This is a genomic window from Paenibacillus polymyxa M1, assembly GCF_000237325.1.
Lineage (GTDB): Bacteria > Bacillota > Bacilli > Paenibacillales > Paenibacillaceae > Paenibacillus > Paenibacillus polymyxa_C.
The window spans coordinates 2,452,501-2,683,186 of sequence record NC_017542.1; the positions used below are offsets into that span (position 1 = coordinate 2,452,501).

A 230,686-nucleotide genomic window follows, 5' to 3' on the forward strand; every position below is an offset into this window, starting at 1 on the left:
CGAAAATTATAGTAGCGAAGGTCATGATCTCAGACTGCCAAGAAAAGCCTCTAGCCAGGAGAAGGTGCCCGTACCGCAAACCGACACAGGTAGGCGAGAAGAGAATTCTAAGGCGCGCGGAAGAACTCTCGTTAAGGAACTCGGCAAAATGACCCCGTAACTTCGGGAGAAGGGGTGCCTCGGTAGGGTGAATAGCCCGAGGGGGCCGCAGTGAAAAGGCCCAAGCGACTGTTTAGCAAAAACACAGGTCTGTGCGAAGCCGCAAGGCGAAGTATACGGGCTGACGCCTGCCCGGTGCTGGAAGGTTAAGGGGAGTGGTAAGCCTTCGGGCGAAGCTATGAACCGAAGCCCCAGTAAACGGCGGCCGTAACTATAACGGTCCTAAGGTAGCGAAATTCCTTGTCAGGTAAATTCTGACCCGCACGAATGGCGTAACGACTTGGGCGCTGTCTCAACGAGAGATCCGGTGAAATTTTAATACCTGTGAAGATGCAGGTTACCCGCGACAAGACGGAAAGACCCCATGGAGCTTTACTGCAGCTTGATATTGAATTTGGGTACGATCTGTACAGGATAGGTGGGAGCCGTAGAACCTTGAGCGCCAGCTTGAGGGGAGGCATCCTTGGGATACCACCCTGATCGTATCTAGGTTCTAACTTGGTACCGTGATCCGGTACGAGGACAGTGTCAGGTGGGCAGTTTGACTGGGGCGGTCGCCTCCTAAAGAGTAACGGAGGCGCCCCAAGGTTCCCTCAGAATGGTTGGAAATCATTCGAAGAGTGCAAAGGCAGAAGGGAGCTTGACTGCGAGACCTACAAGTCGAGCAGGGACGAAAGTCGGGCTTAGTGATCCGGTGGTACCGCATGGAAGGGCCATCGCTCAACGGATAAAAGCTACCCTGGGGATAACAGGCTTATCTCCCCCAAGAGTCCACATCGACGGGGAGGTTTGGCACCTCGATGTCGGCTCATCGCATCCTGGGGCTGAAGTAGGTCCCAAGGGTTGGGCTGTTCGCCCATTAAAGCGGTACGCGAGCTGGGTTCAGAACGTCGTGAGACAGTTCGGTCCCTATCTGTCGTGGGCGTAGGAAATTTGAGAGGAGCTGTCCTTAGTACGAGAGGACCGGGATGGACGTACCGCTGGTGTACCAGTTGTTCCGCCAGGAGCACCGCTGGGTAGCTATGTACGGAAGGGATAAGCGCTGAAAGCATCTAAGCGTGAAGCCCCCCTCAAGATGAGATTTCCCAATACGTAAGACCCCTTGAAGACGACGAGGTAGATAGGTTGGGGGTGGAAGTGCAGTAATGCATGGAGCTGACCAATACTAATCGGTCGAGGGCTTATCCTAAGATAAAGCGCAATAAGTTTCGGATCCAGTTTTCAGGGTGTAAGTTCAGTATATCGTCAGCTCAAGTAGCTGAAGTTACACGGACAAACACACAGCATTTGGCGATGCTGATTCCTGAAAAAGAATTTACACCGTAAATTCATGTTTGGTGGCGATAGCGGAGGGGTTCCACACGTACCCATCCCGAACACGACCGTTAAGCCCTCCAGCGCCGATGGTACTTGGACCGCAGGGTCTTGGGAGAGTAGGACGTTGCCAAGCAAATAATAGTATGACTCTGCATAGTCGTACTCAGGTCGTCGAGAAAGCTTCGACGGCTTTTTTTATTTTCCCATCATTCAACATAACGTCCTATAAGTATATAATGCGTATATGCAAATTTGTGATAGTTACGAAAAAAGGCTGTTCCATGACTTTTAAAGGTCAAGGAACAGCCTTTTATAACTTAATTTCGTAGACATTTCGGAGGGGAATTTTATCTTGAGCCGATCTGTCGATTACAGCGAAACAAAGCACTGTTCCCATTGGTCGGTAATGGATGCTTTGTCAAGCTGTTCTCCAATGAGTGTGACATATCCCTGGCTCACCGGAAGTGCGGTGGGTTGCCATTCCAAGTGACTTCCTGAGAATTGCAGAAGCATTGTGCCCTCATACGGGAGCACACAATAACCTTTCGCTCGAAGAAGCGAGGAACCTAGCCCGGTCAGGAAGTCTTCTAATCGTTGCTTATCTAATGGCCGAGGAGAATATTGATGCAGTGTTAAGCTCTCCAGACGGGAAAAGGAAGGGGGACGATTGCGATCATGACTGTGGTTATGAGGATGTGCAGAGATCACTTTGAATGCGGTATTTTTGAAGGTACTGCTAGGTCTTTCATTATCTTTGGTAGGAATTGGGATAGGCGATGCTTCTGCATCATTGGGCTGTACCTGTGCAGATGTATGCTGAAATACTTGTACAGGTTTCGGGTCAAGCATTACGGAGGTCAGGACAGGTTCCAGCAGTGGTCCGAGGTCAACGCGGCTGTATTCAGTAGTTTGTAGCTTAGCTGTATTGTTGAGCTTGCGGATGTTCTTGACGACCTTAGCCACTTCACGGCTACTTGCGACATCCGTTTTGTTCACCACAATGAAGTCGGCGGAGCGAAGCTGTCCATGCAGAGTCCGAACCAGCTCCTTGTCTGCAGTAAAGCGGCTGTTGTATTCATGGAACAGCACAGCATCCACCACACTAATGCTGTGAACCAGATACAGCCGATCTGCCAGCAGTGGAGAGCGAAGTTCCTCCAACACTTGCTCGGGGTTAGCTACTCCGGTGGTCTCCATGAAGATCACATCCGGCTTTTGGATGAGTAGGGTATGCAGTGCGCCAGCCAGCTCATTTCTTTTGCTGCAACAAATGCAGCCCTCTAGCAGTCCTTCCACTGTTACGTCAGGCATTTCCTCTGAAATAATAGCGCTGTCTACATCATATTCGCCCATTTCGTTCATTAAAACAGCAGCACGAAGGGGAATCTGGCGAGTATGGGCTAACAGCCGCAAAAGTAGCGTTGTTTTGCCGCTTCCAAGAAAACCACTGATTAATATAACAGGAACCTTGTTCATCATTTTTCCTCCTTGGTGGGTTTAGTTCGCTGCATTCAAGCGATCATAGGTTGCTACCGAGTCTGCCTGGGTATAGACATAAGGAGATTCTGGCTGTTTGACAGTCGTTATTTTATTGGATCGAATTTCAAGTACGGGTGTATTGCCCTTTTGCGTTGCATGCAGTGTTCCTTCAATAGTCACCCAGGTATCCTTGTCAAAGGATGGAGGGTTCTGGGATTGGACGATAATCCCGAATGGCATAGCATCAGCAGTACAGCACATAACGAGAAATCTTCCTACTGCAAATAGACCTTTACCCGGTAGGTTGTCGTCCTTATAGACAAAGCCAGTCATCTGTACTTTTTTTCCTTGAAAAGCGTGCTTATACAGTTCGATCGCTCCTATAGTTTCGGAGAAAATCTCCGGATGGATCTGTATAACGGGTTGCTGATACAGACGTTTTGCGAGCTCGGCGAACTCTACATTGTACTCATCCGGCGGAACGAACAGCTTATCCAGTGCTTCCTGACTCCATTTTCCCCTTAGTGGGAGCGAAGTTGGTGTGAAAGATGTAGTTGATACAAGGGAGGAGGTGGGTGTGTTCGTGTTTTGTATGTCTGTTTTTCGTCGGATATCCGGGTTGGGATAGGTGAAGGACATGCCTTTTTGGGCTGCCATATCACTGCCAAGCGCCTGATTGGGCAGCAGTGAGCCGAATAGCAGCGGAATGAGCAGCATTCCATATACGAGTGTTTTTTTAAACCAGCTTTGCGGTAACGGATGTTCACAATCGCATACATCTTGACCATCCGGCCCTCCCACGATTACGTGCCATGCCATCGCCAAGGCGATGAACATGAGTGGCACAGGACAGAGTAAAAGCAGCTTTTGCATGTGCGGAGCCAAGTAGTAATGAAGTGCACTCGTGCGGTGTAATGTGATGATGTATACAGCTAATCCGATCATGAGCAAGGAGCGCATGCCATATTGGCAGCGGATGCTAAAGGTTGAATTCACGTTTGTATTTACCTCCCCAATAACCATTCAGCAGTTATAGAGCCGATCAGAACGAGTAAAATAATGAGCAAGCCCAAGATCACGACAAATTTGGTGCGAAAGGTGCTGAGTAGCATGAGTGTGCCTTTGAAATCAAGCATCGGGCCGAGTACTAGAAAGGCTGCCAGTGGACCCAGTGTAAAGGTATGTGAAAAAGCAGTAGCTACAAAGGCATCGGAGGTGGAGCACAGCGACAGCACATAGGCAAAGCCCATCATAAAGGCGTACGAGCCGGCCGTTCCATTGCTTAAGGAAAGCATTTCATCACGTGGGATAAAGGTTTGGATGCAAGCTGTCAATAATGCACCGATAATGAGATATTTACTCATGTCCAAAAACTCATCGCCAGCATGTACAAAAAATCCCCGCCATGTGCGGTTATGCTGATGAATCTGATTGTTCTGCTTTTGCTGGTTAAAAGAGAGCAACGACCGTTTGAGCGGATGCACACGCACAAAGGCATATACGATCAATCCGATGGTCGCGGAAACGACAAAGGCCAAACCCATTCGGACGACAGTGACCTCAGGGTGGGAAGGGAAAGCCATCATCGTGGCAGCCAGTACTACGGGATTGATAATAGGTCCGCTTAAGATAAAAGTGATGCCCATATAGGCAGGCATTCCCTTGAGCATTAATTGGCGAACGACAGGGATCATGCCGCACTCACAGATGGGAAACAGCATACCTAGCAAGGAGGCGAGCAGGACACCCGGCACAGGATGCGCAGGCGCTATTTTGCGAATCCATGTCTCCGGTACAAGCCACTGCAAAAGGGATGAGATAAGTACACCGATCAGGAGAAACGGAACAGCCTCCAGAAAAATACCCATAAATACCGTCTTTAATGACTGCAGCTGCCCCATACCTAACAAACGAAGCCACTGAGGAGATAGCGTAATAAGCACAGGGATGAGAAAGGCAAACGGAATCATAAAAGGCAGCATCTTCAACAGCGTACTGTTTTTCATTCCACATCTCCTTGGGAATAAGGATTCTTATCTACATCCTATGCCTGTGTTGGGACAATCATGCCGCAGGATTATGATTGAATCACCTCCTATATTGACAATTCAAAGCATGGTCATATATATTTATGTTTGTTAATGGTAATTATTACGATTAAAAATCGTCAAATGATTGCAAGAAGAAAACTTTTACGGTACGATCCATATTAGTGCTGTAAAGACAAGGAGGATTATATGATACCGATTGTTGTTTTATCCGGATTTTTGGGCAGCGGGAAAACAACTCTTCTTCAGCATGCGCTGGCTTACTACAAGGAGCAGGGTCTCAAGCCAGCTATTTTGATGAATGAGTTGGGTGATGTTAATCTGGACGGCAGTTTGGTGAACGACCAAGCCCCCATGAAGGAAATGCTCAGTGGCTGTATATGCTGTACCATTCGCGGGGATTTGGGCGTCGAGCTCATGAATCTTGCCGAGGAATATAAGCCGGATGTGATTATTGTAGAATGTACCGGAGTGGCTAATCCAATGGAGATTGTAGATGCAGTGACAGATGCCTCCATATATTCTTCTATGGTTTTACAATCTGTTATCACGGTCATGGACGCGCGTCAATTTCTGGATTTTTCCTTGGGTAGTGAGAGAAGCAAGTCGTTTCGTTTGATGCAGGATCAGCTACGGTGTGCTTCCAAACTGATTATTAACAAGACTGATTTATTGGCTGCGGGAGAATTGCAGAAAGTGCAGGCCTTTGTAAAAGAATTAAATCCTTATGCTTTGACTGTAAGCACGGAGCGGAGTGACGTAGACCCGGTTACCTTTTTCTCCATTCAAGGAGAGAAACGGATGGAAATTTCGCGGCAAAAGGAGTCCACAGTCGATATCGGGAATGATCATCATTATGCAGAAGATCGTCTTCACACGTATGGTCATGATGACCATACAGACCATCATCCTCATGACTGTCAAGAGCCTGAGCACCACGACCATGACCATGACCACAAACACGGAGAGCATTATCATTCCTACGACCATGTAGTTGTTCATACGCATTTTTTTGGACAACCTGTGTCACGATTCGAGTTTGAACAGTTGTTCCGCAGTTTGCCTGCTGAAATTTACCGGGCCAAAGGAATTGTCCGGTTCTTGGAATCGGAGGGGCAGATGATGTTCCAATTTGCCTATCGTGAGCTGGAAATCATTCCAATTCGACCGCAAAAGCCAGTGAACGATGTTGCGGTTATTATGGGCGAGAATTTCTCTGCTTCTGAGATCGAGGAACGATTGAAAAGGCTGGAAGCGGCTGCAAAGCCACTGGCTAGTTCATGATTTCGAGAACAAGCAGCGATTATTCATCCAAGGCTAATTCTCGAGCTGATCTAGCAGGGAAGCCTCCATGGAGATTTACAACAATTCTGCTGCTGTTAACTGCTGGGCTTGTGCTGTCAGTTACACTCGCAGTCATGCTGGGGCCTGTGGCTGTCGCTCCAGGGACAGTATGGCGAATTGCGCTGTCCCACTTGCCCTGGCTGGATCAGTGGGTACCCATGACATGGACCAAACCGGAGCAATATATCGTCTGGGAAATTCGCTTTCCGCGTGTGCTGCTAGGTGTTGTCGTGGGAGCAGGGCTTGCTGTTACCGGAGCGGCTATACAGGCATTAATTCGCAATTCGTTAGCGGACCCCTATATTCTAGGAGTCTCGTCGGGGGCTTCAGTGACAGCGACGTTAGTTATTGTGTTTGGAGCTTTTGGATTTTTGGGACGACTTGCACTGCCCCTATCTGCTTTTATAGGCTCCTTAGCTGCAATGCTCATGGTGTTCGCGTTGGCTCGTGTGGCCGGGCGTATATCGACGACCCGCTTGCTGTTGGCAGGGGTAGCGGTATCTATGATGCTGTCGGCTGTGACTAGCTTTATCGTTACGATGGCCCCGAATGAAAAAGGCATCCGTGACGCGATGTATTGGATGATGGGAAGTCTGGCAGGCGCTCAATGGGATACGCTTTTTATTCCAAGCCTCATTATAACCGTTGGAACGGCCGTCCTTTTAACCCGATACCGTTCACTGAATGCTTTGCTAACGGGGGAAGAAGCCGCCGTAACGCTCGGTGTGAACGTGCAGGCGTTCCGTGTATTATTGGTTGTTGTCGCTTCCCTTTTAACCGGGGCAGTCGTATCAGTTAGTGGCTCAATTGGCTTTGTCGGGCTTATGATTCCACACATCGTTAGGCTAATAGTGGGATCGGATCATCGACGTGTCCTGCCTGTCAGCCTGCTTCTGGGAGCTATCTTTGTCGTGTGGGCAGACGTATGTGCTCGGCTCGTGCTTGCTCCGCAGGAACTGCCGATTGGTATTGTAACGGCTGTATGCGGTGGACCCTTTTTTGTATGGCTGCTGCGGCGCAGCTCCTACTCGTTTGGAGGCGAAAAATGAATATAGAAGTCGAATGCGTGACCTTCAGTATTCACGATAAACGATTGATCGACGGTATCAGTCTCAAGGTGAGAACGGGAGAGCTGGTCGGGCTGATCGGTCCCAATGGCAGCGGCAAATCGACGTTGCTTAAGAATATGTATCGTGTGTTAAGACCTGATAGTGGTTTGGTGACGCTGGATGGCCAGGATTTACTACGGATGAAGTACAAAGAGACGGCACGACAAATGGCAGTGGTAAGTCAGGATGCGCCCCAAACGTTTGATTTTTCAGTACGGGACATCGTCCTGATGGGCCGCCATCCTCATAAGAAGCTGCTGGAAGCAGATACCGTCTTCGATCATGAACTGGTTGAGCAGGCGCTGGAGCGGGTAGGCATGAATGCTCAAGCGGATCAGGGGTTTGCTACTCTGTCGGGCGGTGAAAAGCAACGGGTATTGATCGCCAGAGCTTTGGCCGGACAGGCAAAATTTCTCATTTTAGACGAGCCGACGAATCATCTCGATATCCGGTATCAGCTGCAAATTCTCGATTTGGTCAAAACACTTCAGATCACTGCTTTAGCTGCACTGCATGATTTAAATTTGGCGGCATGTTATTGTGACCGATTGTATGTATTAAAAGAAGGCAAGGTGGTAGCCTCCGGCATAACAGAGAATGTGCTTCAGCCTGACCTGCTGCGCAGTGTATTTGGGGTGGAAACAGAAATTCGCATTCATCCGAAAACCGGGAAACCGAGTATTACCTTTTTACCGGATTCTCTCAGAGGTGGAGCCATCCACGACATTAGAAATGGTGATCCGATGAAGTCAGTTAAACTGTGAATGATAGAGGAGACGGTACATATGAATAAATATAGCAAACCCGCATTGCCGCTGGTTATGCTTGCTTTTGCGATGATGCTGTTGTTATCGGCCTGCACAGCAGGAAACACGGCTCAAACCACAAATTCATCTGCAAACGGGCAGCAACCTGATGCATCGCAATCAACGGCCCAAGAGAAGGCAGTAGAGATTGAGAATATGGGTGTAAAAATGGTATTTCCCGAAGCGCCCAAACGCGCGGTTACATTGAACCAGCATGCGACAGAAGTTATGCTGGCCCTTGGGCTGGAATCTTCTATGGTAGGAACTGCATATTTGGATGATCAGATTTTGCCTAAATATAAGAATCAATATGAAAAAATCCCGGTTCTGGCCAAACAATATCCGTCCAAAGAGGTGTTTATGGCTGCTGCACCGGATTTTGCCTACGCGGGCTGGAAGAGTGCCTTTAATGATAAAAATCTGGGTTCCCGTGAGGAGCTTGCCCAACAGGGCGTGCAAACCTATGTACAGGAATCCTCCAATAAGCCGGGTCCTATACTAGAAGATGTATATCGGGATATACTAAATATTGGACGTATTTTCCGGGTTGAGGAGCGTGCAGAAAAACTTGTAAATGACATTCGTGCACAAGTGCAGTCCATTCAGACTCAAATTGGTACGGTTGAACAGGCACCCAAGGTTTTTGTCTATGACAGCGGCGAAGACAAGCCATTTACGGCTGCCAACAATTATCTGACGTCTTTGATTAAAAGTGTGAAGGCAAAAAATATCTTTGATGATATCCACAAAAGTTTTACGGAAGTAAGCTGGGAAGAGGTCGTAAACCGCAACCCTGATGTTATTATTATTCTCGACTACGGAGATACTTCACTGGCTGATAAAGAAAAGCTGCTGTTGAGCAAGCCTGCACTGGCTGGTGTCGAAGCGATCAAAAACAAACGGTTTGTGGTGTTGCCTCTATCCGCAGCGGCTGAAGGCGTGCGCGCACCGATTGCACTGAAAACCTTGGCTGTAGGTTTGTATCCGGACAAAGTGAAATAAACAAACAAAAGAGTTGCCAAAACATTGACGAACCTTGCCTAAACTGTTAAACTTGCTAATGCGTAAAGGTTACGTTTATCAAGCGTTTATTTTTTTATTACCAAATCGTAATAATTACGGTAGATGGTTTAATGATCATAAACGACCTGGAGAATCTGCGCTATGATGACCGCTCAGATGGCTCCAGGCTTTTTAAAGGAAAAGGAGATTTGTATCATGTTATTGGCCTCATTGGAACAGGTCACATTTGGCTACGGAGATGTTCCTAACTTGGTGGATGCCAATGTTGAAATTTTTTCCGGAGAATTTGTGGCTATTACCGGACCGAATGGTGCTTCTAAATCGACGATGCTCAAATTGCTGCTCGGTTTACTTCAGCCTTGGAAGGGCAAAGTGTTTATGTCCGACCGTACAGGTGAAGGCAAAAAGCTCGTTGTCGGATTTGTATCACAACAAATTGCTGCCTTCAATGGAGGGTTTCCAAGTACCATTCTGGAATTTGTCCGTTCGGGTAGATACACTCATGGTTCTTGGCTGCGCCGGATGCGGGCTGAGGATCATGATCTGACAGAACAGGCGCTTCGTCAGGTAGGGATGTGGGATTTACGGCATCGCAAAATCGGCGAATTGTCTGGTGGACAGAAGCAGCGTATTTGTGTGGCAAGGGCACTTGCTCAGGAATCGGATTTGCTCATTTTGGATGAGCCTACGACCGGAATGGATCAGGAAAGCCGACATCACTTCTACGATCTGATGAATCAACAGGTTAAGGAATATGGAAGAACCGTAGTCATGGTTACACATGGACTATCGGAAGTGCAACATTATCTGGATCGTATTATTGAGCTTGAAAGGAAGGAAGATGGCGGATGGAAATGCTGCACTACGACTTCATGCAGCGGGCATTTTGTGCCGGTGGGGTAATTGCACTGCTGGCCTCGGTGCTTGGAGTTTACCTGATGCTACGGCGCCAGGCTCTCATGGCGGACATGCTATCGCATGTATCGCTGGCAGGGGTGGCAGCAGGTGCCTATTTAGGGATTAACCCGACGATAACTGGATTTATTGTTGCCGTGATCGGCGCGATTATTGTTGAATACGTCCGCAGGTCTTATAAAACATATAGTGAGATTTCTGTGGCTATTATTATGGTAGGCGGCCTCTCGACGGCTGTTATTTTAATGAATCTGAATCAGAGCATCAACAAAGGCTTTTCCGCTTATTTGTTTGGTTCGGTAGTAGCCGTCAATCAGACAGAGCTGATGTTAATGATTGTTGTGGCTGTCATCGGTGGTATTTTCTTTTTTGTATTCAGGCGCCCTTTGTATCAGATTACCTTTGATGAAGAAACGGCAAAGACCAATGGTCTTCCTGTCAAGTCTATCTCGTTTGCGTTTAGTATTTTAACAGGGATGATTGTAGCTGCAGCCATGCCGATTGTCGGTGTGCTGCTCGTCTCCTCATTAATCGTACTGCCTGCTGCCCTGGCGATTCGAATTGCACCGAGCTTTGCGGCAGCTATCTGGATATCCATGATCACCGCATTGATCGGCGTATTTATGGGATTAACCGCATCATATGAACTCAGTACACCCCCAGGGGGGACGATTGCTATGGTGCTATTATTATTCCTGATCGTAGGAGCTAGTATTCAAAAGCTGGTCCGTAAGCTTGGCAAGCAACAGGCTTCCCGACGTAAGAATACGGCAGGTCAGTGAGCTTATAAAAAACTAAAACATAAGGAGTTATGAATATGAATACATGGTTCAAAAAATCATTTGTATTGTCCACGGGGCTAGCACTTATTTTGGCCGGTTGCGGAGCTAAATCTGATAATGCAGCCACGAATGCATCCCAAACCGAACCTAATACGGCACAAACAGCGGACAGTGGTAAAAAACTGAATGTGGTCACCACTTTTTACCCAATGTATGAATTTACCAAGCAAGTTGCCGGAGATCATGCTAACGTAACTGCGTTGATTCCTGCCGGTGCTGAGCCGCATGACTGGGAGCCAAGCGCCAAGGATATGGCACAGGTTAAGGATGCTGATGTATTTGTTTATAACGGGATCGTCGAAGGTTGGGCAGAACAGGCTTTGAGCAGCGCATCGAATGATAAGCGTGTAGTAGTGGAAGCAAGCAAAGGGTTGAACTTGATGGAAGGATCTGCTGAAGAGGAAGAAGGAGAAGAAGCACACGCAGAGGAAGGCCATGATCACGATCATGTGCTGGACCCTCATGTATGGCTTGATCCGGTCTTAGCTCAAAAAGAAGTAGAAGCTATAGAAGCAGGGCTTGTAAAAGCCGATCCTGCAAACAAAGCAGACTATGAGAAAAACGCTGATGCTTATATCGCTAAGCTGAAAGAACTGGATAACGAGTTCAAAACGGGTCTGAAAGATGTAAAACGTAAAGACTTTATTACGCAGCATGCTGCTTTTAGCTATTTGGCGAAGCAATATGGTCTGACCCAAGTACCCATTGCTGGTTTATCTCCAGAGCAAGAGCCTACACCGGACAAATTGGCAGGTATTATCAAGTTTGCTAAAGAAAATAATGTAAAGACAATTTTCTTTGAAACATTGGTTGATCCGAAGGTTGCCGAGACCGTAGCTACGGAAATTGGTTCGAAAACGGATGTGCTGAATCCGCTTGAAGGGTTGACAGATGAAGACAAGCAGAAGAATCTAGATTACCTGGGTGTAATGAAAAACAACCTGGAGGCTTTGAAAAAAGCTCTGAATGAATAAGTAAACTTTAAATAAATAGTTCGAAAAAGACGTCTGCATAAATAGCAGCGTCTTTTTTTATGACTATCGGCACTTTAGTTACTGGTGATTCTCGTGTCTACTGACTAAGTTCAACATTGCCATTCATAAAAATAATGATAAAATATAATTGAGCATATCAACTATTAACCCTAATCAACTATATTCTAAAGAAGGTAAATGAAATGAGTGACAATTGTATACGGGTATTAGGAGCGAGGGAACGAAATCTAAAAAATATAGATGTGGTGATCTCCAAAAAAGAAATTACGGTTTTTACGGGTGTATCTGGCTCAGGGAAATCATCTTTGGTATTCGATACAATAGCGGCAGAATCACAACGGCAATTAAATGAAACCTATACAAGTTTTATTCGTCACCGTATGCCGCATTATGGAAAACCAGATGTGGATACCATTGAAAATTTATCAGTCGCTTTTATTATCAATCAAAAACGGTTGGGTGGTAACGCAAGGTCAACAGTAGGGACCGTTACAGATATTTATTCTCTATTACGACTGTTATTTTCACGAAACGGAACTCCGTTTGTGGGGTACTCTGATGTGTTCTCATTCAATAATCTGGCGGGTATGTGCAGCCAATGTCAAGGTTTGGGAAAGGTTGAAACAATTGATATCGAACGACTGTTAGATAAAAACAAATCCTTAAACGAGGGCGCAGTCTGTTTTCCCACCTTTGAACCTGGGGGTTGGCGATTAACACGCTATATTCATTCAGGTTTTTTTGATAATGACAAAAAAATTAAGGATTATTCCGAAGCTGAGTTGGAAATGCTTCTCTACGCTGATGGTATAAAAGTGAAAAATCCCTCACCTGAATGGCATAAAACCTCGTTGTATGAGGGGCTGATTCCGCGCATTGAGCGGAGTTTTCTAAAAAAAGAAGAAGGAGAAAAGACGAGATATAGTAAACAAATTGAGCGTTTTGTTACCAAACAGACTTGTTCACACTGCAACGGGACACGCCTGAGTGACAAGGTCCTGTCTTGTAAAGTGAATGGGAAAAATATCGCTGAATGTGCTGAAATGCAGGTGAGTGAACTTTTAGAGTTTATTGAGACCATTCATACTCCGGTGTCCGTCACAATCGTTTCTGAGTTAGCCAATCGGCTGCAGCAGATGGTATCGATTGGATTAGGCTATTTAAGTCTAAATAGAGAAACATCTACTCTTTCAGGTGGGGAGTCGCAAAGAATTAAAATGGTCTGTCAACTGGGAAGTAGCCTGACTGACCTTACTTATATTTTCGACGAACCAAGCATAGGTCTACATCCCCATGACATAAGCAAAATAAATGACCTTATGAAACTTTTGCGAGACAAAGGCAACACCGTGCTTATTGTGGAACATGACCCCGATCTGATAAAGATTGCAGATCATATAATCGACATGGGACCGAGTGCAGGAATTTATGGCGGTGAAATTGTATATCAGGGAGACTTACAGGGATTAAAGGAATCGGGTACACTGACTGGAAAATATTTATCACACCAGCCTGAGTATAAACTCAATACACGCACCCCAAAAGGCTGGCTTTCCATCGAAAATGCAACGTTACATAATCTGAAAAATATTTCGGTTCAAATACCCAAAGGAGTAATGACCGTTGTAACTGGTGTCGCTGGTTCAGGAAAAAGTACGCTTATCAATCAAGTATTACCTCAATTTTATCCCAAAACTGTATTCATTGATCAAAAAGGGATACAAGCGTCAAAGCGTTCAAATATAGCCACCTTTATGGGGATCTTTGATAGGATCAGAAAGTTATTTGCAAAAAAGAACGGTGTTAGTGCCTCCCTGTTCAGCTTCAATTCCCAAGGGGCTTGTCCTGTTTGTAAAGGCTTGGGTGTTACATACACAGACTTAGCTTTTATGGATACAATTGTTACCGTGTGCGAGGAATGCCAAGGGGATCGTTTTACCGATGAAGTGCTCCAATACAAGCTAAGAGGCAAAAATATTAGTGAAGTTCTTAAATTGACCGTAGCAGAAGCTTTGGAATTTTTTCAGGAAAAAGAAATTAGCAGGGTATTAAACATGCTTTCAGATGTTGGAATCACTTATATTCCTTTGGGACAACCACTAAACACTTTATCAGGCGGGGAATTACAGAGGATAAAGCTTGCTTCCGAGCTTGAAAATGACGGGCAAATTTATGTTCTGGACGAACCTTCAACTGGCCTGCATATGGCGGATATAAAACAGTTAATTGGTGTAATGAATCGCCTAGTGGAACAAAATTCAACCCTTATTGTAATCGAACATAATTTAGACATTATTTGTCAGGCTGATTGGATTATCGACTTAGGTCCTTTTGCCGGGCAAAATGGTGGTGAAATCATATTTACAGGCTTACCAGAAGATTTAGTTAAATGCAGACATTCACTTACAGGAAGTTACCTGAAGGAATATATCGGGCGCACATAGGAGGAAAAGCAATGCCAACAAAAGATTTAGAAGATCGTTATGTCCCTTTTCAATGTATGATTTTAGCATACTCTAACCGGTTCAGCGTAGAAGGTGTATCAACGGCACAATACTATATACTGGATACTTTGAATAAGCAAGGTCCCAAAACCACAAAGGAACTTGCTGAAATGAAAGGTATTACACAGTCGGGGATCTCTAAATTGACAAAACGCCTACTGGAGAAAAAGTATATAAATCAGGAAAGGCAAACCAATGACCGCCGCTCTTATAACATTGTACTTACCAGTGAGGGAAAAGCGTTTCTTAGCCGTGTTGACGATTTCGGGAATGAAATCATGAATTTAATTGAAGAAGCATTAACAGCAGATGAAGTACAGTCCTTTTCAATGATGTGCAAGAAAATTACGAGCTTATACGCTGAGAAGCTGTAGGATAGCCCGCAGCTTTTCAACCCGGCTTATATAGGGCTAAGGGTTTAAAAGATACTAGTACTTTGTAATCTTCATACTATAGAGATGATTTACGTTATTGCGAAACGTTTTTATTGAAATTAATGCTGTAGTAGCTAGTTTCAAATTCCTTTTATAATTCAATGGTAGCGTTTTTCTTTTTACAGATTCTTTCTATTAATATAACTAGTTTTTTCACCGATATTGAAGTTTGGGCGTGCATTTCATAAGACAACGGATTGGAGAGGTTAACTTGGCAACAGTTATAATAGTAGATGATTCTTTATTTATGCGTTCTGTGCTTAAGGATATTCTGTTGGATTTAGGTCACTCTGTTATTGCAGAAGCGGAAAATGGGTATGATGCAGTTTTGAAATATGCACACTTTCGACCAGATTTAATCACCATGGATATTAATATGCCTAAAATGGATGGGCTTGAGGCTGTTAAAAAGATTGTAGAGCTTGATCCTAAAGCCAACATCTTAATGTGTTCTGCTTTGGGTCAGCAGGAAGCCATTATACAAGCATTTAAGGCAGGAGCAAAAGATTTTATTGTTAAGCCATTTGAGATGGAAAGGGTCGTGAATGCAGTCACAAAAATGCTGGATAATTAATGAATCAAGCTTTTAATACATAATATTGAACATGTTGAAGCGGGAGTTCCATACTTATTTTTCACGAATATGGAGATGAATAGGATGAGCAATCGAGTATTGTCTCAAAAAGTATTTATAGATGAACTGATCGCTACGATCAAGAGTGGGGGGCTTGTTCCTGTAAATTATGAACACCTCATCAGTGAACAAAGAAAAAAAATGGATGCTCTAAACAATGAACTCACCGTTCGTATTGAGGCATTAGAGACAGATTTGATCTCTGCTTCGACATTTTCCATTCCGTTTGCCAATGGTGAAATTATGTTTCTTGCTCGTTATATTGTACTCATTGGGGATTATACCGAGGGTTACTTTGTGTTTTATCGAGCAGAAGACTGCGAAAGTCCAGAAGAATATCAATTTTTAACAAGCTCTTATCAACTTCCACATGTATTACTCGAATTATCTCACACTTTAAAAGAACATGGTATTAATGAGCCGCATGATATTCTGACTTATTGGAATGGCCCTGTGTATCCGCTGAAAGCTTTGAGTAAAGAGGATATTAAGCTGTCCACCTATGAGTTTTAAATCCCCTGAGAGAGGCCACTCCCTCAGGGGATTTTTTTACATTGATAATCAAACGCATGTTCGCATATAATACAAACAAACGTTCTGATGAGGAGTGAAGGATGATGCTGGAGAAATATGTGGGACAGATCGTGGAAATCGTGTATATGGACCGAAAGGGCAAACTGTCTCATCGGCAGATAGAGGTGCATCGTGTGCAGAATGGCTTGATCCGGGCCACCTGTTTGCAAACTGGTCAGCCACGTGTTTTTCGATTAGATCATGTATTGGCATGGCATCCGGTAACCAGAACAGCATAGGAGGGGCTTACGATGGGAAAAAAGCTTGAAGGAAACGGCATATGGGAAAGTTCGCGTATGATTTTGCCTGAGCATCGGGAGGCATATTTAAGACTGATGAAGGAGCAGGGAAGACGCGGCAAGCCAACACTGGACGATCAGGAAATACAGCAGATTGAACAGGCCATTATCGTATCCTATAACGAACGGAAGCCAATTACGCTAAGAGTGTTCAATCCGTTTGATGATGAGGAATTGTGCGGACTGGTGACAGTGATTAACACAAGTCGGCGAGAAGTGAAGCTATCTCGTGGGGAAGAGGATTTTAGCTGGATTAAGTTGGAGGAAATTATCGAGGCGGATATCTAAAATGATCTGGCCACGGGACTTTTTTACATTGATTCTGTCATTTTTTATAATTAAGATTGTTGCTTTGTGGTTCTAGATTTACAATAAAAATGTAACTGCAAAGGGGGAGTTCATTTTGAAAATAAGTAAACATAGTGCTGAACATTATATATGGGGAGATCAATGTGATGGTTGGCGCTTGGTGAAAAATGATGATTTGAGCATTATTCATGAGCGCATGCCGGGAAATACACATGAAGTCAGACATTATCATCATCATGCGCGCCAATTTTTCTTTATTTTATCAGGTGCAGCGGTACTTGAAGTGGATGGTGAACGAGTACAATTAGGATTTCAGGAAGGGTGTGAGGTTCCTCCTATGGTGCCTCATCAAATGTTTAATGAAACGAATGAGGATGTTGAATTTTTAGTTATCTCTCAGCCTGCCAGCAGAGGCGACCGGGTTCTGACCGAAAACTAATATTAGGGGACAGCCCATCCAAAACGTATATAGGATAAACAACGTTAGCGTATAAAAAAACCAGCCTAGCACATCTCAAGTGCCCGACTGGTTTTTTTCATTAATAGATGTCCGTTGCATCTGTAGGGAGAGCTTTTATGTGATAGAGATAGTTAGTAACACGTTGATCGTCCTGAATCGGGTATTTATAACCATAATGGTTTGCCACTTTCTGGGCAACTTCTCTGAATAAATTGCCCATGATAAAAAGAGACTGCCACATATGTTCATAGTCTGCATCCGCAAACGTTTGGATGTAGGCCGTCCAATGATCAGGCTCAAGGTGCTTCTCCAAGTATTTTCCCTGCTTCCCTGGATCTGCCGTGAAGTCGGATTGTATACCCATATGCCATTCCAACATCAAGTGAAGTGCATCTCTTACAGGTCGATCTAACATGAATTTGGCATAGGGAAGCTCATGCCGCCATAGTCCTTTAGCCACATAAGTACTGACCCACCAGAACTCATTGCAGGAATCTGCATAGGTTTGGGCGGTTGGAGGGACTGTCTTATAATCTTGAAGATTTGGCGGTGGAAAAGGCTTCACCAGTCCGTCTTTATCCAGGAGCAGTACACTTAAGCTGTCTCGGGGCCAATTGTCGATGTTAGCCACAGGGCAGAGGGTAAGATCTATACGATTGCCATCCGTAAATAACATAAGAAAAGCAAAGCGATCACGGGACGTCACAGTAGGCTCCGCATGTTCATCGGGCGTCTGCATAATGATCAATTCTCCAAAGTGGTGAATCCAGCCACGTTCCTGAATAAAGCTGTCCATGGAAGATACGAGAAAGACGATGTCATAATCCTGAAAAATATCTCGTGGAGCATGTGGATTGGCGCGTGAACCATTCATAATCACAGCACGTACCCGTTCGTCCTCTTGAGCAAATTGGAGAATGGTATGCAGCATCTCTTGTTCACTTCTCACTATAGTCGTCTCCACAAGCGGTATCGAAAGGAAAAAAACGTAGACAAGACAGCAGTAGAAATAAAGGCCACCAGTTCAAGGATCATCAAGAAAAACGACCTCCTGTAAGTTCTTTTATCTGGGAAAAGTATCCTATCCTTACAATAGCCTATCCATGGAAGCCATTCAACTGTATGGGAGAGGTATGTTCATCACCGAATGTACACTTGACCGAATTGTATAGGCAATTCAAAAGGGTTGGATCAATATCCATCAGCCATATATCATAATTTTATTTATAAGGAAGCAAACAGCGGGCAAATTGTTCAGAATTTGTTCAGTGACGACATTGTATAATCCAAGAAGCAATCATAGATTTATTTCAATAGGAGGAAAGGTATGCATTTTTGCAAGTCTACTAAACGATTCACATATGCATTGACAGCAGTATCACTAATCTTCTCATCGGCCATCTCGGTGGCAGATGCTGGTGCGGCACCAACCGCACAACCCAAATTAATCCAAGACGGAACATGGAGCAAGTCTGACACTTGGATGGATGCTCCAGAAAACTATGTTGGCAGGTCTTCGGACACAGTGTTAGGATATTACCGATCAGCGATTCAGTTTGAAATGCCCGAGCTGACTGGTAAGGTTGTAACGAAGGCAACCTTGCGTATTCATATCTCTTCCATCGGCTATAGCTATAACTTGAATCCTTTTTTGACCGTGTATGGATCGACTGCCGATGTTTGGAGCAACGGAGCTTTTCCACTGAACCCGACGGATCAGCCTTTGAATACGAAAACAGGCTCAGACCTTCAAGTAGGCTGGGTTGATTTTGATGTTACCCATTTTGTACAACAACAGACGGATGATATTGTCTCCTTTGCATTGCTTGCCAATGAAGAAGGGAACCCTGGAGACTATTCGGAAATTACATATTCAGCCGATGACAACGGCGTAGATATTCCCCAGTTGATATTGGAAACAGCAGCCCTGCCCGCTGTATCCAAAATGCCTGAGGTAGCTGCTGTAACTACTGAGGAAGATATCCCAACATCCAATATAACCATTACATCAAACCCGCAAGATTCAACGGTAGTGACACATTATCAAGTTATGAACATTATCGGGGGCAAGCTGTATCATAGTGATGGGGTAACGGAGCTTTTTGATGGAACTTTTATCACGGCAGCAGAAGCCAGCGATGGCGTGAGGTTTGTGCCTATGGCAAACGCCAACAATGCAGCGGGAGATACCTTCTCGTTCGATGTAAAGGCGGCTCAGAGTGCAACGGGGGATGGACTAAGCGATGCTACTAGGGCTGTTGTTCATGTTACGGAAGTAAACGATGCTCCGACAGCTCAAGACCAAACGCTATCCTCCATTTCAGAAGACTCAGGAGAGCGGACCATCCCTTTTGCAGAACTGCTTGCGCATGCGTCTGCTGGTCCGAATGAGAATGGTCAACATCTAACGATATCCTCAGTCAGCAGCATTGCAGGAGGGGCTGTACGTTTGGATGGAACCAATGTGATTTTTACACCTCAGCCGGATTTCAATGGAACCGCTAGCTTCTCTTTTACCGTCACCGATGATGGAACATCGGACGGCGTCTCAGTCCCGCAGTCGGTGGTCAAGCAAGCCTTCTTTGGGGTCAATTCTGTCGCTGATGTCCCTAATGTGACAGATGCTTTGACAGAGGAAGACAAGCAAAGCTTTGACGGACTGATCCTTACTCGTAATCAAGTGGATGGAACTGACGTGTCGTACTTTAGAATCTCAAACATTATTGGTGGAACCCTCTATAAAAACGATGGGGTAATGGAAATCCGAGATGGTCAATTCATTTCTGTAGCGGATGGCGAAGCAGGGCTTAAATTTACGCCAAATCTTTATGCTAACTCTCCATCAGGTGATCATTTCAGTTTCGACGTACAATCATCGCTAGATATGGCTGGAACAGGGATCAGCGAGCCGAACCAAGCCAGAATCACTGTAAGTGAGGTAAACAACAGTCCGATAGCTGTGAATGATACACTGCCATCGTTATCGGCAAATGCAGGAGCACAATCTATCGCTGTTGATGAACTCTTAGCGAACGACACGGCAGGACCTGTGAATGAGAGCTTACAACATCTTAGCATCGCATCGGTAGAAAATGCGCAAGGTGGGACGGTAGTTCTAGACGGATCGGTTGTGTTATTCACTCCGAATTTAGACTACCAGGGCCCGGCAAGTTTTGATTATACTGTGATTGATAACGGCACAACCAACGGAGCATTAGATGTGAAGAACTCGACAGCTACCGCTTCATTCTCTATCAACTCAGTACCAACGCCAGACCCGGTGCCAACGCCAGATCCAGTGCCAACACCAGATCCAGTGCCAACGCCAGATCCAGTGCCAACGCCAGATCCAGTGCCAACGCCAGATCCAGTGCCAACGCCAGATCCAGTGCCAACGCCAGATCCGGTACCAACACCAGATCCAGTGCCAACGCCAGATCCAGTGCCAACGCCAGATCCTGTACCAACACCAGATCCGGTACAAACAGATGACAATTACACAGAATTGCGTGCTTCTATCAAAAATAGAAAAATGCTAGTAGGGGGTACAGAACGGGCTACAGCAAGCGTTGTAAAATCAGATTCGTCAGAGATTGATGTCAGTGAAAAAGCAACTTGGACTTCCAGCAATACGAATGTCGCTACGGTTAATCAGGGAGAGATTAGAGCACTTTCAGAAGGGAACACGGTAATTTCCGCCACATACAGCGGATATAGCTTTAACGTTCCAATTACCGTAACAGCTGTTACTGCTCCCGCACCCAATAATGCTGGCAGTGATTCCAGTAGTTCCAGCGGTAGCGGGTCTGGCCATCGAAACAGTGACCATTCTAGCGATGATTCCAGCAGCAATACGGCAACATCAGCTGTATCATCTTCATCGGTAACTGTATCTAAAGAACCAGTAGCTGTACCTGAAGAACTGGTGACTGAACCAACTGTTCCTGTGCAAGACATATTCAACAGTAACGTAGTGGTTGCAGACAACAAAGTACTGCAGAATATAAAATCTAAAGCAGAATCTGCTTTAAATTCTTCTACTAATGTTAAACCGTCAGACCTACAAGGACATTGGGCAGAAAAGACGGTCGACACGTTTTCAAAGCTGGGTATCGTAAATGGATATAAGGATGGCAGTTTCAGACCTGATGGTGAAATTACCCGTGCAGAGTTTTCTACTATCATCTCTAGAATCTTCGATATTAGTGTTGGAAACCAGCCTGTGGTTTTGAACGATATTGGGGATCACTGGGCGCAGGATGCCATAACAAAACTGACCACAGCAGGAGTATTAAACGGTTATGAGGACGGTACATTTAGACCAGACCAAACGATCGTTCGTCAAGAAATGGCTGCCATTTTGGCGCGGATCTTGGATTTAGACCGATTGAAAAAGGACACCTCGAATGAAAAAAGCTTCACCGACCTGTCCACTTCTTTTGCGGCTGATACGATTAAACAATTAGCACAAGCTGGTGTGCTTTCGGGTATAAGTACGAGTCAGTTTGGACCTAAGTATCATGCGTCACGTGCTGAAGCCTTGACTGCGATTTATAATGCACTTAGTTTGAACAGCGAAATTAAAACCGTATTGGAAAGTTTGGAGCAGTAATCTGGAATGATGTAGAGGCGAGCCTATGTGGCTCGTCTTTTTGGTTGAGAAGCAACGTGACAACTGTTATGTTGTACAACAATCCATCAACCTATAGTTGATGAGCTTTAAGACTTGGTACCTACCGCAAGCATATGCGGGCTCATACCGATCACGGATTCCTGCTCTTCAACCTGCTGTGCTATATCCAGCAAACGTCTGCGATGGGAGGGAATCGCCCATTTTTCTTCAAATCCGGGTGCAATCCAGACGGGGCCTTCCACACCCAAAACACGAGGCTCCTGCAATCCAGCCACCTGCCAGTCTGCACGCAAGGCATCCGGTGTATGAAAGTAGGAGCGTGTGATAAAAGAGGGATAAGCCGCCGGTCGTACATGCTGACCATCTGTTAACTCCTGTCTGACCATATCCATGAATGCATCTTCCTCTAAAATGGTATTGCACTCGCCGTACACCGATAGCCCCCACAGTAACGAGCCAAACCTGGAAATAGCCGAAGTAATCAGCGTTCCCCCCTTTTTTAAGACACGCGCTGCTTCTTGCAGGGCTTTTACTCGTTCCTTCTGTTCTGTTAAATGATATAAAGGTCCCATCAATAGCACGATGTCCGCGCTTTCATCTTTACGATCAATATTTCTGGCATCTGCGGTTTCCAGCTTGCTGATAATGGGTTTATTCAGTTGCTGCTGACGAGCAAATTCAATGGCTTGCGAAGAAAGATCAAATAGATGAACTTCATATCCCAGTTCTGCCAGCCACGAAGAGTAGACCCCTATACCGCCGCCGATATCATAAATAACATGAGTGGACTTGCTGAGATAACGGGAAATGATTTCTTTTGATCTTTCCAGCTCTATTTTTCCGATGCCTCGCTCTAATCTGCCTATTTCTGCACCGCCATCATAATAAGCCAGAATTTTATGCGTATCTTTTTCGAACATAGTGCATCTCACCTCATATGATTGGAATAATATAACAATAGCACTAGCATTAAGAACAAGTCTACCGTACCTTTGAAGAGGTATCCACTTTGACCAACTATGAACTTAGGATAACTATAAAAAGCCAATTTGGGGTCCGGGTTGGCTTTTGCTAAGCAGTAAAGCTCATCATCCACGATTTGAACCCCACAAATATAAATTGCATATATTATCAAGCAAGTCGATCCATAAGATATGAGTTTGAGAGGGGAAGAATACGTGATCATACATGTATACGCATTATGCTGGAACGAAGAAAAGATGCTCCCGTTTTTTTTTAAGCACTATGATAATATAGCCGACCAATATTACATTTTCGATAATGACTCGACTGATAATTCTATATCCATGTTAAAGGCACATCCCAAAGTAAATATGAATAGATTTGAGATCGAAGGTAATTCGGTCGTGAGATCAGCACAAGATCTATTCAACCAATGTTGGAAAGAAAGCAGGAATAAGGCAGACTGGATTATTATCTGTGACGTAGATGAACATTTTTATCACCCTAACCTTAGAACATATTTGCAGGAATGTACTTCGAAAGGGATAACATTGATTGTCCCTAATGGTTATGAAATGGTTTCTGATTTTTTTCCTAATAGCCAGCAACCATTATATGAAACGGTAAGGAATGGTGTAAGAAGTCAAACGTACGATAAGCCTCAAATATTTAATCCAAGTGCGATTCAAGAAATAAATTTTAGCCCTGGTAGGCATACTGCTGAACCTGCTGGGAATGTAATAAAACCATCTAATAATGAAGTGCTATTGTTACATTATAAATACTTGGGATTTGACTATCTGAATTCACGTTTCTCAGCCTTGAAACAAGGGCTACGGGAAGGGGATACCACTAATCGATGGGGATTTCACTATTTGTGGGATGAAAACCAAAAAATGGAACAATTTAAGGATTTAAAAAATAGATCTGTAAGAGTGTTGTAGCATGAGCTGTTGTCGCAAGTGACATTTGTAAGTAACTATTATAACCTTCGCTGTTTCTGTGTAAACGTGCTTGCAAGAGAGTATAGTTTATTTGAAATTGATCTACAAGGATAAAGGCACTTTTTTCTCAGGGTGCCTTTATCCTTTTTTATGGTTGGAAAAGAAATTGGTGAATCAGCTTGCTTAATGCTCGGTCACTGCCTTTTAATGTCCCCAGAATTTAAAACGGCTTGAATAAGTAAATATCTATTTTAATTTTAATAGGTAAACAAACAATCATATGTAACAAGTTATTAATATGATACATGGAGCTACATTAATCCCTATTCTGTTCTATATAGATTGAACTTTAAAAAATATAGTAGATAAAGGTCTAAATATATTTTTTAGTTCAATATATATAGTATTTTTATATAATATGGATTTGTAGTTAATAAATAGAAAAGGAGAGATGAACTTAATGGCTGTATTATCAACTGGACCTATTGAGAATAGTCCTGTTAGTGGGATCAGGCCTATTCAGCAGGTTACCGTTAAAATAATTAACCGTGATTTGGTCAATTCTTCAACTATTTTAATTCAGGGCTACATTTTAAATGGTTTACGAACATTGTATGTACTAGAACAAATAGCTTTAGCCCCCAATGCAGTTGTTACGAGAAATTATCTAGCGAACTTCGACGCATATGAATTCGTTTTTACCACAAGCGGTTTAGCAGAAGAAAGTACTGATATTTCAGTTTGGGGAAAAAACGCGAGCGGTACAATCATTGATGTTCAGCGTATTGTTGCGGATGAGCAACTAGGGTCTTAAAACTCAACATATGTATAGAGATAGAACCACAATCGCAGCAAATGGTTGAGACATAAAATAGAGGGAACAGGGTCTTGAGAAAGATCGTTGTTCACAAAAAAAAATTTGCTTTTTACTAGAGAGGAGGGAGTACCTAAATGGCAGTATTATCAACTGGACCCATTGCAAACGATCCTGTTCTAGGAGTCAGACCCACCCAACTGGTCACTGTAAAAATAGATAACCGAGATTCTGTAAATTCTTCTACTGTTTTAATTGAGGGTTTTATTTTAAACGGTAGCAGAACATTATATGTACAACAACTAGTGGCAGTGGGGCCCAATGTGGTTTTAACTAGGAATTTCTTTGCAGGTTTCGACGCATTTGAATTCGTGTTTACCACAAGCGGGCCAGCAGAGGATGAAACTCAAATTTCTGTTTGGGGTAAAGATGCATTGGGGCAATTAGTACCTGCGCATCGGTTAGTATCTGATGAACTTTTAGGAACCGATCAAGGCGTCCAAGGACCTCAGGGTGTTCAAGGACCTCAAGGTGTTCAAGGGTCTCAGGGTGTTCAAGGAGCACAAGGTGTTCAAGGACCGCAGGGTGTCCAAGGACCGCAGGGTGTCCAAGGACCTCAAGGTGTTCAAGGGCCTCAGGGTGCTCAAGGACCTCAAGGTGTTCAAGGCGTCCAAGGTGTCCAAGGACCTCAAGGTGTTCAAGGGCCTCAGGGTGCTCAAGGACCTCAAGGTGTTCAAGGCGTTCAAGGCGACCAAGGCCCTCAGGGAGTCCAAGGCGATCAAGGACCTCAAGGAGTTCAAGGCGACCAAGGCCCTCAAGGCGTTCAAGGTGTCCAAGGCGACCAAGGACCTCAAGGCGTTCAAGGTGTCCAAGGCGACCAAGGACCTCAGGGAGTTCAAGGAGCCCAAGGCGACCAAGGTCCTCTAGGTGTTCAAGGCCCTCAAGGCGACCAAGGCCCTCAAGGAGTTCAAGGCGTCCAAGGCGACCAAGGCCCTCAGGGAGTCCAAGGCGATCAAGGACCTCAGGGAGTTCAAGGTGTCCAAGGAGACCAAGGCCCTCAAGGAGTTCAAGGCGTCCAAGGCGACCAAGGCCCTCAAGGAGTTCAAGGCGTCCAAGGCGATCAAGGCCCTCAGGGAGTTCAAGGCGTCCAAGGCGACCAAGGCCCTCAAGGAGTTCAAGGCGTCCAAGGCGACCAAGGACCTCAAGGCGTTCAAGGAGCCCAAGGTGACCAAGGACCTCAGGGAGTCCAAGGCGATCAAGGACCTCAAGGAGTTCAAGGAGCCCAAGGCGACCAAGGCCCTCAAGGAGTTCAGGGAGCCCAAGGTGACCAAGGACCTCAAGGAGTTCAAGGAGCCCAAGGCGACCAAGGTCCTCTAGGTGCTCAAGGCCCTCAAGGCGACCAAGGCCCTCAAGGAGTTCAAGGCGTCCAAGGCGACCAAGGCCCTCAGGGAGTTCAGGGAGCCCAAGGAGACCAAGGACCTCAAGGAGCCCAAGGCGATCAAGGCCCTCAAGGCGTTCAAGGAGCCCAAGGTGACCAAGGCCCTCAGGGAGTTCAAGGCGTCCAAGGCGACCAAGGACCTCAAGGAGTTCAGGGAGTCCAAGGCGATCAAGGACCTCAGGGAGTTCAAGGTGTCCAAGGCGACCAAGGCCCTCAAGGCGTTCAAGGCGTCCAAGGCGACCAAGGACCTCAGGGAGTTCAGGGAGCCCAAGGCGACCAAGGACCTCAAGGAGTTCAAGGCGTCCAAGGTGACCAAGGACCTCAGGGAGTTCAAGGAGCCCAAGGTGACCAAGGACCTCAGGGAGTTCAAGGCGACCAAGGCGACCAAGGACCTCAGGGAGTTCAGGGCGTCCAAGGCGACCAAGGACCTCAGGGAGTTCAAGGCGTCCAAGGCGACCAAGGCCCTCAAGGCGTTCAAGGAGCCCAAGGCGACCAAGGCCCTCAAGGAGTCCAGGGAGCCCAAGGCGATCAAGGACCTCAAGGCGTTCAAGGAGCCCAAGGCGACCAAGGACCTCAAGGAGTTCAAGGCGTCCAAGGAGACCAAGGACCTCAGGGAGTTCAAGGAGCCCAAGGCGACCAAGGCCCTCAGGGTGTTCAAGGTGTCCAAGGAGACCAAGGCCCTCAGGGTGTTCAGGGAGCTCAAGGCGACCAAGGACCTCAAGGTGTTCAGGGCGTCCAAGGTGCTCAAGGCCCTCTAGGTCCACAAGGTGTTCAAGGCCCTCTAGGTGCTCAAGGCCCTCTAGGTCCACAAGGTGCTGAAGGCCCTCTAGGTGCTCAAGGCCCTCAAGGCGACCAAGGCCCTCAAGGAGTTCAAGGCGTCCAAGGAGACCAAGGTCCTCAGGGAATTCAAGGAGCCCAAGGCGACCAAGGTCCTCTAGGTGCTCAAGGCCCTCAAGGCGACCAAGGTCCTCAAGGAGTTCAAGGCGTCCAAGGCGACCAAGGCCCTCAGGGAATTCAAGGAGCCCAAGGCGACCAAGGTCCTCTAGGTGCTCAAGGCCCTCAAGGGGTTCAAGGAGACCAAGGCCCTCAAGGAGTTCAAGGCGTCCAAGGAGACCAAGGCCCTCAAGGAGTTCAAGGCGTCCAAGGAGACCAAGGTCCTCAGGGAATTCAAGGAGCCCAAGGAGACCAAGGTCCTCTAGGTGCTCAAGGCCCTCAAGGAGACCAAGGCCCTCAGGGAGTTCAAGGCGTCCAAGGCGACCAAGGTCCTCAAGGAGTTCAAGGCGTCCAAGGCGATCAAGGCCCTCAAGGCGTCCAAGGCATTTTGTAAGCTTAAGGTCAAGGTATATTTAGAGGACTCAAAAGTTATTTATAACTTTTGGGTCCTTTTTTTGTTTTAAGTTAATATTTTGCAGTTCTGCTGTAAAAAAAACCTTTGTCGAAGCTCCATGGAAATAATTCCAAGAGACTTCGACAAAGGCATTGGAAAATAATTGTTGGCCAATATTCTATTCAGCATTGTTGTAATTTAGGGCAACACAACCACTTTCTCTTTACAGGACGCAACAAATTTTGCATATTGAATACAAGTTTCTAATGAATCATTTGGCTCCATAGGCCACCATCGTATGGCTCCCCTGGGAGCTTTGGAGGCATAGGTTTCGATTTCTGATGGAATTCGACCTACAACCACAATTTCGATCTCCCTAAAGTTGTTTTCAATGCCCTTTTGGAGTGTCTTATTTAATTGCGTATGCTCTATTTCAGGGCAGGAATGGGGGATAGGGAACAATATCGAGAATCTTGAGGTATCTTCTTGAATAACGTGAGCAGATTTCCGGGCAGGATCATCCGTAGAAGTCTCCCATATACGACGATAAGGCAATAGCTGTGGTAAATCGAATTCTTTCAATCTCATTTGAATCCTTTGAAAATTAGATCTATATAGTTCCCCTACAAGAATCTGAATCTGCTTATTTCTGAGGAATGTAGTGTTATTTCCTTGTTCGTTACGATATTGGATATATATCAAATCGGGGATGTTTACAAATTTAGTGCAAAGAAACGTCCGGACCAGCATATCGTAATCATCTGCTACCAGTAGTTCATTGCGATGGCCTCCGATCAGATGATAACAGTCCCTCGTCCACGCACGTGGATGATTGGGTAAACCGACCAGATGACGAATGGTTTTGCCATTAATGGTCGTATGTTTTTGTACATTTTGCCATCTGTTCATATCATGCAGCCAGACTCGATAATGAACACTGTAACCAAAGCCACAATCCCAGCCGTACCAATGCGCATGATTGCTCCCTGCATACACCTCAGCGCAATCCCCATAAACAAAGCCACAGTCAGGGTTTTGTTGAAATGCTTTGACGATTTTCTCTAGGCAGTCAGGAGTTAGCTCATCATCATGATCAACTTCTACTAAAATTTCCCCTGTACATAGACCGGCTGCAAACCTTTTGATAGCCCCTATATAACCATTGCGGGAATCTTGGCGGTATCTTCGCACACGGTGATCCTCTAAAGGTAGTAAATACTCCTTGTATGTCTCATCTTCATCACCGGAATCATCCACGATTACCCATTCCCAGTTCTTGTAGGTCTGCTTCAATAAAGATTGATAAGGTCGTTGAATTTTTTCTTTTGATCTGTAACTGGCAGTAAACACGGATATTAAAGGTGTGTTTGAAGAGAATTGTGTTGGAGGAATCGTTCTATTCTCCGGAAGAGGATCTGTTGCCTTAAGCCAGCAGAAAAATAAATGCATAGGTTGAATTTCGTCTGGTGATTGGAAGTGTAACCAGCGTTTTTTTTCGTGACCAGGTAACGCTTTTAGTGCTGAAAATTCTCCCCACTCTTCTCCGAGCGAGACGTAAACCCGAGGTTTTTGGAGGCTATTGTCTATAAGTGGTTGATCAGCCTCATACAAGTTTATTGTAATGTGATTCTCTTCCAATCTATCTATCAATTCTTTTACATGATCCTTTAAAACCTTCTTCGATACAAATAAATGAGCTGTCAGTAGCGGAGTGAAATTCAATGACATGATCATTCCCCTTTACCAGTTTCGAACACCAACGAGAGGGAGGTGCCGATTCAGATGTTAGTATTGTTTTTATTGAAACATCCATTTTCCCGGCATCATTTTATTTTTCAGCAATATATATGTATATGTATGTGTATGTGTTCGGGGATGTGAGGAAAATGCCAGCCCATGTGAACATAGCAAATTAAATCGTTTGAAACCTCCGGCGTAGACACCTAAGCATAAAGGAAAGGTGGAGTAAGCGTGCAATGCCCATTAGTAAGTGTAGTTATACCTGCATATAATCGGCCGCATACACTAAAAATCGCCATCGACAGTGTATTGGAACAAACTTATCCGAACATCGAAATCATTATCTGTGATGACAGTACAACGAATGAAGTACAAGAAATGCTTGATTCTTATTTAGATTCTTTTCCCCAAATTAAATATTATAAAAATGATAAAAATCTTTTTCTCGAAAATTGGCATAAATGTTTTGATTTGGCGTCAGGTGAATATATCAATTATTTGATGGATGACGACATGTTTCAAAAAGAAAAAATAGCAAGGATGATCTATTTTTTTGAAAATTTCGAAAACATCACACTGGTTACCTCGTATCGGCAAACCATGGATGAATCAGGGACTATTCTCCCACCGCTCTATGCAACGGAAAGGCTGTACGAGGAAACAAGGATCATGGACGGAAGAATGTTGGCAAACGTTGCATTAACTCGTTGTTTAAATGTGATTGGGGAACCTACAACAGTGTTTTTCAAAAAAGCAGATCTTATCGAACGGTTTGGGGTTTATAAAGGAAAACAGTATTCTCTTCTTAATGATTTAGCTTCCTGGTTGAACTTACTATCCAAAGGAAAAGCAGTTTATATTCCTGAAGCACTAAGCTATTTCCGAATACATCCCAATCAAAATAATCAGACGCTTGGTCAAAATGCGTTCACGGAATGGTTAGATATTATGATTGCCTCAAGAGACGATGGATTTCTTGATACTGATGATTTGTTTAAAACTGCACTTCATGCTTATCAGGAACGTATAAGGGGTCGTCCACAATTTGTTGCAGATATCGAGCGAATTGAAATGATATTAAAAACATTGGAATCCTAGTCTGCTCATCCCATATGCGAAGGAGGCTGGCTCATGTTCGATATTCCCTTTTTACGACCTAATTTAGTAAAAAAGGAACGATTTATTTCCAATTTTGAGAAAATAGAAGAGACCCGGATTTACTCCAATTATGGTCCCTTAAATAACCTGTTTGAAGAGCGGGTCATTGCGCAAATGTTTGATGGAATCGGTTCGGCTGTGACCGTTCATAACGCTACTATTGGCTTGATTTTGGCGATCGCCCAAAGCAAGCGACCACAGGGCAAATATGCAGTTATGCCAAGTTTTACTTTTGCGGCCACCCCACTTGCTGCTGAGTGGTGTGGGTTAGAACCCTACTTCCTTGACATTGAACCGGAGAATTGGCAAATGAATAGGGAGCAGTTAGAGCAGACAGTCAAGCTGCTGGGAGATGAGATTGCGGTAATCGTTCCATATGCCACTTTCGGTACAGCCATTGATTTATCCGTATATAATAAGCTGCAGGAGCAGGGAATTCCGGTAGTCATTGATGCTGCTGCCAGCTTTGGAACGATAACGCCCGAGGAAGCCACCCATTTTGGCAAAGGTTTTGGAGGGGCCGTAGTATTCAGCTTTCATGCCACCAAATCTTTTGGTATCGGAGAGGGTGGATTGGTATACAGTCTGGACCAAGATCTCATTAAGCGAATTCGTCAGGCAGGGAATTTCGGTTTCTCCAGCAGCAGGGAGTCTGTCACCCAAGGTCTTAACAGTAAGATATCCGAGTATACCGCTGCTATCGCTTTAGCCACCCTCGATCATTTTAAGACTGTACGGGAGAACAGAAGGACGATCTACGAATATTATCTTCAAGAACTGCTTCAAGCAGACTTATTAGAACGAGGATGGTCTATACAAAAAACGCAAGGATCAGTTGTCCATCAATTTATCCCTCTCCTTAGTCCGGATTCACACACGAATCAAGAGGTCGTTAAGTTATTAGCCTCTAATTCAATAGAAGCCAGAACCTATTTTTCTCCGGCGTGCCATCAGCAGAAGCAGTTCCAAAGCTATACGCGGTCTACTCTTCGTGTTACCGAACATATTGCCAAACATATTGTCAGCCTGCCCTTGTGGGAAGAACTGGACGAGATTATTGTTCGAAGAATTGTAAACGTTCTAGGAAGCCTGGGAAAAGAGACAACCGGATGAGGAAAATCGTGATTTGGGGATCAGGCGGACATGCAAGGGAAATCAACTGGTTATGTGAAGAGCTAGGAGTGAAAGTGGCAGGTTTTTTGGACGAACGACCTGAGATGAAAGGGCAGATCGTAAATGGCGTTCCTGTACTGGGGACGTTGAATGACATTGAAGCGTTAAAATATGAGGTGGAGCTGATCTGTGCGGGGGTGGGTGACCCGGCATTAAAGAAGCGATTCGTTAATAATACAATTCAATTGGGATTTCGTATCGCAGCTCCGCTAATACATCCCCGTATTCGTTTGTCTCGAAGAAACACCATTGGAGAAGGAAGCATGGTCTTTGAAGGGGCTGTCCTGTCGGACAATATTAAGATCGGACAGCATGTAATTATCAATCGGAGTGTTAACGTGAGTCATGATGCGGTTATTGGCGATTATGTAACCATAGCCCCGGGTGTGAATCTGGCAGGCAATGTAACCATAGATGAGGGTGCCTATATCGGCATTGGTGCCTCGGTACGGGAGAAACGTCACATTGGTTGTTGGTCTATGATCGGTGGTGGGGCCTTTGTTAAAGAGGATATACCTGAATTTTCCATGGCTGCAGGTGTACCAGCAGTCGTTAAAAAACAACTTGATATGTTCTGATCTTCCTTCCTTTAAAATAGAGCGTAATCAAATTTGCAGCAATATGCTTGGCAATAAAGTGATTTACCTGTCAAAAGGCTGTACCGGAAAAGGTTCTTATGACCTGACCCCGGCACGGCCTTATTATATTTTAAGCTAGACGATATATTCGTGTTACATATGGATAAAATTAAAATTTATTTTTGATTATTTTTGTATTTTATATTTTCAAATTAAAACAAAAGTGTTATAGTCTCCATAAACAAAAAATATCCACCTTAATAAAACAATTCAAAACCAAAACAGAACTTGGAGGTCTTTTTCCTATGGTACAAAGTCTATGGAATTCTTCACAAGCATCTGAGCAGAAAAGCACGCTGGAACAACTCGTATACCGTTCTAACCTGATTGGCACAGATAGGAGCGTGTGCAACTGGGGAGGCGGCAATACTTCGGCCAAAACAACGATACAGGATTTCCGCGGGCGTGAAGTGGAAGTGATGTACGTCAAGGGCAGCGGTTCCGATCTTGCAACAATGAAAGCGCATAACTTCACAGGGCTTCGTATGGAGGATATTCGTCCACTGTTTGAACGGGAAGATATGTCTGACGAGGATATGGTCGCATATTTGGCGAACTGTATGATAGATGCCAAGCATCCGCGTGCTTCAATTGAGACACTACTACACGCATTTTTGCCTTTTAAGCATGTCGATCATACACATCCGGACGCGATTATCAGCTTATGCTGTGCGCATAACGGCAAGGAAATCGCTAAGGAAATTTTCGGTGATCGTTTTGTATGGGTACCCTATATCCGTCCCGGCTTTAAGCTGTCGAAAATGATTGCCCAAGGGGTACTCGATCATCCACAAGCTGAGTTGGTATTGATGGAAAAGCATGGCCTGGTTACGTGGGGAGACACATCCGAAGCGGCTTATGCCAAAACGATCGAAATCATCCAAGAAGCAGAAAGCTATATTAAAGCTCACCAAGAGGAAAAGCAGGGGTTTGGAGGCGCAAAATATAAAGCGCTTACTTCGGAGGAGCGCCGCAGCATAGTGTCCCAGGTCATGCCATCCGTCCGGGGTGCAGTCAGTGATGAGAAAAAGATGATCCTCACCTTTGATGACGCGGAGGATGTGTTGGAGTTTGTGAACGGCCTGGATTCTAGTGCTTTATCCCAGGTTGGAGCAGCATGCCCGGATCATCTGGTTCATACCAAAATGAAACCGCTCTATGTAGATTGGACACCGGATATAGAGGATGTTGAGGGGCTGAAAGTTAAGCTTGCCGAGGGTATAGCAGCCTATAAAGAGCAGTACCAAGCTTATTTCGAGCGTAATCGACATGAAGGAGACGTGAGATTTGAAGCAGCGCCGCGTGTAATCTTGATTCCGGGTGTAGGGATGATCAACACAGGCAAAAGCTGGAGTAATGCACAGGTAAGTGGTGCCTTGTATCATCGTGCTATTGCTGTCATGCGAGGAGCAACGGCGTTAGGGGAGTTTGTTTCGCTCAGTGAAAATGAATCTTACAACGTGGAATACTGGCCGCTGGAGCTTTACAAGCTGTCACTGGCGCCAGCAGAAGCGGAATTTTCACGCAAAATTGCGTTCATTACAGGCGGTGCAGGCGGAATCGGCAGTGCAACTGCACGGCGTTTGGTAGATGAAGGTGCGCATGTCGTATTGGCAGACCTCAATCTGGAAGGTGCGCAAAAAATAGCCGCAGACATAAACAGCAGTTACGGTGAAAACCGTGCCATCGCCGTAAAAATGGATGTGACGCAGGAAGATCAGATTCAGGCTGCCTATGCCGAAACGGCGCTAACCTATGGTGGTGTAGATATTATCGTAAACAATGCAGGTCTTGCTACATCCAGTCCGTTCGATGAAACGTCATTAAAGGAATGGAATTTAAACGTGAACGTGCTGGGAACAGGCTATTTTCTGGTCGCGCGCGAAGCGTTCAAGCTGATGAAGGAACAGACACTTGGCGGTAGCATGGTGTTCGTTGGTTCCAAAAACTCAGTCTACGCGGGCAAAAATGTAACGGCCTACAGCTCGGTTAAGGCGCTGGAGGTGCATCTGGCCCGTTGTATTGCCGCAGAAGGCGGGGAATACGGTATCCGCGTAAACACCATTTTGCCAGATGCAATTTTGCAAGGCTCGGCGATCTGGAACTCCAATTGGCGTAACGAGCGAGCCGCTGCCTACGGCATCGAGCCAGACCAGCTGGAGGAGCATTACCGCAAGCGAACGACGCTGCTGGTTAACATTTACCCGCAGGATATCGCGGAGGGCATAGCCTTTTTCGCCTCATCCAAGGCGGAAAAAACGACAGGCTGTATGCTGACCATCGACGGCGGTGTACCCGCAGCCTTTACACGCTAGGAAGCCAAGGAAGGCAGTCCAATAGAACACTTAGGATCATAGCGAACTAATTTAATGTACTAATTTACTGCAATAATCTAGGCCACAAGCCCATAGTACGAAGAGGTTTTTAATTAGTTTCAAACACGTAAATAAGTTGTGTTAACTTATTTACGCGCGAATGCCTTTATATACACGCTAACACTTTAAAATAAAAGTGACTTTATGGGTGGTCAGCAGCGGATCGGCCTCCCCCCATAACTCACTTACTTTTCAAGGAGGAACCACGATGAGTGACAAAGCGTACGCCTTATTTGAGGAGCAGCAACAACAACGGGGTATTGACCTGGAGCAAGTAAAGACCAAGCTGAAAGCGCTAAGCATAGAAACACCGTCCTGGGGATATGGCGACTCAGGTACACGTTTTAAAGTCTTTCAGAAAACGGGCGTGCCGCGTGATCCGTTCGAAAAGCTGGAGGATGCCGCACAGGTTCATGCCTTGACAGGCTTGTGTCCGTCCGTTGCCATTCACATCCCGTGGGATAAAGTAGACAATTACGGTAAGCTTCGCAGTCATGCCGAAAGTCTTGGCCTGCAGATTGGGGCCGTAAATCCCAATCTGTTTCAAGACGAGGACTACATGCTCGGTAGTGTTACGAATGTAGACCCGGCAATCCGCCGCAAGGCTATCAACCATTTACTGGAATGCGTGGATATTGCAAAGGAAACGGGCTCCAACGATTTTAGCTTATGGTTCGCAGACGGAACGAATTATCCCGGTCAGGGGGACATTCGCAAACGCAAAAATTGGATGTTGGAGGCACTCAGCGAAATGTATAAGGCGCTCACGCCAGACATGCGTATGCTGATTGAATACAAGGCGTTTGAGCCGGCCTTTTACCATACGGATATTGCCGATTGGGGCATGGCGTACCATTATGCGACCAAGTTAGGGCCGCAGGCACAGGTGCTGGTGGATACAGGGCATCATCTGCCGGGGGCCAACGTGGAGCATATTGTTGCGTTTTTAATGGATGAGAAACGACTGGGCGGCTTTCATTTTAACAGTTATAAATATGCGGATGATGATTTGATCGTGGGTTCTGCCAATCCGTATGAGCTGTTTTTAATCTTTTACCAAATTTTGAACGCAGCTCAGGATGTTGATGCAGATATCCGCCATACCGTTGATAAAATTGCTTATTTGATCGACCAGTCGCACAATATCGAACCCAAAATTCCGGCCATGATTCGCTCGGTACTGAATGTGCAGACTCAATATGCGAAGGCACTCTTGATTAATCATGCAGAGGTGGAGGAAGCGTCGAGCCGTCAGGATGTGCTGGGTGCGGAGGATGCGGTACGCCAAGCATTTGAGTTTGATGTGGCCCCGTTGCTTAAAGCGATCCGTGAAGAGCAAGGATTACCTGCAGATCCAATGAAAGCCTACTTGGCGTCTGAGTATGGTACGCAGATTTTGCAAAGAGGCAAGGGTGGTGCGAGCTGGTGAGCATCCTCGCTTATGATTTGGGAGCAAGCAGCGGCAGAGTTCTACTCGGAAAATTGACAGATTCACGTATCGTGGTGGAAGAAATCCACCGCTTTTCCAATGATCCGGTCAAGGTTGGGGAGCGTCTGCACTGGGATATATTGCGTCTCTATCACGAGGTTCAGCAAGGATTGCTCAAAGCCAAGCATATGGGAATGAATCCATCCAGCCTGGCGATTGACTCCTGGGCGGTCGATTTTGGACTGATTGGAGAAACCGGAGAATTGCTAGGCAACCCTTATCATTATCGGGATTGGCACACCCATGGAGTAATGGAAGAAGTACAGGAACAACTGGGAAAAGAGTTTATTTTCCAGCGTACAGGTATTCAGTTTTTGACGTTTAATACGATTTATCAGCTGGCTGCTATGCGAAATGCAAGATCACCCTTGCTAGAGCAGGCGGAACATTTTCTGATGATCCCTGATTTGCTGCGGTATTTTCTGACAGGTGAAATGTATCATGAGTTTTCGAATGCAACCAGCACGCAATTATATCATCCGTTACAGCAAAAATGGGATGATGAGCTTTTGTCCGGAATCAACATTCCCCGCTCTTGGTTTGGAGAGGTACTGGAGCCGGGAAGTGTTGCAGGTACAATCCGTTCATCGGTCATGACGGATCTGGGCATTGGAGCGATTCCTGTGATTGCAGTAGCAGAGCATGACACAGGATCAGCAGTGGCGGCCGTGCCTGCGCTAGAGCGGTCCTTTGCGTACTTGAGCTGCGGAACATGGTCCCTGATGGGAACGGAGACCGCACAGCCAGTTATCAATGATGATACGCTTCGATTTAATTTTACAAATGAAGGCGGCGTGGGCCGAACCTACAGGTTGCTAAAAAATATCATGGGGCTGTGGATACTACAGGAGGCGTGCAGAGAGTGGGAGCGGCAGGGAAACTCTTATTCCTTTCCTGAATTGGTTCATATGGCAGAACAGGCTCCAGCGTTCACTTGTTTGATTGACCCGGATGATGAACTGTTTTTGCATGCCGGAGATATGAAAACACGCATACGCCAATACTGCCGCAATACCGGGCAGCCATTGCCGGAAACGCCGGGCGAAATTACACGCTGTATTCTGGAAAGTCTGGCGTTAAAGTATCGTTACATTTTGGAGCTTACAGAACGAGTGTCAGGACAGCGTTTTAATGGCTTACATATGGTCGGCGGTGGGATTCAAAATCGCTTGCTGTGCCAATGGACGGCCAACTCGATTCAAAAACCCGTATGGGCGGGCCCCGCAGAAGCGAGCGCAATCGGCAATCTTGCGGTACAATGGATGACACAGGGAAAGTTCGCCGATATATGGGAAGCACGCCGGGTGATTGCGGATTCGATTACCGTAGAGGAATATGAATCTGCCGAGTCAGAAGCGTGGGAGGATGCCTACGGGCAGTTCCGGCGGGTGACAGGACTTTTTGTACATTAAAGATGTGGAGTGAGATTGTCATGCTGGTCGCAGAAAGATATGAGATGATTGTGCAGCTCGTGAATGAAAGAGGAAGCATACGGGTGTCCGAATTGAGTGAGCTATGTAAAGTAACGGAAGAAACGATTCGCCGCGATCTGGATCGTCTGGAGCAGGCGGGACGACTGCGCCGTTCACATGGGGGAGCGGTTAGTGTCAAAAACGAGCAGCCTGAAACGCCCTATGCGGTACGGGAAATTATGAACGCAGAGGAAAAGCGTCGGATTGCTGAGGAAGCGGTCAAGCAGATTCAGCCGCATGATCGCATTTTGCTGGATGCCAGTACGACTGCCTGGTATATGGCGTCTAGTCTGCCGGATATTCCTTTAACGATACTGACGAATTCGATTCGGGTAGCTACAGAGCTGGCAGGTAAGGAAAAAATCGAGGTTATTTCGACGGGAGGTCAGCTGCTTCAACGTTCACTATCGTTCGTAGGCCCGCTCGCAGAGCGTTCATTAGAAACTTATTATGTAGATAAGCTGTTTTTTTCCAGTCAGGGAGTTCATCTGGATCGTGGCATTAGTGAATCGAATGAGCTGCAAGCTCGTTTGAAGCAGAAAATGGTCAGCATTGCAGATCGCGTGATTTTACTGGCAGATGCGAGCAAATTCGGGCAGCAGGCGTTTACACATGTGGTGAACTTGTCGCAAGTGTCCGAAATTATCACAGATTCGCGGTTGTCGGACCCGATTCGCAGTCAGCTCGCAGAGCTGTCCATCCCGGTTACGATTGTGTAAGCATGTAGTTTCCGGGGTGAGGTCGCTCTGCGGTTCATTTGATCTTACGATCGCTGTTGCAGCGGGATTCTCTGGTGAGTATGACCTATATAGGTAAGAATCCCGCTGCAAGCTATGCTTATGATGAAAGTTTTCTTTTGGAAAATGGACGGAAGGGGTGTATCGTATGAAGGTATCTTTATTTATTACCTGCCTGAGTGATGCGATTTATCCCAAGGTAGGGGAAGCGATGGCCCGCTTGCTTGCCAGATATGGTGTCGAGCTGGAATTTCCCAAGGTGCAGACATGCTGCGGGCAGCCGTCCTATAACAGCGGCTATTGGGATGAAACAAGGGCTGCTGCAAAAACGATTTTGAAAGCGTTTAATGACAGTGATTTTGTTGTAGCTCCTTCCGGTTCCTGCACATATATGATTCATCATTACCCGGAGTTGTTTAAGGATGAGCCTGAGTGGCTGGATTCGGCACGGAGACTGGAGCAAAAGACGTATGAGTTTACACAATTTATGGTACAGGTGCTTGGCGTGACCGATGTGGGCGCGTCTTTTCCTCATACGGTAACCTACCATCCGTCTTGTCATGGAACACGTTTGCTCGGCGTAAAAGAGGAACCGATGAAGCTGCTTGGCAGTGTAAAGGGTTTGCAATTAGTGCCGCTTCCTTTTGCTGAGGACTGCTGTGGGTTTGGTGGTACTTTTGCGGTAAAAATGCCCGATATTTCGGGAGCGATGGTGACTGAAAAAGTGGACCATATCAGGGAGACGGAAGCTGAGGTGCTGGTCGGACTGGACATGGCCTGTTTGATGAACATCGCCGGAAATCTCAGATATCGGGAAGAGCCAGTTCGGGTAATGCATCTGGCAGAGCTGCTGTATGAAGGGGTGAAGCACGCATGACCGCTGTACATACCCATTCTTTGAACCAAAAGGTCAAAGAACGTGCAGAGCTGGCTCTAAATGACGATTTTCTACGGAATGCAGTTCGTTTCACTACCGAGCGACTGCGCAACGGTAAACGGGTAGCTTCTGAGCAGCATGGAAATTGGGAGGAATGGCGTGAGCGGGGGCGCCAAATTCGGCTTCATACCATTGCCCATCTGGACTATTACTTAAATCTATTTGTAGAAAATGCCCGTGCCAACGGGGTGCATATCCATTTTGCCGACACAGCTGTGGATGCTGTACGCATTACACTGGACATTGCTGCGCATAATCAAGCACGTTCTGTCGTCAAATCCAAGTCGATGGTGTCGGAGGAGCTGCATTTGAATCAGGCGCTGGAAGGTGCGGATATCGAGACGATTGAAAGTGATCTCGGTGAGTACATTATTCAACTGGCAGGAGAGGCGCCATCTCATATCGTAATCCCTGCGATTCACAAAAACCGTTATCAGATTGCCGAGCTGCTGTCCAAAGAAGCGGGGGAGGAGTTGTCCGCAGATACGACGATTTTGGCGGGCTTTGTCCGCAAAAAGCTGCGTGAAAAGTTTCTAGATGCGGATATTGGCATGACAGGCTGCAATTTTGCCATTGCTGAGACGGGTTCCATGGTCCTGTTTGAAAATGAAGGCAACGCTCGTATGGTTTCCACTCTGCCCAAAACGCAAATCACACTGATGGGTATGGAGCGGATTATTCCATCCTGGACAGATTTGGAGGTGATGGCTACATTGCTGCCACGCTCCGCTACCGGACAAAAGCTGACTATGTATATGTCGGGGATTTCAGGACCCCGGCGCAGCCAGGATGCCGATGGACCGGAGGAAATGCACATTATCATCGTAGATAACGGGCGTTCGCTTCAGCTAGGCAATCCCGAATTTCAGGAGCTGTTAAATTGTATTCGCTGCGGTGCTTGTCTGAACGCTTGTCCGGTGTACCGACACATTGGGGGACACGCGTATGGCGGGACATACAGTGGTCCTATTGGTGCAGTGCTTACGCCTGCCCTTCACGGCAACATCGAAGAGTGGAACGATATAGCGAGTGCGTCCAGCTTGTGTGGGGCGTGTTATGAAGCCTGTCCGGTCAAAATACCACTGCATGATATGCTGGTTTATTTGCGTAGACGCAAGGTGGAGGCGGGAAAAGGGGATAATCTAGAGACGGCAGCGATGAAAGGTTTTGCGTCAGTAGTTTCCAGCTCAAAGCGATTCGCTGCGGCGATCCGACTCGGACAGATCGCACAGAAAGCGGTCGTTCGTAAGGGAGAAATTACTCTTAAGCTCGGCCCCTTAAAAGGCTGGAATACGTACCGTGTGGCCCCTAGTCTGGCAAAAAAATCCTTCCGTCAGCACTGGAACACACTGGCGCGTGAGCTGGAGCAGGAACGCAAGGTCATGCATCGGGACATTCTCAGCCGAATGGAGACGATCTTGGCGGATAGAAGAAAAGGAGGGGTGCAGCATGAATGAACAGCGTAATCCTTCTGCGCAAGCAAAAGCGGAGCATGAGGCGTGGCTTCATCAAATGCTGTCAGAATCCCGTGTCAAGCAGGCACGCTTTATGGAGGGCATTGCGGCGCGCCTCAAGCGTCCGCGGCAGACGGAGCCACCGATGCAGCCGTTTCGCGGCGCACCAGCGTTTTGGCACGAATTCGAATGGAGTGCGGAGCAGCGCATCGAGGAGTTCACCGCCAACTTTACAAGTGTTGGCGGACATGTCGTGCGTCTGCCGGATCTGAAGGAGACGGCAGACTGGATCGCGCACAAGGCGCGCGAACTGGGAGCGGTCTATATCGTCCGGCAGAATGAGCCGGACCTGGAGGCGCTCCAGTTGGAAGCAGCGCTGCCGGAAGTCCGACTGTCGGTGTGGAACACCGATCCAGCCGAAGACTGGAAGGCACGCGCCGCGGAGGCCGATATCGGCATGGTCATAGCCGATGAGGCCGCCGCCTATACCGGCTCGGTAGCAGTGCTATCCTCGCCGGAGAAGGGGCGCTCGGTCAGTCTGCTGCCGACCGTGCTGATCATTCTCCTGCCCGTGGAGCGTCTGCGAACACGACTGGGCGAGATTTTAAGCCGCTTTGACGAAGCAGGGCGCGAGCAATTGCCCGCAGGCATTCATTTTATTACTGGACCGAGCCGCTCGTCCGATATTGAAAATGACTTGACGATCGGCGTACACGGACCGGGTATCGTTTATACGTTGTTGATTGGTTAGCGTTACACTGCCCGTCTAACGGGCGCGATAGAGCGGAAAACGGGTTTCAAAATCCGTTTGTCTGCGACTGCTCCTAACCGAAATGCGGCCATTGTGCAGCTCAGTAATGCTTTTGGTAATGGCAAGACCCAGCCCGGTGCCTCCGGTTTCCTTGGAGCGTGATTTGTCCACTCGATAAAACCGTTCAAACAGATGCGGGACATCTTCCTGTGGAATCGGGGCACCGTAGTTGGTGCAGATCACTATCGCTTCATCGCCTTCACGTCCGATGGTGATATCGAAACGTTTGCCATCCTTTCCATATCGAATCGCGTTGGAAAATAAATTTTCATACAGGCGTACCAGCTCGTCCGTGTCGGCCAATATCCGCACAGGCTCAACGATTCGGACACGATAAGACATGTCCGCCTGTTCCAGTGAGGGTACAAATTCCTCAGCAAGTTGAGTGAGCAATTTGCCGAGGTCTACAGGCTTCAGCTCCAGAGGCAGGCTACCACCGCTCACACGCGTGTACTCAAACAATTCGTCGATCAGCTTTTTCAGCGTCAGCGATTTTTCATAAGCAATGTTTACATAGTAGCGCAGCTCCATTTCGTCCCGGTAGCGGTCGGTTTCAATATACTCCAAAAAGCCAATCACAGATGTTAGCGGGGTGCGAAGATCGTGGGATACGCCAGTGATCAGGTCGTTTTTGGCCTTGGCGGAAGCCCGTTCTTCTTCTAGTGAGAGACGGAGCTTGTCTGCCATGGTATTCATATTTTTCGCCAAGGTTGCCAGCTCATCCGCTGAAGATACCGGAATCGAATAGGATAGATTTCCGTCCGCGAATTTCTGCATCCCTTTCGTAATCTCGCGTAGATAGCCAATCGTATTTTTGGTAAAAAGGAAAAAGAAATAAATATATAAAGGCAGCCCGCTCACCAGCATGATCAGTGAGGAACCAATATGATTTACGGTCCAGCGGATCAGCCGGGTGCCGAAAAATGAACGGGAGGGATTCAGCCATAACAGCAAAGACGCTCCATAATAAAACACCATTAAAATCAGTCCAGTTAAAGTGAAGGCAGCAAGGCTAAGAGCTGCCAGCTTCCATCCCAGCGTATCATATCGTTTTGCCTTCAAGACGCAAGTCCTCCATTAATCGAATTTTTCCATTTTATAGCCGATGCCCCACACTGTTTTCAGGTATTTGGGCTTTCTCGGATCAGTCTCAATTTTCTCGCGAATTTTACGCACATGAACCATTAGCGTGTTGTTGGATTCCAGATATTGCTCCTTCCAGACCTTCTCGTAAATCTGCTCCATGCTCAGCACTTGCCCCCGGTGTCGAGCCAAAAGCTCAACAATGGCGAATTCACGCGGAGTCAGCTTTACGGATTCTCCAGCGAGAGTGACTTCATGCGTAACAGTGTTAATGGAGAGTTCATCCAGTACCATTTCATGCTCCAATACAGAAGAGGAATGGGTATACTTCCGTACTCTACGTAGCTGGGATTTGATGCGTGCCACTAGCTCCAGCGGGCTGAACGGCTTGGTGACATAATCATCGGCCCCAACGCTAAGCCCTGTAATTTTGTCCATATCTTGTCCCTTCGCAGACAACATAATGATCGGAAAATGTTCGGTTTCCCTGATTTTCATGCAGGCTTCAATCCCGTCCATGTTGGGCATCATCACATCCAGCACCATCACATCTATCTGTTCCCGATTAACCTGCTCCAGCGCTTCCAGTCCGTCCCGTGCCATGAGCAAGCGATATCCTTCATTTTCTAAATATATTTGCATGAGCTTAATTATTTCAGGTTCATCGTCTACTAATAAAATGGTTCCGTTATGCATGGCCCGCGCACCCTTTCTGTTCTTTCCAGCAGTATACAATATGGGCGTATTATATACCTTTTTGGCGGTGGAGGCTATGGACACTCTTCTCAGGTCGTTTGTCGGGTATCATCAGCCTTTGAATAGTAACGTTTCGGGCGAAGACATACGCTCTTCTTGCTTGAAGTTCCTTTTTCCTGTACCCGGTAGCTGACCGAACAAAATCCACGCACATGGCAGGAAGCGGGCGATGAACGACACGACGAGCCAAGAGCAAAGAAGTGCACAGAAAAAACCTCCAGCGTACCACACATGAATAAGCTGCGGCGAACCGATGTGTGGTGAAAACTGCCGATACAGGAGCAGGAAAAACGGATGGATGAGATACACCCCAAAGGACAGGGTACCCAGACGTTCCAGCTTGCGAATGACAATGGAATGTTGTCTCCTATACATGAGAAAGGAAATCTGTAACAAAACCAGCGTACTAGACAGGCTGTACATATTATACATAAGTTCAAAAACCAGCGAATTGTATGAAGTTCCGTACATTCTATTTTCATACCACATATAGACATGAATGATGGCTGAAATCAGCCATAAAGCCCAAATTGCAATCCAGGTCAGCACGCTGACAAAGCTTCGTTCCCCTTTACGCATCAGAAACCAAGTTCGGAGCTGGGGATAATAGTAACCGAGAGCAGCGCCCATCATGTAACAGGCCACATAGGACAGCGCCCAGCTGCCTTTATTTTGAACCTGAAAGAGAAATTTATTGCTAATTATAAATGCCCACTGTACCAGCAGCCCAATGACAATAGACCATTGCGGAAATTGCCGATAATGCTGAAACAGCCACAGTACGCATGGAAATGCAAGATAGAATTGCATCATGATAAAACTATAATATAAATGGGTGTAGGCTTTGCCTGTGACCAGCTTCAGAGCAAAACTTTCCGCTAGTGTAGTTATACTCCATGGTTCGTTACTGCCAGCCATAAGGGACAGGATGAAATAAAAGAGAGAGAACATGACATAAGGTACGAGAATATACAACAATCTCTGCTTATAAAAGCGGCTCAAAAGCTGTCGTCCCATTGGACGATCCTTATAGTTGTAGAACAGTACCATGCTGCTAAGCGCGATAAATACAGGGGTACCATACTTCATCAACACATTGAGCGCATTATATACAACATAAAGGCTGGAATGTGTAAGTTGAACCGTTGCATAAGAAGTGGCATGTACCATTAAGACGGCTAAAATCGCCATGGCTCTGACCAACTGTAATTCGGGAATTTTCTCTTTGGTCGTAGGCTTCATAAGCTTCATTTCCTTTCAGTAGTGAACAGTATCTTGTTGAACTCTTTCTATTAAAAGATAAAGTTCTTAACAATCTGAAAGGGAGTGGCTTAAGAATCGCTTATGAACTTCTTAACTTTTGTTAAGAATTAAGAAAAAGAACTTCCATAGGCTCAAAATGAGCAGCATGGAAGTTCTTTTAGTACTCATGTCCATTCGTTATTTGCAACGTTTGATAGGTGCGCGTCTGATTTGTCCACGAATGGCACCGTTCGGATGACGGATCGTGTGGACATTGACGTAGGCGTTGCCCTCTCTGATTTGGCATACCAAATCATTAATGGTTCTGCCTCTGAGCGGACCAGTAAGATCAAATGCACGCAGCACGCCGGTAACGACGCCTCTTCTTACGGTAATCCCAAACTTCGAAGGGCCAAACAGGGTAGCGACAACAGGTCCGTTTTGACCTCTTCGTCCCAGATGAATGTGCGCTTCCGTTACTCGTGAAATATTGCGGACCGTCAGTTCAAAGCTTAATTGCTGGCTCGCTGGACGGTAACGAAATTCCGCAGTTCCTGTCGCATTTGTTCTGACAGGAGGCACTTCATTAGCCCCCCTCAACGTGGCTCTAAACTTATTAGACATTACGTCCCTCCTTTCCCAGTGTTGGTTTAGTGTATTCACAGAACCAGAGAAAGGGCTGTACATTTGCCTATTCATCAGAAGTTGTGTGTTTACGGGTTCTGCTTAAAGGGAACTATATCTCTTCAAATTCCACTTGATTTAGTTGGGCTACAATTACTATTGTAAGAGGTACGCAGATAACGGATCCTGTTGTTTATTCGGCTACGTCAACTTGTTATTTGCATAAGAATTACATAGGTACAACCGTGCAACCATTGGTAGAATTTTATGTATGCGCTTACATCGAATATTCTTTGCTTCTTACAATTAAAAATCTGGAGGAGGAATGAAGAATGAAGTGGAAAAAAGGATTGACTGGTATGCTTTTAGCAGCTTTTTTATGTGGTGCGCCAGGGGTGGGTATAGCTACTCCGGCACATGCATCCAATGGCGAGTACAAGTTTGATTTTGGTGGAGGTACGGTCGAAACGGGTTATACCGGAGTGAGCGCTTCGCTGTCCTATGACTCAGCACGTGGCTATGGCTTTCGTACCCCTGAGAATATGCGTAATGTCAGTGCATCGGGGACTGGGGTGGCAAGTGATGCGGTACAATTCCTGACTACAGGTACGAAAAGCGAGAATACTTTTGACGTCGATCTTCCTCCAGGTTTGTATGAGGTGTCGGTTACTTTAGGAAATACTTCCCGTTCGAGTGTTGCGGCCGAAGGGGTGTATCAGATCATAAATATGACAGGGAATGGGGCCAAGGATCGCTTTCAAATTCCAGTGACAGACGGACAGTTAAATCTACTGATTACTGAAGGCAAAGAGGGCGCGGTCTTCACACTTAGTGCACTGGAAATCAGGCAATTGTCTAGCAATCCAGCTACGAATCGCACGATTTATATCGGCGGGGATTCTACGGTATGTAACTATTATCCGCTAGATAGCAGCGTGCAGGCAGGATGGGGTCAACTGCTGCCAGAGTTTGTAAACACGAATACTTTTCAAATCCGCAATATGGCGTCAGGGGGCCAAATTGCTAGAGGATTCCATCAGGACGGTCAGTTGGAGGCTATCGTTCAATATATCAAGCCAGGGGATTATTTTATTCTCCAATTAGGCATTAATGACACCAATCCAAAGCATAACGAAAGCGAAGCGGAGTTTAAGGATTGGATGCGAGATATGATCCGGCAGGTGAAGGCTAAGGGGGCGACGGTAATTCTGTCAACACCGCAAGGACGAGCCACTGACTTTAATGCTAACAATGTACACAACGCAGAAAACAGATGGTATAGAAGCGCTATTTTGGCGCTGGCTCAAGAGGAACAAACGCCTTTAGTCGATCTGAATGTGCTCAGTTCAGCTTATTTCACTTCTATTGGCAAAGAAGCTACGCTGGCTTTGTATATGAACGGTGATACACTACATCCAAACTTTGCAGGAGCAAGGCAACTGGCGCGATTAGTAGCACACGATTTAAAAAGACAGGGTCTGAGTGGATTCTAAATTTCAATGCTGGTTTTACCTCTGTTTCTTACATTTGTAGGAACAGGGGTTTTTGGCTTATGTTCAGGGTGCTATAATAATGGAAAAAAGCAATAGTAATGCGGAGGAATTAGAACATGCAGCCTTTCACTGCCCGTGTGCTTCAGATTATATTGCTGATCCCTGAGGGAAAAGTAATGACTTACGGTCAAATTGCGGCAGAGGCCGGAAGCCCAAGAGGTGCTAGACAGGTGGTGCGAATTTTGCATACACTGAGCCAAAAACATCGACTTCCATGGCATAGAGTAGTCAACCGCTTGGGAGAGATTGCTTTGCAGGAGGATGAATCCGCCTCCCTGCAGCGCCTGTACTTGGAAGAGGAGGGCATACAGTTTAATGCAAACGGACGTATCCCGCTGGATCAATATCTTTATCATCCGCAGACGGAGACGGAAGAATAGGCGAGGAACACTAGTCTAAATCCTCGCCAAAAAGAGACGGGACAAATCATAGTTTTGATTTGTCCCGTCTCTTTTTTAAACTGGCGTATCATGTAGATTAATGAAGAATGGCGTTCATATATAGCACTAGATTTCCCAGTAAGCTTATCCAATCAGATGCTGCTGGTCACGCTGGGCAAGGTGAAAAGAAATACTGTTCATCAGCGGTATATCATTATTTTTTCGGGCTTCCCGAATGAGTTGTTTCTTTTTTTGTTCTGATTCGCGTAGAAAGCGAGTCATCCACAAATCAGACGGTTCGTTAGTAGTTGTCATGCGAGATTCTTTTATCATCTATTAACCCTCCTAGTGAGCGGCTGTTATTCTTTCTCTATTATATGTTCCAAACCTTAATAGATGCTGTTGGTTTCCTTAAAATTAGCTGAAATTTAGGTAAAGTTCAGGTAAAAACAGCTTAAATCTATGTCTGGTGGGACGTAAAGTAGTTTACAACGAGTAGTCTGGCAGTAAAGGTTACAAAAATGTATTGTTTTGACACCTTGTACCAACATAAACCTGAAAGTACAATTAGAATGCAAGGAATTCGTGGAAATTTATGTCGAAAAGAATGGAAAAGATTCGAAAGATGCACCGAAAGGGGAGAGATTCATTTATGAAGCAAAAAGCGGCTGCCGTGCTGCTTGTATTGTCCTTTTCTACAGGCTTGGTTACCACTGCACAGGCTGACAGTTCATCAGGAAGCATTTCAGCAAATGTGTCAGTTAATTCATCTGCTGCGGCTACGGCGAAGACATCATCCGTAACGGGACAGGCTCTACCTCCATTAACGCTCAAGCAAGCAGTGGAATGGGCACAGACGAACAGCTACAATACGCGTACCGCAGAGCGGGATGTAGAGCGTCGCAGACTTGAACTGAAAAATGCAGAAAAGGAGCTGGGCAATTCACCTATCGATTATATAGACAATGAGTATGTGGATAATGAAACGTCCTGGAGGAATTACAGTTCTTCGACACTATCCTATCTAGCTAGCAAAAAGCAGGCGCAATATGCCAAAGACCAGATTTATTTTAATGTAATGAAAAGCTACCAAAGTGTGTTTGTAGCAGAGAATCAGGTGAAAAATGATCTGGAGGCGCTTGAAATCGCCCAAGCGGAGGAAAAGATTGCACTTGCCAAATTTGCGCGCGGCAAGCTGTCTGAATATGCGAAAAATGAGAGTACACAAGCCAGATCCCAGGCGCAGCAAGCGGTCGAGCAGGGAAAAATTGCGTTGCAAAAATCCAGAGATGCACTCAACTTCCTCATGGGACAGCCTAACGGGACAGCCTATGAAATGGTGGATCGACCTGTGTACAAAGAACCGAAGAAGCTGGATATCGAATTACATATACAACAGCTGACAGACATGAATCCAAATTTGTGGAAGCTGGAGGATAGTATCAAAACTTCGGAACTTAATGTAAGATATTTTGATTTTAACAACGGCGCCGGTGCTTACGATCTAGCTAAAATGGATGTCGATACAGCTAAAGAGGAGCTTGCCAAAGGTCAAAAGGATTTTGCCGAATCACTCCGTAATTTGTATGCCACGGTTAAGGAAAACCAAAAGAAATACGTACAGTTGGAGGAAAGTTTGCGCACGGCAAAAGAAGCCTTGGAATTATCACGCAAAAAGTGGGCCAGAGGTCTGGTTATCGAGATGGAATTGAAAAATAATCAGTTGAAAGTGAACCAGATTGAACGGCAAATGGAAGAGCTGGCGATCGAGTTGGATCAAAATGAGTATACGTTGAACAAGCCATGGAGCACATAGGGAGGAAAAGGCGTTGGCAGAAACGGTTTTAAATGATGCTTTAATCAAGCTACGGAAAAAACGGAGAAAAAAGTGGATCTGGACTGCGATTGTTTTACTGGTTGTAGGCGGAGGCGGAGCAGCAGTATATCTGAATATGCCGAAAGAGCAGGCAGCACCTGTAGTTCAGGACGAGACGTTTAAAGTAGAGCGCGGCGATGTGAGCGAGAAGCTGGACACGTCCGGCACCGTGCAAGCATCCAAGGAAGTGAAACTGAACTTTACGAGTGCAGGCGATAACAAGCTGGCTGCGGTGAACGTGAAAGCCGGGGACAAGGTCAAAAAAGGGCAAGTGTTGGCGCTTCTGGACAGTTCAGAAATTAAAATGCAAATTCAAAGTGCGTCTGATTCTTTAGAGATATCCAAAGCCAAGTTGGCTGAATTGGAGAAGGGTCCGAAGGCGGAAGATATTGAAATTCAGAAAACAAATGTACTTCGGGCCAAAATGGCTGTCGATACAGCGCAAGAATCATTTGAGTTGGAAGAGGCCGAAAGTCAGAAGAAAGCTTCCCAAAAGCAATTGGAGCAAGCGCGGAAGGCATATGAAGACCAAAAGTTTTTACATGATGCCGGGGCTGTATCCAACAGTGAATTGGAGCAGGCAGAGCAAGCATTGGATAAAGCACAAACGGACTATGATAATCTAGATTTACAGTTCCGCAAGATTATATCGCAAAAACGTCGTACCATTTCAGAGGCTGAAATCGGCTACCGTGCCGCATTGGCTGAGCTTCGCAAGACTCAGGTTCCGGCTGATGCATCGAGTATTCAGTCCTCACGGATAGAGGTGCGAAGACTGGCGACTGAGCTAGAGCAGAAAAAAAATGAACTGAACAAGCTTCAGGTCACGGCACCGTGGGACGGAGTGATCTTGAAGGTTAACGGGGATGTGGGAACCAGTCCGACGGCTCCATTTATTGTCATGAATAACTCGGATTCTAACGATCTTAAGGTAGTTGTGAAGGTAAGTCAGAACGACATTGTCAAGGTCAAAAAGGGGCTTTCGGCTGTGTTGACGACCAATGCATATCCGGGTGAATCGTTTCCAGGCAAGGTGCAATTTGTCTCACCGGAAGCCTCTACGGATGAAGGGATGACGACGTATCTGATGGAGCTGTCTGTTCATGACCCGAAAGGTAAGCTTAAAACAGGCATGATTATGAATGTGGCCGTTATTTTGGGAGTCCACAAAAATGTACTGTTCGTTCCTGCGACTGCCCTGAGATCCGAAGGAGGACAGGATGGCGTGTATGTTTCCGCTAATAACGCTGCGAATCCGGGGGCACGCACATTCAAGCCCGTAGAACTCGGATTTTACACGCCAGACCGAGTAGAGCTTAAGTCCGGTGTTAAGGAGGGAGACACGATTATTGTGCCTGCCCCTGAACCTCCGCCAGATCCTTCCGCAATGGGCGGCATGCAGGGAGGCTTTTAAACGGGCATGAGATATGTTATTCAGATTGAGGGTTTGAAAAAAGTGTACCATGTCGGAGATCAGGAAATTCATGCTCTGCGTGAGGTTCAACTTGATATTGCTGACGGTGATTTTGTTGCGATTATGGGACCGTCTGGATCAGGCAAGTCCACAATGATGAATGTCATCGGCTGTCTGGATTTACCTACATCAGGACAATTTTATTTGGATGGATATTCGATCTTAGATGCTCGCGAGGATGAACTGGCTATTATACGTAATCAGAAAATCGGATTTGTATTTCAGAAATTCCATTTACTTCCACGATCCACAGCTCTGGAAAACGTGGAACTGCCTATGATCTATGCGGGGGTTTCTGCCAAGGAGCGTCGTTTGCGGGCTATGGATGCCCTCACAAGCGTAGGTCTAGGCGATCGGATGAACAACAGGCCAAATGAATTGTCAGGCGGTCAGCAGCAACGGGTATCCATTGCGCGGGCACTTGTGAACAATCCGGTTATTCTCTTAGCGGATGAACCGACAGGAGCTTTGGACTCCAAAACAAGTGTGGAAATCATGGGGATTTTTCAGCGTCTGAACGATCAGGGGAAAACGGTTGTACTGGTTACTCATGATCAAGAGGTTGCGGAATACGCCAAGCGTCTGATTCATTTTCGAGATGGGCGGATTGAAAAGGATCAGCCTGTTGAGGAACGAAGAATGGCGGCAGAGGAAGTGAAGGCATGAAGTTTCAGGAAATTATTCGTGTGTCGCTCAATAGTTTGCGAACCAATATGCTGCGATCCTTGCTGACCATGGTGGGTATTATTATCGGAGTAGCCGCTGTGATTGCGATTGTAGCCATCGGTAAAGGATCAACCGCTACAATTACATCGCAGATCAATAGTATGGGAAATAATCTGCTGATGATCTATCCTTATGCTCCATATGATGGGTCAAGTTCCATGTCGTTCAACCAGACGAAAGGAATATCTTTGGAGGATATTGAGGCACTAGAGCAGCAAAAAGCAGTAGCCGAGGTGGCGCCAAGTGCGATGACCAATGCAGATATTACATGGAGTCGCAATAAGGTCAGCGGGCAAATCGAGGGGACCTCGCTGGGATTTGTTCATGTGAGAAAGTTGTCGCTCGCTCAGGGCAGATCGTTTACCCACTATGAAGTGGATAAACGATTGAATGTGGCTGTATTGGGGAGTGATGCGGCCCGTAATATTTTTGGCCCGGATGCTTCCAAAGCGGTAGGTGAGATCATTATGATCAAACAACTGCCCTTTAAGGTGGTTGGTGTGCTGGCTAATTCCAATTCAAATATGAATAATAGCGGACAGCAGGTCTATGTGCCAATCACAACGGGGATGGAACGACTAGGTAATATGAGCATTCAGCAGGTGAATGCCTCTGCAACAACGGAGGACAAGATTGATCAGGCAAGTGCTCAAATTCGGCAGGTGCTGCGTGTCAGACATGAGCTAAAGCCATCAGAGGGCGATGATTTTCAAATTATGACCCAGACGGAAATCTTAAAAACAGTGTCCGGGGTTGACCGGGTTATGAATATGCTGCTGATTGGTGTAGCTGCAATTGCGCTCGGCGTTGGTGGTGTTGGCATTATGAATATTATGCTGGTGTCTGTCACGGAGCGTACGAGGGAGATCGGAATTCGCAAAGCGATTGGTGCGCAACGCAGTGATATTATGCTGCAGTTTGTGGCTGAGGCTGTTTTTCTCAGTCTAATGGGTGGACTGGTCGGCGTTATGGTGGGTCTTGGGGGTGCAAAGCTGCTTGAGAAATTCGTCCAAATGCCGATTGTGTATTCGATAGAGCCAGTACTGTACTCTTTTTTGTGCTGCATGGGAGTCGGAGTGCTGTTCGGAGTATATCCGGCGCGCAAAGCCTCGAAGCTGCGTCCGATTGATGCTTTAAGATACGAATAGGAAAGCGGGTGCTTTGCCTTACTCGAAAGAGGGGGGATAAAGCGCCCGTTTTTTGTATGGAATAAGTGTTTTAAATGATAAAAAAACATGAATAACCACTTTAATTTTATATATGTGATGTTTTATATGTTTTTTTTAGGTTGATTTATTATTATATATGACGTATTATATTCCATATCAGATCGCAAGCAAAAAAGGAGGGGCGTTCATCATCGACCTTACGGCAAGACAAGTAGAAATTTTAAACATCGTACAAAAGCATGCCCCGATTACGGGTGACCAGATTGCGGAAATGCTTAATCTCAGTAAGGCGACCATTCGGACCGACCTATCCAAATTGGGCATTTTGAATTACATAGATGCTAAGCCCAAGGTCGGTTATTTTGTTGGAAAGCGGGGTACGCCGAACCGGGAGGAAAAATTCCGGCTTTTGCAAATGAAGGTCGGTGATCTTCACGGGGTTCCAGTCATCGTACGTGAAACAACCACAATTCAGGAAGCTGTCGTAGCTCTGTTTTTGGAAAATGTGAGCAATTTGATCGTCACCGATGAAGACGGAAATTTGGCAGGGGTGGCTTCCCGCAAGGATTTACTCAAGGTCACGTTAGGCAATCCCAATGCAGCAACCATTCCTGTCAGTCTTGTGATGACCCGACAGGCGAATGTGGTCACTGTTTCCCCAGAGGATACCGTACTAGAGGCAGCACGCAAAATTATTGCCCGTCAAATCGACAGTCTGCCTGTCGTCGTCCCTTCGGATTCTGACAAACCAGGAGAGCACTGGAAAGTCGTGGGACGTATTACAAAGACAAATATTATTAAAATGTTGCTCGATATGGTAGCAGAGGATTAATGGGAGGAATCGAATGGTTCAGGCGAGCAGTCATTTTATAGCGATCTGTTCAGACTCGATAGGTGAGACGGCAGAAGCTGTTGTACAGGCGACCATGCGCCAATTTGAGTTACCAGACACAGAGATCAAAAGATTTATGAATGTGAGGGATGAAGACGAGCTGAGTCGGGTAATGGAGGAAGTTGCCGAGCGTAAAGGCTTTGTAGCTTATACGCTGGTACAGCCGGAATTGAGAGAGGCGATGAAAGAGGAGGCTGTTCGGCTGAATGTGCGGGCTGTCGATATTATGGGACCGATGATGCAGGCGTTTGCCGATACGTTTCATAACGATCCCAAAGAGAAGCCTGGCCTACTGCACCGACTGGACGACAACTATTTTCGGCGTGTAGAGGCGCTGGATTTTGCAGTTCAATACGATGATGGCAAAGATGTGAGCGCTATTCTCAAAGCAGATATAGTATTGCTTGGCGTGTCTCGTATTTCCAAAACTCCTTTATCCATGTTTCTCGCACATAAAGGTTATAAAACAGTCAACATACCGGTTGTACCGGAGCTGACACCACCTGTTCAGTTGAAGGATGTTCAGCGTGGCCGAGTGTTCGGATTGACGATCCAGCCGGAGCTACTGTTGAAAATACGCAGTGAACGACTGAAGGTAATGGGGCTTCCTAATAATGTGCAGTATGCTACAGCGACGAGGGTGGAAGAGGAGATCGCGTATGCGCAGTCTTTGTTTAAAGAGCTGAATTGTCCAGTCATTGATGTTACAGATAAAGCAATTGAAGAGACAGCAGGCTTGATTGTCAGAATGCTATAAAGCGAAGCAACTTAGAAGCAACGTTTATAAAGAAAATATGAATCACGGGATACAGGAGTGTAAATATAAAATGGCAGCAAAGCTGCCGTGAAATATTATTTGCCTGTGGGTAACAATTATTTTTAGGAGAGGTGAGGGATAGGTATGGAGAGTCAAATGGCATTGGAATTCGTTCGGGTAACAGAGGCAGCGGCACTGCAATCGGCACAATGGACAGGGCGTGGAGATAAGAATAGCGCGGACGAGGCGGCAACAGTAGCCATTCGTACTCATTTTAATGCGGTATCCATGGACGGCACGGTCGTGATTGGTGAAGGCGAAATGGATGAGGCTCCCATGCTGTATATCGGGGAGAGAGTAGGCAATCGCAGAGGGCCGGCCATGGATATTGCTGTTGATCCTCTCGAAGGGACTGAAACGGTGGCGAACGGTTTGAATAACGCACTGTCGGTCATTGCTGCTGCACCTCGTGGTAGTCTACTACACGCTCCGGATATGTACATGCAAAAATTAGCTGTTGGTCCGGCATTGGCTGGAAAGCTGTCACTAGAAGACACGATTCCGACTACATTGTCAAAAGCAGCGCGCATACTGGGGAAATCCTTGTCCGATCTTACGGTGTCGATTCTGGATCGTTCACGGCATGCCGGGATTATCCAGCTTCTGCGGGAAAGCGGCGTTCGGATCAAGCTGCTTGGTCATGGGGATGTGATGGGCGCAATTGAAACCTGCCTGGATAGCGGTGTAGATTTGCATATTGGCTCTGGCGGTGCTCCTGAGGGTGTATTGGCCGCGGCCGCGCTGAAATGCATGGGCGGAGAAATACAAGGCCGTCTGCTTCCTCATGGAGAAGAAGAGATTGCACGTTGCAAACGCATGGGTATTACTGATCCAGGGGCGTTGCTGTCGATGGAGGACATGGTCGGACGCCAAGGCGTGATGTTTGTCGCTACAGGCGTTACGCCTGGTGAGTGGTTGCAGGGGGTTCGTTCTCTGCCTGGTCACAGAGCTGAAACCCATTCAGTTGTAATGCATTCAGATACAAAAACGATTCGTTTCGTGCGAAGTATTCATCATACAGCTGATTCTTCCGGTACGCTTGCAGCCGCGGCATCCTCTTGAAATTTGAAGTCAAGACTTCCTTCACTGGTGAATTCAATCATAATAAACTTATAAAACAGCAAGTCTCTGACTAAAGGGAGACTTGCTGTTACTGTTTTTTGGGGATAAAAGAGTAAAAGCAAGGATATAAATTTCTAAAAAACAGGCACTTTTGAAGTGAAATTGAAACGTTTCTATTAGGGCTTGAAAAGAAAAAACATAGCTTTGGAAGAGAAAAAATCAATTCAAACTAATTTTTTTAGACGAAGAGTCAAAAAAAATTATGCATTATATAGTTCTTTGAAACTATATAAAAACCCTGTTTATTAAAAATTTAAAGAGTTATTAATTTGGGTTTGTGTGTGGTTGTTTTAAATTAGTTCCATTATATAGGAGGTTGAAGGGAGGTGCGGAAAAAGTCGGAATTTGTCGGATGATATCAGGTTGAATTTGTTACATTTATGTTAAAGGCATGTAAAGATAAAATTGTTATAGGACAAGGGCTTTAGGCGTAATTGTAAATCAAAATGATTTTAGTTTTACAATGTTCGTGAAAATGTGAAATTATGTTTTAAGCCAAATTTGCAGATCGTGATGGGCAGATAATGAGCGAAAAAGTAAAATTGTTGCTTTTGTAGTTTGGAAACAAATAGCATAATATGGATTTTGGTTTATTTTTATGAAGTCTAGTAATTTAGAACTTTTGTCCCATGTCAAGCCGTTTTAAAGTTTGTATATTTAAAAAAGCTAGAAAGTGTTGGAAGAAAAAAAGATATATAAGGATTTATTGTAAAATTATTACTTCATAGAGGATGGAGGAATTCATATGACGACTCGATCACAATCTTGGTTCGCGAAAACAGAGGTCCAACCAACTGCGAAACTCCAACTATTTTGCTTCCCCTACGCCGGCGGCGGTGCTTACATATTTAACTCTTGGAAGTCCAGGCTCGCACCTGATATTACTGTGTTGCCAATACAACTCCCAGGACGTGAGGCCCGCTCCATTGAAGCTCCAATGGAAACCCTTCAAGACATCGTTCAATCGCTGGTTCCCGCTATGGCTCCATACATGCATAAGCCGTTTGCCTTTTTTGGACATAGCATGGGGGCACTGATTGCATTTGAAACAGCACGGCAGTTGTACAGCAAAACAGGAAAACTACCTGTGCATATCATCGTATCTGGCAAATCCGCCCCTCATATTCCATACTCCAAAAAACGACTCCATGATTTAGCAGATGATTCTTTCACCGAAGAGCTCCGTTTGATGCAGGGCACCCCCGAAGAGGTGCTGCAAAATGCAGAATTGATGCAAATTATTATGCCTCGTCTGCGTGCAGATTTTAAGGTATGTGAAACTTATGTTTATCAGCCGGGAAATCCACTGGCATGCCCGATGACGGTTCTAGGGGGAACGAAGGATTTTGAGGTTAGCACAGACTCACTCCGTGCCTGGCAGCAGCATACGATGTCACCTATGGATGTCCGGATGTTCGAAGGCAATCACTTTTTCATCCATGAACAAGAGCAAGAGGTTATGAGTGCAGTCGAGGACATTCTTTCCGCATCCTCGCCGATGGCCCACACTGCGGCAGCTCATACAGCTTGCAACACAAGCACTCCACAACCACGATTCAGGCAGAGTTGACTGTCCCACACATCACGATACACTTCGCTATCACCATCTCAGCAATAACCGATAAAACAACCCACCATGATGCATTTCCCAACATAGATTAAAATCCAACTTTACTGTACAGGCACTCATTCATTTCAGACACAGAGTTTACTTCAACGACGTCCATCGCCAATCTAAATAGTTCGCACTGCATAAAGTGTGGGCAATGAAAAAGAGGGATGCCCTTGTTTCGAGCAAATTCTGCTTTTCGGAGACTTACACGTTATATAAAACCGTATAACCTTTGGGTTTTTATAACCGTAATTTCTTCTTTGTGTTTAGCAGCTATTGACATTATTTTGGGTAAGGCCATAGAGCAAATGGCACAGGGCACATTCTCCTCCACCCAGAACATGATCTATCTAGTTGTTGGTATGACGGTCATTGGAATGCCTTGTAAGTTTGTGATGAGGTACGCTTCAGCACGATTTAGTGTTAGTGCATTGCGTGACTTGAGAGGCGATCTCGTACATAAGTTTTATGATTTACCTGTTTCTAGCGTGGAGAGGAAGTTCACCGGAGATCTGGTATCCCGTCTAACAAACAATACGGCGCTGTTGCAGAACTTTTTTATCCAGCAATTTGCTAATCAGACGGTGTATCGTCTAACCATATCGTGCAGGAGCTGGGACAACTGTACGAGGGACAGGCCTTGGAGCCGCTGCCAATTCAGTACAAGGACTATGCGGTGTGGCAGCAGCAGGAAATGCAGCGTGAGTCCTACCAGCGCCGGGAACAGTTCTGGCTGGAGCATTTAGCCGGGGAATTACCGGTACTGGATCTGCCGATTGCTTATCCTAGACCTGCTGTTCGCAGCTTCGAGGGAGCAACGTATGAGTTTACCGTGGACCCGAATGTATCCGAGCAATTGCGCCAAGTGGCGGCACAGACCGGAAGTACGCTGTACATGGTGCTGATGAGCGCCTACACCGTTCTGCTGTCCAAATATAGTGGTCAGGACGATTTGATCATCGGTACGCCGGTAGCAGGTCGTTTGTTACCTGAACTGGAGCCGCTGATCGGCATGTTCGTCAATACACTAGCCATCCGGCATCAGCCGCAGGGCAACTCAACGTTCCACAGCTACCTACTGGAAGCCCGAGAGCGTACGTTACAAGCCTTCGAGCATCAGGATTATCCGCTGGAAGAGCTGGTGGAAAAGCTGGATATAGTACGGGATGCAAGCCGTAATCCGTTGTTTGATACTATGTTTGTACTGCAAAATACGGAGTCACAGGAAGCAAAGCTTGAAACGTTGTCCTTCAGTCCTTATGTGCAGGAGCATCGTATTTCCAAATTTGATTTGACCTTGTCCATGAGTGATGAAGACGGGCAGATCAAGGGTTCCTTTGAATATTGCACGAAGCTGTTTGGCGCTGACGCTATTGAACGATTAACCGGAGATTTGATAGCGATCCTGTCACAGGTTGCGGCCAATCCAGATTTGCAATTAAGCGATATTCAGGTGAACTTGGGTGAACAAGCAAAAGGCTTCTCACCGGATTCCATCGACTTTGTTTTCTAGATCAGTTTTCAGGTTTCTAAAAGGCAATGATTTCACTTTGCATGTGCAAAGGGCAGCGGCTTCGTCCGACTGCCCTTGCCTGCAAAGTATTCTTTTTCCGATACAACGCTCATCTACGTAACAACGCACCATTCCAACCGGGGTACAGACCCCATAAAGCAGGAGGGATGTCATTGAAAGCCTTATTTGAGAAAGAGAAAAATTACTGGAGTCATAAGCTGGAATCCGAGGATCGTATCATCTGCTTGCCATATACCAACCATGTGTCCAGGGATACAGCTGCAACAGATTCTAATTGTCATACGTACACGCTGACATTTCCATCAGAAATTTCCCAAAGAATATCATCTATAACAGGTGGGGCTCCATGGGCTGTATTTATGGTTCTGCTTGCTGGAGTAGAAAGTTTATTGCATAAATACACAGGTGAAGAAAGTGTGCTGCTGGGCATTCCTGTAGCCAAGTCTGGCAACGGTGCTACCAAGCCAATCAACCATCTGCTTTTATTGAAAAATACGCTGGATTCTTCAACGACCTTCAAAACCTTGCTGTCTCAGATCAAAACCTCTGTCAGCGAAGCTATTGAACACCAAAATATTCCTTTTTGGAACTATACCGAGGGGCTTGAAATCCTACGTAACAAGGACGACAAGCCTCTTATCCACACCACGGCCTCCTTGCAAAATATTCACATTTCTGATTTTCTACATCACGTGCAATCTGAGCTGGATTTTCAATTTCAATGGGAAAATGCTGCAGTTTCTCTAAACGTGAAATACAGTAGCGACCGTTACGACCAGGTGACGATTGAACGCTTTGTTGAGCAGCTATTACGGCTGTATACCGTTGTTTTACATCAGCCAGAGTTGGAGATTTGCACAGCACAAGTGCTGTCAGAACAAGAAGTAGAGCAGCTGGTTCATACTTTCAACGATACAGCTGTAGATTATCCACGTGATGCTTCCATTCATGAATTGTTCGAGATACAGGCGAAGCAGGTACCACAGCAGGTGGCAGTAGTGTCTGGACCCAATAGCCTAACCTATGAAAAATTAAATGAAAAGGCCAACCGACTGGCTCATTTTTTACGTAAGCAGGGAATCCGTACTGAACAGACAGTCGGCATTGTAGCTGAGCGCTCGATTGAGATGATTGTAGGCATGCTCGCGATTCTTAAAGCAGGCGGGGTGTATGTTCCGATTGACTCTGATTACCCGGACGAGCGCGTGCGTTATTTGCTGGAGGATTCCGAGACCAAGATACTACTTGTACAAAAAATGGAGCATCGGCCCACAGATTTTAAGGGAATAGTACTTGACCTGAGTGATGATGCGATCTATGAAACAGATGATGCTGATCGCTGCAATTCCGTTTTGTCGTATGATAACGGGATGAGTACAGATACGGGTAATATGGGATATGTGGACTGCCTAAACCCACTCTATTCTATTTCTGCTAGTCCCGAACTTGCTTCTACTACAACTATCCCAACAGAAGCTACGCAATCAGAACAAGCTAAACCAATACAGCAGGTTTATGCAGCTGAAGAACAACCGAAGGCGACCGCAGCTGATCGATTGGCCTATATTATGTACACCTCAGGGACAACAGGCCAGCCCAAAGGGGTAATGGTGGAACATCGCAATGTCGTTCGTTTGGTGAAACATGCAAACTATGCACGTTTGGATGCGGACACGCGCATTTTGCAGACTGGGTCTGTTGTCTTTGATGCGTCCACCTTTGAAATTTGGGGGGCGTTGCTAAATGGTGGACAGCTTGTGCTAGTGAGTCAGGATGTCATTTTGGACGTGCTTAAGCTTAAGGAAGCTGTACGCAGCCACGGCATTACCACGATGTTTCTGACCACACCGCTCTTTAACCAGCTGTCTCAGCAGGATCTGGCGCTGTTCGAGGGGATACGGGAACTGCTGGTCGGCGGTGATGTGATGTCCGTACCACATATGACTCGGGTGCTGAAGGCTCATCCGTCCCTGCGAATCAGTAATATCTATGGCCCAACTGAAAATACGACCTTTTCCACAGTGCATGCGATCAACGGTGTGCAATCGGAATCTGTGCCAATTGGCAGACCGATCCATAATTCGACAGCATATGTCGTGGACCGTTCGATGCAGCTTCAGCCCGTCGGGGTATGGGGTGAGTTGCTAGTGGGCGGTGATGGGGTGGCACGTGGATACCGCAACCGTCCGGACTTAACGGCTGAAAAGTTCATCGATAGTCCGTTCCGTAACGGCGAACGCTGCTATCGCACCGGGGACCTGGTACGTTGGAATGCAGATGGGGCGCTGGAATACAAGGGACGGATCGATGCGCAAGTGAAAATCCGGGGTTACCGGATCGAGCTGGGCGAGGTGGAAGCGCAGCTGTTGAAGCTGGAGGTGGTGCGAGAAGCTGTTGTGACTGCACATGAGGATGAGCAGGGGCAAAAGCAGCTCTGCGCTTATGTAGTAACTCATGCGAATGCACAGTTAAGTGAGCTCCGCAGCGCTTTGAGCCGGGAACTGCCGGGTTATATGGTGCCGTCGTATTTTGTGCAGTTGGAGCAGCTGCCATTGACGCCTAATGGCAAGGTGGATCGCCGAGCTTTGCCTCAGCCGCAGGGAAGCATAAGCTCAGGTGCAGAATATGTAGCTCCTCAAAATCAGTTACAAGCACAACTGGTCAGCATTTGGAAAGATGTGCTGGAACTTGAGCGCATTGGGATTAAGGATAACTTTTTTGAAGCAGGAGGTCATTCCTTACGGGCGACAAATGTCATCTCGCTCATCCATAAGGAATTGCATAAAAATGTGCAGCTAAAGGACCTATTCCAGCACCCAACCATCGAACAGCTTGCGCAGGTTATTGAAGCACTGGAGCAAACCACCTATGAATCCATTCCTGTTTCGGGAAATAAGCCATTTTATGCGGTATCCTCGGCTCAAAAACGGATGTATATTCTCAATCAGCTTGATGGAGCGGGAACTAGCTATAACATACCAGGCGCCTTGACATTGACCGGTTCACTTGATTACAAGGCACTGGATAACGCGTTCCGTCAGCTTATTTATCGCCATGAAACATTGCGCACAAGCTTTGAAAGCATGAACGGTGAACCTGTCCAGCGAGTACATGACGAGGTTCCTTTTCGCGTGGAGTTGATTCATGCCCACGGAGCTGACCAAAAGGAAACGGATGAGCTGGTGCATGGCTTTGTTCAGCCGTTTGATCTTGCGCATGCTCCGCTGTTCCGGGCGGGTCTGATTGAAACTGGGCCAGAGCATCATATTTTGCTGCTGGATATGCATCACATCATTTCGGACGGCACCTCTATAAATGTATTGATTCAGGACTTCATCCACTTATATGCGGGGGACACGCTGCCGTCGCTGCGCATTCAGTATAAGGACTATGCCGCATGGCAGCAGGAACAGCAGCAAAGTGAACGCTATCAGGAACAGGAAAATTACTGGCTCAATACCTTCGCAGGAGAGCTGCCAGTGCTGGATATCCCGACGGATTATCCACGTCCGGCGGTGAGAAGCTTTGAAGGAGATGTACTGGAATTTACGCTCGATCAACGGCAAAGCGAAGGATTAAAAGGCATTGCGATGCAGACCGAATCGACCTTATATATGGTGCTGTTGGCTGCCTATACGACTTTGCTTAGCCAATACAGCGGGCAGGAGGATATCATTGTCGGCTCGCCGATTGCGGGGCGGCCACATGCTGATCTTAGCAGTCTGATTGGGATGTTCGTCAATACACTGGCGATCCGCAATTATCCGGAAGGCGGGAAAACATTCCGCGATTATGTGCTGGAGGTCAAGGATAACGCGTTAAAGGCTTTTGAACATCAGGATTATCCTTTCGAAGAGCTGGTAGAAAAGCTGGGCGTGGATCGGGATTTAAGCCGCAATCCATTATTTGATACCATGTTTGCTTTACAAAACCTGGAGCAAACAGAGCAGCAGCTGGCAGAGCTGCAATTAGCGCCCTATCCGAGTGAACAAACAACGGCCAAATTTGATCTAAGTCTGTTCGCGCAGGAGGATGGGGAACAAATTGCCTGCGGTTTTCAATACGGAACCCGGCTGTACAAACGCGAAACCATCGAACGACTGGCTGTACATTTACAGCAGCTAATCAATGTGGTTATAGAACAGCCGGAGATCGCTCTTGCGGCTATAGAAATGGTTTCGGCCCAAGAAAAAGAGCAGCTGGTGGAGCAATTCAGCACTACAGCAGCAGACTCTCCGTATCCACGGGATCAATTACTGCATGTGCTGTTCGAGGAACAGGTTGCACAATCGCCAGATCGACTAGCGATCACCTTTGCGGACACACAGCTCACTTATCGCGAGCTGAATGAGCGTTCCGATCGTCTGGCATGTGTCCTTACTTCCCATGGGATACGGCGTGGGTCCGGGGCTCAGATACAGCGAGTAGGGATAGTAGCTGAGCGTTCCATTGAAATGGTCGTGGGCATGCTGGCTATTATGAAGGCAGGCGGGGCTTACGTTCCTATTGATCCCGAGTATCCGGAAGAGCGTATCCGTTATTTACTGGAGGATTCCGGTGCCGAGCTGTTACTGTCACAGCGACGGGAACAGATTTCTTTTGAACCAGGTATTCCGGTTATCGATTTGAGCGATGCGCAACTATGGAGCAGCGAATTTGAAGGATACACTCATACTCATGAATCAGCTTCCATTACAAATGGGGGGTCTGCCTTAGATCTTTCGCATGTCATATACACCTCTGGTACGACAGGCAAGCCGAAAGGCGTTATGGTCAATCACCGTAATGTCGCACGGTTGGTGAAAGGCAATAGCTACGCCACGCTTGACGAAAATACGCGTATGCTGCAAATGGGCGCAGTTGTATTCGATGCCTCCACGTTTGAAATCTGGGGAACGCTGCTGAACGGTGGTCAATTATATGTAGTAAATCATGACACTATTTTGGATGCTGCCAAGTTCAAACAAGTGATGAACAAGTATCGTATTAACACCATGTTCATGACCACGGCTTTATTCAATCAGCATTCACAGCAAGACATTGAAGTGTTTGCATCCCTAAAGGAATTGCTAGTGGGTGGGGATGTGATGTCCGTACCACATGTTAACCGCGTGCTGAAGGAGTACCCGCAGCTTCGGTTGAGTAATGTTTATGGGCCGACAGAGAACACGACCTTTTCCACCACCTATGAAATTACAGAACCGCAAACTCAAGGTGTTCCCATTGGACGTCCGATTGATCATTCCACCATTTATGTGGTCAATCGTTCGTTAAAATTGCAGCCTGTCGGGGCGTGGGGCGAGCTCCTTCTCGGTGGCGATGGCGTGGCACTCGGGTATCTGAACCGGCCTGAGCTTACGGCAGAAAAGTTTATTGAAAGTCCATTCCGGCCTGAAGAATATTGCTATCGTACAGGGGATTTGGTGCGTTGGCGTGCTGATGGCGTACTGGAGTACAAGGGAAGAATGGATGAGCAGGTCAAAATTCGCGGCTACCGCATCGAACTGGGTGAAGTTGAAACCCGTTTGTCCACGATTGCAGGTGTGAAGGAATCTGTTGTTACTGTGCGGCAGGACGATAGCGGGCAAAAACAGCTGTGTGCATATTTTGTAACAGACAGCGAATTGAGCGCTAGCGACTTACGTAGTGTGTTATCACAGGATCTGCCGAGCTATATGGTGCCTTCCTACTTTGTGCAGCTGTCGAAACTGCCTTTGACACTGAATGGCAAAGTAGACCGTAGGGCACTGTCTGCACCTGAGCCTAATGTCGATACAGGTATGGATTATGTGGCACCTGAGACAGATGTCCAACTGGCCTTGGCTGCGGCTTGGGGAGCCATTCTGGGTATACAGAAGGTAGGCACACAAGATAACTTTTTCCATTTGGGTGGTGACTCCATCAAGGCTATCCAAGTATCGTCCCGCTTGTTTCAGGCTGGATACAAGCTGGAAATGAAGGATTTGTTCAAATATCCAACGATTGCAGGATTGAGCACATATATTCAGCCAGTTAAACGAGTAGCCGAGCAGGGTGAGGTTACGGGACATGTTGTGCTTACACCGATTCAGCGCTGGTTCTTTGAACAGTCAACGGATGAACCACATTATTTCAACCAATCTGTCATGCTCTATCGGCAGGAAGGCTATAACGAACGGGCACTTCGGCTGGCACTCCATCAGATTACAGCGCACCATGACGCCTTGCGAATGACTTTTCGTTCGTCGGAGAACGGATATACGGCATGGAACCGAGGTGTAGGGGAAGGCGAACCGTACCATTTGGAGTGCTTTGACTATAGGGATAGCGAAGTAATTGAAGAGAATTTGGAGAAAATGATTGAGGCTAAATGCAATGAAATTCAATCCAGTATTTCCTTGAGCGAAGGGCCATTGATGAGGCTCGGCCTATTCCGTTGCCCGGATGGAGATCATCTGTTGGTCGTGATTCACCATTTGACAGTGGATGGGGTATCCTGGCGCATCCTATTCGAGGATTTGGCGACAGCATATGAGCAAGCCGCCAAGGGCGAACAGGTGATTCAGTTACCGCACAAGACGGATTCGTTTCAAACATGGGCCGAGAAGCTGCACGCCTATGCCAACAGCCCAGCGATGGAACGTGAGCGGGCGTATTGGGAGGGGATTGCACAAGCGAAACCGGCACCTCTGCCGCAAGATTATGGACATAACGAGCACGACAAGCCATTGATTGGCGATAGTGAGTCGGTTACTGCTTTGTGGACACACGAAGAGACAGAGCAATTGCTCAAGCAGGCCAATCGTGCCTACCGTACAGAAATTAATGACCTGTTGCTGACGGCAGTAGGAATGGCATTGCAAGCATGGAGTGGTCATGATCGTTTCCTAATTAATCTAGAGGGACATGGTCGTGAAGCCATTTTACCAGAGGTGGACATTACCCGGACGATTGGGTGGTTTACAAGCCAATATCCTGTTTTACTCGATATGCCAAAAGAAACGGCTCTTTCGCAGCGAATCAAGCATGCGAAAGAAGGATTGCGTAGTATTCCGCAAAAAGGAATAGGTTACGGGATACTGAAATATTTAGCCGAAGTATCTCCAGCCCTATGTGAGGTAGATCCTGAGATCAGCTTTAACTATTTAGGACAATTTGATCAGGATATGAAGGGAAATGACCTGCAGTCGTCTCCTTATAGTGGAGGTATGCCACTTAGCCCGACTATGGCTCGGACGTATACGCTGGATTTTGGCGGCATCATTTCAGGAGGCCAACTGGGGCTGACAATTAGCTATAGTCGTACCAGCTATCGACCAGAGACGATCGAGCGATTGGCCAGTTTATTGGAATCGAGCCTGCGTGAAATTTTGAAGCATTGCATTCATAAAGAACATCCAGAGCTAACCCCAAGCGATATTTCCTATAAAGGAATGCGTGTTGAGGAGTTGGACAGCTTGTTGTCTGAGATGGGTGCTACGGGTGAAATCGACAATGTCTATACCCTGACCCCAATGCAAAAAGGGATGCTGTTTCACAGCCAACTCGATAGTCAAGCAGCTGCCAATGACGCGTATTTTGAGCAGGTTTCTTATGATATGCAAGGTCAGCTGGACATTCATGCTTTTGCAGAAAGCCTGAATACTCTAGTTCGACGACATGAGGCGCTGCGTACACACTTTTATTTTGGACGGGATACGGAGCCTTTGCAGGTAGTGTATCGAAACCAAGATTGTGGCTTCTATTACGAAGATTTACGAGAGCTGGATAGCGATACAAGGGATACGCAGCTGACCAATTTCAAGTTGCAAGATAAAGCACGAGGCTTTGATCTGCGTCGGGATGTCCTACTGCGTGTAGCGATTTTGCGCACTGGGGAAGATCGTTATCATTTTGTGTGGAGCTTCCATCATATTGTGATGGACGGTTGGTGTCTGTCCCTTGTAAACAAAGAAGTGTTTGAGAGCTATGCAGCACTTCGGGAGCGCAGAGTACCGGAGTTGGCGCCGGCAGTGCCTTACAGTCGCTTTATTGAATGGCTGGAAGCACAGGATCGCACCGCAGCAACCGACTACTGGAGAAGCTATTTGTCCGGGTATGAGCAGCAAACAGAACTGCCAGCTGTAAAATCCGGCCGCAAGGGTGAAGGCTATATGGCCAGTGACTGGATGACGGATTGGGAGCATGAGCTGGCTCTCCGGGTGGAAGAGACGGCCAAGCGGTATCAGGTGACCATGAATACATTATTGCAAACCACATGGGGGATTCTGCTACAAAAGTACAACAACCATAGTGATGTTGTATTTGGCAGTGTCGTCTCAGGTCGTCCATCGGATATTATCGGGGTCGAGGATATTATTGGCTTGTTCATTAATACCATTCCTGTTCGCATCCGTAGTGAAGCAGGGGAAACTTTTGCGGAAGTTATGAAGAAAATGCAGGAGCAAGCGGTGGCTTCTCATGCGTATGATACGTATCCGTTGTTTGAAATTCAGGCACTGACCGACCAGAAACAGAATTTAATTAACCATATTATGGTGTTTGAAAATTATCCGGTGGATGAGCAGATTGAAGAAATGGGTAGTGACGGGCAGGAGTTATTATCGGTTTCCAACGTGACGGCTACAGAACAGACTAACTATGATTTGAGCATCGTCGTTATGCCGGGAGAAGGCATAAAAATTCGTTTTATGTATAACGAACTCTGCTTTGATCAAGCAGATATTGAACGTCTACACGGACATTTTGTGCATCTGCTAGAGCAAATTTTGCTTAACCCGAATGTTTGCGTTGAAGAGCTGGAATTGGTTACAGCCTCAGAAAAACAACAGATTATAGGAGAATTTAATGACACGGCCTTAGCATATTCCTACAATCAGACGATCCAAAAACGGTTTGAGGAGCAGGTGGAACGTACGCCGGATCATATCGCCGTCGTTTGGGGCCAACAATCTTTAACTTACCGTGAACTGAACGAGCGAGCCAACCGCCTTGCACGGACTTTGCGCGCGAAGGGGGTTAAACCAGATCAGTCGGTAGGTATTATGGTATATCGCTCGCTAGAGATGATCGTAGGCATCTATGCGATCCTCAAGGCCGGCGGAGCCTATGTGCCAATTGATCCGGAATTTCCAGCCGACCGCATCTGCTTTATGCTGGAGGACTCCGGAGCGAAGCTGGTGCTGACGCAATCGCATTTAGCGGAGCAAGCATCGCTGAGCTTCGATGGCCAGGTGCTTGTGCTGGATCACGAGGACATCTATCACGAAGATGGCTCGAATCTGGAGCCACTGGCCGGACCGCACCATGTCGCCTATGTGATCTATACCTCCGGTTCCACCGGAAAACCGAAGGGCGTAATGGTGGAGCACCATTCCGTGCTGAACCGGATTTTGTGGATGCATGATCGTTACGGCTTAAGTGCGGAAGATACGATCCTGCAAAAGACCGCCTTCACCTTTGACGTGTCGGTGTGGGAGCTGTTCTGGTGGTCGATGGTCGGCTCGAAGGTGAGTCTGCTGTCGGTCGGCGGGGAAAAGAACCCGGAAGAGATTGTGGACACGATTGCTCGTGATGGCGTGAGCACGATGCACTTTGTACCGGCCATGCTGCATGCGTTCCTGGAGTATGTGGAGCAGCAACCACGAGAAGCGATGCAAGCGAAGCTAGGCACGCTGCGCCATGTTTTTGCCAGTGGTGAAGCCTTACCGCCACAGCATGTGGCCCGGTTCCAGCGGCTCGTGTCGAGCTTTGCCGGAGCGAAGCTGATCAACCTGTATGGTCCAACCGAAGCGACGGTGGACGTATCGTACTTCGATTGCGAGCCGGATGAGGAATATGCGGTTATTCCGATCGGGAAACCGATTCAGAATATCCGTCTGTACATCGTGAAGGAAGGTACAGGGCAATTGCAGCCGATCGGGGTCGCGGGTGAGCTGTGCATCGGCGGTGTAGGTGTAGCCCGAGGCTATCTGAACCGTCCGGAGCTGACGGCCGAGAAGTTTGTGAAAGATCCGTTTGCTGGAGGCAAAGCAGGCTATGAGCGGATGTACCGTACAGGCGATTTGGCAAGATGGATGCCGGACGGCAACATTGAATATCTGGGCCGGATTGACCATCAGGTGAAAATTCGCGGTTATCGAATTGAACTGGGCGAAGTGGAGGCACGATTGGCAAGTGTGCCGCTCGTGCGGGACAGCGTTGTTATTGCTTTGCAGGATGGAATAGGTCAGCAGCAATTATGTGCTTACTTTACGGCTGATGAGCAGCTGACTGTCCGTGAGATTCGAGCTGTACTATTGGGCAGTCTACCAAGCTATATGATTCCATCCGTATTCGTACAGATGGAGCGTATTCCGCTGACGGCCAACGGCAAAATCGACCGAAAAGCGTTACCTACGCCGGACACAGCGCTGCGCACGGGTATAGAATATGTTGCACCGCGAACCGACGTGGAGCAGTTACTGGCAGCCATTTGGCAGGAAATACTTGATATTCCACAAGTGGGTATCCACGATGACTTTTTCACGTTGGGTGGACATTCCTTGAAAGTACTGGAGCTTATACGCAAAGTTCACCTTGCCACAAACATTGAGCTTCCTATACGTAGTGTGCTGGAGTTCCCGACCATAGAAGAGCAGGCGCTCACATTATTGAAAGCTGATCTGGAATACAAGGCTGATAGTCCAATCATTCGGTTGAATGAACACGGTCCGGTCTCCATCTTCTGCTTTCCGCCGATGCTTGGATACGGGCTGTCGTTTGCAGAGCTTGCGAAACAACTGGATCAAGACGCAGTCGTGTACGGGTTAGAGTTCGTAGATGATGCTGCGGATGAGCAGGCAATGTTGGCACGTTATGTTGATCTTATCGTCAGCACGCAAGCGCAAGGTCCGTATGTACTGCTTGGTTATTCCATAGGTGGGAATCTAGCGCATAAGGTTGCCTCTACACTGGAGCGTCAAGGTCATGCTGTATCCGACATTTTTATGCTTGATTCAGTCAAAAGAACGGAAGCCCTACCTTTCACAGACGAAGAAACAGAGCAGGAAATTCATGCGATGCTGGAACAGGTTCCTGAATCTTACCGCGAGCTGCTGAATGAAACGTACCAGCGTAAAATGATCGCTTATGCGGTGTATGGCAATCAGCTTGTGAATACTGAAAAGGTTCAGGCGAATATTCATGGTTTTGACGCCGTTGGATCGGAAACGGTGAAGGGCACAGGAGATAATCGACTTTTATGGAAAGACGCTACACAAGGAAGTTATGAAGAGCATAGCTTGATTGGGAATCATTATGAACTGCTGGAACCCGGATTTATCGAAGAAAATGTAAAAGGTATCCGTGCCGCGATACAAAAGATTACCCGGAACATGGACAAAGGCATGGCACAAGGTTTAGCACATCATAATTCTTGAAAATCTACGCTTGGCGAATAATTGGATGTTAACACCAATTTAATCTGTAACCCATGAATCCTGATCGAACAAGTAAGAAGCCTTCCACTTACGCGATTCGATCAGGATTCGCTTTATCATGTGCACTCCCACGATGGGAAGTGCGATGATTTCATAGCGCCATGCTGATGGCTTCCATGCGGAGTATAAAGATCTGCTCGCTATGCAATCACCGCACGGTTCAAATTATTAAATCAAACTCATACGTAAGGAGAGTACTTGAATATGAAGAATAGAGGCTTTTACTACCTATCCGCATTTTTAGCAGCGTTGTATCTCTGGAATCTACTCATTGCTTCGGTATGGGCAGCAGATAGTAAAACACCTAATTCAGTGAGAAAAGCAGTGGACGACATCATGAGTACACAATTGGAAAAATTGCATACTCCGGGCGCTGCGGTCGTTGTGACCCAGGAAGACCACATTCTTTTTAGTAAAGGTTATGGATATGCAAACCTGGAGCGGAAAGTGGCATTCGACCCAGCGAAGACTATTGTTCGTGTCGGCTCTCTAACCAAATCATTTAGCGCAAGCGCCGCAATGCAACTGGTCGAGCAAAACAAACTTGATTTGAATGAAGACGTAAACCGCTATCTCCACAGCTATAAAGCTTCGCAATACCAAAATCATCCTTTTAATCTACATCAGCTTCTGACACATACTGCGGGATTAGATGAAGCGATATACGACATCAACAGCTTGACTCGGGCAGGTGTTTTACCTACAGAGCAGTATCTCAGCACGTATTTTCAAAAGCAACCTCCTATCCGCAAACCTGGAATTCGGTATGAATACAGTAATGTTGCCTTTGGTCTGATTGGTAATATCGTGGAGCAAGTAAGCGGTCAGGGACTGAATGATTACCTTAGCACACATCTGTTCCAGCCGATGAATATGCCGAGTGCGACATTGGAATTGCCACTAAATAATCCGGCACTAGCGCAATCCTATCAGTGGAAGCGTGAAGCGTATCTAAAACAGCCTTTTTCGTATATCAATCTGCCGGGAGCAGGAGCGTTGAACGTCACACCCAATGAATTTTCCCATTATCTGATCACTCATTTGAATCAAGGCAAGTATAAGGGCAAAGCGGTGCTCCATCCACAAACGGTAAAAGCGATGCATGCACAGCAATTTGCAGCTGATGCTCGTCTTGATGGCATAGGTTACGGATTTTTCCGCGGTCAACTGGAGACGGGAGTGCACATGCTGTGGGCTACCGGGAAAATTGATGGTTTTATTTCCGAAATGGTACTAGTTCCCTCCCAAAAGATCGGTATTTTTGTAATCAGCAACTCAGCGGATACGGACACCCTGCTTCATGGAAAAGTCATCAATGCGATCGCCCAAATACTGCCCGCCGAGCCGCAGGCCGCTTCTCAGTCACCGGTTCGTTCTGTCAAGGAAATAAAGCTTTTACCAGAAATCGAGGGTGTATATCAGCTGAATTTGAATCCTATTCATGGGTGGGGAAAATGGCTTCGGATGCTGGGAAGTGTTAAATACACCGTTCGAATTCAAGATGATCATACGTTAATTGTTAAAGGGAAATTTCCGGATCAAAATGAAGCATCAGACAAAGTTTTTCAAGCAGCAGGTGATGGACTGTTTGTGGAGAAGGGAGGACAGCTTAAAATATTGCTGTATCAGGAAAACAGTACATGGATGATGATTGCCCCGGATAGTGAGACCATGAAGCAGACGACATTTATGCATCGTACCTGGACGCTGCTTGTCAGCTACGCCGCATCCTCTTTATTTTTCATCACAACCCTGCTGATATGGATGATAAGGTATGTGCTTAGAGCTATCCGTAAAACGAATAATCACATTTCATCCAACCTGGCATACATTGCGTTACTAAATACGATTTTTCTCGGGGTACAGGTCGTTTATGCTAACAATCAGATGGTCTATGGCTATTCCGCCTGGTATATCTGGGGAATTTGCACGCTGCCGCTTCTTTCAGCACTTCTTGCCGTGTGGGTATTGATTGTGAATGGCGCAAAGCTGATTACAGGGGAAAAAAGAACTCGGGCTGCCGGGAAAATTGTATTTGCGGTACTCACATTGCTGCATACAGCCTATCTTTATTATTGGAATTTCCTTCCCTTTCATTATTCCTAAAGATTTACAAAATAACGCATGTCCGCACATAAATGAATGCTAACATTTATATTTAGTGCCCCTCTGAGAGGGGCCTTAAACCAATTAACAGGAGGAATAGAATGGGAATTTTTCGTCGTTTTACATCCCGTAGCTTCAAATACGCAACAGCTATGGTTTTCACTTTATCGTTGTACGCTGGTGTTGTAGGCGGCATACAACCGGCACGTGCAGAAGGTCCGGCAGACCCTGCCCCTTTCATTGCAGCCAAAGTGGTCAATGAAAACGCTGGTAAAAAAGTATTGTTCGATAATACACATGGACAGACAGCCGGCGCAGCAGATTGGGTGATTGATGGTGGATTCTCAGATTTCGGACAAGCCCTTGCAAACAATGGCTACGATGTTCATGAACTTCGCCAATCTACACCTATTACTTATAATGATTTAAAGAATTATGATGTATTTGTGACAGCAGAGCCCAATATCCCTTTTAAACAAAGCGAACAGGCCGCAATGGAACAGTATGTTAAAGCAGGCAATAGCATTTTTTTCATTGGAGATCATTATAACGCCGACCGCAACAAGAATCGCTGGGACGGGTCGGAAAGTATCAATGGGTACCGTCGAGGTGCATGGGAAGACCCTGCGAAGGGAATGAGTGAGGAAGAAAAAAGCTCGACAGCGATGCAGGGCGTGGTTAACTCAGATTGGCTCGGCAGCCAGTTTGGTATACGCTTTCGCTACAATGCATTAGGCGATATCACGGCTAATCAGATTGTTGAGCCTGCCCAGGCGTTTGGCATTACAGCAGGAGTGAGTAATGTGGCGATGCACGCAGGATCTACATTGGCGATTATTGACCCGACCAAAGCCAAGGGGATCGTATATCTCCCTAAAACCAATCAGGCTTGGGGGAATGCAGTAGATCAGGGCGTTTATAACGGTGGCGGTATAGCGGAAGGACCTTATGCTGCTGTAGCAAAAGTAGGTCTAGGCAAAGCTGCCTTCATTGGGGATTCATCTCCTGTTGAAGATGCAACGCCAAAATATTTGCGTGAAGAGACAGGAACCAAGAAGACAACGTATGACGGATTTAAGGAGCAGGATGACGCCGTGCTACTGGTCAATATGGTAGACTGGTTGTCCAAGAAGGAGGAGTATACCAGCCTGTCGGATGTAAAGAACTTACATCTTGATCAGCCGACGGCATTGCTGTCTTTTGAAGATCCTCAGGCTTCCACGGAACCGCAAGCAGAGCCTTGGTCCGCTCCTGCAGCCGGCTACAAATGGTGGGATCAACGAACGTTCAAGGCCGGCTCCTATGGCGGATCTACAGCCAGCGCGCAGCCTGTGTACAGCATCGTTCGTCAGGAGCAGCTGCCGAATGCACAGCCTTTTCAAATTCGCATTGTTGCCGACCAACTGGCTCCCAATAGCACGATTAGCGGATTCAGCGCAGGTATTTATGTAGCGGGCGGCAACCAAGTAGCCCAGATTCAGAATCCGGATGGAAGCTGGCCGACCTCTTACGGTTATAGTGGAACATTTAGTCTGGAATCCGACAGCAAGGGGCATGCCTATAGAGACCTGACGGTGCGGATCAAGCCGGGTACCAGTGGTTCAGCCAATCTTAGGCTGAGACAAAACGGCAGCAACCTGCTGACCCAATCCGTCGTGTTGGCTGATGTCCCGGCTCAGCCTTTGCCTGAGGATGGCAACACGATTCCAGCTCGTATCAGTGTCGCAGAAGCACGGACTCTTTCGGCTGGCAAAGTTGTGACCTTGGAGGGTGTTGTGACGACAGAACCAGGGGCTTTTGGCGGTCAAGCCTTTTACATGCAGGATGAAAGTGGCGGCATTTATGTATATCAAAACCAAAGCGGATTTCACCCAGGTGATCGAGTAAAGATTACAGCAAGTTTGGCACTGTACAATAGTGAAGTGGAGTTGACCGATCCAGTGGCTATTGAAAAAACGGGAGAAGGACAACTTCCGCAAGCTGTGCAGGTCACCGAACTCAACGATGCAAACCAAGGACAGCTGGTTGAGCTTCCTACTGCCATTATTCGTAATGTGATAGATGCAACTCCTGTAGGTTCGTTTGAATTTGATGCAGTCGCGGGTGAGGTTAGCCATCATGTGCGAATTGATGCACGTACAGGCTTAACACGGACATCTTTTCCGTATCAAGAAGGACAGCAAGTGAAGCTGAAGGGAATTTCGGCGGTTTTTAAAGGGAATTATCAGTTAAAGCCGCGCGGGCTAGATGACTTTTCAGCTCAGACAGACGCAACTTTGCAGGAAGTGGAGCTTTCACTGGATCAAACAACATTTAACGTTGGCGATACAACAGTCACACATCTCAAGGGTATGCTGACAGATGGCAGCCAAGCTGATTTAAGTAATGCCTCTGTTCAGTATAGCAGCAGTCATGAATCCGTTGCACTGGATACGTATGGAGAACTTCGGGCCCTAAAAGAGGGGAGCGCCGAGATTACAGCCAGCGTCACCTTGGACGGTAAAACGGTCGTATCCAATCCTGTAACCGTTAGAGTCGAGAAAACCGCTGCAGGTGAGGTGCCGGGTAAACCGGTGCTGTCTCATGATAACGGTCAGGACACCGGACTGAAGGATGGAGACTACAACATCACCATGAATCTGTGGTGGGGCACGAATGGTGATGAACTCAAGTGGTATGAAAATGATAAGCTGATCGAAACCCAATCATTGCATGCAGCTTCCCCTGGGGCACAGCATGCAGTCATTTCCGTTACAGGCAAGAGCAATGGAACCTACACGTATACTGCCGAACTGATTAACGCTTCCGGTAAAACGGTCAGCGACCCGTTAACTGTCGAAGTGACCGATGCTTCTCCTGGCATTCCGGTGTTGTCTCATAATAATTGGGATGGTAACGGCGACTATACCCTGACAATGAACATGTGGTGGGGCACGAACGCTACCCAATACAACCTGTATGAAAATGGAAAGCTGATCGACACGCAGGATCTGTCGAGCCAAAGCCCGCAGGCTCAAAGTGCTGCGACCAATATCCAAAATCAAAAGCCGGGTACATATGAGTATCGGGCCGAGTTAGTCAATGCTGCCGGAGAGGTTTCCAGTCAAACCATAAGTGTAGAAGTAAAGGAACGTTAAATCGAAATGATGGGCTGTTAAAAAGAAGAGCATCTATTGACCTCGCGAGAGTCTGTAGATGTTTTTTTTTGCGGGAATTATCATTTTAGGATTGGGTTGGCGAAGCGGAAAGTCCCTCTATATCTGAGGAGCCATAGAAGATCATGGCAACTAGAATCACAATGATGATAACCTCTGCAAAATATTCTCCATCAAACTCACTCACTACAAATATCTCCTTTCGCCACCTCTTAAGTATTTATTTATTTATTTATTTTCTGTGAAAAGGCTTGTATTACCTGATCCAACGTCATATTACCGTTATCATTTAAAAATTTCACCATATTATCGACATTAGTAGGGGCAGATGCTAATGTTTTGTATTTTCCTGTGAGTCCTAAAAATAAAGTTGCTTGTCTGTATAAAGTCACGGAATCGACGTTTAGTTTTCCTGTTAGTAGGAGGGCTGCGACTAGGACCTCCACATTTTTTCCTTGAAGTGCTGAAAAGATAGCCGAATTACTGTTTAATCCATTTTTCTTTTGACCGTTAGGGGGGGATTTGGATTTGCGATTCCCGTTCCCGTTGCCATTCTTTCCTAAGGAAGCCATTGAATCTTCCTCCCGCCATACACTGCTCCTGCCTGGTTTTCATGAAATTTGGGACAAGGGCAGTGGCACTGCACGTGCTCATTAAAATACGTTATGATCATACGATATGCGAGCAAGAAAGCTTTGGTTACCATATGAATCACTGTGGCCGAAGGTAGCTGACTGCTAAATTCCTGAATTTCTTTTCGCATGTTGGTCCAATTTAGAGTAAACTACAATAAAGAAAGCTAAATGAGCATTTTGCATCAATTCCAGGAGCTTTATCCAATCAGCAATAGATGGACTCTAACGGTTTAGCTCGTATATATTGTACTTTCGAGTATTGAACTTGAATTATGCAAAGTGCTGAAATAGGAGTTGAAATAAGACCATGTCGAACGAAGAAGTATTGTTAACTAAAGAGGGATTAGCCAAGCTGGAGGAAGAGCTTAAGGAACTGAAGACGGTAAAACGCAAGGAGCTAGCCGAACGCCTCAAGTTGGCCATCAGCTATGGAGATCTGAAGGAAAATAGTGAATATCACTCAGCCAAGGACGATCAGGCGTTTATGGAAACACGGATCATGGTCTTAGAAAAAATGTTGACCAAAGCTCGGATAGTGGATGAAAGTAATCTTGACCTTAAAACGGTCAGTATCGGATCTACTGTTATTCTGAATGACATCGAATTTTCGGAGAAGGTGGAATACAAAGTTGTAAGTCCTGCTGAGGCAGATGTTCTGGACAACAAAATTTCCTATGAGAGCCCTTTAGGTAAGGCACTTTTGGGGAAAGAAGTGGGCAGTATCATTCATGTCGATGCACCCATGGCTGTAATCAAATATGAGCTGCTAGAAATTAAGCTCACTTAGTCCATTCCCGATTCCCTTTATAAGGGGGCCGGGATTTTTCATTCTTGCTATTTACATACCATCCCTGCGGAGTGCATTTGCACTCCACAAACTGGACAGGATTTTCATTACTTTGTATCGTATTAAGATTAATCTGTCATCAGGAAGCCGGCTTGCTCCAGTGCAGCACAGGCATCATTAATTTTATTTTCATCCGAGGCATGCAAGGTATGCAGGTGAATGCCTCCGGTCAGCTGGGACAAATAAGTGGCTTGGGTGGAGCTGATCTTACGTATAAAATCGTCCACTTCTTTGCGAGTTCCGACCCGTATTGGAGCAGTCAGGTCTCCATATACTGGATGTTCAACTATAACATCCTGCACACTGACACCGTAGTCCACAATCAGTTTTAATTCTTCTTCTGTTTGTTCAGGGCGGTGATTACACACAATAATACGAGAGGCTAAGGGAGCGACTTGAGCCGTAGGCTCCATATAAATGTATCCTTGACTCGTTGCAAGGATAGGCTCTTGGCTTGCTTTTAACAGGGAAATATCCTGTACAATTACTTGTCTGGAAACGGAGGACCTGCGTGCCAGTTCGCTCCCGGTCAGCGGTGATTCGCTTTTGAGCCACAATAGCAGCTGTTCGCGGCGATCCGTACCCGACCGTTTTGAAGATTCAGTCAACGGGATAAGCTCCTTTCTTGTCGATGCGTCAGGTCTGTCAAAATATCTACCAGTACATTCAATTCCTCGATGGTGGTTGTCCTGCCGAAAGAAATACGGATAAATTGTAAGGCTTCACGGCCGGATGCTCCAAGGGCTTGTATGGCAGGGGAAGGATCGTGATGTCCGGCGGCACATGCGCTTCCGGTAGATATACAGACACCGCTGCGATTACACTCCAGCATAACATATTGTCCCTCGTAACCGTGAAAAAAACATCCTACAATATGATGCAGCACCGCTTTTTTTTCGCTTTCCTCTACGACCCAACGTAATGGAATCGATCTTTCCTGAATTTTCGTAATAAAGTATTTTCGCAGGGTAGCATACCGCTCCTGATGCATCTCCATCTGTTCGGTCATCATTTCTGCCGCTGCGACAAAGGCTGCAATCCCTGGAACATTAATCGTTCCGGGACGAAATCCGTTTTCATGCAGTGTATCAGGATATACCGGACGCCATGGGGTTCCGGGTTTGAGATATGCAGCACCGACACCTTTGGGGCCATACACTTTATGGCTTGATATAGAGAGTGCATCCACTCCCATGGCTTCTACATCTATGTGAACATTCCCAAATGTTTGTACCGCATCACTATGCAGCATAATACCGCGTTCGTGGAGCAGGGGAGACAAGGCAGCAAGATCCTGAATCAGCCCTGTTTCCGAATTGGCGTGTTGTACCGATACAAGCCCGGTATTGTCTCTAAGATGGGGTACAAGAACTTCACGGGTTATTCGTCCTTCCCGATCCGGTTGTACAATGGTCAGCTCATAGCCTTGATGTTCTAGAAAAGTAGCAAGATTGTACATCGAGTGATGTTCCAAAGCGCTCATAATCCAATGCTTTTTGTGGGGCGGTAACCCGTTCAGGATCGATTGCACGACCAACATATTGGATTCTGTGCCCCCTGTTGTAAAATAGATGCCTTCCTTATGCCCGCCAATCATATTTGCCATTCGTTGCCTGCTGTAATCTAGTGTGTAGGCTGCTTGACCGCCTGCATCATGGAGACTGCTAGCATTTCCGAACATTTCCTTATTCATTACGCTATATATATGCAAAGCTTCGTCACACATGGGTGTGGAAGCGGCATAGTCCAGGTAAATCACAGCAAATCCTCCCCACTTAAAAATAATTCCATTCCAAAAACCCTTGAGATTATTGTAGGCATGTGTAAATATAAGTGTCAAGACACATGTAAATATGTTTGTACACATAGCGGTTATCTATTCGTGAGCGAGGGACAGTCAGCCGCAACGATATGGAGGGAATCTAATGTCTATGCTAGACGTTTTACAAGGAAATCGTGGACTTATGCCAGAGCATTATAAAACACAGACGGTTGCTGACATGGAGCAACGTGTAGCTGAGCTGAAACAAAAATGGGGCTCAAAGCTGCTCATTCCGGGCCATCACTATCAGAAAGACGAGGTTATCCAATTTGCTGATATCACAGGAGATTCGCTACAGCTCGCTCAAATGGCGGCACAAAATCAGGAAGCGGAGTTTATTGTGTTTTGTGGGGTTCATTTTATGGCGGAGACAGCGGATATGCTGACTACCGACCAGCAAACCGTCGTTCTGCCGGATATGCGCGCAGGCTGCTCGATGGCAGATATGGCGAACATGGAGCAGACGGAACGAGCGTGGAAGCATTTGCAGGAGTTGGTAGGTGATACGATCATTCCGTTAACGTATGTAAATTCCACAGCAGAGATCAAAGCCTTTGTAGGGCGGCATGGCGGGGCTACCGTGACTTCTTCGAATGCCAAGCAGGTGCTGGCCTGGGCGCTGAAACAAAAGGAACGTATTTTATTTTTGCCTGATCAGCATTTGGGACGTAATACAGCCCATGATCTTGGAATTCCGCTGGATGAAATGGCTGTATGGAATCCTATGACCGATCAGTTGGAGACTGAACGAAACCCGGAAACTGTGAAAATCATTTTATGGAAAGGGCACTGTTCAGTTCATGAAAAATTTACGGTAGATCACATTCGCAACGTCCGTGAACGTGATAAGAATATCCGGGTCATCGTTCATCCCGAATGCTCTCACGAGGTTGTACAGCTCGCAGATTGTGCTGGCTCCACCAAATTCATCATCGATACGATCCGTGCGGCAGAGCCAGGGACCCAATGGGCCGTTGGCACAGAGATGAATCTCGTGCAACGGATTAGACAGCAGTACCCTGAACAGCAGATTGAATCGCTCAATCCCGATATGTGTCCTTGTCTGACCATGAACCGGATCGATCTTCCGCATTTGCTGTGGGCAATGGAACAGATTGATCGGGGAGAGCCTGTGGGGGTCATTCGTGTGGATGCTCAGATCAGACAGGACGCTGTACAGGCACTGAATCGTATGCTTGCTATACGTTAAGTTTTTACCGTTACGTAGATCGTACTTTCTTGACTTTTAATATTTATTTTAAAGAAGCAGGGAGCTTGACGCCAAGGAGACGGTTTCCGCTTTGAATAAATATCATCCCGCCAGATTTGAGCGTTGGACCGAAGGAGCGTGAGCCTGTGTTGACAGTAAACACGGGCTTTAAGCTCGTCAAATCATAGCCATGAAATACGCCATCTGATTGTCCAACATAGACTCCTTTACCGAATACGTCAACTTGAACGGTCGGATTATCGCCGTCATAATGAATAAATTGACCTGAGGCCAGCTTCATGGCAGTCAGTCTGGATGTACTAAAATCTTGGTAGAACATGCGACCTTCATGAATAGACAATAAAGGAATGAGTTGATCATAGCCATTTTGCGCCCACTTACGAGCAGGTTTGCTGTCTGGCTTGTAGTTCCAGAAATCATAGGAGGCTAGTGTCTCTCCCTGAAAGACATAAAGATCCTTGCCGTACAAAAAAGCAGAACCATATACACCTCCAGATCGGTAGACACCGTCTTTATTTTCAGGCTCGGTCCAGCGATACTGACGATCTCCTTTGGATTTACCTGTCTTGAGGTCGTACTGTGCGATCGTAACTTTATGGTTTACCGGGTCATCATCAATCATAAACGTGTTGGCTACAGAGTATACGATTCCGTCTTTAACCGCCAGTGGAAAGGAAGTTCTGAAGCTGTCCCAAAGCTTTTTGCCGGTTTTAGCATCATATGCATTGATCTGTTCAAGGGTCAGGCTGCCCTGTACATCATAGTTGCGGATGAGGACGCCATCGGTTTCCATTAGTTTGTTCAGACCATGGTACAAGTCCTTTTCCTCACTAATTTTCCATTTGAGCTTGCCGCTAGCAGCGTCAACAGCAGCAGTTTGCTCTGACTGTGTGATGTATACTGTAGAGCCTATTCGATGAATATGATCTGCCTTTGTAAATCCTAATGAAGTGGTCCATACCTTCTTGCCTGATGCTGTAACCGCATAGATAGAGCCGCTTTGTGTCATTCCGTAGATGAGGCCGTTGCTATGAATCAAAATAGGGGTAAGTTGATCACCATATTGCCACAATTTCCGTCCTGAGCTGGCATCAAGGGCAACCAGTCTGTAGTTAGGATCAACTGCGAACACCTTACCTTTTACTGCTACTGCCACCGCTTGCTCCGAATACTGGTCTCTATTGATGGGGATAACGGGAAGAGACCAGGTAGGCTTGATCACAGGTGCTTGGATTACTGTGCTATACGCTCCGTTGCTCATAGACACAGCAGAATGCTCTGCACTTGCTTTTTCTGCGAATCCACCGCAGATCAGGGGCAGGCCTATACTGACTATTGCTAATCGTGTAAACAATGCATTATGTATCGTTTTTCTCATACGCGCTGGCTCCTTTATATAGTTAATAGGGGAGTAAGCCTTACAGAATATTACCTTTGATTAGACTGTAAATAAAGCCAAAAGTTTTTTGTTTGTGATCCGACTTCTATCTCTAATTAAAGATTAGTCGATTGTTCGGTTTCGTGCTATAATTGTAGCAACATACCGAAGGAGGTGAATCCCTTGTTTGAGCTTCAGGACCTACTCCCTTATTTGCTTACGATCGGCTTGCTGTGCACTGTGACTTATACGTATCTTGCTCATTTGCATGGCAGTGTAGCTGAATGCTGGGTCGAAGGCGGGCCCGTTCGCTCGCATGCTTCTCCGCTGATGCCGATATCTGCCCGCGGACAGGACATGCCTGTACGGCTAGCACGTCACATTCGGCGGAAAGAAGCGCCAGATGAAGATGCATCCGATTGCTCCCCCTTGTTGAGTGATGGCACAGTCAATCAACGAGGAGGAACATATGAAACAATTCAAGGGATTCACTTTCTGGGGTAAACAAGAACGGATATTGGGTTTAATCGTAGCGTTGGCGGTGGTCATGCTGCTGTCTGGTTGTGGTGCGAATGCTGCGGAGATTAATGCACAGACACCTGGTTTTTTTAATCATTACGTGGTATTCCCACTTTCTTGGCTCATTCAGCATTTGGCGCAATGGTTTGGTGGAAGCTTTGGGCTGGCGATCATGACTTTGACATTCATTGTCCGTCTGGCCTTACTGCCGCTAATGATGCGTCAAACGCGTGCCCAGCAGGGGATGAAGCGCAAGATGAGCGCTATGCAGCCCGACTTGGACCGAATTAAGAAGAAGTATGAGAATAAGAAAGACGCCAACAGTCAGCAAAGTATGCAGCAGGAAATGATGTCACTATACAAAGAGCATCAATTCAATCCACTCAATATCGGTTGTCTGCCTATTCTCATTCAGCTACCGATTTTAAGCGGGATGTATACTGCCATCCGACTCACGCCGGAGCTGGCGTCTCACTCCTTCTTATGGTTCCGGCTCGGACAGCCGGACTGGATTCTGGCAATTGTCGTTGCAGTTGTATACTTGGCACAGGCCAAGCTTTCTCAGCTACAGATGACGGCTGACCAGCACAAGCAATTTGCTATCATGGGTTATCTTTCACCGATTATGATGGCGGTCTTCTCCTTCAACGCTCCTGCGGCTATGCCTTTATATTGGACCGTAAGCGGCACCTTTTTGTTGCTTCAATCGTTGTGGTTCCGCAAACGCTATCCAATTGAGGAAGCAGAGAACAAGATTAAGCTTGGTGAAGTCACGCCAACCTAATAAGAAGATGCTATTTGTTTGACATAGAATTGCGTTTGCAGTGTCTCAGGTGTAATGACAGGATACTATTCGAGCCTATAAGGCTTAAATAGTGTCCTTTTTTTGTAGTTTTTTTCACTATTATTTCGCTTGCGGTTTTGTAATCATTATGAAATCCTTATATTATAAATATTCTTAAAAGTTAGGAGAGACTATATGGAAAATTCAACAACAACCACTGAATGGTATGAAAATAAAATAAGAGAAGACGGCTGTTTTTGCATGAGAAGCATGCAAAAAACACCGGGATATGTACAAAAGCTGAATTGGACAGAAAAAGAATTCACTCAAGGTTTGACTTACATACAATTAAGAAAAGACAATAAACCAGTAGGATTCATTGAGTATGCATTGGGTGAACAAGCATGGAGAGCTGTTCATGCGGATGGATATCTAGTAATTCATTGCATCTGGATCGCTGTAACTGGTTTGGGGCTAGGTTCACAGCTTATTCAACGCTGCATTCAAGATGCTATTACGTTGGGGAAGAAGGGAGTGGCAGTTGTTACCAACATAGATACCTCCTGGGCACCAGGTCCCGAGATTTTTCTGAAAAACGGATTTCGGCATGTGGAGGATGCTCCATATTCTTTTCAGTTGTATGTTTACAAGCTTAATCAAGAGCATTCAGACCCTTATTTTCCTGATAATTGGGTTTTACGTCTGGATCGTTTTAGTGAGGGCTTAACCATTTTACGAACTCATCAATGCCCTTATCTGGAAATAGCCACGCACAATGTGATTGAAGCAGCTGAGACTGTGGGGATACAACCTGAAATCATTGATATACGAGATCGTTCACAATTGATGGAACTGTCCCCGACACCGTATGGCGTATTTCATGTGATCTGTAATGGAGAATTGATTTCATATCACAGGATGACTCCTCGTTCTTTTGCCAAAAAGCTAACCATGCTTTATTCTAAAAGCTAATCTTTTCATGAAATGATACAAGAAAAGTGGGTAAAGTAAATACATAGACAATACGAATGCTACATTTTGCTTGATCAGGGGATGAAGATTATGGAGGACCTTTAAAAAATGAAGCAACTACCTACAAAGCTGCCAATTTCCGTGGCTCTGCTCACATGTATAGTATGTGCCCTCGGTTTTGGCTTAATTGCACTATGGGTCAGCGACCATCAAGTACGGCATTTTGACCACAAGATCATTACAGCTATTGGGCAACTGGAGTCGCCTGCCATGACACGTCTTATGAAATGTTTCACTATGATCGGCAGCGGGATTCCAGTAGTGATTATCATTTTAATTGCCATGTTCGTGCTATATAGCGTATTAGGACACCGACGAGAATTGTTTTTTTTAGCGGTTGCTGTGCTGGGATCGGTGCTGCTGAATATGGTGTTAAAAATGCTATTTCAGCGTTCGAGACCTGAAATTAACCGTATTATTGAAGCGAATGGATACAGCTTTCCCAGCGGACATTCTATGACTGCCTTTAGTATGTATGCGGCGCTAACGTTTTTATTGTGGAAGCACGTTCCTTCCAGAAGAGGTCGTATCCTTCTTGTTGTGCTCAGTAGCCTGCTAATCCTAGCAATCGGGACAAGCCGTATTTATTTGGGCGTACATTATCCGAGTGATGTTGTGGGTGGCTATTTCATGAGTGGCTGCTGGATGGCGGCTTGCATTTGGTTCTACCAACGTTATGAAGAACGAATACTATCCCTTCGTACCAAATCGACTGCATAATGAGTGGCATAGATGAAGAGGTTAAAAAAGCAGACGCATTAGCGTCTGCTTTTGATTTGGACAGAGGAAGTGGATTCGGTCATCTTAGTTCTCGTTTGTGATCTAGGCTTAAGTCCCAGCTTCTGCTCCCATTTTTCATACAAAATAATAGCCGCCTGCATAAAGATGCCTGGAAACTTCCGACTGCGAATGAATTTATGAACACCAACTGCGCAACCTGCCCCAATAAGTGCGCCTGCCAAAATATCTGAAGGATAATGCACCCCGGTCCATACGCGGGATATTGCAATAAGCACAGCCAAGATAACCCACAGAACACGATATTTTTGATGATGAAGCCATAGAATTGCAGCCAGAGCAAAAGCTCCAAGTGCATGATTACTCGGAAATGAAGCATTTGGATCATGGTGAATAAGCTGAATGACAGAATGTCCAACAAAAGGCCGGTCTCTGTAAAACAAATGTCCAAGCCCCCAACTGATTATAAAACCGATACAAACCGTTATAACGGCTTCCAAAACCATCATCCGATGCGGCATTTTAAAGGTGAACCAGTACATCAGTAAGGCCACTCCGAATAAATACGGTGCATATTGCGCCAAGAAGCGCATGGTTCCATTCAAAAAGGCGAGGTGATCAGCCAGTTCATTGATCCAGTGAAACAAAGCAAAGTCTACATTAATTAACATGAATAAATTACTCCTTAACCTCAAAAAATTGAATTACAAAATTATATTATAGAGCGACTATACGGATAAAAGCTTAAAATCAAATAAAAAATGAATGTTATGTGCATTGCTTATTAGTTTTTTCTATAGAAAATAGGTGGTTTTGCGATGGATAAGTCGGTGCTGGTCATTGATGATGAAGAGAAGATATCCAGATTGCTTCAGTTGGAGTTATCCCATGAAGGATATGTGGTTGAAATCGCACAAACGGGAAGAGAAGGGTTGGAAAAAGCATTAGCCCATACATGGGATATTATTATCCTGGATGTGATGCTGCCGGAGATAAACGGAGTTGAGGTGCTGAAGCAGATTCGAAAAGTGGACAATCATACCCCGATAATTATGGTCACTGCACGTAACACGACTCCTGACAAGGTCTCAGGTCTGGATGAAGGAGCTAATGATTACATTACAAAGCCTTTTGAAATTGAGGAGTTATTAGCGCGGATGCGGGCTAGTATGAGGAATCAATTGGAGCCGGCAGCTACCGCTTCACCAAAAGAGGACAAGCAGCAATCCAAACTTCAGGTCGATAGCCTGGTGTTGGAACCCAAGACGCGATCTGTGGTGAGGGAAGGAAAACGTATCGAACTTACGCCCAAAGAATTTGATCTGCTTCTTTATCTGATGGAGCACAAAAATCAGGTATTGCATCGGGACCAAATGATTCAGGACGTGTGGGGGTTTGATTTTGTTGGTGATACGAATGTAGTAGATGTTTATATCCGATATGTTCGCAAAAAAATTGATCATGGATACAAAAAGAAACTGATTAAAACCGTGCGCGGCGTTGGGTACTGTATCCGGGAGGAAGACCATTGAAGCTGCGGACCAAAATTACCCTGCTTAGTTCTATTTTAGTGATGACGATTCTCCTGTTTGTGGATGTCACGGTTCATCTATTATTTGTCAAAATCGCTACTCGCAATGAAAGAGAAGTGTTACAAAATAAGTGGACTGAAATTATTTCCGAAACAGGACCTACGATGATTCTGAAAAATGCATGGGGGCCCAAGCTGAAAGATGAACTTTCGGGGGATACCATTCTAAGGGTATTTGATCAGCAATCTCGCCTTCTGTATGAAGTAAGCCGTCAGTCGCGCTTTAAGCTAGATGATATACGTTTTAACCTTTCTCAGAGCTCTCAACTGACGGATCTACAGAATCATAAAATTCTGATCATTCACCTTCCGGTGCTTTCCCCAGAAGGTAGTCAAAAGGGGACACTGGAGATCGTAGAAAAATGGGATGCGCTCGAAAACAATCTCGATATCTTAAATACAATTCTTATCACGTCGACTGTAGGAGCTATGTTGCTCAGTCTGGTGGGTAGCACGATTTTGGCGAATGCGATATTGCTGCCAATTGCCAGTAGTATTCAGACGATGCAGGAAATCGAAAGAAGCTTGAAATTCAAAAAAATTCCTGTCGGCAGCCACAATCAAGATGAATTGTCCCAAATGACCGCAACTTTTAACCGAATGGTGGAGAGATTGGAAGAAAGCTTTCAGAGCCAGCAGCAGTTTGTTTCCGATGCCTCACATGAGCTGAATACGACATTGATGATTATTGAGGGCTATGCCAACATGTTGCGGCGGTGGGGTACGCGTGACGAGGACATACGTAAGGAATCGATTGAATCGATCTATGAAGAAACTCAGCGAATGCGTACGATGACGCAGCAATTACTGACATTGGCCTCCTCACAGCAGCAAGCCCCCGAACCGTATGAGCCGGTAGAGCTGGTTGGTTGTTGTCAACAGGTAGTAGCACATCTCAAGCCTGTACATGAACGTCAAATTTCTATTTTTACAGAAGAAAAGGAAATTTGGCTGGATGCTAATCTTGCAAAAATCAAGCAGTTACTAGTCATCCTGCTGGATAATGCCTTAAAGTATAGCTCGGATGAAATCGAAATATGGATATCTACAGATGAAAAAGATGTCCACCTTCGGGTTAAGGATTACGGAATTGGCATTCCTGAGGGCGAGATCAAGCGTGTCTTTGAACGATTTTATCGGGTAGACAGCTCCAGACATCGTAAAACCGGAGGAACCGGACTGGGGTTGCCGATTGCCAAGACAATAACAGATGCTCACCAGGGTACGATACGCATGGAAAGCGTAGAAGGAGAAGGGACGGAGGTCATCGTTTCGCTGCCTCAAAAACAACAGAAAAGGCTGTCCCTCCAGTAGACATCTCTACTCAGAGGAACAGCCTTTTTAATGTTAATTGTAAGTTAAGCAATTCGGTGGATGGGAATCATCCAAAATGATCCTAAAGGACACGACGTGCTGTTGTGTAATGGGAGTTCCACCATCCCGAATTCAGTTTTGTAACCGTTACGCCACCTTTACCATACGTGTGCAGTATTTTCCCGTCTCCCATGTAAATGGCTACATGATGAATTGGGGCATAGAAAAAGACCAAATCGCCTTTTTTAAGCTGACTACGCGGTACATAAGTGCCTACAGTTGACTGCTGTTTGGACGAACGTGGAAGCTTGATTCCATTTTGTGCAAAAACATACTGAGTGAACGAAGAGCAATCAAAAGAGCTTGTACTGCCTGCTGGAGCTCCATATTCATAACGGACGCCCATATACTGGGAGCCTTTTGAAATAATCCGATCAGCTTTACTTGTCGAAGCGGCATGAGTGGTGTCTGGTCCAACGACGAAGCTCCCAGCGCTCAGTGCCAAAGTCATCGTAAAGCAAATACCCATCCACAATTTTTTAGAAGTACGTTTCATATATAATTTCCTCCGTTATTCGTATTGTGTTGATGTCCTGAAATGACAATAACACAAATAAAATATCCGGAATTTACCACTCGTGGTTACAATCCTGTTACCCCAACGTTTTGCCCTGCTTTATTAGAAAACGATGAGAATTTTCTCCTTAACTTTGACTTGACAAATTAAATAAGCCCCCCTTATGTCTAGGCTCGTATGACAAAAAGCGACTTGCAGACAATTGGCACAAGCAATCATGCAAAACATACATACCTATATACTACAATTTATAACCTGTACGGGAGTATGCTCAGATTCCCGTTGACATCGTAAAGATTACACCGTATCCCGGTCAGGAAGGGGAATTCATATGGCTTCAAGGCAGAGTAAAGAACTCAAAAACCGACCTTTAACCATTGTGCAGGTCATATCCAACTATCCCGATGCACAGCCTGTACCCTCCATCAAGGGCGGAACGGAAAAGGTTGTGCATGAATTAACAGAGGAATTAGTGAGACGAGGGCATCATGTATCTCTTTTTGCCGCCCGTGGGAGCAGGAGCAGCGCGCGATTGATTACTTATCCCAAGGGTTTGAAACATAGTCAGATCCCCCAATATGTACTTCGGCATATGCCTTCCGGTACACATATCATTCATGACCATACCTTTCGTTCTGCGGTGGCGCGTAGGAAGCTGCCTTGCTCATCATTGTGTACCGTTCATCTTCCAGTGAAGAGGCACGGTAAAAACCCCGTATATGTCAGTAAAAGAGCACGCCAACTGATGGGCGGGGGCAAAGGATTTTATATTTATAACGGCATCAACACCCATGAATACGAGTTCAGCAGTGAGAAGCGCGGCTACTTGCTGTTTATGGGCAGAATCATACCGGATAAAGGTGTACTGCAGGCCATTCAGGTTGCAGAGCGAACAGGAAAAAGACTGCTTATTGCGGGTCCTATCAAAGCCCCTGTATTTTTTCGCCGAGAGATTCAAAAGCGAATTCAGCGCAATCCGAATATACGCTATGTGGGACCAGTTGGGGGTGATCGGAAACAGAAGCTACTGAAACATGCAGAGTGTCTGTTGTTTCCATCACTGTGGGAAGAGCCGTTCGGACTCGTAATGGTAGAAGCCATGGCTTGTGGAACACCGGTGCTGGCACTAAAAAATGGCTCCGTTCCCGAGGTGCTATCAGGCTTTCCACAGTTGATTTGCAAATCAGTTGGCCAAATGGCACGTAAGGCACAGCAAAAAAATTACCCGTCACCCGCGCAGCTTCGATTGTATGTAAACCAAAGATTTACCAACAAACAGATGACCAGCAACTATTTGAGACTATACCGTGAAATCATCCGTCGGCGAGAACAGAAGAGAGGACACCGAAAGCCTATACGGAGGTGAAGAGGATGCAGGTCAAACGATATATGCTTGGGAAGGGCTCTTCTTGGGCGACTCCTTATTATGTAGCCATAGAGGGACAGAAAGGCCCGTGTGCGATGGTGGTTGCAGGCATACATGGTAATGAAATAGCAAGTATACGTGCGGCTGAGAAACTGGTAAAGCTTTTGAATGAGCAAAAACTGAGATTCAGCCATGGCAAACTTATAATTGTGCCAATTGTGAATCAAGAGGCTTACCGCAAGCGGATCAGAGGAAAACCTGATCTGAATCGAACCTTTCCGCGTCAGAAAAAGCAGGCGGCAACACAACCGCTTTCCGCTGCTCTATTTAAACTAACACAAAAGTATCACCCTGAATGGTATCTCGACTTGCATGAGGCGAATGGATTATCACAAAAGGATGCCAAGGTGCTTGGTCAAACGCTGATCTCCAATAAGGGCAACCCGGTAATTCCCACGACGCGCCGGATTATTAAGCGAATGAATCGCTCGATCAAGGTGAAAGACCGCCATTTCAACATGCGGCTGCATGAGCTCCCAGGTTCCTCTCGTACCGCGGCAGCCCGTATTTTAGGGGCACGTGCAGTAACCGTGGAAACGGGGTGGAGCCTGTCCCAGAAAGTACGCATACACTATCAGATGAAGATTATGCAGCACTTTTTAAGGGAGGCCGGGGTAGTTAAGGCCAACAAGATTTATTTATCTGGCAAGGTTAAAACGGTTACTTTATGAAATGTAATGTTACAAAAAAGTCGCTTCATGAGCAAGGGATCTTACTCACCTTGCTCAAGAGCGATTTTTTTGATGTGTGATCTTCATGCAGAAATCCTATCTGTTTAGATGCTATAACTCTGTGTTGTCAGGAATCGGATTTATAGAAGGCGCTCACCAAACTGTGACCCAGGCGCACCTCGATCAGTTCCAGTGCGGTATCCAGATCTGCGCGGATCGTGTGATACGTATCCACTGGAATGCTAAATACAGAGCCGCTTGCCGCAGCAAAGCGTTCTCCGTTCAGCATAACCTCTCCCCGGCCGGACACGATCGTCCATACTTTAAGTCCGCTGCCGTGAATACGTCCGTTCAAGCGATGATCTGGCAACACCGTCAGTCGTATGGCTAAGATGTCGTTCGGACTTCGGTGATCAAACTCGTCCAGCACCCGGTAACTGCCCCAAGAGGTTTCACCATGCATGGGGTGAAGTTGGAGGTTGCCTAGCTGCTCCTTGATCGCGTGAGCATGGCTTTTGGACGCAATGAGAATACCGTCAGGGCTTGCAGCAGCAATAATATCCTCCACGCCAATGACATGAAGTGGATAGGGCAGCTCATTCACGATGTGTGTGCCGTGAGTCTGGCCACTGATTTGTCCACGTCCGATCACTCGGCTTCCTAGCTGCTCTGTTAAGGCCTGCCAGTTGCCGATGTCGTGCCATTCGCCCTCGTAAGGCAGGACAACGGCCCGTTCAGTACGCTCCGCAATCTCCTCATCGAAACTGCGAACCGGGAGGCTATCATATATTGTGTACAGTTCTTCATCGTTCAGCGGCAATTGAATTTGCTCCATGCAGGACAGCATATACCGTAACGTAAAAGCGTAAATACCGCAGTTCCACAGCGCGCCTTGGTTAATAAGCTGCTTCGCCCAAGAGAGATCCGGCTTTTCAGTGAAGCGAGCAACTTGTGCATAAGCCGATTTCCCTTCCTGCCTCATTTGCAGATCTGGAACAATATATCCATATTGGTCGGAGGCATGGGTAGGCCTTGTCCCAAGCATAGCCAGATCGGCTCCGCTCTCGAGCAATAGACCGGAGAGCGCTGCTATGCTGTGGAAGAAGTCGTCGCCTGCGAACATATCTGCTGGAGCAATACAGAGAACTTCATCCAGCCCCATGCCTCTGGTGTGGAAATAAGCAGCAGCGAGTGCGGCAGCTGTGAAGGTTCCCCGTTTGGCAGGCTCGCCAAGAACGGGCAGACGACCTTCAGTATGGCGAAATGCTAGATTTACCTGACTCCGATGAGCCAGAAGCAGGGCAGAGGAATCTAGCCCGGCTAAGGTAAGCTGACGATACACCCGGCCAAGCATAGATTCCTGCTGCCCATCAGGAGCGGGTAACAACCGGAGAAACAGCTTTGATCGAATATCGTTGGACAATGGCCACAGCCGTTTTCCGGCACCACCGCATAACAATACGATGCGCACGGACGTTTCCTCCTTTAATGCAGATCCATTTGGATCGCATCAACAATTGCGGGATTTTCTATTTTAGGAACTATTTCAATGCAGATTGAATCTTTGTTTTTGGAGCTAGCTGGTATACTTTGCGTTGATGAAAAGATAAGGAGCGGTAGCTTTGGGCGTAGAGATCCAATTGTTTTGGTGACAGCGAAGAAGCACGACTATGAAGCGCTTTATTCAATGACTTGCGCAAAATCATCCGAGAGGGCTGATTGCTGTATAGATAGTTGGCATACGTTTCATATTCGGAAAATCCAAACTGTTTTGTCCGGTCTATACTTTGAATAATGGCGTTGTACCAAGGTTCCCCATGTCTGGTCTCAATAACTTGCTTGAGCTGGGCGAGCCGTGTTTTTTCAAAAAGCATATAGTGAGTGACAAAGGACTTTGGTGAGGGAGCTTTAGCACCCATCAGCTTACGGTAAGTGCGAAAGTACTCAGGTTGACTCCAGCTGCGATAGTAAAAAATTGTTTTCCCGTCTTTACGGAACGTATGTGGACGAATCAAAATGGTGTCCGCGTCTATGACGAGAAAAAAAGACGATTTACTGATTTTGTCGCCATTCATTTTGAGCAATTGCTGATACAGCCAGCCTGATCGATCCCAGCGCGTTGTTCCGTAACGAATATGCTTTTTAGTGATGGGCAACACCGTTTTTTCGTCTATAAATGTACACTTCTTGTTGGCACATAGACGGCGAAGTTTGGTGCTTTGCGGTGAAACGATATAAATGGTTGCAATTCGGTGCTGCACGTGACGGCGCAGACTGTCAATTACTAGTGGTAGTGTCGCCAGATCTTTTTCAATTGCGGGGATCAGAACATCGATTGAGAGGGAACCCTTTTGTGGCTCATCGGATTGCGCAGACATGTTATTCACTCCCTATACGTGTAAATATACGCTACCGGTACCTTATATTATTGTATGCCTGGACAGGCGCTTTCGACCGGGCAAGGCCAACTGTCTAATTCTATGTAGAAGAGGGCGAATGGAGCTTCGAATGGGGATTTGGCGCATACGATAGATTGATCTTTTTTAACAGGAGCGTTCTACCCTGAGAGTAGAGAGGAGAGGGGCAAGTGAATTCTTCACAAGCGCAGGCGTTGCGCAGCAAATGGCATAAAACCCAATTGTTGCTCCAGCATGGCAGTATCAAGCCTTTTGTACCTGAAACTCGTAAATACAGCAAAGCAAATGTAAAATCAATGCTCGAAAAATATGGTATGGTCTATGTAAAGCCTGAGCGAGGTACCTTTGGCAAAGGTGTGATGAAAGTCGAACAAGAGGCAGGTCAGCGTTTTGCCTACCAATATGAGGAAAAGCGTCTGGAATTCAAACATTTGGATGCACTAATCACCAGCTTATCGAAACACACGGGGAAAAAAAGTTATCTCATTCAAAAGGGAATCCATTTACTGCGCCATCAAAATCGTTATTTTGATATCCGGATCATGGTGCAGCGTAATGCAAAAGGGTCATGGGAATCTACCGGAATTATTGGACGCTTGGGTCATCCCCGTAAAATCGTGACCAATTATCATAGTGGTGGTAAGCCGATGGCCTTAGAACAATTACTGCAATCCCATTTATCGCAAAGTAAGCAGGCTGAGCTGGTCAACAAGCTCAATGAACTAGGGATTACCATCGCCACACAACTACAAAAAACATATCCGAAATTCCGGCAAATTGGTGTGGACATTGGATTGGATCATCGCTTTATCCCGTGGATCATTGAGGTGAACACGAAGCCAGACCCATATATATTTAACCAATTGACAGATAAGTCTATGTACCGAAAAGTAATAAGCTATTGGCGACTGGCTAATGAAAAAAAGAAAGTTACAGTCCCAAGCAAGGATAAAAAGAATAACAACAAAAATAAAGATAAAGTTGCAAATAAAGTTGATCATACAAATAAAGAACCTAAATCAAAAAAAGGATGAATTGTTTATGATTCATCCTTTTTTTCTTGCCTGTTTATCCTAATCCTAACCGCGAGGTGGCGACTCGGACATTCACGGTACTTCCTATGTCGATATTTTTAACCCCGGTGATGTATGGTATTTCCCCCGTGGTTATCGGACTTGCAGCCGACGAGCTGGCTCTTTTGCCAAAGAAGGAAGCTTATTTTGCAAAAAGACCTGTCCCATCTATCGCATCTCATGATGCATATCCGCGCGCTTCTTCCGATCTAATTACTAAACACCGCTATCCTTTAATGGCCAAACAGCCCAGATTGGCACCGGGTGGAGGGACTCAGCGGACCGTTACAGTAGAAGATTTCCCTATTTCTTCGACGATGGCAGGATCTGTGATTGAATTAGAGCCAGGCGGATTGCGAGAAATGCACTGGCATCCCAATGCGGATGAATGGCAATATTATTTGGACGGAGTGGTCATTACGAGGCCATTGATTTGAGTGAGTGGATGGCTGGCAACCCTGTTGATGTATTGGCAACAAATCTGAGCCTGCCTCGGGAAATAGCGCATAAACTGCCTCATAAATCAGTCTTCATCGCCCAAAAATCTTAAATCTTAAATCATAAAGCAACTAAAATGCCCGCTTATGCTACCTTATTCCAGTTAGCCTAAGCGGGCTATTGAACTTGATTCTGTTTATATTACTTTTGTAGAAAGTAATATAGTGAATTTAAAATTGAACAACCCGCAACCCTGTGCTATTCTTATACGAAAGTGAAGATTAATGTAGTAAAAGTTATATTTTTTTATACTTATAAACATCTGATGATACGATGAATAGAAGGGATGTGCAGCCATGAATTCTGTCATTGAACTTAACAATGTAAGCTGGAAGAGAGATAACCGTACCATACTGGATCAAATCAATTGGCAGGTAGCTGAGGGAGAGCACTGGGCTGTACTCGGCTTGAATGGATCAGGCAAAACAACGATGCTCAATATGATTAATGGTTACATATGGCCAACCACAGGTAGTGTCGGTGTATTGGGTCATACTTTTGGGGATGTAGATTTGAGGGAATTACGCAAATCTATTGGTTGGGTCAGTTCCTCTTTACAGGAAAGAATTAATGGAAGCCAGCGCACGCAGGATGTTGTCATCAGCGGCAAATTTGCTTCCATTGGACTGTATGATCAGACGACGGATACAGATGATAAACAGGCTGTTCAGCTTATGACCCAACTGGGCTGTGCTCATCTCGTAGATCGGTTGTATCAGGGATGCTCACAGGGAGAAAAGCAAAAAGTGCTTATTGCTCGCGCGTTAATGGCCTCGCCCAAGCTGCTGATTTTGGACGAGGCGTGTAATGGGTTGGATTTTTTTTCTAGAGAAGCATTACTAGATAGTGTTCGTCAGCTGTCCGAGGCGCCGGGTGCTCCAAATTTATTGTATGTTACACACCATATCGAAGAAATTCTACCCATGTACACACATACGATTCTGATTCGCCGGGGTACGGTGTTTGCCAAAGGTAAAACGACAGATATCCTGAGCAGTGAAACGCTCAGTGCTTTTTTTGAAACACCTGTGCAAGTAGACTGGAGACAGGATCGTGCATGGCTCTCTATGGTATAGAGAGCCTTTTGTCTGTCTAACTTGCTACCAGCATAATCAGAATGGGCAAAATCAGGAATGAGGCAAGCGTGCTCCACAAGATGCAGGTAGAAACCAGTTTTGGGGATGCATTAAATTTTTCGGCTAAAATGACTGCATTCACAGCCACTGGCATCGAGGCCAGAATGAAGAGAACGGAGAACAAAAGTCCTGAAATTCCCAGTATCAGCATGGCAAGACAAGCCGCAAGCGGGGAGAGCAGAAGTCGAATTATCAGTCCTGCGTAGCTGGCTTTTTTAATAGATGGCTCGAGCCTGAATATTTTTACATAAGCCATCTGGGTACCGAGAATCGCCAGCACGACCGGAGAATAGGCGGCTGCAATCATCGAGACACCTGATTGAATGCCAGAGGGTAGATGCCAATCCAATGCTCGAAGTCCCAGTGCGAGAAGAGCCGCATAGATCGCAGGGAGAGAAAATACTGACTTCACGGCACTTTGAACAGAAAATTCAGAGCGGGCTGCAAAGTATACACCAATGGTATTGACCATAATCATCTGGATGACGACATATACGGAGGCTTTATCCAGGCCAAGCTGTCCAAAAGCAAGTAAAATAAGCGGCAACCCATAATTTGCACTATTAGTCAGTGTGGAGATTAAGGTGAGTCCCGCCGTTTCCGGGGGGCTCAGCCTGAAGATTTTCCCCGCTAATTGTGCAATTCCCCATAAAAGCAGCAGGTTCAGTAATGAAAAAGCGGCTGTCAGTGCCACATCATGCCAGGAAAGCTGTGCCTTGAGCAGTGTGTCCAGAATCATGGCGGGACTTAAAAAATATAAGTACAGAGTCGAGAGTGGTTTTGTTTCCAGCTTCATGAATTTGCCGAGTAAAAATCCGACAATCACCGGAATGGACAGCGGAACGATAACGGATAAAAGAGTTGAAAGTACGATTTGAACCATGAATTCCACTCATCCTTTCTGTAATGACATTTTCCATTATAAGGCGCTACTTTCGAACCCGTCCAAGATGGATAAACAATTAAGGTTATAGGTATATGCTATGAAGCTTAGATCACTTATTCTGAAAATAACAAAAGGGATGTCCACAGCCATGTTAAACGGCTAATAGGAACATCCCTTTTATATGAAACCGAGTATTCTGAAGGTTTATGCAGAAGCCATAGTTTCCGCTTTAGTTCGGCAATCGTCAGAGCAATAGTGTTGATGCTGTTCTTCGCAATCTGGACACACGATATGTTGGAGATTGCACACGGGGCAGTTAATATAATGATCGTTTGTTGTTTCACAGTGGTAGCAATTACCAACAACAACGTCTTCATCTGTATGGTTGATCCGAACCGAAATTCGTTCGTCAAATACATAGCACTTACCGTCAAACAAACGTCCTTGTACTTCTGGGTCCTTGCTGTAAGTCACAATGCCGCCATCCAACTGAGCTACATCGTTAAAGCCTTCTTTAATCAGCAGACCAGACAGCTTTTCACAACGAATACCCCCGGTACAGTATGTCAGGATTTTTTTATCCTTGAACCCAGTCATATTATCGCGTATCCATTGTGGAAATTCACGGAACGATTCAACTTCGGGGCGAATAGCTCCGCGGAAATGACCGATGTCATATTCGTAGTCGTTACGTCCGTCCAGAACCACGACATCTTCATCTTGGAGCTGTTCATAAAACTCCTTTGGTGATAGACGCTTGCCGCTAATAACATTAGGGTCCAGCTCGTCCTCATGACGTAGCGTAACCAGCTCCTGACGATGGCGTACAAATATTTTCTTGAACGCATGACCGTCAGATTCATCTATTTTAATAACGATATCGTGGAATTTCGGATTGGCGCGCAAATCACGGATATACTGCTCCGTTTGCTCTACTGTACCGGACAGTGTTCCGTTGATTCCTTCCTCAGCAATCAAGATTCTTCCCTTGACGCCCAGCTCTTTGCAGTAAGCCAGATGCTCTGCCGTAAAGGTGGCAGGATCTTCAATATTGACATATTTGTAAAACAACAAAATTCGATAAGCATGTTCACACATGTAAAATCACCCTCTGATTCAAGTCAAAGTTTTTTAACAAGCAAGTTTAAATGTACCACATTCTTTAAGTTAGTCAACACAAATGTATAAAAAGTGGAAACGGAAAAGATGACGAGCGACAAAAGTAAGGGGTTACATTATAATGGTATTGTGGGGTTGATGAGATTTGCAGTAACAGGTTGAGGTCTAGCAGATGAAAGGATGAATTCAATGAAACATCATTTGACAGCGCATACACCACCTATGGGGTGGAATAGCTGGGATTGCTACGGTGCAGCAGTACGGGAAGAGGAAGTGCGAGGAAATGCTCAATATATGGCGGAGCACCTGAAGGAATATGGTTGGGAATATGTTGTGGTGGATATTCAGTGGTATGAGTCAGGAGCAGTATCTTCACAGTATCGCCCGTTTGTCCCATTGGAAATGGATTCATATTCACGTCTGATTCCAGCGGTGAATCGTTTTCCTTCGGCAGCAGATGGACGCGGCTTCCAAGCTCTTGCGGAATATGTACACGGTCTGGGATTAAAATTTGGGATACATATTATGAGAGGCATCTCCCGCCAGGCGGTTCATCAGGATACTCCGATTTTAGGAACTACAGCTACAGCCAGACAAATTGCACATCCTAACTCTATTTGTCCTTGGAACACAGATATGTATGGGGTAGATGCTTCCAAGGAAGGCGCACAGGAGTATTATAATTCGTTATTTGACCTGTATGCGGAATGGGGTGTGGATTTTGTCAAAGTAGATGACATTGCTGCATCACGTCTCTATGGTATTCATTTGGCGGAAATTGAATTGATTAAGCGGGCTATCGCCCAATGCGGACGTCCGATGGTGTTGAGTCTATCGCCTGGTCCTGCACCGCTGGAGCATGCATCTGATTTAATCGCAAACGCGAATATGTGGCGTATGACTGATGACTTCTGGGATGTATGGCCTTTACTGTATGGTATGTTTGAGCGCTGCGAGAAATGGGCGGAACATGTAGGTCCAGGTCACTGGCCGGATTGCGACATGTTGCCACTGGGCCATCTGGGTATTCGTTCGGTAGATTCAGTAGATTCCGGCAGTCATGATCGATGGACACGCTTTACGAAGGATGAGCAGCTGACAATGATGACCTTATGGAGCATTTTCCGGTCTCCACTGATGTTTGGGGGAGAACTGCGTGATAATGACGAATGGACACTTTCATTGCTGACGAACAAAGAAGTGCTTGATGTTCATCACAACGGTGTGAATGCGCGACAGATCTACAGAAAGGATGAACATATCGTTTGGACTTCTCACAACGAGGAAGGTCACGTATATGCGGCTTTATTTAATGCTGGAGATGAAGCTTCCACAGTCCGTGTGTCCTTACAGGAGCTTGGAATTGAAGGGCAGGCAAGTGCCAGAGACTTATGGAACCATGTGGATTTAGGTGATATAGTGCAGGAACTGTCTGCAGATTTACCCCCTCATGGAGCTGCACTATTCATTATAAAATAACAGGATGTTAGGAAGGATCTAAGCTGCACGTTCAGCTCTAGTCACCTTATTGTAAAGTGGAGGATGTTTTTACGATAAGGTGATTTTTTTGTATGTGTAACTTTATGATATTTTTAACGGACTCGACATGATTCTTGGGAATTTGACATTTGGAACATGTTAGGTTTATAGAGTACCTATTTCTGCACAAATTTAAATCATTCTAGCGAATAGAGTCGAGAAAGGAGTCAAATGATGAAATTAAAAAAAATTCACAAAAATGAGCAGGACGAGCCTTGGCCCTCTAGTGAACAAATTCTGTGTATCGGAGGGGCCAATCTGGATCGTAAAATCATGATTAAAGGTACATTTCAGCTTCACACCTCCAACCCGAGCAGCACTAGTCTGCAATCTTGCGGTGGGGTAGCACGGAATGTGGCTGAAAATTTAGGGAGGTTGAGTCGACGGGTCAGCCTGCTGACCGCAGTTGGGGACGATGCTGAAGGTGAATTTATCATCGAACAGTCCAGCCGTTACATGAACGTGATTCCTCTTCAAGTCAAAGGTGAATCGTCAACCGGTGTCTATACTGCCTTGCTGAACGAGCATGGTGAAATGATTGTAGCGACAGCAGAAATGGAGATTTATGATCAGATTCGTCCTTCCATAATTTTTGAAAATATTCCTTTAATCGCCTCGTCCCGACTCGTTCTGCTGGACACTAATTTTTCTATGAACGTAATAGCGGCCACCATACATGTCTGTCTGGAACATCAGGTTCCGCTTGTCGTTTCTTCGGTGTCAGCTTCCAAGATGAGAAAGCTTCCACGAAATTTGCATGGGGTGGAATGGCTGGTATGCCAACCGGAAGAGGCTGAAGCTTATTTGGGACTTGAACTTAAAGATGATCAGCAGATATTGGACGCAGCCCGAGTTTTTCACAAACTTGGGGTTCAAAATGTCATTATTATCTGCGGTGCTGAGCGTGTGTTGTTTGCTTCTCAAGATGGTACTTATGGACAAATCCCTATACACCCATTTCAACAGGTCATTGATGTCACAGGCGCAGACGACGCTTTTATTGCCGGGATGATTTATGGAATTACCCAAGGTTATCCTATGGAACAAGTGTGCCAGTTTGGAATCAGTTGTGTCGATTTAACCATACAAACGGATCGGACAGTCTCAGACACCATTTCTATGAATAAACTTCATTCTAGATTCCAGGAGCTGTATGGCACACATTCGCAAAATTTTGTTTTTTTTAAGGGTGTGTATTTTAAAAAGAAAAATACATAAGTAAAGAAGAGAACACTAACCTACAGCAGCGTGTATTTAGAGCTTCACGGACGTAATGGTCTCAATTATTGAATTTATAAAAGGAGCAGGTTGTCTGATGGACAGTGTGAAATACGCTATTGTTTTTCTACCGCTGTTCCTACTTTATTTGCTTTTAAAGGGAGGGGCTTTGGCAGTAGGTTTACTATATCGACTGATCTATTCCATTTCGACCTTACGTGCAGGACAAAGTGACGATCTTCTCGCTGTGCAGCATGCTAAGCGTATTATCGTAATCGGCTCACCGGGGAGCGGTAAGACTTTTTTGGCCAAACGTCTATCGATGTGGATTCATTTGCCGTATACCTCGTTGGATGATTTGTATTGGGGGCCAGAGTGGAAGCGGAGTACGGACAAGCAATTTCACAAACAGCTGGGAGAAGTCCTGCAAAGGGAAGAATGGATTATCGAAGGGAATTATCATGAGTGTTATTTTACCGAGCGACTCCAGCGTTCCGATACAATCATCGTGATGGATGTCAGCACGATTGAGGCAATATCAGGTGTTATCACACGTTCGCTTAACCGTTTTTTATTTTCCAAGGAGTTACCCACAGGAATAGAGCGGGAAGCTGTTCGTATTTGGGATATTTCACCTCGGTTTGTCCGCTTTGTTCTGGGTTTTCGCAGGCGTATCCGTCCTAAAATCTGGCCGCTCATTTTGCAATATGGTAATGAACGGAATTTGATTATCCTAAAATCTAAATATTGTTCATGTCCCTGGATGAGCCCAGATAGACAATTATCTCCTTGACTCAAACCTGCGTTTCGTGTAAAGTGGTGAAAATTGTAATATATAGGAATAGTGTAGACCAAGGATCAAAGGTTCAATTACCCGCTGTACAGAGAAGAAACCCATGGGCTGAAAGGTTTCTCGCCGCGAATGAACGTTTCCCTGCCTTGCGAGCTGTAGCGGTGCGTAAGATAAACCGTTACCGGCCAGATGCCGTTATCTGAAGAAGGACCGTCCCGTATATGGTTACGGTCAAATGAAGGGTGGTACCACGACACATTCGTCCCTGACGGATGTGTCTTTTTTGCGTACATTTTACGTTCTTACAAGGAGGAAGCCACACATGCGCCAAAGCCAATTATTATTGACAACCTTACGTGAAGCACCTGCAGAGGCCGAAGTGATCAGCCATCAGCTGATGCTGCGGGCAGGATTTATCCGCCAATTGGCGGCTGGAATGTATACCTATATGCCACTGGGCAGACGGGTGCTCAGAAAAGTGGAACAAATTGTACGAGATGAGATGGATCGTGCAGGGGCTGGAGAGTTGTTAATGCCTGTATTACAGCCAACGGAGCTGTGGCAAGAATCGGGGAGATACGATGTGTACGGTCCTGAGCTGATGCGTCTGCAAGATCGGCATGATCGGGAGTTCGCATTAGGTCCTACACATGAAGAGGTCATTACGTCTTTAATACGAAATGAGGTGAATTCCTATCGGAAATTGCCAGTAACACTGTACCAAATTCAAACCAAGTTTCGGGATGAACGACGTCCTCGGTTTGGTCTGCTTCGCAGCAGAGAATTTTTGATGAAGGATGCCTATTCGTTTGATGCCAATTGGGCAGGACTAGATCACACTTATTGGACGATGTTCCAGGCCTACCAACGTATTTTCACCCGCTGCAGTCTGAATTTTCGCGCAGTCGAAGCAGATGCAGGCGCTATTGGTGGTGAGGGTGAAACTCATGAATTTATGGCACTGGCTGAGATTGGAGAGGATACCATTGTGGCATGTACCTGCTGTGATTATGCTGCCAATCTTGAAAAGGCGGAGCCACGGACGACGGGGAGCGTAGGAATATCTTCTGTCTCCAATGAAGATGAACATGACAGCCATCCTTCAATTGATACAGATAAAATGGAAAAACTGTACACTCCAGGTTTGCGAACCATAAATCAACTCGTTGAAACGCTTCACATAGAGCCGAAGGAAATCATCAAAACACTGATTTATATGGCTGACGATCAGCCAATTGCGGTAGTTGTCAGAGGAGATCATGAGATCAACGAAGTAAAAGTTAAACAAATTTTAGGTAATGAAAAATTCGAAATAGCAAATGCAGATGCCGTCACAAAGGCGACTGGAACCCCACCCGGGTTCATAGGTCCATGCGGCTTAACAATCCCTGTGTGGGTCGATTACGCCGTTGTCCAAATGTCCAGCGGTTTTGCAGGCGCGAACGAGCAGGACTACCATTATCGGCATGTGAATCCAAGACGCGATCTAGATCTTCGCCATGTGGCTGACTTGCGCAATGTTATAGAAGGGGATAGATGTTCTCGGTGTGACGAAGGGAAATTGGAACTTCATCGAGGAATTGAGATTGGACACGTATTCAAACTGGGCACCAAGTACAGTGAAAAGCTGGGGGCGACTTTTCTGGATGCGTCCGGAACTGATCAAGTGATGATTATGGGCTGTTATGGTATTGGTGTTTCCCGAATCCTGTCCGCCATTGTAGAGCAAAATCATGATCAGAACGGAATGATATGGCCGCATGCGCTCGCTCCGTTTCAGGTTCATATCATTCCGATTTCTGTGAAAGACAGGCTTCAGATGCAAATAGCTGAGGACTTATACAGCCAACTGCAGGATCGCGGTGTGGAGGTGTTGCTAGATGATCGTGAGGAACGCCCAGGGGTTAAATTTAAAGATTCGGATTTAGTAGGTATTCCCGCGCGTATCGTCGTTGGTAAAGATGCTGAACACGGAAAAGTAGAGTTCGTAGAGCGAAGAAGCAGCCACAAAGAGTCGATTCATATCCATGATGTAGAGAGACGGATACTGAACCTCATTCAACACTAAGCATCTGTATCCCGTAGAATATGGCCTTCTCCAAGTGCAATCTCATGAAAGTCAGCCATCTGACGTGCTTGAAACCGAATGGGCTTGTCTCGACCTATCATAATGATATTTTGGATGTCAGCAATGCCTTCCGAGGGTAGGGAGAACGTGGTAACATAGGCGAATTCTTCACGCAGCGTTGTGTGAATGGCATGGATCAGATGATCGTGTTCGCTTTTGCCTATCAAATTCATAATTAGCGAGCCTTCTGCATCCAGCTTTTCTTTGGCCATTTTGAAAAATTCCCAAGATATTAAATGCAAAGGCGTACCCTGCTCCGTGAAGGCGTCCAAAATAATATAGTCATAAGCATCCGGGCTCTCCTTCTCCAGAATGCGGCGTCCATCACCAATAACTACATTGTCCTGGTCGTATCCAAAGAATGTTCGGCTGAATTCTACCACTTGTGCGTCCAGCTCGGCAATCTTAAAGCGTTTGTCTGCAAAATGACCCGCAATCGTGCCTACACCATGTCCGATAACAAACACGTCTTCAAATGACGGGTCGTTCAGCTCCATGAGATGAATGATTGCTCTGGGATATTCGAACAGAATACGTTGCGGATGATTCAAATCCATCGCACCTTGGATGGCTGCATTGGAGAATTGCATCACGCGAAATAATCCCTTTTCACCATACAGCTCCGTGGTTTCATATACCGTGATTTCATGGTTATTGCTCAACTTTTTATGTAAGACATCCAAGTGAATAATCTCCTTCAAGTCAGACTTCCTCCTCATCTTAGACATTCATAGGATTATTGTCCATAGATGAGGGGATTGAAAGTTCACATTCTTGAAGCATCCCTAATTAGGTAGAATTGTTTATTTTTCCATAACGGAGTTGTTTGAACTTGTTCGTATGTCCTTTAGGAGATATAATATACAAGGATATAATGAAGTTCGTTGTGTATATTCATACAGGAAGAGAGCGGGATATTATGGGACGTAAGTGGAATAACATTAAAGAAAAGAAGGCATCCAAGGATGCTAATACGAGTCGTATATATGCTAAATTTGGCGTGGAAATTTATGTGGCAGCCAAACAGGGCGAGCCTGATCCTGAATCCAATCGGGTACTAAGAGTCGTGTTAGAACGTGCAAAAACGTACAATGTACCGAAAGCGATCATTGACCGTGCTATTGAAAAAGCAAAAGGTGCTGGCGATGAAAACTACGTAGAGCTTCGTTATGAAGGTTTCGGACCGAACGGCTCCATGGTCATTGTAGATGCACTGACTAATAACGTAAACCGTACAGCATCGGATGTGCGTTCTGCATTTACTAAAAATGGCGGTAGCTTGGGCGTGAGCGGATCTGTAGCCTACATGTTTGATTCCACGGCAGTTATTGGTCTGGTGGGTAAAACCGCAGATGAAGTGCTGGAGCTGCTGATGGAGGCAGATGTCGAGGTTCGTGACATCATTGAAGAAGATGAAGCCGTCATCGTATATGCAGAGCCTGATCAATTCCATGCTGTTCAGGAAGCTTTCAAGCAGGCAGGAGTAACTGAGTTTACTGTGGCTGAGCTCACCATGCTTGCCCAAAATGATATTACTCTTCCGGAAGATGCACAGGTTCAATTTGATAAATTGATTGATGCATTAGAGGACTTGGAAGATGTTCAGCAGGTGTACCACAACGTAGACTCTGAGGAATAATCGGATTGCATCATTTACATCTGAGCGTTTGGATAAAATAAACATCCCTAAACCATCGTATTTCGGTACGATGGTTTTTTTTGTGAATAAAATGATATAAAATCAATTTCATTTTCTTGACTGATCAGTCTGTAAAAATTATAATCATAGTCAAGGAGGCGAACATGAGGTTTGGGAAGAGCTAAAGAATTTGATACTGAAAGTGTTCTGCGAAAAGCTATGGCTGTATTTGGAGAGCATGGCTATGAGGGAACTTCTTTGACAATTTTACTGGATCAGCTGGGTATAGCGCGGCAGAGTCTTTATGATACCTACGGAACGAAATATGATTTATTTTTTTCGGCTATTCAGCTTTATATACGTGACAAAACTGAAGCCGTAGTTCATCTGCTCAGTCAACCTGGGAGCATTAAGGATGCAATAGCGACGATTTTTAATGAATCTGTTAGAGTGTTGACGGATAAGAGACTGTCCAAGGAATGCTTTATTATGAACAGTGCTATTGAACAGGCTCCGCATCATCATGAGATCAAAGCTTTTATTTCTGAAAATACTGAAAAGCTTGAACTTGCTTTTTACAACGCCCTAGTCCGCGCCCAAAAAGAGGGGGAGATTCATGCTACAGAATCTGAGCTATTGTCAATCGCCAGATTTCTAAATCATGCCCGACTATCATTGACATTTACCGCCAAGACAGGCGCAAGCACTGAGGTGCTTAGAGATATTGTACGTACAACACTGTCGGTTTTGGATTGATCTTTATGAACGCTTAATAGCGTTTATTTTTTGAACATTCCAGACCGATTAGTCAAATATTTTTTTTGAGTATTATAGACTATTCAGTCTAGAATGATTATGTTTATTTTCGCGTCTTAAATTCACTTTTTAAACAGAAATTAAAATAAATATGCGAGGTGTCTACCATGAATATCAATCCGAATACTGACGATGCAAAACAGCAAGCACAAGCAGTCATGCATAAATTTACGAGCAACCTGTTAGAAGAAAATATGGAGCAATGGATTTCATTATTTGATGATAACGCTGTTTTCGAGTTCCCTTATGCACCTAAACATTTTGTACAAGTGCTTCAGGGTAAAGCAGCAATTTACGAGTATATTAAGGAGTTTCCTAGTATACTTCGGATTCAGCATTTCTCTTCACCAACTATCCATACGACAACGGACCCGAGTTTATTCGTGGCCGAATTCGCCTCTGAGGCGCAGGCTGTGAGCACAGGTAAACCGTATAATCAAACCTACATTTCTGTTATTAAGCTGAAGAACGGAAAAATTAGTCACTACAAAGATTATTGGAACCCTTTGGTAGCTCTAGAAGCTCTAGAATCGTGAATGAAAAAGTCAATTCTCATAGGGATATAGAGATCTAGGCGAAAATAAAAAATTAAAAATAGGAGTTGAATTTCATGAAAGACAGAAATATAGCGTTGATTACAGGAGCAAACGGCAAAACAGGCAGCCGTGTAGCTGCCAGACTTATGCAACTTCAGTATCCGGTACGTTTGGCAGGGCGTACTAAACCTGGCAATTCGGAAGGGGCGGATTATGTATTTTTTGATTGGTATGATGAATCAACACATGCACAGGCGCTGATGAATGTAGGTAAAATTTATTTGGTAGTACCTGTGCTGGACGTCAATCCCGCCAAAGTGATGATTCCTTTTATTGAAAAAGCCTTGAGTGCCGGAGTGCAAAGATTTGTGCTGTTAGGGAGCGCATCTGTGCCTGAGGACGGACCAGTATTTGGACCTGTGCATCAAGCACTTCGTAGATTAGCTCCAGAGTGGGCTGTACTGCAGCCATCCTACTTTATGGAGAATTTCACAGAAGGCCAGCATGTGGGCACGATCAAAAACAACAAGGCCATTTATAGTGCAACCCGAAACGGGAGAATAGGCTTCGTAAGTGCAGATGACATTGCAGAAGTGGGAGTGAGGGCTCTTATTGACGATAAACCACACAACACGGCTCATGTCATCACTGGACCTCAATCACTAACATATGACGAAGTGGCTGAACTGATCGGGAAATCAACAGTCCAACCGATCCAGCATATCTCGTTGTCTGATGAAGAGTTGAAAGCGGGCATGGTTCACGCTGGAATGCCTGAGGAATATGCAGATATGCTGGCAGGATTAGATAGAAGGATACGTGAAAATGGAAGTGAAGACCAAGTGACCGATACCGTTAAGCTTGTCACTGGGCGCTGTCCGGTCTCATTTGAGCAGTTTGTTCTGAGCCACGGAAACAGCTGGAAGACATCATGACAAAGTGTTTCCTTTATTTCTTTTTAGGGTCATAAGAGTAACCAGGATACTTGACGACGGGCCATTTGACCTTTCGTAAATTAGAGATCACATCAGCGCCAACGTGTAAATTACTTTGAATCAGTTCTTTAGGCGTAAGAGCCATCCATTGATTTAAGGACACATCTGCAAAACGGTCACTTTTAAACATCTCAAGAAACCATAGTGTGCTAGAACCTGTATTTTGAATGTAATGACCGTAAGCAAAGGGCACATATCCAACATCCCCGGCTCTGAAATCAAATGTACGAGCTGCACCATTACCGCCAAAGACAGTCATCCGTCCTTGCCCGGCAAGATAGTATTGCCATTCGTCATTATTGGGGTGCCAATGCATTTCTCGCATGGCTCCAGGCTCAATCTCAACAAGGGCAGCTGCAATGGTTTTGGAAATCGGAAAATTGGAGGAGTCAACGATCCGTACGCTTCCGCCTGGTGTTTTGATCGGGGGCTGAGCTAGTAACTCATGCTTAAAGGATTGGGGCAACGTCCCGTAGGGAGAAGGAACCGCTTGACTTTGAATTGAACCGGGAACGGAGTCCTGATAGATGTAGACTTGGTCTTGAGGAATCTCTGCAAAATCGGCTTCTGGAATCCCGAAATTTGCAGAGAGCACCTCTTTAGGTGTGTGTGCGAACCAATCCGAGATGGATAAGGTGTTCAGATCGGAGAAACTGCCATCGTCGAAAACCAGCAAAAATTCACAGCCTTCTTCAAGGCCCTGTATAGAATGCGGGATGCCAGGTGGAAAGTACCAGAGATCGCCAGGGCCTACATCAGCAATAAAATTACGTCCATCTTGGTCAACTGCCGTAATGCGAGCACTACCTAACAGCATATAAGACCATTCTGCCTGCTGATGCCAGTGAAGTTCGCGGACACCGCCCGGTGTCAAACTCATATTCACGCCGGCAAGAGTTGTGGCAATGGGTAATTCCCTTACTGTAACTTCTCTTGACCATCCACCCTGATTAAGCTGCATATGGGCGTCTGAAAAAGAAAACCTCATATTCGGTATGAGACCATTGTCCGTTACGGGAGGAACCAGCATATCTGGATTTTGTAAATCCCTCATCACATCACGTGGACCCTTGTCAATCCCCCCTGCGCCATCATTTCTTATGGGCTGGGGGATTCTGACTTTTTTCGAGCAATCATTATGCATCATTTGATCTTCCTCTCCAAGTTGAAGCATAGGATTAAGAGAAAATACGCATAAAGATTTTATGAGGACGTGATGAGTTTTATGCCGTGTGCGTTAGATCTGTAAACTGTGCTTGGATGATTTGGGCTAAATCATGCGGACTCAGCTCCACTTGGGTTCCAATTTTCCCAGCGCTCACGACGATCGTTTCCAGCTCAAATGCAGGCTGGTCGATATAAGTGGGATAGATCTTTTTCATCCCTATGGGAGAGCAGCCGCCGCGAATATATCCCGTATGCTTTTGCAGATCCTTAACTGGAAGCATTTCAATTTTCTTCTCTCCCGCAGATTTGGCAGCCTTTTTGAGATCGAGCTCTTTATGTACAGGAATGACAAAAACAAACAGACTTTGTTTGCTATGTGCAACCAAAGTTTTAAAAACAGATTCCGGTGCTCTTTGAATCTTTTCGGCTACGTTCATACCGTCTATTTTTCCGTCTTGGTGGTCATAACTCAAAATATTGTAGTGGATGTGTTGCCCGTCCAATATACGCATAGCGTTTGTTTTACTCACACTCATTTTAATTCTTCCTTTCTTAGCGTTTTTCCAAGTAATCTACATAATCTTTTGCATCCTTAAGTGAAAGATTCTTAGCGGTTCTTAACTCTTTTATGGCTTTAATCTTATTTCCTTCCCTGATCAGTAGAAGCAGCCTTTCATTGATTTCTTCAGAAGCATCTGCATGTTGGATATGTGGAGCAGGAGGAGCGATTGTATTTGACATCGAGGTTCCCGTTAGTCCTGAACGATTCTCAAGACGCTCCACATCGGATTTCAAGTCATTAAGCCGAGATTGAAGGTGATAGACCTTGAACAAAAGTATGACGGAGAGGATCAATGCAATGATTGCTACATATTCGCTAGTTGCCAATAGAATCTCCCTTTTCTTGTTAGTTTTATCATTAAATTTTTGTCCCTTAAACATAGTATATCATGATGGTTGACTAATCGAATTGAGAATCATATTCTTTGCGTACGGGTAGTGCAAATTGACTTATTGCAGACCGAGCGTTATATTACAGCTTATTATTAAGCTTTTTATAATCACTTCAAAAGGAGTGTATTCAAATACAACCAGTTTCCAATAATACCATTCGGGTCAAACACATTAATGTAGAGCTAGTTAAAAACACACTGAAATCCAAGGAATATGCAACCAAGTCATCTATAGCCAGTATTACAGGACTTAGTGTGGCAACCTGCGGAAATATTCTAAATGAGCTTCTTCAAACCGGAGAAGTATTAGAGATGGAATTGGAAGAATCGAACGGTGGGCGTCCGGCTAGACGTTACAAATATAACGCTGATTATTCCTATATTATTTGTTTAACTGTGAAAACGGAAGGCGGAGTAGATTCTCTTACTTATGCTGTTGCCAATATGCTTGGCGATATTATTGCAGAGAACACATCCGTTGTGCCTCATATTGATTATGAAGTAATAGATCACCAAATTGAAGAGCTGATTAACAACTACGAAAACGTTAAAGCGATTGGTATTGGCATCCCGGGGGTTGTTCATCAAGGGGTTATTGATGTCTGCGATCTTGATCTGCTGATAGGAGTCCCTGTAGGACCACGCCTTCAAGATAAATACGGGGTAGAAGTCACCATTGAAAATGATATGCATCTGACCGTCTATGGATTTTATAACATGCAAAATTATGATGAGGACAAAACCTTCGCTATTGTTACGTTTCCCAAGGATAATTTTCCGGGAGCGGGTTTTATTGTCGATGGACATTTGTTAAAAGGAAATACCAAATTTGCCGGGGAAGTTTCCTTTTTACCCTTTGGCATAACGAGAGAGGAACAGCTTAAACAGTTAAATAGCACACAGGAATTTGTTTTTTTGGCGATCAAAACGATAACATCCATTATTGCGATTATAGACCCTGTATCGATCGCTTTGACAGGAGAGTTATCTAAGCCAGCACTGCTGGATGATATTTATAACGGCTGTCTAAAGGATGTACCCAAAGAACATATGCCTGAGATTTTTGTGAAAAACGATACGCACGATGAATACATGTATGGGTTGATTTCAGTTACCCTTGAAAGCCTGACCTACAATTTGCAATTGGTGGAAAAAAGAAAATAGAGACCATTTTATAGAAGAAGGGCTCACCCAAGTTACAATTGGTAATTAACGGATGGATGGGTGGGGACGTTGTTATAAATAGGGAAGTATGTATTGGAGATAATACGATTATAGACTCTGCAAGTTTTTAAAATAATACTTGACATGAAACGCGTTACAAACCTTAAGATTCAATTAGAAGTACTTTATAAACATTAGCGTAGAGGTAACGTGTTTATGTCCTAGTTAATGAAAAAACATCAGCAAAGGCGGAGAAAATATGAGTACACAGTTTCCAAAAGATTTCCTGTGGGGCGGAGCAGTTGCTGCTAATCAGCTCGAAGGCGCTTATCAAGAAGACGGAAAAGGCTGGTCCATTCAGGATGTAACTCCTCGTGGTGGTTGGGGGCCGGTTACGGATGTACCAACAGAAGATAATATGAAGTTGATCGGTATTGATTTTTACCATCATTATAAAGAAGATATCAAACTTTTTGCGGAAATGGGCTTTAAAGTGTTCCGTACTTCCATTGCTTGGTCACGTATTTTCCCTAATGGTGACGAACTTGAGCCTAATGAAAAAGGCTTGCAATTTTATGATGATTTGTTTGATGAACTTCATAAATATGGTATTGAGCCACTCGTTACATTATCTCACTATGAAACACCTTTACATTTGTCCAGAGAATACGATGGTTGGGTAAACCGTAAGCTTGTTGATTTCTATGAGCGCTATGCAACAACTGTATTTAATCGCTACAAAGATAAAGTAAAATACTGGTTGACGTTCAATGAAATCAACTCCATTCTTGAAGCACCATTCATGAGTGGCGGGATTAGCACACCAAAAGATCAACTTAGTGAACAAGACCTTTATCAAGCTATTCACCATGAGCTGGTAGCGAGTGCAAGAGCAGTAAAAATCGGTCATCAGATTAATCCTGATTTCAAAATTGGTTGTATGGTACTGAGTATGCCTACTTATCCGCTGACACCTAATCCAGACGATGTGATTGCAGCAATGGAATTTGATCACAGAAACATGGCATTTGCCGATATTCATGCAAGAGGTCAGTATCCAGGTTACATGAAACGTTTCTTCAAAGAAAACGGAATCTCTATTCATTTTGAGCCAGGTGATGCTGAAGATCTGAAGCATACGGTTGATTTTATCTCGTTCAGTTATTATATGAGTACTTGTGAGACGGCTGACGAAGCTAAAAAAGTCAAAGGTGAAGGTAACATCCTCGGTGGGGTTAGCAATCCGCATCTCGAGGCAAGTGAGTGGGGCTGGCAAATTGATCCGCAAGGTCTGCGCTATGTGCTGAATACATTTTATGATCGCTTCCAAAAACCACTGTTCATCGTTGAAAATGGTCTGGGCGCTGTGGACGAGCTTATCACCAATGAAAAAGGTGAAAAAACGGTTGAAGATGACTACCGGATCAACTATCTGAATGATCATTTGGTTCAAGTTGGGGAAGCGATTGAAGATGGAGTAGAGGTTCTGGGCTATACATCTTGGGGCTGTATTGATCTTGTCAGCGCGTCGACTGCTCAGCTTAAAAAACGTTATGGCTACATTTACGTAGATCGTCATGATGATGGTAGCGGTACACTTGAAAGATATCGAAAGAAATCGTTCCACTGGTACAAAGAAGTTATTGCTACGAACGGTGAAAGCTTGAAGCGTTAATTTATAATATAATTAAATTAAGTTGTAAAATATAATGATGGTTTTACGTGGCGACCGCTTCTGCTTTATTACGGAGGAAGCGGTCGCCAAATTTTTTCATGAGCGTCATTTACGACAAGTATCCAGCTACATAAACGGAGTGTAGACAAGCTATGACAGAAAAAGAAAAATCACAATTAGGGCTCAAAGACATTCCTTCTGGCGTGATTGCCGCAGGAAACCCTTGCAAGGTCATCCGTAAAATCACCGAAGATGATAAGCACAAGTATAAAAGGAATTAACCATAAAACTACAGCTTATCTGGAGCTGTAGTTTTGCGTCATACCAAACGTAAAGAAACATTTTTGCACAGATTTGTTTAGGGAATAGTGTAATAATGAACGTAAGAGGAACATTTTTAAATTACAATGGTCTATTCAGAAAGGAAGGGAAAAATATGAAATTAATGTTTATATCAGATATTCACGGTTCGCTGTACTGGTTGCAATTAGCACTGGAAAAATTCAAGGAGGAGAAAGCTGACCGTATTGTCTTGCTTGGAGATTATATGTACCATGGACCGCGTAATCCGTTACCGGAAGGATATAACCCGGCGGAAGTGGCTGCTATGCTGAACCAATACAAATCCCACATTGCAGTGTCGGTGCGCGGGAATTGCGATGCAGAAGTGGATCAGATGTTGCTAGAGTTTCCAATGATGGGTGATTATGCTTTGCTGTATCATGAAGGACGGCGAATCTATGTCACGCACGGACATGGTTTTAGTATCGGAAATTTGCCGCCACTGGAAGCAGGGGATGTGTTCATTCAGGGACACACTCATATTCCGGTAGCAGATGTGGAAAATGGGGTCTTTGTACTGAACCCTGGTTCGATCGCATTGCCAAAAGAAAACTACCCATCCTCTTATGGTGTGCTGGAGGGAGCACAATTTACTGTGAAGGATTTTGATGGCAGTACAGTAAAAACAATCACCTTTTTAAAGTGATTTTCTTTAAATTACAATGTGAATTATTAAAACTTTTCCGCTTCGATTGAGACAAAGATCATATTGTTGTATGATAGGAGCGGAGTCTACATTTTGAAAAGAAAGAGAGCTTCAATACATGCAAATTAAGGATTCACATTATAAGATGCCGCCTGAATGGGCGCCACATGAACGTACGTATATTTCCTGGCCTGTACAATCTTCAATGGTTTACCCGGAGATGCATGCCGAGGTAAGTAAGGGTTATGCCGAAATTATAAGTGCCATGGCGGAATTTGAACCAGTTACCGTAGTCGTAAATCCAGATGATCTGGAGAGCGTTAAAGCGCTTGAACTTGGGGAACGGGTAGAACTGCTGCCGATAGAGCATAGCGATGCGTGGTTGCGTGACAACGGTCCAACTTTTCTGACAGACGAACATGGTCAGTTGGCAGGTGTAAACTGGATGTTTAATGCCTGGGGCGGCAAATATGCTCCATGGGATCTGGATGACCAGGTTGCGCCGCAAATTCTGGACAAACTTGGAGTTCCACGGTTAGATGCACCACTAGTAATGGAAGGCGGTTCACTGCACGTAGACGGCGAAGGCACCCTGATTACAACCGAAGAGTGCTTGCTTAATCCCAATCGCAATCCGGAACTAAGCAGAGAAGAAATAGAACGGTACGTATGCGAATATACAGGTGCCGAGAAAATTATATGGCTAAAACGTGGACTCAGTGGCGACGAAACGGATGGTCATGTGGACAATATTGCTTGCTTTGCTGCTCCTGGCAAGGTCATTATGCAAGTATGTGATGATCCTGAGGATGAAAATTACGAAATCACGCAGGAAAATCTGCGCATCTTAGAGCAAGCAACGGATGCCAAAGGTCGTAAGCTGGAAGTGATTCAGATCGGCCAACCTCCGCGTGTGGATTATGAAGACAGCCGGCTGACACTGAGCTATATTAACTTCTACTTTGTGAATGGTGGCATTATTTTGCCAGTGTTTGGCGGAACTGCCGCTGAGAGCGATCTTGCAGCCCAGCAAGTACTAGCAAAAGTATTTCCGAATCGCAAGATCCGCACTGTAGATGGTATGGCAGTTATCCGTGAAGGCGGTAACGTACACTGTACAACCCAGCAGATGCCTGCTGTAAAGCGTTAAACGATACAACATTCATAAGGAGGACTAAGGTGAGAAAAGTAAAAGTGGCAGCAACTCAAATGAGCTGTTCTACCAATATTGAAGAAAATATCAGCAAAGCAGAGAAGCTGGTACGTGAAGCGGCAGCCCAAGGCGCGCAAATTATTTTGCTGCAGGAATTGTTCGAAACTCCGTACTTCTGCCAGAAGGAAAAGTCTGATTATTATGTATATGCAACTGAGCTGGAGCACAACAAAGCGGTTAATCATTTCAAGAAGATTGCCAAAGAATTGCAGGTTGTGCTGCCAATCAGCTTTTACGAAAAGAAAAACTATGCTCGTTACAACAGTCTTGCTGTCATTGATGCAGACGGCGAAGTGTTGGGTAAATACCGTAAAAGCCACATTCCGGACGGTCCTGGGTATGAGGAAAAGTTTTATTTTAATCCGGGCGATACTGGGTTTAAAGTGTGGAATACACGTTATGCCAAAATTGGGGTAGGCGTATGCTGGGATCAATGGTATCCCGAGGCGGCCCGCTGTATGGCGCTTATGGGCGCAGAGATTTTGTTCTATCCGACAGCGATTGGTTCTGAGCCACAGGATTCTTCCATTGACTCCAAGGACCACTGGCAGACCTGCATGCTAGGTCATGCAGCTTCCAATCTGATTCCAGTCATTGCTTCCAACCGCATCGGAATGGAAACAGATGAAGAATCCAGTATCAATTTCTACGGCTCATCATTTATCGCCGGACCTCAGGGGAACAAAATCACAGAAGCGAGTCGTACTGATGAAGAAGTGCTTACTGCTGAATTTGATCTGGACGAGCTCGAAGTAGGGCGGATCGAATGGGGCATTTTCCGTGACCGTCGTCCCGAACTATACAAAATGATTGCTACCTATGATGGTGATCTAAAAGTATAATCTGTATACAGATAGGTATATTTCCCTTGCTGTCAAGCCGTGATGTTTCTTTTCTGAACTCACACGGCTTTTCGAGCAAGGGATTTTTGGTTTCTAAATGGAATACATCTTGTGATAGATCGGAGGAAGAAGAATAGCAATGAGGCATAAGGGGATAGACCAAACGTTCACACACTTACAAACTTCGGCCGAAGAAGATCAAGAGTGGGAATACTCGCGTGCAAGAGATATGGCTATTTTGGGCTTGTGGGACGAATATACGCTATCTGCGCAGCGTTTATGTGAACGAATGGCTACCGTAACCCGTCAAATCAGACCTTCGGAGTACGAGACGTTCCCAACTCAGTTTGAATGGCTGGAACAAAAAGAAACAGACTTGATTATTGATGGAATATGGTCAGCTGATTTACATGGTGATCATTGTCTGTTTGTGAATATTGGGGAGCATCACCCAGAATGGCATACATCGATTGAAGCTTATATTTATGATACGCAGGTGATAGACGAAGGATTTTTCCTTCAATATTTGAACACTTCTCCTAAAGCCACTGCCTACGCAACTTCATTCAGAAACAATGGATATGCTACAATGTGTGAACTACTGGACAGATATGTCAGGGAAGGGAAATTGGAGCGTAGACCCTTCGGCTTCAAAAGAACGAATGCGTAGGTGAATAATGAATAAAAGTATGATTTTGGTTTGAGTCAAAAGGAACATTTCTCAAAGGATTGTTCCTTTTTTTATGTAGGACTATATTTCATCTATAGACTGAAACTATGATTCAGTACATAAAATAGCATTAGAATTTATATATTTAATGATATAAAATCAATTCATAAGGAATGATCGTAATCAATAAAACTTCGATATCCTTTAAAGTGAAAAAAATCACATATAAAAGTTATTTAATGAAACTTGAAAATGAAATTTGCAAACCTGCAAGGAGGAAGAACAATGAACTACTATCCTGCGATATTTGAACCTCTGACCATACGGCGCATGACCTTGAAGAATCGGATTGTAATGCCCCCAATGGGAACCAACTTTGCTGCCATGGATGGAAGCTTTGTTCAGGATCATATTGACTATTACGTGCAACGGGCTAAAGGGGGGACTGGCCTGATCACAGTAGAAAATGTTTGTCTGGATTTCCCCATGGGTACGAACGGCACAACTCAGCTACGGATGGATAATGATCAGTTTATTCCTGGACTGTTTAGATTAACAGAAGCCCTGCACTCTTATGGGGCATGTGTTTCTGTACAAATTAACCATGCGGGTGCTTCGGCTTATGCAGGACGACTGAACGGAGTTCAGCCCGTATCTTCTTCGAATATTCCTTCTAAAAAGGGTGGAGCGATCCCAAGACCTCTACAAAAAGAAGAAATTTATGCCATTGTTCGTAAATACGGAGAAGCAGCGGGAAGAGCGCAACGCGCAGGATTTGATTGTGTTGAAATTCACGCAGGACATTCCTACTTGCTGAGCCAGTTTCTTTCGCCGGTGTATAATAAACGTACGGATGAATTTGGCGGCAATGCAGAAAACCGTACCCGTTTTGCCAGATTAGTCATTGATGAAATTCGTTCAGTGGTGGGCCCATTTTTCCCCATTTGCTTACGTTTTAGTGCGGAGGAGTTCACAGAAGGTGGGAACACCTTGGAAGATACACTGGAGTTACTGGAGTATCTCAATGATGAGATAGATATTTTGAACGTTTCCGCAGCTCTAAATGATTCCATCCAGTTCCAGATTGACGGGATGAACCTGCCTGATGGTTGGCGCTCATATATGGCCAAAGCGGTAAAAGAAAAATTCGGAAAGGTCACGATGACCTCGGGTAATATACGGAGCCCACAGGCTGCTCAGGATATTTTGGCAAGAGGTGACGCTGATCTTCTGGCAATGGGCAGAGGTTTGATCGCAGAACCGAACTGGGTGCTTAAAGTGCAAAACGGCTACGAGCATTTGCTTAGAAAATGCATCTCCTGCAACATTGGTTGTGCCGATCACCGTATCTCCAAAAGTAAACCAATTTGCTGTACGGTTAATCCGGATCTGTTCAAGGAATCTGAATACAGGAAACAACGAGTTAGAAACAGTGTTCAAGTCGTTGTGATCGGTGGGGGCACAGCGGGGATGGAAGCGGCCTGTACAGCGGCTGAGGTAGGCTGCAAAGTAACTCTCTTCGAAGAAAAGCCAGAACTGGGTGGCCTCGCGCGTGATATTGCTCGCTTACCAGACAAAACGCGCATCAATGATTTCCCAGATTATCTGATTCAGCGCACCAAGCAGTTAACCAATCTGAACATTGTCACGGGTACAAGAGCAGATATGTCGATGATTAGTCCTCTGAATCCTGATATTATTGTCAATGCAACTGGGGCCAAGCCACTGCTTCCACCCATTGCAGGTCTGCACGATCAACTAGGCAAACCGGGTACAAAAGTATTTTCCATCTTTGACCTGTTGAACAACATGGAGAACTTTCAAGAGTTTGAAGGCAAACGTATTGCTGTAGTGGGTGGCGGAGCCGTGGGACTGGATGTTGTAGAATATTATGCGGAACGCGGGGCTCAAAAAGTTTCTATCATTGAGATGATGCCTTTATTGGGCAAGGATCTGGATATGATTACCCGCATTTCAATGATGAAAATGGTGGAGGAAAGGGGAGTAAATGTCCATACAGAGACGGCTTTGATAGAAGTGTGCAGCGACCGCTTCAAAGTAAAGCATGGAGAACAGGAGTTTGAGATTCCTTTTGATCTAGGGTTCGTATGTTTGGGTATGCGTTCATACACTCCACTGATGGATAGCTTGCTTCAATATGGAAAAGAGCATCAGGTGGAAGTTGTAAATATCGGAGACAGCAAACAAGCGCGTCGTATTATTGATGGCACCCGTGAAGGTCGGAATATTCTGAAAACCATTCAACGGGTAGACGAATTTAAAAATGAGTTCTCCTATTCTTACTAAATTGAGGGTATAGGTGATAGGTATTTATGACCAACAACTCACTTTATATTCAGGTTGAAGAGACGTCTGTCTTTTCAGCCTTTTTAATTTGGATTTATGCTGGCAAGAAGATTGATTCCTTTGTCATTTTAAAGGTAAACTATGGAAGGTATAAAAAGGCTATTAGCGTGGGGGGATGCGAGCGTGAATCATTTTTTGAGTGAAATTCCAGGTGCCAGCGCATGGAGGAACGTGCAAGAAATTCATAAAGGCTGGTCCAGTGACAGCAAATATTTTATTCAAACCACTGACGGTAGAGATTTGCTGCTGAGAATTTCGAATATCACCCAATATGACAAGAAACAGCGAGAATTTGAATCCGTAAAAAAGCTGGATCATATAGATAATGTTCTAATGTCCCGTCCGCTTGGTTTTGGATTGTGCAACAACGGACAGTCGGTATACTCTTTATTTACCTGGGTCAACGGGGAGGATGCTGAAGGAATTATACCCACATTAAATGCAGAACAGCAGTATCAGCTTGGAGTTCATGCTGGAAAGGTATTGGCTAAGTTGCATGAGATTTACGCGGAGCAAGATCGCGTCCAATGGGCTGAACATTATAATGCCAAAATCAACAGATATATCAGAAACTATAAGTCATGCGGTATTGCTTTAAAAGGAGCAGATCAAACGATAAGTTTTATTGAGCAAAACCGTCATCTATTAGAAAATCGCCCCCAGACATTTCAGCATGGGGATTATCATGTGGGCAATATGGTGATTACCTCATCTGGTGAACTGGGTATCATTGATTTTAATAGACTGGATTATGGCGATCCCTGGGAGGAATTCAATCGTATCACCTGGTGTGCGGGATTAAGCCCATTATTTGCTTCTGGTCGTATTCATGGTTATTTCAATAACGATGTGCCGGATTTATTTTTTAGGTTAATGGCACTGTATATTGCAAGCAATCAGATTTCATCGATTCACTGGGCCATTCCATTTGGCAAAGAAGAGGTAGACGATATGGTGCAACGAGCTGAAGAGGTTTTGGAGGGGTATGATTACTTTCAAACGGTTATACCAAAATGGTATCTACCTCGTTCACCTGAGTAGTAAAATGTGAAGACCGCCGCTCCTGAGAGTGACGGTCTATTTATAGTGTTTTATGATTGTTTCTTAATCTTATAGGTGAATTCCCAAACGGCCAGTTTGAAATATTGAGGAGAATCTCCTCTATTCTATTTATCGATTGCAGCCAAAAGAATTGTTAATGGTTGGTAAAAAAATAGTTTAGTATTTTATTGCATCACTTATGACCTAATATGATTATGACCTGAATTTTAGTAGAGAAAAGGATGGGGAAATCTGATGAAAAAAATATACAGAGAACAAGAAATCATAGATATGACCATTAAGTTGCTCGAACAAACTTCGATGTACGAAGAACAATATGAGCAATATGTAAGACGACCTTTTCGTACGGATTTTTATGATGATCTGAGTCCGTATGTGAAAGTTGGCAAACAGGGGTATACGCTACAGATGTATGAAAGAGGCGTACAGATGCTGAATAAGCTTACTCAAGATGTAGAGGATGTGATGTATTGGATCATCGAAGATACAATTCACATCATTGCTCATCTAAATCTGCTTCGCAAATATAAAGTAGATAACCAAAATACTCATCTAAAATATACCAAGGAGATCATGAAGGAGCTGACAACAGCAATGAATAACGCATTTTATGAAATTGGAGGAATCTATCAGGAATGGCATGAAGCGAATAGAAGGGCAACGTTGGAAAACCCATTAAAGTAAATAAAACTTAAAGAAACAGTTGACAATCATGAAGCAGAAATTTACAATTTTATATTAGTGATAATGATTATCAATATCACTAATTTTAAGTATGCTCTGCAATTACTATATTTCAAAGGAGAATTTATAACATGCATCATATGATGAGCAAGAAATCTTACATGATTTTATGTGCATTATTCGTAATGATCTTCGTTATTTCAGGATGTGGAAATGCTGGCAGTTCCTCAGATTCATCTGCTCAACCTGCCTCTTCCACGAAAGAAGAGGCAGGCGGTGAGTCTGCTACACGTACAGTCTCTACGATAAAAGGAGATGTAAAGGTGCCCGCTAATCCCCAACGAGTAGTGGTCAACTGGTATATTGGCGATGTATTCACGCTGGGAATCAAGCCGGCAGCGGTATTTGGTTGGAAACAAGAAACTATGCCTTTTTACGATAAGTTTAATGGGATTCCTGTTATTGAAAAGTGGGAGACCGAGGAAATTATGAAATACGATCCTGATCTCATCATTACATATGACACAAAGGATTATGATAAGTTGTCCAAAATTGCGCCTGTTCTTGTAATACCTGAGGGTAAAATGACATCTGTGGAACGGTTGAAATTCCTTGGTCAGGCCACAGGACATGAAGCAGAAGCGGATAAAGTGATTTCACAGTTTGAAAGCAAGCTGAGTGAGGCCAAAGAAAAACTTAATTCCGATATATTCAAGGACAAAACATTTAGCATTTTCGAGGACTGGGGCAGTGGATCCTACGGAATATATTATGAAACAGGCTCACGGGGAGGAACGTTGCTTTACGATTTTCTAGGACTTCACAAACCGGAAAAGCTCAATACATTGATTAAAAATTCCGGAGAGAGACGAGGTTCTTTATCCTATGAGGTAGCTGCTGAATACTTTGGGGATTATGTCCTGTGGTTTAAGCAGGAAGGCAAAGAATCCGAATATGCGAAGACCAAAATCTGGAGCAGTATTCCAGCCGTCAAAAATGGGCACATTATCGAAATTCCAGCGAAATATGCAGGACTTTTCTATTATTCAGACGTTGCTAGTATGACAGGACAGCTAGATTATATTATTGGAAAATTACTGGAACAGACGAAGTAACGATGCATAATTGACCAACTAAGGGTGTAATCGATGTCTACTCACAAAGAACGAAATAAAAAAGGAATATTTCATTTTGTAAGCTACATGATCGTGGGCGTGTTCCTGCTCTTGGTAGTTTCCGCAGCATCCATCACCTTTGGTGCTGCGGAGATGAGCTTGAAGCTGGCGTGGGGGGCTGTATTTCAATTTGATCCCAATATTACGGAACACCAAATCATTCATACTTTGCGTTTTCCACGCACTGTGGCAGACATCATTGTAGGGTGTAGCTTGGCTGTGTGCGGGGCTATTATGCAGGGAACCACTCGCAATCCATTGGCCGACTCGGGACTCATCGGTATAAGCTCAGGCTCGACATTTGCTATTGCGCTATGTATGGCCTTTTTACCAGGTCGCACCTACGGAGAGACCATGCTGTATTCTTGTTTAGGTGCAGCCATCACGACAGGAATTACGTACTACATCGCATCTATAGGCAAGCGGGGAATGACGCCTCAGCGCTTAGTGCTAGCAGGAATGTCCATTTCCATGCTCTTTGGTGCGTTTAGCACTTTTCTTGCTATTAAGTATGAGATTGGTCAAGCACTTGATTATTGGTCTGCTGGTGGTACTGCTAGTGCCAAGTGGAGTGAACTGGCTTTCATTTCACCACTATTTGTAGTGGGCTTGGTCTGTGCTATCGCCCTTTCTCCCTCCATTACGATCTTGAGCTTTGGAGAGGAGGTGGCGTCAGGCTTGGGAATTCGTGCGAATAGAATTAAGCTATTTTCAACCCTAATCGTATTAATTCTAACGGGGCTATCGGTTATTGTTGTCGGTCCTGTTGGCTTTGTAGGTTTGATCGTGCCACATATTATGCGATATCTGGTCGGTACAGATTATCGATATATTATTCCCGCCTCAGCGCTGTATGGCGCAGTCTTTCTACTGGCAGCAGATTTGCTGGGTCGAATGATTAATCGCCCTCACGAAACGCCGCTGGGCATTATTTTTGCTTTGGTCGGAGTACCCTATTTTCTCTACCTTGTGCGCAAGCAAAGGAGGGAGTTTAGTTGAAACTGTCCCGCAATAGCAGGGGGATAAGCATTATTTTACTGTTAACCATGTTGACACTACTGGTTGCTATACTTAGCATGAATGTCGGGAAAATGAATCTGTCCCCACTCGAAGTTTTCAAGGTCATCATCGGCGAAGGAACGAATAAGCAGAACCTGATCGTATTTGAATTTCGACTGCCACGTATTGTGCTTTCCGTATTAGTGGGTATTGGCATGGGGATATCGGGTTGTATTATGCAAAGCCTGCTCAAAAACGACATGGCCAGTCCGGGGACACTAGGCATCAGTTCGGGCTCAGGGTTATTTGTGCTTTTGTATATTACGCTGTTCGCTAGTGAGGGATTACTATCGCCTATTATTCTTCCAGGGCTGGCTTTTGCAGGCGGACTAACGGCAGCTTTCTTGATTTTTATGTTTGCTTTCAGGCGGGGAAGAGACATTTCGCCTACAGGCCTAATTTTAACGGGTGTTGCTATGGGGAGTGGATACAGCGCATTGTCGCTGATACTGACGCTCCGATTAGACAAGCAACAGTATGATTTTGCTCTGCGTTGGCAGGCTGGAGACCTGTGGGGGGACGACTGGAGCTATATAATGGTGTTGCTCCCCTGGGTGCTGATTATCTGCCTTTACGTTTTTTACAGGTCTAACACACTCAATACGCTGAATTTGGGAAATCAGACAGCATCGGGGCTCGGCGTAGCCATTAAAAGGGAATTTATCGGCTTGACGATCGCAGCAGTGGCTCTGGCTTCTGGTAGCGTGGCACTTGGTGGGAATTTCTTTTTTGTGGGGATGGTTAGTCCCCATCTGGCTCGCAGGCTGGTAGGTCCCAATCATAAGCTACTATTACCTACCACTGCATTGGTTGGTGCACTGGTCATATTAATTGCTGACACACTTACACGGACAATCAGTTTTGGTGCTGATATTCCAACCGGAATCATAATTACTATCCTGGTTACCCCTTATTTCCTCTATTTGTTGTCAAAGGCCAATTAAATGTAGATCAATGAAAGACGCTAACCCATGTCCATGGAAAATATGGCTGGGTTAGCGTCTTGTAATTAAACCTAATCTTTGGCATAATTTAAACCCAAGCGATAAGCTTGGTCCAGCAGTATTTCATAATGATCGGAATTTGAACCCAGTGTCTCATCTAAGAATTCAACCTTGGAATTGGAAACACCGCAATAATCTGCAATACCCACATTCAGCAAATGAGTAATCATTTCATCATAGTTGCGCTTTTTCAGCTGTTCTTTCGAAACGCCGGCCAAGCCAATCCATAAGATATGCTGATGATGAAGGTTATTCGAACCGTACGCAAACCCATTGTTCCATACACGATCAATATAACCCTTCAGCATAGCTGGCAAATGCCACCACCAAAGTGGAAAAATAAATGCCAACGCGTCATGCTCCTTCATCCGCTTTATTTCCATTTCTACTTCAGGGGAAAAGGACTGCTTCGCAACGGACCAATCCGGTTCATCTACTCCTTTTAAAACAGGATCAAAACCAATCCCATGCAAATCCAATATCTCATAATCGTGGCCTGCATCGGCAAGACCTTGTACGAAACGACCAGCAACCTTAAAGGTTAAAGAATCTTTTCTCGGATGTGAAACAACGCTTAATACTTTCATATTTATTCACTACCTTTCTTAATAGGCTAACTTCTAGGCATGCTCAATGCTTGCTGCTATTATAAACAGTAGGAAAATAATCTGGAAGTACGCACTTTTACGTTCTATAGGATGATACAGGTGCCATAGGAACATGGAAGTGCCCTAGGTAGATTACCTAAACTGACCTGGGTCACGAATTGAAGTGATGGGTTGTTCTGAGCAAACGTAGCCTTCTAAAGGAGGATTAAGGAATGAATGAACCGACCAAAAATAGGGTTCAAAAGAAGTATCAAGTTGGAGTGGAAGCAGCTTTAGAGGTAATGGGAGGAAAATGGAAGCCTTTAATTATCTACCATCTGATGACAGGACGAAAACGATCGTCTGAGTTTCGTAGGTTAATGCCGGGTATTACTCAAAAAATGCTGACCACTCAGCTCAGAAGTCTGGAAAAGGATGGGATTGTTACACGAAAGGTTTTTAATGAAATTCCACCTAAAGTAGAGTATGAGTTAACGCACTACGGCTGGGGATTAAAACCCGCGCTAGATCATTTATGCTATTGGGGAGAGGATCACCTGGATAAGATCCATGGAGACAAATTCAAGGTTTTAGAAGAATTCCAAGGCTGCGACTGATATTAAGCCCTCACAAAGCATTCAATCAGATAGCTTGTGAGGGCTTAACTGTCCGTAAGACAATATAAAAGGCTAACTGTCGGTCATTCCGTTGTCATAACTTAATTGCCATTCAATTCCGAACCTATCCTTGAGGCTGCCGTAACATTTGCTCCAGAATGTTTCTTGAAGTTCCATGTTTACGGTCCCGCCTTCTTTTAACTTATGAAAGTACGATCGAATTTTCTCTTCGTCCTTATTGACGATGGCGAGGCTGATGTTGTTTCCCGCAACAAAAGGCATACCAGGAAAAACGTCTGAAAACATCACATTACTACCATCAATTTGAAGCCGCGTATGCATGACCAAATTTTTGGCTTCTTCTGGTAGAGGATAATCGGGGTTGGGCGGTGCTTCACCGAACGTCATGATCTTTGGTTTCTCAGTCCCAAATGCCTCTGCGTAAAATTCTGCTGCCTCGCGACAGTTTCCATTAAAGTTAAGATAAACATCAACTGACATGTGTTTCACTCCTTTAAGGATCATTATTTTCCCATACTATACGATCTCATTTCATTATTTACCTGCAAACAAACAAAAATACAATAAGATCCATTTTACAAAAGTATTTGCGGCTTAACATGTTCAATTTTTAAAACAAATGGGCATTATGATTAAAGTAATGGTATGATAGCTTAGTTAAATCTGAACGACTAGTCATGGAGTGATTATATGGGTGGAAAAAGTAAGGGTGGCGGAACCGGCAGAGGTACGGGAAGTAAAGGCTGGACACGCTGGAACAAAACGGCGAAGCCTGTAAGGAGAAAAAGCGCTGCTACCGGTGCACCAGGAAATACAGCGGCAGGAGCTGCAAAAGGCGGCGCTGCCAAACCAATTGGTAACAGAGGCGGCAGAAGTAAGTAGGCCGAGCATGTATAGGGTTGTTTTTAAAAGGCTAACATCTGATTACGTACGCATAATCAGATGTTTTTTTAGTGGATTAAAGACGTACCGCCTGTATTGATCCATATTTCTCATACTACAACGTAAAATAGGTGAATCATGCGAATTAACAAGTACATTAGTGAGACAGGATTCTGCTCACGTCGGGAAACGAACAGGCTGATTGCAGCAGGGCGAATTACAATTAATGGCAGCGTATGTGAAGCGGGCGCGGAAGTAGAGCCACTGGATATCGTGTTGATTGATGGGAAGCCTATTCCGATTAATCATAGTGAACCCGTATATTTGGCATTAAATAAGCCTATCGGCATTGTATGTACGGCAGCGGAGCAAGTGGAGGGCAATATTATTCGTTATGTCAATTATCCTTCACGTATTTTTGCCATTGGCAGGCTGGATAAGGCGTCAGAAGGGCTCATTTTATTAACGAACGATGGAAGCATTGTCAATCAAATGATGCGTTCCGAGCATGGTCATGAGAAGGAATATGTGGTGACTGTAGACAAACCTGTTACAGATGAATTTACACAGACCATGTCTCGTGGCGTTGAAATATTGAACGTCATTACCAAACCGTGCAAGGTTGATCGTATAAGCGAATACGAGTTCCGTATTATTTTGACACAGGGTCTAAACCTGCAAATTCGTAGAATGTGCAAGGCTTTGGGCTACAGGGTGCTCAAGTTGGAGCGTGTTCGAATTATGAATATTACATTGGATCATCTGGAGCGTGGACAATGGAGACATCTTGAGAAGGAGGAACTGGAGCTACTTCTCGCTAAATTGCAATAATGAGTACAACAAAAGTTTATTTGAAGGCAATATGTTCATACGGCCAACGCAACTTAGTGATACTTTTTACGTAATTTCAACGAGCCGCCTAACTTACCCACCAGCCATAGCACAATAGGAAACACAATACCGAAAATCATGGCGTAAAAAGGCCATACTGAAAAAAACTTGTTTATAAATTGCATGTTTGGCCAAATAGAATGAACCATTGCTATTGCGATTAGGATCAAAGGAACTAAGAGAGCGTTAGCGTTTCGAAGGCGAAAAGCATCTGCAAGCCCTTGTGCTGAAACATATAAAAGCAGTGCGAGTCGGAAAAAAATAGTGACAAACCAGAACACTGCAACGAAAATTTCAAACCGTTGAAGAAACTCTCCGCTACTGATTGTTCGGTTAATAAAAAAAGTAGGAAATGTCAAATTAGATACAACACCTTCACTCATCACGGCGATTATTTGTAGAACCATGAGAAAATACATGCCGCCGCTAATCAGAGCAGATGTTATCACTGTCTTTCTCCACTTTTTTGGATCAGGGATGTACTGTGCAAAAAAAAGATACAGAAATGCCTCAAGATAGGGAAAGGCAAACAAATTGAACGAAGCGAGAACGATAGGGTTCAAACCATACTCAAAAATAGGGAGCACATTATCTATTTTGCTCTCAGGAAGAAGGGTAATCCTGACTAAAAGATACAGAACAAGAAGGAAAAAAAACAGGATTTCCGCACAACGGCCAATTACAGCTGGGCCTGATCGAACGGCGAAATAAATGACTATAAGCATGATGAAATATATGGCGTCGGGGGGAGTTTCAGGCATAATAGCTATCGTGATAAAGTCGCCTAGATTTCGAAGCGTCATGATGAACACAAGAAAGGGAAAGAAAAAAATGAAAACGATACTGATCGTTGCGCCCAAGGGACCGAAGAGGCAACGGAGATACTCTACGAAAGATTTCCCCTGTATTTGCCTAGCGATGGAGGTATATAAAGGTATCAATAACAGATAAAACCCTAAGGAGATTGGGATGGAGAGCCAGGCATCTTGTTTAGCGGCAGCGGTAATTGCCGCTGGGAGTACCAGATATGCGCTTCCTATTTGATATAATGCAAACCACATAATAGCTTGCCGAACGGTCAAGTTGGAATTCACCTTAATACCTCCTTAAGATAACATTTCTGTAAGTAAACGGCTTATCGGTTGAAATAGGATTTGAATGCCTGTTAGTGGAGTCGGCAGTTTAATGCTGACGATCCGTAGGATAATCAATATAACGCCTATAATCAACAATATTGAGCTGAATACAATTTCACGTACATATTGTTTCTCTTTAAATTTTTTAAACTCATACAACGATGTTAAAATGGAAGTTACGAGAATCACATAAAGCATATGCATTCACTCCTGATTGTGTATTCCCATATCAATTGGACTAGTGATGTCTCCGAACCGAACTAAACGATAATTGAGCTGAATATCCACTTTAAGTGTTTGGAATTTTTGTGGCCAATCCTCTTTCCATCTATGCCATTCACGCGGGAATTTGCGGTGAAAAGCTTCTCCAAACCCGAATATATCGGAACCGATTTGTTGTGCGTGCGAAATGCCTTTCTTCAAAGACTGTTGCAGATGCTCTTTAGCTGATTCTTGAAGATCTCTAAATGTCTCTTCATTCTTAGGGTTGGCATTGCACGAGATTGTTCCGATATTGGATTCTGTATCCACAATAAGAGAAATACGCGGCTCATGGTCTATTATTTCTGGATGTATTTTTACTTTGGAACGGATTACTTCAACAACAAATTTTCCTTTGGAATTCGGACAATCGATGGAAGCTACGGTACTGGAAACACGGTTGGATATATAGGTAAATGCTTTACTTTGTGAATCATCCATCCAATCGATAAGTCGATCGCCCTTGAAAACACCAATTCCAGTGAAAAAATATTTAACATGTTGAGGCGACTTTGTCACATTATCAATAGTCAGACCTTTTTCTACGTTTGTCAGTCGAATACCGGTGAGAACTGGTTCAATGCCATCCTCCGTAAATTTCTGCAAAAGATCTTTTACATTGACCGCGGAAGTTGGAGCCCATGCTTTTTCAGAAATCTTTAATGCTTTATACATATCCATTGCAGGCAAAACCTCGGTTGGAGCTACAAAAGTAACGGCCTCCTTTGCCGAGTTTTCTCTGACAACGGCCAAATAGAAATCAGGCCGAACTTCATGATCACGGAATAGAAAGTCCAGCGGCTCCTTGATTCCTTTTTTTGCGGTTTTCTCATCAAAAATGACAAACTTTAAGTGAGACATATACATTTTGCGGGACGATTCCGTTGTTAATTTTCGAATAGCTTCAAATATGGTATCGGCGCGTTTGGAAAAAACGATCGTTGGCGTCCGTTCCGTGGGGGAATTCTGAGACATTTTCGATGGGTCAACCACCTGTAAACTGACTTCATATTGGTCATCAACAGCATCAATGCCCAGAGCCATCACGACGGAAATTGCGCTCAATTCCTTACTATTCCAACAACCCGTAAGAAACACCATTAGCCAGATGCACATAAACAGTAATAAAATGGTGGATCGATACGAATTCATGATGGTCTACTCCTTTAGTTTTTGCGATGTTTTTTTGTCCTATATGGAAAACGCAATATTGCGTCCCTCTGCTCCGACGATTTGTAATTGGCAAAGGGGCTCAAATACGGTACACCGAATGAATGAAGCCCATTCAGATGTACAAAGAGCATAAGAATACCAACAGTCAACCCGTACACACCAAACATAGCGGCTATGCCTATGAAGGCGAAACGTAATATCCGGATTGGAATGGCAAAGGTGTACGAGGGAATGACAAAGCTGGAAATGGCCGTTATTGCAACAACAATGACCATAACAGCCGAAACGATGTTTGCTTCTACAGCTGCCTGGCCGATCACGATTGACCCGACAATAGAAACGGCTTGACCAACCGTCCGTGGCATACGAAGACCTGCCTCCCTCAGAATTTCAAAAACCACTTCCATGATCATCGCCTCAACAAATGCGGGAAACGGTACTCCTTCACGTTGCGCGGATAAGCTTAATAATAAAACGGTTGGAATCATATCCTGATGGAATGTCGTTAATGCGACATAAATGGCCGGAGCCAACATACAGATTGCCAGGCAGATGTACCTTAATATTCGAATGATACTACTGTAAACAAAGGATTGATAATAATCTTCTGCGGATTGAAGGAAATCTGCAAACACCGCAGGTGCAAGGATGGCGAAGGGAGATCCATCCACAAATATCGCTATTTTCCCCTCCATAATTCCTGCTGCAATGGAGTCTGGGCGATCTGAATTGTAAAAGAGCGGAAATATCGTGAGTTGTTTATCATGGAGACATTCTTCCAAATATTCGCTTTCAAGCACGCCTTCTACATGCATGTTCTTTAACTTGGATATCATGTCCTGCACCTTTTTGGGGTCAGCGACCCCATGTAAATACATGACGGATATATCGGTCTTAGTTTTTTCGCCAACTTTCATGGTAGTTAGACGTACTCTTGTATCCTTCACCCTTCGGCGAACCATAGTCGTATTCGTACGTAAAGTTTCTGTAAACGCTTCTTGCGGACCTCTGACCACTGGCTGCGTCTTCGAGTCCGAAATGCTGCGTTCTTCCCATCCAGGCAAAGAAATGACCAATCCTTCATCCGTATCGTCCAGTAGGAGGAGAAGACCACCTGAGAGAATCTGATCCAAGGCATCTTCAAAGTTTTGAGTGAAGCTTGCTTCACCAATGTCCAAAATTGCGTTTTTCAATAACGGTAAAGTGATCTCGTCAGAGGAGACACGATCATGCAACGGACGGATCACATTGTCCTGTACCTTTTGCATGTCAGTCATGCCGTCCAAATAAAAAAGAGCGGCGTGTTTATGACCAGCTGTGATTTCACGAACAACAAAATCCGAACTATTACCCATGAAGTCACAAATGAGCTCGATATTCCGGCATAATTGTCTTGAAAATTTGGTATGTAACTTCATTGTTACCCTCCTCAGATTCGTAGTATTAACAATAATCCGAAATAATACCACAATAATCCATGATTGTGTTCATTGTCGTTAAGATTAATAACATCTTTAACGGTGGAGGATACAATAACTGCAATAATACTATGTAAAGAGCTTAATTTATCCAAATTTCAATTCATCCAATTATTCAAACAGGCTACAGATGACTATCCTTTTTTGGAATAGTTTACTTGTGTAGTATAATATTTTTGATGGATATTCTTTACTGTCAATTCATTTAAACATCCAGATAGAGAGGGATTTGATCATGCTATTCATTACAAAAAAATTGATCGACAAGCTAGCAGAACCTTATAGAGAATCTGACATGCTCATCTGCTATTCAACTCCACAGAGCTTTTCGGCTTATACAAGTCGAGCCATATTACTCTTAAATAATGATCGGATTATTATCCTTTTCCTCAATCTATTTTCCACAAAAGTAGTACAAAAAGTTGAATATGAAATAGCTGATTTACAAGAACAAAAATATCATTCTGGACACCTGTCTTCTGCAGTATGGTCATTTAAAATCAAAGGCCAGCACAGTAGGTTCAGGATAATCAAAAAAATTCTTACGCTTGGCTCTATGCAAAGAGATTTTCTGAATTTCTTGCAACAAAATATCTTAAACTAACGACCGAGTAGATCGGTAATTCCTGTCTGCCTAAGGCAGGGGCACTGAAAGTACTTAATGAGGATAAGTGATGAAGGTAATATTCGGTGTTTTTTTGTTATATATCATTGAGGGGAGGAATTCTACATGAATGAACTACTTATAAAAAGCGATGGAATAGAAATCTGTAGTGAGAGTTTCGGCGAGCGAGTTCATCCAGCAATATTACTGATTATGGGCGCTCAATCCTCACTGATCTGGTGGGAGGAAGAATTCTGCCAGCGTTTAGCTGATACAGGTCGTTTTGTCGTTCGTTATGATAACCGAGATGTCGGATGTTCTACAACTTATGAACCGGGTCAACCTTACTATACTTTCGAAGACATGGCAGATGATGCGATTCGAGTTTTGGATGCTTATAAGATTGAACAAGCGCATATCGTAGGGATGTCTATGGGCGGAATGCTGACTCAGATGATAGCTCTACGACATCCAGACAGAGTATTAACGGTGACTCTTTTAGCCACGTCCAATTTTGCTCCCGATCTTCCACCGATGGAGAAAAAGGTTATGGACTACTTCTCGAATATGGAAGCAATAGATTGGACGAACGAACAATCGGTGGTTGATTTTGTGGTGGGTAGATCAAGAATTCTAGTAGGTTCAAAGCATTCCTTCGATGAGAATAAGGTGTATCAACTGGCAAAAGAAGAATGGAAAAGAAGCAATAATATGGCTAGTATGAATAATCACGCAATGCTGTCAGGTGGAGAATCCTATTTGGCCAGGACAGGGGAAATAAACGTTCCTACACTGGTTATACACGGTACTGAAGATCCGATTATCCCTTATGAACATGGAATACATCTTGCTAACGAAATTCCGGGTGCGTTTTTACTGGCATTGGAAGGTGCCGGACATGAGATTCACTATGACGACTGGGATTTAATTATCGATTCAATTTCAAAACACACTTTGATGCCGAATTAGTTTAATCAGCCGAACAATTAGATTAGATAAATTAGAGTAGAAAATGCAACTTTTCAAAGTTGTGATTAGAAATGTAGAGCTCTATCCTACGGGATAGGGCTTTTTTTGGTTTTTTTCTATTTAATAAAAAGTCTGTGCTTAATTGATTATTAGTTTTTTAATGATTCTTAGTGAAATATTCGCTAAAAAATCATTAGTGACATTACAATGGGATATTCTATTTTCAGGGAACAAAATGCATCTACGATTCTGAAATTTACACAAAATTTTATTTAAAGGGAGAAGAAGATGAATATATGAGTATCTTGGAGGATTTATACTATGGAAAATGGTACCCAAGCCAACGGACCAAGCCTAAAAACCCTGAGCTTGAGCTAGTCCATCAGAAAATATCCGCTTCTATGAAAGCATTAAAAGCAAGATTGTCGGAACAAGATTACGAATTAATTGAAGAACTATCCGATTTAAATGATGTACTGATTTCTATATTATCTGCCTCAGATTATATTTCAGGGTACAAAGCAGGGGCTTTGACGATAATTGAAATAATTGATGGGATAAACTATCGAAACTAGGAGATCGAGCTTTCAATGTATTGGCTTATTTTTATAAGGTGAATCATATAACTTAAGTAAGATGTACTTTAGGAGTGGACAGTATAAGAGAAGCATTTATAAATATAAGTCAGAGGTCATAGGGATTCAGTCTTCCTGTTCTTATAACAATTAGTAATAAAGATAATTTCCCATAATTTTCAGAATATCTCGTTTGTGGAACGATTTTGGAAGGGGATAACAAAGGAGCAATTCTATTATAGATTCCAAACATCTCAGAAGAATATGGATGACTTTGTTACACTAACAGATTCTATTGCTAGAGAACTACGGCAGCATGCAAATAAGTTTAGATTAGCAGATATGGTGGAGGATTGAAACCTAGACCCAGGTTGCTTGCCACCTCCACCGAATACTTGCGCAGTTCCTGTTGCGGATACACGAAATGCGCTCCAGAAATCGGCGGATAGCTTAGCAGAGCTTGGTCAGGATTTTGTAGCAGCCAATTCAGAACGATATGAAAAAAAATTTGATTCTTTCTGGAGCTTCATGGATTACATGACGTACGGTATACCCAAAGGAATGTATCAAGGGTACATGGAACGAGCAGCTAAACAAAATGATTCATGGAATGATATGCTCAATTTCGGTACATTTGGTGTAACGGGCATGATTCAGGGAGCATTTAATCCCACAAATGCATGGTCAAAAGAACATATGGCAAATTTGATTGGTACAGCTGGTTTGATGATAGGTTCTACGACAACTAAAGCGCTGATTAAGCCCAAGAATATTTTGGAGGGATCTGTTAAGTATGAAGGTGCTAAAAGTACAAATATTTTAAAAGAAAGCGAACAGCACCCTGCTTTTGTAAGAGGGCTCAATACAGATATTGATGATATATTCAGAAAGAATCCTGATGATCCTTTAAAAGGAAGTTATTGGACCTGGAAGAGAGTCACATCCACAAGAATGGAATAAAATTATTGATGAGTTACATTCAGAGGGAGTAGAAGTAATATATAAAGGTAACACAATGGCATATTCTCCTAGCAAGGGAGGGCCTGGCCAACTAATAATAGATGAAGATGCTTCTATAGGAGCGTTAATTCATGAGTATACTCATTACCTAGACGATTCAAAACAAGGATTCCCCGGAATGAGTTACCATTTTCAAACAATAAATCGTGTGAAGATGGAGTTAAATGCATATATGAGAGAAATAAAAATTGCCGAAGATATGGGACGTAATGATATTGCAAATATGTTATTTGAAAATTATATTCAAGAAAGAAGATTACTAACCGAACATTTAAAATAAAATAATTCAGGTGGAATAAAATGAATATAGTAAAAAAATAGAAGAAGGAAAATGTTCAATAGATGAGTTGGAAAATTTGTTGGAAGAGAAAAACCCCATAGTTTTATATCATGCAATGACACATATCGGAAAAGAGAGCATTCATACAGAGGAAATAATAAAAAAATTAAGTGGATTATCTCTGAAAAGGGAACCTCAAGATAAGCTGCTAGGCCATTACAAGGTGGGAGACTTAGCAATAGCTACTATGATAAAACTTGGGGAAAAAGAAAGTGAAATATCCGGATTTAAAATTTTAGATGATTTTGAAATAAAGATGGTTTTCCGTTTATTTGAAGAAGTTGAATGGTAAGGCCTCCTGTTCGTCTGAATGAATGCACTTAATTCAAAACTTATTTCACCTCGAACCATGAGGAGGAATAAGTTTTTTTCATATCTAATGGAGGTGAACCAAAGGAATAGGATACTTATTCAAGCTGTAGAGCGTTTGTATTCAATTCACTTTGAAAGTTTAGTCAAGTCCAAAATTCGCCAAAAATGTCGCTCTAGGAGAAACTACTTAGCTGCTGAGTGTGTAGAGTAAAAGCTAACCAATAATGGGTAACGGATACGGATATTACGCAATATCGAGTGGGCGAACGCTGGTGGTATCTTTCTGCGATAAGGACTTACCAAAGCTTTTGCAAGGAAAAAGACGTGACCGGGCTGATCATTCATAACGACTAGGAATTTCAGATACAAAATAACAATCGTTTATTTAATGTATGAAATTTCCAAGTGGTATTATTGTCACCATGTTGACGATAATACAAAATGCTGTTATTGTAATTATAGTCAGTAGGGTGACAATAAAAAGAAAAGGATATATTTATGGAATATTCTAAAGCGCTTAGAGAGTTATATATAATGCAACAAACTTACGCTACTTTTTTTTCCGTTACTAATAAGTTGCAAATACAAGGTGACAACTATTTTGAGAAATTAACATCACGACAGTACATGATCATGCTGGCAATAGCTCATTTGCCAGAGGATGAAACAACACTTGTTAATATTGCAAGAAAGTTAGAAACAAGCAAACAAAGCGCACAAAAGCTTATAGTCAATTTAGAGAATAAAGGATACCTAATTACGACGCCAAGCAAACGGGACAAACGTGCAATTAACGTGGAAATCACGGAATTAGGGAAAAGAGTCATGCTGGAATGTGGTGAGAAAGCAATATGCCTAATGGCAGATATTTTTAATGAATTCACAACTGAAGAATTAGAAGTGTTATGGAGTTTATTGAAAAGAATATATGGTGCTCACAACGAAGAGTACGTTGGTTTTGAGGAAGATGTAAATTATAAATTTGAAGACTTGGAAGGGTTTCAAGAAGCACAAATTCGAGCTTTAGATAGCTTTATTTTACGGAGAAAACATTTTTAAATAATGGGAAACATTTTTCCATCAAAATTCTTTGCTACTTTTGGAGGTCGCGAGATGAAATTACAAGTACAACCGAGAATTGCAATAATTGATGAAAAAATCGATTTTTGTGTCACCGGGTTACCACCAGAGGACAAAATGAAAATAACTGCATCCATGCATTTTCCTTGGGCAGTTAGTGAAAAGTATCAATCATTTGCTTGGTTTACTGCGGATTCAAACGGTAGTGTTGATTTATCAAAACACAAACCTGATTCTGGAACTTATGATTATATAGATAGTATGGGCCTTATTGCTTCTTTACAGAAGATTAATAGTGAGGGAGGAAATATCGCTCATAATATTTCAATAGATGGTAGTCTATTTATTGACATTGTATGTGAAAATGGACAAGATCGGGAATGCATAAGACTAGAGCGTATGTTTAAGTTACCCGAAGTGAAAAGACATCAGATTACTGATGAATTCGTGGGAGAGTTGTTTTACACTGAAAACTCAAATTATAAAACGATTGTAGTATTGGGTGGGTCTGATGGTGAACGAAGTGGTCTTTCGCTTTTGTCAGGACCATTGGCATCTAGAGGTTTTAATGTTTTAACCGTTGGATATTTCAATGAAAAGGGATTGCCTAAAAAGCTTGAGGAAATTCCTCTTGAATATTTTGAAAAGGTGTTCTCTTGGCTTAAAAGGAATCCATTAACATGTACTAATGAAATATATGTACATGGTACATCTAAAGGTGGAGAATTGGCGTTACTTTTGGCATCACGCTATAATTTCATTGCTAAAGTTGTGGCTTCTGCACCTCATGCATATTGTTTTCAAGCGTTGGATGGTTTGATGAGTGGTAAAAATGTTTCATCATGGTCATATGAAGGGAGATCATTACCATTTATACCAGTTGATAATGACATTTTTTATGAGCATCATCGTCATTGCATAGAAAAGAATATCCCTTTTGGGTTTATTACTACATATAAAAAAAGTGTGGAAAGGGCAAGAAATAAAGAGGAGGCTCGAATAAAAATAGAGAATGCAAATGCAAATTTATTGCTGATTTCAGGTCAGCAAGATAATATTTGGAATACTCACGATGCATGTGTAGAAATAATGAGTATTTTGAAAAAAAACAATTATAAATACAAATACAATCTCTTAGACTATAAGGATTTAGGTCACTCATTACCAATACCGTTTATTATACCTTTAAGCGAAACGTTGAACTTAAAAATGGGTGGAGGCGTTTTTACTTGTGGTGGTACTTTAAAAGGAAATTCTTTTGGTCAATCAGATTCTTGGCAGAAAACAATAGAATTTTTTATGAATTAGGGCGTGTCTTCAAACTCAGGCAAGCCAAACAATAATGGTTGCCAAGGCAAAAAAAGACTTGAATGTACACGCCAATTTACATAGTGAGTCGCCAGACGACGATAAATTCTTTACTTTATTAAAGGGCATTCCACCAAATAACGTTTTTTGTTAACGATCTTATCATATTTTAGGATGACTCGGCGATTTTTTCTTCGGGAATCACTGGAATAGCCTGTTGTTCCTTCAAAAACATGCGAATGGCATGGATATCTTACGCGCGGTCGTAAAACACTTGGGATGAACATTCCGGGATTATTATCGTATTAGGCTCCATGTTTTTTTCGACAAACACTAATGATGGAAGGAGATAAAGGAGTGAACGGTGTTTTATCCCAGTTCGAATATTGATTTTCGAAAAAAAAGCCGCGGCTCGTTAATAAACGCTGAAGCGTGTCATTATCAGTAAAGCGACATGCAATTCGAGAAGTTGTTTTCTCCGATCCCCAATCACGGAACGTGACCCAGTGCATGATCTGGTTACTTGAATCATACGACTGTGTCCCAGTTACCTTGACTTTAATTCCATCTTTATCGATAAAATTTCCCCAGATGCTTTCCTCTTGGTTAGATAAATCGTTTCCCAAGGGGTTTCGTGTTTCAAAAATAAACATCCCATTTGACTCTAGGTGCTTATAGACGGTTTCGAGTAAGGCTCGTTGATCCTCATCGCTCAAAAATGCTTGGAATGCATTTCCTGTCAAATAAATCATGGAAAAACGCTTCTCGGAATCAAATGTACGAGCATCAGCTTCAATAAAATCCACAGGCAAACCTTGAGCTTTAACCCGCGCTATTCAAGCATGGATGAAGAAATATCAACACCTGTTATATGTATACCCGATTTTGATAAATGAATGGTTGTCAATCCTGTACCACATGCAAGTTCCAGAACTTCGCCTGGGTTCAATCTAGCAATATCAAGATAGAAATTGTATTTATTAGTCTCACCGCCAAATTCAAGATCATAATTAATCGGGTCTCGATACTCTTCAAGATTATCGTGATCTATCAATACGAATCATCCCTTCACTACAATACCGATTTCTTTAAATCATCCTTCATCATACCATACATTTCTGGGTATTGATATAAATGGAAACCGTGTTGAAGTTTTATGAAAACGGACTGACGCACCAAGACATTTAAAATAAAAAAGCCGCTAATTTAGCGGATCGGATGAGGCAATCGTTTCGTCTTTTCATTTGAAAAGTTTACCATAACCTTGACTGAAATCATAGTTTTATAGTTTGAAGACACACACTAGTATAAGAGCTGCAAGATTCGCTCCCGATTTAACATCAATAGAATGGATGACGCTACTGAGGGATGCCATAACCCGATTAAAAAGCGCTGATTTGCGTATACGTGATGTTAAGGGAGAACTTTATATTAAAGAACGATAAAGGGGCAGCGTTTAAAATGGAAAAAATAATGGATGTTAGTTTAACTTTTGAGTCAAAAGATGAAGGTACAATTATAGTAGGAACAAACAAAGGATTAGACCATTTAACCTACCCAGAAATAAAAAAATCATAGATGATAAAATTCTTATTAAAAATGCAGATCAAATTGAGACGGTATTAAGCGTTAGCTCTGTTCAAATTTCAACCTCAATGGCTGAAAGGAAAAATATTGGAATATGCATTGGCAAGTTAGCATCTCCTGATCTTGTTCAAGTTGGGGCAAGTATTTACAGTATAGAAGAATAATTAATATATTGTAGACAAAATGAGATTTGTTGCTGTCAAATAAAATGCTTTAAAAAGGTGGTTCCCCCAAAAGGGGAAACCATCTGAATTTTTTTATGCGAGAAATTTTAGTATTCATTCCTCTTTGTTATAGGAAATTCTTCATTTCATTAAATGCTAACTCCCTGTGACCTACTTGGCAATGTTGCTCACCACCCGTCTCTTTAGTAAATACTTTGGTTGTAATGGACGCAGCATTGATTAATTCTTGTTGGATTTGTGCGAGTCGGCTAATAGGTACGTATTGATCATCTTCTCCAGCTAATAAAAGAACATTTTGATTAATGAACGCCCCAATGCCTTGCATCGTGTGCTTTTCAAAATTTTTAATGAGATCAAAAGGCGTTGCTTCACCGGTGTTTTCCATCCCTTTGGTAATCTTCCAATGCAAATCAATATTGTGAGTCATCATCTGTTCGAATAATGAATTCACTTGATCTACTTCATTACAATCGACTAACTGCACTATGCTCTGGTAAGTTTCTTCTGGCATTCCCATTTTTAAGGCATCTAAACCACAAAAGAAAATGTTAAAAGCAACTACTTTATCGATTCTCTTTTCGAAGGCTGCTGCACGCATAGCTAAATAACTGTACTTGCCAATAATCGCTTCAATAATTTGTAAGTTTTAATAGCTGACAGTATCCCTATGCAACGCTTAGCCATGTTTTAATTTGGTCTAATGTTGCCCCGCTTTTGGCTTGGTTGTAAATATAATCAATCATGTCATGCTTTTTCTGGATACGGTAGTGATGTAACCCATCGTTTAAACTTCCTTGGCTGTCATACTGGCAATACAACGCAGAAAACATGAGCAGGGTCAAGTAACGGTCAATCGCCTGAGTAGATCGAACCTGGTAACGATCCATGGCCAGTTGTACTTTCGCAGTTCGAAAATACGTTTCAATGTCCCAACGTTTGCTGTAATAGCATAGAATCTCTTCATTGCTCAGTGAAATATCCGTGCTCAGAAAGGCCTTCATCTGCTTAGGTTCAAAGCCATCTCCCTCTTTCCAACATAGGAGCAGGGCGGCATTTTCCAAGAGATTGAGCTTCCCTTCATAGCGATATACTCGGTAAGCGGAGGAGCCGATCGTCACCAGAACGGTATCCGATTTCGAGATATAGGAAGCAAAGTTTTTGAGCGATTGCCGGATGCCTTGAGGGTAGAAGATACGGTTCGTTTTCAAACCACTAATCACATGAAAGCCACGTTCCGCGCTCGTTTGGAGTACTGAAGCAGACGGATACCAGGAGTCCATTAGAACGTAAGTTCGGCACGTCGACATCGGAACAGACCGAATCATTTCACAAGCCAAATCGATTTTGCTTTTTGCTTCCCGATCGTAACGTTCTGAGGCAAAGGGGAAAACCCGGTCACCCGAGCGAAGCAAGGCTTGGACAACAACATGCCCGTAGACGGACTGACCTTTGAGATGAGAATGTTGAAACGAAGCCCCTTGAATCCTATGCGTAGCCTGTGACGAAGGCTTGGTTTTTTCACATACGGTATCGTCAAGGATGACAAAAAGGGGGCCATGACCTCGTTGAGCGATTTCCCTCATCTGCTGGAAAGCGACATGTTGAATAATACGTTTCAGGTAAGACGCGTTTCAGTTTCCGTGAGTTAAGAAATGACTCAAGGTTCTGCGGTCTCGATCCTGTAAACTTTCTCGGTAAATATCCGTTAAGGTACCTGAAAATCCAGTCGAAAGCATACCGTCTACGAAGTGCTTGATGTGATGAAGCACCAGTTTTGAGAAATACAGCGGAAGTTTCCATTGTTCCGACCGATTGTTCCAATGATTTTGTTGTGATAAAGTATACGCATGAGACATATCTTGTTCTCCTCTGCGTGGAGTGGTTGGTGGTACTTCTATTTTACGCAGAGAGTCAAGGGTGTCTCTTTTTACATTTCATAGAACTGATTTTGGGCAAGTAAAGTTAATCAAGCTAAGGGGTGGGGGGTTCATGAAACAGGTAAGTAGGTTATAGTGATAGATGGAAAAATAGAGTGGAGGAGTTAAGTATGGTCAAAAAACGAAAGATTTTACTAACCGCAACTATAGTCTATACCATTATTGTGCTTTATTTTATGTTCTTCGCTTTCGGCAGAGGAGAGGCTTCGGAGCAAATTTCCAGCTACACCTTTATTTTTATGCCCGAGAACTTCATTAGTTTGCCGTCTCCAGCTGATCTCCTGCATCCCAGCCTAATGAGTATGGTGGCTTTCGGGAACACTATTGCGTTTATTCCTTTCGGTATATTGATTCCATGGCTGTACAGGGTCAGCTTCGTCCGGTTCATCACCTTATTCTTCATCGCGATTCTTGTGCTGGAAACGATCCAGGCCCTTACATTCCTGGGCAGCTTCGATATCAACGACGCTCTTCAGAATTCGATTGGAGCAGCCCTCGGTTTTGGGGCGTACAAGCTTGGTTTCCGTTACCGGAGTCTCGGGCGCAATCTGGTGGCAACGGCTATATCGGGTATGGTTCTTTTTATAGCTTTATGGGGATTAGGGGCGGCGGTAGACAAAATAACAACTAAAGTAGAAGGTCCGTTTGTGGCGATCACTGAATGGACGGACAACTCGGGCAATTCATCCACCGGAGACAAACCGGACAGTATTCAAATCAACGGACAGAAGATACCGCTCCGCTATAACCTATATGGCGCTGAAGGCGGAGATTCCAGAACGTTCACGTACAAGTCTGAGGGACAGACGATTTTCTCCTTCGATTACGGATGCCCCGAACCAACGGATTATTCCGGTAGTATCAGTGTTACTCGGGATGGCAAGGAGATCATGAGCAATTCTGGAGAACTTCAGCGTACTAATCCTGATCTGTTCCCTTCGCTATTCAAGATTCCGCTTGAGCCGGGGGATGAGCTGAAGATCACGATTAAGGGCGACATGAAAGCATGGGATGTCGGGTATACGCAGATGCAGTATTTCTGGAACTGAGTGCTTAAAGGGATTTCGCCGCCATTTTATCATGAATAACACCTTTTTCATTTCGTGGATACAAATAGGGAAGAGATTTTCGACGAAGCCAGAGAGGGTAAGAGAGAATTGATGGTTCAGGTCTGGTATCCGGCTCAAGCTAGCACCGGCAAGTACGCTCCCTTTATTCCCGATACCCAGATTTTACGTTATATGGCCGCGAACTATGGCCTTCCCGAGTTTACGTTTCAACACCTGAAGTACGTATCCAGCGATGCTTATTCGGGGGCCGAAGTCTCCTCGGTACAGACTTCATACCCGCTGATCCTTGCGAATCCCGGTAACGGCTCTTCCAGGTTCCTCCACACGTCGCAAGCCGAAAATCTCGCGAGTCATGGATATATCGTGGCAGTGATCGACCACACCTACAATACATTTGCAACCGAGTTTCCGGACGGTCGAATCACGACCAGCACAACCAACGACTTATTCTCGCCCGACCATGATTACCAGACGAGTAGAGGAAATCGCGACAAGTTGGGACAAGTTTTAACCGGCGATGTGGCGTTTGCGCTGGACCAATTCGAGTTCATCCAATCGGGGCAGATTCCAAGCCATCTAAAAGGGAGGATTGATCTCGGTCATGTCGGGGTGTTCGGTCATTCCATCGGCGGAGCGACGGCCTATGACGCTTCTTACGATCCGCGAATCGCGGTTGGAATAGACCTTGATGGAGGGCTTTATCGACTGCGTGACAGAGAGGGTCTGCGAAAGCCGTTTTTGTTCATCAACTCGGAAAGCTATTTCGAAAAATTAAAAATGGTGATGGATAACCGGGTCTACATGGATGCAGAGCTTAACCGTATGGGATCTACAAGAGAGTGGGAGGACCAAGTAACGGAAGATAAAAAGTTGGAGCTTGAACGGATGCGCGAAACGGTCGACGAAGGGGGACAAGTCCTCTATATCGAAAATACGGAGCATTTGAATTTTGCCGACGTACAGTTCATTTCTCCGATTTTCAAAATGTTGGGCATTACAGGAAAGATTGCGCCCGAAAGAGCGAACTCCGTTATCAATGCCTATATGCTGGATTTCTTCGATAGGTATCTGAAAAATCAAGACGGAATCTTAATGAAAGGACCGGATAGCCGCTTTCCGGAGGTGAAGTTCGTAACCTCGCTATTATAAATTACGGAACAGGCTACCGATTTTGATATACTCCCCTTCAAGTAGACAGGTTTAATAAATAAACCGCTACTTGAAGGGGAGTTTTCCTTTGTCTAAGAAGAACGAATACAATGCGATTGAGAAACTAGCCATCATACAGGAGTTAAAAGCAGGGCAGAGCAGCCGTGTGGGAGTAGCAAAAAACATAACACAGCGTTACCACCTTAGTGAAGTGGCGACATCGCTATGAGTTGTAAGAATTGAGGGCTAAGGTTTCCTCCGGATAAGAAGATTTGTGGATGCTCACCGCCACGTGTCTTCTGGTAATCGTAGATGACCGACGGCGCTACACCGCGTCCGGTGTGATACAACGGGAGTTCTAATTGATCCGGATGCGTCTGTTCGCTGGAAGCACCGAAACGCTTCTTTTTCGCTAAGCGGAACTGCTTGCTCTTCGTACCCTTTGAGCTTCGACAGAACAATGATTTGCGGAGCACCAAGCTTTCATCGTGAGGCCACTTGCCTAATAGGCTGCGGTACGTGCTACTACGTTTGTTTTAATAGCTGTTAAATTTCTTATTGATTTATAAAGACAGGTTTTATCTATATGAGAAAGTGATTTTTAAGAAAAAAACTTAAATATAGGTTGAATATGGATTTTGTTTCCATTATACTCCTGCTTGAGCGGTATACTTTTTCAATCGTCTATCTACGATTCTAATTTATGAGCTGTCCAAGAAGAAAAATATAAAGAGAGGTGATCCCCGTTTCAATCGTCAATACCGCTTGAAGGCTTATTTTCCTGAAGTGTCTAAGAACTTGGATTATTATTATTGAGGAGGGAACTAATGCTAAGAAAAGGATTATGTGCGGTTGTGCTGCTCAGTCTCCTAACCGTTCTGCTTCCAGCAATGCATACAAGCGCAGCACCGAACTCGAATCTTGTGTGGAGCGACGAATTTAATGGAACTTCGTTAAACCGGTCCAATTGGACCCCTGAAATCGGTACCGGAAGCGGCGGATGGGGAAACAATGAACTGCAGTACTATACCAACCGTGCGCAGAATTTGCAGGTTACTGGAGGCAATCTGGTGATTACGGCACAAAAAGAAGCTTACGGCGGAATGAATTACACCTCTGCCCGGATCAAAACTCAAGACTTGAAAAAATTCACTTATGGGAAAGTGGAAGCGCGCATCAAGTTACCATCCGGTCAAGGGATATGGCCGGCTTTCTGGATGTTAGGCAGCAACATCAGCTCGGTAGGTTGGCCGAAATGCGGAGAAATCGACATTATGGAACGTGTAAACAACAATCCTTCTGTGAACGGTACTGTGCATTGGGATGCGGGAGGACACGCTGACTTCGGGCGGGTATCGGGCAATCTGGATTTTTCCCAATACCATGTGTACAGCATCGAGTGGGACTCCAAGTATATCCGCTGGTTTGTCGACGGGCAGCAGTTCAATGAATTTTATATAGAGAACGGAACCGGGAACACCGAAGAATTTCAGCAGCCGTTCTTTATTCTCCTGAACCTAGCGGTCGGCGGAAACTGGCCTGGTGCTCCCAATAACTCGACGCAGTTCCCGTCCCAAATGCTAGTCGATTACGTGCGTGTCTATCAATAAAGTGTGGGTATTAGATACAATTCATATGAAAGATTATAAAAGCAACCCCGGTCATTTACGGGGTTGCTTCAATTCGCTATAAATTAACTCGCCACTAAGTCCTAATATCTGATCATGTATATCTACATTACTTAATCCCCCGTGATAACAAACCACCGATGCAATGTCGAGATCTAAGTACTTTTTCAATGAGAGACAAGCTGCATTCATATCCGGTGTGGTCGGAGCATGAATTCCTCTGAGAATCCCGTTTTCACTGTACATCGAATCCCCCGCAATGAGAATCTTACTTTGCTTTAAATAAAGGCTGATATGCCCAGGGGTATGCCCAGGCGTATGGATGACGCGAATCCTGCCGCAAAACGGCAGTTCCTGACCATCTATTAAGGTATCATCCACTTTGCCCTTCGGGGGATTCTCAAGGTGATTATCCTTTAAAAGAGGGATCTCCCCCTGAATATATGGCTTATCCAGCTCATGTGCATATACTTTAATATTGTTGCCACACTCCTGCAAAATCTCAGGAAGACAACCTATATGATCCACATCCTGATGTGTCAAAATCACAGCTTTTAGTTTGTCGAACGACACGTCTTAGCTGAAGCATTTCTACTCCCTGTGAAATTTCCATAATATCGGGCCTCCGTAAAACGAAATTACCACCCATGAAAATAGGTTCAAGGGGCGAATCCAACTCTGTGGCGTTGCCGTTCCTTAATGTCAATGGATACGGTGCGAATAGATGTAATAGGAATAACAAATGTCTGATATTGCGTAAGGTATTTTACGAACTTGTCGTCAATCTGATCCAATATTCCGTCGCATACATTTGTCCCATCTATAAAATGAATAGTTACTTCCTTACCTTGTAAGCTTGCTAACATGATATCACCTCGTTTGTTTTCTTGAAGTTTCTTGCCGGATCATTGAAATCTTGAACATACTCTACAAAGAAGTTATCACTTGATCAATAACACCATATTCGAGTGCCTCCTGTGCGGACATGTAAAAATCCCGGTCCATATCTTTTTCGACTTTTTCAAAAGATTGCCCGGTCCGTTCAGCTGTGATACGGGTTGCCTTTTCACGAGTCCATAAAATTCGTTTTGCGCTGATCGCAATATCGCTGGCCTGGCCTTGTGCGCCGCCGTGCGGCTGATGGATCATAATTTCACTGTTCGGCAGTGCAGAACGTTTTCCTTTGGCACCAGCCAGCAAGAGGATGGCGCCAAACGAAGCAGCAAATCCCGTACATATCGTATGCACCTCGGGTTTGATGTACTGCATCGTATCATAAATGGCAAATCCTGCGGAAGTAGAACCACCTGGGCTGTTGATATACATGTAAATATCTTTTTCCGGATCTTCTGCCGCCAGGAACAACAATTGAGCAATAATACTGTTAGCCAATTGATCGTCGATGGTTGCCCCTACAAATACAATACGATCCTTTAACAATCTGGAATAGATATCGTACGATCTTTCACCTTGAGCAGTTTGCTCCACCACATAAGGAACATAAACACTCATTTTTCATACCCCCATTTTCTTGGTTCAGTTGATTTCTTCTTGTAAACGAACCCAGACCGTAAAAAGATACGGAGTTTTAATGGGAAAAATGATTTGCGTATATGGTGTAACTTCTATAACCCCTTGTTCGTTTACAATGAAGGTAGCAAATGGCTTTGCTTTAGCAGAGGGCAGAATATGACCGTAGAGGAGAAGGCCTATGAACATAGAAGATTCTGTACAGATGACAGACAATACACTAGACATCCAGAACTTTGATGAATTACAGGCGGTCCTGAAAAGTTACTGTCTGTCGCTTACGAAATCAAATTGGGATGCGGAAGAATTGGCGCAGGACACTTGGGTAAAAGCATTAGGAAAGTTAAATAAATTCGAGCATACAAATCCCAAGGCACTGTTGATGCGGATTGCTAAAAACACCTGGATTGATGATATACGGAGAAAAGCAGTCTACACTCGAATATTGAATAGGGAACAAGCGAAAGTAACTGTACCGGATCATGGATCTTTTGAAATCGAGATCGCGTTGCAGTCCTTAATGAATCATTTATCTGCGCTTCAGAGAACTGTTTTTTTGCTGCGAGATGTGTTTGGATATTCGATTCGTGAGACATCCGACATGCTTGAAACAACGGAGGGAGCGGTAAAAGTTGCACTTCATCGGGCACGAAAATCGCTAGGAGCAGTTCAGGAGGAACTCTTAAAAGGCGAATTATCCTTACCAGAAAGTGAAAAATCGAAAACTTTTCTAAGGGCATTAACGGCTGCATATCAGATGGGAGATATTGCAACTTTGGTTATGCTTTCCTACCAGGATGTAATAGAACCAGAAGTTATGATCAGTATCGTCAATAATAAGTTGCTCTGGAGTCACGTCTCAGCAAAACAAGCGAATTTCGATACTATAAGTATGATGGCAGCGTAGTTTTTCTTACCATCGTAGTATCATAAGATAGAATCACAAAGAATATTTTGATAAGGAAGACAACAACAAGCTGTTTTAAGCGAGGATAAAGTAATGATAAAGCAAAAATTGAAAATCGAGGGCATCCCGGCAATTTTGTGGGGTGGTGAATCAGATAAGGTATTTATAGCTATCCACGGTAATATGTCAAACAAGGCAGATGATGTGATCGTTATATTTGCAGAAGAAGCAACGGCACAAGGGTATCAAGTCATTAGTTTTGATTTGCCTATACATGGTGACCGCAAAGAAGAAACCTACGTCTGTAAAGTTCAAAATTGTGTTCATGATCTTGACATCATCATGCGTTACACACAAAAGCAATGGCATGAAATTAGTATTTTCGCTTGTAGCATGGGTGCGTATTTTAGTTTACTTGCTTATCATCATCTCCCACTAAAACAATGTCTGTTTCTTTCTCCAGTGCTAGATATGGAGAGAATAATCAAAAATATGATGACATGGTTCAGTGTAAGTGAGGATAGATTAAAAGTTGAAAAAGAAATATCTACACCCATTGGGCAAACACTTTATTGGGATTATTACTGCTATGTTAAATCGCATTCAATTGATACATGGAATAAGCCAACTGCCATACTTTATGGCTCTGAAGATGACTTGTGTGAATATGACGTCATATCTACGTTTGCAAGCCGATTTCATTGCCAGCTAAAAGTGATGGAACGTGGAAAACATTATTTTCACACCAAAGAGCAACTACAGTTTTATAGACAGTGGTTGAAAGAACATGTAACCGCAAAATAAGCATATGGGAAGCAAGGAGTTGATCTCACTGCTTCCCATTTAACGTATCTTCCAGCGCCGTATTTATCTTCAAAAGGTTACAAATAAGTAGCTGGTAAGTGAGTGTTTGAGATTGAAAAAAAGTTGAACCATGTGAAAGAGAATGATTTAGTATTATTGATAACGATGCAAGAAGCCATCAACTAATTTGGCATTTGTCATCTGAATTACAGACTGATCTTCCAGTTCCTCGGCCATATCATCATCTGTCATGGACACGAAAAAAATAATATCTTCTTTGGATTGACCGAATTGAGTAAAAAATACATCGTCGGTTTCTTTAACTACCTTGGCCATAATTTTTATCATTTCATCTTTATAGTCCAACACATTGTCGGTTGCATACAGAAATTTGCTAATATGATTGAGGTGTGTTGTATCGCCATATTGATATTCGCTTAATCCCCATCTGTAATAAATTTCATCTTCCTTGCTGTTGCACAGGTCTTGGGCTTTCATGTTTGTGATATGTCTAACAAGTGATTCCTCCGTATTAACAGCTAGAAATAAGGTGACAAAATCGCTGTCTGTGCCAAACGCGCAAGCGTAAACTTTTTCATCCTTCACTTCTTCCAGTATGCTTTTGAGATCTTCCAAAAATCCTGCTCTAAATCTTTCCTCAAATTCACTCAGAAAATTGCTCATCTGGTTCATATACTCCTTTATGGGTTTTATACTTTACTATTATTAGCACGACTCGTGTAGCCTACCACAATTATAGGAACTTGGATTGGTACGAAACAAATAAGCCTAGAACCTTTCCAGCAGTTGGTTTAGAAATTTTGGTGTAGCATTTTGGATTGAGCTATTGGTTGCTCAGCCAATAGCAAGATTTACAATGAAAAAAATATATGCAAGATAGGCGTTCGTCTTTATTCTTACTGGGCCGTTAAAATCAGTGGGCCGTCCTGCGTAACTGCAATCGTATGCTCATATTGCGCCGACAACTTGCCGTCGGCCGTTCTCGCCGTCCACTGATCGTCGTCGATCGTGATACGGAACGTACCTTCGTTGATCATTGGTTCAATCGTAAACACCATGCCTTCCTTTAACCGAGTGCCTTTGCCAGCTACGCCGATATGCTCGTAGCTCGGCTCCTCGTGCAGGCTCCGCCCGATCCCGTGCGCGAGCAGATCGCGTACGACCGAAAAACCGTTTGCTTCCGCATGCTGTTGAATCGCCGACGTTATGTCGCCGAGCCGTCCTCCGGGGAGTGCTCGGGCGATCCCCAGATCCAAGCATTCCTTTGTCACCCTCATTAATTTTTGCGCCTCCGGCCGGATATTGCCCACCGCATAGCACCAGCACGAATCGCCGAACCATCCGCCGTATTCCACAACGATGTCGAGCTTCAGCAAGTCGCCGTCCATAAGCACCTGGTTCGAAGGAATGCCGTGGGCCACCACATCGTTGACAGAAATGCAGGTTTCGGCGGGGAAACCGTTGTATCCTTTTGTAAACTGCTTGCCGCCCAGCTTGGTGATATGTCTGGCAACAAAGTCATTGATTTCCCGGGTGGTGATCCCAGGCTCTATCAGTTTAACCACCTCGCGGTAGCAGTCCGCAACGATTTGGCTCGCCGGCTTCATCTCTTCGATTTCCCTGGGTGATTTTAAAATGATCATCTTTGTCTATTCGCTCCTTATTAATTCTATAATTTTAAAAACCGGACGATATCTCTGGCCTCCTCGTGCAGCTTTCCGCGGCGAAGCGAAAGCGAGGCGCAGCCGACCAAGGCGGCCAGTAGCATTTCCGTGCGCTGTAGCCGATACGGCGGCTCCGCCGCGTTTCCGCCGGAAGCGGCAGTCCCGTCCGCCGCACGATCGGTTTCCAGCAGCGCGGCAAGCGGCGTGAGCACTTCCCGGCGAAAGGCGGCCGAGAGCGGGGCCGAGCGCCCTTCAGGCAGCGAGGCAAAGCCCTCACCGGCCAACTTATGCAGCAGGTACAGGGCGTGGTCCTCCGCCCAAAGCTGCAGCAGCCGGACGCCAGCGGCGGCGACGGGGCCAAGCTCTGTGGCAGCGGCCGTTTCGCGGCTTCCGCTTTGGGAATCCGCGACAGCCGAGTTCCCGGTGTCCGCCGCCGCAGCCAAGCCGAAATGCCCGCCTGCCGGCGTCTTCTCCGAAGCCGAAGCGGGCGGGGCTTTCGGTTGAGCCTCAAGCGGGGTCTCCAGCCATCCCCCGGCCCGCTCCAATGCGTCCCATAGCAGATCGTGGAGCAAATTGCCCTTATTGCTGTAATAATGGTATACCGTGCCATAGCCGAGTCCTGCCTGCACGGCGACATCGCGGATTTCCAGTAAAGGCCCTTTATTCAAAAACACATCGGCAGCGGCTTTCCGGATTTGCGCCAGACGCCGCAGCCGGATCTCTTCGTTTTGTTCCTTTGTTCGTGGAGACATCTTGTCCGTTCACCTCTTTTATTTTTGACCTACTATTATGTCAATATAAAACATTAGCTTGCGAATAACAAGAGTGAGCAAACAAACGTCCCGGCAACACCTCGTAAACGGATGAAGATCAGGTGAGTAGAGTTATGCTATACTTGCGAAGTAAAAGGGGGTGCCTACTGATGGAGAATCTATTGGGATTGTCTGTGACTTCTTACACTCATGCAAAGCCAATTATTAGGAAAGCGTTACTTTGTATGGGGCGAAACAATTTTTTAACGCTGAATAAGCTTTTTTAATATTTTTGGCTTTGCACCTTATTTTAAAAAGAATCAAAATAAGGAGCGAGCAAAATTGAGATATACGAATGCTACAAAAGTTTTACCTCAAAAACTAATTACGGAAATTCAAAAATATGTTCAAGGAGAGACTCTGTATATTCCTAAACCAAAAACGGAGTATATGAATTGGGGCAGTTTGAGTGGCGGGAGAAGGTTGCTTGAACAGCGAAATACCGAAATCAGAAATGCTTTTCAAAATCGCAGCAGTATCGAGCAATTAGCTAAGGAGTTTTTCCTTTCTACCGAAACCATTAAGAAAATTGTGTATTCACATAAAAAGTAGGGGATACACTGGTGAATATCGATCGATATTCAATTAAGTGAACATAAATAATACCTAATTTACAAAGTGGCGTGGTACTATACTCGCGTCAATGAATTTAATTTTGGCCTCATCCAGATTCCCAAATACTTTTTTGCATTTCAATTTCTATTTCAAAGGCTGTACTTCATTTTTACATTTATTATTTTTATGTCAAAAATGATTCTAACTCGTTGTTTTCATTTATAGAGCTTATTTTAATCTTTAAAATATGAATATAAACGACAGCAACAACGGATTTGGAACGGTGCCGATTCTGAATAAATGAAGGGAAACATGTGTTGATTCATTATCGTTGAAACAAGAAAGTGGGGAAGATTTATGGGGGCGCAAAAAAGTAGAAGCAGACATCTGATTGATCCAGAAATTATCAGTGCAGTTGATTTAATACCAACAACCGACCTTACCAAATCTACACTAATGGAATCACGTAAAAACCAATCTCAAATGATGCAACAATTAGATGTAACGCAGATGTTTCCTGTTACATTGGAAAAAAGGGTTGTGCCAAGTTATTTTAACGGTCCAGATATTCAAATAGAAATCATTAAGCCCAAACAATCAAAGCATAATAAGATGCCTCTATATTATTCGATACATGGAGGCGGGATGGTCTTAGGAAGTCCAGTCGTGGATCGTCCTGCTAATGCAGCTCTTGCTGCAGAACATGGTTTCTGTTGTGTATCTGTGTACTATCGCCTAGCGCCAGAGCATGTACAGCCAAGTCAGTTACAGGATTGTTATTCGGGCCTAAAATGGTGTATTGAACATGCGGAAGAGTTAGGGATAGATACTGAGAAAGTTGCCGTCGGGGGCAGTAGCGCTGGTGGCGGTTTGGCGGCTGGCTTAGCTTTGTACATTCGTGATCAGAAGGAATTCGAAATCCATCATCTAAGATTAATGAGGCCAATGCTAGATGACCGCACAAGTATCGCACCGGAGCATCCATACGCAGGCGAGTTTATTTGGACAAAACAAAGCAATTATTTTGGCTGGAAATCTGTATTGGGGGTTGAACCGGGTTCCGAGGAGGTAAGTGAATATTATGTGCCGGCCCGTGCCAAGTCTTGGGCCGGGTTGCCACCGACTTATATAAATATAGGTACCGTTGATTTATTCATTGATGAAGCCTTATTTTTTGCTAAACAACTGGTATTTGATGGTGTCTTAGTGGAATTACATGTCTATCCCGGGTACCATCATATGTCTCCCGCTTTTCCAAATGCGCATTTTTCAAAAGAAGGAGCTAGAACAAGTGAATACGCCTTACTGAAAGCTCTGAAGATATTTGATATAAATTGTAATGAGTATAATACTAAACGCTAATAAGGTATGATTGCAGTAAACAAAGCACTGTTGGAGAATATCCATCAGTGCTTTTTCATACCTACTTATGACCTGAACACATAATTTATTGATAGATTCGGTTGAGAGTCATTATATTTTTTCTACTCTTCCGACTTTTACCACCCATTTAGGGTAAAATAATACCAAGCATAAAATCCAACTATGGAAGTGGTGATGCCCCATGTCAACGAGCAGCAAACCGAATAGATTAGCCAAGGAAAAATCACCGTACCTATTACAACATGCTTACAATCCGGTAAACTGGTTCCCTTGGTCAGATGAGGCTTTTGAAATTGCTAAGCGTGATAACAAGCCAATTTTCTTGTCGATTGGCTATTCGACTTGTCATTGGTGTCATGTAATGGAGAGAGAATCTTTTGAGGATCAAGAGGTAGCTGAGGTATTAAATCAGGATTACGTATCCATTAAAGTGGATCGAGAGGAACGTCCGGACGTGGATCATATTTATATGTCCATCTGTGAGACGATGACGGGGCATGGGGGCTGGCCGCTGACGATTATGATGACGCCGGATCAGAAGCCTTTTTTTGCGGGTACGTATTTGCCAAAGGAGCAGAAGTTTGGGCGTGTCGGACTTTTGGAGTTGCTGGGTAAGGTGGGAATCCGATGGAAAGAACAGCCGGATGAGCTGATGGAGCTGAGTGAGCAGGTACTTACCGAGCATGAACGACAGGACTTGCTTGCTGGTTATCGCGGAGAACTGGATGATCAATGCTTGAATAAAGCTTTTCATGAATACAGTCACACCTTCGATCATGAATATGGTGGCTTCGGAGAAGCACCGAAGTTTCCTTCTCCACATAACTTGTCATTTCTGCTGCGATATGCACAACATACGGGGAACCAGCAGGCACTGGAAATGGTAGAGAAGACGCTGGATGCGATGTCACGGGGCGGAATCTACGACCATGTAGGCATGGGATTCTCAAGGTACTCAGTGGACGAGAAATGGTTGGTGCCGCATTTTGAAAAAATGCTGTATGATAACGCTTTGTTGGCCATCACGTATACAGAAGCTTGGCAGGTGACAGGCAAAAGACTGTACCGACAGATCACTGAACAAATTTTTACATATATCGCAAGAGACATGACGGATGCAGGAGGTGCCTTTTATTCGGCAGAGGACGCGGATTCTGAAGGAGAAGAGGGTAGATTTTACGTCTGGAGCGACTCTGAGATAAAGGCTGTACTGGGCGATGAGGATGCCTCTTTTTTCAACGACTTGTACGGAATCACACCTTACGGTAATTTTGAAGGTCACAACATTCCAAACCTGATTGATATCAATTTAGAAGCCTACGGGAACAAGCATGACTTGACCGAGCCAGAACTGGAGCAGCGGGTCAGTGAGCTAAAGGACAAGCTGTTTACTGCCAGGGAGCAGCGGGTTCATCCTCAGAAGGATGACAAGATTTTGACCTCGTGGAACGGGTTGATGATTGCTGCTTTGGCCAAGGCGGGGCAAGCTTTTGGAGATACCAGATATACAGAGCAAGCTCGAAAGGCAGAGACGTTCTTGTGGAACCATTTGAGACGGGAAGACGGACGCCTATTGGCACGGTATCGGGATGGTCAGGCAGCTTACCTCGGCTACGTAGATGATTATGCTTTTTATGTGTGGGGGTTGATTGAGTTGTACCAGGCGACCTTCGATGTACAATATCTGCAGCGGGCACTGACGCTTAATCAGAATATGATTGATCTGTTTTGGGATGAAGAACGGGACGGGTTATTCTTTACCGGATCAGATAGCGAACAATTGATATCCAGACCCAAAGAAATTTATGATGGTGCGATTCCGTCGGGTAACAGCATTGCGGCCCATAATTTTGTGCGACTTGCGCGGCTAACGGGGGAAACTCGATTGGAAGACTATGCTGCCAAGCAGTTTAAGGCTTTTGGCGGGATGGTTGCTCATTACCCCTCAGGCCACTCAGCGCTGCTCAGCGCGTTGTTGTATGCGACGGGAAAGACGAGTGAGATTGTCATTGTAGGTCAAAGGAATGATCCGCAGACTGCCCAGTTCGTTCAGGAGGTTCAAGCTGGTTTTAGGCCAAATATGGTTGTTATTTTTAAGGATAAAGGACAGCCGGAGATTGCAGAAATAGCTCCTTATATCCATGATTACGATCTTGTGGATGGCAAACCAGCCGTATATGTGTGTGAACATTTTGCCTGTCAGGCACCTGTCACCCATATCGACGACCTTAAGCATATGCTGAATAGAATAGAATAAAGCGAATTTAATCCCCTTGCGGGTGGAGCATATGGTGATTTTCGATCAATGACCTTATGTGTGCCACCTTCAAGGGGATTATTTTATGTAAAGAGGTAGGTATAGTGTAGTGAAACTAACATTTTCTTAACATCTACATTGCATTTTTTTTAATAATTTTTAGGTATATTATATCAAAGAACCGGTTCCGTTTAGCCTTGTGGTGTTCGAAAATAAGTACATATACCTATTCAACTAGCGTGTTTATATCTTTTTATATCCAAGCATTTCAGCAGGAGATGTGAAAAAACGTGAAAGGGAATCTGTCGGGTGACTGCCATCATAGACAAGACGAAGCGGCTCACCATAGGTTACGAAATTCAGGCGATGAAATGGAGATGCTAAGTAATGAAGAAGTTTTCAGGGGAAAAATGGAAGATAATAAGGGTACTCAGCAAAAATTTTAAAACAAAGCTAATGGTGGCCTTTATTGCCTTTCTGATCATACCATCCATGATTGTGGGGGCTCTTTCGTTTGAGAGCGCTAGTCAGCAGATTCGAAACCAGATCGAAGAAAGTGCCGAGCAGGCTATAATTCGTACTAATTTTATTATTGATAGTACTATTGAACCCAAGCTACATGATGCAGAATATTTTGCAGAAAGACTAAAAGGCAATCGGGTAGAGACCGAGGAACAAGCGGCTAAACTGAAAGAGTTGTTTAAGCAATATGCTGCACTTCACCCAGAAGCAGAATCCATCTATTATGGTACGAAAGACGCTAAACTTACAACCTATCCACCAAAGCAATTACCAGATAATTATGATCCACGTATTAGACCTTGGTATGATGAAGCGATAAAGGGAAATACAAAGACAGCGATTAGTTCACCTTATCTTTCGGCAGACTCAAAGCAGATGACGGTTACGGTGTCGAGAGCAACGACAGATGGATCCGGTGTTATTGGTATTGACCTGAAAATTAGTGGTATTAAAGAGACATTGAACAATATTAAAGTAGGTCATGAAGGTTATGCCATATTGCTGGATAGCAACCATACTTACATTGTTCATCCAACGAAGGTAGCAGGCGCCAAAATTACAGATATTGAATCACGCATGTTTCAGAGCGACACAGGTGAATACGAATATGAATATGAAGGTCAGCCCAAGTATATGAACTATGCGACCAATAAGCTGACAGGCTGGAAGATAGGCGGAACGCTATATTTATCTGAAGTTGATGAAGCAGCTCAGCCGATTTTGTTCAGCACTTTGCTTACTATTGTCGGTTGTCTTGTGATTGGTGTTATTATTGTTTATTTCCTAATCCGTTCCATCATCAAACCGATTTTAAAGCTTAAAGAACAGGCGGTAAATGTGAGCGCAGGAGATCTGACACAGGACATTCAAGTCATGAGCAAGGATGAGATTGGAGAATTAGGAGCAGCTTTTCAGAATATGCAGCACAACTTGCGATCCGTTATTCAGAACGTAGGAAACAGTGCGGATCACGTCGCTCTTTCTTCGAATGAGCTGACGATAAGTGCGGAACAAACCAGCGCTGCAAGTGAGCAGGTATCCCAGGCTGTGCAAGAAATTGCTAGCGGTGCGGAGAAGCAGACTACGGGGCTGGAAAATAATTCGGTTGCACTGGATGAAATAGCACAAGGAATCACCCGAATTGCTGAACGCTCGACTTCAGTAGCGGATTTGGCCAGACGTTCTGCCTTACAAGCTGAGGAAGGACGAAAATCTGTGGAGCAGACAGGCGAGCAGATGAATTCCATTCACCAGTCAGTAGAGCGTTCCAACCGGATGATTCAGACCTTGCAAGCCCGCTCTCATGAAATTGGAGAAATTACGAAGGTCATTGGCGATATCTCCAATCAGACGAACCTGTTGGCCTTGAATGCAGCTATTGAGGCTGCCAGAGCAGGTGATCATGGTAAAGGCTTTGCCATCGTTGCGGATGAGGTGCGCAAGCTGGCAGAACAGTCTCAGAGTTCTGCCACCCAGATTGCCAACTTGATTGGCGAAATTCAGCATGAAACCGAAACTACGGTGGAAACGATGGATAGGGTCACGACTGAGGTGAAGGACGGACTACAGATTTCCAAAGAGACCATTGTGAAGCTGAATCATGCGATGGAAGGCATTCGGGAGACTACGCCTCAGATAGATGATGTTGCCTCGATTGCCCAGCAAATATCAGCTAGTGTACAAGAGATTGCAGCAACAGCCAGTGAGCTAGCAACGATTGCAACCGGTAATGCCGCCACATCTGAAGAAGTTGCCGCCTCCTCACAAGAGCAATTGGCTTCTATGGAGGAAATTTCGGCTTCTGCTCAGTTGCTTTCCAATATGGCTGCTGATTTGAAGGTGATGGTCAGTCGTTTCAAATATTAAATACGAGCTTGAACGTTATGGAATATATAGTACAATAAATGCTCGGGACAGTTCTTTAAGCCTTATGGCATAAGGAATCTGTCCTGAGTTTTTTTATATTTCCGATACAGCTTCTGGCAACATATGAGAGATTACAAGGAGGACGAACACTTGGTTCGAGATTTATTGCTATATACGATCGTGATATTATTGTTAGTTTTGATTTTTCAGCGTCAGCTCATTCGTCAGGCGATCACAGGCGTATTTTATGGACTGGCAGGAATTCTGTTCTTTTATTTTGGCATAAGTGATAGAACACTGCTGACCTGTGTGTTGGAAATAGGGATTGGTCTATTGTTCATGACTCTGTTTGGGCAGGCCCTAACCCCCACCAATTATACATATGGACAGCGATTGTTGGACAAAAATCATGATCTGCTAACTTTACTTCGAGTTCAACCTGGCTTTACCTTCAGGCTGGAGAAAAGGGGTGATGAATTTTATTATATGCTGCTTGATGGTGAATTGCTGGAGCGTATGGGGCTGAATCTGCAAGTTAATTTCAATAAATGGGAGCATGTGAAGCGTATTGGGGATATTTTGGAGCTTTCCTCTGAAACACTGGAGCAGCTTACCGAATACTACAAACAGGCTTGGTTCGGGAATCGGACCGTATTTGAATTGGAGTTTTGGGAATATTCAGCTTTAATTACCTTGCATCCTGTCAGGGACGACGGGTTCACCAGATATGTCATCGGTCATGTATTGGATATTACGGAGTATAAAGCTTCCGAGCAGAAAAGAAAGGAGATGAGTGAATCTAACCATGCAAAAAGCATTTTTCTAGCTCATATGAGCCACGAAATTCGAACGCCGCTGAATGGCATCATCGGGCTCTCAAAGCTGTTGAGTAAGACTCAACTGACTGACGTTCAAAAAGATTACCTCCACAAGCTGCTCGCCTCCTCGCGTACTCTTATAGACATACTCAATAATGTATTGGATTTTTCCAAGATAGAGGCTTGTAAGCTGGAACTGGAAAGGGTCGAATTTGAGTTGGAAAACATGCTTCGGCATCTCGCAGATACTATTGGGACTTTGCTGGAACATAAAGAAATAGAGGTCGTTTTTATAACAGACCCGGAATTGCCGAAAAGCTTCAAGGGAGACCCGCTTCGAATGGAGCAAGTACTTTTAAATCTTATGACCAACGCCATTAAATTCACAGATCAAGGGCATGTTTTGTTACAGGTAAAAATGGTAGGCCAGCAGGACGGACGAGTGAGTGTCACTTTTATGGTAGAAGATACGGGCATAGGCATTTCCAAGACGGGAATGGACAAGCTATTTGTCCCTTTTACCCAAGTGAGTACATCAACCCACAGATATGGGGGTTCCGGGCTGGGTTTGGCTATTAGCAAGCAATTGGCTGAAGCTATGGGCGGTAGCGTAGAAGTAAAGAGCTGTTTAGGAGAGTATAGTCAATTTTACTTTAATGTGGAGTTGGATATCGGGGATTTAAATGTAAGAAGCACGCAGCTAGAGAAACCAAACGGCAAAGCCTTAATCATTGCACAGCATAAACTGGTGAGCCACAGCCTAAACGAATTACTGCAAGATTTGGGACTACAAACACTCACCGTTTCATCCTTTCAGGAATATGCAGATGCTTTTCAAAAGGGTGAACATTTTGATTTTGTTATGATTGATATGGGGATGGAAGGCTTTAGAGAACTTGAATCATGGAGGCATTGGTTTCATATACTGGATAAGCAAATGACTCAGGTCATTGGGCTTACAACCGTGTTCCAGTTGGAAGAAGTAGCCGCTGAAGCTACAGAACATGGGGTGGATGCCTTTTTGTCTAAGCCAGTAACTCGGAACGCTCTTCTGGAGGTGCTCCGCTTTAGCCACGAGCAGGAAAAGTCAGTGTCGGTAGATCATCATAGTCTGGAAGCTGTTGCAACCATGAATTTGCAATATGAAGTAGGGGTCTCAACACAAAAGTATCAAATCCTCGTAGCGGAGGATAACGAGATTAGCCAAGTAGTGATAACCGAGTTTTTGGCAGAGCGCGGTTTTGAGGTAACGATAGTCACAAATGGAAGAGAAGTAATAGAGTTACTGGAGCGATGTTCCTGGGATATGGTGCTGCTTGATCTACATATGCCGGAAATGGATGGTTTTGAGACGGCCAGACATATTCGAAGAAACAGGGCTTTTAACAGACTCCCCGTTATCGCTTTTACCGCGGATGCTGTGCAGACTCAACAGGAAATTTGTCTTCGTGCAGGCATTAATGACGTATTGCTCAAGCCTGTACATAAATTGACCGCAACAAGAATATTAAATAGCTGGATCCATTTAGCGTGGCTGCAAGAATTACATGGCATTCACGCGGAGAAGGCGATAGCCGGTATGGATGGCAAGGTGTATATTTTTCAATTTGCCCTACATAAATGGATACAGGAATACCAGTATCTTGATAAGAGAGTTGTGAGAAAGATGGATAATGGTCAGTTATCCTCTGCTCTTCGATTAATTCACTCGCTGAAGGGAGGGACGGGGAATCTGTGTGCGACTGAGCTGCTGGCAAAGGTGATAAAGTTGGAGAGAGCATTGAAGCGCAGCAATGAAACCTCAGGGGGAGAACTGTATCCAGACTGGAGAGAGCAACTGAGTATAGTTCAAAAGGAGATTAATCAAATTAAATCATCCATTCCCTGGATCTAACTGTGTTATTGCATAAATTTGTAGCCGATTCCCCAGATGGTCTTAATCAATTGTGGTTTCTTGGGGTCTTTTTCGATTTTTCTGCGTAAATGGTTAATATGTACGTCCACTGCCCTCTCATTAATAAAGGAGTCTGTGCCACGGAGAGCCTGAATCAATGCATATCTACTAAATACAATTCCTCGGTTCGAATAAAAAAGCTTCATCAGCTCAAATTCCGAATAGGTCATCTCTACCATCTGGCCATTAACGATAACCATTCTTCTCGCCAGATCCAAAGAAATGCCGTTTTCAGGTTCAGCTTCAGGTGAAGTGTTTCTTCCTTGCAAGCGTGTGATTTTAATCCGACGGAAAAGAGCCTCGATCCTTGCTTTGAGCTCCTGCATACTAAAAGGCTTGCAAATATAATCATCTGCTCCCAACGTAAGTGTACGAATGCGCTCTGAAATGTTGTTTTCTGTCGAAATCACGATGATTGGCACGTCCGTATGCTTGCGTATCAGCGGGCAGGGATTCACGCCATCCAAATCTGGAAGCAACAGATCTAGAAGAATAATATCGGGCTGTTCTTTATTGAGTAGGGCAATTCCCTCAGTTGCTAGTTCCACTCGAGTAACGTTGTAGCCTTCCCCTGTTAAATATAAGGAGAGAGTGTCACCCAGCATATTATCATCTTCAATAATCAAAACATTAGACATGATATGTTTCCTTATCTATTTTTAAATTTAGCAAGTTCTTTTGATAGAGTAAACTCCTTTGGACAGTCTGTCAAAAACTCAGTTTTACTCTGGAAATCCAGTAGCCAGACAGTTTTGATATATATCTATTTGATATGAAAATGTACTTTTTTTGAGATTTATCACTATAATACGACATTTTTCATATCTATTTAACAATATACTGCAAGAACATAACCTTAAATTACAAAAAATTAACAAAAGATCTCAGAAACATGCATTGACTTTAAAGAAAATTATGGTATTTTATTACATAGGAGTTGACATCCTCTGACAGACCCCTTAGAAAAACCCACTATATTAATCTTCCATTTATCTGCTCTCAATGTGCATCTCTGTATTCTTTTGTACTCTATATGTTCTTGTGATCGTACTCATGATTTTGTGGTGTGGATATCCCATTGTGAGTTCAGACTGTCTACTCATTTTAGCTTACATATTTACACTCTTTTGCATTTTTTTGCTTTCCATGCTTGTGTTTTTCAAAAATCAGGTCAGCGGGAGGACGAATTATTATGAACACATTCGAAACACTGGAGTCCAATGTAAGATCTTATTGCAGAAGTTTTCCAGTTGTTTTCAACAAAGCGAAAAATGATGTTTTGTACACGGAGGCAGGAGAGGGATATATTGACTTTTTTGCCGGGGCAGGGGCTCTAAATTACGGGCATAATAATGACTTTATGAAAAACCGGTTACTAGATTATTTAACCTCCGATCGGATCATGCATGGTCTGGATATGTACACCACGGCCAAGCAAGAGTTTATGGAGTCTTTTTCCGAGCGTATTCTCCAGCCTAAGGGCTTGAATTATAAGCTTCAATTTTGCGGACCAACGGGAACCAATGCGGTAGAAGCAGCACTGAAACTTGCGCGTAAGGTGAAAAAAAGAAATGGCGTTTTTGCTTTTATGGGCGGTTTCCACGGTATGTCGCTGGGTAGTTTATCTATTACCAGCAACAATTCTATGCGAGAGAGCGCAGGAGTCCCACTGAATAATGTTACCTTTATACCTTATAACAGCATGTTTAACGGAATGGATACGATTTTGTACATGGAACAGCTTTTAACAGACACTCATTCTGGTGTGGAAAAGCCTGCTGCGATTATTTTGGAAACGGTACAGGCTGAGGGTGGTATTAATATCGCAGATAACGAATGGCTGCGTGAGTTGCGACAGCTGTGCGATGATCACGATATTTTGCTCATTGTTGATGATATTCAGGTCGGTTGCGGCCGAGTTGGTTCGTTCTTCTCGTTTGAGCGAGCAGGAATTGTTCCTGATATGGTTGTCTTGTCCAAGTCGATCAGTGGATACGGTTTGCCAATGTCTTTGTTGCTGCTTAAGCCAGAACTGGACATTTGGAGTCCAGGTGAACATAACGGCACTTTCCGTGGGAATCAGCTAGCGTTTGTCGGTGCCAAGGCAGCGCTGGAGTTCAGAGACACGGTAGGGCTAGAAGCACAAGTGAAGGAAAAAGAGGCTTTTGTTCAGCAGTTCTTGCGTGAACATATCCAAAAGATGGATCCACTCATTGAAATTCGCGGCTTGGGACTGATATGGGGAATTGATGTGACCCATCTGGGAGAAGCCTTCGCCAAGGAGGTAGCAACTCTCTGCTTTAGTAAGGGACTTATTATTGAGCGAGCTGGGCGTAACGATACGGTGCTCAAAATTATGCCTGCATTAACGATAAGTATGGAGAACTTGAGCAAGGGCTGCAACATTATTAAAGAAAGCATGGCACAGGTAACCAGTAACTTGGTTACGCTGTAAATGTAATTCCATTAGCAAAACCCCTTGGTTGGAGCAGCCGTCTGCTGTAAGGTAAGCAGGTGTGTGCCACCTTCCAAGGGTTTTTTTGTGAAAATTAAGAAATAACCGCCTGCGCGTATTTTAGTGCAGATTGCTCCAACTGCTCATCTGTCAAAGTTGCGGCACCATACTGCACGAAATAAGGAAGCAATTTAACACCAATCATATGGCCTGTAGCTTCAAAAGGTCTCAACAGTTCTTCGATCGTGTATCTGTTTCGTCCGCCATGTTGATAGTTTTCCTCCACGCTGGCAGCGGACAAGGCGATCAACAACTCTTTGCCCTGTAGCTTGCCACCTTCGCTTCCATAAGCCCACCCGTAAGTTAAAACCTTATCCAGCCATTTTTTCAGCAGGGGAGGACTGCTATACCAGTAAAAGGGGAATTGCAGAACGATACGATGATGCTGCTCTAGCAGTTTCTGCTCATGGGCAACGTTGATTTGCTCATCCGGATATACTTCATACAGGTTGTGAACGGTCACGCTGGATTGCTTCTTGAGTTCTTGCATCCATCTTTTGTTAATACGAGATTCCGCAAGATCAGGATGAACAACAATAACGAGTGTTGACATGTAAAACCATCTCCTCAAAGCTTATTTTTCGTAAGTAAATAACCATTACGCATGTAACGATTTTAGATTCAACCCACAAAATTGTCAACTCTTCTCAATTTTGAGTTCTACATACAAAAAACTCCGACAATCTATGCCGGAGTTGCATTAAATGCATTTTTTACATTAAGCGATATGGTCAAGAGCAACAATTTTATTTTTACCGGAGCGCTTGGCTTGATACAGATAGTCGTCTGTCTCCTGAAAAAATACATCTTTGTCTTTGTTCATATCCTCGGTATAGCTTTTTAATCCAATGCTTACGGTTACAGAAACGATTTGCATTTTCTCCTGAAAGGTCATTTTCTCCACTTCACGCCGAATGTTCTCCACAATCTGATAAGCTTCCTCAAAAGTATGCTCGAACATTAAAATAGCAAACTCCTCGCCGCCATAGCGGGCCGGAATGTCATTTGCTGTAATTTGCTCTGTGATGATTTGCGAGATGCCTTCCAAAATTTTATCTCCAAACTGATGTCCGTAAGTGTCATTGATCTTCTTGAAATTATCAATATCCACTAACGCCAGATGGATGATCGCTCCTTGTTCGGCATATTCGAGTGCTTTTTCATAAAAGTTTTGAAAAGACAAATGATTATAAAGCTTCGTCAAACCATCGGTCATAGACATTTTGCTGATAATCGCGTTGCTGATCATTAATTCCTGCTGGGCGCGCTTTGTCTTGTATAAATCCACTAACAAATCGCGGCCGCTGGCCTGAATAATAAGGGCAAGAAAAGTAGACATAATTAAAAATGTTGGAATCGCCACGATATCAAAGTCTGACAAATAGCTGCGGAATGATCCATCTATTGCTAGCAATAGAAAAAAGACGATCACTTGCAGTGCAAAAGAAAGCCATATTAAGCGACGATTGAAAAACAGAATCGAAGAAAAAATGGGCAACAAGCACAACGCTGGAATAATCCGGATATCATAGTTTAGGCGAATAATCATCCAACAAATGACGGTGCTTGCCATAAATAGAATCGCGAAAGAATACCTACTAAATTTAAAATGTGCCAGCTCTGCAAGTAAGTTGGATCCACTCATGATTAGTGTGGGAACAATAAGGACCCCAACGTAAAATTCATAAGGCGAAGCGGGATAATCAAGGAATAAGTAGCTGCCCAGCTGGACGATAAAATGTACGGTTATAATCATCCAGTAAAGTAATAACATCTTGCGCACCCAGCGGGCTTGCTTTGTTCTGTAATCCATGGTTTGAGTAAGCCGTTTTGTCTTGTTCATGATGTCACCACACTTAATGTATCTATAGCCATTCTCGTATTATAAGATACTATGTGGTGAAGTTGAAGCTAATTTTTTTGAAGGGCATGAACTCGTTTAGCCCAGCAACACTTTTACCTGGTGAATAGTTCCATCTCCTGCAACCGGCAGAATATTATTCGTTAGAACTGTGCCATCTACGGTAACTGTAGCTACACCTTTGGAGACGTGTTGCGGATTCGTGATATGAATCACATAGGTGTCGCCACGGAAGACGCGGGTGACTGTGAATTCTCCCCAAGATTTGGGGATGCACGGATCAATACGCAGACCGTCCCATTCCGGCTGAATACCGAGGATGGATTGAGTAATAGCTATAAAATTCCATGCCGCAGTACCCGTTAGCCAGGAATTTTTGGCTTCACCTTCACGAACCGCATCCTTACCCGCGATCATTTGAGCATACACATACGGCTCGGTACGATGAATGTCGCTGATGTCCTCTAGATAAGCGGGAGCAATTTTGCTATACAGCTCGAAAGCGCGATCCCCGCGTCCTATGACAGCTTCTGCCATCATAATCCAGGGGTTATTGTGACAGAAAATACCTGCATTTTCCTTATAGCCAGGAGGGTAAGAAGAGATTTCACCTAGATTCATATAGTAGCGGGAATAAGGCGGATGTTGTAGTACAATGCCGTAGGGAGTTTCCAGTCGATCACGTGTAGAGTCGAGAGCTTTATGAGCGAGACCTTCTTCAACGCCAATTCCTGCCATTACACAGAAGCCCTGAGGTTCTATGAAAATTTGCCCTTCTTCACAATCCTTGCTCCCTATTTTGTTACCATAATGGTCGTACGCACGTAAGAACCATTCCCCGTCAAACCCATGCTCCAATGTGGCTGTTCGCATACGATCCACATGTGCTTGAGCTGTGGCTGCTTCTTCATTCAAACCTCTGCGCTTGCAAAGCTCAATAAAATCCGGTCCAGTATATACGAATAGTCCGGCGATAAACACAGATTCGGCTATTCGGCCCTCCAAATTCTGTGTCGTCTGATAGGACTCATCTGGTGTAGCGGAAAAACAGTTGAGATTGAGACAGTCGTTCCAGTCAGCCCGGCCAATGAGTGGAAGACCATGGGGACCTAAATTGTCTACAACATGGTAAAAAGAACGCTTCAAGTGTTCAAACAGCGAAGAGGCACGATCTACATTCCCGTCAAAGGGAACTTGTTCATCCAGAATGCCAAAGTCTCCGGTTTCTTTAATATACGCTGAGGTACCGACGATAAGCCACAGCGGATCATCGTTAAAGCCACCGCCAACCTCGTGATTTCCTTTTTTGGTCAACGGTTGGTACTGATGATATGCCCCGCCGTTTTCAAACTGAGTAGAAGCAATGTCGATAATCCGCTCCCTTGCCCGCTCCGGTATTTGGTGGACGAAGCCGAGCAAGTCTTGATTTGAATCCCGAAAACCCATACCACGTCCAATACCGGATTCAAAATACGAGGCCGAACGTGACAAATTGAATGTAACCATACATTGATATGGGTTCCATATGTTCACCATTCGGTTCAGTTTGTCGTCATGACTTTGAAGGGTATACTTGGACAACAGATCGTTCCAATAACTTCGTAGCTCACTCAATGCTCGTTCCACATCGGTTTCATCCGCAAATTGCGCGATCATGGCATGAGCCCGTTTTTTGTTAATAATACCCGGAGACTCCCATTTCTCTTCCTCTGGGTTTTCCACATAACCGAGTACAAAGTTACAGCTTGTTTCTTCGCCAGGCTCCAGTGTGATCTCAATGCAATGCGATCCGATAGGGGACCAGCCGCTGGCTATCGAGTTAGACGCTTGCCCTGCGGTGATGGTTTGGGGCTGATCCAGTCCATTGTAGAGACCCAAAAATGCTTCACGGTCTGTATCATAGCCCGCCAGCGGACGATTCGCAGAGAAAAAAGCATAGTGATTGCGGCGTTCGCGGTATTCCGTCTTGTGATAAATGACAGAATCCTGTATTTCAACTTCGCCTGTATTTCAACTTCGCCTGTGTTCAAGTTACGCTGAAAATTGGTCATATCGTCATAGGCGTTCCACAGGCAAAATTCAACGAATGAAAAGAGTTTGATCTTTTTAGTTTGTAACGATGTGTTCTGAAGCTTGACCTGGTGGACCTCGCCGTCAAAGGAAAGGGGCACAAATGCTAGTTGCGTAGCCCGAATACCTCTGCGTTCACCCATAATTGAGGTATAGCCAAGCCCATGACGGCATTCATACTGCTCCAACTCTCTTTTAACCGGCATCCAGCCCGGAGTCCAATAATCTCCATCATCATAAATATAAAAATAGCGACCGCCATTATCGACAGGAATATTGTTGTACCGATAACGTGTTAAACGACGTAAGCGAGCGTCTCGGTAAAATGCATAGCCGCCGCCTGTATTGGAGATCAGTCCAAAAAATCGTTCATTACCTAAATAATTTATCCAGGGATATGGTGTTTGAGGGGTGTGGATAACATATTCTTGGTTGGCATCATCGAAGAAACCATACTTCATGGCGCAGGACTCCTCTCGAATTGGAAAATAAAAGACCCAACACATGATTATATTCAAACATTCAGCAGTTCTTCCTGAAAGAAGACATTTCCTGCCTTAAACAAAATGTGCTTGAATTCGTCAACCTTCTTTTTCGAATTTGCAAAATATTTGAAATGGGTAAATATACCTTTTTGTGCTAAACTAAAAAAGTTAGGATTTAGCAAGACAGGAGGTTGCAAGAATGGCACCTATCACATTATTTTTCATCCCGTATGCAGGTGGATCGGCATCAGTCAGCTTCAAGTGGAAAAAGCTGCTGCTCCCACAGATTAAACTTGTCCCTTTGGAATTGGCGGGCAGAGGTATTCGTTCTGGTGAACCGCTAAAGGATAGCATTGAGGAGATGAGCGAGGATCTGCTGCACCAAATCAGCCAAGAGTTAGTTCCTGGCGATCCTTATGCCATATACGGTCACAGCATGGGAACAATGATTGCGTTCGAGCTGTATTATAAGCTGGTGGCCGGAGGATATGGGAAGCCGGCTCATCTATTTGTTTCGGGTGGACGAGCACCGCATGTCCCGAGAAATGTCCCGTGGTTACATGATCTGCCCGCAGATCAATTTAGAACACATTTGCGACGGTACGGTCAGCTTTCGGAAGCCATTTTTGACAATCAGGAATTGTATGACTATTTTATGCCAGTATTAAGAGCAGATTTCAAAGCTGTCGAGATGTATAAGTATATGGATAAAGATACGCCTTTACATTGCCCTATCACCGCCCTGACAGGACTGACCGACAACACGGTGACCCTACAAGATGCGGAGGCGTGGGCACAGCATACGGATCAGCAATTTCGTGTGTTTACCTTTGAAGGAGGACACTTTTTTATTCATGATGAAGTAGAACGAATTACAAACATTATCAATGAGTCTTTGGAGCTGAGTACAGTGACTAGTAGAATACAAAATTAAAAAAGAGGTGATTTTTAGTGACAGTAGGTGTATTGGCACATTTGTTTGGCAAGTTGCCTTATCGTGAGTTGGCTGCAAAGGTAGGTGAAGCGGGCTTTACTCATGTTCAGCTTGCTCCATGGAGAGCGATCAGCGATGTCGATTTTAATAAACCTGGCAAGTTCAATCCAGGATTAGCATCGTCTATCGCAGAGGAATTTCGTAAGCATGGGGTATCCATATCAGTGCTCGGTTGTTATTTGCATTTTTTTGTACAGGATGAGGAATTGTTACGTGAGAATGTAGAGCGTTTCAAAGAGCTGATCCGATATGCGGGTCTGTTAGGAGCACCAATGGTCGCAGCTGAAGTCGGACGCAATGAGGACGGGACCCCTTATTCGGAACGGGACTGGAGAGTTGTAAAAGAAGTTGTACGAGAATTAGCAGATGAGGCGGAAAAATGGGGGGTATTCGTAGGATTGGAAGCTGCTAACGATCACTTGGTCGGAACAGCAGCAGAGCTTGCTACCTTCTTGGAAGAAGTGCCCTCTTCACACATTGGCGTTGTGATTGATCCGGGTAATTTGCTAAAAACGGAAAATTTGGCCCGACAGGATGAGATCATCCGCGAAGCTTTTCAGCTGCTGGGACCTCGGATTATCGCAGCGCATGCCAAAGACCGGCGTCTGTCATCATCAGGTGAGATCGAGACCGTACCGCCGGGTTTTGGTGACATGAACTATGGTCTATATATGGAACTGCTGGAGCAGTACAAGCCAGGGGTCCATATTATTATGGAAGCTGCTCAGGAGCATGAGATGGCTCAATCCAAACGCTATATCGAAGGTCATCGGATTGCGGCTCAGAAAGCACAGCAAGTGCAAACGAAATCATAGACACTTTCATATTCATCAATAATTCGGTCATGATTCAGGAGACTTGGAAGCGCCTACTTTTCCAAGTCTTTGTTCATTTGTTTAGCCTTGCATTACCGCCACCATCACCATCACCCAGCTTGCCAAAAAAGCCAGCCCGCCAATCGGGGTGATGGCTCCAAGCTTTTTCACACCAGACACACTAAGAATATACAGACTGCCGGAAAACAGGAGAATGCCCACCAGCATAACCCAACCAGCGGTTACAATAAGAGAAGAATGGACCAGGTTACCTGCAAGAACTCCCAGCAGCAACAAACCCAAACCGTGAGCAATTTGATATTGAATTCCTGTCTGGAATATGCTCATCATGTCTGCAGAAAGTCTTTTTTTCAACGCATGCGCCCCGAATGCTCCCAGAGCTACAGCTAAAAACATCACAATACAGCCAAGCAACAGCAACAATTTCATGATTTAACGCCTCCTTGTGAAATAGTACCGATTCCTATCGATTTCGTCAATTTTCCTTGTGCAACTCTAAACATATAGAATTTTTCGACTCTCATTTGGCAACTAGTGTGGTATATTCTTGCCAGGGCCAATGTGAAGCATTTGGAGCTATGGACAGCGTGTCCTCCACCTTTGTAACGGGAAAGTGAGGTGATGGCGCTGTCTTTTTGTGCTGTCGTTTTTCGGAACCAAATTTTGAGTAAAGCCAAAATTGATAATGGAGAGGATGAATGCAAAAGTGATCAGTAGAAAATCTGTGTTCAGAAAATCTGTCTCTATGGTCATGTCAGCCATTTTGGTACTTCCGTTAAGCTTGGGCTTATTTCAGGCCGAACCCGACCGTGCATCAGCCGCAACCCCTGAATCGACACGCTTTCTGCAAATGTATAAACAGCTAAAGGACCCGGCTAGCGGTTACTTTTCAAAAGAAGGTATCCCTTATCATTCCGTTGAAACACTCATGAGCGAGGCTCCTGACTATGGACACTTAACGACCTCGGAAGCATACAGCTACTGGATGTGGCTGGAAGTTCTCTATGGTCATTATACCGGGGATTGGGGTCATTTGGAATCAGCATGGGACAACATGGAGAAATATATCATTCCTGTTAATGAGGGTGACGGTAAGGAAGAGCAGCCTACAATGAGTAACTATAACCCGAACAGCCCTGCCACTTATGCCGCAGAATATCCGCAGCCGGATCAGTACCCAAGCCGTCTGAGTGGTCAGTATGGTGCTGGCAATGACCCGCTGGACTCTGAGCTGAAGGCAACCTATGGCAACAATCAGACCTACCTGATGCATTGGCTGCTGGATGTAGACAATTGGTACGGTTTTGGCAATCTGCTGAATCCGTCGCATACGGCGACCTATGTGAACACCTTCCAGCGTGGGGAACAGGAATCGGTCTGGGAGGCCGTACCGCATCCATCGCAGGATAATCACAAGTTTGGCAAGCCTAATGAAGGCTTTATGAGCCTGTTCACCAAGGAAAATAATGCTCCTGCACAGCAATGGCGCTACACGAATGCCACGGATGCGGACGCACGGGCGGTTCAAGCCATGTACTGGGCGAAAGAACTGGGTTACGACAACCAGGTATATTTGGACAAAGCGAAAAAGATGGGAGACTTCTTGCGTTACGGCATGTACGATAAATACTTCCAGAAAGTAGGAAGCGCTTCCAAGGGGAGTCCGATTGCTGGCACGGGCAAGGATGCCAGTCTTTATCTAATGGCATGGTATACGGCTTGGGGCGGCGGTCTGGGCCAAAGCGGTAACTGGGCTTGGCGGATTGGTACCAGCCATGCGCATCAGGGCTACCAGAATGTCGTTGCTGCATATGCGTTATCCGATAAGGATAGCGGATTGATACCAAATTCACCTACGGCAGGACAGGACTGGGCGACCTCGCTCAAGCGCCAATTGGAATTTTATACTTGGCTGCAATCTGATGAGGGGGCCATTGCAGGTGGAGCAACGAATAGCTGGGATGGCGTCTACAAGGCGTATCCCTCTGGTACGAGCACTTTTTATGGCATGGCTTATACAGGGGCTCCTGTATACCAAGATCCACCGTCTAACAACTGGTTTGGAATGCAGGCTTGGCCTGTCGAGCGGATTGCGGAGCTGTACTATATTTTAGCCAAGAAAGGTGACACTTCGTCTGAGCAGTTTAAAATGGCTAAACAAGTGACGGAAAACTGGATCGAATGGTCCAAGAGCTATGTATTTGCTGACGAACGGCCTGTAACTGACGCGCAGGGATACTATTTGGATGCACAAGGCAAGCGTATTCTGGGTGGCAAAAATCCGAAGGTAGCCACTACAGCAGCTAAAGGTGAGTTCTGGCTGCCGAGCAATCTGGAATGGAGTGGCAAGCCTGAGACTTGGAGCGGATTTGCCAATCATAAAGGGAATGCCAATCTTCATGTAGTAACAAAAAATCCAGGACAGGATGCAGGAGTGTTGGGCAGTTATGTGAAAGCGCTGACCTTCTTTGCTGCCGGAACAAAAGCTGAAAAAGGAGACTACACCGAATTAGGCAAGGAAGCCAAAGATCTGTCCAAAGCCTTGCTTGATGCAGCATGGGGCTATAACGACGGCATAGGAATTACAACGAAGGAAGCACGTGAGGATTATTATCGTTATTTTACTAAAGAAGTATATATCCCGAGCGGATGGAGTGGCAAGACTGGGCAAGGAAACACGATCCCAGGCACAGACGCTACACCGTCTGATCCGGCCAAGGGTGGCAATGGTACGTATTCCAGCTATAGCGACATCCGTCCTAACATCACCAAAGATCCGCAATGGTCCTATCTTAAAGACAAATACACGACTTCATGGAACAAACAGACCCAAAAATGGGATAAAGGTGCACCAGAATTTACGTATCACCGTTTCTGGTCCCAAGTAGATATGGCAACTGCTTATGCAGAGTATGACCGTCTCATTAATGGTAGTGGACCAGCCGAACCTACAGCTCCTAAAGCTCCGTCAAATGTGAAGGCAAGTGCAGGGGATGCACAAGTTACACTAACTTGGAGCAAAGCGACAGGTGCTGATAGCTACACGGTTAAGCGCTCCACAACCAGTGGTGGCCCGTATACCACGGTAGCAACGGTAACTGACGCCACTTACAAGGATACAAGGGTGGTGAATGAAACCATTTATTATTATGTAACAACTGCAACAAACTCCTTAGGAACCAGCCCGGATTCTGCTGAGGTCAGCGCCAAGCCAACAGCAGCGCCGATTCCGGCAAAGGGAGATGTAATTGCCCAATACCGTGTGGGCGACACCAACCCGGGGGATAACCAGATTCGACCACTCTTCCGTGTCGTAAATAAGGGGAAAGAGGCTCTGGATCTGAAAAACGTTAAGCTGAGATACTACTATACCGTAGATGGCGATAAGGCGCAGGAGTTCCACTGTGATTATGCGCAATTAGGCAGTAGCAACATTCAGGGACGTTTTGTGAAACTGGATAAGGCCGTTAATGGGGCAGACTACTATCTGGAAATTTCCTTTGGAGCCGGTGCGGGAAGCCTGGCAGCTGGAGAAAATACGGGAGATATCCAGATTCGTATGAACAAGTCAGATTGGAGCAACTATAACGAAAGCGATGATTTTTCCTATGATGCAACCAAGACCTCTTATACAGATTGGGAGAAAGCACCTCTGTATATAAACGATAAACGTGTCTGGGGTCTGGAGCCTTGATTGTGAACTAAATGTTGAGCACGGCGGGCGGAACGTGAGTATGCTTGAATTCACTTCCGTCCGTTTTTTTGTGATCGGATTCGTGGTACACTATGATCGTTACATCATTACATATCTGACCGAGGTGACCTGAGACATGAATGACAATTTGGCACAGGCTCTGAATGAGCAAATGAACTTTGAGTTTTACTCTGCTCACGTATATCTGGCGATGGCTGCTTATTGCTCCAGTGAAAGTCTGGATGGGTTTGCAAACTTCTTCCTGGTACAAGCGGAGGAGGAACGGTTTCATGCCATGAAACTGTATAGATACATTAATGACCGTCGAGGACGCGCCACATTGGCAGCATTACCGGAGCCCAAAAATAGCTATGATTCCATGCTGGATGTATTTGAACATGGCTACAAGCATGAGCAGCAAAACACACAAAAATTTTATCACTTGGCTGACTTGGCCCTCGATGCACGTGAGCATGCGACGATCCATTTCCTGAAATGGTTTATTGATGAGCAAGTCGAAGAGGAAGCTCTGTTCGATAGTGTTATCCAGAAGCTTAAGCGTATTGAAAGAGACAGCAATGCCTTTTATATGCTGGACAGCGAATTTGCCAAACGAAGCTTCGTTGCCCCTGCGGAATAACACAGCGTACAGGTTCGTTTAAATGCCCCAGAGACAGGGACAGCATTCTTTGGGTTTACAAAGTAAAAAAGCCCGGTTTTCGGGCTTTTTTTGCGTTATTTTTAATTAATGAGGTTTGAAGCCTCAAGGGATATTGTTATTTTAAATGGAGTTATAGAAAAATTTAATTTGTCGCTGAATGGTTAGCATGCTACAGTTATGTTAACTTTTATATCTGATTAAAAAGATAGGATTAGTTGTAAAGTCGTTTGCGTACATTATTACAGCACTACAGGGAGGCGGGGGACTATGAGCGAGATCTATCGTCTGGCACGACAAGAGGACGCAGAAAGATTGCAGTATGTAACGTATGAGGCATATGAAACAATTCGGCAGTTAGAGCTTAAATGGCCTGCCGCTCAGGCAGACGTTGCTCTCATTCAAGAGAACATTAAAAATAATGATTGCTATGTGCTGGAAGTCGATGGTGTCATCCAGGCTACCGTTAGTCATCTAAAAAATAGAGCCCTTAATTTTATAACTGATCTTCCGTTTGTGATGTGGTTTGCCGTAGATCCGGCTGCCCAGGGCAAAGGATATGGTAAAAAACTGCTGAACTGGGTAGAACAAACGGTTATTCGTGATAAAGTCGGAGCTCCTGCAGTGACATTAGCGACTGCGGAAAAACATCCTTATTTATTATCCATGTATGAGCGTTGGGGATATGAACGTATTCATGCTTTTGACCATCGAACAGGGGACGGGACGATGCATTTACTGCGTAAAGTAGTGAATCCTGAATTATTCTCCACCTACATCCATGAAAAGAATGAAGCCGAGACTGCTCATCGAAATTAGACCCGATCACTGGGGAAGCCTGAATTCGAAGCAGAAATTCCAAAATGTCGTCAGACAGGCTGTGTTTGCAGAGGAGCTTGCTTTTAATGCGTATGGTATAGAAGAACGATAACAGATCAGACCTTCTCTCAAGAAAGCAACCGAAGCGGCGGTGTTTTCGAGTCATTGCGACTGAGAGAGGGTTATTTGAGCTATGGACAAATTGACAGAGATACATAAAAAGAGTAACGTAATTGTATATTTATTTAATTCATATAAAATTAATCGGATTAATGGAATCTGAAGTTGTAGAAATCTGACCATATTAAGGAGGAATTTATTTGAGCAACTCGCAAGCTGGCACGACCAAACGCCGTATAATAGCTGAGGATTTATATCGATTTCACTGGGTTAGTGATCCGGCTGTTCATCCCACGAGTGGCGAAATCGCTTACGTAGAGCAGTGTATTAATAAAGAACAGACAGACTATAACTCGGCAATTTGGCTGTTGCCGTTTGAAGGTGAAGCTCCGATACCCTTTACATACGGGCCGAAAGATGAAACGCCTGTCTGGTCACCGGACGGATCACAACTTGCTTTTCTCCGTTCGACAGACGGCAAGCGCCAGGTATGGATTATTCCAGCACGCGGGGGAGAAGCCCGACAACTTACGCACGTAGAGAACAATGTTCGTTCATTATCCTGGTCGCCGGATGGAGCCTACATATCGTTTGTAGCTAAAACTGCTGAGAACCAGTCAAGTTCTACATGCGATGTAGGTGAGCAGGAGACACATCTTGAGGGACGAGTGGTTAATCGAACAAAAGCTAAATCCGACGGCTATGGGCTGTGGGATGATACTCGTGATCACTTGTATGTAACTGATGTGACTTCAGGGCACACGGTTCAACTGACGTCCGGCGCTTATGATGTGGCGGAGCCCGTCTGGTCACCAAATGGCCAACTGATTTTATTTATCGCTAGAATAGCGGAGCATTCTAAAGAGGATACGGATTTACGCAAGCAAAATGATTTGTTTACGATAGCTCCTGCGTCTTCTAATGGCAATGCGGCAGCACCGTTTAAGTTGACTCATTCCGAACTTCAAATCGAGAGTGCTGCTTTCTCTCCCGATGGCACAATGATTGCCTTTTACGGTCATGATCGCCATGCCAAAGGCGCTACTCAGACTCGGCTGTATACGGTCCCCTCCAGTGGCGGGAAAGCAGTATGTGTTAGTGAGACGCTTGATGCTCACCTCGGTAATGCGGGTATGAGCGACATGCGTTCACATCTTCATGTAGGACCACCACGCTTCAGTGCGGACGGTCAATCCCTGTACACGCTGGTAACCATTGAAGGAAATGTGCACGTATATCAGTTTGCGCTTGATGGAACTTTTAAAATTTTAACCCAAGGAGAACGGGAAATTTATCAATTTGAGCTTACTTCAGATGAACAGCATATCATTGCCGCTTCCACTGACGTCGCTTTGCCAGGTGATTTGTTCCGAATTGCAATCCATTCAGGAAACGAAGAACGGCTGACACGAGTGAATGATTCTCTGCTTGATGAGATTGAGATCAGTGTGCCTGAGAGCTTCTGGACTGAGGTCGAGGATGGTCGACGCGTGCAGGGATGGGTGATGAAGCCAGCTGGTTTTAAGGAGGGAGGATCTTATCCTGCCATTTTGGAAATTCACGGCGGTCCCCATGCCATGTATTCCAATTCTTTTTTTCATGAGTTTCAGTTGCTGGCCGCTCAGGGGTATGCAGTCATCTATACGAATCCGGGAGGAAGCCGAGGGTACGGACAGTCTTTTACCAATGTTGTCCTTGGAGATTACGGCGGACGTGACTACACCGATCTACTGAGCGCCGTGGACGAGGCTATACGCCAATTTCCATTCATTGATCCGGAAAGACTGGGTGTCACAGGAGGCAGCTATGGTGGCTTTATGACAAACTGGATTGTCGGGCATACGGATCGTTTCCGAGCAGCTGTGACCCAGCGCTCCATATCTAATTGGCTGTCGATGTATGGGGTGAGTGATATCGGATACTCGTTTACTGAAGATGAAGTTGGCGGAAATCCATGGGATGATTTCGAACTTTTGTGGAGGCAGTCCCCACTGGCTTATGTGCAGCAAATCAATACACCGCTGCTCATATTGCATGGAGAGCAGGATCTACGTTGTCCTATTGAGCAGGGGGAGCAGCTGTTTACAGCATTACGTCGTTTGGGAAAACCTACTCAATTTGTCCGTTTCCCAGCTTCAAGTCACGAGCTTTCACGAAAAGGGCACCCACAGCTTCGCGTGGAACGACTGCAACGTATTACCGACTGGTTTGTCCAACACAAAATATAAGTCTCATTCGATTTGTAGTGTTTATGGAAAAATGTCAGGTCCTAATCTTAGGACTTGGCATTTTTTAATGTGTCTTGCATCCATTCTCTTAACCCCATTTAATGCTGGTGCTGGGTCACGATTTACGGTTATCATAGACGAAGATATTATTCGTTCATCGCTTCTTGCTTACATTCATATTCAAAAGGAGATATACAATGGCTGAGCCCTTAAAAGATATGTACACGGAGGAATTCCTTCGTCTATTCGGTGAAAGAGTACAGGCTGCATACAGTCCATTCGACATTGAAGGATTTATCCATCAAGTTATGGACCAAAAATGGGATGAGCTGGAGCTAAAAGAACGAATACGGCGTATTTCGTTAACATTAGGAGCGTTTTTGCCTAGTAGTTATGAAGAAGCTCTTTTTATTTTATTTGCCATAGATGAGTACTGTAGCGGGTTTCCGTACTTGTTTTTCCCCGATTTCGTAGAGGTATATGGGCAGGGAGAAGAGCATTGGGACCTGTCCATGAATGCACTGGAGCGATTTACATCAAAATCCTCTGCGGAGTTCGCTGTGAGGCCCTTCCTTCTGCGTGAACCAGAACGGATGATGCGGCAGATGACGACCTGGGCGGCACACCCCAGTGAACACGTCCGCCGTCTTGCCAGCGAAGGATGTCGTCCACGGCTGCCCTGGGGACAGGCGCTGCCTGTCTTCAAACGTGACCCTGCTCCGGTATTGGCCGTATTGGAACTACTGAAGGCCGATCCATCATTATATGTACGTAAAAGTGTAGCCAACAACCTGAACGATATTGCCAAGGACCATCCCGATATCGTCATCGCAACGGCTCAACGGTGGAAGGGGGCACATCCTGACACCGACTGGATTGTGCGCCATGGCTGTCGATCCCTGATTCGCAAATCCATCCCTGAAGTGATGGCCATGTTCGGCTATGCGGATGATACGGATGGGGTGCCGCTAGTTGCAGCTGCCTCTCTCACCACAGATCCTATCGTGTTAAAGATCGGTGATCACTGTGAGTTAAGCTATGTGCTTCAGCTTCGAGAAGGTGAATCCGTACGAGTCCGCATCGAGTATGGCATCGACTTTGTTAAGGCGAGAGGACAGGTCTCACGTAAACTGTTTTTGCTTTCTGACAAAACCGTCTCTGGAGGAACCCGTTTAACGGGTACACGAACACACCGGTTTGCAGACCTGACAACTCGTCGCCATTATGCGGGAGCGCACCGAATTGTCCTGCTCGTAAACGGGCAGGAAGTGGCTTCTACAGTGATAGACATTGAGATGTAGATTACAATAATAGTAAAGAAAAGAGTCTGTATGCAGGCTCTTTTTTGTCGTTTGCTTTACAAATTTTATTTTTTTTCCAAATAAATTAATTCTGGTATTAGAACCTGGTACTAAGACGTGTTATACTACTTAAAGGAAGTTGCTCTTATCTTATGTATAAAGGGGAAGGTATAACTTGACTGATCAGCAACAATGGCTTGCGCCTGAATATTACAATATGACTTCGGAAATGGAACACCATGAGGCTGGTAAGACAGCACTCAAGTGGTTAAGTGAGACAGGAGAATACGAAGAAATCACATACGGAGAGCTGTTGAAAAAAGCAAACCGGCTGGCTGGAGGACTTGCAAGTCTGGGATTTAACAAAGGGGACAGAGTTCTGGTCGTAGTACCACGGCGTATTATTGCATATGTCATTTACCTGGCATGCTTGAAGCTGGGGCTTGCTGTCATTCCATCTTCAGAAATGCTGCGGGCCAAGGATATTGCATATCGGCTTCGCCATTCGGAAGCGCGCGCAGTCATTGCCTGGACCGACGTAACAAGTGAAGTAGACAAAATCAGCGATGATTTGCCTGCTTTGGATTATCGCATTGTAGTCCCTGGGGACCGCACAGTAGGTGCGCAAGGCTGGCTCGTGCTGGATGAGCTGATGGAGGGACAGGAAGATATTTTTGAAGCTGTGAAGACACACCGTGATGACATGGCCATTCTGGCCTATACTTCGGGCACCACAGGCAATCCTAAAGGTGTTGTACACAGCCATGGCTGGGGATATGCCCATCTGCGGATAACATCACCATGGTTGGATATTCGAGCTTCAGACATCGTATGGGCTACTGCCGCACCTGGCTGGCAAAAATGGATTTGGAGTCCGTTTTTATCAGTACTGGGAAATGGAGCGACCGGATTCGTATATAATGGTCCGTTTCGTCCGGGGCGCTATTTGCAGTTGCTGCAGCAATATGGAGTTCAAGTGTTGTGCTGTACACCGACGGAATATCGGATTATGGCAAAAACGGCTGGTTTGGATCAATATGATCTATCCCGATTGCGAAGTGCTGTTTCTGCGGGAGAACCGCTCAATCAGGAGGTTATTAACAAGTTTCAGGAGCAATTCAACATTACGATTCGCGACGGTTACGGTCAAACAGAAAGTACATTAATTATTGGTAATCTAAGAGACGTACCTCTGCGCACAGGTTCGATGGGCAAATCCATTGCACCGGGACTTGTTGAGGTCGTAGACGAGGATGGTATTCCGCTGGCTCCAGGGCAAGTGGGCGATATTGCAGTGCGTGCTGATCTGCCGGCATTGTTTCATACGTACTATCATGATCCAGAGCGCAAATTAGCGAGTGTACATGGAGATTATTTTGTAACGGGCGACCGGGCTCGAAAGGATGAGGATGGATATTTCTGGTTTGAAGGACGCGGTGATGATATCATTATCAGTTCTGGCTATACCATTGGTCCTTTTGAAGTAGAAGAAGCGTTGATGAAGCATGATTCTGTGCAGGAATGTGCAGCGGTAGCCAGCCCGGATGAAGTCCGTGGACATGTCGTAAAAGCCTACATTGTACTCAAAGCCGGAATAGAAGGATCACCAGAGCTAGTGAAGGAACTGCAACATCATGTGAAAACATGGACGGCACCATACAAATATCCACGAAAAATAGAGTTTATTGAAGAACTTCCTAAAACCAGCTCAGGCAAAATACGAAGAGTGGAGCTGCGTGAACTGGAGAAACAATCCGTACTGTAGTGATGAAATCATTTAATATAATCAAAATGGAACAGGAGCGTGGAAAAATGAATCCATTTGAATCATTGTTGGAGCAATATGCAGAACTGGTCGTAAGAGTAGGAGTCAACATTCAGCCTGGACAGGCGATGTTGGTAACTGCACCACTGGAAACTGTCGAGTTTACACGCCTGATTGTCAGCAAAGCCTATGAAGCAGGCGCTAAATATGTACAGGTAGAGTTTGAGGACGATTCCATTACACGCAGTCGTTTTGAGCATGGCGACGAAGCCAGCTTTGATTACTACCCTGCTTGGAAGGCAGAAATGATGGAGAAATTCGCCGAAGAGGGTGGAGCCACATTAACGATTAAAGTGCCGAACCCGGATTTATATCAAGGTATTGATCCGCAAAAAGTTTCTCGTGCGACAAAAGCGGCAGCTACGGCGAGAGAAGGCTTTTCCAAATATACCCGCAATCACAAAATTAGCTGGTGTTTGATTAAAGCTCCGACGAAAGCCTGGGCCGATAAAGTGTTTGCGGATGTAGCAGAAGAAGACCGCATTCGTGTTATGTGGGATACGATTTTCCAAATGAATCGTGTAGACGGCTCTGATCCCATTCAGAATTGGCAAAATCATTTGAAAAATCTTGAACAGGTACAAGATAAGCTGAATCATAAAAAATATAAAAGCCTGCACTATCGTGCGCCCGGAACAGATTTGAGAATTGAGTTGGCTGACGGACATATTTGGCGCAGTGGTGGTGGTGAAAACGGGCGCGGAGATTATTTTGTCGCGAATATGCCGACAGAAGAAGTATTCACGATGCCTAAGCGTACTGGTGTCGATGGTCACATTACAAGTACCATGCCGCTTAATTTAAATGGACAGCTGGTAGATCGCATTACATTTACCTTTAAAGACGGTAAAGTCACCGAATATACAGCAGAATCCGGTGAGCAGCATCTCACTCATTTGCTCGCTACAGATGAAGGAGCCAGCTACCTGGGGGAAGTTGCCTTGGTGCCGCATGATTCACCGATTTCTAATCTCAACCGCATCTTTTATAATACAGGTATCGACGAAAATGCTTCCTGCCACCTGGCTTTAGGCAGTGCGTATCCATTTAACATCGAAAATGGGACACAAATGAACCGGGAGGAACTACTCCAGAACGGTGCCAATGTCAGCCTGACTCATGTTGACTTCATGATCGGCTCAGCTGAGCTGGATATTGATGGTGAACTGCAAGACGGAAGCAAAGAGGCTGTGTTCCGCAAAGGAAATTGGGCTATTTAGTTTTGCCTTTTCTTAATCTCTATTCAATCAACCCGCAAACGATCTGATTCGTTTGCGGTTTTTTTTAGCCTAATTTTCATATCTTTACTTGTTTTGTGAAATGTAAAGTGCTAGGATAAGTTCAAACAATAATTTAAACAACGTTTTAAATATGGTTTGAATTTTGTTTGTTTTGCTTAAGTGGCCCGTTTCATTTGTCCGTTAGGATTAAACTAAATAGGAGGAGGAAAAACATGAGTCATCCAGACAAAAAACAACAGACCAAAGAAAAAATTCTACAGTCTACGCTGGAATTTATTCAAAAGGAAGGTTTCGAGGCGGTTACAATCAGAAAAATTGCTGATCTGTCTAGCACTAATATTTCTTTGGTTAATTATTATTTTGGCTCCAAGGAAAATTTGCTCAGTGAAGCTATTGAAGTGATCCTAAACAGCTTTCAGCACACATTTTCTGTTTTGGACAATACAGCGATGCCCCCGCGAGATAGACTGAAACAATTTTTACTTAACTATTTACAGGTCATTCGCCAATATCCAGAACTTCTGTCACGAATTATTGTGATGGGCAGCACACCCTTTACATCTCAACAGGAATACGGAAGATTTTTAAACATGATGGGGTTTCCAAAGGTCCAGAACACGATCAAGGAGCTGACAGGTGAGCAACAGCCGGAGCGGTTGTTAGCAATGATGCTGCAAATATTCGGAGCTATTTTTCTGCCTGCACTGATGAGTCCGATTCTTGAGTCTGGAGCAGTTGTGGAAATGCCCACAATAGAGGAACAATTAAACCTGCTATTTGAAAGATATTTCGATCAAAAATAAATCTCAGGGGTGAATACCATGGAATTTTTGAGAAAATATTGGCAAGATGCAGGAGCCATCATTGGAGTGGCTGTATGTATTGTTTTGTTTTTGAATCCCGCCATGTTTTCTGATATATCAGGAATATTATGGTTGAGCTTTGTGAATATATTGTTTCACCAATTTGAGGAATACCGCTGGCCTGGATATTTTGCGGGTTTATTTAACAATATTTTGTTTAAAAGTGAAGCCCCAGATCATTACCCCTTGAACCCTAATTCAGCGATGATCATTAATGTGGCAATTGCCTATGTATTTTATCTGCTCCCCGTATGGTTCCCCCACGTAATCTGGCTCGGACTCGCACCAGTTTTGATGGGATTCTTCCAGGTCGTCTGGCACGGTATTGTTGTCAATCTCAAAGCAAAAACTGTATATAACCCTGGTTTGTGTACGGCACTTCTCCTGCATGTCCCTATAGGAATCTGGTATATTCATGAAATCGTAAAGAGAGACATCCCAACGGCAATAGACTGGATTGCAGGCACAATCTACTTTGTTTTTGCTGTATACATCTTCATTATCAAAGGGAATATATGGTTGAAGAAGAGTGACTCCCCTTACGCCTTTTCTAAACAACAGCTAGGAATTTATGATCGCAGGTAGGATATGTTAGAAAATCACAAATGTGCTTGTTTACAAGTTGGATACAAGTAGAGGTATTCTCGAAACGAGGTTCGGTTACACTTGGTTTGTACCCAAGAACAAGGAAAGAGTGATCTTATAATGAAACCTACACATCAATCTCGTAATCGTAAAAAGTTAGCTTGCAAGCTGGTCACCACCAGCGCTTTATTGGCTATAGGTTTTGCTGTAATGACAGGATGCGGCAATAGCGGAGAAGCAAACTCAACTGCTCCCTCTACAACGAAATCAGCCACACCATCTGCCAGTAATTCAACAGATCAGAACACAGACATCCATACCAACGAGCAAGATACTCACACTAACAAGACGAGTACAGATCTCAGCAAGCCTAGTGTGGATGCGGGAAGTTCCAAGGGAAGTTCCAAAAATACTGGAAAAGAGTTTGATCAAGGTTCAACCTCGACACAGCATAAACCTGCTAGTAGTACAGCCTCACCTGACAGTAAATACAGCTCTGCAGCTGCTATATTGAGTGCAGCCAAGCAGGGGACGTTACCCAATCTGCCTAAAGGTCTTGGTTTGGGAACTAGCAGCGATCTTTTGTTTGAGCTTTGGGGGAAATCCGATTCTGGTTCTACAGGCCCTATGAGAAGTTACGCTAAATATCATACAGATCTCGTACTGGATGGAAATGATAAAGTTACAGAAATTACTTCTTCCGATTCAAAATATAAGAAGTTGCTTATCAAACAAGTTATTGACGAACTGGGCCAGCCCACAGAAACAGTTGACACCTCTAGAGACATATCCGGCACAGCAGAAGCTAATTATAAAATCAACAACACATCAGGTCTTAGTTATTATTTAGTATTTTCCTATCAAACCAAAACGCAAAAGGTCAGTTATGTTCGATTATATTTTAACTCGATGACGCCATAATTAGATTTAGATGTATAAAAAAGAGAGTCGTTTCCATTACGATCATGGAGGCGACTTTTTCGGTTCATTGCATTTTTAGAGGATGACATTTATAATGTTAAGTGATTGATTAATCACTAATCAGAAAATTTGTGATAAATAAAAGGATGAGAAAATATGGCTAAAGCAACATCAACATCAATAAATCGCCAAAAGGAAATCATATCTGCTGCTATTGAAGTCTTTGCGGAGATGGGCTACTATCGAGCTACAACGGCCAAAGTTGCGGAACGGGCTAATATTTCTCAGCCCTATGTTTTTCGCTTTTTCGCTACTAAAGAAGCCTTGCTTATTGAAGCCCTAAAGGTATCATTTGCACGTATCATAGACTCTTTTCACCGGGTCATTCAATCCGCTTCGTCGGAACAGTTAGAGCAAGAACTGATTGCAGCCTATTCGCAGATTATGACGGAATATCGAAATGAAATACTTTTGCAAATGCAGGCACAGACAATCCGTGAGGATGTGGTTGTAACCGTGATGCAGCAGGGGTTACGTGAGATCCATACGACAGTTTATGACGCTTTCTGCCAGGCTGGTATTGAACAAGCCTTGGAAAGAACAATGCTTTTTCTCGCCAGAGGAATGCTATGTAATATTTCGATGTCGCTGGATCTGCCAGAACTGATGAAAACAGACGATTAATTGGTATGTATGCAGTAGAGTCGCGCTTTTGCGCGGCTTTTTTGTGTGCTTTTAATTGTACAAGACATGAATTGTTAGTTTGAATGAAAATGACTAGCTAAGTTGACAAGAGAAGTGGGCCTCGCTATTCTTATACCTATAGGGGTATATGTATTTAAAATTAAAATTATACTAAGCCCCACAAAAAAAGGCGGAGGTACCACTATGTCATTAACTAGTCATATCGAAGCAGATCAGATTCTTGATTGCAAAGGGCTTGCTTGTCCTATGCCAATTGTAAAAACAAAAAAAGCTATGGATGAGCTTCTTGCCGGGCAGATTATGGAGGTTCAAGTGACTGACAAAGGTTCGTTAGCAGATTTTCAGAGCTGGGCCCAAGGCACCGGACATCAGTATTTGGGCACTTTTCAAGAAGGAGTTGTCATGCGACATTATCTACGCAAAGCAAATCCGACTGATGTGAAGGAGGAGCAAGCATTCCCTTCCACGATAAGTCATAAAGAGCTGCAAGCAAAATGGTTTGCAAAGGAGAACTTCATTTTGCTGGATGTTCGTGAACCCGCCGAATTTGCTCTTCAACACATCCCAGAATCTAAGCACATCCCCCTCGGAGAACTGGAGAACAGACTCGCTGAGCTAAATCTGGAAGATGAAATCGCAGTGATCTGCCAAGCTGGAGCACGCAGTGAAAGGGCTTGCCGGTTATTGGCAGACAAAGGCGCTAAAAACGTCAAATCTGTGCTTTCAGGCATGTCCGGCTGGGCAGGAGAAATAATAGGGTACGATTCTATATGAGTACAGCCAAAACAACGATTATTTTATTCAGCGGTGAGCTGGATAAAGCGCTTGCTGCATTCATTATTGCGAATGGAGCGGCAGCATATGATCATGAAGTAACTATTTTCTTTACATTTTGGGGACTAAATATATTGCGTAAGGATGAGCTCATGCGCACCCATAAGGGAATGCTCGAAAAAGCCTTTGGCTGGATCATGCCTCGTGGACCGAAAAAGTTAGCACTCTCCAAAATGAATTTCGTCGGACTGGGACCACAGATGATCAAGCATGTCATGAAAAAGCATAATGCGCTCTCTCTTCCAGAGCTTATAGAGTTAGCACAAGAGCAGGGGATCAAGCTCGTCGCTTGCACCATGACCATGGATTTGTTAGGACTTCAACAAGAAGAGCTAATAGATGGTGTGGAATATGCTGGAGTAGCTGCTTACTTGGGAGATGCATCGCAAGGACAGGTGAATCTATTTATTTAGGGTATCCTATTTACTTTTTTGGTTTATAATATACCTATACATGTATATGGTAAGTCAAAAAAGGAGTGCATTGCTTATGGATTACAATTACAGTGATGAACTGAAAACGCGCTTGAGAAGGATTGAGGGCCAAGTACGTGGAGTACTTCGTTTAATGGATGAGGGCAAGTCGTGCAAGGATGTAGTCAGCCAGCTATCAGCTGTACGCAATGCATCAGATAAAGCAATCGCCCAGATTGTAGCAGAAAATCTGCAACGCTGCATATTGGAAGAGCAAGAAGCTGGGGGAGATACGGATAAGCTGGTTAAAGAAGCAATTCAGCTGCTGGTGAAAAGTAGATAATTTATATGAATACACGAAAGACTAAGATTAAATAATAGCCGAATTAAAAGGTTCGCTGCCCTAGTTGGTAGCGGACTTTTTTTCGGACAACTTTAGGAATGGATTAAGCCTCTGTTTATACAGAAGTATAGGAGTGTAAATAACCCATAAGAAAAATAACTTCTTTCGGAGGGCATAGGTATGGAGGTATTTGTCACGATTGGTGTCAAATTGATCATCAGCTTTTTTGGCCTATGGCTTATTACTTTTATTACAGGTCGGAAAACACTCAGTCAGTTAACACCGCTCGATTTTCTGACATCATTGGTATTGAGCGAAATTGTAGGGAATACGTTATATGACGATAAGGTGACCATTTGGCATCTTTTGTTTGCTTTGGCACTATGGTGCGCGCTGGCCTACTTTTTCGAAAAAGCGACGACCCATTTTGTGAAATTTGGATATATGGCAGAAGGTCGAACAGTGCTGCTCGTGGATAAAGGGCAGGTTAATCAAGAATTGCTGGAGAAATATGATATAGAATTTACACAGCTACTCTCCATGCTACGCCAGCAAAATATTTTTTCTCTGCGTGAGGTCTTGTACGCTACGTTAGAGACGAACGGCTCATTGTCGGTCATGCGCAAACCCGAATATGAGCCACCCGCTGCTCAGGATATGGGAATAGATGCACAGCCTGATCTTTTTTCTGTTACTGTCATTGATAAGGGAAGGTTGCTAAATGAATCTATGCGCGGGAAAACAATTGATGTAGAGCTGATAAAAGCGAAGACGCGAGAGCAGGGATATGATAGTATCGACGAGATTGCCTATGCAGAGCTTAGCGAGGATGGAACGCTCCATATAGTGCCGATGAAAGAGAAATAAAAATCAAAAAAGTGGTGGATCTATTTAAATGAATGATCATCTCCTCATGAAGAGGACTGTTTATTTGTCTTTTTTCTTTTTTTAATAACAATAAAGGCAAATAATAACAAAGGGAGGAAAATTTGAAAAACAGGAAACCAGGAATTAAGAACAAATTTTCGACCGATTACCATGTGATGAATATAGTTAGGCGACAAAAAAGAAAGACCATAAATAAGTGCTGCAAGGGGAAGAATCCATTTTTTAAATCCGACTCCGGTTATTTTTTCAAGTCCTATCACAGCACCATTAAAAAATAAAGACATTTTGATGATCAAGCCAAGAAAAAGAAGCAAGGTGAAAAGGGCATCCATTCGTTCGAACAGATCTGCTAATTCAATCAACTGAACAGCTTCCAAAAGAGGAAGTGTGCTATTGGCGGCGATCTTGGGTCCGAGAACAAAAATTTCCAATTGATTAACAAATGTTAGAGCAAGTGCGGTCATTATATAGGCAAAAAAAACGGGTTTTGTGAGATTCCGGCCTTTATATGCAAGCGGATAAAATACAAGAAATAACACAGTTTGTCCGAATGGAAAAGAAATAAGCTCAGGAATAGCGGCCTTAAATATAGGTGTCCATCCTTCCTCTAAAACCGGAAGGGAATTTTCGAGATGAAAGAGACCGGTTGCCGGAATTAATATACTAATAAGAGCGTAGCCAAGAACAAAAAAAGGGAAAAGAAATAAGCAAAGCAAGAACAATGCTTTGTAGCCATAACGAACCGTGTTGGATACAACCACGATTGTGATCAGGATGATGATCCACAAGGGGGTTTGGCGGAGCAGAGTCATTACGGTCACCTCGCCTAAATCGCGTATGTTCCGAGAAGCTTCATATGTAAAATACATCACAAAAAGTAAATTGATGAGTGTACCCACATATTTCCCTGTGTAACGGCGAAACAACATGAACAAATCTAATTCAGGATCTTGATGGTGAATAGCAAGATGGAGCATTAGCAGAAGAAGTCCTGCTAATGCTCCTATCAACATGACTAACCAAGCATCTTGCTTTGCTTCAGCCCCCATTAAAAACAAAGTTGTACTTCCAACTTCAAATAAAGACATACAAATGATCAGCTCGGATACTCGGATTGTATTTTGACGCATTGCTTCATTTCACCTCTCCCTGTTTATTTCATTTCAACAGTTCGTTAAAAGATTTTTCGAATAATCCTGGACGTGCAAGCTTCATTTTTACACCTATTTTTATATCCATGTTTGCGAACTCTTCAGGCCATGTCTCTTTTATTTTTTTCCAGTCTTTTGGGTACTTGTGATGAATTTTATTTCCAACACCAATAAGGTCGATATTCTTTTGCTGTAAGGCTTTCCAGCCTTCCTGAATTTGCAGTTTGATCGTTTCTGCTGCTTGCATCTGCAATTGACCTACACTTTGCATATCTTTCATTTCTCTTTGCGAAGAGGCTGACAGAAGATCCCCGGTAGCTTTAACGTCAACGTTGAGGTAATAATGATTTAAATTCTTGATTGGCGTAACCTTAACCTTGGCTTTCCGGATGAGAAAAGCGGACGTAACATTCCCATCCACATAGTTTACAGTAGTGTTTTTAATCTGGTTGTTTAACCATGAAACCCCTATACTTTCCTTTTCATTTAGGAAGCCGACTCTCTTGTCTTTCTGAAAAATGCTTAAGCCCGATAACTTGAGTTTATTTTTGGCGGAGGTTTCCTTGAAAACATCAACAGAGTCTAGTTTCTCCGGCTCGGAACCCTCAAGAGATATTTCTGGAACTCCGGCTGCACTATCGGAGCTAATTTTCGAAATGAATTCATACATGGATATTGCAGGGTAAATTGATGCTAATTTGCTATCTCTTTCTATAATCTTTTCTAAAGCTTGACCAGGAATTTTCTCTGGTGGTACAAGCTTTTTTAAAAAATTACGAGCCTCTCCGTTGGCAATGAATACTTTTACAGTTTCTCGTGAATCAAGGTTGCGGAGGTAAATATCAATAATCTCTTCAATGCCTTGTTCTGCTGCTTTTTTTCCAATAACGAGTATATTATTTTGGGCAAAATATAGTTTGCGTGGGTATTCCAGGCTACTCTTCGTAACGGTCTCTCTCAATGTTTTTCCATGTGTAGAAAAGGTATGTACAGCGCTTTGCGATGCCCCCGAGGAAGTACCACCTGAGCCAGTCGTCATGGCTGATGGAATGATGATTTGATAAGTATTGATCCAGTCGCCCTTATGTCCATCAATTCCAGTTGCTGTTGTGATGGCTAATTCGTTCAATTCTGTTCGATCTACGCACCCTGTAAGTAATAAACCTGCAATAAACAGAACATAACTAACTCTTAATTGCCGCACCATTGATCTCTCCTATTTTTGGGTATCAGGCTTATGACCACCTTCAGTATCATCCGAACTAGCAGGGTATTGGTGAGCTGCCTGTCTTGTCTGGTTATGGCCTGATTTTTCGCTAGGTCTGGTTTTCATAGCCCACCACGGAACTCTGATGATAAGGTCCTTCATATTAGTTTTAAAGGTGGGGCTATAGGGCACAAAATAATCAACTCCGAATGACTTGAGAGATACAAGGTGAATTAGAAGGGGGATAATTCCTATCAGAATACCAAATAAGCCTAGAGCCCCCGCCAGTAGCATAAGTGCAAAACGCAACAACCTGACCGCTGAAGCCATAGCAAAATACGGGATGACAAAGTTCGATATAGCTGTGAAGGCAACAACGATCACCATTGCACCTGAGACCAGTCCGGCTTGCACCGCCGCCTGTCCGATAACCAGAGCTCCTACAATGGAAACGGCTGGTCCGATGACCCGTGGCATTCGCACACCTGCTTCACGAATCACTTCAAACATTAATTCCATCATTAAAGCTTCCAATAATGCAGGAAAAGGAGTTCCTTCCCGTTGAGCCATTAGCGTAATCAACAGCGTGGTGGGGATCATTTCCTGTTGGAAAGTCGTCAAGGCTATAAATAGAGAGGGAAGCAACAATGAGACTAGAAAAGATACTACACGAAGAGCCCTTAAAAAAGTTGAAATGTCATATCTCTGGTAGTAGTCTTCCGCCGTTTGAAAGAAATTAAAGAAGGTTACAGGTGCAATCAGAGCGAATGGCGTCCCATCAACCAGGACAGCTACTTGTCCGTCTAAAAGGCTACCTGCGACTGTATCCGGACGCTCTGAGTTTAGCATGGTGGGAAAGAGACTAAGTGGTTCATCCTGTATAAATTCTTCGATGTAGCCACTTTCAAGTATGCTGTCTGTATCAATGGATTGCAGCCGTTTTGTAATTTCCTGTATGACTTCTGGATTAGCGACATTTTCAATGTAAGCTAACATGACTTTGGTTTGTGTATATCGCCCAATAACATGACTTTCAAATTTAAGGTCAGGTGTCCGCAATTTTCTTCTGATCAGTGTAATGTTGGTTGAGATATCCTCCGTAAATCCTTCTTTAGGACCCCGTACTACGGTCTGAGTACTGGGTTCCTGAATAGCCCGTCTTACTCCGCCTGCGATGGAAACTACCAATGCATAGTTGTTTCCGTCGATGACAATGACAGCATTCCCGGAGAGGATGGCTTGATATACTTCATTTTGCGAATGTATCATTTGAATATTTCCAGACGGAATTGTGTTTTTTAACAAAGAAGCTGCAGTATTTTCCTTAAACATAAAAGTATCTGCGGAGCCCATCTCTGTAATCAAGCTCTCCATTAAATCGGAAAGCAAGTTTTGGTCAATCAGTCCTTCAATATAACAAACGGCGAGATGGCCAGCATGTACAGGACTTTCGGAAAAATCACGAATGACAAAATCGGGACCTTGCCCAAGTTTTAATTTAAGTAAAGAAAGAGTATGGGATAACGATGAATGGATTGGATCGGTAGCGGTTTGCTGTTTGGATTTTTCGATATCCTGTGTGTACCTTTTTCCAGGTTTCAGAACACTTCTAATCCAACGTGTTAACACAAGTGAACCCCCTCTTTTTTGATAAAGCGTATCTTTTCCTTGCAATCCAAAAATATACGCTATTTTTATGAATTGGATACTTAGTGAAAGACATGTGGAAACCTGATCAGTTTCGAAAATTAAACAGCACAGGTCTAAAGCAATTTGACTTATAGAATATTTGAGTCCTTGATTGAGGAGACTACCTTCATGGGTTTGGAATTTTTCAGAAAGTGGTGATCAGGTTTGAGTTTCTCAGATGAGCTCATCTGTTTTGGGTTTGAGGACAGACTAGGGTATTTTGCTAAGGCTGCTGTTCCTCCTATTTATGAGACTGCTCCATTTTTCTTTGATACCTACGAGGATTATGCTGAAGCAGCTAATCATGAAAAGGAGCATTATGTCTATTCGAGAGGAACCAATCCTACCGTTCGGATTGCAGAACAAATGATTGCTGCGCTGGAAGGTGGGGAGGACTGCAAGTGCTTTGCCTCCGGAATGGCTGCTATCAGTGCCGCTCTAATGTGTAGCTTATCCGCAGGGGATCATCTGATTCTGGTCGGACACATATATGAAACTTCCGTCAGCCTAGCCAAATACTTAACGAAGTTCGATATAAACTATACCATTGTACATTCGACTTCTACGAAAGCAGTTGCTAATGCCATCCAACCGCAGACCCGTGCTATTCTTATGGAGTCTCCTACCTCGTTTACATTCGATATGGTAAATATTCAGGAAGTAGCTTCGCTTTCCAAAGCTAAGGGTATCCGCACAATCATAGATAATTCATGGGCTACACCCCTTTTCCAAAAACCATTAGAATGGGGCGTTGATATCGTCGTTCACTCCGCATCCAAGTACTTGGGGGGACATAATGATTTAATTGCAGGGGCAGTAATCGCTTCTAAAGAGATAATAAATCGTATGTATGCTGAAGAATATGAGTTAATTGGCGGTTCGTTAGCCCCTTTTGAAGCCTGGCTACTCATTAGGGGTCTAAGAACACTCCCGCTTCGTATGGAAGCCCATCAAAGGAATGCTCTGTTGGTTGCCCGTTTTCTATCAGATCATCCGGCCATTTCTAAAGTAAATCATCCTGGACTTCCTTCTCACCCACAGCATGAGCTGGCATGTAGACAGCTTAAAGGGTATGCCGGACTATTCAGTTTTGAACTAAAAGACTCGGGTTATGAGGATATATGCAGAGTGATCAATAAACTGCGACTGATTCGGATCGGTGTATCGTGGGGTTCTATGGAGAGCCAGGTGATCTCACCGAACTACGGTTTCAATAAGCAGAGTCTAAAAAAACAACACATGCCCAAATCGCTAATTCGCTTGGCTGTGGGGCATGAACCTGCTGAACTTTTAATAGAAGATCTAGCTACAGCTTTAAGCTAAGCGTTCATTTCAGGATTTCATATAAAAAAAGCGAAAGCAGCAGCTCCATCAATAAAGAGCTACTGCTTTTATGATTTATAACGTTTATATCTTCGGTTGTTATAGACAAAGCACTATGTGTAGGCGAGGTTCAGTAAAAAAAATTGCACCGAGTAGAAACACAAATTATTTGCTGGTAAATATTACAACTTGTTTGTTGGGTATACACGTGATAAATTATATATCCAGCCAGTTAAACGGCTGTTGATTTGATCTTTGAAAACTGAACAACGAGTGAGTACGGATTTTGTTTACAAAATCCAACGTTGAAATTTTGATACATGCCATCTGGCTGTACGAAATGGAAACGAAAATGAGATATTTTATCTCGTCAGTTTCAAATGAGCTAATCGCTCTTTCGATAAACCAACTTCGGTTGGTCTTTAATGGAGAGTTTGATCCTGGCTCAGGACGAACGCTGGCGGCGTGCCTAATACATGCAAGTCGAGCGGGGTTATGTAGAAGCTTGCTTCTACATAACCTAGCGGCGGACGGGTGAGTAACACGTAGGCAACCTGCCCACAAGACAGGGATAACTACCGGAAACGGTAGCTAATACCCGATACATCCTTTTCCTGCATGGGAGAAGGAGGAAAGACGGAGCAATCTGTCACTTGTGGATGGGCCTGCGGCGCATTAGCTAGTTGGTGGGGTAATGGCCTACCAAGGCGACGATGCGTAGCCGACCTGAGAGGGTGATCGGCCACACTGGGACTGAGACACGGCCCAGACTCCTACGGGAGGCAGCAGTAGGGAATCTTCCGCAATGGGCGAAAGCCTGACGGAGCAACGCCGCGTGAGTGATGAAGGTTTTCGGATCGTAAAGCTCTGTTGCCAGGGAAGAACGTCTTGTAGAGTAACTGCTATAAGAGTGACGGTACCTGAGAAGAAAGCCCCGGCTAACTACGTGCCAGCAGCCGCGGTAATACGTAGGGGGCAAGCGTTGTCCGGAATTATTGGGCGTAAAGCGCGCGCAGGCGGCTCTTTAAGTCTGGTGTTTAATCCCGAGGCTCAACTTCGGGTCGCACTGGAAACTGGAGAGCTTGAGTGCAGAAGAGGAGAGTGGAATTCCACGTGTAGCGGTGAAATGCGTAGAGATGTGGAGGAACACCAGTGGCGAAGGCGACTCTCTGGGCTGTAACTGACGCTGAGGCGCGAAAGCGTGGGGAGCAAACAGGATTAGATACCCTGGTAGTCCACGCCGTAAACGATGAATGCTAGGTGTTAGGGGTTTCGATACCCTTGGTGCCGAAGTTAACACATTAAGCATTCCGCCTGGGGAGTACGGTCGCAAGACTGAAACTCAAAGGAATTGACGGGGACCCGCACAAGCAGTGGAGTATGTGGTTTAATTCGAAGCAACGCGAAGAACCTTACCAGGTCTTGACATCCCTCTGACCGGTCTAGAGATAGGCCTTTCCTTCGGGACAGAGGAGACAGGTGGTGCATGGTTGTCGTCAGCTCGTGTCGTGAGATGTTGGGTTAAGTCCCGCAACGAGCGCAACCCTTATGCTTAGTTGCCAGCAGGTCAAGCTGGGCACTCTAAGCAGACTGCCGGTGACAAACCGGAGGAAGGTGGGGATGACGTCAAATCATCATGCCCCTTATGACCTGGGCTACACACGTACTACAATGGCCGGTACAACGGGAAGCGAAGCCGCGAGGTGGAGCCAATCCTAGAAAAGCCGGTCTCAGTTCGGATTGTAGGCTGCAACTCGCCTACATGAAGTCGGAATTGCTAGTAATCGCGGATCAGCATGCCGCGGTGAATACGTTCCCGGGTCTTGTACACACCGCCCGTCACACCACGAGAGTTTACAACACCCGAAGTCGGTGAGGTAACCGCAAGGAGCCAGCCGCCGAAGGTGGGGTAGATGATTGGGGTGAAGTCGTAACAAGGTAGCCGTATCGGAAGGTGCGGCTGGATCACCTCCTTTCTATGGAGAATCGTTTCCTGCGATGGAAACATTCTAATCAGCAGGTATATGTACCTACGACCAGATATTCAATTCGGTTCATCACATTCGTGTGAATGAAATGGATATCCTGAACTTACTCACTCGTTGCTCAGTTTTGAGAGTTCAAACTCTCACATATGACTTCCAAAATATACTTGTATTCAAGTGTTGAGGAATTTGATATGATGTTCTTCCGGGATTAAAACCGGTGAATATTGCACCTTGAAAACTGGATACCGAAACGAAATTGCGTTTTAGAATATTCCTTTAAGCTGATCTTGTGTAAACAAGTGAAATAAAGGTAGCGTATCGTATTTACATTGTAGATACTAGGTTAAGCTACAAAGAGCACACGGAGGATGCCTAGGCGCCAGGAGCCGACGAAGGACGTGGCGAACAACGATAAAGCCTCGGGGAGCTGTAAGCAAGCTTTGATCCGGGGATGTCCGAATGGGGAAACCCGGCTGTCTTCATCGACAGTCACTACTCACTGAATTCATAGGTGAGTGAGAGGCAGACCAGGGGAACTGAAACATCTAAGTACCCTGAGGAAGAGAAAACAATAGTGATTCCGTCAGTAGCGGCGAGCGAACGCGGATTAGCCCAAACCAAGGAGCTTGCTCCTTGGGGTTGTGGGACGTCTCATATGGAGTTACAAAGGAACCGGTTAGATGAAGAGGTCTGGAAAGGCCCGCCAGAGAAGGTAAAAGCCCTGTAGTTCAAAACCCGTTCCCTCCGAGACGGATCCCGAGTAGTGCGGGGCACGTGAAACCCCGTATGAATCCGGCAGGACCATCTGCCAAGGCTAAATACTCCCTGGCGACCGATAGTGAAGCAGTACCGTGAGGGAAAGGTGAAAAGCACCCCGGAAGGGGAGTGAAATAGATCCTGAAACCGTGTGCTTACAAGAAGTCAGAGCCCGATCTATGGGTGATGGCGTGCCTTTTGTAGAATGAACCGGCGAGTTACGTTCCCGTGCAAGGTTAAGGTGAAGAGCTGAAGCCGCAGCGAAAGCGAGTCTGAATAGGGCGACTGAGTACGTGGACGTAGACCCGAAACCGGGTGATCTACCCCTGTCCAGGGTGAAGGTGCGGTAACACGCACTGGAGGCCCGAACCCACGCATGTTGAAAAATGCGGGGATGAGGTGGGGGTAGCGGAGAAATTCCAATCGAACCCGGAGATAGCTGGTTCTCCCCGAAATAGCTTTAGGGCTAGCCTCGGAAAAAAGAATCGTGGAGGTAGAGCACTGATTGGGTGCGGGGCCCGCAAGGGTTACCAAGCTCAGTCAAACTCCGAATGCCATAGATTTAGTTCCGGGAGTCAGACAGTGAGTGCTAAGATCCATTGTCGAAAGGGAAACAGCCCAGACCATCAGCTAAGGTCCCCAAGTGTGTGTTAAGTGGGAAAGGATGTGGAGTTGCACAGACAACCAGGATGTTGGCTTAGAAGCAGCCACCATTGAAAGAGTGCGTAATAGCTCACTGGTCGAGTGACTCTGCGCCGAAAATGTAACGGGGCTAAACACACCACCGAAGCTATGGCTTGATGCTTTGCATCAGGGGTAGGGGAGCGTTGAATGCGGGTTGAAGGTGTACCGGAAGGAGCGCTGGACTGCATTCAAGTGAGAATGCCGGTATGAGTAACGAAAAGATCTGTGAGAATCAGATCCGCCGAAAGCCTAAGGGTTCCTGAGGAAGGTTCGTCCGCTCAGGGTAAGTCGGGACCTAAGGCGAGGCCGATAGGCGTAGTCGAAGGACAACAGGTCGAAATTCCTGTACCACCGTAATCCGTGATGAGCGATGGGGTGACGCAGTAGGGTAGTGACGCGGACTGATGGATGTCCGTCTAAGCAGTGAGGCTGATGTGTAGGCAAATCCGCACATCGTTAAGGCTGGGCTGTGATGGGGAGCGAAAATTAGAGTAGCGAAGGTCATGATCTCAGACTGCCAAGAAAAGCCTCTAGCCAGGAGAAGGTGCCCGTACCGCAAACCGACACAGGTAGGCGAGAAGAGAATTCTAAGGCGCGCGGAAGAACTCTCGTTAAGGAACTCGGCAAAATGACCCCGTAACTTCGGGAGAAGGGGTGCCTCGGTAGGGTGAATAGCCCGAGGGGGCCGCAGTGAAAAGGCCCAAGCGACTGTTTAGCAAAAACACAGGTCTGTGCGAAGCCGCAAGGCGAAGTATACGGGCTGACGCCTGCCCGGTGCTGGAAGGTTAAGGGGAGTGGTAAGCCTTCGGGCGAAGCTATGAACCGAAGCCCCAGTAAACGGCGGCCGTAACTATAACGGTCCTAAGGTAGCGAAATTCCTTGTCAGGTAAATTCTGACCCGCACGAATGGCGTAACGACTTGGGCGCTGTCTCAACGAGAGATCCGGTGAAATTTTAATACCTGTGAAGATGCAGGTTACCCGCGACAAGACGGAAAGACCCCATGGAGCTTTACTGCAGCTTGATATTGAATTTGGGTACGATCTGTACAGGATAGGTGGGAGCCGTAGAACTTTGAGCGCCAGCTTGAAGGGAGGCATCCTTGGGATACCACCCTGATCGTATCTAGGTTCTAACTTGGTACCGTGATCCGGTACGAGGACAGTGTCAGGTGGGCAGTTTGACTGGGGCGGTCGCCTCCTAAAGAGTAACGGAGGCGCCCCAAGGTTCCCTCAGAATGGTTGGAAATCATTCGAAGAGTGCAAAGGCAGAAGGGAGCTTGACTGCGAGACCTACAAGTCGAGCAGGGACGAAAGTCGGGCTTAGTGATCCGGTGGTACCGCATGGAAGGGCCATCGCTCAACGGATAAAAGCTACCCTGGGGATAACAGGCTTATCTCCCCCAAGAGTCCACATCGACGGGGAGGTTTGGCACCTCGATGTCGGCTCATCGCATCCTGGGGCTGAAGTAGGTCCCAAGGGTTGGGCTGTTCGCCCATTAAAGCGGTACGCGAGCTGGGTTCAGAACGTCGTGAGACAGTTCGGTCCCTATCTGTCGTGGGCGTAGGAAATTTGAGAGGAGCTGTCCTTAGTACGAGAGGACCGGGATGGACGTACCGCTGGTGTACCAGTTGTTCCGCCAGGAGCACCGCTGGGTAGCTATGTACGGAAGGGATAAGCGCTGAAAGCATCTAAGCGTGAAGCCCCCCTCAAGATGAGATTTCCCAATACGTAAGACCCCTTGAAGACGACGAGGTAGATAGGTTGGGGGTGGAAGTGCAGTAATGCATGGAGCTGACCAATACTAATCGGTCGAGGGCTTATCCTAAGATAAAGCGCAATGAAGTTTCGGATCCAGTTTTCAGGGTGTAAGTTCAGTATATCGTCAGCTCAAGTAGCTGAAGTTACACGGACAAACACACAGCATTTGGCGATGCTGATTCCTGAAAAAGAATTTACACCGTAAATTCATGTTTGGTGGCGATAGCGGAGGGGTTCCACACGTACCCATCCCGAACACGACCGTTAAGCCCTCCAGCGCCGATGGTACTTGGACCGCAGGGTCCTGGGAGAGTAGGACGCCGCCAAGCACAAAAAAAGAGCACAGCCTTAATGGCTGTGTTTTTTTTGTATATCCGATTCATTTATCATTCATATGAAAGGCTCATGGCATGCCTTTGGTTAAAAGCACTACAATATTCTGATTGTTCCCTTGTATAGTGCTGCTGCTGGAGGACACTTAAGGCTTGAAGTTTACGGGTAATTTCCTTTTGCCACTTTGTATCTCCGACTTGACGGCAAGATTGAGAAGATCCAAATTCGGTTTTGTTTTAAAAAAAATCATGTTAAACTTTTCTCATAAAATAAACAGACTTTCAGAGGTGAGTTATAGTGCTGGAACGATCTATGGAGAATACAAGGGATTTAAACAACGGAAAGGGAGTGATTTAAAGAAGAAAAGGAGACGATGAAGATGAGCACTTATCAAACAGTTATTAGTGATGGATTTGAGCTGAAATATACTATAAGAGGTAACGGAAAGCCGATATTGGTGATCGGCAGTAGTGTATATTATCCTCGCTTATTTTCAGACCATTTATATAAAAAGTTTCGGTTTATTTTCTTAGATCATAGAGGGTTTGCAAAACCGACTCGTGCTTTAAAACCAGAAGACTATACTTTGGATAAAGTCATTAATGATTTAGAAACAGCAAGACGTTGCCTTCATTTAGATACATTTATTATATTAGGACATTCCGGGCATGCTTTTATGGCTTTGGAATATGCTAAACAATTCCCAGGCTATGTTGAAAAAGTGGTGCTATTAAATTCAGCACCTACGAACAGCCAAGAAAGACAGCGGCAAAGCTTTTCATTCTTTTATGAAACGGCCAGTCCAGAAAGAAAGGACCGTTTTGAAAAGGAAATTGCTTTATTAGAGAATGATATCAAAAGAGAGCCCGACAGAAGATTTGTTCACATGTGTATACGTATGGGAGCACAAAGCTTTTATGATTATACCTATGATGCAGCTTATATGTGGAATGATGTGCACACAAACATGCCTATCATAGATTATTTATGGGGAGAAGCCTTCGGAAAGATGGATTTGATACAGTCCTTGGCGGATGTCGATAAGCCCGTGTTTATTGGTCTTGGGAGATCTGATTACTTAGTCGCACCTGTTTCATTATGGGATCGGGTCGATGATAGCTATACGAACGTAAAAAAGGTGGTTTTTGAACATAGTGGGCATAATCCGATGTTTGAAGAACCTCATTATTTTGATCAAACATTAACCGAATGGATTAATGAAAATCACTAGGATTTTAAAACGGTCGATTCCTATTATAAGGAGTCGACTTTTTTGATATTTGGAGCACAATAGCAAGGATCAGCAAGTTTGATTCAATTATGGCGTGTTCCATGACTTGACGAATCAATGAGGTTCTGTATAATTACCGGGAGATCATACTGTATTGATAGTCTATTTCCGTTTTTCTATATCCTATTTGGGACAAGTCTATAGTTCATGGAACTTAACCATATAGCAAAGTTATGACATGGAGGTTGGGGGTCGTTATGAAATACGAAATTATTTTATTTGATGTTGATGATACGCTGTTTGATTTTAAAATGGCAGAGAGTCATGCGCTACATAATACGTTTGCCCAATTTGGATTGCCGCAAGGGGCCACTGAGTATAAATCTAGCTATGATGAGATCAACAGTTCGTTGTGGCGAGAGGCAGAGGAAGGACTTATTACCTCGGCACAGCTGCGGGTGGAAAGATTTAAACGATTGTTTACTGTTCATAAGCTAGACTTCAATCCAGACGCCTTTAGTGCTGCTTATTTACGTTATTTGGGTGAAGGAGCTTTTTTGATGGACGGAGCGGTTGAATTATGTGACGTACTATCTGAGTGTCGTTTGGCGATCATTACGAATGGAATAAAAGAGGTCCAAACCTCCAGAATTCAGCTTTCCCCGCTGCGTCATGTGTTTGAGCAGATAATTATTTCAGAAGAAGTGGGTTACCAAAAGCCGCAGGCCGAAATTTTTGATTACGCATTTACCAAGCTAGCTATTTCAGATAAAAGTAAGGTCCTAATGGTGGGCGATTCTTTAACCTCGGACATTCAAGGAGGGAATAAGTACGGAATTGACACTTGCTGGTTCAACCCTTCCGGAAAAACAAATACATCCGGCATTCAACCCACTTATGAAATAGCAAGTTTGATGGAACTACCGAGTAGTGTACTTTCAATGCCTCCCGTACTGAACCATACATCTTTAGAATACTAGATAATAAGAAATTGAAGTCAGACTCTAGCAGGTTAAAATTGTATAGTATGATATGGAAAAGGAAAATCAAGGACTGTTATGAACTGAGATGTCTGAATAAAGAGAAACGGATTCATTGTAGAACGAATCCGTTTCTCTTTTTATTTCCTATTGCGATATTGAAGCAAATCCCTTCATTTTGATTAGCAAGAGATCGCTTTAAGGCGGAAGGTAGAGCTGGCAAAATCCCCAGTAAGATCCGAGACAACAAGCCCAATTTTCATTAAGCGGTCACCTCCAAAAATTTCGCCGTCAAACGCTAGACGGAAAGGGGAAACGCCATCTTCAGTCGAGGTATTAATAGGATCTGAAGTATTGCCGGTCGCACCGGTTTCGATTATATACTTTTTGGCTGGGTCAAGTCCTTTTAGCGTTAGTCGCCGGATAGGTCCATTTGGCTCAGCCAGCACACGGAAGTAAGCGACAAAAGCTTCGGACTGGTCCTCGCTAACAAACATCCAGGCAGTATCGCCTCGGCCTTCAAACGGACTAAGAAGTCGATACATATCTCCCTGCTGTACAAGGGAGCGGATTTCTTTATACTGGGCAATTTGTCTGGCAGCGAGCTCTTTTTCTTCATTTGTAAATGCAGTAAGGTCAAGTTCGTAGCCAAAATTCCCGCTCATTGCCACGTCGCCACGTATGGCGAGGGAGGTGTTTCGTCCCACCTGGTGGTTCGGCACGTTCGATACGTGGGCCCCCATAGTACTGGCCGGATACACGATGCTGGTGCCGTACTGGATCGCCAATCTTTCAATAGCATCAGTGTCATCACTGGTCCATGTCTGCGGCATATAGTAGAGCATCCCTGGATCGAATCGTCCGCCTCCGCCAGAACAGCTTTCAAACAAGATGTCCGGGAACCGTGAGGTCAGGCGTTCCAGCAGATCATAAAGTCCTAGCATATAACGGTGCGCAATTTCCTTTTGGCGTTCGCTAGTAGCAGTAGCCGAAGCGATCTCCGTCATATTACGATTCATGTCCCACTTGACATAAGTAATTGGAGCGATCGAGAATACGGAGCTAAGCGTCTCGTACAAGTAATCGCATACTTCTTTGCGGGAGAGATCAAGCACCAATTGGGATCGACCTTCCGTCCGCCGCCGACCTTCTGCATGCAGGCACCAGTCGGGATGGGTGCGGTACAGTTCACTATCAGGTGATACCATTTCCGGCTCAACCCATAAGCCAAACTGTAATCCTTGTTCATTAACTCGTTTGGCCAAATCGGTAAGACCACCAGGTAGCTTGCGGCGGTCTTCGAACCAGTCTCCAAGCGAACTGTTATCGTTGTCACGCTTGCCAAACCAACCGTCATCAAGGACAAATAGCTCAATTCCAAGAGGTCCCGCTTCTTTGGCAATCGCCTCAATTTTATCGGCGTCGAAGTCAAAATATGTGGCTTCCCAATTGTTCACGAGAATCGGGCGTTCCTTGTCGCGATAAGTTCCCCGGCACAGACGTGTGCGGTAGAGCCGGTGATAGGTGCGCGACATGCCTCCAAGACCTTCTTCGGAAAAGACCAGCACGGCTTCAGGAGTCTGGAATGACTGACCCGGTTCAAGCCGCCAGGAGAAGTCAAAAGGATTGATTCCGATACTTACACGAGTCTGATTAAATTGCTCTACTTCCGCCTGTGCGACGAAGTTGCTGCTGTAAATTAGACTGAAGCCGTACACATCCCCACGATCTTCAGTTGCATCAGGACGAAGCAGTGCCAGAAAAGGATTCATTTGGTGACTGCTGGAGCCCCGTCGGCTTTCCAAGCGAATGGCGCCGGGCCCAAGATCGCGGCGCTGGATATGTCTTTCCCGAACCCAGGCACCAGATAAATAGAGAGCTTGGTAATTGGAATCGGCGAAGTCGACAGAGGCGCTCATCGCATGCTCAATATTCATGACAGCGCTTCCCTTATGTTCAAAAAGAGTAGACCTAGCAATGGCGCTGTGGTTCGCAAACACAGTATAAAGCAGTGTAGTCTTAAGGCCTGAGTGTTGATCCTCGAGGAACAACAAGAGAGTTGTTGCTTCATCATCTGATTCGGTATAGACGGAAGGAAGTCCTTCGAGCTTGGGTTTACCCGGTTCAATACGGTAACCACTATATTTTAGCTCTGTAGTCCGAGTTCCATCGGCAAGCGCAACTTGATAAGCCGGCTGACGGAAGTCGCTTGTTCCATACTGTGGATATTCCTGTGGAAGCGTATCCAAAGAAAGCGTACGACTGGAAGAATCGGGAGTGGGAGAGAAGGAACAGCGTTCTCTAAGCTCCAATATACTTGCAAGACTTTGGTCATGATGAAGTTGAGCTCCCCAATAGACATGTGCAGGATATCCTTCTACAAGCTGGATAATATAGCTGCAATCCTTGGACTGCAGGTGAAACAAACCAAGCGCCTCGTTAACATGAATGTTCATGATATTCACTCCTTAGGGGTTATCATCTCGATTGTCTTACGTAAGGATACTTATCAATGACAAATGACTCTTAAGAATTGATTTTACTGTTTAAGCATGAGCTTTCCCGTATGACAAGCTTAGTCCCGATCACGCTGTACGCAGGTGGTTCACGTCCCTCAAACCGTTCAGAGAGCAGCTGCACAGCAGCCTTTCCCATCTGTTCGGGATAGGCACGCACTGTAGTTAGCGGAGGCTGAACGAAGGCCGCCATCTCAATGTCGTCGAAGCCGACAACAGCCATATCTTCTGGTACCTTGACTCCATGTCCATGAAGGGCGCGGAGAGCACCGATGGCGAGCGGATCACTTGCAGCGAAGCAGGCTGTTGGTCGTTCCTGCTCGGCTAGGAGCTCATTCATCATGAGATATCCATCCGCTGTACTCCAGGCGCCTACCCGGACGAATTGAGGATTGTACAATCCTCGTTCCCGCATAAATCGTTCAAAATAATGCGCCCTTCGCTCTCCGTCGCTCTTGCCACCGATAAATCCGATTTGTCGGTGGCCAAGCTCGAGCAGATGTCCGAGTGCCTGATCAACCGCTTGCCGGAAATGGAGGCGTACGGAATCGTATTCTAGCTGCTCATGGTACTGGTCAACAAGGACAATGGTGTTCTTGTCTGGATACAGCTTGGACACCTCTTCAGGATCAACGCCTCCTACGACAATCAGACCGTCCGCCTTCTGCAAGGTGCCGAGAGATGAGCGGCCTCTCAGCGTCTGCCCCAATGTCAGGCCAAGCTCTTCACAGCGCAGTTCGATTCCACGGCGGATTGAGGCGTAATACGGATCGTCCCTTTCCTCCTCAATGGAACACCACAGCAGGAGGGCGACCGTTTTCCCGGCACGTTCCGTATTCCGCTTTAACTGCCTCAGCCGGGAAGGCTTATACCCAAGCTGTTCAGCAATTAAAAAAATTCTGTTTTTGGTGTCTGGACTCACGGACAGTGACAGATCGTTATTTAAAACCCTTGAAACGGTTGCGGCAGACACACCCGCTTCGCGGGCAATGTCTTTAATGGTTGCCAAAGAGCTCACACCTTTTTAGTTAATAATTTTACTAAAAATCGACTTTATCCTAACATATCCTTTTGCCACTTTCAAGATGGAGCGTTGAATTTTTTTAACAATATTTTAGTTCTACTACTGTTCAGATTAGTTGTGTTAACATGATGAATATTCTTTGATGACGGAGGGGGTTTATTTGAATATTCTGTCCCTAGCTCGTAAGTGGTTTGGTCGCCTTCGCTTTAAAAGCAAGGTTATAGCGGTATTTCTCCCGCTAATCATTATTTCTCTGCTCATTCTTGGACTTGTGTCCAATCAACTTTTCAGCCGTTCATTGATAGAGCAAACTACCAGCAACGTAGTGGACGAATCGCAGCTTATCCTGTCCCGGACCGACTACATATTCAGTAGTGTGGAAACAGCGGCCAATATTATGGTCACGAATATTAACCGCATGTATGATTCATACGGCGCTAGACCTGATACTGCTATGGATCGTGTTCAATTTGGAAACCTGATGCAAAGCCGCCTATCTATTGACTTGTCTATCTTTCGCGAGGTAGATGCGGCGGTATTTATTGATACTGAAGGGACAATTTTCGCTTCTTATACCGAAAGTGGGGACGATAGCAAAGTCGATAGCATGCTCAAACGGGTAAGGGAATCTGAAAGTTATGGACAGGCACTCTGGTTTGATATGGAGAAAAGAGATTTCCTAACACCAGATCCAAACTCTCCGGTTTTGACGCTGGGAAAGATGGTCATTAATATAGACACCGGCGACCCCTATGGAACGCTTTTTCTTTTGGTAAAGGAAGAAGGTTTGTCTGATTATTTTCGTTCCAGCGATCCCGATACGAACAAATCTTATTATTTTTTAGATAACGAGATGCGTGTGGCTGTGGCAGAAGACAATGGGATGCTGATGAAGCCAGTGAGTTCACAGTTGGCGGAGGCCATCCAAGGCTGTGGATCTAATGTGTCCCCAAAAACATGCTCATTTGAGGACGGCGGCAATCTCGTAACGGTCAATGATTATAACCGAATGGGTTGGAAGCTAGTCAATATTGTTTCTCTTAGCCTGCTTACAGCTGATGTCCGGCAAAATGTAAGGCTTTCACTCTTAATCGGCGTATTCTGTCTTGCTTTTTCCTGGCTCGGTGCTAGCTTTCTGTCCAAAATGGTCGTTAGCCCGCTCGAACAACTGACTAGAGCCATGCGAAAAGTAGTAACCGGCGATTTACAATCGGTTGCGACAGTCCGAACAGAAGATGAAATCGGTACCATTGCTGAAGCTTTTAACTTTATGATAAGACGGATTAGGGAGTTACTGGATGAAGTTAGGCAGGAACAAAACCGCAAGCGTGAATATGAACTTGCACTGATGACCGCTCAAATAAAACCGCATTTTCTGTACAACACTTTAGATACCATTTATGCACTGAATGAGTTGGATCGTAATGATGAGGCTAGAGATACTACGAAGGCGCTGGCAGATTTTTATCGAATGGTGCTGAATAAGGGACGGGAACTCATTATTTTAGAGAAGGAAGCTCAGATTACGGATGATTACCTGACAATTCTGCAAATCCGTTATCCCGATGTGTTCCGCTATGAAGTGGATATCCCTTCAGAGCTTGCGGGTACACCGATTCCGAAACTCTCGCTCCAACCACTTGTCGAGAATTCGATTTACCATGGTCTTAAAAAGAAAGGAACCAAAGGTTTTATCCGTATTTTCGCTTTTAAACAGAACGATAGGGTGATCGTCCGGGTAGAGGACAACGGTGTGGGAATGAACGAAGTTCAAGTTCAGAACATTATGTCCAGACATTTACCGAAAGAAGGAATACGATCAATCGGTACCTACAGTGTTCAGCAACGGCTGAGCCTGTATTTTGGCGAGGAGTACGGGATATCCGTGCAGAGTGTTCTCGGAGAGGGAACCATTGTTGACCTGTCACTACCAACGCTGCCAAAGGGGAGTGAACACCAAGATGTATAAAGTGATGATTGTTGATGATGAGCCGCTGTTCCGAGACTTTCTGCGAATTAAGATAGACTGGGAAAGTCACGGCTTTCGAGTTTGCTGCGAAGCAAGGAACGGGCGGGAAGCGCTTCAGGAAGCCGAGCGGCATCAGCCGCATCTTGCCCTCGTTGATATCAATATGCCATTTATTGACGGAATTGAATTAGCCCAGAGATTGAAAGTCAAGTTCGAACGAATCGTAATTGTATTCATATCCGGGCATAACGAGTTTGAGTATCTACAGAAGGCCGTTCGAACTGGAGTGCAGGATTATTTGCTGAAACCGTTCAATGCCGAAGAAATGCTTTCAATGTTGGAGCGTATTAAGCCGAAATTACCAGTGCTTCCACAGGAGAGCGAAAGCGCAGAGTTAAGGGGACAGGGCGGCGAAGCGTTGCATAGCAGAGCAGGTATGCCTGATTTGGGCCATCTACGCGATGCGGTTGTGCTTGACCTCCGAATGAAAGACAGTGAAACGCTAGAGGAGGTCCGCAAGGCAATCCGTCAGCTTAGTAAATATAACTGGGGAGACGAATACGCAGATGCGATGCTTATGGGAATCGTATCTTTAGCCCTTTCCTTTGCCAGTGAACGAGGCATTCCTTATGACCAGCTATGGGAAAACGGAGGAGACAATTCTCCTTACGAACGGCTGCGGGAGTTAGATTCCTGGGAGGCAACTGAAGGTTGGATGCTCACCCTATACCGCAAGCTGATCCAACTGATGGAGAATATGCGTCCGACGAAGGCTTCCAATTTATTTGCGGCGGCGATCAACTATATTGAGGAACATTATGCAGACTCAGAGCTGTCTGCTGAGCAGGTTTCGTGCGGAGTATTCGTCGATCCCAGCTACCTGCGCCGCGTATTTCGCAAGGAGTCTGGCTTTTCCATAGTGGATCATATTACACACATCCGAATGAAGAAGGCTAAGGAGCTTTTGCTGAAAGGAAATCGGAAGCTGTCAGAAATCGCCGAAAGTGTAGGATACAGTGACCCTAATTATTTCAGCAAATGTTTCAAGAAACGCTTTGGTATGACACCCACAGAATATGAACAACTCAAAAAGAGGTAGCATCTGCCTTGTGAGGCAGAACACATCGATTTAAGCCTGGCGGTTTTCCTATATGGAGGACCGCTGCTCTATTTGTCCCGTTTTTTACTGATAATACCCGTTTTATTCCTTAAAGAAGAAAAGAGGCAGCGGTATACTGTAGTCAAGCAAATGAAAGCGTAATCATCAAAGACTCTTCATAAGGGGGAAAAACAAATGAAAAAAAATCTCAGAATTTGGAGTTCAGCCTTGCTAGTGCTCACCATGTCCGTCGGATTGGTCGCTTGTGGTGAAGACAACTCAGCCTCTTCCAATAACGGATCAGGGGATGGAACGATTAAATTGAAGGTGTATGCGCAGCATTTCGATGACGATACCATAAAGCCGTTCGATTATGCGGTGGAAGAGCTCAAGAAGAAGATGCCAGACGTAGAAATTGAACTAGATCCTGCCGTGCAGGACGGGGGACAGAAGCTTAAAACTTATGCAGCAACGGGCAACATGCCAGATATCTATTTAGCGGATTGGCCTGTCCTGCAAACTTTTGCAAAATCGAAAAATGTCGAGGTGCTGGACAACTATGACACAACTGCCGAATTCAAAAAGAATCTTAACCCAGGTGTGGAATCGCGTTTGGTAGCTCCTGATAATCATGTGTATGCTTATCCCGAGACTGGTATTGAATTCCAAATGATCTATTACAACAAGTCAATTTTTGAGAAGGTAGGAATCAAGACACCACTTAAGACGATTGACCAGATGGCCGATGCAGCTAAGAAGTTGAAAGCTGCTGGTTATGTACCGATGTCAATCTTTGCTAAAGAAAAATGGATTACGACCGCTTTTTATAATGGGCTGGTTACAAGAGAGCAACCACGTGGATTCGGAGCACTTGAGGAGAAGGGTGTAAAAGCATTGCCAGAAGCATTCGTAACAGCGGCACAGCAGATGAAGCAACTGCAAAGAGCCGGATTGTTCGATGCCAACGCCACGAACACCAATTATGATCAGGCATCGTCCCTATTTTATCAGGGCAAAGCTGCCATGTTCGTAAATGGACAATGGGAAATCTACAGCTCCCAGGAAAAGCTGGGCGATCAAGTCGACTGGATGTACTGGCCTGCAAAGGATGAAGCAACCTACGAGAATTCCAAATACTTTATTGACGGCTCAGGTTCTCCACAAGGTTACGCAGTATCAGCGAATAGCAAAAATAAGGAAACAGCCGTAAAGGTAGCGGCATTCCTTGCCTCAAAATCAGCAGAGTACAGATACTCCCAGCTTGGAAGTCCAATTGTTCCAGTGAAAGTTGATAAACCAATGGCCTCCAATGTTCCAGCAATGATGCAGCGAGTTGTTAAAGAGTTGTTACCAAATGCGCAGGAATATGCTCAACTTCTGAGTAATACAAAAATTCAGAACACGATTAATGACAATACTCAGAATATGATGGTCGACAACTTTTCAGAAAACGATTTTGTAAGTAATCTGAATAACACATTGAATAAAGAAAACTGAGAATTCAGGGAACGGCAACCCTTGGCGCATAAGGCGCTGAGGGGGCTGTTCCAAAGATAAGGGGTGGAAGCAAGACATGAATAAATATTTGGGGAACAAACCGGCGCTCGCACTGTTTCTCCTCCCTGCTTTGATACTGTATAGCGTGATTCTAATCTATCCCGTTTTGCAAACCGTTCTTCGCAGCTTTTATGATTGGGATGGCCTCAGTACACTGACCTTTTCAGGATTGAATAATTACCGGGAATTGTTCTCTGATCCTCTACTTGCTACTTCGCTTAAGAACGGATTGATCTTTGCCATTGTGCTGGCAGTCTTTCAGATCGGACTGGGAACGATATTGGCACTAATCTGTGCGGACCCACGTACACGCGGGCGGAAAATACTGAAAACCGCTTATTTTATCCCAGTTGTCCTATCGGTAACCGTGGTATGCCAGCTGTGGATTGCAATTTATGATCCAACCAACGGATTAATCAACCGACTGTTTGATCTCTTGAACATTCCGTATCAGCAAAATTGGTTGAGCTCCCCAACAACATCCATTATTGCCATCGCCTTTGTTAATGCTTGGCAGTTTATGGGATACCAATTCTCGTTGTTATATGCGGGAGTTAAGTCAATACCCGAGGACTACTTTGAGGCTGCCACGATTGACGGTTGCAGCAAATGGAAAGCGCATCTGCATGTTACGCTTCCTTTAATGAGAGAAACGTACAAATTTTGCTTCATTATCGCGATAACCTCTGGAATAGGGGCGTTTGTGCAGATGCTGATTATGACAAATGGTGGGCCCGGTACTACAAACTATACACTGACATTCATGATTTATCGCTATGCTTTTATGGAGAGCAACTATGGTTATGCGTGTGCTGTATCCGTGCTACTTGTATTAATCTCGCTATTGGCAACTGTAGTTATCAATAAGCTGTTCGACCGCGGACAAACCGCCTGATAAGGCGTGTATTGAAAAGGAGAACGAAATGAGTAAAACCGCTTTGAGCAAGTTCAGACATGCTGCCCTGCAGATACCACTGTGGTTGTATCTAATTGTTTCGGTCTACCCGTTGTTTTGGATGGTATCCTACTCGTTAAAGAACAACGATGAGATCTTCGTCTCTAACCCATTTGGACTGCCAACGCATTTTCGATACGAAAATTACATCAATGCCTGGACACAATTTAATATTCCCCGTTACTTTCTAAACAGTCTGGTCGTATCAACGATTTCGACTCTGTTTATCCTTTTACTGGCTCTGATGTTTGCCTTTGCAGTGGCTCGTATGAGGTGGAGATTTCGTTCTACCGTCCGGACTTATATGACCATAGGAATGTTTATGCCACTTCAGGTTATCATGATACCGCTGGCGATTCTGGTTCGCGATTTTAATCTAACGAATACGTATGGAGCTCTTATTCTTCCTTATATCGCAATTGGCCTTCCTTTCTCGTCCATGATTTTCTATGGGTTCCTTACGGGAATCCCTAAGGAGATTGAAGAGGCAGCATGCATGGATGGAGCTAATATTTATAGACTGTTCCTGAAAATCATTGTACCCCTTGCATTACCTGCAATTGCGACTGTAGCCATTTTTCAGTTTTTGAATAACTGGAATGAATTCACTTTGGCCTATATTCTCATTTCTGATGAAAATATGAAGACATTGCCGCTAGGCTTGCTTTTCTTCCAAGGCTCTTATAGTACAGATTGGGGAGCGATGGGTGCTGTTATGACTATTGCCTCCTTACCGATGGTACTCGTCTATCTGTTCTTGAGTGAACAAGTAGAGCGGGCGATGACGGTAGGTTCCGCTGTAAAAGGGTAAAAATAGACTTTCAAGCAAACTGCCTGGGTTAAGGATCACCAAGAGATCCTCTAACCCAGGCAGTTTGTTCGATAACGACATCAGACAATAAAATCGATATTTTCCACTATAATAGATAATAATATCCCCTTTTTTTGGGTGGTTTTTCTTTATAATGAAGGCGCACCCATAACAATTAAAGGAGCTGATATGTTTTGACTCGTAACCAACGCTTAAGAAAATGGTCCACAATCCTGTTAACGGTGCCTATGCTCACGATGTTCACCTCAGGTGCAATGGCCGAGCAGGATATGAACGGGCATAAGCCTCCGAATTCTGCTGGAAGCGGCGTGTTTTACGAAATTTATATTAATTCTTTTTATGATTCGAATGGGGACGGACATGGTGATTTAAAGGGTATTACACAAAAGCTTGATTACTTAAACGATGGCAATCCCCGTTCGGGCAAGGATTTGCAGGTCAGCGGTCTCTGGCTCATGCCACTGAATCCGTCTCCAAGCTACCATAAATATGATGTAACTGATTACTATCAGGTGGACCCGCAGTACGGGAATCTGAATGATTTCCGCACCTTGACGAAAGAAGCGAAAAGAAAGGGTGTCAAGGTGATCATCGACCTTGTTATCAATCATTCGAGCAGCGAGCACCCTTGGTTCAAGGAGGCCAGCGCCAACCCGCAAAGCAAATACCATGACTATTACGTATGGGCAGATGAGAATACAAATCTGGATGAGAAGGGATCATGGGGCCAGCAGGTATGGCATAAAAATCCGAATGGCGAAGGGTATTTCTACGGTACCTTCTGGTCGGGGATGCCGGATCTGAACTTTGACAATCCCGAAGTCTGCAAGGAAATGATCAAAGTCGGCAAGTATTGGCTACAGCAGGGTGCAGACGGATTCCGGCTTGATGCGGCGATGCATATTTTTAAAGGGCAAACGAAGGATGGCGCAGATAAAAACATTGCGTGGTGGAATGAGTTCCGTTCCGAGATGGAAAAGATAAATCCAAATGTATATCTGGCAGGAGAAGTATGGGATAAACCGGAGACAATAGCTCCTTATTACGAATCGCTCCACTCTCTGTTTAATTTTGATCTGGGCGGAACGATTTTGAACTCCGTGAAAAACGGCCAGGATCAGGGTATCGCAACATTCGCAGAGAAAACGCTAAAGCTGTACAAATCATACAATAGGGCGGCACTCGATGCTCCGTTCCTAAGCAATCATGACCAGACCCGTGTTATGAGCGAGCTGGGCGGGGATGTGCGAAAAGCCAAACTGGCTGCATCCATTCTTTTGACGCTGCCGGGCCAGCCATTTCTCTATTACGGGGAGGAGATCGGCATGAAGGGAGAGAAGCCCGATGAGTTTCTTCGGGAGCCTATGCGCTGGTACAAGGGAGAAGGTCTCGGTCAAACGAAGTGGGAGGAGCCCAAATACAACAAAGGCGAAGTATCGGTGGAAGCGCAGTTGCGGGACAATGATTCCCTGCTGGCAAGCTACCGTACGCTTATCCGCCTGAGGGAAGAACATGAGGCTCTTCGCAGCGACAATCTAGAACCGTTCCAAGCAGGTTCTGCCAACGTGGCGGCATACAAACGTTCCTCAGGCAAAGAAACATTGTATATATATCATAACCTGTCAGGAGAGCCGGTTACCCTCCAGATGAAAGATTGGGATAAGCAGAAGAGGAAAGTAGTCTTCTCCAGCTCAAAGGATTTGAAAGTAAAGAAAGATACGGTGAAGATTCCCGCCTACAGCTCTTTGATTACCAAAGAAGATAGAAAGAGCTGAGCTACGCAAACTTACAGCCACAATAAGGATAGACATTTATTGGTAAACTCATGTGGGGGTGTGAAAAACACCCCTCATAAGGAGGAAGCAACATTCTAAAAACGAATTACTGATTCATGATTTCAAATTAAAGTCTTCGGGAGACATTTTCGAACTGCCATAATATCTTTGAAGGATCAAGAGTCATATGAGGAAGCTTGTAAAAAAGCAAAATTTGCAGCAAGGATGGCCGGTTCCATGCGAGACAACTTAATAAATATGCTCCAAGAAATAGGATTGCAGATTTTTTGAAGGTGTCGCATGTACGTAATTAATTGATTCAGACTGCTCGTTGTTACATACAACTTCTTTAAACCACCTTGATCATAATAACCCCCTTTTTTTGGGGAAAGATTTCCTTTATAATGAAAGCGTATGCAATAACATCTTACGGATAGTTGCTTGGCAATAACCTATTTACAATTGAATTCGATCCGTGAGCAACCATTTGATAGGTGGTGGCTCAATTTAGGAGTGGAAGGAAAATGAAAATGGACAATCGGAAATACAATGTCGTTATTATTGGTTATGGAGGTATGGGAAGCTACCATGTTCAATTAATTGAACCTATTGAGCAGCTTGCCATTGGCGGTGTATATGATATTGTTGATTATCGGATGGAATTGGCTGCAGCAGCCGGCTATAAAACTTATGCCAGTCTAGAGGCTGTTCTCGGCGATCAGGACGTAGATATTGTATTAATAGCAACGCCTAATGACGTTCATAAAGAAATCGCGATCCAAGCACTGCAAGCTGGCAAACATGTCATTTGTGAAAAGCCAGTTACGATAACAAGCGCAGATTTCTTAGATATTGTCGAGGTGGCCAAGCAAGAAAATCGTCTGTTTACAGTACATCAGAATCGCAGATGGGATGAAGACTTCCGGATTGTCAAAGATATAATCAGTAAGAAGACCGTTGGCGATCTTTTCCACCTGGAATCGCGGGTTCAGGGAGCTAACGGCATTCCAGGAGACTGGCGGCAATTAAAGGCGTATGGTGGAGGAATGCTATTGGATTGGGGAGTGCATCTGTTGGACCAGCTTCTTCAGATTACGGACAGCCAAATCGAAAGCGTGACTGCTACCTTAAGTTATATTCTGGGGACAGAAGTGGATGACGGCTTTACCAGCTTGATTGAGTTCAAGGACGGTCTTACAGCGGTCATTGAAGTAGGTACAACGAATTACGTAAAGTTGCCGCGTTGGTATATTAAAGGAACTGAAGGAACAGCAGTGATCAAGGATTGGGATTTGAGCGGAGAGATTGTCACCCGAAATCCAGATGTCGCTCACGTGGAACCCAAACCGATTCAAGCAGGTCAAGGGTTGACGAAAACGATGGCACCGCCGTCTGAGGAATCCACCCTTAAGTTCCCGATTGAGAAAATACCTGCTGCAGCAGAAAGCTTTTACGAAAATTTTGTCTCCACCATCGAAGGAAAAGCCGAGCTTGCGATCAAAAGCGAAGAAGTGCACCGTGTGCTGGTGCTGATCGAAACCATTTTTGAGGCAGCAGCGACCAAAAGCGTGATTCGAAGATCGATTTAAAAGAAACGCAGAGTCTTTCACAGATTCTGGAATGAAATAATTTGAGAGCATGGCCAGGCGGATATGGCTCGTGAAAGCACCCCCTTTATCCTCATAGTGAGGACAAAGGGGGTGCTTGTTTAATCTACCCTGAATATAGCCAGCAGAAATTTTAGTCTGTTTTACACTTCAACAGCTTCGGGTCTTTTCACTTGGAGAGGAGGTGGAATTAACCATCCTTTTTCTTTAGACATTTGAAGAATCTTAACGCCTAAAGCAGTTTTGGTGGCATGATATTTTGCAAACAAGGCCCCTATATCCTCTCTGATGGATTGACCCATCACTTGACTACAAGCCACCAGTCCCAATGATGTATCAGACGCAATTTTAGCGGCGATCTCCGGGTCAGTAAACCGCGCACCTACAGGAATATCTTCAAGTTTCACTGGAGGTCTTTCTGGTAAGGCTGGCGCTGGGGCAATCCCATTGTCAGTAAGAAGCGTATCACACTCCTTAATTTCAAGTTTCGCTTGATCAATGAGTGCATCCAATATTTTTCTCAAATCCTTATCACCTGCATGATTCAGGAATGCTTGGTAGAAAGACAGAGCTCCTTTCGCGGCCAATGAAAATTGCCAAACACCGGAAATTTCACCATAGTGCATAGGTTCGTCTTTTGGATTCCCACTTAATATTCCCATCATAACCGCTCCTTTAATATTTTTTACACCAATCTTATAGTTCCAATTAATGATTAAAAGTATCCAAATAAATTTGTAAATACGCAATAGAATAAGGAGCGGATTTTTGGAGAAATTATATGCATCACACTTTCAGGGAGGATTCCTTTTTATGAAAAAACAAATAGTCACAGCGGTAACTTCCATTTGCTTATTTGCAGCTTTAGCCACCCCTTCTTTAGCACAAAGTCCAAATGTAAATGCAGCCAATGACCCAGCTCAAAACCCTTATCAAAGTAACAATCCAACTTATAACGCTAACAATGTACGAGCAAACGCCGTAGATAATGACAACGATATGGATTGGGGTTGGCTTGGCTTGCTTGGTTTGATAGGACTGGCTGGAATGCGTAGAAAAGTATCTGACCATAAATAATTTGTAAATAAAATCAAATTCAAAACAAAACACCTTCAGAAGATGCATTCCTAAGCATGGAAGCTGATTTGAAAGGTGTTTTTGTGTTGTTTTGACCATTTCCGGTAACCCTGATAGAATTAATTATTCCCTATGGTGACACCTATAATATGTGTAATTTATACTTAGAATAGAACGGATGAGTCGAAATGCATAACAACAATACTATCGAATTTTTAAATATTTGGCTGTCCCTTACTAAACTCCAATCGAACATAAACGATGAATTGGAACGCGCACTTCAAGAAAACTATAGTTTATCCTTAAATGAATTTTTGGTTCTGTATTTCTTATCTCAAACTGAGGAAAAGAAATTGAGATTGCAGCATTTACAAGAGATGGTTGGGTTAAGCCAAAGTGCATTATCTAGACTGGTAGTCAGAATGGAAGCAAAAAGCTGCGGAGCTTTGCAAAGACATATATGTGAAGATGATCGTCGGGGAATCTATACAAGCATGACCGATTTTGGTGAAAAGAAATTTGATAGAGCGCTCGAAACCTTCAACCAGATTCTGGAGTCAGTCCTTTCAAAAGATGAGTTGAAGCAAAAATTACAATCACTTATTGAAAAAATATAATCCTTTCATATAAATTAAAACTTAATACGAAAGTTAATGCTTGAATAGAGCAAGATTTAATCCTAGGTCTAGAGAATACAATCTCTGGGCCTTTATTACGTAAACGCATAGTTTAAACGATAGTTGACAAATAAAAAATGCATGCTGTATTATATGCATGTGCATGCATTTAATATAGTGTTCACTATAAAACCTAGAAAGGGGTCTTTCTTAATGAAAGATTTATTTAGTGCTTATAAATTTAAAGGCTTGGAATTAAAGAACCGGGTCGTCATGCCTCCAATGTGTCAATATTCTGTTGAAAAAAAAGATGGTATAGCTACCGATTGGCATTTCATGCACTACGTAAGTCGTGCAATTGGTGGAACTGGATTTATTATAATTGAAATGACCGATGTAGAACCCGATGGACGGATTTCTGATTTCGATCTGGGATTGTGGTCTGATGAGCAAATTCCTGCATTGAAAAGAATTGTAGATGCCTGCCATAGTTATGGAGCAAAAGTAGGTATCCAAATTGCTCATGCTGGACGTAAAGCAGAAGATGCTGAGGTGCCTGTTGCTCCGTCCGCTATTCCATTTGATGAGAAATCTAAATTACCCAGAGCTCTTTCAACACAAGAAGTTAAAGAAATGGTGGAGAAGTTCCGCGGTGCTGTAGCACGTGCTGTGAAGGCCGGAGTTGATGCCATTGAATTGCATGGAGCTCACGGATACTTAATCCATCAATTTCACTCTCCTCTTACCAACCAAAGAGATGATGAATACGGGAAAGATCTTACAAAGTTTGGTCGGGAAATTATTCAGGCAGCCAAGGCAGAGATGCCGGAAGACATGCCGCTTATCATGCGTATTTCCGCTAAAGAATACGTAGAAGGAGGATACGACATTCAAGAAAGCATTTCTTTTGCCAAAGAATATCAACAAGCAGGAGTAGATATTTTTGATATTTCTTCAGGCGGGGAAGGACCTATCGCTGCGTGGGGTAGACCAGGCAGTCACGCAGCATACCAAGTGACACTTGCTCGAGAAATCAGACAAGCACTCGAAGTTCCAGTCATTGCAGTCGGAAGACTCGATGATCCGATCCTGGCAAACGCTGTAGTAGGAAATGAGGACGCAGATCTTGTGGCTGTCGGGAGAGGAATGTTAAGAAACCCTTATTGGGCTCTTGAGGCGGCAACAAACTTGAAAAAAGAAACAACGATCCCGAAACAGTATACTACAGGTTTTTAGATACAGTTTCTGCTGGTAGAAATATAGGAAACTGCAATTATCGAAATAAAAATGACTCAAAAGCAACCGATATATCGGTTGCTTTTTTATTTATTGTGGTCAAACATTTAGTAAGCATATGTTAACAAAATTCACTATACTGGAATGGTTATAGAGCTTGAATAATGTAAGTAAATAAAGGAGGTCTATATGTATGAAGAAGACTCATACCTCTGACCATATTAAAATTCCGCCAGGATTTTGGACGGGATTACACGAATTAGGAATTTCTGCTCACGACGTAGCTCATAAAGCACGGCTGCCGCTTAACATTATGACAGAACCAGTAGTCACCCCAGCCCAATATTTCGCGATCTGGCAGGCTTATTCCGATCTCATTGGTGACACTGCCAAAGGAATCATCAAGCTTGCAACCGTCTTTGAAACAACGAAGTACCCACCGACCGTCTTAGCGTGTTACCACGCTCGTAACTACCGCGACGCTCTAAATCGAATGGCTCGGTACAAACAATTATGTCCCCCTGAAACCTTACGTATCACTGAAGAGGGCGAGCACTGTACAATCGAACTGGAATGGCTGTATACCGAGCAGCCTGGTCCACCGATGCTGGTCGGTATTACGCTGGCATGTCTTCTGGAGCTTGGGCGCCGGGGCACTGGTCAACCTTTGACGGCACAGCTTGTGGAATTTTCGCAATCAATGGGAGATGTACAAGCTCTTGAAGCTTACTTCGGTTGCCGTATCCGGATTGATGCAAAATGTAATCGAATGACGCTACATCGAAGAGATCTGGACCTCCCTTTTGTTTCGTACAACGAAGAATTGCTGGAGATTCTCACTCCCGTCCTAGACCGATCTCTGGCTGAACAGCAGCGCAACTGCTCCATTACCGAAATGGTCAAATGGATTATAAAACGGAGCCTCACAGGAGGACGCCCTGATATTGAGGCTATCGCGAAGGAACTCAACATGAGCGATCGCACGTTGCAGCGCCGGCTCACTGACCAAAACACGAACTTTAAGCATCTGCTGACACAAGCTAGACATGAGCAGGCACGAAAGTACTTGGCAGACCCATCGCTTGATATTAAAGAAGTAGCTTTCTTGATTGGATATGAAGACCAGAACTCGTTCTATCGGGCTTTCCGCCTTTGGGAAGGTGACACTCCTTTAAATTGGCGTACTAAACATTTAGCTGCAAACTCAATATCAGAAGGACAGCTCGGAAGACCGTCAATTCATTAATAGATTCCAGACTAGCCAATTGTTCAAAGAGCTAGTTTTATTGAGTTTTATCAATTGGCGTGTGAAACAAGAATTTTGGCGCAATATGCTAGTTACTGAACAATCCAGGCAAGGTAATATAATCAGGACTCTTTAAAAGGCTGATCTTAACATAGTTTGGAAGTAGAGAAAAAGGAGAAATGTATGATGGATATGAGTTTAAACAATAAAACTGCTTTAATAACAGGATCAACGAAAGGTATAGGTAAAGCAATAGCGATTGAACTTGCCAAAGAAGGTGTGAATGTACTTATTAATGGACGGAATTATGATGAGGTAGAACAAACAGTAAATGAAATAAAGTCAAAGTTCCCAACTACCTCTCCCCAAAATGCTACGGCCGATATTGTGGATAAAGAGCAAAGAAAAGCATTATTTGAAAAATACCCCGAAGTTGATATTTTGGTTAACAATATGGGTATTTACGAAATTATGCAGTATGAGGACGTTGACGATGAAGTGTGGGAAAAATACTTCCGTACTAATGTTCTTGCTGCAAATGGATTAGCTAAATTTTACTTATCTAAAATGTTGAAAAACGATTATGGACGCATTGTTTTCATTGCGAGTGAAGAAGCAATTATGCCTTCAGGACAAATGCCTCAATATTGTATGACCAAATCCATGCTGCTATCATTGTCAAAAAGCTTGTCTAAATTAACAAGAGGTACAGAAGTTACCGTTAATACAATCATGCCAGGACCAACACTTTCTGAAAATGTACATCAAATCATAGAGGGGATTTACACCAATGAAAATATGACTTTTTCAGAAAAAGAGAAACAATTTATGGCCGCAAACCTGCCTCAATCCGAAATACAGCGATTTATTAGACCTATTGAAATCGGTAGATTAGCCGCATTTGTATGTAGCCCATATGCGTCTGCATTTAAGGGTTCTCCAATCCGTATGGATGGGGGAATGGTGCCAACTATTTTTTAATATTTTTACTGCGAACAGGGCTTCGCTGCGTTTTACCGTAATGCATCAAGCACATCATCGAGCGCAAATACTGTCCTGATGAGACAAGCTAATTTACCTTTGCATAAAGGGATTTGAAAGCTGGATTAGGGATGTGAACTGGAATTATTGTCACCTACCAATCGCTACCAAAAACAGCCGATTGCTCGGCTGTTTTTTAACTAAATTCCTTTCTCTTTCGTTGAAAAATTAACGTTAAATAAAGAGTAGAGGGGTTTATTTGAAGAAACGGTAAACCTATGACTCTCGCAATTGTCCTGAATCCAGGCGTCGCCGACTCATGAATACCAAAGTCAATGCAATTACCGTAAGGACAATTCCAAGCACTTGAAATCCCTCGAAGCTGAACTTACCTCCCATTACGATACCTATCAATAATGAAGAGAAAATGGTTCCCAGATATCTTGATGTATTAAATAATCCGGATGCTACACCGATTATTTCTTTTGGAGAACTTTGGAACAAGGCTGCTTGCATACCTACATTGTTCAGTCCGTTGCTAATACCGAATGCAGCCAAAGCCAAACACACGCTGATCACCGGAGAAGTTGGATTTAATGTTACAAGCCACACAGATCCCAATGTCATCAGGATTGCCGATACCAGTAATGCCGGTCTGGGTCCTGATTTATCAATCCATCGTCCTGCTATTGGAGAAGCAGCAAGCGAGCACAAGCCTAAGCTTAGCATGAGAATCCCTGTTTGGAACTCGCTTACATGCCTTACCACTTGCAAGTAGGACGGAAGCCCGAAAAAAAGCGAGTAATAGAGTACGTTAACGAACATGAATTCGACATTAACCCAAGTCAACGCAGGATATTTGGCGAACGTGCGTAAAGGAATAAAGGGTGACGTCGCTTTTAACTCATATCGTACGAATGCCCCCAGCGCAACGAGGCCTATTAACCCGACAATGACGTTTTCTAACGAGATATGCCCAGATGATTTTGCCGAGAGTAATCCGACGAGCAGGGCAACCAGCCCTAATGTGAAGAGTAGGATCCCTCTTGCATCAATTAAATCAAACCATTTACGAAAGGACATGTTGCGTGCAACAGATGTTGGCGATTCGTCCTTAGGAATAGTCCTCCAAGCCAATAGAAAGCTGGCTACCACAAACGGAATATTGATGAAAAAGATGGCAGGCCAATTCCACCAATGAACCAAAACCCCGCCAATAAAGGGTCCAATTGCTGCCGCTCCTGATAGGAAAATGGACAAAACAGACAGCGCAGTCGCTTGTTTCTCTGTAATATGAATTCGAACAATGGCCATTCCAACCCCAACCATCATACTTGTTCCGATGGATTGTACAATGCGGAACACGATGAGCCATCCAAAGGTTGGTGACAACGGAGCTAATAATGATGCAATGAAGGCTACAACAAGTCCAATAAGAAACATCTTCCTACGGCCGAATAAATCGCTGGCCTTTCCCATGATAGGTTGAGCTATGCTACTTGCAATGTAGAAAGAAAAAATAATCCAGGAAACACCTGTAAAGTCAAGTTGGAACACATTTTGCAGACTTGGAATTGCAACAGAAACCATCGAAGAATTTAATGGGTTCAATAATATCCCTAGACCAACTGAAATCATTAACCACCAGCTGCGAACACTCATTTCTGCCCCCCCCATAGCGAATTAATGTCATCGTACTTGAAATCGATTATTTATTCCAATGCATTTGATGTTATAATCTCATTGATTTGAGGGAATGAATGGGGGATGCGAAATGGAACTTCTTCAACTGCAATATTTTCTCACGGTAGCTCATTTGGAACATGTAACCGAAGCTGCACGAAGTCTGCACGTTACTCAATCGTCGCTCAGCAAAACGATTCAACGCTTGGAGGAAGATTTGGGAGTCCCTTTATTCGATCGAACAGGGAGGAAACTGCGATTGAATGAGTTCGGAAGCAGATTCCTTTACCGTGCAGAAAGGGCTTTATTTGAATTAGAACAGGGGAAGCAGGAGCTTAGCGACTTATCCAGCCCAGAACACGGAACTCTCGAATTGGCAGTGACCACCGCAAGCACATTACCAGGTATTCTTCGAGAGTTTCGGAGAAAACGGCCCTATATTCAATTTCATGTACAAATGCTGACCACACAGGAAATGGTTACACTTCTTCATAGAGGAGAAGTTGATTTTTGCTTGTCTTCACCTCCTGTTGAAGGCGATGACATCGAATGTAAAATCGTATGTATCGACCCCATTCTTGTAGCTGTTCCAAAGGGGCATCGGCTTGCGGATCGAAATAGCGTATCCTTGACAGAGCTAAGGGAAGAATGGTTTGTCGGCGTAAAAAGAGGCTATGGTACTCGTGATTTAGTGGATTCTGTATGCATGTCGGAAGGATTTGTGCCTAACTATGTGTACGAGGGGGATGAACCTGCAAGGCTTAGTACTCTTGTGGAAGCCGAAATTGGGATAGCTTTCATACCGAGCACGGCACGAAATTCGCAGGAACATCTCAAATATCTCCAGGTAGAGAATCACGAATTGATACGTGAGATTGCTTTATTATGGAACAGGAATCGGTATATTTCGCGGGCTGCTCAGGAATTCCGCGAGATAGTAGTAGAATATTTTGCGACGAATTCCAAATAGACAACTTAACTCCATATATGTTTTTGATGATCTACCATTGAAAATAAATAAGTAGGAGATTGCGTTAATAAGATAGCGCAGAGGCTAAACATTGTTATCCAACGAGCAGGAACTAACCGTTTTTGCTTTACCTCGTCATGAAATGATTATTGTCAAAAATAACAGGTGATATTTTTATTATTTTAGTGATAATATGGTTAGGTAATTGCAATTAAACAGATTTTTACTTTTATTTTGTGGAGGCGTTAGAATGAAGTACATAGTGAAAAGAAGGGCACAAATTAAAGGGGATAACGCATCACTGGCCCTATAAACTGCGTAATCCCTGGCATTTTTAAGGGGTTTGCATAATGGAAAAATCGATTGAGAAACGTATTCCTAAATCTTTGATTTGGCTGTGCGTGCTTGCATTTTTCAGCGTATTGAATGAGACGGTGTTCAACGTATCGTTGCCCGACATTGCCGCTCAATTTGGAATTAAGCCATCCGCTGCAAATTATGTTAATACCAGCTTCATTCTTTCTTTTGCCGTAGGAACGGCCGTTTACGGAAAAATATCGGACATTTACGGCGTAAAAAAACTGGTTCTCATCAGTATGATGATATATAGCGGGGGATCGCTGTTTGGCTTGCTTTTTCATGCCTGGTTTCCGATTTTGCTTGTTGCACGATTTATCCAAGGAGCGGGTGCTTCTGCCGTCCCCGGACTGATTATGGTCATCGTTACCAAAAGTATCGAAAAGCAGCATCAAGGAAAAGCTTTTGGAATGATTGGATCGACCGTTGCTCTGGGAGAAGGTTTTGGTCCTATAGTTGGAGGCTGGATCGCGGACTATGTACATTGGTCCTATCTGTTTTTCCTGCCAATGATGACGCTTGTCACACTACCTTTTTTCTTACGGACGCTGCCTGACGAACCTATGAAAAAAGGTGGGCTTGATGTTCTGGGAGGCCTGCTCTTTGTTCTTGGAATTGTTTCGTTCACTTTATTTACGACACATTACGAGTGGTGGTATTTGACCAACAGTGTCATTCTTTTCATAGGATTTGTGCTGAGAATTCGAAGAGCTAAGGAACCTTTCGTAGAACCAGCTTTATTCAAGATGAGAAGGTTTATTGTCGGCGTATTTGTAGGGGGAATACTTCTAGGGACCGTTGCAGGATTTATGTCTATGATCCCTTACATGATGAGAGAAGTACACCAGATGCCGACAAGCCTTATCGGAGGCGGTGTTCTGTTTCCAGGAACGCTTAGCGTGATTCTTTTTGGGATCGTTGGCGGTTCTTTGGTCGATAGGCAGGGAGCTCGTTTTGTCATGGTTGCAGGGTTATTGCTTCTCGTGATGGGGCTTTTCATCGTTTCACTTTTTGCCGATCGTAGCCTCTGGATCATTTCAGGAGCATTGGTTTTGATTTTTGGTGGGCTATCCTTTGTCAAAACGGTCATCTCAACCATTGTGGCAGGCTCGCTAAGTGCTGACGAATCAGGCTCAGGTATGGGGTTTTTAAATTTTTCCTGCTTTTTGGCGGAAGGGATTGGTATCGCAATTGTAGGAGGACTGCTTACACAGCTTAGGTGCAACTTTCCTATTCTCCCGATCGTTACTGACGTTGCAGCATATTTGTACAGCAATTTGACGTTACTACTTCTAGCTGTAGTAATTACAGGCGGTGCCATTTTTATGATCGTATTTAAGGGAGAAAAGGCTTCCTTGGATCATTAATAGAAAATAATAATTTTTATAGAGCTGACATTGATACGTAATGATGTCAGCTTTTTTGTACAAAAAACTAAACTTTTTAAAGGGTGCATACATTGATTATTTGGACATCAACTAGATGTTTTTTGGTATTACTAAACGTTTCCTATGAGGCTGAGCATCGCGTATAATATATAGTAAATTGTTATGTACCGAGTGTGAGATTCGTTTATTTTGGTTTGGGGTGAGTGTAGTGGCATCTATTCATGAGGTGGCGAAACAAGCAGGGGTATCGGTGGCAACGGTATCCAAAGTGATTAATAATTATTCTGATGTCAGCAGCAAAACGAGAAATAAGGTGAACAAGGCGATTGAATTGCTGAACTACCAGCCGAATGTGGTTGCCCGAAGCCTCGTGAAAAAGCGTTCCTGGACGGTCGGGATGTTCCTGCTGGATTTCTTCACGAATCCTTTTATTTCGGAGCTTCTTGATGGGTTAAGAAAGTCTCTTGAAGATAGCGGTTATGACCTGCTCTTTCTATCACCGAATCTTAGCAATCCCGATTATACCTTCACTAAGCATTGCATCAGCCGCAATGTAGATGGAGTTGTCATGTTTGGTGTCGATCGAACTAATCAAAATTTTTTGGATCTACTTCAGGCTGAGATGCCGACGATGATGATCGATACCGATCTGCTGGGACCTAGAACCGGATATGTAACAGCCGACAATCGCATAGGTGCTTACTTAGGTGTTCAGCATTTGGTGGAACTCGGACATAAACGCATCGCTTTTATTTCAGGGGATTTGGGATGTCTGGTTGGTCAAACGAGATTTTCCGGGTATCAGGAGGGGCTGCGCTCGAACGATCTTCCTTACTACGACCAATATGTGGAGGTAGAGAAATACAGCATTGAAGGTGGATATAAGGCGATGAAGCGCCTGCTACAGCTTCCGGAAGCACCGTCTGGCGTAATCTGCTCTTCAGACTATATGGCGACCGGTGCGATCGAAGCAATTCGCGAAATCGGAATGCGAGTACCTGATCATATTTCCGTTGTTGGGTTTGACAACACATTCTATGCGGAACTGTCCATGCCCAAGCTTACAACAATCAATCAGAACATTACGCTAATGGGAATGAAAGCAGGAGAGCATCTCATCCGAATGATTGAGAATCCCGATTATTCACCGCCAACGGAGATTGTCCCGGCAAATCTGGTTGTACGAGACTCGACAGGAGAGTATAAGGAATAGTTTTTTAAGAATTGACAAACACAAAAACAAATTGTATTTTAATTATGGTGTAAGCGCTTAATATAAGGTCCCTTGAATCACTTCTGCTCGTTCTTGTTTCATTCCCGAGTTATGGACAAAAGGGAAGGTCTCATATTGCGTCAGAGGGGAGGAAACTGGAATAGATATGATTTTAAAAGAAGGTGGTGATCCGGAAGACGTAGGGCGATATGTTGTTAACCTGAGGAAAGCGTGAAGATGTTAATGGTTGAATCTAATTGAGTCTATTGGAACAGGAGGTTTCACTAACATTTTTATTTCATTTTCGAAAACGTTTTCGCCAACAAGTTTGAATGCTGTCACTGTTCTTGAATCCGGCCGATATGCAGATGAATATCGGGGCTACTTGCCGAAATTTTTCGCGTAATCATGCCATATTAAAGGGAGAAGAGAATTATGAAAATGTCGTTCAATTCATTCACTAAGCCATTAATCATGATCCTACTGTTCAGTTTATTAACGCTACTTTTTCAAGCGGCCTTACCTGCAACGCCCGCTTCTGCAGCTGCCTGCGCAAACCCTGTAAGTTATTTCGGTGAAATGAAAGCAAGTGGAAACAAGATTAACGGCTCCAAAACGAATCGGCCTATGATGGTCAAAGGGTCGAGCTTCTTCTGGAGCAACTGGTCCGGTCCATTTTGGAATACCGCCACGGTGAATCGGATGGTGGATGAATTCCAAGTAGAGATCGTAAGAGCGGCATATGGCGTGGACCCCAGCGGAAATCCGTATAACACGGCCGATGAATCCAAAGTTCGTGACGTGGTCAATGCGGCAATTGCTAAGGGGATCTATGTTATTATCGATTGGCACTCACATGACGCGCACAACAACGTCAACGCCGCTAAAAGTTTCTTCAGCCGCATGGCGCAGGAATACGGAAGCTATGATAACGTCATTTTCGAGATCTATAACGAACCTACGCAAGTCTCGTGGGGGACAATCAAAAGTTACGCTGAGCAAGTTATTCCAGCCATTCGTCAACATTCTGACAATCTAATTGTCGTTGGTACGCCATTCTGGTCTCAGAATGTAGACCAGGCAGCGAACGATCCCATTACATCCTCTAGTAATATCGCCTATACATTGCACTTTTACGCTGGAACTCATTTTCAGTCGCTCCGGGACAAAGCCAACTACGCAATGAGTAAGGGCATCCCGCTATTTGTTACCGAGATGGGCTTTGTTAACGCGGATGGCGACGGCGGCATTAATTACGATTCCACGAACCAATGGCTTGACTGGATGAACCAGAATAACCTGTCATGGGCCAACTGGGCGATTAATGACAAGACAGAAGGCGCCAGTATTTTCAATACGAACGGGAGTCTCACAGCAGGAGGTAACTATCTGAAAAGCATTCTAGCCGGGCACGCACCGTATGCCGAGTGGAGGCAGAATGCGGCTTGCGGTGGCAGTAGCGCAAACACATTATATGACTTCGAGGGTAGTACGCAGGGCTGGACCGGTTCGAATATATCCGATGGTCCATGGAGCGTAAACGAGTGGTCATCCAAGGGCAGTAATTCTCTTAAAGCGGATATCATCATGTCTGCTAATTCCCAGCACTACCTGCTTCTCTCACAAAGCCGCAACCTTAGTGGTAAGGCAACGCTAAGCGCGACCGTCAAACATGCATCTTGGGACTCCGCAGGTGACGGACTCAATGCCAAGATTTATGCCAAGACAGGATCAGGTTGGGCTTGGTATGCTGGCAAAGCTGTCAAGATAAATTCTTCTGGAGGTACGACGCTGTCGTTCAACCTTGCATCTGTACCCAATCTTGACGATGTTAGGGAAATCGGCATACAATTTCTTGCCTCGGCGAACAGCAGCGGTAAGTCAGCCGTTTACGTTGACAACGTGACACTTCAATAATACACTCCTAACTTTTCCTGCTAAGGGACTTCATCGCTATATTGTGGGCTTGTCCTTTCGACCAAGTTATTTGCGAATAGTGGAGAAATAATGCTAGTGATAGTTGATTGATCCATAAAACAGTGCCAAATTAAAGAGGAAAGACGCAAGATAAAGCTCTTGCCCAAACCAAGTGACAAGAGCTTTATCTCATTACCGATTGTGTCAATAATATGATCTCATTACTCATGGTCTTCATGAAGTACCCGTGTTTTGTAGTTGGGAAATATAAGGCTTACAAAAGCTGGTACATATACCGAATTACAAACCAAACACCTCAGTAATTAAATAGAATCAATAAACCTCCTTTTAAGCACAACCTTATCTTAGTCCTCGGACTGGAGGAAGGTTGTTTTTCTTTGTTATAAAATAGGAATCCTTTGTTGTTTCACACAATTATTCCCTAATTAATCATTCACATTATGATATCGCGGATTTACGAGAGAAGACGGAGGTTATGATGAATAAAGCAAAAACTCTCATTATTGAAGAATTTAGTAGCTGTCCTATTATCTAATAACATTATGACATGTACTTTTATCACAGTGACATTCCAATACATAAGAATTGTTAGATATACTTGAGCTGCCTAAGATTAGGTCCTCAACTTTATGACATGTCTTGAGGGAGGCGTGAAATGAGAAATAAGAAGAGGGCACGTCAGAGGCCAGTATTTTGCTAGGAATGAGAAAGGATGAAATCAGGTGACTTATATTGCACAAGAGAATCGATACGAACAGATGAAATATCGGCGGATTGGACGGAGCGGTGTCAGGCTCCCGGCCATTTCGCTCGGCTTGTGGCAAAATTTCGGTGGGGACAAACCGTTTGAGGATAGTCGTGCAATGATACTACGCGCCTTTGATCTTGGTGTCTCGCACTTTGATTTGGCAAACAATTATGGACCGCCTCCCGGATCGGCCGAGGAGACCTTTGGACACGTTTTAAAAAAGGACCTCGCACCTTATCGGGATGAGCTGTTTATTTCAACAAAAGCTGGCTACTATATGTGGCCTGGCCCGTACGGTGAGTGGGGATCGAGAAAAAACCTGCTTGCAAGCCTGGATCGCAGCCTTCAGCGAATGGGACTCGACTATGTCGATGTCTTTTACCATCATCGTCCCGATGGTGATACCCCCTTAGAGGAATCGATGGGAGCGCTTGCTCATGCTGTGAAAACAGGCAAAGCACTGTATGTCGGTTTATCCAATTACGGACCGGAGGAGACGAAGCAAGCAGCTGCGATCCTTAAAAACCTTGGTACACCGCTGCTCGTCCACCAGCCTATGTATTCGATGCTGAACCGGTGGATTGAGAACGGATTGCAGGACGTGCTGACTGAAGTAGGAGCCGGCACAGTGGCTTTCTGCCCGCTTGGTCGCGGACAGTTGACGGGAAAATACATCGATAAGCTGGAAGCTGAGTTTAAAACAGGCCTGCGCACGTTGAAACTAGAGGCCATATCTCAGGAGCGGATTAACAAATTCCGTGCGCTGGAGGCGATCGCGAAGCGCCGGGGTCAAACGTTGCCGCAAATAGCGTTGACATGGGCGCTGCGCGAAGGAGGTGTGGATTCGGTGCTAATCGGTGCAAGCCGTGTAGGTCAAATCGAGGAAAACGTGCAAGCAGTACACGCGGATCCGCTATCGGCAGCGGATCTTCAAGAGATAGACCAGGTTATGCATAATATCGGGGATGTCCCCTGGTAATGTCATGGCAACAACACGATTCATTAAACGAAACAAATCAGTCGAGGCTTGAAAGACCCATTGAGCTGTCTCTTTTAAGCCTTGCGCGAAAGTATGATGGAGAAAGTCCCTTCACTTTTTTAAACATTTTGGAGAACAGTAGCGGGTCGCTATAACCAACAGAATAGGAGACTTCCGTGATGGACAGCTGCGAATTGTCCAGCAGATCGCCTGCTTTGTCCATCCGGAGGTTCAACAAGTATTGTTGTGGGGAAACATTAAGAATCTCCTTGAAAAGGACGGACAGATATACACGATCAATCCCAACTATGTGTGCGACCTCGGAAATGGAAACTCTTTGGTTATAGTTCATTCGAATAAACTCGACCGCTTTACGAATGTAGGCGTCCTTGGGCCGTATCTCGGGCAGTAGCTGACTCGTAGCAACCAACATATCAATCCAATCGGCGAGTAACCTGAACAAAATACTCTGTCTTCGTAGTTCACTGGTGCTGTGGTTCACGTCGCAGGCAGAAAATTCATCCAAATAAAAATCAAACCAAAACAATGGGGAGTACCTGAATACGGGATGAAGGGGAGAAATGTGCGCCTGCTCGAATAGAGGTATAACCCCGTTACCCGAAAAGGCTATCCAAGAATAAATCCAAGGATCAGTTGGGTCCGCTTCCATGTAACAAAGAATGTTGTCGTATACGATAAAGCCTTCGCCTTGCTGAAGATGAAAGGTCTTTCCGTCAATCTGGTAAACGCCTCTACCCGCATGGATAAACATGATTTTGTATTGTCCTTTGATGCCGGGCCCCCAAGAATAACTGGGTTCACATACTTGTTTGCCGTGATAACAGTAACAAATATCCATCTGGTTGCTTTCCTCCTATAATAGTACATCATGACATATAAGATCCTGAAAGTCACTTGCGAAATGAGTTCACTTATAAGGAGTATAATGCTTGATCAGTTCCTTACGGACTATACGAGTCGTCAAACAGATGAATACGGTGGATCCATTGAAAACCGGATACCAGTTATTGCGAATGGCCAGCTTGATGATCCTGATAAGGCTGCCACAATCATTGGGCAAGGGTTTGCTGACGTAATTGCGTTGGAGAAAGGCGTACTTGCAAATTATGATTGGATAAAGAAGGTTAGAAATGGTAAACCGTTATCTGAGCTGGATCAAAATAAAGTTTTAAGACCGGATGCAACCATTAAGGATTTCGAGATTAGTCAATAAGATGATCATTGCGTAACCAAACATCTGGAGTTACGGATATGATGAGGACGTAGCTGGGATAAAATCGGAAGAACCATCGAAGGATGAAAAGTCCAGAGCGGTGGTTCTTTTTTTCTTTTGTTACCTATGCCATCATTATAGATGGAGGGCGATGAACAATGTTCCAAGATTTTAAGATCGTTGGTGACCGTCCGGTCGCGATACAAGTAAAAGAATATATTAAACGTTTAATTATAAAAGGGACGTTTCATAAGGATCAGAAGCTACCCTCCACACGTGAAATGAGTAGTGTGCTCAAGGTGAGTCGCAATACAGTTATTGCAGCCTATGAAGGCCTAGAGGACGATGGATTTACGTATACAATACCGAGTAGAGGCAGCTATGTGGCCGCTATGGTGGACCGTTTGGTTGCGGATAACGGAGGGGCTGACGCCTCCTTCGCCTGGCAGATTGATTGGAAGACAAGAATGAGCAAGTACGCTGTATCGGCTGCAGAGCTTGATATGATGAAGCAGGGCATTCGCGCCCCAAGAGGAATCATCTCGTTTACAAGCATCGCACCGGATGAGCAGCTGTTTGATCTGGGAAATGTAAGGCGAGCCTTTATGGATCGGATGGCAATCGAAGGGCAGGTGCTGCTCAACTACGGCTATGCCAAGGGTTACAAACCACTGATCGATTACCTGATGAGATATATGGAGAATAAGGGCGTCGATATAAGCGGCAAGGATCTACTGATTACAAGCGGTTTTACAGAAGGCTTCGATATTGTGCTGTCGGCACTTCGCCCTTCAGCGCGCCGCGGTACAGTAATTTGTGAAAATCCGACCCATCACACAGCGATCAAAAATTTAAAGCTACAAGGCTTTGAGATTACCGGCATTCCAATGGAGCGGGATGGTATTAATGTGGAGCAGCTTGAAGCGGTATTGCAGAAGCAGACAAATAGCTTCGATCTCGCCTATTTGACTCCTTCCTATCACAATCCTACAGGCATTGTCATGTCGCCAGCAAAGCGCAGCGCTGTAATGAATTTAATGATGCGCTATCAGATTCCGGTGATTGAGGATGGTTTTAATGAGGAGCTGCGCTATTCAGGAGCGCATATTGCGCCATTAATAGCAACAGCAGGGCGAGGGAACGGAGTCATCTATATTGGCAGCTTCTCCAAGGTGCTGTTTCCTGGCTTGCGAGTAGGCTGGGTGCTTGGAGATCGAGCGCTGATTGACACTCTGGAAAGCATTAAGCGTGCGCGCACCATTCATACCTCAACAATCGACCAATCGATATTATATCAATATTTACTCAATGGAAATTTTGAGAAATATGTAAAAAGAGCACGTATGGAATATAAGCGCAAATACGAGCTTACGAAGGCATGCTGTGATACCCATCTCTCTGAGGCGCAACTATCTGGCGATGGGGGCTTGCATGTGTTTCTTACCTTCCCGGCAGGTGTAAATACGCGCCAGTTGCTTGAAGCATGCATAGATCAAGGTGTTATATATATACCTGGAGACAAGTTTTTTATACATGAAGGTGAAGGGACGAATACTTTGCGGCTTGGCTTTTCCCGAGTAACGGATGAACAGATCGAGCGGGGTATTCAGATTATAGGCCAACAGGTGCGTAACTTTTCTAAGGCATGTGGTCATAAGAACAATCCGTAACTGCACTATGATTTTTTAAGAAAATGGGGGGTCATGATGAAGATTGGCGTTATTATGGGGGGTACTTCCACTGAGCGTGAGGTTTCTCTGCAGACAGGTCAAGAGATGCTGAATCATTTGGATCGCAGCCGCTATGAGGTGGTTCCAATTGTGATCGATCAGCCAGCGGATTTAATCGCACAGGTTCAGCACACAGGCATCGATTTTGCGTTGTTGGCGCTGCATGGCCAATATGGCGAGGATGGCACGGTGCAGGGAGCGCTGGAGACACTGGGCATTCCCTATACAGGGAGCGGTGTTCTGGCAAGCAGCCTGTGCATGAATAAGCAGCTGTCCAAGATGCTGCTGAAGTCGGCAGGGGTGCTTACGCCTGCAGGCCTCTGCTGGCAGGGAATGGGCGATTATGATCAGCAAGCGGTAGAGCAGTTGGGTTATCCCGTTATTGTGAAGCCGAATATGGGAGGATCCAGCATCGGCATCCAGCTTGTGCATAATGAGAAGGAGCTTCACTCGGCTATTCAGAAGGCTTGTGCTTTGGATCAGACGATTTTGGTTGAGCCTTTTATTCAAGGGACGGAGCTTACCTGCTCAATTGTGGATGGCGAGGTATTACCGATTATCAGGATTCGCTCTGCCCATTCTGAATGGTTCGACTATAAAGCGAAATATGAGACCGGCGGTGCTGAGGAGAAGGTGATCCAGCTTCCTCCCGTTATTGAGCAGCGTGTGCGCGAGACGGCGCTTGCCAGCTATCGGCTGCTGCAGTGCAAGGTGTATGCAAGGATCGATATGATTTTGTGCCAGGATGTACCTTACGTTTTGGAGGTAAACACCTTACCCGGAATGACCGCTAACAGCCTACTTCCGAAGAGTGCAGCTGCAGCAGGCATAACCTTTACGCAGCTGCTGGACCGTATTATTACTAGCTCACTTCATGAGCGAAAAAGGGAATGAGAGAAGGTTTAACATGTTTGATGGATTAGACCAGCTAGAATACCTTGATACGGAAGCTTTCATCTGAGAGAACATCGGAAGGCTTTTTGTTCATCCTAAAGAGAATTTAATGGTCTATAAAGTAAAGGGATTAGACAGAAAATGGCGAAATATTGTTATAATGGTTAGAACGGAACAGCGTTAAACTGATGTAGATTTGAAGGATGTTGCAGCATTAATGCAACTTGATTTTGCTTCAAGATGGGGAGGTGTTCACATCTCTATTCGCACCTTATAAAACTGTAGGAGAACGAATACGAAAATGAATATTTTAATCAGAGAAGTGAAGGCTGAGGACGGTGAGTGTAGCACAAACATTGATGGTAGCTTTATCGTGGATTCTACCCTTGTTATGCAATTAACGGGACAGCAAATCGAATATACGGTGAAGGAGAGGCCTATTAGTAAAAAAAGCTACGATGATGATCAGTTTGAGGAAGACACAGTTGAGGATTATTCGAATTATATCGACAATCCCGATCAGATCATATATTTAGCGCTCGTAAATAATCAAGTCGTAGGTCAAATTGTTCTGAAAAGGAATTGGAATAAGTATGCATATGTGGAAGATATCAAAGTCGACAAGCTATATAGAAGCTTCGGTATCGGTAAGGAACTAATCGAACAGGCTAAACGCTGGGGGAAGGATGGCGGAATGCCAGGAATCATGCTGGAGACACAAAGTAATAATGTTCGCGCTTGTAAATTCTATGAAAGTTGCGGTTTTGTGATCGGTGGATTCGACTCCTACGTCTACAGAGGCCTAGATAAAGAAAGTGACGAGATCGCGATCTATTGGTATCTGATGTTTGATTAGAACGACAAATTTATTTGAATAAAGGAGGACAAAAAGATGACTAAAAAGAGAATGGAATGGGAGGAAGGGAATTGGATCAATTCACCTCTATATGCCCGGAAAGAAGGAGATTTTCTTAAGGTTGCGCCTGAAAAGGGAAGAGATTTTTGGAAAAAGACATTATATGGTTTTGAATTTGAAGATGGGTCCGCTTTATTATCGGATTGGAATAATAACACGGCGGTAGAAGTATCGTTTCAACTCGCATCCTTTACGGAGCTTTATGATCAGGCAGGTATTTTGTTATACCATGGCCCCGAGCAATGGATTAAAGCGGGGATAGAAATCAATGATGGCATTCCTCAGCTTTCCACAGTCGTAACCGCTGGGTATTCTGACTGGTCGCTTGCGGCTGTGCCGGAGTGGGTTGGTGAAGAAGTCACCCTCCGCGCTTCCATCATCAAGGATGCTGTGGTCATTCGCGCACGGACGGAGAATCATGGATGGCGAACGATTCGTGTGGCGCGTTTTCCCTACACCACTGGAAATCAGGCAGGTCCATATACCTGTTCGCCAACCCGTGAGGGCTTTGAGGTTACCTTTACTCGCTGGCACTTTACAGAACGGGACCAAGACCTTCATAGTGATCCTCCTGTAGAACATCATTGAAGAACGAATGCACAGCTGAGCACAGCAATATGAGATAC

General features: G+C 44.6%; 196 protein-coding genes, 5 rRNA genes and 7 pseudogenes (1 of these 208 cut by a window edge). 151 read left to right on the plus strand and 57 right to left on the minus strand.

Annotation, left to right across the window (positions count from 1 at the left end; all coding sequences use genetic code 11):
- A 23S ribosomal RNA gene (locus PPM_RS11125) occupies positions 1–1,348 on the plus strand (it extends 1,579 nt beyond the left edge of the window).
- Positions 1,349–1,492: 144 nt separating this feature from the next.
- A 5S ribosomal RNA gene (rrf, locus tag PPM_RS11130) occupies positions 1,493–1,609 on the plus strand.
- A gap of 236 nt (positions 1,610–1,845) precedes the next feature.
- On the opposite strand, the gene PPM_RS11135 is transcribed toward rrf (PPM_RS11130), so the two are convergent.
- The 3 genes from PPM_RS11135 to PPM_RS11145 are packed head-to-tail and all read right to left on the minus strand — an operon-like array spanning position 1,846 to position 4,961.
- Complete coding sequence (locus PPM_RS11135) at positions 1,846–2,955, minus strand: CobW family GTP-binding protein (RefSeq protein ID WP_013370947.1); 1,110 nt, start codon at positions 2,953–2,955, stop codon at positions 1,846–1,848.
- Positions 2,956–2,973: 18 nt separating this feature from the next.
- A complete protein-coding gene (locus tag PPM_RS11140) occupies positions 2,974–3,951 on the minus strand; it encodes a TIGR03943 family putative permease subunit (RefSeq protein WP_014599706.1) in 978 nt (325 codons plus the stop codon).
- Positions 3,952–3,959: 8 nt separating this feature from the next.
- Positions 3,960–4,961 carry a permease gene (locus PPM_RS11145; RefSeq protein WP_013370950.1) on the minus strand — a complete coding sequence of 334 codons (1,002 nt, stop codon included), beginning with the start codon at positions 4,959–4,961 and terminating at the stop codon, positions 3,960–3,962.
- A 231-nt stretch (positions 4,962–5,192) separates the two neighbouring features.
- Between PPM_RS11145 and PPM_RS11150 the strand changes: the two genes are divergently transcribed.
- The 14 genes from PPM_RS11150 to PPM_RS11215 all read left to right on the plus strand — a co-directional run bounded on the left by PPM_RS11150 (position 5,193) and on the right by PPM_RS11215 (position 17,229).
- On the plus strand, positions 5,193–6,287 hold the full coding sequence (locus tag PPM_RS11150; protein WP_013370951.1) for a CobW family GTP-binding protein: 1,095 nt from the start codon (positions 5,193–5,195) through the stop codon (positions 6,285–6,287).
- Positions 6,284–7,396 carry a FecCD family ABC transporter permease gene (locus tag PPM_RS11155; RefSeq protein WP_014599707.1) on the plus strand — a complete coding sequence of 371 codons (1,113 nt, stop codon included), beginning with the start codon at positions 6,284–6,286 and terminating at the stop codon, positions 7,394–7,396. Before PPM_RS11150 ends, PPM_RS11155 begins: the two co-directional genes overlap by 4 nt.
- A complete protein-coding gene (locus tag PPM_RS11160; protein ID WP_013370953.1) occupies positions 7,393–8,220 on the plus strand; it encodes an ABC transporter ATP-binding protein in 828 nt (275 codons plus the stop codon). The genes PPM_RS11155 and PPM_RS11160 overlap by 4 nt, the downstream gene beginning before the upstream one ends.
- 21 nt (positions 8,221–8,241) lie before the next feature.
- Entirely contained in the window at positions 8,242–9,264 is a 1,023-nt protein-coding gene (locus tag PPM_RS11165; protein WP_014599708.1) for an ABC transporter substrate-binding protein, read from the plus strand.
- A 216-nt stretch (positions 9,265–9,480) separates the two neighbouring features.
- A complete protein-coding gene (locus PPM_RS11170) occupies positions 9,481–10,188 on the plus strand; it encodes a metal ABC transporter ATP-binding protein (protein ID WP_170973163.1) in 708 nt (235 codons plus the stop codon).
- Entirely contained in the window at positions 10,134–10,982 is an 849-nt protein-coding gene (locus tag PPM_RS11175) for a metal ABC transporter permease (RefSeq protein ID WP_014599709.1), read from the plus strand. Before PPM_RS11170 ends, PPM_RS11175 begins: the two co-directional genes overlap by 55 nt.
- A gap of 35 nt (positions 10,983–11,017) precedes the next feature.
- Positions 11,018–12,016 carry a metal ABC transporter substrate-binding protein gene (locus PPM_RS11180; RefSeq protein ID WP_014599710.1) on the plus strand — a complete coding sequence of 333 codons (999 nt, stop codon included), beginning with the start codon at positions 11,018–11,020 and terminating at the stop codon, positions 12,014–12,016.
- Positions 12,017–12,219: 203 nt separating this feature from the next.
- A complete protein-coding gene (locus PPM_RS11185) occupies positions 12,220–14,481 on the plus strand; it encodes an ATP-binding cassette domain-containing protein (RefSeq protein WP_013370958.1) in 2,262 nt (753 codons plus the stop codon).
- Positions 14,482–14,492: 11 nt separating this feature from the next.
- A complete protein-coding gene (locus PPM_RS11190; RefSeq protein ID WP_013370959.1) occupies positions 14,493–14,915 on the plus strand; it encodes a MarR family winged helix-turn-helix transcriptional regulator in 423 nt (140 codons plus the stop codon).
- A 271-nt stretch (positions 14,916–15,186) separates the two neighbouring features.
- Positions 15,187–15,549 carry a response regulator gene (locus PPM_RS11195; RefSeq protein ID WP_014599711.1) on the plus strand — a complete coding sequence of 121 codons (363 nt, stop codon included), beginning with the start codon at positions 15,187–15,189 and terminating at the stop codon, positions 15,547–15,549.
- A gap of 84 nt (positions 15,550–15,633) precedes the next feature.
- The gene (locus tag PPM_RS11200) at positions 15,634–16,122 is read left to right on the plus strand and encodes a hypothetical protein (RefSeq protein WP_013370961.1); all 489 of its coding nucleotides are present in this window, start codon (positions 15,634–15,636) and stop codon (positions 16,120–16,122) included.
- Positions 16,123–16,226: 104 nt separating this feature from the next.
- Complete coding sequence (locus tag PPM_RS11205; RefSeq protein ID WP_017428465.1) at positions 16,227–16,421, plus strand: hypothetical protein; 195 nt, start codon at positions 16,227–16,229, stop codon at positions 16,419–16,421.
- Positions 16,422–16,433: 12 nt separating this feature from the next.
- A complete protein-coding gene (locus tag PPM_RS11210) occupies positions 16,434–16,769 on the plus strand; it encodes a YolD-like family protein (protein WP_013370963.1) in 336 nt (111 codons plus the stop codon).
- 115 nt (positions 16,770–16,884) lie between these two features.
- The gene (locus PPM_RS11215) at positions 16,885–17,229 is read left to right on the plus strand and encodes a cupin domain-containing protein (RefSeq protein WP_013370964.1); all 345 of its coding nucleotides are present in this window, start codon (positions 16,885–16,887) and stop codon (positions 17,227–17,229) included.
- Between the two features lie 100 nt (positions 17,230–17,329).
- Here the strand turns inward: PPM_RS11215 and PPM_RS11220 are convergent, their stop codons facing one another.
- The gene (locus tag PPM_RS11220; protein WP_013370965.1) at positions 17,330–18,199 is read right to left on the minus strand and encodes an aminoglycoside 6-adenylyltransferase; all 870 of its coding nucleotides are present in this window, start codon (positions 18,197–18,199) and stop codon (positions 17,330–17,332) included.
- A 378-nt stretch (positions 18,200–18,577) separates the two neighbouring features.
- Between PPM_RS11220 and PPM_RS11225 the strand changes: the two genes are divergently transcribed.
- A complete protein-coding gene (locus PPM_RS11225; RefSeq protein WP_014599712.1) occupies positions 18,578–21,862 on the plus strand; it encodes an S-layer homology domain-containing protein in 3,285 nt (1,094 codons plus the stop codon).
- A gap of 107 nt (positions 21,863–21,969) precedes the next feature.
- On the opposite strand, the gene PPM_RS11230 is transcribed toward PPM_RS11225, so the two are convergent.
- Entirely contained in the window at positions 21,970–22,803 is an 834-nt protein-coding gene (locus PPM_RS11230; RefSeq protein ID WP_013370967.1) for a class I SAM-dependent methyltransferase, read from the minus strand.
- Positions 22,804–23,061: 258 nt separating this feature from the next.
- Between PPM_RS11230 and PPM_RS11235 the strand changes: the two genes are divergently transcribed.
- From PPM_RS11235 to PPM_RS29995, 7 genes are all read left to right on the plus strand, one after another.
- Positions 23,062–23,790 carry a glycosyltransferase family 2 protein gene (locus PPM_RS11235; RefSeq protein WP_013370968.1) on the plus strand — a complete coding sequence of 243 codons (729 nt, stop codon included), beginning with the start codon at positions 23,062–23,064 and terminating at the stop codon, positions 23,788–23,790.
- Positions 23,791–24,250: 460 nt separating this feature from the next.
- Positions 24,251–24,604, plus strand: coding sequence for a hypothetical protein (locus tag PPM_RS11240; RefSeq protein ID WP_025675342.1), 354 nt, complete (start codon positions 24,251–24,253; stop codon positions 24,602–24,604).
- 513 nt (positions 24,605–25,117) lie between these two features.
- Positions 25,118–25,531: a hypothetical protein gene (locus PPM_RS29975; RefSeq protein WP_231860490.1), complete on the plus strand. Its 414-nt coding sequence runs from the start codon at positions 25,118–25,120 to the stop codon at positions 25,529–25,531.
- Positions 25,532–25,981 (plus strand): hypothetical protein, encoded by a 450-nt coding sequence (locus PPM_RS29980; RefSeq protein WP_228392903.1) that lies wholly within the window; start codon positions 25,532–25,534, stop codon positions 25,979–25,981.
- Entirely contained in the window at positions 25,982–26,800 is an 819-nt protein-coding gene (locus PPM_RS29985) for a BspA family leucine-rich repeat surface protein (RefSeq protein WP_148554139.1), read from the plus strand.
- A 288-nt stretch (positions 26,801–27,088) separates the two neighbouring features.
- The gene (locus PPM_RS29990) at positions 27,089–27,241 is read left to right on the plus strand and encodes a hypothetical protein (protein WP_228392904.1); all 153 of its coding nucleotides are present in this window, start codon (positions 27,089–27,091) and stop codon (positions 27,239–27,241) included.
- On the plus strand, positions 27,242–27,439 hold the full coding sequence (locus PPM_RS29995; RefSeq protein WP_228392905.1) for a hypothetical protein: 198 nt from the start codon (positions 27,242–27,244) through the stop codon (positions 27,437–27,439).
- A 128-nt stretch (positions 27,440–27,567) separates the two neighbouring features.
- On the opposite strand, the gene PPM_RS11250 is transcribed toward PPM_RS29995, so the two are convergent.
- On the minus strand, positions 27,568–29,097 hold the full coding sequence (locus PPM_RS11250) for a glycosyltransferase (RefSeq protein ID WP_013370970.1): 1,530 nt from the start codon (positions 29,095–29,097) through the stop codon (positions 27,568–27,570).
- A 243-nt stretch (positions 29,098–29,340) separates the two neighbouring features.
- Here PPM_RS11250 and PPM_RS11255 point away from each other — a divergent pair, with 243 nt between their 5' ends.
- From PPM_RS11255 to PPM_RS11300, 10 genes are all read left to right on the plus strand, one after another.
- Positions 29,341–30,207, plus strand: coding sequence for a glycosyltransferase family 2 protein (locus PPM_RS11255; RefSeq protein ID WP_013370971.1), 867 nt, complete (start codon positions 29,341–29,343; stop codon positions 30,205–30,207).
- A 33-nt stretch (positions 30,208–30,240) separates the two neighbouring features.
- On the plus strand, positions 30,241–31,380 hold the full coding sequence (locus PPM_RS11260) for a DegT/DnrJ/EryC1/StrS family aminotransferase (protein WP_013370972.1): 1,140 nt from the start codon (positions 30,241–30,243) through the stop codon (positions 31,378–31,380).
- On the plus strand, positions 31,377–32,018 hold the full coding sequence (locus PPM_RS11265) for an acetyltransferase (RefSeq protein ID WP_013370973.1): 642 nt from the start codon (positions 31,377–31,379) through the stop codon (positions 32,016–32,018). The genes PPM_RS11260 and PPM_RS11265 overlap by 4 nt, the downstream gene beginning before the upstream one ends.
- A 305-nt stretch (positions 32,019–32,323) precedes the next feature.
- Entirely contained in the window at positions 32,324–34,393 is a 2,070-nt protein-coding gene (locus tag PPM_RS11270) for a bifunctional rhamnulose-1-phosphate aldolase/short-chain dehydrogenase (protein WP_013370975.1), read from the plus strand.
- A gap of 268 nt (positions 34,394–34,661) precedes the next feature.
- A complete protein-coding gene (rhaI, locus tag PPM_RS11275) occupies positions 34,662–35,882 on the plus strand; it encodes an L-rhamnose isomerase (protein ID WP_013370976.1) in 1,221 nt (406 codons plus the stop codon).
- Complete coding sequence (gene rhaB / locus PPM_RS11280) at positions 35,879–37,354, plus strand: rhamnulokinase (protein WP_013370977.1); 1,476 nt, start codon at positions 35,879–35,881, stop codon at positions 37,352–37,354. The genes rhaI and rhaB overlap by 4 nt, the downstream gene beginning before the upstream one ends.
- 20 nt (positions 37,355–37,374) lie before the next feature.
- A complete protein-coding gene (locus tag PPM_RS11285; RefSeq protein WP_013370978.1) occupies positions 37,375–38,133 on the plus strand; it encodes a DeoR/GlpR family DNA-binding transcription regulator in 759 nt (252 codons plus the stop codon).
- A gap of 166 nt (positions 38,134–38,299) precedes the next feature.
- Complete coding sequence (locus PPM_RS11290; protein ID WP_013370980.1) at positions 38,300–39,028, plus strand: (Fe-S)-binding protein; 729 nt, start codon at positions 38,300–38,302, stop codon at positions 39,026–39,028.
- Positions 39,025–40,545 (plus strand): LutB/LldF family L-lactate oxidation iron-sulfur protein, encoded by a 1,521-nt coding sequence (locus PPM_RS11295; RefSeq protein ID WP_013370981.1) that lies wholly within the window; start codon positions 39,025–39,027, stop codon positions 40,543–40,545. Before PPM_RS11290 ends, PPM_RS11295 begins: the two co-directional genes overlap by 4 nt.
- The gene (locus tag PPM_RS11300; protein ID WP_013370982.1) at positions 40,538–41,293 is read left to right on the plus strand and encodes a LutC/YkgG family protein; all 756 of its coding nucleotides are present in this window, start codon (positions 40,538–40,540) and stop codon (positions 41,291–41,293) included. The genes PPM_RS11295 and PPM_RS11300 overlap by 8 nt, the downstream gene beginning before the upstream one ends.
- A gap of 15 nt (positions 41,294–41,308) precedes the next feature.
- On the opposite strand, the gene PPM_RS11305 is transcribed toward PPM_RS11300, so the two are convergent.
- The 4 genes from PPM_RS11305 to PPM_RS11320 form a co-directional block, all read right to left on the minus strand.
- Positions 41,309–42,415 carry a sensor histidine kinase gene (locus PPM_RS11305; RefSeq protein WP_013370983.1) on the minus strand — a complete coding sequence of 369 codons (1,107 nt, stop codon included), beginning with the start codon at positions 42,413–42,415 and terminating at the stop codon, positions 41,309–41,311.
- A 15-nt stretch (positions 42,416–42,430) separates the two neighbouring features.
- Entirely contained in the window at positions 42,431–43,132 is a 702-nt protein-coding gene (locus tag PPM_RS11310) for a response regulator transcription factor (RefSeq protein ID WP_013370984.1), read from the minus strand.
- A gap of 111 nt (positions 43,133–43,243) precedes the next feature.
- Positions 43,244–44,434, minus strand: a complete 1,191-nt coding sequence (locus PPM_RS11315) for an acyltransferase (RefSeq protein WP_013370985.1) — start codon at positions 44,432–44,434, stop codon at positions 43,244–43,246.
- A gap of 198 nt (positions 44,435–44,632) precedes the next feature.
- The gene (locus tag PPM_RS11320; RefSeq protein ID WP_013370986.1) at positions 44,633–45,058 is read right to left on the minus strand and encodes a CHRD domain-containing protein; all 426 of its coding nucleotides are present in this window, start codon (positions 45,056–45,058) and stop codon (positions 44,633–44,635) included.
- A gap of 332 nt (positions 45,059–45,390) precedes the next feature.
- Between PPM_RS11320 and PPM_RS11325 the strand changes: the two genes are divergently transcribed.
- Both PPM_RS11325 and PPM_RS11330 read left to right on the plus strand, forming a co-directional pair.
- Positions 45,391–46,551: a rhamnogalacturonan acetylesterase gene (locus PPM_RS11325; protein ID WP_013370987.1), complete on the plus strand. Its 1,161-nt coding sequence runs from the start codon at positions 45,391–45,393 to the stop codon at positions 46,549–46,551.
- A gap of 116 nt (positions 46,552–46,667) precedes the next feature.
- The gene (locus PPM_RS11330; RefSeq protein WP_013370988.1) at positions 46,668–46,991 is read left to right on the plus strand and encodes an MGMT family protein; all 324 of its coding nucleotides are present in this window, start codon (positions 46,668–46,670) and stop codon (positions 46,989–46,991) included.
- A 144-nt stretch (positions 46,992–47,135) separates the two neighbouring features.
- Here the strand turns inward: PPM_RS11330 and PPM_RS11335 are convergent, their stop codons facing one another.
- Positions 47,136–47,324, minus strand: a complete 189-nt coding sequence (locus PPM_RS11335) for a hypothetical protein (RefSeq protein WP_013370989.1) — start codon at positions 47,322–47,324, stop codon at positions 47,136–47,138.
- A gap of 319 nt (positions 47,325–47,643) precedes the next feature.
- Here PPM_RS11335 and PPM_RS11340 point away from each other — a divergent pair, with 319 nt between their 5' ends.
- The 13 genes and pseudogenes from PPM_RS11340 (at position 47,644) to PPM_RS11395 (ending at position 74,915) form a co-directional block, all read left to right on the plus strand.
- Positions 47,644–48,807, plus strand: a complete 1,164-nt coding sequence (locus tag PPM_RS11340) for a TolC family protein (protein ID WP_013370990.1) — start codon at positions 47,644–47,646, stop codon at positions 48,805–48,807.
- Between the two features lie 13 nt (positions 48,808–48,820).
- Positions 48,821–50,281 (plus strand): efflux RND transporter periplasmic adaptor subunit, encoded by a 1,461-nt coding sequence (locus PPM_RS11345; RefSeq protein WP_013370991.1) that lies wholly within the window; start codon positions 48,821–48,823, stop codon positions 50,279–50,281.
- Positions 50,282–50,287: 6 nt separating this feature from the next.
- The gene (locus PPM_RS11350) at positions 50,288–51,007 is read left to right on the plus strand and encodes an ABC transporter ATP-binding protein (RefSeq protein WP_013370992.1); all 720 of its coding nucleotides are present in this window, start codon (positions 50,288–50,290) and stop codon (positions 51,005–51,007) included.
- On the plus strand, positions 51,004–52,215 hold the full coding sequence (locus PPM_RS11355) for an ABC transporter permease (protein WP_013370993.1): 1,212 nt from the start codon (positions 51,004–51,006) through the stop codon (positions 52,213–52,215). Before PPM_RS11350 ends, PPM_RS11355 begins: the two co-directional genes overlap by 4 nt.
- Before the next feature lie 157 nt (positions 52,216–52,372).
- Positions 52,373–53,068 carry a helix-turn-helix transcriptional regulator gene (locus PPM_RS11360; RefSeq protein ID WP_013370994.1) on the plus strand — a complete coding sequence of 232 codons (696 nt, stop codon included), beginning with the start codon at positions 52,373–52,375 and terminating at the stop codon, positions 53,066–53,068.
- A 13-nt stretch (positions 53,069–53,081) separates the two neighbouring features.
- Positions 53,082–53,885 carry a pyruvate, water dikinase regulatory protein gene (locus PPM_RS11365; protein WP_013370995.1) on the plus strand — a complete coding sequence of 268 codons (804 nt, stop codon included), beginning with the start codon at positions 53,082–53,084 and terminating at the stop codon, positions 53,883–53,885.
- A gap of 144 nt (positions 53,886–54,029) precedes the next feature.
- Complete coding sequence (gene glpX, locus PPM_RS11370; RefSeq protein ID WP_014599716.1) at positions 54,030–55,007, plus strand: class II fructose-bisphosphatase; 978 nt, start codon at positions 54,030–54,032, stop codon at positions 55,005–55,007.
- Positions 55,008–55,812: 805 nt separating this feature from the next.
- On the plus strand, positions 55,813–56,637 hold the full coding sequence (locus tag PPM_RS11375) for a thioesterase II family protein (RefSeq protein ID WP_014599717.1): 825 nt from the start codon (positions 55,813–55,815) through the stop codon (positions 56,635–56,637).
- A 215-nt stretch (positions 56,638–56,852) separates the two neighbouring features.
- Positions 56,853–57,257: pseudogene (locus PPM_RS28485) on the plus strand (ABC transporter transmembrane domain-containing protein); the annotation flags it as partial.
- A 26-nt stretch (positions 57,258–57,283) separates the two neighbouring features.
- The gene (locus PPM_RS11380; RefSeq protein WP_013370998.1) at positions 57,284–58,192 is read left to right on the plus strand and encodes a condensation domain-containing protein; all 909 of its coding nucleotides are present in this window, start codon (positions 57,284–57,286) and stop codon (positions 58,190–58,192) included.
- A gap of 173 nt (positions 58,193–58,365) precedes the next feature.
- Positions 58,366–69,612 carry a non-ribosomal peptide synthetase gene (locus PPM_RS11385; RefSeq protein ID WP_013370999.1) on the plus strand — a complete coding sequence of 3,749 codons (11,247 nt, stop codon included), beginning with the start codon at positions 58,366–58,368 and terminating at the stop codon, positions 69,610–69,612.
- A gap of 264 nt (positions 69,613–69,876) precedes the next feature.
- Complete coding sequence (locus tag PPM_RS11390; protein WP_013371000.1) at positions 69,877–71,778, plus strand: serine hydrolase domain-containing protein; 1,902 nt, start codon at positions 69,877–69,879, stop codon at positions 71,776–71,778.
- Between the two features lie 101 nt (positions 71,779–71,879).
- Positions 71,880–74,915, plus strand: coding sequence for a nucleic acid-binding ob-fold tRNA/helicase-type (locus PPM_RS11395; RefSeq protein WP_013371001.1), 3,036 nt, complete (start codon positions 71,880–71,882; stop codon positions 74,913–74,915).
- A 242-nt stretch (positions 74,916–75,157) separates the two neighbouring features.
- Here the strand turns inward: PPM_RS11395 and PPM_RS11400 are convergent, their stop codons facing one another.
- A complete protein-coding gene (locus tag PPM_RS11400) occupies positions 75,158–75,505 on the minus strand; it encodes a hypothetical protein (protein ID WP_013371003.1) in 348 nt (115 codons plus the stop codon).
- A gap of 370 nt (positions 75,506–75,875) precedes the next feature.
- Here PPM_RS11400 and greA point away from each other — a divergent pair, with 370 nt between their 5' ends.
- Positions 75,876–76,355: a transcription elongation factor GreA gene (gene greA, locus PPM_RS11405; protein ID WP_013371005.1), complete on the plus strand. Its 480-nt coding sequence runs from the start codon at positions 75,876–75,878 to the stop codon at positions 76,353–76,355.
- A gap of 128 nt (positions 76,356–76,483) precedes the next feature.
- Here the strand turns inward: greA and PPM_RS11410 are convergent, their stop codons facing one another.
- Positions 76,484–77,023, minus strand: a complete 540-nt coding sequence (locus PPM_RS11410) for a transcription repressor NadR (protein ID WP_013371006.1) — start codon at positions 77,021–77,023, stop codon at positions 76,484–76,486.
- Positions 77,020–78,174, minus strand: a complete 1,155-nt coding sequence (locus tag PPM_RS11415) for an IscS subfamily cysteine desulfurase (RefSeq protein WP_013371007.1) — start codon at positions 78,172–78,174, stop codon at positions 77,020–77,022. Before PPM_RS11415 ends, PPM_RS11410 begins: the two co-directional genes overlap by 4 nt.
- 166 nt (positions 78,175–78,340) lie before the next feature.
- Between PPM_RS11415 and nadA the strand changes: the two genes are divergently transcribed.
- Positions 78,341–79,447 carry a quinolinate synthase NadA gene (gene nadA, locus PPM_RS11420; protein ID WP_013371008.1) on the plus strand — a complete coding sequence of 369 codons (1,107 nt, stop codon included), beginning with the start codon at positions 78,341–78,343 and terminating at the stop codon, positions 79,445–79,447.
- A 43-nt stretch (positions 79,448–79,490) separates the two neighbouring features.
- Here nadA and PPM_RS11425 read toward each other — a convergent pair whose 3' ends face one another.
- Positions 79,491–80,846, minus strand: coding sequence for a PQQ-binding-like beta-propeller repeat protein (locus tag PPM_RS11425; RefSeq protein WP_013371009.1), 1,356 nt, complete (start codon positions 80,844–80,846; stop codon positions 79,491–79,493).
- 174 nt (positions 80,847–81,020) lie between these two features.
- Here PPM_RS11425 and PPM_RS11430 point away from each other — a divergent pair, with 174 nt between their 5' ends.
- The 4 genes from PPM_RS11430 to PPM_RS11445 all read left to right on the plus strand — a co-directional run bounded on the left by PPM_RS11430 (position 81,021) and on the right by PPM_RS11445 (position 83,901).
- A complete protein-coding gene (locus PPM_RS11430; RefSeq protein ID WP_228392906.1) occupies positions 81,021–81,350 on the plus strand; it encodes a hypothetical protein in 330 nt (109 codons plus the stop codon).
- On the plus strand, positions 81,316–82,149 hold the full coding sequence (yidC, locus tag PPM_RS11435) for a membrane protein insertase YidC (protein WP_013371011.1): 834 nt from the start codon (positions 81,316–81,318) through the stop codon (positions 82,147–82,149). Before PPM_RS11430 ends, yidC begins: the two co-directional genes overlap by 35 nt.
- Positions 82,150–82,344: 195 nt before the next feature.
- Entirely contained in the window at positions 82,345–83,121 is a 777-nt protein-coding gene (locus PPM_RS11440; RefSeq protein ID WP_013371012.1) for a GNAT family N-acetyltransferase, read from the plus strand.
- Positions 83,122–83,229: 108 nt separating this feature from the next.
- On the plus strand, positions 83,230–83,901 hold the full coding sequence (locus PPM_RS11445) for a phosphatase PAP2 family protein (RefSeq protein ID WP_013371013.1): 672 nt from the start codon (positions 83,230–83,232) through the stop codon (positions 83,899–83,901).
- A gap of 38 nt (positions 83,902–83,939) precedes the next feature.
- On the opposite strand, the gene PPM_RS11450 is transcribed toward PPM_RS11445, so the two are convergent.
- On the minus strand, positions 83,940–84,590 hold the full coding sequence (locus PPM_RS11450) for an undecaprenyl-diphosphatase (RefSeq protein ID WP_013371014.1): 651 nt from the start codon (positions 84,588–84,590) through the stop codon (positions 83,940–83,942).
- A 147-nt stretch (positions 84,591–84,737) separates the two neighbouring features.
- On the opposite strand from PPM_RS11450, the gene PPM_RS11455 reads away from it, so the two are divergent.
- Positions 84,738–85,451: a response regulator transcription factor gene (locus tag PPM_RS11455; RefSeq protein WP_013371015.1), complete on the plus strand. Its 714-nt coding sequence runs from the start codon at positions 84,738–84,740 to the stop codon at positions 85,449–85,451.
- Complete coding sequence (locus PPM_RS11460; RefSeq protein ID WP_014599720.1) at positions 85,448–86,824, plus strand: sensor histidine kinase; 1,377 nt, start codon at positions 85,448–85,450, stop codon at positions 86,822–86,824. Before PPM_RS11455 ends, PPM_RS11460 begins: the two co-directional genes overlap by 4 nt.
- 82 nt (positions 86,825–86,906) lie before the next feature.
- On the opposite strand, the gene PPM_RS11465 is transcribed toward PPM_RS11460, so the two are convergent.
- Positions 86,907–87,380 carry a C40 family peptidase gene (locus PPM_RS11465; RefSeq protein WP_014599721.1) on the minus strand — a complete coding sequence of 158 codons (474 nt, stop codon included), beginning with the start codon at positions 87,378–87,380 and terminating at the stop codon, positions 86,907–86,909.
- 352 nt (positions 87,381–87,732) lie between these two features.
- On the opposite strand from PPM_RS11465, the gene PPM_RS11470 reads away from it, so the two are divergent.
- Both PPM_RS11470 and PPM_RS11475 read left to right on the plus strand, forming a co-directional pair.
- Complete coding sequence (locus PPM_RS11470; protein WP_014599722.1) at positions 87,733–88,767, plus strand: glycosyltransferase family 4 protein; 1,035 nt, start codon at positions 87,733–87,735, stop codon at positions 88,765–88,767.
- A 5-nt stretch (positions 88,768–88,772) separates the two neighbouring features.
- Positions 88,773–89,498 (plus strand): succinylglutamate desuccinylase/aspartoacylase family protein, encoded by a 726-nt coding sequence (locus tag PPM_RS11475; RefSeq protein WP_014599723.1) that lies wholly within the window; start codon positions 88,773–88,775, stop codon positions 89,496–89,498.
- Between the two features lie 127 nt (positions 89,499–89,625).
- Here PPM_RS11475 and PPM_RS11480 read toward each other — a convergent pair whose 3' ends face one another.
- Both PPM_RS11480 and PPM_RS11485 read right to left on the minus strand, forming a co-directional pair.
- A complete protein-coding gene (locus tag PPM_RS11480) occupies positions 89,626–90,969 on the minus strand; it encodes a sugar phosphate nucleotidyltransferase (protein WP_013371020.1) in 1,344 nt (447 codons plus the stop codon).
- 70 nt (positions 90,970–91,039) lie between these two features.
- Positions 91,040–91,876: a DUF6492 family protein gene (locus PPM_RS11485; RefSeq protein WP_013371021.1), complete on the minus strand. Its 837-nt coding sequence runs from the start codon at positions 91,874–91,876 to the stop codon at positions 91,040–91,042.
- Between the two features lie 209 nt (positions 91,877–92,085).
- Here PPM_RS11485 and PPM_RS11490 point away from each other — a divergent pair, with 209 nt between their 5' ends.
- The 3 genes from PPM_RS11490 to PPM_RS11500 all read left to right on the plus strand — a co-directional run bounded on the left by PPM_RS11490 (position 92,086) and on the right by PPM_RS11500 (position 94,562).
- Positions 92,086–92,949 (plus strand): YheC/YheD family protein, encoded by an 864-nt coding sequence (locus PPM_RS11490; protein WP_013371022.1) that lies wholly within the window; start codon positions 92,086–92,088, stop codon positions 92,947–92,949.
- A gap of 86 nt (positions 92,950–93,035) precedes the next feature.
- On the plus strand, positions 93,036–93,425 hold the full coding sequence (locus PPM_RS11495) for a cupin domain-containing protein (RefSeq protein WP_014599724.1): 390 nt from the start codon (positions 93,036–93,038) through the stop codon (positions 93,423–93,425).
- Between the two features lie 357 nt (positions 93,426–93,782).
- The gene (locus PPM_RS11500; protein ID WP_013371024.1) at positions 93,783–94,562 is read left to right on the plus strand and encodes an ABC transporter ATP-binding protein; all 780 of its coding nucleotides are present in this window, start codon (positions 93,783–93,785) and stop codon (positions 94,560–94,562) included.
- Between the two features lie 16 nt (positions 94,563–94,578).
- Here the strand turns inward: PPM_RS11500 and PPM_RS11505 are convergent, their stop codons facing one another.
- A complete protein-coding gene (locus tag PPM_RS11505) occupies positions 94,579–95,505 on the minus strand; it encodes an AEC family transporter (protein ID WP_013371025.1) in 927 nt (308 codons plus the stop codon).
- Between the two features lie 207 nt (positions 95,506–95,712).
- Positions 95,713–96,606, minus strand: coding sequence for a rhodanese-related sulfurtransferase (locus tag PPM_RS11510; protein ID WP_013371026.1), 894 nt, complete (start codon positions 96,604–96,606; stop codon positions 95,713–95,715).
- Between the two features lie 210 nt (positions 96,607–96,816).
- Here PPM_RS11510 and PPM_RS11515 point away from each other — a divergent pair, with 210 nt between their 5' ends.
- From PPM_RS11515 to PPM_RS11530, 4 genes are all read left to right on the plus strand, one after another.
- On the plus strand, positions 96,817–98,106 hold the full coding sequence (locus PPM_RS11515) for a glycoside hydrolase family 27 protein (RefSeq protein WP_013371027.1): 1,290 nt from the start codon (positions 96,817–96,819) through the stop codon (positions 98,104–98,106).
- A gap of 234 nt (positions 98,107–98,340) precedes the next feature.
- On the plus strand, positions 98,341–99,384 hold the full coding sequence (locus PPM_RS11520; protein WP_013371028.1) for a carbohydrate kinase family protein: 1,044 nt from the start codon (positions 98,341–98,343) through the stop codon (positions 99,382–99,384).
- 97 nt (positions 99,385–99,481) lie between these two features.
- Positions 99,482–100,177 (plus strand): adenylate kinase, encoded by a 696-nt coding sequence (locus PPM_RS11525; protein ID WP_013371029.1) that lies wholly within the window; start codon positions 99,482–99,484, stop codon positions 100,175–100,177.
- A 322-nt stretch (positions 100,178–100,499) separates the two neighbouring features.
- The gene (locus PPM_RS11530; RefSeq protein ID WP_013371030.1) at positions 100,500–102,245 is read left to right on the plus strand and encodes a proline--tRNA ligase; all 1,746 of its coding nucleotides are present in this window, start codon (positions 100,500–100,502) and stop codon (positions 102,243–102,245) included.
- On the opposite strand, the gene PPM_RS11535 is transcribed toward PPM_RS11530, so the two are convergent.
- Positions 102,242–103,006 (minus strand): spermidine synthase, encoded by a 765-nt coding sequence (locus PPM_RS11535; protein ID WP_013371031.1) that lies wholly within the window; start codon positions 103,004–103,006, stop codon positions 102,242–102,244. The two genes, PPM_RS11530 and PPM_RS11535, sit on opposite strands and share 4 nt — an antisense overlap.
- Positions 103,007–103,224: 218 nt before the next feature.
- Here PPM_RS11535 and PPM_RS11540 point away from each other — a divergent pair, with 218 nt between their 5' ends.
- The 4 genes from PPM_RS11540 (at position 103,225) to PPM_RS11555 (ending at position 106,231) form a co-directional block, all read left to right on the plus strand.
- Positions 103,225–103,944, plus strand: coding sequence for a YebC/PmpR family DNA-binding transcriptional regulator (locus PPM_RS11540; RefSeq protein WP_014599726.1), 720 nt, complete (start codon positions 103,225–103,227; stop codon positions 103,942–103,944).
- Positions 103,945–104,115: 171 nt separating this feature from the next.
- Positions 104,116–104,700, plus strand: a complete 585-nt coding sequence (locus PPM_RS11545) for a TetR/AcrR family transcriptional regulator (RefSeq protein WP_013371033.1) — start codon at positions 104,116–104,118, stop codon at positions 104,698–104,700.
- 167 nt (positions 104,701–104,867) lie between these two features.
- Positions 104,868–105,296, plus strand: coding sequence for a nuclear transport factor 2 family protein (locus PPM_RS11550; protein WP_013371034.1), 429 nt, complete (start codon positions 104,868–104,870; stop codon positions 105,294–105,296).
- 74 nt (positions 105,297–105,370) lie between these two features.
- Positions 105,371–106,231 carry an NmrA family NAD(P)-binding protein gene (locus tag PPM_RS11555; protein WP_013371035.1) on the plus strand — a complete coding sequence of 287 codons (861 nt, stop codon included), beginning with the start codon at positions 105,371–105,373 and terminating at the stop codon, positions 106,229–106,231.
- Positions 106,232–106,244: 13 nt separating this feature from the next.
- Here PPM_RS11555 and PPM_RS11560 read toward each other — a convergent pair whose 3' ends face one another.
- The 3 genes from PPM_RS11560 to PPM_RS11570 form a co-directional block, all read right to left on the minus strand.
- Positions 106,245–107,435, minus strand: a complete 1,191-nt coding sequence (locus PPM_RS11560; RefSeq protein ID WP_043885944.1) for an oxalate decarboxylase family bicupin — start codon at positions 107,433–107,435, stop codon at positions 106,245–106,247.
- Between the two features lie 79 nt (positions 107,436–107,514).
- Positions 107,515–107,994, minus strand: coding sequence for a Cys-tRNA(Pro) deacylase (ybaK, locus tag PPM_RS11565; RefSeq protein WP_013371037.1), 480 nt, complete (start codon positions 107,992–107,994; stop codon positions 107,515–107,517).
- A 16-nt stretch (positions 107,995–108,010) separates the two neighbouring features.
- Positions 108,011–108,346, minus strand: coding sequence for a ribosomal protein L7/L12 (locus PPM_RS11570; protein WP_013371038.1), 336 nt, complete (start codon positions 108,344–108,346; stop codon positions 108,011–108,013).
- Positions 108,347–108,666: 320 nt separating this feature from the next.
- Here PPM_RS11570 and PPM_RS11575 point away from each other — a divergent pair, with 320 nt between their 5' ends.
- The 13 genes and pseudogenes from PPM_RS11575 (at position 108,667) to PPM_RS11630 (ending at position 122,254) form a co-directional block, all read left to right on the plus strand.
- Complete coding sequence (locus PPM_RS11575; RefSeq protein WP_013371039.1) at positions 108,667–109,575, plus strand: ROK family protein; 909 nt, start codon at positions 108,667–108,669, stop codon at positions 109,573–109,575.
- Positions 109,576–109,834: 259 nt separating this feature from the next.
- Positions 109,835–111,250 carry a glycoside hydrolase family 1 protein gene (locus PPM_RS11580; RefSeq protein ID WP_013371040.1) on the plus strand — a complete coding sequence of 472 codons (1,416 nt, stop codon included), beginning with the start codon at positions 109,835–109,837 and terminating at the stop codon, positions 111,248–111,250.
- 185 nt (positions 111,251–111,435) lie between these two features.
- Positions 111,436–111,531 (plus strand): annotated as a pseudogene (locus PPM_RS30395) (sugar O-acetyltransferase); the annotation flags it as partial.
- Positions 111,532–111,686: 155 nt separating this feature from the next.
- Positions 111,687–112,238 (plus strand): phosphodiesterase, encoded by a 552-nt coding sequence (yfcE, locus tag PPM_RS11585; RefSeq protein ID WP_013371042.1) that lies wholly within the window; start codon positions 111,687–111,689, stop codon positions 112,236–112,238.
- 118 nt (positions 112,239–112,356) lie between these two features.
- Positions 112,357–113,388, plus strand: coding sequence for an agmatine deiminase family protein (locus tag PPM_RS11590; RefSeq protein WP_013371043.1), 1,032 nt, complete (start codon positions 112,357–112,359; stop codon positions 113,386–113,388).
- Positions 113,389–113,417: 29 nt separating this feature from the next.
- Positions 113,418–114,293, plus strand: coding sequence for an N-carbamoylputrescine amidase (aguB, locus tag PPM_RS11595; protein ID WP_013371044.1), 876 nt, complete (start codon positions 113,418–113,420; stop codon positions 114,291–114,293).
- A 139-nt stretch (positions 114,294–114,432) separates the two neighbouring features.
- Positions 114,433–114,963 carry a hypothetical protein gene (locus tag PPM_RS11600; protein WP_013371045.1) on the plus strand — a complete coding sequence of 177 codons (531 nt, stop codon included), beginning with the start codon at positions 114,433–114,435 and terminating at the stop codon, positions 114,961–114,963.
- Positions 114,964–115,248: 285 nt separating this feature from the next.
- Complete coding sequence (locus PPM_RS11605; protein ID WP_013371047.1) at positions 115,249–117,270, plus strand: NAD(P)/FAD-dependent oxidoreductase; 2,022 nt, start codon at positions 115,249–115,251, stop codon at positions 117,268–117,270.
- A 141-nt stretch (positions 117,271–117,411) separates the two neighbouring features.
- Complete coding sequence (locus PPM_RS11610; protein WP_014599730.1) at positions 117,412–118,371, plus strand: aminoglycoside phosphotransferase family protein; 960 nt, start codon at positions 117,412–117,414, stop codon at positions 118,369–118,371.
- A 255-nt stretch (positions 118,372–118,626) separates the two neighbouring features.
- Complete coding sequence (locus PPM_RS11615) at positions 118,627–119,076, plus strand: immunity 63 family protein (RefSeq protein ID WP_013371050.1); 450 nt, start codon at positions 118,627–118,629, stop codon at positions 119,074–119,076.
- A gap of 131 nt (positions 119,077–119,207) precedes the next feature.
- Complete coding sequence (locus tag PPM_RS11620) at positions 119,208–120,191, plus strand: ABC transporter substrate-binding protein (protein WP_013371051.1); 984 nt, start codon at positions 119,208–119,210, stop codon at positions 120,189–120,191.
- A gap of 33 nt (positions 120,192–120,224) precedes the next feature.
- Positions 120,225–121,250: a FecCD family ABC transporter permease gene (locus PPM_RS11625; RefSeq protein ID WP_013371052.1), complete on the plus strand. Its 1,026-nt coding sequence runs from the start codon at positions 120,225–120,227 to the stop codon at positions 121,248–121,250.
- Positions 121,247–122,254 carry a FecCD family ABC transporter permease gene (locus PPM_RS11630; RefSeq protein WP_013371053.1) on the plus strand — a complete coding sequence of 336 codons (1,008 nt, stop codon included), beginning with the start codon at positions 121,247–121,249 and terminating at the stop codon, positions 122,252–122,254. The genes PPM_RS11625 and PPM_RS11630 overlap by 4 nt, the downstream gene beginning before the upstream one ends.
- A 71-nt stretch (positions 122,255–122,325) precedes the next feature.
- On the opposite strand, the gene PPM_RS11635 is transcribed toward PPM_RS11630, so the two are convergent.
- Positions 122,326–122,901 (minus strand): NAD(P)H oxidoreductase, encoded by a 576-nt coding sequence (locus tag PPM_RS11635; RefSeq protein WP_014599731.1) that lies wholly within the window; start codon positions 122,899–122,901, stop codon positions 122,326–122,328.
- Between the two features lie 233 nt (positions 122,902–123,134).
- Between PPM_RS11635 and PPM_RS11640 the strand changes: the two genes are divergently transcribed.
- On the plus strand, positions 123,135–123,518 hold the full coding sequence (locus tag PPM_RS11640; RefSeq protein WP_013371054.1) for a winged helix-turn-helix transcriptional regulator: 384 nt from the start codon (positions 123,135–123,137) through the stop codon (positions 123,516–123,518).
- 72 nt (positions 123,519–123,590) lie between these two features.
- On the opposite strand, the gene PPM_RS11645 is transcribed toward PPM_RS11640, so the two are convergent.
- Positions 123,591–124,019, minus strand: a complete 429-nt coding sequence (locus PPM_RS11645) for a VOC family protein (RefSeq protein WP_013371055.1) — start codon at positions 124,017–124,019, stop codon at positions 123,591–123,593.
- Between the two features lie 210 nt (positions 124,020–124,229).
- Here PPM_RS11645 and PPM_RS11650 point away from each other — a divergent pair, with 210 nt between their 5' ends.
- Both PPM_RS11650 and PPM_RS11655 read left to right on the plus strand, forming a co-directional pair.
- Positions 124,230–124,421, plus strand: coding sequence for a DUF3934 family protein (locus PPM_RS11650; protein WP_014599732.1), 192 nt, complete (start codon positions 124,230–124,232; stop codon positions 124,419–124,421).
- A 138-nt stretch (positions 124,422–124,559) separates the two neighbouring features.
- The gene (locus PPM_RS11655; RefSeq protein ID WP_013371058.1) at positions 124,560–125,252 is read left to right on the plus strand and encodes a pseudouridine synthase; all 693 of its coding nucleotides are present in this window, start codon (positions 124,560–124,562) and stop codon (positions 125,250–125,252) included.
- A 53-nt stretch (positions 125,253–125,305) separates the two neighbouring features.
- On the opposite strand, the gene PPM_RS11660 is transcribed toward PPM_RS11655, so the two are convergent.
- The 4 genes from PPM_RS11660 to PPM_RS11675 are packed head-to-tail and all read right to left on the minus strand — an operon-like array spanning position 125,306 to position 129,300.
- Positions 125,306–126,406 (minus strand): GerAB/ArcD/ProY family transporter, encoded by a 1,101-nt coding sequence (locus PPM_RS11660; RefSeq protein ID WP_014599733.1) that lies wholly within the window; start codon positions 126,404–126,406, stop codon positions 125,306–125,308.
- 12 nt (positions 126,407–126,418) lie between these two features.
- Complete coding sequence (locus PPM_RS11665; protein ID WP_013371060.1) at positions 126,419–126,646, minus strand: hypothetical protein; 228 nt, start codon at positions 126,644–126,646, stop codon at positions 126,419–126,421.
- A 6-nt stretch (positions 126,647–126,652) separates the two neighbouring features.
- Entirely contained in the window at positions 126,653–127,861 is a 1,209-nt protein-coding gene (locus PPM_RS11670) for a Ger(x)C family spore germination protein (RefSeq protein WP_013371061.1), read from the minus strand.
- A gap of 14 nt (positions 127,862–127,875) precedes the next feature.
- A complete protein-coding gene (locus PPM_RS11675; protein WP_013371062.1) occupies positions 127,876–129,300 on the minus strand; it encodes a spore germination protein in 1,425 nt (474 codons plus the stop codon).
- A 295-nt stretch (positions 129,301–129,595) separates the two neighbouring features.
- On the opposite strand from PPM_RS11675, the gene PPM_RS11680 reads away from it, so the two are divergent.
- The 8 genes and pseudogenes from PPM_RS11680 to PPM_RS11715 all read left to right on the plus strand — a co-directional run bounded on the left by PPM_RS11680 (position 129,596) and on the right by PPM_RS11715 (position 135,568).
- Positions 129,596–129,964, plus strand: coding sequence for a hypothetical protein (locus tag PPM_RS11680; RefSeq protein ID WP_013371064.1), 369 nt, complete (start codon positions 129,596–129,598; stop codon positions 129,962–129,964).
- A gap of 126 nt (positions 129,965–130,090) precedes the next feature.
- Positions 130,091–130,933 carry an alpha/beta fold hydrolase gene (locus PPM_RS11685; protein ID WP_013371065.1) on the plus strand — a complete coding sequence of 281 codons (843 nt, stop codon included), beginning with the start codon at positions 130,091–130,093 and terminating at the stop codon, positions 130,931–130,933.
- Between the two features lie 296 nt (positions 130,934–131,229).
- Positions 131,230–131,508 carry a DUF6809 family protein gene (locus PPM_RS11690; RefSeq protein ID WP_013371066.1) on the plus strand — a complete coding sequence of 93 codons (279 nt, stop codon included), beginning with the start codon at positions 131,230–131,232 and terminating at the stop codon, positions 131,506–131,508.
- Positions 131,509–131,715: 207 nt separating this feature from the next.
- Positions 131,716–132,312: pseudogene (locus tag PPM_RS30495) on the plus strand (WXG100 family type VII secretion target); the annotation flags it as partial.
- A 211-nt stretch (positions 132,313–132,523) separates the two neighbouring features.
- Positions 132,524–132,808: a hypothetical protein gene (locus tag PPM_RS28000; protein WP_014599736.1), complete on the plus strand. Its 285-nt coding sequence runs from the start codon at positions 132,524–132,526 to the stop codon at positions 132,806–132,808.
- 76 nt (positions 132,809–132,884) lie between these two features.
- A complete protein-coding gene (locus tag PPM_RS11705; RefSeq protein WP_013371070.1) occupies positions 132,885–133,160 on the plus strand; it encodes a hypothetical protein in 276 nt (91 codons plus the stop codon).
- A gap of 518 nt (positions 133,161–133,678) precedes the next feature.
- Positions 133,679–134,239: a MarR family winged helix-turn-helix transcriptional regulator gene (locus PPM_RS11710; protein WP_013371071.1), complete on the plus strand. Its 561-nt coding sequence runs from the start codon at positions 133,679–133,681 to the stop codon at positions 134,237–134,239.
- Between the two features lie 54 nt (positions 134,240–134,293).
- Positions 134,294–135,568 carry an acyl-CoA thioesterase/bile acid-CoA:amino acid N-acyltransferase family protein gene (locus tag PPM_RS11715; protein ID WP_013371072.1) on the plus strand — a complete coding sequence of 425 codons (1,275 nt, stop codon included), beginning with the start codon at positions 134,294–134,296 and terminating at the stop codon, positions 135,566–135,568.
- 305 nt (positions 135,569–135,873) lie between these two features.
- On the opposite strand, the gene PPM_RS11720 is transcribed toward PPM_RS11715, so the two are convergent.
- The 5 genes and pseudogenes from PPM_RS11720 to PPM_RS11745 all read right to left on the minus strand — a co-directional run bounded on the left by PPM_RS11720 (position 135,874) and on the right by PPM_RS11745 (position 139,196).
- Positions 135,874–136,374, minus strand: a complete 501-nt coding sequence (locus PPM_RS11720) for a type 12 methyltransferase (RefSeq protein WP_013371073.1) — start codon at positions 136,372–136,374, stop codon at positions 135,874–135,876.
- Between the two features lie 26 nt (positions 136,375–136,400).
- The gene (locus PPM_RS30010; RefSeq protein WP_013371074.1) at positions 136,401–136,622 is read right to left on the minus strand and encodes a class I SAM-dependent methyltransferase; all 222 of its coding nucleotides are present in this window, start codon (positions 136,620–136,622) and stop codon (positions 136,401–136,403) included.
- A gap of 824 nt (positions 136,623–137,446) precedes the next feature.
- Positions 137,447–137,947, minus strand: a pseudogene (locus PPM_RS11735) (alpha/beta hydrolase); the annotation flags it as partial.
- Positions 137,948–138,005: 58 nt separating this feature from the next.
- A complete protein-coding gene (locus tag PPM_RS11740; protein ID WP_013371077.1) occupies positions 138,006–138,923 on the minus strand; it encodes a transposase in 918 nt (305 codons plus the stop codon).
- 48 nt (positions 138,924–138,971) lie between these two features.
- Positions 138,972–139,196: a hypothetical protein gene (locus PPM_RS11745; RefSeq protein WP_013371078.1), complete on the minus strand. Its 225-nt coding sequence runs from the start codon at positions 139,194–139,196 to the stop codon at positions 138,972–138,974.
- A 191-nt stretch (positions 139,197–139,387) separates the two neighbouring features.
- Here PPM_RS11745 and PPM_RS11750 point away from each other — a divergent pair, with 191 nt between their 5' ends.
- The 3 genes and pseudogenes from PPM_RS11750 to PPM_RS29420 all read left to right on the plus strand — a co-directional run bounded on the left by PPM_RS11750 (position 139,388) and on the right by PPM_RS29420 (position 141,725).
- Positions 139,388–140,326, plus strand: a complete 939-nt coding sequence (locus PPM_RS11750) for a VanZ family protein (protein WP_014599738.1) — start codon at positions 139,388–139,390, stop codon at positions 140,324–140,326.
- 45 nt (positions 140,327–140,371) lie between these two features.
- Positions 140,372–141,496, plus strand: a pseudogene (locus tag PPM_RS11755) (alpha/beta hydrolase family protein); the annotation flags it as partial.
- A gap of 88 nt (positions 141,497–141,584) precedes the next feature.
- Positions 141,585–141,725 carry a hypothetical protein gene (locus tag PPM_RS29420; protein WP_013371081.1) on the plus strand — a complete coding sequence of 47 codons (141 nt, stop codon included), beginning with the start codon at positions 141,585–141,587 and terminating at the stop codon, positions 141,723–141,725.
- Here the strand turns inward: PPM_RS29420 and PPM_RS30500 are convergent.
- The gene (locus tag PPM_RS30500; protein WP_320582508.1) at positions 141,700–141,972 is read right to left on the minus strand and encodes a hypothetical protein; all 273 of its coding nucleotides are present in this window, start codon (positions 141,970–141,972) and stop codon (positions 141,700–141,702) included. The two genes, PPM_RS29420 and PPM_RS30500, sit on opposite strands and share 26 nt — an antisense overlap.
- 351 nt (positions 141,973–142,323) lie before the next feature.
- On the opposite strand from PPM_RS30500, the pseudogene PPM_RS11760 reads away from it, so the two are divergent.
- Positions 142,324–143,103 (plus strand): annotated as a pseudogene (locus PPM_RS11760) (glycoside hydrolase family 16 protein); the annotation flags it as partial.
- Positions 143,104–143,157: 54 nt separating this feature from the next.
- Here PPM_RS11760 and PPM_RS11765 read toward each other — a convergent pair.
- From PPM_RS11765 to clpP, 3 genes and pseudogenes are all read right to left on the minus strand, one after another.
- Positions 143,158–143,697, minus strand: a pseudogene (locus PPM_RS11765) (MBL fold metallo-hydrolase); the annotation flags it as partial.
- 86 nt (positions 143,698–143,783) lie between these two features.
- On the minus strand, positions 143,784–143,990 hold the full coding sequence (locus PPM_RS11770; protein WP_043885946.1) for a hypothetical protein: 207 nt from the start codon (positions 143,988–143,990) through the stop codon (positions 143,784–143,786).
- 61 nt (positions 143,991–144,051) lie between these two features.
- Positions 144,052–144,636: an ATP-dependent Clp endopeptidase proteolytic subunit ClpP gene (clpP, locus tag PPM_RS11775; RefSeq protein WP_013371085.1), complete on the minus strand. Its 585-nt coding sequence runs from the start codon at positions 144,634–144,636 to the stop codon at positions 144,052–144,054.
- Between the two features lie 199 nt (positions 144,637–144,835).
- Between clpP and PPM_RS11780 the strand changes: the two genes are divergently transcribed.
- Entirely contained in the window at positions 144,836–145,561 is a 726-nt protein-coding gene (locus tag PPM_RS11780) for an RNA polymerase sigma factor (RefSeq protein ID WP_013371086.1), read from the plus strand.
- Positions 145,562–145,654: 93 nt separating this feature from the next.
- Complete coding sequence (locus PPM_RS11785; protein WP_013371087.1) at positions 145,655–146,365, plus strand: alpha/beta hydrolase; 711 nt, start codon at positions 145,655–145,657, stop codon at positions 146,363–146,365.
- 153 nt (positions 146,366–146,518) lie between these two features.
- On the opposite strand, the gene PPM_RS11790 is transcribed toward PPM_RS11785, so the two are convergent.
- From PPM_RS11790 to PPM_RS11800, 3 genes are all read right to left on the minus strand, one after another.
- The gene (locus PPM_RS11790) at positions 146,519–147,049 is read right to left on the minus strand and encodes a DUF4303 domain-containing protein (protein ID WP_013371088.1); all 531 of its coding nucleotides are present in this window, start codon (positions 147,047–147,049) and stop codon (positions 146,519–146,521) included.
- 233 nt (positions 147,050–147,282) lie between these two features.
- Positions 147,283–148,029, minus strand: coding sequence for a type I methionyl aminopeptidase (gene map / locus PPM_RS11795; RefSeq protein ID WP_013371089.1), 747 nt, complete (start codon positions 148,027–148,029; stop codon positions 147,283–147,285).
- Between the two features lie 26 nt (positions 148,030–148,055).
- Positions 148,056–148,802 carry a TetR/AcrR family transcriptional regulator gene (locus tag PPM_RS11800; protein ID WP_013371090.1) on the minus strand — a complete coding sequence of 249 codons (747 nt, stop codon included), beginning with the start codon at positions 148,800–148,802 and terminating at the stop codon, positions 148,056–148,058.
- A gap of 342 nt (positions 148,803–149,144) precedes the next feature.
- Here PPM_RS11800 and PPM_RS11805 point away from each other — a divergent pair, with 342 nt between their 5' ends.
- The 5 genes from PPM_RS11805 (at position 149,145) to PPM_RS11825 (ending at position 158,157) form a co-directional block, all read left to right on the plus strand.
- Positions 149,145–149,414 carry a CD3324 family protein gene (locus tag PPM_RS11805; protein ID WP_013371091.1) on the plus strand — a complete coding sequence of 90 codons (270 nt, stop codon included), beginning with the start codon at positions 149,145–149,147 and terminating at the stop codon, positions 149,412–149,414.
- Positions 149,415–149,774: 360 nt separating this feature from the next.
- The gene (locus PPM_RS11810; protein ID WP_013371092.1) at positions 149,775–150,779 is read left to right on the plus strand and encodes an alpha/beta hydrolase fold domain-containing protein; all 1,005 of its coding nucleotides are present in this window, start codon (positions 149,775–149,777) and stop codon (positions 150,777–150,779) included.
- Positions 150,780–150,981: 202 nt separating this feature from the next.
- Positions 150,982–153,057, plus strand: a complete 2,076-nt coding sequence (locus PPM_RS11815; protein ID WP_013371093.1) for a thioredoxin domain-containing protein — start codon at positions 150,982–150,984, stop codon at positions 153,055–153,057.
- A 387-nt stretch (positions 153,058–153,444) separates the two neighbouring features.
- Positions 153,445–155,445: a methyl-accepting chemotaxis protein gene (locus tag PPM_RS11820; RefSeq protein ID WP_013371094.1), complete on the plus strand. Its 2,001-nt coding sequence runs from the start codon at positions 153,445–153,447 to the stop codon at positions 155,443–155,445.
- 150 nt (positions 155,446–155,595) lie between these two features.
- On the plus strand, positions 155,596–158,157 hold the full coding sequence (locus PPM_RS11825; protein WP_013371095.1) for a hybrid sensor histidine kinase/response regulator: 2,562 nt from the start codon (positions 155,596–155,598) through the stop codon (positions 158,155–158,157).
- A gap of 5 nt (positions 158,158–158,162) precedes the next feature.
- Here PPM_RS11825 and PPM_RS11830 read toward each other — a convergent pair whose 3' ends face one another.
- Positions 158,163–158,855 carry a response regulator transcription factor gene (locus tag PPM_RS11830; protein ID WP_014599743.1) on the minus strand — a complete coding sequence of 231 codons (693 nt, stop codon included), beginning with the start codon at positions 158,853–158,855 and terminating at the stop codon, positions 158,163–158,165.
- Positions 158,856–159,409: 554 nt separating this feature from the next.
- Between PPM_RS11830 and ectB the strand changes: the two genes are divergently transcribed.
- Positions 159,410–160,672, plus strand: a complete 1,263-nt coding sequence (ectB, locus tag PPM_RS11835; RefSeq protein WP_013371097.1) for a diaminobutyrate--2-oxoglutarate transaminase — start codon at positions 159,410–159,412, stop codon at positions 160,670–160,672.
- Between the two features lie 94 nt (positions 160,673–160,766).
- Here ectB and PPM_RS11840 read toward each other — a convergent pair whose 3' ends face one another.
- The 4 genes from PPM_RS11840 to PPM_RS30020 all read right to left on the minus strand — a co-directional run bounded on the left by PPM_RS11840 (position 160,767) and on the right by PPM_RS30020 (position 165,124).
- Complete coding sequence (locus PPM_RS11840; RefSeq protein WP_014599744.1) at positions 160,767–161,285, minus strand: NAD(P)H-dependent oxidoreductase; 519 nt, start codon at positions 161,283–161,285, stop codon at positions 160,767–160,769.
- 165 nt (positions 161,286–161,450) lie between these two features.
- Positions 161,451–162,575, minus strand: a complete 1,125-nt coding sequence (locus PPM_RS11845; RefSeq protein WP_013371099.1) for a GGDEF domain-containing protein — start codon at positions 162,573–162,575, stop codon at positions 161,451–161,453.
- A 96-nt stretch (positions 162,576–162,671) separates the two neighbouring features.
- Positions 162,672–164,471 (minus strand): GH36-type glycosyl hydrolase domain-containing protein, encoded by a 1,800-nt coding sequence (locus tag PPM_RS11850; RefSeq protein WP_014599746.1) that lies wholly within the window; start codon positions 164,469–164,471, stop codon positions 162,672–162,674.
- Complete coding sequence (locus PPM_RS30020; protein WP_014599747.1) at positions 164,405–165,124, minus strand: glycosyl transferase; 720 nt, start codon at positions 165,122–165,124, stop codon at positions 164,405–164,407. Before PPM_RS30020 ends, PPM_RS11850 begins: the two co-directional genes overlap by 67 nt.
- 223 nt (positions 165,125–165,347) lie before the next feature.
- On the opposite strand from PPM_RS30020, the gene PPM_RS11860 reads away from it, so the two are divergent.
- Together PPM_RS11860 and PPM_RS11865 are read left to right on the plus strand one after the other, a co-directional pair.
- Positions 165,348–166,082 carry a thioesterase II family protein gene (locus tag PPM_RS11860; RefSeq protein WP_013371103.1) on the plus strand — a complete coding sequence of 245 codons (735 nt, stop codon included), beginning with the start codon at positions 165,348–165,350 and terminating at the stop codon, positions 166,080–166,082.
- Between the two features lie 17 nt (positions 166,083–166,099).
- Positions 166,100–166,957, plus strand: a complete 858-nt coding sequence (locus PPM_RS11865; protein WP_013371104.1) for a sugar phosphate isomerase/epimerase family protein — start codon at positions 166,100–166,102, stop codon at positions 166,955–166,957.
- A gap of 81 nt (positions 166,958–167,038) precedes the next feature.
- Here PPM_RS11865 and PPM_RS11870 read toward each other — a convergent pair whose 3' ends face one another.
- On the minus strand, positions 167,039–167,407 hold the full coding sequence (locus PPM_RS11870) for a DUF423 domain-containing protein (RefSeq protein WP_013371105.1): 369 nt from the start codon (positions 167,405–167,407) through the stop codon (positions 167,039–167,041).
- A 277-nt stretch (positions 167,408–167,684) separates the two neighbouring features.
- On the opposite strand from PPM_RS11870, the gene PPM_RS11875 reads away from it, so the two are divergent.
- The 15 genes from PPM_RS11875 (at position 167,685) to PPM_RS11945 (ending at position 184,395) form a co-directional block, all read left to right on the plus strand.
- Positions 167,685–170,672, plus strand: coding sequence for a glycoside hydrolase family 48 protein (locus PPM_RS11875; RefSeq protein ID WP_013371106.1), 2,988 nt, complete (start codon positions 167,685–167,687; stop codon positions 170,670–170,672).
- A gap of 136 nt (positions 170,673–170,808) precedes the next feature.
- Positions 170,809–171,312: a ferritin gene (locus PPM_RS11880; RefSeq protein ID WP_013371107.1), complete on the plus strand. Its 504-nt coding sequence runs from the start codon at positions 170,809–170,811 to the stop codon at positions 171,310–171,312.
- A gap of 288 nt (positions 171,313–171,600) precedes the next feature.
- Positions 171,601–172,149 (plus strand): GNAT family N-acetyltransferase, encoded by a 549-nt coding sequence (locus tag PPM_RS11885; protein ID WP_013371108.1) that lies wholly within the window; start codon positions 171,601–171,603, stop codon positions 172,147–172,149.
- A 320-nt stretch (positions 172,150–172,469) separates the two neighbouring features.
- Entirely contained in the window at positions 172,470–174,497 is a 2,028-nt protein-coding gene (locus tag PPM_RS11890) for an alpha/beta hydrolase family protein (protein ID WP_013371110.1), read from the plus strand.
- Positions 174,498–174,694: 197 nt separating this feature from the next.
- A complete protein-coding gene (locus tag PPM_RS11895) occupies positions 174,695–175,798 on the plus strand; it encodes a DNA alkylation repair protein (RefSeq protein ID WP_013371111.1) in 1,104 nt (367 codons plus the stop codon).
- A gap of 175 nt (positions 175,799–175,973) precedes the next feature.
- Positions 175,974–177,563 (plus strand): acyl-CoA synthetase, encoded by a 1,590-nt coding sequence (locus PPM_RS11900; protein ID WP_013371112.1) that lies wholly within the window; start codon positions 175,974–175,976, stop codon positions 177,561–177,563.
- Between the two features lie 47 nt (positions 177,564–177,610).
- Positions 177,611–178,843 (plus strand): aminopeptidase, encoded by a 1,233-nt coding sequence (locus tag PPM_RS11905; protein WP_013371113.1) that lies wholly within the window; start codon positions 177,611–177,613, stop codon positions 178,841–178,843.
- Positions 178,844–179,076: 233 nt separating this feature from the next.
- The gene (locus PPM_RS11910) at positions 179,077–179,667 is read left to right on the plus strand and encodes a TetR/AcrR family transcriptional regulator (RefSeq protein WP_013371114.1); all 591 of its coding nucleotides are present in this window, start codon (positions 179,077–179,079) and stop codon (positions 179,665–179,667) included.
- Positions 179,668–179,685: 18 nt separating this feature from the next.
- Positions 179,686–180,312 carry an HXXEE domain-containing protein gene (locus PPM_RS11915; protein WP_013371115.1) on the plus strand — a complete coding sequence of 209 codons (627 nt, stop codon included), beginning with the start codon at positions 179,686–179,688 and terminating at the stop codon, positions 180,310–180,312.
- A gap of 120 nt (positions 180,313–180,432) precedes the next feature.
- Positions 180,433–181,233: a DUF4309 domain-containing protein gene (locus PPM_RS11920; RefSeq protein ID WP_014599748.1), complete on the plus strand. Its 801-nt coding sequence runs from the start codon at positions 180,433–180,435 to the stop codon at positions 181,231–181,233.
- A 156-nt stretch (positions 181,234–181,389) separates the two neighbouring features.
- Positions 181,390–181,917 (plus strand): TetR/AcrR family transcriptional regulator, encoded by a 528-nt coding sequence (locus PPM_RS11925; RefSeq protein WP_013371118.1) that lies wholly within the window; start codon positions 181,390–181,392, stop codon positions 181,915–181,917.
- A 204-nt stretch (positions 181,918–182,121) separates the two neighbouring features.
- Positions 182,122–182,712, plus strand: coding sequence for a sulfurtransferase TusA family protein (locus PPM_RS11930; RefSeq protein WP_013371119.1), 591 nt, complete (start codon positions 182,122–182,124; stop codon positions 182,710–182,712).
- The gene (locus PPM_RS11935; RefSeq protein WP_013371120.1) at positions 182,709–183,185 is read left to right on the plus strand and encodes a DsrE/DsrF/DrsH-like family protein; all 477 of its coding nucleotides are present in this window, start codon (positions 182,709–182,711) and stop codon (positions 183,183–183,185) included. The genes PPM_RS11930 and PPM_RS11935 overlap by 4 nt, the downstream gene beginning before the upstream one ends.
- Positions 183,186–183,261: 76 nt before the next feature.
- Positions 183,262–183,528, plus strand: a complete 267-nt coding sequence (locus PPM_RS11940; protein WP_013310304.1) for a metal-sensitive transcriptional regulator — start codon at positions 183,262–183,264, stop codon at positions 183,526–183,528.
- A 180-nt stretch (positions 183,529–183,708) separates the two neighbouring features.
- Positions 183,709–184,395, plus strand: coding sequence for a YetF domain-containing protein (locus tag PPM_RS11945; RefSeq protein ID WP_013371121.1), 687 nt, complete (start codon positions 183,709–183,711; stop codon positions 184,393–184,395).
- 44 nt (positions 184,396–184,439) lie between these two features.
- Here the strand turns inward: PPM_RS11945 and PPM_RS11950 are convergent, their stop codons facing one another.
- The 3 genes from PPM_RS11950 to PPM_RS11960 are packed head-to-tail and all read right to left on the minus strand — an operon-like array spanning position 184,440 to position 188,403.
- Complete coding sequence (locus PPM_RS11950; RefSeq protein ID WP_013371122.1) at positions 184,440–185,546, minus strand: GerAB/ArcD/ProY family transporter; 1,107 nt, start codon at positions 185,544–185,546, stop codon at positions 184,440–184,442.
- A 28-nt stretch (positions 185,547–185,574) separates the two neighbouring features.
- Positions 185,575–186,774 (minus strand): Ger(x)C family spore germination protein, encoded by a 1,200-nt coding sequence (locus tag PPM_RS11955; RefSeq protein ID WP_013371123.1) that lies wholly within the window; start codon positions 186,772–186,774, stop codon positions 185,575–185,577.
- A gap of 9 nt (positions 186,775–186,783) precedes the next feature.
- Complete coding sequence (locus PPM_RS11960; RefSeq protein ID WP_013371124.1) at positions 186,784–188,403, minus strand: spore germination protein; 1,620 nt, start codon at positions 188,401–188,403, stop codon at positions 186,784–186,786.
- Positions 188,404–188,628: 225 nt separating this feature from the next.
- Between PPM_RS11960 and PPM_RS11965 the strand changes: the two genes are divergently transcribed.
- From PPM_RS11965 to PPM_RS11995, 6 genes are all read left to right on the plus strand, one after another.
- Entirely contained in the window at positions 188,629–189,786 is a 1,158-nt protein-coding gene (locus PPM_RS11965; RefSeq protein ID WP_013371125.1) for a trans-sulfuration enzyme family protein, read from the plus strand.
- A gap of 422 nt (positions 189,787–190,208) precedes the next feature.
- Positions 190,209–191,762, plus strand: a 16S ribosomal RNA gene (locus tag PPM_RS11970).
- Positions 191,763–192,115: 353 nt separating this feature from the next.
- A 23S ribosomal RNA gene (locus PPM_RS11975) occupies positions 192,116–195,042 on the plus strand.
- A 145-nt stretch (positions 195,043–195,187) separates the two neighbouring features.
- Positions 195,188–195,304, plus strand: a 5S ribosomal RNA gene (gene rrf, locus PPM_RS11980).
- Together the 16S, 23S and 5S rRNA genes form the textbook arrangement of a ribosomal RNA operon.
- Before the next feature lie 383 nt (positions 195,305–195,687).
- The gene (locus tag PPM_RS11990) at positions 195,688–196,539 is read left to right on the plus strand and encodes an alpha/beta fold hydrolase (RefSeq protein WP_013371126.1); all 852 of its coding nucleotides are present in this window, start codon (positions 195,688–195,690) and stop codon (positions 196,537–196,539) included.
- Between the two features lie 257 nt (positions 196,540–196,796).
- On the plus strand, positions 196,797–197,519 hold the full coding sequence (locus tag PPM_RS11995) for a YjjG family noncanonical pyrimidine nucleotidase (protein ID WP_013371127.1): 723 nt from the start codon (positions 196,797–196,799) through the stop codon (positions 197,517–197,519).
- Positions 197,520–197,701: 182 nt separating this feature from the next.
- Here PPM_RS11995 and PPM_RS12000 read toward each other — a convergent pair whose 3' ends face one another.
- Positions 197,702–199,975: an alpha-galactosidase gene (locus PPM_RS12000; RefSeq protein ID WP_013371129.1), complete on the minus strand. Its 2,274-nt coding sequence runs from the start codon at positions 199,973–199,975 to the stop codon at positions 197,702–197,704.
- A 70-nt stretch (positions 199,976–200,045) separates the two neighbouring features.
- Positions 200,046–201,044, minus strand: a complete 999-nt coding sequence (locus tag PPM_RS12005; RefSeq protein WP_013371130.1) for a substrate-binding domain-containing protein — start codon at positions 201,042–201,044, stop codon at positions 200,046–200,048.
- A 175-nt stretch (positions 201,045–201,219) separates the two neighbouring features.
- On the opposite strand from PPM_RS12005, the gene PPM_RS12010 reads away from it, so the two are divergent.
- The 7 genes from PPM_RS12010 to PPM_RS12040 all read left to right on the plus strand — a co-directional run bounded on the left by PPM_RS12010 (position 201,220) and on the right by PPM_RS12040 (position 210,835).
- On the plus strand, positions 201,220–203,028 hold the full coding sequence (locus PPM_RS12010; protein WP_014599749.1) for a sensor histidine kinase: 1,809 nt from the start codon (positions 201,220–201,222) through the stop codon (positions 203,026–203,028).
- A complete protein-coding gene (locus PPM_RS12015) occupies positions 203,021–204,127 on the plus strand; it encodes a response regulator transcription factor (RefSeq protein WP_013371132.1) in 1,107 nt (368 codons plus the stop codon). The genes PPM_RS12010 and PPM_RS12015 overlap by 8 nt, the downstream gene beginning before the upstream one ends.
- Positions 204,128–204,322: 195 nt before the next feature.
- Positions 204,323–205,624, plus strand: coding sequence for an ABC transporter substrate-binding protein (locus PPM_RS12020; RefSeq protein WP_013371133.1), 1,302 nt, complete (start codon positions 204,323–204,325; stop codon positions 205,622–205,624).
- A gap of 76 nt (positions 205,625–205,700) precedes the next feature.
- Entirely contained in the window at positions 205,701–206,579 is an 879-nt protein-coding gene (locus PPM_RS12025; protein ID WP_013371134.1) for a carbohydrate ABC transporter permease, read from the plus strand.
- A gap of 28 nt (positions 206,580–206,607) precedes the next feature.
- Positions 206,608–207,450: a carbohydrate ABC transporter permease gene (locus PPM_RS12030; protein WP_013371135.1), complete on the plus strand. Its 843-nt coding sequence runs from the start codon at positions 206,608–206,610 to the stop codon at positions 207,448–207,450.
- A 194-nt stretch (positions 207,451–207,644) separates the two neighbouring features.
- Positions 207,645–209,246 (plus strand): alpha-amylase family glycosyl hydrolase, encoded by a 1,602-nt coding sequence (locus PPM_RS12035; RefSeq protein WP_013371136.1) that lies wholly within the window; start codon positions 207,645–207,647, stop codon positions 209,244–209,246.
- A 524-nt stretch (positions 209,247–209,770) separates the two neighbouring features.
- A complete protein-coding gene (locus PPM_RS12040) occupies positions 209,771–210,835 on the plus strand; it encodes a Gfo/Idh/MocA family oxidoreductase (RefSeq protein WP_013371137.1) in 1,065 nt (354 codons plus the stop codon).
- Positions 210,836–210,996: 161 nt separating this feature from the next.
- Here the strand turns inward: PPM_RS12040 and PPM_RS12045 are convergent, their stop codons facing one another.
- Positions 210,997–211,515, minus strand: a complete 519-nt coding sequence (locus PPM_RS12045; protein ID WP_025678384.1) for a DUF3231 family protein — start codon at positions 211,513–211,515, stop codon at positions 210,997–210,999.
- A 151-nt stretch (positions 211,516–211,666) separates the two neighbouring features.
- Between PPM_RS12045 and PPM_RS12050 the strand changes: the two genes are divergently transcribed.
- The 5 genes from PPM_RS12050 to PPM_RS12070 all read left to right on the plus strand — a co-directional run bounded on the left by PPM_RS12050 (position 211,667) and on the right by PPM_RS12070 (position 216,010).
- Complete coding sequence (locus tag PPM_RS12050) at positions 211,667–211,930, plus strand: WGxxGxxG family protein (RefSeq protein WP_013371139.1); 264 nt, start codon at positions 211,667–211,669, stop codon at positions 211,928–211,930.
- Positions 211,931–212,118: 188 nt separating this feature from the next.
- The gene (locus PPM_RS12055) at positions 212,119–212,547 is read left to right on the plus strand and encodes a MarR family winged helix-turn-helix transcriptional regulator (RefSeq protein ID WP_014599751.1); all 429 of its coding nucleotides are present in this window, start codon (positions 212,119–212,121) and stop codon (positions 212,545–212,547) included.
- 213 nt (positions 212,548–212,760) lie between these two features.
- Entirely contained in the window at positions 212,761–213,783 is a 1,023-nt protein-coding gene (locus PPM_RS12060; RefSeq protein ID WP_013371141.1) for an NADH:flavin oxidoreductase/NADH oxidase, read from the plus strand.
- Between the two features lie 193 nt (positions 213,784–213,976).
- Positions 213,977–215,029: a helix-turn-helix transcriptional regulator gene (locus PPM_RS12065; protein WP_013371142.1), complete on the plus strand. Its 1,053-nt coding sequence runs from the start codon at positions 213,977–213,979 to the stop codon at positions 215,027–215,029.
- 186 nt (positions 215,030–215,215) lie between these two features.
- Positions 215,216–216,010 carry an SDR family NAD(P)-dependent oxidoreductase gene (locus PPM_RS12070; RefSeq protein WP_043885951.1) on the plus strand — a complete coding sequence of 265 codons (795 nt, stop codon included), beginning with the start codon at positions 215,216–215,218 and terminating at the stop codon, positions 216,008–216,010.
- Positions 216,011–216,286: 276 nt separating this feature from the next.
- On the opposite strand, the gene PPM_RS12075 is transcribed toward PPM_RS12070, so the two are convergent.
- Positions 216,287–217,672, minus strand: a complete 1,386-nt coding sequence (locus PPM_RS12075; protein ID WP_013371144.1) for an MFS transporter — start codon at positions 217,670–217,672, stop codon at positions 216,287–216,289.
- 112 nt (positions 217,673–217,784) lie between these two features.
- Here PPM_RS12075 and PPM_RS12080 point away from each other — a divergent pair, with 112 nt between their 5' ends.
- The 5 genes from PPM_RS12080 to PPM_RS12100 all read left to right on the plus strand — a co-directional run bounded on the left by PPM_RS12080 (position 217,785) and on the right by PPM_RS12100 (position 225,286).
- The gene (locus PPM_RS12080; protein ID WP_013371145.1) at positions 217,785–218,663 is read left to right on the plus strand and encodes a LysR family transcriptional regulator; all 879 of its coding nucleotides are present in this window, start codon (positions 217,785–217,787) and stop codon (positions 218,661–218,663) included.
- Between the two features lie 350 nt (positions 218,664–219,013).
- On the plus strand, positions 219,014–220,387 hold the full coding sequence (locus tag PPM_RS12085) for an MFS transporter (RefSeq protein WP_013371146.1): 1,374 nt from the start codon (positions 219,014–219,016) through the stop codon (positions 220,385–220,387).
- Between the two features lie 229 nt (positions 220,388–220,616).
- Positions 220,617–221,621, plus strand: coding sequence for a LacI family DNA-binding transcriptional regulator (locus PPM_RS12090; RefSeq protein WP_013371147.1), 1,005 nt, complete (start codon positions 220,617–220,619; stop codon positions 221,619–221,621).
- Positions 221,622–222,062: 441 nt separating this feature from the next.
- Positions 222,063–223,538: a glycoside hydrolase family 5 protein gene (locus PPM_RS12095; protein WP_231860491.1), complete on the plus strand. Its 1,476-nt coding sequence runs from the start codon at positions 222,063–222,065 to the stop codon at positions 223,536–223,538.
- Between the two features lie 743 nt (positions 223,539–224,281).
- Positions 224,282–225,286, plus strand: a complete 1,005-nt coding sequence (locus PPM_RS12100; RefSeq protein ID WP_013371150.1) for an aldo/keto reductase — start codon at positions 224,282–224,284, stop codon at positions 225,284–225,286.
- Between the two features lie 37 nt (positions 225,287–225,323).
- Here the strand turns inward: PPM_RS12100 and PPM_RS12105 are convergent, their stop codons facing one another.
- On the minus strand, positions 225,324–226,145 hold the full coding sequence (locus PPM_RS12105; protein WP_013371151.1) for a helix-turn-helix domain-containing protein: 822 nt from the start codon (positions 226,143–226,145) through the stop codon (positions 225,324–225,326).
- 87 nt (positions 226,146–226,232) lie between these two features.
- Here PPM_RS12105 and PPM_RS12110 point away from each other — a divergent pair, with 87 nt between their 5' ends.
- The 5 genes from PPM_RS12110 (at position 226,233) to PPM_RS12130 (ending at position 230,648) form a co-directional block, all read left to right on the plus strand.
- The gene (locus tag PPM_RS12110) at positions 226,233–226,520 is read left to right on the plus strand and encodes a xenobiotic reductase b (protein WP_013371152.1); all 288 of its coding nucleotides are present in this window, start codon (positions 226,233–226,235) and stop codon (positions 226,518–226,520) included.
- Between the two features lie 158 nt (positions 226,521–226,678).
- Positions 226,679–228,190 (plus strand): PLP-dependent aminotransferase family protein, encoded by a 1,512-nt coding sequence (locus PPM_RS12115; protein WP_013371153.1) that lies wholly within the window; start codon positions 226,679–226,681, stop codon positions 228,188–228,190.
- Positions 228,191–228,226: 36 nt separating this feature from the next.
- Positions 228,227–229,144, plus strand: a complete 918-nt coding sequence (locus PPM_RS12120; protein ID WP_013371154.1) for a D-alanine--D-alanine ligase — start codon at positions 228,227–228,229, stop codon at positions 229,142–229,144.
- A 301-nt stretch (positions 229,145–229,445) separates the two neighbouring features.
- The gene (locus PPM_RS12125) at positions 229,446–230,000 is read left to right on the plus strand and encodes a GNAT family N-acetyltransferase (RefSeq protein ID WP_013371155.1); all 555 of its coding nucleotides are present in this window, start codon (positions 229,446–229,448) and stop codon (positions 229,998–230,000) included.
- A 36-nt stretch (positions 230,001–230,036) separates the two neighbouring features.
- Entirely contained in the window at positions 230,037–230,648 is a 612-nt protein-coding gene (locus tag PPM_RS12130; protein ID WP_013371156.1) for a DUF1349 domain-containing protein, read from the plus strand.
- Positions 230,649–230,686 lie beyond the last annotated feature (38 nt).

Coding starts and splice junctions, on each gene's coding strand:
- PPM_RS11540 (WP_014599726.1), top strand. CDS start 103,225: ATGGGACGTAAGTGGAATAACATTAAAGAAAAGAAGGCATCCAAGGAT.
- PPM_RS11265 (WP_013370973.1), top strand. CDS start 31,377: ATGAGGAAAATCGTGATTTGGGGATCAGGCGGACATGCAAGGGAAATC.
- PPM_RS12115 (WP_013371153.1), top strand. CDS start 226,679: ATGTTCCAAGATTTTAAGATCGTTGGTGACCGTCCGGTCGCGATACAA.
- map (WP_013371089.1), bottom strand. CDS start 148,029: ATGATCATTTTAAAATCACCCAGGGAAATCGAAGAGATGAAGCCGGCG.
- PPM_RS11675 (WP_013371062.1), bottom strand. CDS start 129,300: ATGAAGTTACATACCAAATTTTCAAGACAATTATGCCGGAATATCGAG.
- PPM_RS11445 (WP_013371013.1), top strand. CDS start 83,230: ATGAAGCAACTACCTACAAAGCTGCCAATTTCCGTGGCTCTGCTCACA.
- PPM_RS11510 (WP_013371026.1), bottom strand. CDS start 96,606: ATGTGTGAACATGCTTATCGAATTTTGTTGTTTTACAAATATGTCAAT.
- PPM_RS11355 (WP_013370993.1), top strand. CDS start 51,004: ATGAAGTTTCAGGAAATTATTCGTGTGTCGCTCAATAGTTTGCGAACC.
- yidC (WP_013371011.1), top strand. CDS start 81,316: ATGAAACAATTCAAGGGATTCACTTTCTGGGGTAAACAAGAACGGATA.
- PPM_RS11170 (WP_170973163.1), top strand. CDS start 9,481: ATGTTATTGGCCTCATTGGAACAGGTCACATTTGGCTACGGAGATGTT.
- PPM_RS11810 (WP_013371092.1), top strand. CDS start 149,775: ATGGGGGCGCAAAAAAGTAGAAGCAGACATCTGATTGATCCAGAAATT.
- PPM_RS11450 (WP_013371014.1), bottom strand. CDS start 84,590: ATGTTAATTAATGTAGACTTTGCTTTGTTTCACTGGATCAATGAACTG.
- PPM_RS11905 (WP_013371113.1), top strand. CDS start 177,611: ATGAATCCATTTGAATCATTGTTGGAGCAATATGCAGAACTGGTCGTA.
- PPM_RS11790 (WP_013371088.1), bottom strand. CDS start 147,049: ATGAGCAATTTTCTGAGTGAATTTGAGGAAAGATTTAGAGCAGGATTT.
- PPM_RS11145 (WP_013370950.1), bottom strand. CDS start 4,961: ATGAAAAACAGTACGCTGTTGAAGATGCTGCCTTTTATGATTCCGTTT.
- PPM_RS11495 (WP_014599724.1), top strand. CDS start 93,036: ATGTCGATATTTTTAACCCCGGTGATGTATGGTATTTCCCCCGTGGTT.
- PPM_RS11605 (WP_013371047.1), top strand. CDS start 115,249: ATGAACTACTATCCTGCGATATTTGAACCTCTGACCATACGGCGCATG.
- PPM_RS11530 (WP_013371030.1), top strand. CDS start 100,500: ATGCGCCAAAGCCAATTATTATTGACAACCTTACGTGAAGCACCTGCA.
- PPM_RS11945 (WP_013371121.1), top strand. CDS start 183,709: ATGGAGGTATTTGTCACGATTGGTGTCAAATTGATCATCAGCTTTTTT.
- PPM_RS11475 (WP_014599723.1), top strand. CDS start 88,773: ATGCAGGTCAAACGATATATGCTTGGGAAGGGCTCTTCTTGGGCGACT.
- PPM_RS12060 (WP_013371141.1), top strand. CDS start 212,761: ATGAAAGATTTATTTAGTGCTTATAAATTTAAAGGCTTGGAATTAAAG.
- PPM_RS11150 (WP_013370951.1), top strand. CDS start 5,193: ATGATACCGATTGTTGTTTTATCCGGATTTTTGGGCAGCGGGAAAACA.
- PPM_RS11780 (WP_013371086.1), top strand. CDS start 144,836: ATGAACATAGAAGATTCTGTACAGATGACAGACAATACACTAGACATC.
- PPM_RS12075 (WP_013371144.1), bottom strand. CDS start 217,672: ATGAGTGTTCGCAGCTGGTGGTTAATGATTTCAGTTGGTCTAGGGATA.
- PPM_RS11230 (WP_013370967.1), bottom strand. CDS start 22,803: ATGTTCGAAAAAGATACGCATAAAATTCTGGCTTATTATGATGGCGGT.
- PPM_RS11800 (WP_013371090.1), bottom strand. CDS start 148,802: ATGTCTCCACGAACAAAGGAACAAAACGAAGAGATCCGGCTGCGGCGT.
- PPM_RS11165 (WP_014599708.1), top strand. CDS start 8,242: ATGAATAAATATAGCAAACCCGCATTGCCGCTGGTTATGCTTGCTTTT.
- PPM_RS11340 (WP_013370990.1), top strand. CDS start 47,644: ATGAAGCAAAAAGCGGCTGCCGTGCTGCTTGTATTGTCCTTTTCTACA.
- PPM_RS11375 (WP_014599717.1), top strand. CDS start 55,813: ATGACGACTCGATCACAATCTTGGTTCGCGAAAACAGAGGTCCAACCA.
- PPM_RS11290 (WP_013370980.1), top strand. CDS start 38,300: ATGAAGGTATCTTTATTTATTACCTGCCTGAGTGATGCGATTTATCCC.
- PPM_RS11740 (WP_013371077.1), bottom strand. CDS start 138,923: ATGAGGGAAATCGCTCAACGAGGTCATGGCCCCCTTTTTGTCATCCTT.
- glpX (WP_014599716.1), top strand. CDS start 54,030: ATGGAGAGTCAAATGGCATTGGAATTCGTTCGGGTAACAGAGGCAGCG.
- PPM_RS11655 (WP_013371058.1), top strand. CDS start 124,560: ATGCGAATTAACAAGTACATTAGTGAGACAGGATTCTGCTCACGTCGG.
- PPM_RS11390 (WP_013371000.1), top strand. CDS start 69,877: ATGAAGAATAGAGGCTTTTACTACCTATCCGCATTTTTAGCAGCGTTG.
- PPM_RS12015 (WP_013371132.1), top strand. CDS start 203,021: ATGTATAAAGTGATGATTGTTGATGATGAGCCGCTGTTCCGAGACTTT.
- PPM_RS11350 (WP_013370992.1), top strand. CDS start 50,288: ATGAGATATGTTATTCAGATTGAGGGTTTGAAAAAAGTGTACCATGTC.
- PPM_RS11925 (WP_013371118.1), top strand. CDS start 181,390: ATGGCTAAAGCAACATCAACATCAATAAATCGCCAAAAGGAAATCATA.
- PPM_RS11880 (WP_013371107.1), top strand. CDS start 170,809: ATGAATGACAATTTGGCACAGGCTCTGAATGAGCAAATGAACTTTGAG.
- PPM_RS11310 (WP_013370984.1), bottom strand. CDS start 43,132: ATGCATAACGGAACCATTTTATTAGTAGACGATGAACCTGAAATAATT.
- PPM_RS12070 (WP_043885951.1), top strand. CDS start 215,216: ATGGATATGAGTTTAAACAATAAAACTGCTTTAATAACAGGATCAACG.
- PPM_RS11395 (WP_013371001.1), top strand. CDS start 71,880: ATGGGAATTTTTCGTCGTTTTACATCCCGTAGCTTCAAATACGCAACA.
- PPM_RS11910 (WP_013371114.1), top strand. CDS start 179,077: ATGAGTCATCCAGACAAAAAACAACAGACCAAAGAAAAAATTCTACAG.
- PPM_RS12025 (WP_013371134.1), top strand. CDS start 205,701: ATGAATAAATATTTGGGGAACAAACCGGCGCTCGCACTGTTTCTCCTC.
- PPM_RS11625 (WP_013371052.1), top strand. CDS start 120,225: ATGTCTACTCACAAAGAACGAAATAAAAAAGGAATATTTCATTTTGTA.
- PPM_RS12105 (WP_013371151.1), bottom strand. CDS start 226,145: ATGGATATTTGTTACTGTTATCACGGCAAACAAGTATGTGAACCCAGT.
- PPM_RS11615 (WP_013371050.1), top strand. CDS start 118,627: ATGAAAAAAATATACAGAGAACAAGAAATCATAGATATGACCATTAAG.
- PPM_RS12040 (WP_013371137.1), top strand. CDS start 209,771: ATGAAAATGGACAATCGGAAATACAATGTCGTTATTATTGGTTATGGA.
- PPM_RS11520 (WP_013371028.1), top strand. CDS start 98,341: ATGAAATTAAAAAAAATTCACAAAAATGAGCAGGACGAGCCTTGGCCC.
- PPM_RS11330 (WP_013370988.1), top strand. CDS start 46,668: ATGCAGCCTTTCACTGCCCGTGTGCTTCAGATTATATTGCTGATCCCT.
- PPM_RS11940 (WP_013310304.1), top strand. CDS start 183,262: ATGGATTACAATTACAGTGATGAACTGAAAACGCGCTTGAGAAGGATT.
- nadA (WP_013371008.1), top strand. CDS start 78,341: ATGTCTATGCTAGACGTTTTACAAGGAAATCGTGGACTTATGCCAGAG.
- ybaK (WP_013371037.1), bottom strand. CDS start 107,994: ATGAGTGTGAGTAAAACAAACGCTATGCGTATATTGGACGGGCAACAC.
- PPM_RS11325 (WP_013370987.1), top strand. CDS start 45,391: ATGAAGTGGAAAAAAGGATTGACTGGTATGCTTTTAGCAGCTTTTTTA.
- PPM_RS11690 (WP_013371066.1), top strand. CDS start 131,230: ATGAGTATCTTGGAGGATTTATACTATGGAAAATGGTACCCAAGCCAA.
- PPM_RS11870 (WP_013371105.1), bottom strand. CDS start 167,407: ATGAAATTGTTGCTGTTGCTTGGCTGTATTGTGATGTTTTTAGCTGTA.
- PPM_RS11715 (WP_013371072.1), top strand. CDS start 134,294: ATGAAATTACAAGTACAACCGAGAATTGCAATAATTGATGAAAAAATC.
- PPM_RS11995 (WP_013371127.1), top strand. CDS start 196,797: ATGAAATACGAAATTATTTTATTTGATGTTGATGATACGCTGTTTGAT.
- PPM_RS11955 (WP_013371123.1), bottom strand. CDS start 186,774: ATGGTGCGGCAATTAAGAGTTAGTTATGTTCTGTTTATTGCAGGTTTA.
- PPM_RS11365 (WP_013370995.1), top strand. CDS start 53,082: ATGGTTCAGGCGAGCAGTCATTTTATAGCGATCTGTTCAGACTCGATA.
- PPM_RS12050 (WP_013371139.1), top strand. CDS start 211,667: ATGAAAAAACAAATAGTCACAGCGGTAACTTCCATTTGCTTATTTGCA.
- clpP (WP_013371085.1), bottom strand. CDS start 144,636: ATGAGTGTTTATGTTCCTTATGTGGTGGAGCAAACTGCTCAAGGTGAA.
- PPM_RS12125 (WP_013371155.1), top strand. CDS start 229,446: ATGAATATTTTAATCAGAGAAGTGAAGGCTGAGGACGGTGAGTGTAGC.
- PPM_RS11500 (WP_013371024.1), top strand. CDS start 93,783: ATGAATTCTGTCATTGAACTTAACAATGTAAGCTGGAAGAGAGATAAC.
- ectB (WP_013371097.1), top strand. CDS start 159,410: ATGAACACATTCGAAACACTGGAGTCCAATGTAAGATCTTATTGCAGA.
- PPM_RS12055 (WP_014599751.1), top strand. CDS start 212,119: ATGCATAACAACAATACTATCGAATTTTTAAATATTTGGCTGTCCCTT.
- PPM_RS11515 (WP_013371027.1), top strand. CDS start 96,817: ATGAAACATCATTTGACAGCGCATACACCACCTATGGGGTGGAATAGC.
- PPM_RS12095 (WP_231860491.1), top strand. CDS start 222,063: ATGTCGTTCAATTCATTCACTAAGCCATTAATCATGATCCTACTGTTC.
- PPM_RS11455 (WP_013371015.1), top strand. CDS start 84,738: ATGGATAAGTCGGTGCTGGTCATTGATGATGAAGAGAAGATATCCAGA.
- PPM_RS11175 (WP_014599709.1), top strand. CDS start 10,134: ATGGAAATGCTGCACTACGACTTCATGCAGCGGGCATTTTGTGCCGGT.
- PPM_RS11610 (WP_014599730.1), top strand. CDS start 117,412: ATGGAAGGTATAAAAAGGCTATTAGCGTGGGGGGATGCGAGCGTGAAT.
- PPM_RS12130 (WP_013371156.1), top strand. CDS start 230,037: ATGACTAAAAAGAGAATGGAATGGGAGGAAGGGAATTGGATCAATTCA.
- PPM_RS11830 (WP_014599743.1), bottom strand. CDS start 158,855: ATGTCTAATGTTTTGATTATTGAAGATGATAATATGCTGGGTGACACT.
- PPM_RS11920 (WP_014599748.1), top strand. CDS start 180,433: ATGAAACCTACACATCAATCTCGTAATCGTAAAAAGTTAGCTTGCAAG.
- PPM_RS11665 (WP_013371060.1), bottom strand. CDS start 126,646: ATGCTTTATGTGATTCTCGTAACTTCCATTTTAACATCGTTGTATGAG.
- PPM_RS12110 (WP_013371152.1), top strand. CDS start 226,233: ATGCTTGATCAGTTCCTTACGGACTATACGAGTCGTCAAACAGATGAA.
- PPM_RS11260 (WP_013370972.1), top strand. CDS start 30,241: ATGTTCGATATTCCCTTTTTACGACCTAATTTAGTAAAAAAGGAACGA.
- PPM_RS11465 (WP_014599721.1), bottom strand. CDS start 87,380: ATGAAACGTACTTCTAAAAAATTGTGGATGGGTATTTGCTTTACGATG.
- PPM_RS11225 (WP_014599712.1), top strand. CDS start 18,578: ATGCATTTTTGCAAGTCTACTAAACGATTCACATATGCATTGACAGCA.
- PPM_RS11650 (WP_014599732.1), top strand. CDS start 124,230: ATGGGTGGAAAAAGTAAGGGTGGCGGAACCGGCAGAGGTACGGGAAGT.
- PPM_RS11840 (WP_014599744.1), bottom strand. CDS start 161,285: ATGTCAACACTCGTTATTGTTGTTCATCCTGATCTTGCGGAATCTCGT.
- PPM_RS11935 (WP_013371120.1), top strand. CDS start 182,709: ATGAGTACAGCCAAAACAACGATTATTTTATTCAGCGGTGAGCTGGAT.
- PPM_RS11915 (WP_013371115.1), top strand. CDS start 179,686: ATGGAATTTTTGAGAAAATATTGGCAAGATGCAGGAGCCATCATTGGA.
- PPM_RS11845 (WP_013371099.1), bottom strand. CDS start 162,575: ATGAACAAGACAAAACGGCTTACTCAAACCATGGATTACAGAACAAAG.
- PPM_RS12000 (WP_013371129.1), bottom strand. CDS start 199,975: ATGAACATTCATGTTAACGAGGCGCTTGGTTTGTTTCACCTGCAGTCC.
- PPM_RS11685 (WP_013371065.1), top strand. CDS start 130,091: ATGAATGAACTACTTATAAAAAGCGATGGAATAGAAATCTGTAGTGAG.
- PPM_RS12085 (WP_013371146.1), top strand. CDS start 219,014: ATGGAAAAATCGATTGAGAAACGTATTCCTAAATCTTTGATTTGGCTG.
- PPM_RS11670 (WP_013371061.1), bottom strand. CDS start 127,861: ATGAATTCGTATCGATCCACCATTTTATTACTGTTTATGTGCATCTGG.
- PPM_RS12120 (WP_013371154.1), top strand. CDS start 228,227: ATGAAGATTGGCGTTATTATGGGGGGTACTTCCACTGAGCGTGAGGTT.
- PPM_RS11295 (WP_013370981.1), top strand. CDS start 39,025: ATGACCGCTGTACATACCCATTCTTTGAACCAAAAGGTCAAAGAACGT.
- greA (WP_013371005.1), top strand. CDS start 75,876: ATGTCGAACGAAGAAGTATTGTTAACTAAAGAGGGATTAGCCAAGCTG.
- PPM_RS12065 (WP_013371142.1), top strand. CDS start 213,977: ATGAAGAAGACTCATACCTCTGACCATATTAAAATTCCGCCAGGATTT.
- PPM_RS11745 (WP_013371078.1), bottom strand. CDS start 139,196: ATGTCTCATGCGTATACTTTATCACAACAAAATCATTGGAACAATCGG.
- PPM_RS11815 (WP_013371093.1), top strand. CDS start 150,982: ATGTCAACGAGCAGCAAACCGAATAGATTAGCCAAGGAAAAATCACCG.
- PPM_RS11990 (WP_013371126.1), top strand. CDS start 195,688: ATGAGCACTTATCAAACAGTTATTAGTGATGGATTTGAGCTGAAATAT.
- PPM_RS11360 (WP_013370994.1), top strand. CDS start 52,373: ATGACGTATTATATTCCATATCAGATCGCAAGCAAAAAAGGAGGGGCG.
- PPM_RS11210 (WP_013370963.1), top strand. CDS start 16,434: ATGGGAAAAAAGCTTGAAGGAAACGGCATATGGGAAAGTTCGCGTATG.
- yfcE (WP_013371042.1), top strand. CDS start 111,687: ATGAAATTAATGTTTATATCAGATATTCACGGTTCGCTGTACTGGTTG.
- PPM_RS11320 (WP_013370986.1), bottom strand. CDS start 45,058: ATGTCTAATAAGTTTAGAGCCACGTTGAGGGGGGCTAATGAAGTGCCT.
- PPM_RS11620 (WP_013371051.1), top strand. CDS start 119,208: ATGCATCATATGATGAGCAAGAAATCTTACATGATTTTATGTGCATTA.
- PPM_RS11155 (WP_014599707.1), top strand. CDS start 6,284: ATGATTTCGAGAACAAGCAGCGATTATTCATCCAAGGCTAATTCTCGA.
- PPM_RS11400 (WP_013371003.1), bottom strand. CDS start 75,505: ATGGCTTCCTTAGGAAAGAATGGCAACGGGAACGGGAATCGCAAATCC.
- PPM_RS11185 (WP_013370958.1), top strand. CDS start 12,220: ATGAGTGACAATTGTATACGGGTATTAGGAGCGAGGGAACGAAATCTA.
- PPM_RS11285 (WP_013370978.1), top strand. CDS start 37,375: ATGCTGGTCGCAGAAAGATATGAGATGATTGTGCAGCTCGTGAATGAA.
- PPM_RS11785 (WP_013371087.1), top strand. CDS start 145,655: ATGATAAAGCAAAAATTGAAAATCGAGGGCATCCCGGCAATTTTGTGG.
- PPM_RS11205 (WP_017428465.1), top strand. CDS start 16,227: ATGCTGGAGAAATATGTGGGACAGATCGTGGAAATCGTGTATATGGAC.
- PPM_RS11770 (WP_043885946.1), bottom strand. CDS start 143,990: ATGTTAGCAAGCTTACAAGGTAAGGAAGTAACTATTCATTTTATAGAT.
- PPM_RS11180 (WP_014599710.1), top strand. CDS start 11,018: ATGAATACATGGTTCAAAAAATCATTTGTATTGTCCACGGGGCTAGCA.
- PPM_RS11860 (WP_013371103.1), top strand. CDS start 165,348: ATGGCACCTATCACATTATTTTTCATCCCGTATGCAGGTGGATCGGCA.
- PPM_RS11135 (WP_013370947.1), bottom strand. CDS start 2,955: ATGATGAACAAGGTTCCTGTTATATTAATCAGTGGTTTTCTTGGAAGC.
- PPM_RS11645 (WP_013371055.1), bottom strand. CDS start 124,019: ATGTCAGTTGATGTTTATCTTAACTTTAATGGAAACTGTCGCGAGGCA.
- PPM_RS11485 (WP_013371021.1), bottom strand. CDS start 91,876: ATGTCTGCGCAATCCGATGAGCCACAAAAGGGTTCCCTCTCAATCGAT.
- PPM_RS11300 (WP_013370982.1), top strand. CDS start 40,538: ATGAATGAACAGCGTAATCCTTCTGCGCAAGCAAAAGCGGAGCATGAG.
- PPM_RS12030 (WP_013371135.1), top strand. CDS start 206,608: ATGAGTAAAACCGCTTTGAGCAAGTTCAGACATGCTGCCCTGCAGATA.
- PPM_RS11710 (WP_013371071.1), top strand. CDS start 133,679: ATGGAATATTCTAAAGCGCTTAGAGAGTTATATATAATGCAACAAACT.
- PPM_RS11200 (WP_013370961.1), top strand. CDS start 15,634: ATGAGCAATCGAGTATTGTCTCAAAAAGTATTTATAGATGAACTGATC.
- PPM_RS11425 (WP_013371009.1), bottom strand. CDS start 80,846: ATGAGAAAAACGATACATAATGCATTGTTTACACGATTAGCAATAGTC.
- PPM_RS30020 (WP_014599747.1), bottom strand. CDS start 165,124: ATGAAGTATGGTTTCTTCGATGATGCCAACCAAGAATATGTTATCCAC.
- PPM_RS11930 (WP_013371119.1), top strand. CDS start 182,122: ATGTCATTAACTAGTCATATCGAAGCAGATCAGATTCTTGATTGCAAA.
- rhaI (WP_013370976.1), top strand. CDS start 34,662: ATGAGTGACAAAGCGTACGCCTTATTTGAGGAGCAGCAACAACAACGG.
- PPM_RS11580 (WP_013371040.1), top strand. CDS start 109,835: ATGAGTACACAGTTTCCAAAAGATTTCCTGTGGGGCGGAGCAGTTGCT.
- PPM_RS28000 (WP_014599736.1), top strand. CDS start 132,524: ATGGCATATTCTCCTAGCAAGGGAGGGCCTGGCCAACTAATAATAGAT.
- PPM_RS11190 (WP_013370959.1), top strand. CDS start 14,493: ATGCCAACAAAAGATTTAGAAGATCGTTATGTCCCTTTTCAATGTATG.
- PPM_RS11160 (WP_013370953.1), top strand. CDS start 7,393: ATGAATATAGAAGTCGAATGCGTGACCTTCAGTATTCACGATAAACGA.
- PPM_RS11590 (WP_013371043.1), top strand. CDS start 112,357: ATGCAAATTAAGGATTCACATTATAAGATGCCGCCTGAATGGGCGCCA.
- PPM_RS11750 (WP_014599738.1), top strand. CDS start 139,388: ATGGTCAAAAAACGAAAGATTTTACTAACCGCAACTATAGTCTATACC.
- PPM_RS11315 (WP_013370985.1), bottom strand. CDS start 44,434: ATGAAGCCTACGACCAAAGAGAAAATTCCCGAATTACAGTTGGTCAGA.
- PPM_RS11250 (WP_013370970.1), bottom strand. CDS start 29,097: ATGTCATTGAATTTCACTCCGCTACTGACAGCTCATTTATTTGTATCG.
- PPM_RS11555 (WP_013371035.1), top strand. CDS start 105,371: ATGAAAGACAGAAATATAGCGTTGATTACAGGAGCAAACGGCAAAACA.
- PPM_RS12020 (WP_013371133.1), top strand. CDS start 204,323: ATGAAAAAAAATCTCAGAATTTGGAGTTCAGCCTTGCTAGTGCTCACC.
- PPM_RS11270 (WP_013370975.1), top strand. CDS start 32,324: ATGGTACAAAGTCTATGGAATTCTTCACAAGCATCTGAGCAGAAAAGC.
- PPM_RS11640 (WP_013371054.1), top strand. CDS start 123,135: ATGAATGAACCGACCAAAAATAGGGTTCAAAAGAAGTATCAAGTTGGA.
- PPM_RS11470 (WP_014599722.1), top strand. CDS start 87,733: ATGGCTTCAAGGCAGAGTAAAGAACTCAAAAACCGACCTTTAACCATT.
- PPM_RS11950 (WP_013371122.1), bottom strand. CDS start 185,546: ATGCGTCAAAATACAATCCGAGTATCCGAGCTGATCATTTGTATGTCT.
- PPM_RS11240 (WP_025675342.1), top strand. CDS start 24,251: ATGGCTGTATTATCAACTGGACCTATTGAGAATAGTCCTGTTAGTGGG.
- PPM_RS11505 (WP_013371025.1), bottom strand. CDS start 95,505: ATGGTTCAAATCGTACTTTCAACTCTTTTATCCGTTATCGTTCCGCTG.
- PPM_RS11600 (WP_013371045.1), top strand. CDS start 114,433: ATGAGGCATAAGGGGATAGACCAAACGTTCACACACTTACAAACTTCG.
- PPM_RS11440 (WP_013371012.1), top strand. CDS start 82,345: ATGGAAAATTCAACAACAACCACTGAATGGTATGAAAATAAAATAAGA.
- PPM_RS11635 (WP_014599731.1), bottom strand. CDS start 122,901: ATGAAAGTATTAAGCGTTGTTTCACATCCGAGAAAAGATTCTTTAACC.
- PPM_RS11820 (WP_013371094.1), top strand. CDS start 153,445: ATGAAGAAGTTTTCAGGGGAAAAATGGAAGATAATAAGGGTACTCAGC.
- PPM_RS11525 (WP_013371029.1), top strand. CDS start 99,482: ATGGACAGTGTGAAATACGCTATTGTTTTTCTACCGCTGTTCCTACTT.
- PPM_RS11550 (WP_013371034.1), top strand. CDS start 104,868: ATGAATATCAATCCGAATACTGACGATGCAAAACAGCAAGCACAAGCA.
- PPM_RS11895 (WP_013371111.1), top strand. CDS start 174,695: ATGGCTGAGCCCTTAAAAGATATGTACACGGAGGAATTCCTTCGTCTA.
- PPM_RS11680 (WP_013371064.1), top strand. CDS start 129,596: ATGCTATTCATTACAAAAAAATTGATCGACAAGCTAGCAGAACCTTAT.
- PPM_RS12045 (WP_025678384.1), bottom strand. CDS start 211,515: ATGGGAATATTAAGTGGGAATCCAAAAGACGAACCTATGCACTATGGT.
- PPM_RS11560 (WP_043885944.1), bottom strand. CDS start 107,435: ATGCATAATGATTGCTCGAAAAAAGTCAGAATCCCCCAGCCCATAAGA.
- PPM_RS11335 (WP_013370989.1), bottom strand. CDS start 47,324: ATGATAAAAGAATCTCGCATGACAACTACTAACGAACCGTCTGATTTG.
- PPM_RS12080 (WP_013371145.1), top strand. CDS start 217,785: ATGGAACTTCTTCAACTGCAATATTTTCTCACGGTAGCTCATTTGGAA.
- PPM_RS11885 (WP_013371108.1), top strand. CDS start 171,601: ATGAGCGAGATCTATCGTCTGGCACGACAAGAGGACGCAGAAAGATTG.